Annotated in this window: 208 protein-coding genes, 3 tRNA genes, 1 other RNA gene, 1 pseudogene, 1 riboswitch and 1 other annotated feature (2 of these 215 only partly in view); of the genes and pseudogenes, 103 read left to right on the forward strand and 110 right to left on the reverse strand. The window is 37.9% G+C overall.

Annotation, left to right across the window (positions count from 1 at the left end):
• The 5 genes from AVFI_RS04635 to AVFI_RS04655 form a co-directional block, all read right to left on the reverse strand.
• Positions 1-414, reverse strand: the beginning of a protein-coding gene (locus AVFI_RS04635; protein ID WP_011261554.1) for a MurR/RpiR family transcriptional regulator. The gene continues 444 nt to the left of window position 1, outside the view; only the first 414 of its 858 coding nucleotides appear in the window; its start codon is at positions 412-414; its stop codon lies beyond the left edge, outside the window.
• 320 nt (positions 415-734) lie between these two features.
• Positions 735-2378 carry a pyridoxal-dependent aspartate 1-decarboxylase PanP gene (gene panP / locus AVFI_RS04640; RefSeq protein ID WP_017018415.1) on the reverse strand — a complete coding sequence of 548 codons (1644 nt, stop codon included), beginning with the start codon at positions 2376-2378 and terminating at the stop codon, positions 735-737.
• Between the two features lie 174 nt (positions 2379-2552).
• Positions 2553-3065 (reverse strand): hypothetical protein, encoded by a 513-nt coding sequence (locus tag AVFI_RS04645; RefSeq protein WP_017018414.1) that lies wholly within the window; start codon positions 3063-3065, stop codon positions 2553-2555.
• Between the two features lie 136 nt (positions 3066-3201).
• Positions 3202-4101, reverse strand: coding sequence for a lysine exporter LysO family protein (locus AVFI_RS04650; RefSeq protein ID WP_017018413.1), 900 nt, complete (start codon positions 4099-4101; stop codon positions 3202-3204).
• Between the two features lie 90 nt (positions 4102-4191).
• Positions 4192-5115 carry an HDOD domain-containing protein gene (locus tag AVFI_RS04655; RefSeq protein ID WP_054775307.1) on the reverse strand — a complete coding sequence of 308 codons (924 nt, stop codon included), beginning with the start codon at positions 5113-5115 and terminating at the stop codon, positions 4192-4194.
• 373 nt (positions 5116-5488) lie between these two features.
• On the opposite strand from AVFI_RS04655, the gene tfoX reads away from it, so the two are divergent.
• Entirely contained in the window at positions 5489-6118 is a 630-nt protein-coding gene (gene tfoX / locus AVFI_RS04660) for a DNA transformation protein TfoX (RefSeq protein WP_081300364.1), read from the forward strand.
• A gap of 90 nt (positions 6119-6208) precedes the next feature.
• Here the strand turns inward: tfoX and AVFI_RS04665 are convergent, their stop codons facing one another.
• Entirely contained in the window at positions 6209-6757 is a 549-nt protein-coding gene (locus AVFI_RS04665; RefSeq protein ID WP_005418478.1) for a hypothetical protein, read from the reverse strand.
• A 275-nt stretch (positions 6758-7032) separates the two neighbouring features.
• On the opposite strand from AVFI_RS04665, the gene AVFI_RS04670 reads away from it, so the two are divergent.
• A complete protein-coding gene (locus AVFI_RS04670; RefSeq protein WP_017018409.1) occupies positions 7033-8334 on the forward strand; it encodes a DUF945 family protein in 1302 nt (433 codons plus the stop codon).
• A 197-nt stretch (positions 8335-8531) separates the two neighbouring features.
• Complete coding sequence (serC, locus tag AVFI_RS04675) at positions 8532-9614, forward strand: 3-phosphoserine/phosphohydroxythreonine transaminase (RefSeq protein ID WP_054775308.1); 1083 nt, start codon at positions 8532-8534, stop codon at positions 9612-9614.
• 91 nt (positions 9615-9705) lie between these two features.
• Here the strand turns inward: serC and cydC are convergent, their stop codons facing one another.
• The 4 genes from cydC to ald all read right to left on the reverse strand — a co-directional run bounded on the left by cydC (position 9706) and on the right by ald (position 15576).
• Positions 9706-11427: a heme ABC transporter ATP-binding protein/permease CydC gene (cydC, locus tag AVFI_RS04680; RefSeq protein WP_188863381.1), complete on the reverse strand. Its 1722-nt coding sequence runs from the start codon at positions 11425-11427 to the stop codon at positions 9706-9708.
• On the reverse strand, positions 11420-13192 hold the full coding sequence (cydD, locus tag AVFI_RS04685) for a heme ABC transporter permease/ATP-binding protein CydD (RefSeq protein WP_065623962.1): 1773 nt from the start codon (positions 13190-13192) through the stop codon (positions 11420-11422). The genes cydC and cydD overlap by 8 nt, the downstream gene beginning before the upstream one ends.
• 153 nt (positions 13193-13345) lie before the next feature.
• Entirely contained in the window at positions 13346-14311 is a 966-nt protein-coding gene (gene trxB, locus AVFI_RS04690) for a thioredoxin-disulfide reductase (protein ID WP_054775309.1), read from the reverse strand.
• A gap of 146 nt (positions 14312-14457) precedes the next feature.
• On the reverse strand, positions 14458-15576 hold the full coding sequence (gene ald, locus AVFI_RS04695) for an alanine dehydrogenase (RefSeq protein WP_012533565.1): 1119 nt from the start codon (positions 15574-15576) through the stop codon (positions 14458-14460).
• Between the two features lie 156 nt (positions 15577-15732).
• Here ald and lrp point away from each other — a divergent pair, with 156 nt between their 5' ends.
• From lrp to serS, 5 genes are all read left to right on the forward strand, one after another.
• Positions 15733-16224 (forward strand): leucine-responsive transcriptional regulator Lrp, encoded by a 492-nt coding sequence (gene lrp, locus AVFI_RS04700; RefSeq protein WP_005418488.1) that lies wholly within the window; start codon positions 15733-15735, stop codon positions 16222-16224.
• 303 nt (positions 16225-16527) lie between these two features.
• Positions 16528-19878: a DNA translocase FtsK 4TM domain-containing protein gene (locus AVFI_RS04705; RefSeq protein ID WP_373367040.1), complete on the forward strand. Its 3351-nt coding sequence runs from the start codon at positions 16528-16530 to the stop codon at positions 19876-19878.
• 27 nt (positions 19879-19905) lie between these two features.
• A complete protein-coding gene (lolA, locus tag AVFI_RS04710; RefSeq protein ID WP_054775310.1) occupies positions 19906-20502 on the forward strand; it encodes an outer membrane lipoprotein chaperone LolA in 597 nt (198 codons plus the stop codon).
• A 27-nt stretch (positions 20503-20529) separates the two neighbouring features.
• Positions 20530-21882, forward strand: a complete 1353-nt coding sequence (locus tag AVFI_RS04715; protein WP_026029229.1) for a replication-associated recombination protein A — start codon at positions 20530-20532, stop codon at positions 21880-21882.
• Between the two features lie 121 nt (positions 21883-22003).
• Positions 22004-23311 carry a serine--tRNA ligase gene (gene serS, locus AVFI_RS04720; RefSeq protein ID WP_005418528.1) on the forward strand — a complete coding sequence of 436 codons (1308 nt, stop codon included), beginning with the start codon at positions 22004-22006 and terminating at the stop codon, positions 23309-23311.
• A gap of 88 nt (positions 23312-23399) precedes the next feature.
• On the opposite strand, the gene trxC is transcribed toward serS, so the two are convergent.
• Positions 23400-23834, reverse strand: coding sequence for a thioredoxin TrxC (gene trxC / locus AVFI_RS04725; protein ID WP_054775311.1), 435 nt, complete (start codon positions 23832-23834; stop codon positions 23400-23402).
• A gap of 172 nt (positions 23835-24006) precedes the next feature.
• Positions 24007-24330, reverse strand: a complete 324-nt coding sequence (locus AVFI_RS04730) for an HI1450 family dsDNA-mimic protein (protein ID WP_005418542.1) — start codon at positions 24328-24330, stop codon at positions 24007-24009.
• A gap of 182 nt (positions 24331-24512) precedes the next feature.
• On the opposite strand from AVFI_RS04730, the gene AVFI_RS04735 reads away from it, so the two are divergent.
• Positions 24513-25817, forward strand: coding sequence for an inosine/guanosine kinase (locus tag AVFI_RS04735; protein ID WP_012533153.1), 1305 nt, complete (start codon positions 24513-24515; stop codon positions 25815-25817).
• An 82-nt stretch (positions 25818-25899) separates the two neighbouring features.
• Here the strand turns inward: AVFI_RS04735 and AVFI_RS04740 are convergent, their stop codons facing one another.
• Together AVFI_RS04740 and gap are read right to left on the reverse strand one after the other, a co-directional pair.
• Positions 25900-26775: a D-hexose-6-phosphate mutarotase gene (locus tag AVFI_RS04740; RefSeq protein WP_054775312.1), complete on the reverse strand. Its 876-nt coding sequence runs from the start codon at positions 26773-26775 to the stop codon at positions 25900-25902.
• 194 nt (positions 26776-26969) lie between these two features.
• Positions 26970-27965, reverse strand: a complete 996-nt coding sequence (gene gap / locus AVFI_RS04745) for a type I glyceraldehyde-3-phosphate dehydrogenase (protein ID WP_005418545.1) — start codon at positions 27963-27965, stop codon at positions 26970-26972.
• A 336-nt stretch (positions 27966-28301) separates the two neighbouring features.
• On the opposite strand from gap, the gene msrB reads away from it, so the two are divergent.
• Positions 28302-28709 (forward strand): peptide-methionine (R)-S-oxide reductase MsrB, encoded by a 408-nt coding sequence (msrB, locus tag AVFI_RS04750; RefSeq protein WP_012534042.1) that lies wholly within the window; start codon positions 28302-28304, stop codon positions 28707-28709.
• Between the two features lie 46 nt (positions 28710-28755).
• Here msrB and AVFI_RS04755 read toward each other — a convergent pair whose 3' ends face one another.
• Together AVFI_RS04755 and AVFI_RS04760 are read right to left on the reverse strand one after the other, a co-directional pair.
• Positions 28756-30078, reverse strand: a complete 1323-nt coding sequence (locus AVFI_RS04755) for an IS4 family transposase (RefSeq protein ID WP_199414946.1) — start codon at positions 30076-30078, stop codon at positions 28756-28758.
• Between the two features lie 122 nt (positions 30079-30200).
• The gene (locus tag AVFI_RS04760; RefSeq protein ID WP_054776280.1) at positions 30201-31043 is read right to left on the reverse strand and encodes a DUF2989 domain-containing protein; all 843 of its coding nucleotides are present in this window, start codon (positions 31041-31043) and stop codon (positions 30201-30203) included.
• 123 nt (positions 31044-31166) lie between these two features.
• On the opposite strand from AVFI_RS04760, the gene AVFI_RS04765 reads away from it, so the two are divergent.
• Positions 31167-31451: a YeaC family protein gene (locus AVFI_RS04765; protein ID WP_005418548.1), complete on the forward strand. Its 285-nt coding sequence runs from the start codon at positions 31167-31169 to the stop codon at positions 31449-31451.
• Positions 31452-31597: 146 nt separating this feature from the next.
• Positions 31598-31747 (forward strand): hypothetical protein, encoded by a 150-nt coding sequence (locus AVFI_RS04770; protein WP_005418549.1) that lies wholly within the window; start codon positions 31598-31600, stop codon positions 31745-31747.
• A 21-nt stretch (positions 31748-31768) separates the two neighbouring features.
• Here AVFI_RS04770 and AVFI_RS04775 read toward each other — a convergent pair whose 3' ends face one another.
• Positions 31769-32629 (reverse strand): ion transporter, encoded by an 861-nt coding sequence (locus AVFI_RS04775; RefSeq protein WP_188863964.1) that lies wholly within the window; start codon positions 32627-32629, stop codon positions 31769-31771.
• A gap of 582 nt (positions 32630-33211) precedes the next feature.
• Here AVFI_RS04775 and adhE point away from each other — a divergent pair.
• Positions 33212-35887, forward strand: coding sequence for a bifunctional acetaldehyde-CoA/alcohol dehydrogenase (gene adhE / locus AVFI_RS04780; protein ID WP_188863965.1), 2676 nt, complete (start codon positions 33212-33214; stop codon positions 35885-35887).
• Between the two features lie 187 nt (positions 35888-36074).
• Here adhE and AVFI_RS04785 read toward each other — a convergent pair whose 3' ends face one another.
• The 4 genes from AVFI_RS04785 to sodB all read right to left on the reverse strand — a co-directional run bounded on the left by AVFI_RS04785 (position 36075) and on the right by sodB (position 39560).
• Positions 36075-36650 (reverse strand): SDR family oxidoreductase, encoded by a 576-nt coding sequence (locus tag AVFI_RS04785; protein ID WP_236783596.1) that lies wholly within the window; start codon positions 36648-36650, stop codon positions 36075-36077.
• A 29-nt stretch (positions 36651-36679) separates the two neighbouring features.
• A complete protein-coding gene (locus tag AVFI_RS04790) occupies positions 36680-37804 on the reverse strand; it encodes an ISAs1 family transposase (protein ID WP_188864016.1) in 1125 nt (374 codons plus the stop codon).
• A 463-nt stretch (positions 37805-38267) separates the two neighbouring features.
• Positions 38268-38774 (reverse strand): VC2046/SO_2500 family protein, encoded by a 507-nt coding sequence (locus AVFI_RS04795; RefSeq protein ID WP_005418553.1) that lies wholly within the window; start codon positions 38772-38774, stop codon positions 38268-38270.
• A 201-nt stretch (positions 38775-38975) separates the two neighbouring features.
• Entirely contained in the window at positions 38976-39560 is a 585-nt protein-coding gene (gene sodB, locus AVFI_RS04800) for a superoxide dismutase [Fe] (protein WP_005418554.1), read from the reverse strand.
• A 234-nt stretch (positions 39561-39794) separates the two neighbouring features.
• Between sodB and AVFI_RS04805 the strand changes: the two genes are divergently transcribed.
• Positions 39795-40130 carry a Grx4 family monothiol glutaredoxin gene (locus AVFI_RS04805; RefSeq protein ID WP_005418555.1) on the forward strand — a complete coding sequence of 112 codons (336 nt, stop codon included), beginning with the start codon at positions 39795-39797 and terminating at the stop codon, positions 40128-40130.
• 64 nt (positions 40131-40194) lie between these two features.
• Here the strand turns inward: AVFI_RS04805 and AVFI_RS04810 are convergent, their stop codons facing one another.
• The 3 genes from AVFI_RS04810 to rnt all read right to left on the reverse strand — a co-directional run bounded on the left by AVFI_RS04810 (position 40195) and on the right by rnt (position 43728).
• Entirely contained in the window at positions 40195-41514 is a 1320-nt protein-coding gene (locus AVFI_RS04810; protein WP_054776269.1) for a response regulator, read from the reverse strand.
• Positions 41515-41683: 169 nt separating this feature from the next.
• Positions 41684-43012, reverse strand: a complete 1329-nt coding sequence (locus tag AVFI_RS04815) for a Na+/H+ antiporter family protein (protein ID WP_012533486.1) — start codon at positions 43010-43012, stop codon at positions 41684-41686.
• A 50-nt stretch (positions 43013-43062) separates the two neighbouring features.
• Positions 43063-43728, reverse strand: a complete 666-nt coding sequence (rnt, locus tag AVFI_RS04820; RefSeq protein ID WP_026029203.1) for a ribonuclease T — start codon at positions 43726-43728, stop codon at positions 43063-43065.
• Positions 43729-43917: 189 nt separating this feature from the next.
• Here rnt and motY point away from each other — a divergent pair, with 189 nt between their 5' ends.
• Complete coding sequence (motY, locus tag AVFI_RS04825; protein ID WP_005418560.1) at positions 43918-44796, forward strand: flagellar protein MotY; 879 nt, start codon at positions 43918-43920, stop codon at positions 44794-44796.
• Positions 44797-44847: 51 nt separating this feature from the next.
• Here the strand turns inward: motY and AVFI_RS04830 are convergent, their stop codons facing one another.
• The 13 genes from AVFI_RS04830 to AVFI_RS04890 form a co-directional block, all read right to left on the reverse strand.
• Complete coding sequence (locus tag AVFI_RS04830; RefSeq protein WP_012534286.1) at positions 44848-45282, reverse strand: DUF2753 domain-containing protein; 435 nt, start codon at positions 45280-45282, stop codon at positions 44848-44850.
• Between the two features lie 119 nt (positions 45283-45401).
• On the reverse strand, positions 45402-46724 hold the full coding sequence (locus tag AVFI_RS04835) for an IS4 family transposase (RefSeq protein WP_199414946.1): 1323 nt from the start codon (positions 46722-46724) through the stop codon (positions 45402-45404).
• A 129-nt stretch (positions 46725-46853) separates the two neighbouring features.
• Positions 46854-47270 carry a lactoylglutathione lyase gene (gloA, locus tag AVFI_RS04840; protein ID WP_054776307.1) on the reverse strand — a complete coding sequence of 139 codons (417 nt, stop codon included), beginning with the start codon at positions 47268-47270 and terminating at the stop codon, positions 46854-46856.
• 24 nt (positions 47271-47294) lie between these two features.
• Positions 47295-47930, reverse strand: coding sequence for an endonuclease III (gene nth / locus AVFI_RS04845; protein WP_012534269.1), 636 nt, complete (start codon positions 47928-47930; stop codon positions 47295-47297).
• Positions 47931-47988: 58 nt separating this feature from the next.
• Positions 47989-48672, reverse strand: coding sequence for an electron transport complex subunit E (locus AVFI_RS04850; protein WP_012532973.1), 684 nt, complete (start codon positions 48670-48672; stop codon positions 47989-47991).
• Positions 48672-49304 carry an electron transport complex subunit RsxG gene (rsxG, locus tag AVFI_RS04855; RefSeq protein WP_012534239.1) on the reverse strand — a complete coding sequence of 211 codons (633 nt, stop codon included), beginning with the start codon at positions 49302-49304 and terminating at the stop codon, positions 48672-48674. Before rsxG ends, AVFI_RS04850 begins: the two co-directional genes overlap by 1 nt.
• A gap of 4 nt (positions 49305-49308) precedes the next feature.
• A complete protein-coding gene (gene rsxD / locus AVFI_RS04860) occupies positions 49309-50364 on the reverse strand; it encodes an electron transport complex subunit RsxD (RefSeq protein ID WP_038155202.1) in 1056 nt (351 codons plus the stop codon).
• Positions 50365-50366: 2 nt separating this feature from the next.
• Complete coding sequence (rsxC, locus tag AVFI_RS04865) at positions 50367-52850, reverse strand: electron transport complex subunit RsxC (RefSeq protein ID WP_252653954.1); 2484 nt, start codon at positions 52848-52850, stop codon at positions 50367-50369.
• 3 nt (positions 52851-52853) lie between these two features.
• A complete protein-coding gene (gene rsxB, locus AVFI_RS04870) occupies positions 52854-53438 on the reverse strand; it encodes an electron transport complex subunit RsxB (RefSeq protein ID WP_065639298.1) in 585 nt (194 codons plus the stop codon).
• A gap of 2 nt (positions 53439-53440) precedes the next feature.
• Complete coding sequence (gene rsxA / locus AVFI_RS04875; protein WP_005418573.1) at positions 53441-54022, reverse strand: electron transport complex subunit RsxA; 582 nt, start codon at positions 54020-54022, stop codon at positions 53441-53443.
• 108 nt (positions 54023-54130) lie between these two features.
• Positions 54131-55324, reverse strand: coding sequence for an ISL3 family transposase (locus tag AVFI_RS04880; protein ID WP_199414938.1), 1194 nt, complete (start codon positions 55322-55324; stop codon positions 54131-54133).
• 131 nt (positions 55325-55455) lie between these two features.
• Positions 55456-55531: transfer RNA gene (locus AVFI_RS04885), tRNA-Asn, on the reverse strand.
• Between the two features lie 59 nt (positions 55532-55590).
• Positions 55591-55666 (reverse strand) — tRNA-Asn (locus AVFI_RS04890).
• A 480-nt stretch (positions 55667-56146) separates the two neighbouring features.
• Here AVFI_RS04890 and uvrB point away from each other — a divergent pair.
• From uvrB to AVFI_RS04905, 3 genes are all read left to right on the forward strand, one after another.
• Positions 56147-58177 (forward strand): excinuclease ABC subunit UvrB, encoded by a 2031-nt coding sequence (gene uvrB / locus AVFI_RS04895; protein ID WP_054775585.1) that lies wholly within the window; start codon positions 56147-56149, stop codon positions 58175-58177.
• Positions 58178-58470: 293 nt separating this feature from the next.
• On the forward strand, positions 58471-59901 hold the full coding sequence (gene luxO / locus AVFI_RS04900) for a quorum-sensing sigma-54 dependent transcriptional regulator LuxO (RefSeq protein ID WP_012534219.1): 1431 nt from the start codon (positions 58471-58473) through the stop codon (positions 59899-59901).
• A 10-nt stretch (positions 59902-59911) separates the two neighbouring features.
• Complete coding sequence (locus tag AVFI_RS04905; protein WP_012533672.1) at positions 59912-60247, forward strand: Hpt domain-containing protein; 336 nt, start codon at positions 59912-59914, stop codon at positions 60245-60247.
• Here AVFI_RS04905 and yvcK read toward each other — a convergent pair.
• Positions 60236-61114, reverse strand: a complete 879-nt coding sequence (yvcK, locus tag AVFI_RS04910; protein WP_005418582.1) for a uridine diphosphate-N-acetylglucosamine-binding protein YvcK — start codon at positions 61112-61114, stop codon at positions 60236-60238. The two genes, AVFI_RS04905 and yvcK, sit on opposite strands and share 12 nt — an antisense overlap.
• 246 nt (positions 61115-61360) lie before the next feature.
• Positions 61361-61509: riboswitch (molybdenum cofactor riboswitch) on the forward strand.
• On the opposite strand from yvcK, the gene moaA reads away from it, so the two are divergent.
• From moaA to moaE, 4 genes are all read left to right on the forward strand, one after another.
• Positions 61498-62487 (forward strand): GTP 3',8-cyclase MoaA, encoded by a 990-nt coding sequence (moaA, locus tag AVFI_RS04915; protein ID WP_054775586.1) that lies wholly within the window; start codon positions 61498-61500, stop codon positions 62485-62487. Its footprint overlaps the riboswitch before it by 12 nt.
• 12 nt (positions 62488-62499) lie before the next feature.
• Entirely contained in the window at positions 62500-62979 is a 480-nt protein-coding gene (moaC, locus tag AVFI_RS04920) for a cyclic pyranopterin monophosphate synthase MoaC (RefSeq protein ID WP_005418586.1), read from the forward strand.
• On the forward strand, positions 62976-63221 hold the full coding sequence (gene moaD, locus AVFI_RS04925) for a molybdopterin synthase sulfur carrier subunit (protein ID WP_054775587.1): 246 nt from the start codon (positions 62976-62978) through the stop codon (positions 63219-63221). The genes moaC and moaD overlap by 4 nt, the downstream gene beginning before the upstream one ends.
• 1 nt (position 63222) lies before the next feature.
• A complete protein-coding gene (moaE, locus tag AVFI_RS04930) occupies positions 63223-63669 on the forward strand; it encodes a molybdopterin synthase catalytic subunit MoaE (protein WP_005418591.1) in 447 nt (148 codons plus the stop codon).
• A gap of 105 nt (positions 63670-63774) precedes the next feature.
• Here moaE and AVFI_RS04935 read toward each other — a convergent pair whose 3' ends face one another.
• From AVFI_RS04935 to cmoA, 5 genes are all read right to left on the reverse strand, one after another.
• Positions 63775-64740: an alpha-L-glutamate ligase-like protein gene (locus AVFI_RS04935; protein WP_005418593.1), complete on the reverse strand. Its 966-nt coding sequence runs from the start codon at positions 64738-64740 to the stop codon at positions 63775-63777.
• Positions 64741-64743: 3 nt separating this feature from the next.
• Positions 64744-66252 (reverse strand): inactive transglutaminase family protein, encoded by a 1509-nt coding sequence (locus tag AVFI_RS04940; RefSeq protein WP_012533711.1) that lies wholly within the window; start codon positions 66250-66252, stop codon positions 64744-64746.
• Between the two features lie 108 nt (positions 66253-66360).
• The gene (locus AVFI_RS04945; protein ID WP_188863276.1) at positions 66361-67131 is read right to left on the reverse strand and encodes an ATP-dependent zinc protease family protein; all 771 of its coding nucleotides are present in this window, start codon (positions 67129-67131) and stop codon (positions 66361-66363) included.
• A gap of 79 nt (positions 67132-67210) precedes the next feature.
• Positions 67211-68185, reverse strand: a complete 975-nt coding sequence (gene cmoB, locus AVFI_RS04950) for a tRNA 5-methoxyuridine(34)/uridine 5-oxyacetic acid(34) synthase CmoB (RefSeq protein WP_012532950.1) — start codon at positions 68183-68185, stop codon at positions 67211-67213.
• Between the two features lie 36 nt (positions 68186-68221).
• Positions 68222-68950: a carboxy-S-adenosyl-L-methionine synthase CmoA gene (gene cmoA / locus AVFI_RS04955; protein WP_017019154.1), complete on the reverse strand. Its 729-nt coding sequence runs from the start codon at positions 68948-68950 to the stop codon at positions 68222-68224.
• A 385-nt stretch (positions 68951-69335) separates the two neighbouring features.
• On the opposite strand from cmoA, the gene aspS reads away from it, so the two are divergent.
• From aspS to nadA, 16 genes are all read left to right on the forward strand, one after another.
• Positions 69336-71111, forward strand: a complete 1776-nt coding sequence (gene aspS / locus AVFI_RS04960; RefSeq protein WP_188863275.1) for an aspartate--tRNA ligase — start codon at positions 69336-69338, stop codon at positions 71109-71111.
• A 152-nt stretch (positions 71112-71263) separates the two neighbouring features.
• The gene (ruvC, locus tag AVFI_RS04965; RefSeq protein ID WP_005418602.1) at positions 71264-71785 is read left to right on the forward strand and encodes a crossover junction endodeoxyribonuclease RuvC; all 522 of its coding nucleotides are present in this window, start codon (positions 71264-71266) and stop codon (positions 71783-71785) included.
• Between the two features lie 105 nt (positions 71786-71890).
• Positions 71891-72514, forward strand: a complete 624-nt coding sequence (gene ruvA / locus AVFI_RS04970) for a Holliday junction branch migration protein RuvA (RefSeq protein WP_012533683.1) — start codon at positions 71891-71893, stop codon at positions 72512-72514.
• A 28-nt stretch (positions 72515-72542) separates the two neighbouring features.
• The gene (ruvB, locus tag AVFI_RS04975; protein ID WP_012532908.1) at positions 72543-73556 is read left to right on the forward strand and encodes a Holliday junction branch migration DNA helicase RuvB; all 1014 of its coding nucleotides are present in this window, start codon (positions 72543-72545) and stop codon (positions 73554-73556) included.
• A gap of 381 nt (positions 73557-73937) precedes the next feature.
• Positions 73938-75524, forward strand: a complete 1587-nt coding sequence (gene cydA / locus AVFI_RS04980) for a cytochrome ubiquinol oxidase subunit I (protein WP_026029308.1) — start codon at positions 73938-73940, stop codon at positions 75522-75524.
• A gap of 17 nt (positions 75525-75541) precedes the next feature.
• Positions 75542-76678, forward strand: coding sequence for a cytochrome d ubiquinol oxidase subunit II (gene cydB / locus AVFI_RS04985; RefSeq protein ID WP_017019152.1), 1137 nt, complete (start codon positions 75542-75544; stop codon positions 76676-76678).
• A gap of 12 nt (positions 76679-76690) precedes the next feature.
• Positions 76691-76798: a cytochrome bd-I oxidase subunit CydX gene (cydX, locus tag AVFI_RS04990; RefSeq protein ID WP_000270284.1), complete on the forward strand. Its 108-nt coding sequence runs from the start codon at positions 76691-76693 to the stop codon at positions 76796-76798.
• Positions 76791-77093 carry a cyd operon YbgE family protein gene (locus AVFI_RS04995; RefSeq protein ID WP_005418611.1) on the forward strand — a complete coding sequence of 101 codons (303 nt, stop codon included), beginning with the start codon at positions 76791-76793 and terminating at the stop codon, positions 77091-77093. Before cydX ends, AVFI_RS04995 begins: the two co-directional genes overlap by 8 nt.
• Before the next feature lie 177 nt (positions 77094-77270).
• Positions 77271-77681, forward strand: coding sequence for a tol-pal system-associated acyl-CoA thioesterase (ybgC, locus tag AVFI_RS05000; protein ID WP_041941319.1), 411 nt, complete (start codon positions 77271-77273; stop codon positions 77679-77681).
• Entirely contained in the window at positions 77671-78357 is a 687-nt protein-coding gene (gene tolQ, locus AVFI_RS05005) for a protein TolQ (protein ID WP_005418613.1), read from the forward strand. Before ybgC ends, tolQ begins: the two co-directional genes overlap by 11 nt.
• Positions 78357-78803, forward strand: coding sequence for a protein TolR (tolR, locus tag AVFI_RS05010; protein WP_005418618.1), 447 nt, complete (start codon positions 78357-78359; stop codon positions 78801-78803). The genes tolQ and tolR overlap by 1 nt, the downstream gene beginning before the upstream one ends.
• 16 nt (positions 78804-78819) lie before the next feature.
• The gene (gene tolA / locus AVFI_RS05015) at positions 78820-79770 is read left to right on the forward strand and encodes a cell envelope integrity protein TolA (RefSeq protein WP_188863274.1); all 951 of its coding nucleotides are present in this window, start codon (positions 78820-78822) and stop codon (positions 79768-79770) included.
• 10 nt (positions 79771-79780) lie between these two features.
• Positions 79781-81133, forward strand: coding sequence for a Tol-Pal system beta propeller repeat protein TolB (gene tolB, locus AVFI_RS05020; RefSeq protein WP_005418621.1), 1353 nt, complete (start codon positions 79781-79783; stop codon positions 81131-81133).
• 34 nt (positions 81134-81167) lie between these two features.
• Positions 81168-81734, forward strand: a complete 567-nt coding sequence (gene pal, locus AVFI_RS05025; protein ID WP_005418623.1) for a peptidoglycan-associated lipoprotein Pal — start codon at positions 81168-81170, stop codon at positions 81732-81734.
• A 25-nt stretch (positions 81735-81759) separates the two neighbouring features.
• Positions 81760-82533, forward strand: a complete 774-nt coding sequence (gene ybgF, locus AVFI_RS05030; RefSeq protein ID WP_188863273.1) for a tol-pal system protein YbgF — start codon at positions 81760-81762, stop codon at positions 82531-82533.
• Between the two features lie 131 nt (positions 82534-82664).
• The gene (gene nadA, locus AVFI_RS05035) at positions 82665-83714 is read left to right on the forward strand and encodes a quinolinate synthase NadA (RefSeq protein WP_005418627.1); all 1050 of its coding nucleotides are present in this window, start codon (positions 82665-82667) and stop codon (positions 83712-83714) included.
• Positions 83715-83786: 72 nt separating this feature from the next.
• Here the strand turns inward: nadA and AVFI_RS05040 are convergent, their stop codons facing one another.
• Positions 83787-84377 (reverse strand): UPF0149 family protein, encoded by a 591-nt coding sequence (locus AVFI_RS05040; protein WP_005418660.1) that lies wholly within the window; start codon positions 84375-84377, stop codon positions 83787-83789.
• Between the two features lie 310 nt (positions 84378-84687).
• On the opposite strand from AVFI_RS05040, the gene AVFI_RS05045 reads away from it, so the two are divergent.
• The 12 genes from AVFI_RS05045 to AVFI_RS05100 all read left to right on the forward strand — a co-directional run bounded on the left by AVFI_RS05045 (position 84688) and on the right by AVFI_RS05100 (position 96822).
• Positions 84688-85140 (forward strand): L-alanine exporter AlaE, encoded by a 453-nt coding sequence (locus tag AVFI_RS05045; protein ID WP_005418661.1) that lies wholly within the window; start codon positions 84688-84690, stop codon positions 85138-85140.
• A gap of 178 nt (positions 85141-85318) precedes the next feature.
• Positions 85319-85406, forward strand: a tRNA-Ser gene (locus AVFI_RS05050).
• A gap of 516 nt (positions 85407-85922) precedes the next feature.
• Complete coding sequence (locus AVFI_RS05055; RefSeq protein ID WP_188863272.1) at positions 85923-88559, forward strand: ATP-binding protein; 2637 nt, start codon at positions 85923-85925, stop codon at positions 88557-88559.
• A 3-nt stretch (positions 88560-88562) separates the two neighbouring features.
• On the forward strand, positions 88563-89219 hold the full coding sequence (locus AVFI_RS05060; protein WP_054775593.1) for a response regulator: 657 nt from the start codon (positions 88563-88565) through the stop codon (positions 89217-89219).
• A gap of 8 nt (positions 89220-89227) precedes the next feature.
• On the forward strand, positions 89228-89827 hold the full coding sequence (locus AVFI_RS05065) for an HNH endonuclease (RefSeq protein ID WP_188863271.1): 600 nt from the start codon (positions 89228-89230) through the stop codon (positions 89825-89827).
• Positions 89828-89834: 7 nt separating this feature from the next.
• Positions 89835-91445 carry an Eco57I restriction-modification methylase domain-containing protein gene (locus AVFI_RS05070; protein WP_188863270.1) on the forward strand — a complete coding sequence of 537 codons (1611 nt, stop codon included), beginning with the start codon at positions 89835-89837 and terminating at the stop codon, positions 91443-91445.
• Between the two features lie 280 nt (positions 91446-91725).
• On the forward strand, positions 91726-92112 hold the full coding sequence (locus tag AVFI_RS05075) for a thiol-disulfide oxidoreductase DCC family protein (RefSeq protein ID WP_188863269.1): 387 nt from the start codon (positions 91726-91728) through the stop codon (positions 92110-92112).
• Positions 92113-92146: 34 nt separating this feature from the next.
• A complete protein-coding gene (locus AVFI_RS05080) occupies positions 92147-92854 on the forward strand; it encodes an SDR family oxidoreductase (protein WP_054775597.1) in 708 nt (235 codons plus the stop codon).
• Positions 92855-93059: 205 nt separating this feature from the next.
• A complete protein-coding gene (gene hflX / locus AVFI_RS05085) occupies positions 93060-94418 on the forward strand; it encodes a GTPase HflX (RefSeq protein WP_188863268.1) in 1359 nt (452 codons plus the stop codon).
• 90 nt (positions 94419-94508) lie between these two features.
• Positions 94509-95969, forward strand: a complete 1461-nt coding sequence (locus tag AVFI_RS05090) for a glutathione synthase (RefSeq protein WP_188863267.1) — start codon at positions 94509-94511, stop codon at positions 95967-95969.
• Between the two features lie 130 nt (positions 95970-96099).
• Positions 96100-96333 (forward strand): hypothetical protein, encoded by a 234-nt coding sequence (locus AVFI_RS05095; protein ID WP_005418671.1) that lies wholly within the window; start codon positions 96100-96102, stop codon positions 96331-96333.
• A 66-nt stretch (positions 96334-96399) separates the two neighbouring features.
• Positions 96400-96822, forward strand: a complete 423-nt coding sequence (locus tag AVFI_RS05100; RefSeq protein WP_065603388.1) for a GNAT family N-acetyltransferase — start codon at positions 96400-96402, stop codon at positions 96820-96822.
• An 80-nt stretch (positions 96823-96902) separates the two neighbouring features.
• Here the strand turns inward: AVFI_RS05100 and AVFI_RS05105 are convergent, their stop codons facing one another.
• Both AVFI_RS05105 and AVFI_RS05110 read right to left on the reverse strand, forming a co-directional pair.
• Positions 96903-97220, reverse strand: coding sequence for a hypothetical protein (locus AVFI_RS05105; protein ID WP_005418675.1), 318 nt, complete (start codon positions 97218-97220; stop codon positions 96903-96905).
• Between the two features lie 63 nt (positions 97221-97283).
• Positions 97284-98444 (reverse strand): MFS transporter, encoded by a 1161-nt coding sequence (locus tag AVFI_RS05110; RefSeq protein ID WP_005418677.1) that lies wholly within the window; start codon positions 98442-98444, stop codon positions 97284-97286.
• A 239-nt stretch (positions 98445-98683) separates the two neighbouring features.
• Between AVFI_RS05110 and AVFI_RS05115 the strand changes: the two genes are divergently transcribed.
• Complete coding sequence (locus tag AVFI_RS05115; protein ID WP_012533059.1) at positions 98684-99319, forward strand: hypothetical protein; 636 nt, start codon at positions 98684-98686, stop codon at positions 99317-99319.
• Between the two features lie 50 nt (positions 99320-99369).
• Here AVFI_RS05115 and AVFI_RS05120 read toward each other — a convergent pair whose 3' ends face one another.
• The 3 genes from AVFI_RS05120 to AVFI_RS05130 all read right to left on the reverse strand — a co-directional run bounded on the left by AVFI_RS05120 (position 99370) and on the right by AVFI_RS05130 (position 101128).
• On the reverse strand, positions 99370-100227 hold the full coding sequence (locus AVFI_RS05120; protein ID WP_188863266.1) for a carboxylate/amino acid/amine transporter: 858 nt from the start codon (positions 100225-100227) through the stop codon (positions 99370-99372).
• A 121-nt stretch (positions 100228-100348) separates the two neighbouring features.
• Positions 100349-100711: a DUF333 domain-containing protein gene (locus AVFI_RS05125; RefSeq protein ID WP_017019134.1), complete on the reverse strand. Its 363-nt coding sequence runs from the start codon at positions 100709-100711 to the stop codon at positions 100349-100351.
• Between the two features lie 27 nt (positions 100712-100738).
• Positions 100739-101128, reverse strand: a complete 390-nt coding sequence (locus tag AVFI_RS05130) for a cystatin domain-containing protein (protein WP_054775601.1) — start codon at positions 101126-101128, stop codon at positions 100739-100741.
• Positions 101129-101425: 297 nt separating this feature from the next.
• On the opposite strand from AVFI_RS05130, the gene AVFI_RS05135 reads away from it, so the two are divergent.
• The gene (locus AVFI_RS05135; protein ID WP_188863265.1) at positions 101426-103909 is read left to right on the forward strand and encodes a bifunctional diguanylate cyclase/phosphodiesterase; all 2484 of its coding nucleotides are present in this window, start codon (positions 101426-101428) and stop codon (positions 103907-103909) included.
• Positions 103910-103993: 84 nt separating this feature from the next.
• On the opposite strand, the gene AVFI_RS05140 is transcribed toward AVFI_RS05135, so the two are convergent.
• Positions 103994-107158, reverse strand: coding sequence for a chitinase C-terminal domain-containing protein (locus AVFI_RS05140; protein ID WP_188863264.1), 3165 nt, complete (start codon positions 107156-107158; stop codon positions 103994-103996).
• Positions 107159-107686: 528 nt separating this feature from the next.
• Between AVFI_RS05140 and AVFI_RS05145 the strand changes: the two genes are divergently transcribed.
• Complete coding sequence (locus AVFI_RS05145) at positions 107687-109639, forward strand: methyl-accepting chemotaxis protein (protein WP_188863263.1); 1953 nt, start codon at positions 107687-107689, stop codon at positions 109637-109639.
• 143 nt (positions 109640-109782) lie between these two features.
• Here the strand turns inward: AVFI_RS05145 and ffs are convergent.
• Positions 109783-109879: signal recognition particle sRNA small type (gene ffs / locus AVFI_RS05150), an RNA gene on the reverse strand.
• A gap of 239 nt (positions 109880-110118) precedes the next feature.
• Between ffs and AVFI_RS05155 the strand changes: the two genes are divergently transcribed.
• The gene (locus AVFI_RS05155) at positions 110119-110868 is read left to right on the forward strand and encodes a DUF481 domain-containing protein (protein ID WP_054775602.1); all 750 of its coding nucleotides are present in this window, start codon (positions 110119-110121) and stop codon (positions 110866-110868) included.
• 186 nt (positions 110869-111054) lie between these two features.
• Positions 111055-112950, forward strand: a complete 1896-nt coding sequence (locus AVFI_RS05160) for a sensor domain-containing diguanylate cyclase (RefSeq protein WP_065621126.1) — start codon at positions 111055-111057, stop codon at positions 112948-112950.
• On the opposite strand, the gene AVFI_RS05165 is transcribed toward AVFI_RS05160, so the two are convergent.
• The 20 genes from AVFI_RS05165 to dinG form a co-directional block, all read right to left on the reverse strand.
• Positions 112951-113910, reverse strand: coding sequence for a serine/threonine protein kinase (locus AVFI_RS05165; protein WP_054775603.1), 960 nt, complete (start codon positions 113908-113910; stop codon positions 112951-112953).
• On the reverse strand, positions 113907-114578 hold the full coding sequence (locus tag AVFI_RS05170; RefSeq protein ID WP_005418697.1) for a PP2C family protein-serine/threonine phosphatase: 672 nt from the start codon (positions 114576-114578) through the stop codon (positions 113907-113909). Before AVFI_RS05170 ends, AVFI_RS05165 begins: the two co-directional genes overlap by 4 nt.
• Complete coding sequence (gene tssM, locus AVFI_RS05175; protein WP_155661717.1) at positions 114575-118096, reverse strand: type VI secretion system membrane subunit TssM; 3522 nt, start codon at positions 118094-118096, stop codon at positions 114575-114577. Before tssM ends, AVFI_RS05170 begins: the two co-directional genes overlap by 4 nt.
• A 10-nt stretch (positions 118097-118106) precedes the next feature.
• Complete coding sequence (gene icmH / locus AVFI_RS05180) at positions 118107-118940, reverse strand: type IVB secretion system protein IcmH/DotU (protein WP_065621132.1); 834 nt, start codon at positions 118938-118940, stop codon at positions 118107-118109.
• 1 nt (position 118941) lies between these two features.
• Entirely contained in the window at positions 118942-120264 is a 1323-nt protein-coding gene (gene tssK, locus AVFI_RS05185) for a type VI secretion system baseplate subunit TssK (RefSeq protein WP_011261628.1), read from the reverse strand.
• Positions 120265-120275: 11 nt separating this feature from the next.
• Complete coding sequence (tssJ, locus tag AVFI_RS05190; RefSeq protein ID WP_012534191.1) at positions 120276-120767, reverse strand: type VI secretion system lipoprotein TssJ; 492 nt, start codon at positions 120765-120767, stop codon at positions 120276-120278.
• A gap of 36 nt (positions 120768-120803) precedes the next feature.
• Entirely contained in the window at positions 120804-122114 is a 1311-nt protein-coding gene (gene tagH / locus AVFI_RS05195; RefSeq protein ID WP_017019103.1) for a type VI secretion system-associated FHA domain protein TagH, read from the reverse strand.
• Positions 122115-122117: 3 nt separating this feature from the next.
• Entirely contained in the window at positions 122118-122246 is a 129-nt protein-coding gene (locus AVFI_RS20425; protein ID WP_005418710.1) for a hypothetical protein, read from the reverse strand.
• A 2-nt stretch (positions 122247-122248) separates the two neighbouring features.
• Entirely contained in the window at positions 122249-123817 is a 1569-nt protein-coding gene (locus AVFI_RS05200; protein WP_155661716.1) for a sigma-54 interaction domain-containing protein, read from the reverse strand.
• A gap of 5 nt (positions 123818-123822) precedes the next feature.
• A complete protein-coding gene (gene tssH / locus AVFI_RS05205; protein ID WP_054775604.1) occupies positions 123823-126405 on the reverse strand; it encodes a type VI secretion system ATPase TssH in 2583 nt (860 codons plus the stop codon).
• Entirely contained in the window at positions 126402-127442 is a 1041-nt protein-coding gene (gene tssG, locus AVFI_RS05210) for a type VI secretion system baseplate subunit TssG (RefSeq protein ID WP_155661715.1), read from the reverse strand. The genes tssH and tssG overlap by 4 nt, the downstream gene beginning before the upstream one ends.
• The gene (tssF, locus tag AVFI_RS05215; protein ID WP_155661714.1) at positions 127406-129157 is read right to left on the reverse strand and encodes a type VI secretion system baseplate subunit TssF; all 1752 of its coding nucleotides are present in this window, start codon (positions 129155-129157) and stop codon (positions 127406-127408) included. Before tssF ends, tssG begins: the two co-directional genes overlap by 37 nt.
• Positions 129154-129579, reverse strand: coding sequence for a type VI secretion system baseplate subunit TssE (gene tssE / locus AVFI_RS05220; RefSeq protein WP_017019098.1), 426 nt, complete (start codon positions 129577-129579; stop codon positions 129154-129156). The genes tssF and tssE overlap by 4 nt, the downstream gene beginning before the upstream one ends.
• 89 nt (positions 129580-129668) lie before the next feature.
• Positions 129669-131144: a type VI secretion system contractile sheath large subunit gene (tssC, locus tag AVFI_RS05225; RefSeq protein WP_011261636.1), complete on the reverse strand. Its 1476-nt coding sequence runs from the start codon at positions 131142-131144 to the stop codon at positions 129669-129671.
• 3 nt (positions 131145-131147) lie between these two features.
• Positions 131148-131648: a type VI secretion system contractile sheath small subunit gene (gene tssB, locus AVFI_RS05230; RefSeq protein ID WP_005418723.1), complete on the reverse strand. Its 501-nt coding sequence runs from the start codon at positions 131646-131648 to the stop codon at positions 131148-131150.
• Positions 131649-131663: 15 nt separating this feature from the next.
• Positions 131664-133214, reverse strand: coding sequence for a type VI secretion system protein TssA (gene tssA, locus AVFI_RS05235; protein WP_188863262.1), 1551 nt, complete (start codon positions 133212-133214; stop codon positions 131664-131666).
• A 222-nt stretch (positions 133215-133436) separates the two neighbouring features.
• The gene (rsmS, locus tag AVFI_RS05240) at positions 133437-133607 is read right to left on the reverse strand and encodes a pleiotropic regulatory protein RsmS (protein ID WP_371967915.1); all 171 of its coding nucleotides are present in this window, start codon (positions 133605-133607) and stop codon (positions 133437-133439) included.
• A gap of 28 nt (positions 133608-133635) precedes the next feature.
• Complete coding sequence (locus AVFI_RS05245; RefSeq protein WP_005418729.1) at positions 133636-134187, reverse strand: primosomal replication protein; 552 nt, start codon at positions 134185-134187, stop codon at positions 133636-133638.
• A 10-nt stretch (positions 134188-134197) separates the two neighbouring features.
• Entirely contained in the window at positions 134198-134968 is a 771-nt protein-coding gene (locus AVFI_RS05250; RefSeq protein ID WP_188863261.1) for a TSUP family transporter, read from the reverse strand.
• A 68-nt stretch (positions 134969-135036) separates the two neighbouring features.
• Positions 135037-137121: an ATP-dependent DNA helicase DinG gene (gene dinG, locus AVFI_RS05255; protein ID WP_188863260.1), complete on the reverse strand. Its 2085-nt coding sequence runs from the start codon at positions 137119-137121 to the stop codon at positions 135037-135039.
• Positions 137122-137645: 524 nt separating this feature from the next.
• Between dinG and AVFI_RS05260 the strand changes: the two genes are divergently transcribed.
• From AVFI_RS05260 to AVFI_RS05320, 13 genes are all read left to right on the forward strand, one after another.
• On the forward strand, positions 137646-138593 hold the full coding sequence (locus AVFI_RS05260) for a porin (protein ID WP_005418733.1): 948 nt from the start codon (positions 137646-137648) through the stop codon (positions 138591-138593).
• An 80-nt stretch (positions 138594-138673) separates the two neighbouring features.
• Positions 138674-139294: a YccT family protein gene (locus AVFI_RS05265; RefSeq protein ID WP_188863259.1), complete on the forward strand. Its 621-nt coding sequence runs from the start codon at positions 138674-138676 to the stop codon at positions 139292-139294.
• 486 nt (positions 139295-139780) lie between these two features.
• Positions 139781-140800 (forward strand): porin, encoded by a 1020-nt coding sequence (locus tag AVFI_RS05270; protein WP_054775606.1) that lies wholly within the window; start codon positions 139781-139783, stop codon positions 140798-140800.
• A 214-nt stretch (positions 140801-141014) separates the two neighbouring features.
• Positions 141015-141137 (forward strand) — a sequence feature (His leader region).
• A 123-nt stretch (positions 141138-141260) separates the two neighbouring features.
• Positions 141261-142157 carry an ATP phosphoribosyltransferase gene (gene hisG / locus AVFI_RS05275; protein WP_017019089.1) on the forward strand — a complete coding sequence of 299 codons (897 nt, stop codon included), beginning with the start codon at positions 141261-141263 and terminating at the stop codon, positions 142155-142157.
• A 5-nt stretch (positions 142158-142162) separates the two neighbouring features.
• On the forward strand, positions 142163-143482 hold the full coding sequence (gene hisD, locus AVFI_RS05280) for a histidinol dehydrogenase (protein ID WP_017019088.1): 1320 nt from the start codon (positions 142163-142165) through the stop codon (positions 143480-143482).
• A gap of 9 nt (positions 143483-143491) precedes the next feature.
• Positions 143492-144532, forward strand: coding sequence for a histidinol-phosphate transaminase (gene hisC, locus AVFI_RS05285; RefSeq protein WP_188863258.1), 1041 nt, complete (start codon positions 143492-143494; stop codon positions 144530-144532).
• A 75-nt stretch (positions 144533-144607) separates the two neighbouring features.
• Positions 144608-145681 carry a bifunctional histidinol-phosphatase/imidazoleglycerol-phosphate dehydratase HisB gene (hisB, locus tag AVFI_RS05290; protein WP_054775611.1) on the forward strand — a complete coding sequence of 358 codons (1074 nt, stop codon included), beginning with the start codon at positions 144608-144610 and terminating at the stop codon, positions 145679-145681.
• Positions 145682-145689: 8 nt separating this feature from the next.
• Positions 145690-146304 carry an imidazole glycerol phosphate synthase subunit HisH gene (gene hisH / locus AVFI_RS05295; RefSeq protein ID WP_063651374.1) on the forward strand — a complete coding sequence of 205 codons (615 nt, stop codon included), beginning with the start codon at positions 145690-145692 and terminating at the stop codon, positions 146302-146304.
• A gap of 114 nt (positions 146305-146418) precedes the next feature.
• Positions 146419-147156: a 1-(5-phosphoribosyl)-5-[(5-phosphoribosylamino)methylideneamino]imidazole-4-carboxamide isomerase gene (gene hisA, locus AVFI_RS05300; RefSeq protein ID WP_054775608.1), complete on the forward strand. Its 738-nt coding sequence runs from the start codon at positions 146419-146421 to the stop codon at positions 147154-147156.
• Positions 147138-147911 (forward strand): imidazole glycerol phosphate synthase subunit HisF, encoded by a 774-nt coding sequence (hisF, locus tag AVFI_RS05305; RefSeq protein WP_012533285.1) that lies wholly within the window; start codon positions 147138-147140, stop codon positions 147909-147911. The genes hisA and hisF overlap by 19 nt, the downstream gene beginning before the upstream one ends.
• Positions 147908-148528, forward strand: a complete 621-nt coding sequence (gene hisIE / locus AVFI_RS05310; protein ID WP_054775609.1) for a bifunctional phosphoribosyl-AMP cyclohydrolase/phosphoribosyl-ATP diphosphatase HisIE — start codon at positions 147908-147910, stop codon at positions 148526-148528. The genes hisF and hisIE overlap by 4 nt, the downstream gene beginning before the upstream one ends.
• A 108-nt stretch (positions 148529-148636) precedes the next feature.
• Positions 148637-149320, forward strand: coding sequence for a TIGR01621 family pseudouridine synthase (locus AVFI_RS05315; protein ID WP_012534303.1), 684 nt, complete (start codon positions 148637-148639; stop codon positions 149318-149320).
• Entirely contained in the window at positions 149320-150270 is a 951-nt protein-coding gene (locus AVFI_RS05320; RefSeq protein WP_054775525.1) for a class I SAM-dependent methyltransferase, read from the forward strand. The genes AVFI_RS05315 and AVFI_RS05320 overlap by 1 nt, the downstream gene beginning before the upstream one ends.
• Positions 150271-150343: 73 nt before the next feature.
• On the opposite strand, the gene AVFI_RS05325 is transcribed toward AVFI_RS05320, so the two are convergent.
• The 11 genes from AVFI_RS05325 to AVFI_RS05375 all read right to left on the reverse strand — a co-directional run bounded on the left by AVFI_RS05325 (position 150344) and on the right by AVFI_RS05375 (position 160562).
• A complete protein-coding gene (locus tag AVFI_RS05325; protein ID WP_017018232.1) occupies positions 150344-150742 on the reverse strand; it encodes a GspS/AspS pilotin family protein in 399 nt (132 codons plus the stop codon).
• Between the two features lie 25 nt (positions 150743-150767).
• Positions 150768-151070, reverse strand: coding sequence for a YciI family protein (locus AVFI_RS05330; protein ID WP_065603423.1), 303 nt, complete (start codon positions 151068-151070; stop codon positions 150768-150770).
• 104 nt (positions 151071-151174) lie between these two features.
• Complete coding sequence (yciA, locus tag AVFI_RS05335; protein ID WP_233650575.1) at positions 151175-151522, reverse strand: acyl-CoA thioester hydrolase YciA; 348 nt, start codon at positions 151520-151522, stop codon at positions 151175-151177.
• Positions 151523-151678: 156 nt separating this feature from the next.
• Positions 151679-152224: a septation protein A gene (locus AVFI_RS05340; RefSeq protein WP_005418762.1), complete on the reverse strand. Its 546-nt coding sequence runs from the start codon at positions 152222-152224 to the stop codon at positions 151679-151681.
• A 167-nt stretch (positions 152225-152391) separates the two neighbouring features.
• A complete protein-coding gene (locus AVFI_RS05345) occupies positions 152392-153627 on the reverse strand; it encodes a dicarboxylate/amino acid:cation symporter (RefSeq protein WP_054775527.1) in 1236 nt (411 codons plus the stop codon).
• Between the two features lie 301 nt (positions 153628-153928).
• Positions 153929-154735: a tryptophan synthase subunit alpha gene (trpA, locus tag AVFI_RS05350; protein WP_054775528.1), complete on the reverse strand. Its 807-nt coding sequence runs from the start codon at positions 154733-154735 to the stop codon at positions 153929-153931.
• Positions 154735-155925 carry a tryptophan synthase subunit beta gene (trpB, locus tag AVFI_RS05355; RefSeq protein WP_054775529.1) on the reverse strand — a complete coding sequence of 397 codons (1191 nt, stop codon included), beginning with the start codon at positions 155923-155925 and terminating at the stop codon, positions 154735-154737. The genes trpA and trpB overlap by 1 nt, the downstream gene beginning before the upstream one ends.
• Positions 155926-155935: 10 nt before the next feature.
• Positions 155936-157348, reverse strand: coding sequence for a bifunctional indole-3-glycerol-phosphate synthase TrpC/phosphoribosylanthranilate isomerase TrpF (gene trpCF, locus AVFI_RS05360; protein WP_065597342.1), 1413 nt, complete (start codon positions 157346-157348; stop codon positions 155936-155938).
• Between the two features lie 4 nt (positions 157349-157352).
• On the reverse strand, positions 157353-158351 hold the full coding sequence (trpD, locus tag AVFI_RS05365) for an anthranilate phosphoribosyltransferase (RefSeq protein WP_373367039.1): 999 nt from the start codon (positions 158349-158351) through the stop codon (positions 157353-157355).
• 19 nt (positions 158352-158370) lie between these two features.
• On the reverse strand, positions 158371-158973 hold the full coding sequence (locus tag AVFI_RS05370) for an aminodeoxychorismate/anthranilate synthase component II (protein ID WP_054775530.1): 603 nt from the start codon (positions 158971-158973) through the stop codon (positions 158371-158373).
• A complete protein-coding gene (locus AVFI_RS05375) occupies positions 158973-160562 on the reverse strand; it encodes an anthranilate synthase component 1 (protein ID WP_065597340.1) in 1590 nt (529 codons plus the stop codon). The genes AVFI_RS05370 and AVFI_RS05375 overlap by 1 nt, the downstream gene beginning before the upstream one ends.
• 424 nt (positions 160563-160986) lie before the next feature.
• On the opposite strand from AVFI_RS05375, the gene rnm reads away from it, so the two are divergent.
• Positions 160987-161826, forward strand: a complete 840-nt coding sequence (rnm, locus tag AVFI_RS05380) for an RNase RNM (RefSeq protein WP_155690997.1) — start codon at positions 160987-160989, stop codon at positions 161824-161826.
• A gap of 73 nt (positions 161827-161899) precedes the next feature.
• Complete coding sequence (locus AVFI_RS05385; RefSeq protein ID WP_005418776.1) at positions 161900-162520, forward strand: L-threonylcarbamoyladenylate synthase; 621 nt, start codon at positions 161900-161902, stop codon at positions 162518-162520.
• A 54-nt stretch (positions 162521-162574) separates the two neighbouring features.
• Here the strand turns inward: AVFI_RS05385 and ainR are convergent, their stop codons facing one another.
• Together ainR and ainS are read right to left on the reverse strand one after the other, a co-directional pair.
• Positions 162575-165037 carry an autoinducer hybrid sensor kinase/response regulator AinR gene (gene ainR, locus AVFI_RS05390; RefSeq protein WP_188863256.1) on the reverse strand — a complete coding sequence of 821 codons (2463 nt, stop codon included), beginning with the start codon at positions 165035-165037 and terminating at the stop codon, positions 162575-162577.
• A gap of 14 nt (positions 165038-165051) precedes the next feature.
• Positions 165052-166236 (reverse strand): N-3-oxohexanoyl-L-homoserine lactone synthase AinS, encoded by a 1185-nt coding sequence (gene ainS / locus AVFI_RS05395; protein WP_065623786.1) that lies wholly within the window; start codon positions 166234-166236, stop codon positions 165052-165054.
• A 335-nt stretch (positions 166237-166571) separates the two neighbouring features.
• On the opposite strand from ainS, the gene rluB reads away from it, so the two are divergent.
• A complete protein-coding gene (gene rluB / locus AVFI_RS05400; protein ID WP_065623785.1) occupies positions 166572-167636 on the forward strand; it encodes a 23S rRNA pseudouridine(2605) synthase RluB in 1065 nt (354 codons plus the stop codon).
• An 88-nt stretch (positions 167637-167724) separates the two neighbouring features.
• Here rluB and AVFI_RS05405 read toward each other — a convergent pair whose 3' ends face one another.
• Positions 167725-168465, reverse strand: a complete 741-nt coding sequence (locus tag AVFI_RS05405) for a YciK family oxidoreductase (protein ID WP_054775531.1) — start codon at positions 168463-168465, stop codon at positions 167725-167727.
• A 162-nt stretch (positions 168466-168627) separates the two neighbouring features.
• Between AVFI_RS05405 and sohB the strand changes: the two genes are divergently transcribed.
• A complete protein-coding gene (sohB, locus tag AVFI_RS05410) occupies positions 168628-169689 on the forward strand; it encodes a protease SohB (RefSeq protein ID WP_017018221.1) in 1062 nt (353 codons plus the stop codon).
• A 124-nt stretch (positions 169690-169813) separates the two neighbouring features.
• On the opposite strand, the gene AVFI_RS05415 is transcribed toward sohB, so the two are convergent.
• On the reverse strand, positions 169814-170059 hold the full coding sequence (locus AVFI_RS05415) for a YciN family protein (protein WP_012533654.1): 246 nt from the start codon (positions 170057-170059) through the stop codon (positions 169814-169816).
• 434 nt (positions 170060-170493) lie between these two features.
• On the opposite strand from AVFI_RS05415, the gene topA reads away from it, so the two are divergent.
• The 4 genes from topA to AVFI_RS05435 all read left to right on the forward strand — a co-directional run bounded on the left by topA (position 170494) and on the right by AVFI_RS05435 (position 176536).
• Positions 170494-173124, forward strand: a complete 2631-nt coding sequence (gene topA, locus AVFI_RS05420; RefSeq protein WP_005418793.1) for a type I DNA topoisomerase — start codon at positions 170494-170496, stop codon at positions 173122-173124.
• Positions 173125-173313: 189 nt separating this feature from the next.
• On the forward strand, positions 173314-174732 hold the full coding sequence (locus tag AVFI_RS05425; RefSeq protein ID WP_005418795.1) for an SLC13 family permease: 1419 nt from the start codon (positions 173314-173316) through the stop codon (positions 174730-174732).
• A gap of 3 nt (positions 174733-174735) precedes the next feature.
• Positions 174736-176076 (forward strand): ATP-binding protein, encoded by a 1341-nt coding sequence (locus AVFI_RS05430; protein ID WP_011261686.1) that lies wholly within the window; start codon positions 174736-174738, stop codon positions 176074-176076.
• A complete protein-coding gene (locus AVFI_RS05435; protein WP_054775532.1) occupies positions 176063-176536 on the forward strand; it encodes a response regulator in 474 nt (157 codons plus the stop codon). The genes AVFI_RS05430 and AVFI_RS05435 overlap by 14 nt, the downstream gene beginning before the upstream one ends.
• 58 nt (positions 176537-176594) lie before the next feature.
• On the opposite strand, the gene AVFI_RS05440 is transcribed toward AVFI_RS05435, so the two are convergent.
• Positions 176595-177590, reverse strand: coding sequence for a 2-hydroxyacid dehydrogenase (locus AVFI_RS05440; protein WP_005418801.1), 996 nt, complete (start codon positions 177588-177590; stop codon positions 176595-176597).
• A 247-nt stretch (positions 177591-177837) separates the two neighbouring features.
• On the opposite strand from AVFI_RS05440, the gene AVFI_RS05445 reads away from it, so the two are divergent.
• Positions 177838-179547 carry a phospho-sugar mutase gene (locus AVFI_RS05445; RefSeq protein WP_054775533.1) on the forward strand — a complete coding sequence of 570 codons (1710 nt, stop codon included), beginning with the start codon at positions 177838-177840 and terminating at the stop codon, positions 179545-179547.
• Between the two features lie 47 nt (positions 179548-179594).
• On the opposite strand, the gene AVFI_RS05450 is transcribed toward AVFI_RS05445, so the two are convergent.
• Entirely contained in the window at positions 179595-180230 is a 636-nt protein-coding gene (locus AVFI_RS05450; RefSeq protein ID WP_005418804.1) for a LysE family translocator, read from the reverse strand.
• Between the two features lie 169 nt (positions 180231-180399).
• The gene (locus AVFI_RS05455) at positions 180400-181014 is read right to left on the reverse strand and encodes a fumarylacetoacetate hydrolase family protein (protein WP_011261691.1); all 615 of its coding nucleotides are present in this window, start codon (positions 181012-181014) and stop codon (positions 180400-180402) included.
• A gap of 280 nt (positions 181015-181294) precedes the next feature.
• Here AVFI_RS05455 and AVFI_RS05460 point away from each other — a divergent pair, with 280 nt between their 5' ends.
• The 3 genes from AVFI_RS05460 to dcuC all read left to right on the forward strand — a co-directional run bounded on the left by AVFI_RS05460 (position 181295) and on the right by dcuC (position 185726).
• The gene (locus tag AVFI_RS05460; protein ID WP_054775534.1) at positions 181295-182962 is read left to right on the forward strand and encodes a glycoside hydrolase family 19 protein; all 1668 of its coding nucleotides are present in this window, start codon (positions 181295-181297) and stop codon (positions 182960-182962) included.
• A 164-nt stretch (positions 182963-183126) separates the two neighbouring features.
• Positions 183127-184356 carry a peptidase T gene (gene pepT / locus AVFI_RS05465; protein WP_017018214.1) on the forward strand — a complete coding sequence of 410 codons (1230 nt, stop codon included), beginning with the start codon at positions 183127-183129 and terminating at the stop codon, positions 184354-184356.
• A 2-nt stretch (positions 184357-184358) separates the two neighbouring features.
• Positions 184359-185726: a C4-dicarboxylate transporter DcuC gene (dcuC, locus tag AVFI_RS05470; RefSeq protein ID WP_065623780.1), complete on the forward strand. Its 1368-nt coding sequence runs from the start codon at positions 184359-184361 to the stop codon at positions 185724-185726.
• An 89-nt stretch (positions 185727-185815) separates the two neighbouring features.
• Here dcuC and AVFI_RS05475 read toward each other — a convergent pair whose 3' ends face one another.
• Positions 185816-187072, reverse strand: a complete 1257-nt coding sequence (locus AVFI_RS05475; RefSeq protein ID WP_188863255.1) for an adenylosuccinate synthetase — start codon at positions 187070-187072, stop codon at positions 185816-185818.
• Between the two features lie 135 nt (positions 187073-187207).
• Here AVFI_RS05475 and AVFI_RS05480 point away from each other — a divergent pair, with 135 nt between their 5' ends.
• The 3 genes from AVFI_RS05480 to AVFI_RS05490 all read left to right on the forward strand — a co-directional run bounded on the left by AVFI_RS05480 (position 187208) and on the right by AVFI_RS05490 (position 191729).
• On the forward strand, positions 187208-188098 hold the full coding sequence (locus AVFI_RS05480) for a LysR family transcriptional regulator (RefSeq protein WP_017018211.1): 891 nt from the start codon (positions 187208-187210) through the stop codon (positions 188096-188098).
• A 275-nt stretch (positions 188099-188373) separates the two neighbouring features.
• Positions 188374-189768, forward strand: a complete 1395-nt coding sequence (locus AVFI_RS05485; RefSeq protein WP_188863254.1) for a glutamate decarboxylase — start codon at positions 188374-188376, stop codon at positions 189766-189768.
• Between the two features lie 83 nt (positions 189769-189851).
• Complete coding sequence (locus tag AVFI_RS05490; protein WP_017018209.1) at positions 189852-191729, forward strand: aspartate:alanine exchanger family transporter; 1878 nt, start codon at positions 189852-189854, stop codon at positions 191727-191729.
• Positions 191730-191739: 10 nt separating this feature from the next.
• Here the strand turns inward: AVFI_RS05490 and AVFI_RS05495 are convergent, their stop codons facing one another.
• Positions 191740-192642: a LysR family transcriptional regulator gene (locus tag AVFI_RS05495; protein ID WP_188863253.1), complete on the reverse strand. Its 903-nt coding sequence runs from the start codon at positions 192640-192642 to the stop codon at positions 191740-191742.
• A gap of 152 nt (positions 192643-192794) precedes the next feature.
• On the opposite strand from AVFI_RS05495, the gene AVFI_RS05500 reads away from it, so the two are divergent.
• Positions 192795-193187 carry a DoxX family protein gene (locus AVFI_RS05500; protein WP_017018207.1) on the forward strand — a complete coding sequence of 131 codons (393 nt, stop codon included), beginning with the start codon at positions 192795-192797 and terminating at the stop codon, positions 193185-193187.
• Between the two features lie 9 nt (positions 193188-193196).
• Positions 193197-194063, forward strand: a complete 867-nt coding sequence (locus AVFI_RS05505) for a pirin family protein (RefSeq protein ID WP_188863252.1) — start codon at positions 193197-193199, stop codon at positions 194061-194063.
• 35 nt (positions 194064-194098) lie between these two features.
• Here the strand turns inward: AVFI_RS05505 and AVFI_RS05510 are convergent, their stop codons facing one another.
• The 3 genes from AVFI_RS05510 to AVFI_RS05520 all read right to left on the reverse strand — a co-directional run bounded on the left by AVFI_RS05510 (position 194099) and on the right by AVFI_RS05520 (position 197545).
• Complete coding sequence (locus AVFI_RS05510; protein WP_188863251.1) at positions 194099-194296, reverse strand: hypothetical protein; 198 nt, start codon at positions 194294-194296, stop codon at positions 194099-194101.
• Between the two features lie 146 nt (positions 194297-194442).
• Positions 194443-195897 carry a DUF1214 domain-containing protein gene (locus AVFI_RS05515; RefSeq protein ID WP_236782049.1) on the reverse strand — a complete coding sequence of 485 codons (1455 nt, stop codon included), beginning with the start codon at positions 195895-195897 and terminating at the stop codon, positions 194443-194445.
• 49 nt (positions 195898-195946) lie between these two features.
• Complete coding sequence (locus AVFI_RS05520) at positions 195947-197545, reverse strand: DUF1254 domain-containing protein (protein ID WP_188863250.1); 1599 nt, start codon at positions 197543-197545, stop codon at positions 195947-195949.
• A gap of 164 nt (positions 197546-197709) precedes the next feature.
• Here AVFI_RS05520 and AVFI_RS05525 point away from each other — a divergent pair, with 164 nt between their 5' ends.
• Positions 197710-198630 (forward strand): LysR family transcriptional regulator, encoded by a 921-nt coding sequence (locus AVFI_RS05525; protein ID WP_188863249.1) that lies wholly within the window; start codon positions 197710-197712, stop codon positions 198628-198630.
• Between the two features lie 4 nt (positions 198631-198634).
• Here the strand turns inward: AVFI_RS05525 and AVFI_RS05530 are convergent, their stop codons facing one another.
• The 7 genes from AVFI_RS05530 to AVFI_RS05560 form a co-directional block, all read right to left on the reverse strand.
• Entirely contained in the window at positions 198635-199588 is a 954-nt protein-coding gene (locus AVFI_RS05530) for a DUF2860 domain-containing protein (RefSeq protein ID WP_054775537.1), read from the reverse strand.
• 89 nt (positions 199589-199677) lie between these two features.
• Positions 199678-200490 (reverse strand): AraC family transcriptional regulator, encoded by an 813-nt coding sequence (locus AVFI_RS05535; RefSeq protein WP_017018203.1) that lies wholly within the window; start codon positions 200488-200490, stop codon positions 199678-199680.
• 11 nt (positions 200491-200501) lie between these two features.
• Positions 200502-201104, reverse strand: a complete 603-nt coding sequence (locus tag AVFI_RS05540; RefSeq protein WP_017018202.1) for a LysE family translocator — start codon at positions 201102-201104, stop codon at positions 200502-200504.
• Between the two features lie 9 nt (positions 201105-201113).
• A complete protein-coding gene (locus AVFI_RS05545) occupies positions 201114-201755 on the reverse strand; it encodes a molybdopterin-dependent oxidoreductase (protein WP_065597327.1) in 642 nt (213 codons plus the stop codon).
• A gap of 13 nt (positions 201756-201768) precedes the next feature.
• Entirely contained in the window at positions 201769-202518 is a 750-nt protein-coding gene (locus AVFI_RS05550; protein ID WP_065603461.1) for a formylglycine-generating enzyme family protein, read from the reverse strand.
• Positions 202519-202523: 5 nt separating this feature from the next.
• Positions 202524-202928 carry a DUF2000 domain-containing protein gene (locus tag AVFI_RS05555; protein WP_054775538.1) on the reverse strand — a complete coding sequence of 135 codons (405 nt, stop codon included), beginning with the start codon at positions 202926-202928 and terminating at the stop codon, positions 202524-202526.
• Entirely contained in the window at positions 202901-203560 is a 660-nt protein-coding gene (locus AVFI_RS05560; protein WP_017018198.1) for a hypothetical protein, read from the reverse strand. Before AVFI_RS05560 ends, AVFI_RS05555 begins: the two co-directional genes overlap by 28 nt.
• Positions 203561-203753: 193 nt before the next feature.
• On the opposite strand from AVFI_RS05560, the gene blaALI reads away from it, so the two are divergent.
• Both blaALI and AVFI_RS05570 read left to right on the forward strand, forming a co-directional pair.
• Positions 203754-204491, forward strand: coding sequence for an ALI family subclass B1 metallo-beta-lactamase (gene blaALI, locus AVFI_RS05565; RefSeq protein ID WP_065603463.1), 738 nt, complete (start codon positions 203754-203756; stop codon positions 204489-204491).
• Between the two features lie 192 nt (positions 204492-204683).
• Positions 204684-205157, forward strand: a complete 474-nt coding sequence (locus AVFI_RS05570; RefSeq protein ID WP_065595444.1) for a DUF2127 domain-containing protein — start codon at positions 204684-204686, stop codon at positions 205155-205157.
• Between the two features lie 92 nt (positions 205158-205249).
• Here the strand turns inward: AVFI_RS05570 and AVFI_RS05575 are convergent, their stop codons facing one another.
• A complete protein-coding gene (locus AVFI_RS05575; protein ID WP_054775539.1) occupies positions 205250-205834 on the reverse strand; it encodes a TetR/AcrR family transcriptional regulator in 585 nt (194 codons plus the stop codon).
• Positions 205835-205978: 144 nt separating this feature from the next.
• Here AVFI_RS05575 and AVFI_RS05580 point away from each other — a divergent pair, with 144 nt between their 5' ends.
• From AVFI_RS05580 to brnQ, 3 genes are all read left to right on the forward strand, one after another.
• A complete protein-coding gene (locus AVFI_RS05580) occupies positions 205979-206671 on the forward strand; it encodes a glutathione S-transferase family protein (protein ID WP_054775540.1) in 693 nt (230 codons plus the stop codon).
• A 35-nt stretch (positions 206672-206706) separates the two neighbouring features.
• Entirely contained in the window at positions 206707-207567 is an 861-nt protein-coding gene (gene yghU, locus AVFI_RS05585) for a glutathione-dependent disulfide-bond oxidoreductase (protein ID WP_054775541.1), read from the forward strand.
• A gap of 433 nt (positions 207568-208000) precedes the next feature.
• Entirely contained in the window at positions 208001-209326 is a 1326-nt protein-coding gene (gene brnQ / locus AVFI_RS05590; protein ID WP_065603465.1) for a branched-chain amino acid transport system II carrier protein, read from the forward strand.
• A 78-nt stretch (positions 209327-209404) separates the two neighbouring features.
• Here brnQ and AVFI_RS05595 read toward each other — a convergent pair whose 3' ends face one another.
• Positions 209405-210019, reverse strand: coding sequence for a porin family protein (locus tag AVFI_RS05595; protein ID WP_017018193.1), 615 nt, complete (start codon positions 210017-210019; stop codon positions 209405-209407).
• 338 nt (positions 210020-210357) lie between these two features.
• On the opposite strand from AVFI_RS05595, the gene AVFI_RS05600 reads away from it, so the two are divergent.
• From AVFI_RS05600 to AVFI_RS05620, 5 genes and pseudogenes are all read left to right on the forward strand, one after another.
• Positions 210358-211215 carry a winged helix-turn-helix domain-containing protein gene (locus AVFI_RS05600; RefSeq protein WP_188863248.1) on the forward strand — a complete coding sequence of 286 codons (858 nt, stop codon included), beginning with the start codon at positions 210358-210360 and terminating at the stop codon, positions 211213-211215.
• Positions 211206-211685, forward strand: a complete 480-nt coding sequence (locus AVFI_RS05605; RefSeq protein ID WP_054775542.1) for a hypothetical protein — start codon at positions 211206-211208, stop codon at positions 211683-211685. Before AVFI_RS05600 ends, AVFI_RS05605 begins: the two co-directional genes overlap by 10 nt.
• Positions 211686-211957: 272 nt before the next feature.
• Positions 211958-213271, forward strand: coding sequence for an anaerobic C4-dicarboxylate transporter family protein (locus tag AVFI_RS05610; protein WP_011261719.1), 1314 nt, complete (start codon positions 211958-211960; stop codon positions 213269-213271).
• Between the two features lie 242 nt (positions 213272-213513).
• Positions 213514-214445: pseudogene (locus AVFI_RS05615) on the forward strand (TAXI family TRAP transporter solute-binding subunit).
• A gap of 86 nt (positions 214446-214531) precedes the next feature.
• Positions 214532-216442 (forward strand): TRAP transporter permease, encoded by a 1911-nt coding sequence (locus AVFI_RS05620; protein ID WP_011261721.1) that lies wholly within the window; start codon positions 214532-214534, stop codon positions 216440-216442.
• 65 nt (positions 216443-216507) lie between these two features.
• Here AVFI_RS05620 and AVFI_RS05625 read toward each other — a convergent pair whose 3' ends face one another.
• Positions 216508-218154 (reverse strand): methyl-accepting chemotaxis protein, encoded by a 1647-nt coding sequence (locus tag AVFI_RS05625; protein WP_080562640.1) that lies wholly within the window; start codon positions 218152-218154, stop codon positions 216508-216510.
• A gap of 257 nt (positions 218155-218411) precedes the next feature.
• A complete protein-coding gene (locus tag AVFI_RS05630) occupies positions 218412-220418 on the reverse strand; it encodes a methyl-accepting chemotaxis protein (protein ID WP_012534337.1) in 2007 nt (668 codons plus the stop codon).
• Positions 220419-220807: 389 nt separating this feature from the next.
• Between AVFI_RS05630 and AVFI_RS05635 the strand changes: the two genes are divergently transcribed.
• The 4 genes from AVFI_RS05635 (at position 220808) to AVFI_RS05650 (ending at position 225171) form a co-directional block, all read left to right on the forward strand.
• Complete coding sequence (locus tag AVFI_RS05635) at positions 220808-221908, forward strand: transporter substrate-binding domain-containing protein (protein WP_188863247.1); 1101 nt, start codon at positions 220808-220810, stop codon at positions 221906-221908.
• Between the two features lie 88 nt (positions 221909-221996).
• Positions 221997-222698: a class I SAM-dependent DNA methyltransferase gene (locus AVFI_RS05640; protein ID WP_054775543.1), complete on the forward strand. Its 702-nt coding sequence runs from the start codon at positions 221997-221999 to the stop codon at positions 222696-222698.
• Positions 222699-222759: 61 nt separating this feature from the next.
• Positions 222760-223695: a LysR family transcriptional regulator gene (locus AVFI_RS05645; protein ID WP_005418855.1), complete on the forward strand. Its 936-nt coding sequence runs from the start codon at positions 222760-222762 to the stop codon at positions 223693-223695.
• Positions 223696-223965: 270 nt separating this feature from the next.
• Positions 223966-225171 carry a NupC/NupG family nucleoside CNT transporter gene (locus AVFI_RS05650; protein WP_017018186.1) on the forward strand — a complete coding sequence of 402 codons (1206 nt, stop codon included), beginning with the start codon at positions 223966-223968 and terminating at the stop codon, positions 225169-225171.
• A gap of 146 nt (positions 225172-225317) precedes the next feature.
• Here AVFI_RS05650 and AVFI_RS05655 read toward each other — a convergent pair whose 3' ends face one another.
• From AVFI_RS05655 to AVFI_RS05675, 5 genes are all read right to left on the reverse strand, one after another.
• Positions 225318-226220, reverse strand: a complete 903-nt coding sequence (locus AVFI_RS05655) for a glucosaminidase domain-containing protein (protein WP_054775544.1) — start codon at positions 226218-226220, stop codon at positions 225318-225320.
• 147 nt (positions 226221-226367) lie between these two features.
• A complete protein-coding gene (locus AVFI_RS05660; RefSeq protein ID WP_005418862.1) occupies positions 226368-226865 on the reverse strand; it encodes a peptidylprolyl isomerase in 498 nt (165 codons plus the stop codon).
• Between the two features lie 10 nt (positions 226866-226875).
• The gene (bla, locus tag AVFI_RS05665; protein ID WP_054775545.1) at positions 226876-227727 is read right to left on the reverse strand and encodes a class A beta-lactamase; all 852 of its coding nucleotides are present in this window, start codon (positions 227725-227727) and stop codon (positions 226876-226878) included.
• Between the two features lie 51 nt (positions 227728-227778).
• Positions 227779-228696 (reverse strand): 1-aminocyclopropane-1-carboxylate deaminase/D-cysteine desulfhydrase, encoded by a 918-nt coding sequence (locus AVFI_RS05670; RefSeq protein WP_188863246.1) that lies wholly within the window; start codon positions 228694-228696, stop codon positions 227779-227781.
• A 61-nt stretch (positions 228697-228757) separates the two neighbouring features.
• Positions 228758-229102, reverse strand: a complete 345-nt coding sequence (locus AVFI_RS05675; protein ID WP_054775546.1) for an HNH nuclease YajD — start codon at positions 229100-229102, stop codon at positions 228758-228760.
• A gap of 237 nt (positions 229103-229339) precedes the next feature.
• On the opposite strand from AVFI_RS05675, the gene AVFI_RS05680 reads away from it, so the two are divergent.
• The 3 genes from AVFI_RS05680 to AVFI_RS05690 form a co-directional block, all read left to right on the forward strand.
• The gene (locus AVFI_RS05680; RefSeq protein WP_005418870.1) at positions 229340-229699 is read left to right on the forward strand and encodes a hypothetical protein; all 360 of its coding nucleotides are present in this window, start codon (positions 229340-229342) and stop codon (positions 229697-229699) included.
• Positions 229700-229810: 111 nt separating this feature from the next.
• Positions 229811-230278, forward strand: a complete 468-nt coding sequence (locus AVFI_RS05685; RefSeq protein WP_005418871.1) for a methyltransferase family protein — start codon at positions 229811-229813, stop codon at positions 230276-230278.
• Between the two features lie 112 nt (positions 230279-230390).
• Positions 230391-230686, forward strand: the 5' end (the start) of a protein-coding gene (locus tag AVFI_RS05690; protein WP_063654719.1) for an outer membrane lipoprotein-sorting protein. 481 nt of this gene lie beyond the right edge of the window; the window shows 296 of its 777 coding nt (coding positions 1-296); its start codon is at positions 230391-230393; its stop codon lies off the right edge, out of view.

A 230686-nucleotide genomic window follows, 5' to 3' on the forward strand; every position in this document is an offset into this window, starting at 1 on the left:
TGCACCTAAACCAAAGAAAGAGATTTTTTTCGCTTGTGTTAGAAGGTCAACTGCACGGTTTACCTGCATTGGATCTAAGCTATTTTTAGCGACATCAAGACATGCCATTGTTGATTCGAAAATCTTATGCGTATATGCATCTGGACCATCGTTTTCTTCAACATTACGGTTTACATAAGGAGTACCATTGGCAAGGCTTTGTGCAAGATGAAGTTTAAAGTCTGGGAAGCCTTTTGTATCTAGTCGACGGCAAAAACGGTTTACCGTTGGCTCACTCACGTCAGCCATTTTAGCTAAAGTGGCAATACTTGAATGAATTGCTGTTTGAGGTGAGGCCATAATTACTTCAGCTACTTTGCGCTCTGATTTGCTGAAGTTATCTAAATTATTTTGTATTTTTTCAATGGTATTCATATGCGCTCTTCTACATTTTAATTTGATATAACCTTAACCAGAGTGATTTGAAAAGACACTTTGGTTAAGATTATCCGTTTGAATAAGTATATACGTTTGTTTACTTAGCCTCTAACAATTGGCTTCGTTGATTGTATTTTAATAACAATAATATGACAGATCTCTAAAAACACTTTCAATTTAGAAAGTGATTTTTCGGTGTAAATACGACAAAACTAAAATTTTATGGATAATTTCGTGATTAAGTTTCAGTTAGAAAGGAAATGAATTACAAAAAAGATAGGTTGCTTTACATTCATAAAACAACCTATATAGAAGAATTAACGAAGGATTTTGTCTACAATTTGGTTTAATAGAGGTAAAGATATTTCACTACTGCTTGCAATTTCTCTTTGCTCAATTAATACATTTTGCAGTATTTCTTTTGTGGTTAATGGGTTTGCCAATACCACTCTGAAAACAATAGTTGGTTGATGCTGATAAACTTCAGGCGTTAATCGAGTTCGAGAAACAAAAGATTTCCCAGTTTCACGTTGCGTTTTTTGAATGTACTTGGTGAGATTATCCAAGTGCTCATAAATCTCAATTTTTTGCTCGTCAGTCGCAACTGTCAGCGCCGCTTTCACGTGACTTGGAACATAACGATAAGTCAGCAAGCAAAGCTCAGGCTCTGTTATCAGTTCAAAATCATCTTGTTGTTGAATTAAATCAGCAAAGTAGTGTGCTTTTTCAATACTTTGGTTGATTAATAATTCATAACCAGGGCGACTGATCACATTGAAACAAGAATAAAGCAACATCGCCATACCACTTCGAGAACCTTCAAGTGTGTGACGACCTAAATCTTTAGACCCTTTACGAAGAATGTATTCAGCATGATGCTGGATAGAAGACATTAATTCAGGATCTTTAAAGATAACCATACCTGCACCCATTGGTACGTATAGTTGTTTGTGTGCATCAATCGTTACGGAATCGGCTAAATCAATACCATCTAAAAGGTGTCGGTACGTATTCGACATTAATGTTGCACCGCCCCAAGCCGCATCCACATGGAAATGACACCCTTCACGTTGAGCAACGTTTGCTAATTCACGCAGTGGGTCAATTGAACCTGTTTCTGTGGTACCTGCAACACCAACAATAGCCAGTGGCTTAATATTTTTCGCTTTTGCTTGTGCAATTTTAAGTTCTAAATCGTCAAGACAAACACGATTGTTGTTGTCGGTTTTAACGGCTATAACGCCATCTTGACCAATGCCAAGTACATCCGCTGCTTTTTTGAGTGAGTAATGGCCACGTTCTGAAACGAAAATAGCTAGCCCATTACACTTATAATGCGTAAGAGCAGCAAAAAGTCCTTGTTTGGCAATGCCTTCAAAATCACCTTCTGGTTTTAATAGGCGATTTCTTGCAACCCATAGTGCAGTAATGTTAGCGATGGTACCGCCAGAACAAAAAGCACCTAAAGAGTGATCAGCACTGTGCATCCAGTGTTGATAGAAGTTGTCTTTTTGACCAAAAATTAAACGGTGTAACATACCAAGCACTTGACGCTCTAACGGGGTAAATGCTTTTGATGTTTCAATTTTCACCAAATTTTGATTTAGGGCAATCATGATTTTAGAAAGCGGCATTAAAAAGTAAGGCAATGCCGATGTCATGTGTCCAATAAAACTAGGTGCAGAGGTATGAACGGATTGAGATACAAGGGTATCTAATAAGTGCTCAGTATGTTCTGACACATAGGTCGGAGATTCTGGCATTGATGAATCGGTAAAATCTTTTTCGATTTCAGTCAATGGCTTTTCTTCGGCAACAATATGCTCTCTTAAAAATTGATTTAAGTTCTGTGAAAGTTCTTTTTCAATTATTCCAAGAGTCGAATCGGGAGCTTCCGGAACAGTAAAAATTCGCAGCAGGCTTTCAAAGCTCGCATCTGCTGTTTTGTTGTCTGTTACCATGGTATCTGTTCTATTTGTTGATGATTGAAAAGTAAAGAGGGTGGTTCTTTACAGGCTCTGAGGGCACAATTTAGAACAAAATGACGAAAATGTCTTGTGTAAAATGTGCCTCATCGAGTCTTGAAGGGTGGATTTATCACCAAAAATGAATGAGTGGTGATAAATTAATCAATATTATTGACATTTAATCATGCTGATATCGGTCATTTTTTGATTGTAAGCTTTTAGTGGTGCATCAATCGTTTTTGGATGACTTAGGATATCTGCAAAGGCAGAGCGTAATTCATAATTTTGTTTATGTGGCTGAGATTGACGATCATCGAAGGTTGCTTTAGCTATTTTACCTAAATCATCATCATGGCTTGCTAATTCTTTCACTTCTTTTTGAGTAAGCTGTAACCATGATTCTATTGATTGATTGGTTTTAACTTTTTCTGGTGCGTTTTCAAGATAGTAATCCACTGCAGCACGGTTCAGTTCAAAGTGATGTTTGCGCCCTTCAAGAAACCAATCACCAACACTTTGTAGGTTTGGATCTTTTTTCACGGTAATGGCTATGAGTTCTTGATACCAAGTTAAAGATGCATCTATATATTGACTGTATTTGTCGCTTAAACATTGAGTATCTGCAGCTTGAGCTGACGTCGTAAGCAATGCAAAAGGTAAGATTAGAGCGGCAAGTTTCATTTTAAATCCTTATAAATGAATCGTAATTATCAATTTGTGATTGTAAATAGAGTGTAACTAAATGCAATTGAAACGATTCACAGTGTGATGCTTCCCACTTAATCTGGTACGAATAATGTTTTTCTGCTTCGAACACTTAAAGAGAAACGAAGAATAGCATCAAAAAAGGAACCGATAGACTCAGTATAAAACCACTCACAATAGCAATAGGAACACAGCGAATCCCGCCACAATTTTGAATAACAGGAAGTGTGAAATCCATTGCTGTTGCTCCAGCATAACCAATAGAGGTGACTGGGTAACGATGAATTAAAGTTGGGATTAAAAGTAGAGCAACTAACTCTCGGAAAAGTTCGTTCAAGAATGCCGCGCCGCCATAAACAGGGCCTAATGCATCACCCATCAAAATACCTGCAAGTGAATACCATCCAAAACCAGAAGCCATCGCCAAGCCATGTGGTAATGGGATATCAAGGATAAGAGCACCAATGATGCCTCCGACAAAAGAGGTAGACATAATAACTGCGGCGATAATAATACCGTGTTTATTTAATAGGATTTGGCGAAGTGTAAGGCCACTGTTACGTAATTGAATACCGATTAAAAATAAAAGTAGCAGCAGAATTATCTCACTGGCTTGTTCTACCCAGCTTAAATCGATACCAGAAAGTAAGCCAAATACTAAACCTCCTGCAACCGCTAAGAGCAGCTTTGCTGATTCTAGGATCATTTTAAATAGTGGAAGTGAGTTTTTATTCCCTTCTGAATTTAGCGGGAATAGCTTATCCATGATAGGAAGAATAGCTAAGTTACATACGCTAATTGCGACAAAGAAAGTAACCGTAATCGTTAAGATCTGATTGAGGTTTTGAGCAAGATTATCCAGAGCCGCAAGACTTAAGCCCATAAGAGCTAGGATAACCGTAACTAGGTGACTTGTTGCGGCATTTATATGTTGAAGTGGCTTCTTCGTATGAAGAGGGATTAAATAGCCTAAAAGCAATGGTAAAAAAACAAATAACATTCCAGAAAACATAATAATAAACCCAACTTTTGAAGAAGCCCCGAGAATATCAAGGCTTTTCAAATTCGGCAATATAATGTTAATTGATTTGTTGTAATTTAATTACAATCCGCTGCTTCGAAGTGTTTCTCTGATGCGATCGTTGAATTGAGTATTAGTAAGGTTACTCAGTGTGTAAAGGGCTTCAGCACCTTCTAATGTTATCTCAACTTCATGGTCATCAATATCTTCATCATCATTTCTGAACATTAACAAATGATTAGCAATACGAGCGATGTTTAAGTAACTCACTGGTAAGTTACTTTCTGAAATTTGTTTATTTGTTGCTATTGAAAGGAAATCGCTATCAAACTGCCAATGATTCAATACATGGTAGCTGATTGGATTACATTCTTTTTCAAAAATATAAAGTGCGACATCAAGGTCTAGGTAATTCCCTTCTTCAAGGTAGTTGTAGTATTTATTGACTAAGCAAAATAGACCGATGTCTGCTAAAAGACCACTTAATAACGCCTTTTCTGGTTCAAGATAATCATGTGAACCGTCTGTGCTTTCTTTCAATATCTCTTCACATACCATTGTCATGACGGCAGCGAACTCGCGAGACTTAGCCGCACTTTTACGTAATAACGAATTACACTCGCTATTTAAATCACTTGAATATTTTAACTGCTCAATAGCTTGAGCGGTAACAATGTCACGGACACGGAAGATACCAAGGCGAGAAACAGCAGTTAACACGTCTGTACAGGTGATATTACGACGGTTAAATACGACAGAATTCGCCATTCTAATAACAATAGCGGTCAGGCTTGGGTCTTCTAAAAGCGTATCAGATACATCTTTAATCATTGTGCCTTCAAGAGTACACAATTTCTGAATTTTAAGTACAACATCAGGGATCGGTGGAAGCTGAATTTTCCCCGATGTGATATTGGATGTAACTTGTTGGCTAAACTCAGTTCTCAATGCGTTAAGAGCTTTCTCTTTATCGTGCTCTAGCCAAAAAAATGATAAATGATTCATTTTAATTCATATATTTAAGTAATGGTTAAATCATACATTATTTTTATACGTACTAAAAAAAAACTTGAAGAATTGAGCACGTCCTCAAACTAAATAGTTGGCTTCAAACGTCAAAGTTAATACGTCTTATTAAATAAGTGATGATTTATTGACGTCATAAATGAATCTTGTGAGATTCATCAATGTAATGGTGTGATGTATTATGTCATTATAATGTGATACGAGCCTGAAGAACTACTTGTTTCGTTACATGAATTAATTAAGAAGAATGTGATCGAAATAAAGAAATATACTGCTATTTCAGGTATTAATATAAAAATAATAGAAACTTATTCATTGTACGTTTATTATTCAATTGCTTGATGTCAATTTTATGACAGGGACGGGGGATGTTAATTTAAAGATCAAGGAGATCGAGATGAGTCATCTAGAAGAGCGCTTTTTTAACTTTGTAAAAAAACTGGGAAGATTCAATAAACGTTCAATGTTTGGTGGTGTTGGTTTGTTTACCGAAGACGCCATGTTCTCGCTAGTTACTGATGGACGACTATATGTACGCGGTGGTGGTGAGGTTGATGCTCGGTTTGAAGAGTTAGGTTGTGAGCGTTTCAAGCATGTTAAGAAGACGACAATTGCGACTGTAAATTATTTTGATGTTACTGAGTTATTTGAAAAGAAACCAGCTTCTCTTCTTTCTATTGTTCAAGAAGCTATGGAAAACTCTCGTTTAGAAAGAGAGTTTAAAAAATCAAAAGAAAACCGCCGTTTACGTGACTTACCGAATATGCAACTGACATTAGAAAGAATGGTCAAAAAAGCAGGAGTACCTGATGTTGATTCATTTCTGGAAATTGGTGCTGTTGATGTATTTAAAAAAGTGAATCACACCTATGGTGGTGATGTTGATGTTAAGTTACTTTGGAAATTTGCAGGTGCAGAATCAGGAGTTCATTGGACGTTATTACAAGAGCCTGCAAAGCAAGCATTATTACAACAAGTTTGATTTGTTTATTTCATAAAAAAACCTCGTTATACCGAAACAAATAAAGTTAAGGGATAACGAGGTTTTTTTGTATTTAAATATCTAATTAAATTAGTATTTAAAACGAGCTGTTAGCAGAAGTTGATCACCGTAGATACCATTGAAGCGACCTTCAGCACCAATAGAGAATAGCTCTGTTGAGTGGAAGCGACCGTATACTGAGAATAGAGTATCGTCGTTATCATCGATAGATAGGTAACCTACTTTACCACCAACTTCAAGTTGTGGACCTAACCATTGACGTACGCCAAGGTTCAGTTCCATACCTGTGTCATTGTGGTATTTATGGTTGTCATCAACAACACGTAATAACATTTCACCTGTGATGTCAGCCCAGTTGTTTACTGGAGCGTGGAAACCAAGACCAGCTGCTAGGTCGTAATCGCCATCTAGCTCTGAATCAATGCTTGCGATAGCGTGAGCATTTGGGTGAATTGATTTGCTGAAACCAGCACCGAATGTTGAAGGGCTAAAGCCAATGCGAGCTTCAACGTAATCGTAGCTGAAGTTGCTCATGATGGCATTGTTTGCGTCATCTGCAGCCATTGAAGTTGCAGAAATAAACATTAGGCTTGATGCTAAAAGTGTTTTACGGATCATGATATTTGAAACCTATCAAATTGAGTGCTGTAAACAAAAAATATGGCCTAGATACTAACAGAAATCGGTATTTTTGCTAGAAAGCAATATATAAATTTGAAGTAACAACAAATCGTCAAAAAATGAACATGTATATATATTTAATAAAATAAAGCAAAAATTAAGCCAAGCATAGTAAGTTTTGTTATATATGACGCAGTTATCTAATAAATAGAGTTGTATTGAACTTGTTGTGTTAGGTAAACTGATTGAAATTGATAACGTTGGATACCAATATGAATGAGTTAAAAAAATATGCAGCAATAGGTGGAGCTGTTGCTCTTGTTGCTTGCTGGCCATTTGCGACAGGGAAGATTGGTGAAGCCATTTTTAAAGATGGAATCGCTTCTTATGATAATTCAGTGATTGCTATTGAAAATCTTTCTTATGATCGCGGTTATTTAAGTTCGACGGCTCAAAGTCGAATTCATGTTGTTGATCCGGGTTTAAGTGCTGAACTAGAACATGCTGGGTATCCGACTGACATTATTGTGAATCATGAAATATCTCATGGTTTGTTATCGATCTCCTCGGTATCAACATTTGAAACTGAAGCGAATAAGTCTGATTTCATTAAAGGACTTAAGTTAACTACTGAGAGTCAATTAACTGGTACAACAGAGTTACTTCTTTCAAGCCAAGACGCTAATTTTGTTAATGATGATTTACGTGCGCAGGGTGTTGAAAAATTATTTGTTGCCGCAAGTCAAGTATCTGCGACGGTACAAAAAGATGGTCAATTCACTTTAGCTTATGATCTGCCTAAGACTGAATTACGTCTAGATAATCAATCTGAGTTTGTTGTTGATAACGTAAAAGGTCAAAGTGTTGGTCATTATGTGGGTGATATCTTCATTGGTGAAGCAAACATCAATATGGATAAATTGGTTTTAAATGACGTAGAAGGTCAAAATCACAATGAAGTGAAAGGCTTTAACTACACGAGCATTAACCAAATCAAAGAAGTAAAAGATAAGCCAGAAGACAATGCACTAAGCTCTAGCAATAAGCTAACGATAAATGAAATCGTTACAGACAGTGGTACTTTGGAAAATGGTGTTTTTGACTTAAGTTTTGAAGAGCTGAACTATGATGCATTAATTAAGCTAGTCCCTCTATTACAAGATCAAGAAATCACGCCAGAAAAAGTACAACAACTGATGCTGTCTTTTGATTTACTTGCTGCTAAGGGTTTTAAAGTAAACTTAAATGAATTTAGTGCTGATGTACTAGGCAGTAAAGTGAATAGCCAAATTCTACTTACTTTACCGGCAGGGACTGCGCGAGCTTCTCAAAATGCGGATAAATTAGTTCAAACATTACAAGGCAGTTCTGAGCTAGTTATTGCGAAAAAATTGGTAGATGAGACACCAGAACTTCGTATGCAAATGGATGAATTACTTGTTAATGAATTTGCAACGGAAGAGGGCGATAATTATCGTTTATCTGCGAAGATTGCTAATGGTCAAATTGAGTTACCAAATGGTCAAAAAATGCCTCTATTTATGCTATTAGGCTTTTTAACTTATCTTCGTTAATTCATTTATATTTATACAAATAGCTCACTTTGGTGGGCTATTTTTTTAATTGATATTTTTAACTTGAATCTGTCATCGTTATGGATTTAGTGAAATAGATCACTTTCTGATTCCTTTATGAGATGAAAGGTGTTATTAATTTCGTAATCATTTTTTGTCAGTTAGTGTTGTAAACATCAACAGGAGTTTTAAGAAACATGGAAAAAGTATTTAACTTTTGTGCTGGACCAGCAATGTTACCAGTAGACGTTCTCGCCCAAGCTCAAAAGGAATTGGTAAATTGGAATGGCTTAGGCACATCTGTGATGGAAATAAGTCACCGCAGTAAAGAGTTTATTAAAGTCGCTGAAGAATCAGAGCAAGACTTACGTGATCTATTAGCGATTCCAGACAACTATAAAGTGTTATTTTGCCAAGGTGGTGCCAGAGCTCAGTTTGCTGCGGTACCTTTGAATTTATTGGGTGGTAATACTAAAGCTGATTATGTTGACGCTGGTTATTGGGCTCAAAGTGCGGTTGAAGAAGCGCAAAAATATTGCACACCAAATGTGATTAATACCATTATTGATGTTGATGGTAAGAAAGCGGTTCAATCGGCTTCTGAATGGACATTAAGCGATGATGCGGCGTATGTGCATTTTTGTCCAAATGAAACCATTGATGGTATTGAGATTAATGATCTGCCAGTAACCGATAAGCCAATTGTTGCTGATATGTCATCGACCATTTTATCGCGTAAGATTGATGTGTCGAAATACGGTGTTATTTATGCTGGGGCACAGAAGAATATTGGTCCTGCGGGCTTAACGATTGTTATTGTTCGTGATGATCTATTGGATTTAGCCGCTCAAGCTTTGCCGAGTGTATTAAACTACGGTGTATTAGCGGATAAAGAATCTATGTTTAATACGCCTCCAACTTACGCTTGGTACCTTGCGGGATTAGTTTTCAAATGGTTGAAATCTAATGGTGGTATTGATGCAATGGAAACACATAACCGTAAGAAAGCAGCGGTTCTGTACGATTACATTGATCACTCGGATTTTTACCGTAACGATGTGCATTCTGATAATCGCTCATTAATGAACGTACCATTTCAACTGGCAAACCCAGAGTTGGATACGAAGTTTCTTGAATTAGCTGATGAAGCGGGTTTAAAAGCATTGAAAGGACATAGAGTTGTCGGTGGTATGCGTGCTTCAATTTATAATGCAATGCCATTAGAAGGTGTTGAAGCGCTTGTGCAATTTATGAAAGAGTTTGAAGAGAAGTACGTTTAGGTATTACTTTTATTCACTGATACAAAAAAGCCGATATGATGATGGTCATATCGGCTTTTTTTTATATCCTTAGGTTATCTATCTAAGGTAATTAAAAGCGTTGCCATAATTGGTGGTAAGCACCTTTAAGTGAGAGGAGGCTATCATGCGTACCTTGCTCAACGATTTCACCGTGATCCATCAAACAAATATGATCCATCTGTTCTAGGTTCACTAGACGGTGGGTAATAAACACAACGGTTTTATGTTCAATGTGTTTATTAAGTACCGACATAATTTGTTGTTCGGTTTTCTGATCTAAGCCTTCTGTTGGCTCATCCAATAAGACAATAGGTGCATCATGTAATAACGCACGTGCAATCCCAATTCGACGACGTTCACCACCAGAGAGTTGTCGGCCACCATCGCCTAACCAAGCATTTAGACCTTCGTCAGTTGTTAGCGCTTCCAAACCAACTTGATTTAAGGTTTTAATTAGTTTCTCATCGCTTGCAGTATCATCAGCGAGTAGTAAGTTATCTCTTAGAGAACCATTTAAAATATCGACTCGTTGGCTTACTACTGACATTGCACTACGAAGACTTGATTCTTTCCATTTAGGTAACTTAACGCCATCAATAGCAATGTAGCCTGATTTTGGATCCCATTGACGAGTTAACAATTGCAACAAGGTTGATTTGCCTGAACCCGTTTGACCAACAATGGCCATTTTTTGTCCAGAAAGTAGATCAAGTGAGATGGCATTAATCGCATTGGTATCCGCATCCATGTATTGGTAATCCACATTCGAGATGGTTAAATTACCTTTGATGGCTTGGTCAACGCCATTTTCATCAAACACGGTATCTGGTTCAGCTGTGATGATTTCATTCAGGCGACGAGCAGAACTTAGTGTTTGCCCTAGATATTGAAAGGCGCCTGCTATTGGCATAAGCAATTCAAAACTTGCCATTGTCGCAAATGCAACCATTGCAACCATAGGATCTGGTGTCATTCCTGCAATACCATCGCCTGCAATCCACAACATTAATAGTAGCGTCCAGCCGTTAGCTAGCAGTAACAGGCCATTCGCTAATCCTGTTAACGCAGCCATACGGTGTTGGTTAGCTAATAGTGCCGTTTGGGCATCAAGAATGCGTTGACGGTATTGAGCTTCAGCACCAAAAATGCGTAATTCAGCATTACCTTGTAGCCAATCTAAGGTTTTGATCCTCAGTGTTGCTTTGTTTTGAGTTAACTCTGAGCCGTTGTGCTTACCTAACTTGTAGAATAGCGTTGGCCAGATTAGTAATAGAGAAAGTAAAATAGCACCAAGAGTTAGACCGATAGTGATATCAAACCACGCAAGAAATGCAGTTAGTCCAATAATACCTAAAGTACCGACAATAATTGGGCTAACTAAACGCAAGTATACATGGTCCATTGCATCAACATCAGCAACGAGACGGTTTAATAAATCCGCATCACGTAGCTTTGAGAAACGACCTGGGATAAGTGGTATTAGTTTCTTAAAGAAGAAAATACGTAATTCAGTTAGCAGTTTGAATGTGGCGTTGTGGCTAACAACACGTTCGCCCCATCGCCCAGCAGTACGACCAATAGAGAAACCACGAACGGCACCAGCAGGAAGCATGTAGTTGAAGGTTTCTCTTGCAATGGTTAAACCTGCAATAGCTGAAGCTGAGATAAACCAGCCAGAAATTGTCAGCAAACCAATAGAAGCAAACAAAGTAGCAAAGCTGAGTAGCATACCAAGCGTTAAGCCGAACCAATGTTTTTTATAGAGTTTGATATAAGGAAGTAAATCACGCATCGAGATCACCTTGCACTGGTTGTTTTGCCGCTAGCATATTCGCAAATAGGCCAGAATCTTTTAACTCATCAAATGAGCCAGATTGAACTATTTTCCCTTTATCTAATACAAGGATAGAGTCCATTGCATGAAGTTGATCTAAGCGGTGAGTGATCATTAATGTAGTTAAGCCTTGAGTTGCTTGATTTAGGCTCTTCATTACTAAACGTTCGCTTTTTGCATCAAGACTTGCTGTTGGTTCATCTAAGATCCATAAACGTCCTTGTTGCAGTAGTGCTCTTGCTAATGCCAGTCGCTGTGCTTGTCCTACAGATAAACCGCCTGAACGATCAGAAATCGCATGTTGATAACCAAGATCAGCAATAAACTCGTTAGCAAATGCATGCTCACATGCAGTATCTAGTTGTTCTTGGGTGATATCTTGTTTACCTAGCGTGATATTTTCCTGAATAGTACCGTGAACCAATGTTGGGTTTTGACCGACCCAGTTGATTTCTTTATACCATTCTGTTTTATCTAACTCTGATAATTCAGTGCCATTAATTTTGATACTTCCTTGATATGGAAGGAAGCCAAGAATGGCATTAATCAAACTTGTTTTGCCGGCACCACTAGGGCCAATAAGTGCAGTTTGAGAGCCTTCTTCTAGATGAAAACTAATAGGACCTAATAGGTTTTTTCCATCGTGAGTTGTTACGATTAACTCTTCAACTTGAATATCAAGAGTTGTAGATTCAGATACTTTTTTATTGCCTTGAGCTTGTTGTTCTGTTTTTGTGTCTAGAAATTCAACCAATGATTCTGCAGCACCAATAGCTTGTGCTTTGGCATGATAAAAGGTCCCTAAATCACGAAGCGGTTGATAAAATTCTGGAGCAAGAATAAGAATGAATAGACCAGTAAACAGAGTGACGGTTGTTCCGTAATGGCCGAAATCTAGCTCACCAATAAAAGTAAAACCGAAGTAAACCGCAACAATAGCAATTGAAATTGAAGTGAAAAACTCTAAAACAGCAGAAGATAAGAATGCGAGTCGTAATACTTCCATAGTACGTTTACGGAAAATTTCCGAAGCGCCATGTAAGTGTTCAGTTTCTTGTGCTGTTTTATTGAATAAGCGTATGGTTGTCATTGATTGCAGACGGTCATAAAAATGACCTGATAAGCGTTGTAATGCTTTAAAATTGCGTCGGTTAGCGTCTGCTGCTCCCATTCCAACTAGCGCCATAAATAATGGAACTAATGGTGCGGTAAGCAAAAAGATTAATCCTGCTGCCCAGTTTTGAGGGAATACGACAATTAATATAACAAATGGGATCAAAACCGATAGCGACATTTGTGGAAGATAGCGAGAGAAAAAGTCTTGCATGTCTTCAACTTGTTCAAGCAATAAGGTTGCCCATGTACCAGCAGGTTTCCCTTTGATATAAGCAGGACCTAATTCTTGCAGTTTATTCAAAATTAATTGTCGAATGTGTACTCGAATGTGTTCACCACATCGGTAACCTGCAATTTCTCGTCCCCAACTGCAAAGAGCACGAATAGCAACAAATACTAAGATAGCAACAAAGTGCGAAATCAGTTCGTATTTATCGACTTGTTCTACGATTAATTGGTGCAGAATATCGGCAAGTAATGCCGCTTGAGCAATAAGAAAAAGACTGGAAAGAAAGCCGAGCCCGATAGAGAGGGTTAGCCATTTTTTTGCAAGCTTGCTTTGACCCTTGAGCCATTTACCTAACTCGCGTTGTTGTATTTTATCCATAATATTGAAAGCTTACGTTTTGTATTATTTTGCACGCACTACTTTTTCTATTTTAATAATTGGAATATCAGAAAAAACAGGCACATCAACAAAATAAGATGAGCAAAAGAAACCCGAAGCATTAACTTCGGGTTTAACGTTAACAGAGATAGTTTAACTTTCTTTTGCTTCTAACGCATCTAAAAAGCGTTCTGCATCTAAAGCGGCCATACAGCCAGTACCTGCAGATGTAATTGCTTGACGGTAATTATGGTCCATAACGTCACCAGCAGCAAAAATACCCTCAACACTTGTTTGAGTCGCATTACCTTCAAGGCCTGATTTTACTTTGATGTAGCCATTTTCCATATCAAGTTGACCATTGAAAATCGCAGTGTTTGGTTGATGGCCGATCGCAATGAATGCACCCATAACCTCTAAGTCTTCCGTTGCATCCGATTTGGTGTCTTTTAATCGAACACCGGTTACGCCCATATCATCACCTAGTACTTCTTCTAATGTACGGTCGGTATGTAAGATGATATTTCCGTTTTCTACTTTATCCATTAAACGATCAATTAAGATCTTTTCAGAACGGAAAGAGTCACGACGGTGGATTAAGTGAACTTCAGCTGCGATGTTTGATAGGTATAATGCTTCTTCAACCGCAGTATTACCGCCACCAACAACTGCAACTTTTTGGTTACGGTAGAAGAAACCATCACATGTTGCGCAAGCAGAAACGCCACGGCCTTTGAATGCTTCTTCAGATTCTAAACCTAAATATTTAGCTGATGCACCAGTTGAAATGATTAATGCATCACAAGTGTATTCACCTGAGTCGCCTTTTAAACGAAAAGGACGTTGGTTAAAATCGGTTTCATTGATATGGTCAAAAATGATTTCAGTGTTGAAGCGCTCTGCGTGTGCCTTCATTTCTTCCATTAAACCTGGGCCTGTCATATCGGCAGCACCACCTGGCCAGTTTTCAACTTCGGTTGTTGTTGTTAATTGACCACCTTGTTGCATGCCAGTGATCATTACTGGATTTAAGTTAGCTCGTGCAGCGTAAACAGCCGCAGTGTAACCCGCAGGACCAGAACCAAGAATTAGTAATTTTGAATGCTTAACGTTGCTCATAGGATCTCCGAGCTAAAACAAAAAATAGAGAAAAAGGAAGGTAACATCGAGTTATCAACCAATATCCTGATTGTAGGGAATTTATTCGATGAAAGAAAGGGCACCGTAATAGGCACCCTCAAATGATTTTGTTATAGGATATACTTTTAAGCGCTGATTGCTGTTTCAGGCTCGACGTATTCTAAGTCGAAACTTTCTGCTACTTCTTTGCAGGTTACTTTTCCGTGAATCACGTTCAAACCACCTAAGAAGCCTTTGTCTTCTAATAAAGCCGCCTTATATCCCTTATCTGCTAATTTAATTATGTAAGGAAGTGTTGCATTATTTAGGGCAAATGTAGAGGTTCGAGCGACTGCTCCTGGCATGTTAGCAACACAGTAATGAACAACATCATCCACAATATAAGTTGGGTCAGCATGAGTGGTGGCATGAGAGGTTTCAAAACAACCGCCTTGGTCAATGGCAACATCAACAACGGCTGCGCCTGGTTTCATGCGTTTAATATGTTCTGCTGTAATTAACTTAGGTGCTGCTGCGCCCGGAATAAGTACGGCACCAACGACTAAATCCGCCTCTAGGACGTGTTTTTCAATAGCATCTACCGTAGAATAAACGACTTTAGCACGGCCTTGAAACTCTTCATCTAGATGACGCAGTGTATCGATATTACGGTCTAATATAGTTACATCGGCACGCATTCCTACTGCCATACGAGCAGCATTTGCTCCAACAACACCACCACCAACAATGACGACTTTTGCTGGTTCAACACCCGGAACGCCACCTAAAAGTAAGCCGCGACCACCGTTTGATTTCTCTAATGTTTGTGCACCTGCCTGAATAGACATTCGACCTGCAACTTCTGACATTGGCGCTAATAGTGGCAGACGACCCATATTATCTGTTACAGTCTCATATGCGATGCAGACAGCTTTACTCTTGATTAGGTCTTTAGTTTGTGGAAGATCTGGTGCAAGATGTAAGTACGTGAATAAAATTTGCCCTTCACGAAGCATTGCACGCTCGACAGCCTGAGGTTCTTTAACTTTAATAATCATTTCAGCTTTGGCGAATACGTCTTCAGCTGTAGGAAGAATGGATGCACCAACCGCGATGTAGTCTTCGTCGGTAAAACCAATGCCTGAGCCGGCTTTTGTTTCGACAAATACGGTATGGCCATGAGATATTAATTCGCGAACACTCGCAGGGATCATTCCAACGCGATATTCATGATTTTTTATTTCTTTAGGTACTCCAATGATCATCCTGATTTCCTTTTGTTTTATGGTTATTATGACTGGTTGTAGGGTTTTTGTTTCGAGTTTTTATCTAGTATAGATTGTAAATGGCAAAATTTGATGCTAAATATTAAAAAGTTGTAGTATATTTTTTTGCAAGGAAGTAATAAGGTGGAATAAAAAATGGTAGATAATAAGAAACCTTCCAAGGAACTGGATCGTATCGATCGCAATATTTTGAATGAACTCCAGAAAGATGGTCGAATTTCAAATGTTGAATTATCTAAGAGAGTAGGCCTATCGCCAACTCCATGTTTAGAGCGCGTTCGCCGTCTAGAACGCCAAGGGTATATCAATGGTTATACAGCATTGCTAAACCCACAATATCTTGATGCGTCATTGTTGGTATTTGTTGAAATCACGTTGAACCGTGGTGCACCAGATGTTTTTGAACAATTTAATGCTGCAGTACAGTTATTAGACGATATTCAAGAGTGTCATCTTGTATCAGGTGATTTTGACTATCTTTTAAAGACTCGTGTATCAGATATGAGTGCTTATCGTCGATTACTTGGTGATACACTATTACGACTTCCGGGCGTTAACGACACTCGTACTTATGTTGTTATGGAAGAAGTAAAACAAACGAACCATTTAGTGATTAAGACTCGCTAATTGAAGCAAGATTGTAAATATCGAGATATTTTCTTTATTTTTACAAAAACTTGCAGAGCTTAATGGCATTTTAGGTATATTATTTATCTGTAATTACTATTAAGTAATGACGAGCGGCGTAGTGCCGCTCGACTTGTTTTTATTTTATAGAGATTCAGTGATCCTTGCTTCTCCTCGAATTCGCATTTTAAAGAGGGATGACTAAATCTAAGTATCGTATCAATGGACAGTATTTTGTTTACAAAGATTAAAGAAAAAATTGCAGAAAGAAAAACACAGCTTACGACATTAAAAGTTGAGGCTGTGGCTGAACCTGAAAAAGAGCGTCTAAACGGCAATCAACGTCTACAAGAAGCGCTTTTTATCGTAGGTTTACTCGCAACAATATTCATTACGATTTCATTATTCAGTTTTAATCCAGCCGATCCATCATGGACACAAACTGCATGGGCGGGCTCAGTAGAAAATGCGGGTGGCTCATTTGGTGCGTGGATTGCAGATACGTTGTTTTTTGCTTTTGGTTCTTTAGCTTATTTATTGCCGGTAATTTTACTTGGTTGTACTTGGATTGTTTTCCGCAGAAGAGAAGAAGAGCAAGAAACTGAATTAGATTTTATGATGATCGGAACTCGTATTTTAGGGTTATTGATCTTGTTCTTAACAAGTTGTGCTTTAGCTGATATCAACTTTGATGATCTTTGGTATTTCTCATCTGGCGGTGTCGTAGGTGATGTATTAACCAGTATCACTAATCCGATTTTAAATGTATTGGGTTCAACGCTTATCTTCATGTTCTTATGGGGTGCAGGTTTAACTTTATTCACTGGTGTATCTTGGCTAACGATAGTCGATAACCTAGGTGGTTTTGTTTTAGAAGCAACTCGTACACTAGTAAATAAGGTTCGTAAAACAGAAGATGAAACTTACGAAGTTGAGAATGAACAACCAATCGTAGAAAGCAAACCTGAATCTTCTCAACCATTTGCTTCTGCACCGTCGATGACGGCGGTTGAAGACGATGAACCTCTTGACCCGTATGCGACACCTAAGATTTCTGCAAGCGATTTACCACGTTTTGGTGCCGCTGGGGCGGGTGTGGTTGCTGCGGCATCTGTTTCGGCTGCGAAAGCGGATGATGATTTTTATTCGACAGATGATGACCCTCTGTTTTCAACATCGACGGTTGATGTATTTTCTGATAATTCAGAAGTGTCTCAACCTTATGAAGATCCACTATTTACAACGAATACGCACATTGATGAGCCAAATATGGCTGATCAATGTGCAGCTCCAGAAGAGTTTAATACTCAAGAGGTTACTGAAGTTGCTCAAGACTTAGAAAGCAATGTTGAAACGATGCAGGTAAATCAAGAACCTGAACTATTAGAAGATGGTTTGAATTTATCTATGCGTAGTAATGCGACGATTGCAGAGCTTGATCATGAGGCTTTAGAACAAGATCCATTATTGAGTCAAGTTGATGCTGAAACTGCCTTTGTGCAGAATGCCACCGCAGCTACTGTTACTACTGCCGCTATGAGCAGTGACGCTTTATCTGACGTTTCAATTAATACTCCAGAAATGCCTACATCAGGATTTGAAACGCAGGATAGTGCATTTGAACCATCGTTTAGTGCAACACAAGAAGTAGAAGAAAATAGAGAACAAGACCACTCTGTTTTTGCTGAAGAAGAGTTAGTAACGTCACCAGTTTCAATTCCAGAAGCGAGTGAGGACTATGCCGCTTCTCTTGAAGAAGATAACACCGTTGGGTCTGATACAGTTAGCTTTGATTCTACTGATTATGACGTTGAAGAAGATGAAGTATTAACGACTCAAACTCACTTCTCTGCTCAAGAAGCATCAGAAAATGAAGAAGAATCTGCGTTACCAACATTCAGTGCAGTAGAAGCTGATGATATTGATGATGAACCAAGCTTTGCTCAATCTCAACATCAGGTTGCTGATACGCCAGAAGTTAATGTTACGCCTGTTATCGAGCCTGTTTTTGAAGAAGTACTTGAAGATGAAGCACCAACGCATTCTGATGCTGATGTAGCAGCGTTCCAAGCGTTAGTTGCAAAAGAAAAGGCAACTCAAGCGGCATTACAAAATCCATTTTTAGTGCAATCTGAGCCGAATTTACCAAAGCCAACATCACCAATGCCAACATTGGATCTGCTTTTCTCACCAGATACACGTGAAGAGCTAGAGTCTCGTGAATCGCTAGAGCATACGGCACGTTTGGTTGAAGCTAAATTAGCGGATTACAAAATTAAAGCACGTGTGGTGGATATTTTCCCAGGACCTGTAATTACTCGATTTGAATTAGATTTAGCGCCGGGTGTTAAGGTTAGCCGTATCTCAGGCCTAGCGATGGACTTAGCTCGTTCACTATCAGCAATGGCTGTGCGTGTCGTTGAAGTTATTCCGGGTAAACCATATGTTGGTCTTGAATTACCTAACTTTAATCGACAAACCGTTTTCTTCTCTGATGTTGTAGGTAGTCAGAAGTTTATTGAAGCTAAGTCTCCAACGACGGTTGTAATGGGGCAAGATATTGCAGGTGAAGCGGTGATTGCTGATCTTGCAAAAATGCCTCACGTATTGGTTGCAGGTACAACAGGTTCAGGTAAATCAGTTGGTGTAAACGTAATGATCTTGAGTGTGCTTTATAAAGCGACACCAGAAGATGTACGTTTCATTATGATCGATCCAAAAATGTTGGAACTTTCTATCTATGAAGGAATCCCACACTTATTGACGGAAGTAGTAACTGACATGAAAGATGCAGGTAATGCTCTGCGTTGGTGTGTTGGTGAAATGGAACGTCGTTATAAGTTAATGTCGGCATTAGGTGTTCGTAATCTAAAAGGCTTTAACGATAAATTAAAAATGGCAGCTGAAGCGGGACACCCAATCCACGATCCATTATGGAAACCGGGTGACAGCATGGACGAAATGCCGCCATTGCTTGAGAAGCTACCATCTATCGTTGTTATCGTTGATGAATTCGCTGACTTAATGATGGTTGTTGGTAAGAAAGTGGAAGAGTTGATTGCACGATTGGCTCAAAAAGCACGTGCAGCAGGTATCCACTTAATTCTTGCAACACAACGTCCATCTGTTGATGTTATTACGGGTTTGATTAAAGCAAACATCCCAACACGTGTGGCGTTTACGGTATCAACGAAAACCGACTCAAGAACCATTCTTGACCAAGGTGGTGCAGAATCTCTATTAGGTATGGGTGATATGCTCTACTTAGCGCCGGGTTCTAACCACACGGTACGTGTTCATGGTGCTTTTGCATCAGATGATGACGTACATGCGGTAGTGAATGATTGGAAAGCGCGTGGTCGTCCAAATTATATTGATGCGATTACTAAGAGCGATCAAGGTGCTGAAGCATTACTTCCAGGAGAGAAACCGGAAGGTGAGGAAGAGCTAGATCAATTGTTTGATCAGGTGGTTGAGTTTGTAACAACATCACGTCGTGGGTCAGTGTCAGGTGTTCAGCGCCAATTTAGAATCGGTTATAACCGAGCTGCTCGTATTGTCGAGCAATTAGAAGCGCATGGAATTGTTAGTACTCCGGGTCATAATGGTAACCGTGAAGTAATTGCACCACCTCCTGTAGGTATGCATGATTAATCCAAATTTTTAAGAAGTGAAAGTGTAATGAAGAAGTTTTTATTTTCTCTCTGTTTATTAAGTTCGACGGTATTGGCATCACCTCAAAGTGAACTGACAGAACGATTGAATCAGAATGCAGGCTTTGAAGCTGGTTTCACACAAAAAGTATTAAGCCCAGAAGGTGATGTACTAATGCAAGGCGAGGGCGATGTAAAAATCCTGCGTCCTAACTTGTTTCGTTGGCATACACAAACGCCAGATGAGAACTTATTAGTCACCGATGGCAAAACCTTGTGGTATTACAATCCATTTGTTGAGCAAGTAACATTAATGGGATTAGAGAAAGCTACAACTCAAACACCATTCGTATTATTAACTCGTAATAAAGCGTCGGATTGGGACAATTATTCAGTAAGCCAAAATGGTGATGCGTTTACGGTTTCACCAAAAGCAGATTCTGCCGTAAAAAGTGAATTTATTGTTCGCATTCAAGAAAACGGCAAAGTAACGGGTTTCTCTGTTGTTGAGCAAGATGGTCAACGTAGTGATTTTGATTTCACAAAGTTTGAAGCGAAGAAGCCTGCCAAAAATAATTTTACATTTGCGATTCCTGACGGTGTAGATATTGACGATCAACGTTAATAAGCGTGCATCTAAGAAACTAAAAGGATAAACGTGAGTAATTTCAGTTTAGATTTTTCAGCAGGGGACGATTATCGTCCCCTTGCTGCTAGAATGCGTCCGCAAAATATTGAGCAATATATTGGTCAACAACACTTATTAGGTGTTGGTAAACCACTGCGTCGAGCATTAGAAGCGGGACAAATCCACTCTATGATTTTGTGGGGACCTCCGGGAACGGGTAAAACAACATTAGCGGAAGTCGCTGCCAATTATGCGAATGCAGAAGTCGAACGTGTTTCAGCGGTAACCTCTGGTGTTAAAGATATTCGAGCGGCAATCGAAAAGGCCAAAGAAAATCAAATTACGGGTCGAAGAACTATCATGTTTGTGGATGAGGTGCATCGTTTTAATAAAAGCCAGCAAGATGCATTCTTACCGCATATTGAAGACGGCACGATTACCTTTATTGGTGCAACAACAGAAAACCCGTCTTTTGAACTTAATAACGCCTTGTTATCTCGTGCACGTGTATACAAATTAAAATCACTAGAAAAAGAAGACATTGTTCAAGTCATTGACCAAGCTTTACTAGATAAAGATCGTGGTTTAAATGATGAAAATTTTGTACTGCCTGATGATGTGAAATTACAGCTAGCTGATTTAGTATCAGGCGATGCTCGTATGTCTCTAAACTATTTAGAGCTTTTGCATGATATGGCAGAAGAAAACGCACAAGGTAAAAAAGTCGTCGATTTACCATTATTAGCGGAAGTTGCAGGTGAGAAAGTCGCACGTTTCGATAATAAAGGCGATATGTGGTATGACTTAATATCGGCGGTTCATAAGTCCATTCGTGGTTCAAATCCTGATGCGGCTCTTTATTGGACTGCTCGAATTATTGCTGCGGGCGGTGACCCTCTGTATGTAGCTCGTCGTTTACTTGCTATTGCTTCAGAAGATATCGGTAACGCTGATCCAAGAGCGATGGAAGTCGCAATGAATGCATGGGATTGTTTTACTCGCATTGGTCCTGCTGAAGGTGAACGAGCCATTGCTCAAGCCGTGGTTTATTTAGCGTGTGCTCCAAAAAGTAATGCGGTTTATACAGCATGGAAACAAGCACAGATGGATGCGATAAATTCCCCCGATTATGAAGTGCCTAATCATCTTCGTAATGCACCAACTTCATTAATGAAAGATATGGGGTATGGATCAGATTATCGTTATGCCCATGATGAGCCAAATGCTTATGCTTCTGGTGAGAACTATTTTCCACCTGAAATGCGTGATCGTAAGTATTATTTTCCTACAAAACGTGGTTTAGAAACCAAAATTAGTGAAAAGCTAGAATATTTAGCCCAATTAGATCAAAACAGTCCGTTAAAACGCTACCAATAAAAGGGCATTTTCGGTATCTTATTCGAATCGCAATTTGGAAATGAAAATTGCACAGGATTTTATTATTAAGTGGGTTCTTTTTATTTTGAACACACCATTACTATAAGGCATAGGATTACAAATGCTTGATTCAAAATTACTTCGTACAGAGCTGGATGAAACAGCTGAAAAACTGGCACGTCGTGGCTTTAAGCTAGACGTAGAGACACTTCGCAACCTTGAAGAACAACGTAAGTCCCTTCAAGTAAAAACTGAAGAGCTTCAAGCGCAGCGTAACTCCCGTTCGAAGTCCATTGGTCAAGCAAAAGCGAAAGGTGATCACGAAGAAGCTGATCGCATTATGGCTGATGTTGCGAATCTGGGTTCTGAACTGGATGAAGCAAAAGCAGCACTAGCAGAGCTTCAACAACAAATCGAAGACATCGCGCTTTCTGTACCTAACATCCCTGATGATTCAGTGCCACTAGGTAAAGATGAGAACGAAAACGTAGAAGTATTACGTTGGGGTACACCTTTAGCGTATGACTTTGAAGTTAAAGATCACGTTGATCTAGGTGAAATGGCTGATGGTCTTGATTTCGCAAGTGCGGTTAAGATCTCTGGTTCTCGTTTCATCGTAATGAAAGGTCAATTTGCTCGTCTTCACCGTGCTCTTTCTCAGTTTATGCTTGATCTTCACACAGAGGAACATGGCTACACAGAAATGTACGTACCATATCTTGTAAACCCAGATAGCTTATTTGGTACTGGTCAACTTCCTAAGTTTGGTGAAGACTTGTTCCACACAAGCCCACTAACAGAGCAAGTAAGTGATGTTCCACTTAAGAAACTATCACTTATCCCAACAGCTGAAGTTCCAGTAACTAACATGGTGCGCGATACCATTACTGATGAAGCTGATATGCCACTTAAGATGACGGCTCACACTCCGTGTTTCCGTTCTGAAGCGGGTTCTTACGGTCGTGATACTCGCGGTCTTATCCGTATGCACCAATTCGATAAAGTTGAATTAGTACAAATCACTAGACCAGAAGATTCAATGGCTGCACTTGAAGAACTAACAGGTCATGCTGAGAAAGTTCTTCAACTATTAGAACTTCCTTACCGTAAAGTGGTTCTATGTACAGGTGATATGGGCTTCGGTTCTCGTAAGACTTACGATTTAGAAGTGTGGGTTCCAGCACAAGAAACGTACCGTGAAATCTCTTCTTGTTCAAACATGTGGGATTTCCAAGCTCGTCGTATGCAAGCTCGTTTCCGTCGTAAAGGCGAGAAAAAACCTGAACTTGTACACACACTAAACGGTTCTGGTCTTGCTGTAGGTCGTACAATGGTTGCGATTCTTGAGAACTTCCAACAGGCTGATGGTAAAATTGCAATCCCACAAGTACTACGTAAGTACATGAATGGTGTTGAGTTCATCGGTTAATCTATATTAATAGATAACACATAATAAATAGTAAAAAGCCCCTTTATGCAGAGCCATAAAGGGGCTTTTTGTTTGTCTGCTATTTACATTACTTAAGCAGTGCTTGATTTAACCATTGATCAAATTGACCTTTAGGTAATGCACCATTAATCATGTCTACACGCTGACCGTTTTTAAATACCATGATCGTTGGTATTGAGCGGATCTGATATTGTGCTGCAATTTGTTGTTCAGCTTCTGTGTTGACTTTAATACAACGAATTTGTTCATTACGTTCTGCTGCAACATCTTCAAAAACTGGCGAAAAGCCAACGCATGGGTTACACCAAGGTGCCCAGAAATCGATAACAACGGCTTTATCACTATTAAGTAAAGCGGCGAGGTTATCCATTGTCCCTTCTACTGGTTTACCGTCTAATAATGGTTCCTTACAGCGACCACAAGTTGCACCATCGTTGACTCGTTCAGTAGGAAGACGGTTTAACCCATGACAAGATGGGCATCGAGTTTGAAATTGTGACATGGTATTCCTTTATCGTTATTCTGTGTTAATACCAATTACCATTGGGAAATTGGTATTAACAGTTTGTGAGCATAAAGAAATAATGGGGATGCGAAGAGCTAGATTCAATAAATTCAGAAATAAAAAAGGAGCAAATGAATGCTCCTTTTTAACAATATGGTAGGGGATTAACTTAATCACGTTTCCATAGCATGTGACAGAATTTATGTTCAGGATCACGGCTAACTAGCATGCGAGCAAAAACATCATCTAACGCATCAGATTCTTCATTTACTAAGCCGATTAATACTTCAGCATATGTTTCTTTATCTACTTCAAATCCAACGTGTTCGGCCCAATCGTCACGAGTATCAACAACCTCAGCTGCACCACGGTCATCAAATTGCAAAGTGAATAAAGCAACATCTGCAGGTTCAAGATTGTCTTGAGCCATTTCTAGGAAGATATCGTAAGCGACTTCAATTACGTCGTCGTAGCTAATTAGTTCAGTAGTCATGGTTATTACTCTTAAAAAATACGCTTTAAATTACCACGAAATCGCTTCCTAAGGCTAGATGTATAAACAAATAGAAAGGGCAAACGTTTGCTATTGGCGGTGGCGTATATCAGTAGTTGCGGCAGAGTTATTGAGCGGCTAAACTTCGCAGTTCTTCCATTAGCCAGTTGAATGATTATTTTATGAAATTTCCAGGTCAGCGTAAATCTAAGCATTATTTTCCTGTTCACGCACGTGATCCATTAGTTAGCCAAGCTCAAGAAGCTAAGAAAATGTCTCGTACCCATATTATTGGTATCGACCAAACGCTAGTGGATATTGAAGCGAAAGTGGATGATGCTTTTATTGAAAAATATGGCTTGAGTAAAGGACACTCACTGGTTATTGATAACGATAAAGCTGAGATGCTTTATAATGAATTAAAAGACAATAATATGATCAGTAATGAATTTGCTGGTGGTACGATTGGTAACACGCTTCATAACTACTCTGTTCTTGCTGATGATAAATCAACATTATTAGGTGTTATGAGTGAAGATATTCACATAGGCAGTTATTCATACCGTTATTTATGTAACACATCTAGCCGAATGGATTTAAACTACCTTCAACCTGTACCGGGTGCGATTGGTCGTTGTTTTGCACTGATTAGTGAAGATGGTGAGCGTACGTTTGCAATTAGCGAAGGTGACATGAACCAACTTCGTGCAGAGAGCATTCCTGAGAAGATTTTCAAAAATGCATCAGCACTTGTACTAACAGCATATCTAGTTCGTTGTAAAGAAGGCGATCCAATGCCTGAAGCAACAATGAAAGCGATTGAATATGCGAAGAAATACGATGTGCCTGTTGTATTAACTATGGGTACTAAGTTTGTGGTTCAAGATGACCCACAATACTGGCGTGATTTCTTAAATGACCACGTAACGGTTGTTGCAATGAATGAAGAGGAAGGTGAGGCGCTTACTGGTGCTACAGACCCTCTAGAAGCTGCAAATAAAGCTCTTGAGTGGGTTGACCTAGTTCTTTGTACTGCTGGCCCTGTAGGTCTTTATATGGCAGGTTACACGGAAGATTCTGCAAAGCGTGAAACATCACTACCATTACTACCAGGTACAATTGCTGAATTTAACCAGTTTGAATTTAGCCGTCCAGCAGTGAAGGACAGCTGTGAAAACCCAATTAAGGTATTTTCACACATTTCACCATATATGGGTGGTCCTGAAAAAATTAAGAACACTAATGGTGCTGGTGATGGTGCATTATCTGCTTTATTACATGATATGGCTGCAAACCATTACCACCGTAATAACGTACCAAACTCAAGCAAGCATCAGCACTCTTTCTTGACGTATTCTTCTTTCTCACAAGTATGTAAATACTCAAACCGTGTAAGCTTTGAAGTATTAGCTCAGCACTCTCCACGTTTATCTCGTGGCCTGCCAGAGCGTGAAGACAGCTTAGAAGAAGCATACTGGGAAAGATAAGAGACAATCTCTATTTTCCAAACAATAAAAAAACGGAAGCCTCAGTGGCTTCCGTTTTTGTTTAGGTAAATATCGAAGTATCTTACGCTTTAATTGTTGTGGTTAGGGTAAATGCGCTACCTGGTTCAACGGTTTGGGCTTCTTCTAAGCTAGTTGCGTGGTAAGTAGATTCAACACACACCATGGTTTTGTAGCCATCATTATTCATATCAGCCATCGATTCAGCGCCTTCAATCCAAGGGTTCCAAATAACCGCAGCATTATGACCTGAATTCGTCACCGTCAATGTACGCTGAGAGTCTGAAACTGATACGGTATTTTCTGGGTGAGTATATACACGGTCAACGGCAGCATTTATTGATAGAGTGTCTTCACCTGTACATAGTTTGGCATTTTGAAGGCCGTCAATATATGTTGGACCCATGCCCGTAATTGTTGTTGAGGCAATATCCGCAACGTTAAGGTAAGTATGTAAAGCACCTGAACAATTCCATGCTTTGTTATCCGTATTTTTTGCGTCAAGCGTAATACGTAACTCATCACCAATTTCAACGGTTAAGAGTGCTTCAAATTCAAAAGGCCAAATCGCTTTGGTTGCTTCAGATGCTTCTAATCCTAGAACGACAATAACGCCATTATCATTTTCACGGTGTTCAATAAGCGTCCACTCATTATTACGAGCAAAGCCGTGAGCAGGATCGGCGATACGGCCAAACCATGGCCAACAAACAGGAACACCGCCACGAATTGCTTTTTCAGGGTTAAAGATGGCTTCTTTACTCATCCAAATAAGATCGTCTTGTCCTTTTGGCGTAAAAGATAAAACATGGCCACCATGAAGAGAAATGGCTGCATTGGCTTTGTCATGAATGACACGAATCACTTTTACATCATCTAATTGAGCAACAGTGACGTTATCAGATAATACACTGATAATTGGAAGCTGAGTAAGATTCATAGGTAACTCCTAAAATAATAAATATGCATTCTTCTTCTATTTAATATTCAGAGAAATGGCTTCTTTTTGATTGAATAGAAAAAGGATAAATACTGAATTGCAGGTATAAAAAAGGCGACAATTAAGTCGCCTTTCATGCTTAAAAGATAGTAAAACCTTTTAAGTTAGCTTTCAAAGAAAGTCTAAACTAATGCTTACTTAGAAACGTGAGCGATTAGGTCAAGAACTTTGTTTGAGTAACCGATTTCGTTGTCGTACCAAGATACAACTTTAACGAATTTGTCAGTTAGTGCAACACCAGCTGCAGCATCGAATACTGAAGTTTGAACTTCACCGATGAAGTCTTGAGAAACAACAGCGTCTTCTGTGTAACCTAGAACACCTTTAAGCTCGCCTTCAGATGCTTCTTTCATAGCAGCACAGATTGCTTCGTAAGATGCAGCAGTTTTTAGGTTAACTGTTAGGTCAACTACAGAAACGTTAGCAGTTGGTACACGGAAAGCCATACCAGTTAGAAGGCCGTTTAGTTCTGGAAGAACAACGCCTACAGCTTTAGCAGCACCAGTTGAAGATGGGATGATGTTTTGAGAAGCACCACGGCCACCGCGCCAGTCTTTAGCTGAAGGACCATCTACAGTTTTTTGAGTTGCTGTAGTAGCGTGAACTGTAGTCATAAGACCAGATTCGATACCGAACTTGTCGTTAAGAACTTTAGCAACAGGTGCTAGACAGTTAGTAGTACAAGAAGCGTTAGAAACGATGTCTTGACCAGCGTAAGAAGTGTGGTTAACACCCATTACGAACATTGGAGTAGCGTCTTTTGAAGGACCAGTTAGAACAACTTTCTTAGCACCAGCAGTGATGTGCTTACGTGCAGTTGCGTCGTCTAGGAATAGACCAGTTGCTTCAGCAACAACGTCAACGTTGATTGCATCCCACTTAAGGTCTTCTGGGTTACGCTCAGCAGTTACACGTACAGTTTTGCCGTTTACTACTAGGTTACCATCTACAACTTCAACTGTACCGTTGAAACGGCCGTGAGTTGAATCGTACTTAAGCATGTAAGCCATGTATTCAACGTCGATAAGATCGTTAATACCAACAACTTCGATGTCATTGCGCTCTACAGATGCACGGAATACGAAACGTCCAATACGGCCAAAACCGTTAATACCTACTTTGATAGTCATTATAGTTGCTCCACAACTTAAATTTGAATTTCAGGTTTAAATTAACTGGTAGTAAAATTACAAAATCCTGAGCCAACCTGCAAGTGAAAATCCAAATTTAATTGTTTAAAATCAAAAAATAGACCATATCCTGTTAACATAAAGAAAAATTCTTACGTAATTCGGATAATTTGTGGTTATTTAGTAACCTAAATGACACTTTATGAAAAAAAGTGACATAACAATTAATCTGATTTCGCTTGGTTGCTGTAAAATTACTTTGGCAAAGTATGTGCTACAAAGGTGATATATAGCAAGGTTTAATTTAAAGAAGTCTAAGAAAGGAGTTTTATAAAAATGGAGACACCAAAAACATTTTTAGAATACACCGATGAAGAGTGGCGAAAAAAGCTTACAAAAGAAGAGTTTGATATTTGTAGAAAACAAGGAACAGAAGCGCCTTTCTCAGGAACGTTATTGCATAATAAAGAAAAAGGTTACTACGCCTGTACTTGTTGCCAAACGATTTTATTTGTATCTGATAATAAATATGACTCAGGTTGTGGGTGGCCAAGCTTTGATGCCCCAGTGAACGATCAAGTCATAAGATATATTGAAGATAACAGCCATGGGATGAGAAGAATAGAGATCCGTTGTCGTCATTGTGATAGTCATTTAGGGCATGTTTTTGATGATGGCCCCAAAACAACCAACGAAAGATATTGTGTGAATTCCGTTTCTTTAAATTTTTCGCAAGATAAATAAATCCATATAAATAAAAAAAGGAGCGTATTAGGCTAATGCCGCTCGCTTAACAGCTAGTGGCTCTTTTTTTATAAGGGTAGCGCGGTGCTTTATAAAGCACTTGTCGCGGAAATGGTTTTCGCTTTCTTTTCTTTGGCAGGATTAGACGCTTTCCGCTTTCTCGTAGATTTTTCAGCTTCTTGGGCACTGTTCCTGGTGTTCGCCCTGAACACCACAGGAACTCATCTTGGATTAGCCTTAACGCATTAATAAAGCTTATTCTTAATGGTTCCATTTTATGAAAATCGGCCATTCTTTTCATTTCTAGACGAACGAGGTTATAAGAAATCAAAATCCCCCATAACTCTTGATATATTCCTTCTATTTTCAAGCTTCTAAGCACTGCTTGATTGTTAAGTTGACCTTGTTTTAATTCACCATAACCTTGTTCTATTTCCCATCGTTCCCAGTAAATTTCAACAATATCTTTCAATGGATAAGTCACAGGACACTCTAATGAAGTAATAAACCCTTTGATCTCTCCTTTCGGCTCAGGTATTAAAACTAAACGAGCTTGCCAGCTATCTCCGAGGTGAGGATATTTCTGTTTTGCATCAGGCGAAACTGGCATTTTAATCAGTTTATCGTAGTCTGAAAACTCTTCTAAAACGTCGTACCTAAATTTACTTTTTATTGGAGTTAACCAATGAGTATTTTTTCCTGCATTACGCCATGATTCAAAAAGTTCAGCGGACATAAAACCACGGTCAAAAAGAGTTAATGAATTATTTGGAGCGGAGCCAACTAATTGTTGTGCATAAGATATTTCACTATTGGTTATTGGTCCAAAAGCAGCATCTGAAATAAGGTGGGTGCGTGTAGACATGAGGGTAACAGCAAGAACTGAAGGAAATGTAGCCTTACCTGTCGCGTAGCCTAGCTTTTGGTTATCCTTAGTTTCAGGGGTTTTAAATTGAGTCCCGTCAACGCTCATGAGTTTAAGTCCACAAACTAAATCAGGCGATTCTTCTGTCTCCCATTTACTTGCAGTGGTATGAAATAGGTAACGTAATGGTTCATAACCAATACGCTGTCTAGCTTTTACGATACTACTTGTGGCCAAGGGAGGGAGTTCCCCTTTAGCATCAGGGAAGGCTAATTCTAATTTATCACAAACATCGCTAATGGAGCGGTTACGCATTAAGCCAATTCCAAGCACTAACCAAACAGCTTGTTCAGCAGGAAATCTGCGCTTTCTGATAGCGGCGCGACCAGTTTGGTTAACGGCTTCTGAAATCCACTCAATAGGAATATTTTTCCGAAATGAATCCATAGATTCAGGAAGGTGAAATTCTGCAGTTAATTGTAATTCACGAGAAAACTCAGACATAAAAAATCGGCCTTAAAATAAATTTAAGACCGATTATGAAGGCTGCAAAGGATCGTTCAAGTCCCTTAAACGATCGGCATTAGCGTATTAGGCTCCTTTTTTATGTTGTTAACATCAGTGAATTAATTTTTCTCAGTTACTTTTGGTAGTAGTTGTGCTGAGAATTTTTGCTCTTTAATGCTTTTGACTATTACTTCACTTGCTTGTTGTAGTTTTTGTTTTTCTGCATCTGAGAATGAATACAATAGGTCAAGTTGTTGTTGAGAAGAAACTTGTAGATCAAATTCTTTCCCGACTAAAGCCCAAATATAAGCGTGTTCTGTGTTTTGCTCTTTATGATTGATACTTGCTAGCGATTTAATAATCGTTGCATGAAAATCGTTTTTATAATCATCTTTAGTTAATAGTTCTAATGAGTGATTTAATAATGTGATGGTTTTATTTCCATTGCGTAATGCATAAAAGGTAGCAAGTGCATATTGAAGCTCTGCTGTTTCAAGAGAGCGAGAACCTTCAAGTTGTAAAAACTTTCTTAATGCAGACTTATCACCAGTACTCCAACGATAATAAAGAACTTTGGGTTCTTTAGATTCTTTTAATTCGATACTCAATAAATCGATAGCATCATAGGTATGTATCAGTGCTTCTGAACGTTTTGTTTTAATTTCTTTTGCAGTGATAGGTTCAATTTGTGCTGCAGATGTTAAACAGGATTGATATTGATAGGTTGCTTGAATGGTTTTTAATTTATCTAAGTCGTTTTGACTTTTTAAAGTAGTAAAGCGACTTAATATAAGCGCATCACGTTGATTAAGGCACTGCCCATCTCGCATATTTAATTGATCACATTGTAGCTCAGAATGATCTTCACATAACTGCGTTGTTGTTGGAGTGGTATCAAAACAGCCAGATAAGGAAAATGCAGTAAACGTTATTAGCGAAAATCGTTGAATAGTAGAAAACATGATAAGCCTATTGATTGAGAAAATGGAAACGTGATCCGTTACTCCTATTTATCGGCATAATATTGACTAACATTAATGAAAAGATATCGTTTGTTCATATTTTTATAAATAAAAGAGTAGATGATGAATATAGAGACATTATTAGAATCCATGACTCCTGAGGTTTTTAAAAACCTGCAATACGCAGTTGAAACAGGGAAGTGGCATAATGGGACACCATTGTCTGCTGAGCAGAGAAGCACATGTATGCAAGCCGTTATGATTTATCAATCTAAATACAATATAGATGCACAGCATATGACGGTGGCTGAGGGCGGAGAGATCAGTTTTAAATCAAAATCTGAATTAAAAAAACAGTTTTCTAAAGGACAAGAAGATATTGTTCGCGTGAATGTTTCTTCTGATTAATGGCCTATTTGTACTTTTTATTACGGTAAATGAATAAATAAGAAAAACAAATGCAACATTGATCCCAAAAGTGGCTTATAAAATTGTCGATAAGTAAACAGTCTAGTAAATTATCGACAATTTCATAAATTATAGAATGACGTAAGATGAAAAAGACCAAAGGACAAGTTCTAACCAAATTTGCTGCATTTGCCGCTGTATTCTTTTTATTAGCAGTAATTGCTGCACCAAAGTTCCTTGGTAGTGATTCTGATGCTCATGCGTCGAAGAGTTCGTTAAGTTTATACTCTGAATAGCGTCTTTTAAAATGAGTACTATTATTCTTTTGCATTAATAGTATTCACAATTCTCTTGTCTGGTTCTGGTAACCGACTTCCACAATGCTTACAGTGTATTGCGTCTGATTCATGTCCACCTTTCAAACAATTAGGACAACGAACAAGATCTCTGTGGGTATTCATCTCTTGATTTAATTCCGCAGTAATGATCCCCGTTGGTACAGCAAGTATCGAGTAACCTAATAGCATAGTTAAAGAGGCGATTGCTTTACCGAGTGGAGTGTGGGGCACTAAATCACCATATCCTACAGTAGTAATCGTTACGATAGCCCAGTAGATACTTTGTGGAATACTTGTAAATCCATTCTCCGGCCCTTCAATTACAAACATTAATGAACCAAAAACAGAAACAAGAATCGCAACGGTACTAAAAAATATGAGTATTTTGCGTTTGGCCATTAAGAGTGAGCGCAATAGAATATTTGAATCTTGCAAGTAACGAACAAGTTTTAAAATTCGGAAAATACGCATTACTCGAAGCAAACGAATAATAGCTATATAGCTAGCGCTAGGGAAGAAGAGAGCTAGGTATGTGGGTAATATTGCTAATAAATCAATAATGCCATAGAAGCTTTTTGCATAAGAGCTTGGTCGTGGAGAGCAATAAAGACGCAAAAGATACTCAAGTGTGAAGATAGCAGTAAATAAATACTCAAGCTTCCATAATACTTCCCCATACTGTAAACGCACAGAGCTTATAGAATCTAATATCAAAGTTGCTTGTGATAATAAGATTAAAATAATTAAGGCGATATCGAATCTTCTGCCACCTTTAGTATGGGTGCCAAAGATGATTGTATATAGATGATGCTTTATTGGTTTTTTTCTTGTTTTTGTCATTTATCTGTATTTATAAGCTATTGCTGTATAGCAAGAATAATCAAAAAACTCTGACCTCTCTAGTATTTCTTTTAATCAATTTCTAATCCTATCTTTTTAAAAACACTAAAATTTTACAATAAAGTGATCTAGAGCAAATTATTCACGATATAAATGATGTGAATTTTCCGCGAGTTATACTACTCTTTAGTGGCACGAATAATTCGCCTTAATTTGTCATTTTTGGCCGCGATTATGTAATTTTATTACAGTTTGATTTTTTGTTATTGATTGATTTGTTAAGAGTTGAATGTTTGAAGTGCTTCTATTTTTGCATTAAGTATGTGATATAAATCACTTTTTAAATGTGCTATCCGTAAGGGGTAAGCCGAAAGTGGTAAATATTTTCTGATAACTGATCTGAATCAATACTTTTAAAAATGTGAAAGAATATAATCAGTTTTGAAAGCAATTTACTAAGAAAGTACAGCGAGAACGTGAAGGGAATTTTCGGTCTTGTTATACAAATGAAATAAAAAATCAAAGTTCTTACTAAATAGTTTTTAATGATTTATATAGTTTTTTAATTTTAGGAGAAACACTATGCCTGTAACTAACCTAGCTGAATTAGATGCTCTAGTAGCACGCGTTAAAGCAGCACAAGAAGAGTTCGCAACTTTTTCTCAAGAGCAAGTTGATGCAATCTTCCGTGCAGCATCTCTAGCAGCTAACCAAGCTCGTATCCCGCTAGCACAACAAGCGGTTGCTGAGTCTGGCATGGGTATCGTTGAAGATAAGGTTATCAAAAACCATTTCGCATCAGAGTTCATCTACAACAAATATAAAGATGAAAAAACATGTGGCATTCTTGAAGAAGACGATAACCTAGGAACAATGACTATCGCAGAACCTGTAGGTATTATCTGTGGTATCGTTCCAACAACCAACCCAACATCTACTGCAATCTTCAAATCTCTAATCTCTCTAAAAACTCGTAACGGTATCATTTTCTCGCCACACCCACGTGCGAAAAACTCTACTAATGATGCAGCGAAACTTGTTTTAGACGCAGCAGTTGCAGCGGGTGCTCCAAAAGACATCATCGGTTGGATTGACCAACCATCTGTAGAACTTTCTAATGCACTAATGAAGCACGACGGTATCGCTCTTATCCTTGCTACTGGTGGTCCAGGCATGGTTAAAGCAGCATACTCTTCAGGTAAACCTGCAATCGGTGTTGGTGCTGGTAACGTTCCTGTTGTTATCGATGACACAGCTGATGTTAAACGTGCTGTAGCTTCTGTTCTTATGTCTAAAACATTCGATAACGGCGTAGTTTGTGCTTCTGAGCAAGCTGTAATCGTAATGGATGAAGTATACGACGAAGTTAAAGAGCGTTTTGCTTCTCACAAAGGTTACGTACTATCTAAAGCTGAAGCAGATAAAGTTCGTAAAGTTCTACTTATCGACGGTAACCTAAACGCAAACATCGTAGGTCAACCTGCAACAGCTATCGCTGAAATGGCTGGCGTTAAAGTTCCAGCTGATACTAAGATCCTTGTTGGTGAAGGTATCGGTGAAGTATCTTACGATGACGAATTCGCTCATGAGAAACTATCTCCAACACTAGGTATGTTCCGTGCGTCTTCTTTCGAGAACGCGGTAGACCAAGCTGTTAAAATGGTAGAAATTGGCGGTATCGGCCACACATCTGGTCTGTACACTAACCAAGATGTTAACGCTGACCGTATCCGTTACTTTGGTGACAAACTAAAAACAGCACGTATTCTTGTAAATATCCCAACTACTCACGGTGGTATCGGTGACCTTTACAACTTTAACGTTGCACCTTCTCTAACTCTTGGTTGTGGTTCATGGGGCTGTAACTCTATCTCTGAGAACGTGGGTCCTAAGCACCTTATCAACAAGAAAACTGTAGCGAAGCGAGCTGAAAATATGTTATGGCACAAACTACCTAAGTCTATCTACTTCCGTCGTGGCAGCCTTCCAATCGCAATGAGCGACCTAGAAGGTAAGAAACGTGCATTCCTTGTAACTGACCGTTTCCTATTCAACAACGGTTACGCTGATGACGTAGTTCAACTACTTAAAGCTCAAGGTATCGAAGTACAAACATTCTTTGATGTAGAAGCGGATCCAACACTATCTGTTGTTGAGAAAGGCGCTGAAGCAATGAAGAGCTTCCAACCTGACGTAATCCTTGCTCTAGGTGGTGGTTCACCAATGGATGCTGCTAAGATTATGTGGGTAATGTACGAGCACCCAGAAACTCATTTCGCAGAACTAGCAATGCGCTTTATGGATATCCGTAAACGTATCTACAAGTTCCCTAAAATGGGTAAAAAAGCTGAGCTTGTATGTATCACTACAACTTCAGGTACGGGTTCAGAAGTTACTCCATTCGCTGTTGTTACAGACGACAAGACTGGTGCTAAATACCCACTAGCTGATTACGAAATTACGCCAAACATGGCAATCGTTGATGCTAACCTAGTAATGAACATGCCTAAGTCTCTAACAGCATTTGGTGGTTACGATGCAGTAACTCACGCATTAGAAGCTTACGTATCTGTTCTTGCTAACGAATACTCTGATGGTCAAGCGCTTCAAGCTCTTAAGATGCTTAAAGAATACTTACCATCAAGCTACAAAAATGGTGCGAACGACCCAATCGCTCGTGAGAAAGTACACAATGCTGCAACTATCGCTGGTATCGCGTTTGCTAACGCATTCCTAGGTGTGTGTCACTCAATGGCTCACAAAATCGGTGCTGAGTTCCACTTACCACACGGTTTAGCGAACGCATTACTTATCTCAAACGTTGTACGTTACAACGCGAACGATAACCCAACTAAACAAACAGCATTCTCTCAATACGACCGTCCACAAGCACGTCGTCGTTACGCAGAAGTTGCTGACCACCTAGGCCTAAGCCAAGCTGGTGACCGTACTGCTCAGAAGATTGAGCGTCTACTAACTTGGTTAGAAGAGCTTAAGAAGGATTTAGATATTCCACTATCTATCAAAGATGCAGGTGTTAACGAAGCAGACTTCATCGCTAAACTAGATGAACTATCTGTTGAAGCGTTCGATGACCAATGTACTGGTGCGAACCCTCGTTACCCTCTAATCACAGAGCTAAAAGAAGTATTAACAACTTCTTACTACGGTAAGCCTTTTGTTGAAGGTGAAACGTTTGAAGGCACTACAGTAATTAAAAAAACTGAAGAGCCAAAAGCGAAAAAAGCAAAGAAATAATTGATTGCTAAACGCTGAGTTACTTTCACTAGCAATTTGAAAGTGATAAATAAGAAAGCCACCTAATATTAGGTGGCTTTTTTGTATCTAGCGATTTGTGTTTAAAAAGTTTATTGAACTGATAATACTAATTTAAATAAGTACCTGATCATCCATCTCACTGCTTATTCAGATTAGTATTAAATTACTAAGCTGTTGCTTCAATAATTCGGCCACTAAAATACTCATTAGCAAGAATGTATTCAGTGTTTTTTATCAGTTCTTGATTGATGGTACTTAGATTAGGCACGGTATCATTATTTGTTATTCTTGGTGTTACTCCACCAATTCTTATTTTGAATGGATTCAGCTCTTTAGCCCAACTTTTAGTTAACCCTGCTAAAAGAGCTGTGGAGTTATCTGCTTGGTGCAAATGTGCTAAGTCATTGTGATAGCCAAGGTTAATAATTACGCCTTCTTTCTTATGAGAGCGCATATTTTGAGCGGCAAATTGACCATAGGTGAATAACGTTGTTGCTAACTCGGTGAGCTGAAATGGACTATTTTGACTTTGAGAATCCAGCAAGCTTGGTAACGTCACAGCAGTATAGTTATTGATTAGTACATCTATGCCGTTATTAAACTCATTATCGATGGCATGAAACAAATGGCGAATGCTTTCTTGGCTTTGGTCTTTTAGTTGATAGCTGACAATATTGGATGTTAATTGGCTGCAAAAACGATGCGTTTCATTTAACGCTTCTGCATCAGAATCAGGGTCCACGCATGAGTTGCTAAAATGTTAAATTACAGCTAAGTGCCAAATAATACCATCTCTCTAAAGTCTGTATTAAGTGCACATTTCAACTGCCGTTTCTTTAACGTTCCTTTTAAATCCACCAATTTTATGAAGTTCATACACATCTGGCGGATCCTAGATAAATTCTCTGCAGCATGCTGATACATTATCTTACTGTCGTCTTCTTTCATTACGCTATCCAACCACCAATGCATACTTTCTACACCCCAATGGCCTCGGCATAATTTACCAAACTCTTCTGCTGATAATTTCTTAGATGATATGAAATATCTAATACCTAAAGACCCTGAGTTACTTTTGTTATGTTTATTATAAGTCACTGCTATACATAAACTTTCTAGACCGTCCCAATCAACAGAGAAGTCTCCAAATGCTTCTGTAAATGGCACAACATAATAAGACCTAACCATTTTTCTTCCGCGCTTACCGACTTCTTCCGTTTCAAATTTATCACACTCTAAATGAACAAGTTGAGCAAAAGAAAATTTATTTAAAAACATATTACGTAAACGTTCTTGGTTACCTTTCACTGCTAATAAGTAATCACCTTTTCTATTAACAATATCTGCTGCAATTGTTCTCTGACAGCCCATTGCATCAAGACTAATAATTCTGTTTTTAACTTTAATTAGCTTTAGTATTTCAGGAATTGTCGTTATTTCATTGCTTTTGGAATCTGTTTTTAATTGGCCTAAAACCAAGCCTGTATCAACAGAATAAGCATTTACCATATGAGTTAAGCATTTGTTTTTACTATAGTCATATGTTCCTCTTAATGATTTCCCATCAATCGCTACATGAGTCGTATCTAATGATTTTTCATGCTGAATATCATTGCACCACCGTGTAAAACAAATTGAAAATTCATCGGGGTCAACCAAACTAACTATTCGAGCAATGGTATCGTGACTCGGTACTCCATGAGAGTAATCGCTAAATTTTCTAAACCACGTTAAATTCTCTTCACCAAAGGTATCTATCTCGTCCCAGGTCTTCATTCCACACAACATTGCGGTAACCACTTGGAACATGACTTCAAAGAAATTATACGTCGATTTTCTCGACTGACGTGTATCGCTTAATATGTTAAAATGGTCTTTAAACTCGTCGTAATTCATTATTTTGTCTTCTTCTGTTTTGTTAACAGTATAAGATCATTTCTAAACTTCGAATTCAAGCTATTTTAAAAAATTATATCCCGAAATATTAGAAATCACTGCGTAAATAACATGCGCGGACCCTGGCATCAGAATCTGTAATGATTAAATAAGCGCCAAGAGAAGCGAAATGACATGAAATGGAACGACCCATAACATTTCCAGCTGATGTGATCAGTATGGTTGAATGTTTTATTTGCATAGCATTCTTTCCTTAGAGCATGAATTGCTTTAATAGCGTTAGTTACTCGATGCTTTAATAATGGAATAGAAATATGACATCTGCTGTGAGATGAGCTTTAAATGATGATTAAATATCAATCAATATTGTGAATTATGCACTAACTCACATATTGCTCAATGATTAATGAGAAGGGAAAGTTAAAACTGTTAATGGCTAATATGGAATTAATGTAATGTCGTATTAAACATAAAAATTCATTTCAGAATGACGCTTAGCGGTTACAAGTTCATTATAAAGATCTTGTGGGATAGCGTTAAAAATCTCATTACCTGATTCTAACTGACGACGTTGGTGGCCTGATAGGTTGTGATAAATTTCTTCAGGTAGGTCACAAGTGTCTTGCGGCATATAAGCCATTGCATCCGGTGCTAGACCGTGTTGTAACTTAGCACTCGCCATTCCACCGTTGTGGAATTGATAAGCTTGAGCAGCAGAACGAGAATAACTTTCTTCATTACTACGTAATGTTTGTGCATCAGCTAACTGAAAGCGTTGACGTAACAGATCTTCAGTTACTTTTTTCTCGTTAATTTTTTCAACAGGCGTGTTTTCACGTAAGTCATTAGATAGTAATGACATCATTAAAGCGAAATCAGCACGACGACCCGCTTCTACAGCGTGGTTTAGGTTCGAGCCAAATTGAACTTCGCTAATTAATTCTGCTTTGTCTAATGTATGTACTTTCATGAATCAATCCTCTTGGTGATAACTATTTATCGGTAAGGGATTGGAAAGCTTTAGTCTTTTTAGGAAAAAAATTGCCGTTTTTTAAATTATTTTTAGAAATAGGGCAAAGAGTTACCGCAATGAAAGGTAATAAAAAGGCCAGTATAAAAACTGACCTTTGAAGTGTTTAGTCGCAAGATGCGTCTATTTATAATTCAAAAATTATTTTGCTAGGTTTTCTTCTACGAAAGACCAGTTTACAAGGTTCCAGAATGCCCCCATGTAATCAGGACGAACATTACGGAAATCGATGTAGTAAGCGTGCTCCCACAGGTCAACTGTTAGAAGTGGTGTTGTACCTTCTTCTGTTAGTGGTGTTGCTGCGTTAGACGTGTTAACGATTTCTAGAGAACCGTCTGCTTTTTTCACTAACCAAGTCCAAGAAGAACCAAAGTTATTGATTGCTGAATCTGTGAATTGAGCTTTAAATTCTTCAAAAGAACCGAATGCAGCGTTGATAGCTTCTGCTACAGCACCTGTTGGTTCGCCACCAGCGTTTGGAGCTAAACAGTGCCAGTAGAACGTGTGGTTCCAGATTTGTGCTGCGTTATTGAAAACACCACCAGTAGAAGTTTTAATGATCTCTTCTAGTGTTTTACCTTCAAACTCAGTACCAGGGATAAGACCGTTTAGTTTAACAACGTATGTGTTGTGGTGTTTACCGTGGTGGAAATCCAGTGTTTCTGCTGAGATATGTGGTTCTAGTGCATCTTTTGCATACGGTAGAGCTGGTAATTCAAATGACATCGCTCGTGTCTCCATTTAAAAGAGGTCTATGCCTCATTAATTTTCCAAAAATATGTGCTCAATTATAATTAGAGCTTATCTGACTTCGCTTTGATTCTAGCAAGTTTTAAGTTTATTTAAAGAAAAAGTACCGATTTTTCAAGAAATAATAACACTACAAATAATAGGTATTTTTTTCTTCACACATAACAAGTAGAATGGATACAACTTAAATGTCGACCATTAGAGGATACAATGGAAACTATCGATAAGATCAAACAACAAATTTCTGAAAACCACATCCTTTTATACATGAAGGGTTCTCCTAAACTACCTAGTTGTGGTTTCTCTTCTCAAGCTGCACAAGCTCTAATGAATTGTGGTGAGAAATTTGCGTACGTAGATATTTTACAAAACCCTGATATTCGTGCAGAGCTTCCAGCATACGCACAATGGCCAACATTCCCACAATTATGGGTTGAAGGCGAACTAGTTGGTGGCTGTGACATTATCATTGAAATGTTCCAAAAAGGTGAACTTCAGCCATTAATTAAAGAAGCGGCAGAGCGTAACGCACCAGCGGCTGAATAATCAAAATATTTTCATAAAAAAGCCACGTTATTAAACGTGGCTTTTTTTATTTGGTTACTTTCACTTAAAACGAAGACGATGATTTTTGTTGTTTTATGAATGCCATCGTTTGTAACTGAGCTAGAGTTGATGTTCCTTTCTGTAGTTTAGTTAACCACTTTTCTTCTAACTGAGCCTTTTCGTCATCTAGTTTCATTTCACAATAAACAAGATACACAATGAATGCCGTTTCATAATCGGCAATATCGTTTATTTGAATATCTGATATGTGTCGATTTGCTTCACCGTATCGATTAATTTTTAATTGAAATAATGCAGATAGTGCTCGTTGTGCGGCAATACACGGGATCCCACGTAGACGTCCTTTTAATTTGGCGCTCACGCGTTGCCATGCACTTTCTGGTGACCATTCTTGAAGGATGTCTTCAGAAGCTAAATATAAATCGCCCCAAGCAGCCATAGCTCGTTTACCTGCTGAATCAAATGCAGAATTTGGTAGCAGATAAGCGTATTTAGTGAGTAGGTCAAAAGCGTCGTATTTTTCCCCTTTTGCAAGTAAAGACCAAACGAGTTTGCAAAAGCGAATGTATGAATAAGGGGAGAGTTCAAAGCCTCTTTTCCAAAATCGAGCAGCGATGCCAATATCTTCTCTTGCAAAAGAAACTTCAGCTTTTAGATCAATTAACTGCAGGTTATCTTTATTTTTTTGTAGCAGGCCATCAATATGTTGATTCGCTTGTTCGTATTCTTTTTTAGCTAACAGTATTTCAGCATATTGAATATCGGCTTCGATAGATTCTTTGATAATTGAAAGTAAGGCCTTATTGACACTCAACGCTTCTTGAAGACGGTTTACTTTAATTAGACGTGATGCCAATTTCAGCATTGAATCTTTCAGGATCACTTTGTTAGGCGCTTGAAAGATTAAGGGTTTCACACCCGCTAGTCCATCTTTTGTATAAGCGGCAATCATCCCAGTAGAAAATTGGCGTTTAATCAAATCATGATTAATGACTTTAATAATTTCTTCAGGGCGAATTGGTTTTTGAATGTATTTAGCCGGCATGTAATCAGTGTATGCAAGCTCAATTTGCGGGTCTTCATTACCTGTGACGATATAAATAAGTGTGTTGTCTGTGATAAGACGTAACAACTTAAGTTGCTCTAGCATTTGTAGACCGGTGCTACCGTGACCTAAATTATGATCTACGAATAACACATCAAATTTCTGACGTTTACAGTTACCAACGGCGGCACCCGCTGTAGGGCAGCATGAAATATTGTTGGTTGGGACACCTATACGACTGAGTAATGCTCTAAGCGCATTTTGAATGACAGTGCTGTCGTCAATGATAAGAAATGAAGAAAGCTTAATTAATTTCATACAAGATTATAGGTGGTGATTAAACAATGGCAGAGTATAGCAACTGTATCAGTTAAAGATACGTTCAAACAAAGGGATAAAGGGGTATTTTTTTGATCTTTATGCAAAAAAACGGCAGAAACATCTGCCGTTTTAACGTTTTTTTAAATAAAAATGCAATTCAATTACATTATAGAACCATTGCTGCAATCCATCCGAAGATAATTAGTGGCAGGTTATAATGCAAAAAGGTAGGTACAACAGTTTCCCAAACGTGTTCATGTTGGCCATCAGAGTTTAGGCCTGATGTTGGACCTAATGTCGAATCCGAGGCAGGAGAACCAGCATCACCAAGCGCTGCAGCAGTACCAACAAGTGCGATGGTTGCCATTGGCGAAAAGCCAAAAGCAATAGCAAGAGGGACATAGATAGTTGCAATGATTGGAATGGTTGAGAACGAAGAGCCGATTCCCATTGTAACTAATAGACCAACAATTAGCATAAGTAGGGCTGCTAGAGGTTTATTATCACCAATAGAGGTAGATAAAGCTTGAACTAGGGTTTCTACGCCACCTGTTGCTTTCATTACTGCGGCAAAGCCTGCAGCTGAAATCATAATAAAGCCAATCATTGCCATCATGTGAACACCACGAGTGAATACGTCTTGAGTTTCTTTCCAAGCAATCACGCCACCAAAAGTAAACACCATGAAACCAGCAAGAGCACCAATGATCATTGAACCAGCATATAACTGAACCGATAGGGCAGCAACGATAGCTAAAATAGAAATTTGGATATGACGTTTATTAAATGTAGGTTCTACTGATGTTGGGGTTAACTCAGAGTTATCAACTTCGGCATACGTTCTTGGTTTGCGGTATGAAATAAATACGGCGATTAATAAGCCGGCAACCATGCCAAGTGCTGGCAAAGCCATTGCTAGTGGTACTTGGCTTGCAAGTACATCTAAATGGTTGTCATGTAGGTTTTTAAGCAGGATATTATTTAAGAAGATACCACCAAAACCGACAGGTAAAATCATATAAGGTGTCACTAAACCAAAAGTAAGAACACAAGCAATTAAACGGCGATCAAGTTTTAGTTTATTAAAAACTTGAAGTAGTGGCGGGATCAAAATTGGAATAAAGGCAATATGAACTGGCACTACGTTTTGAGATGAAATCGTAACGAGAAGTATCAAGCATAATAGTAAATATTTTACACCGGTTGCGGCGTGGATATTTTCTTTACCATTTATACGTTTGATCACACTGTGAGCAAGTAAATCAGTAACGCCTGATTTTGAAATAGCAACGGCAAAGGCGCCAAGCATAGCGTAACTTAATGCAATAGTTGCACCGCCACCTAGGCCACCTTCGAAAGCTGAAATGGTTTCAGATAATGATAATCCACCTACTAATCCACCGATTAGTGCGCTAAATGTTAAGGCAACAACAACGTTAACTCTAAGCAAAGCAAGGATAAGCATAACTGAAACAGAAAGAATGATTGGATTCATTGTGTTTAGTTCCCTGTAAATTATTATGTAGTTAGTTAGCAATTAGCCAATTAATTATTATTAGTATCGTTTTCTGGTTCTGGCATTACAGGCCAGCCACCAAGATCTTTCCATTTATTCACAATACGACAGAATAGTTCTGCCGTTTTTTCTGTATCATAAAGAGCTGAATGAGCTTCTTTACCATCAAAATCCATTCCTGCCGTTTTACACGCTTTTGCCAATACAGTTTGACCAAGTGCAAGGCCACTGATTGCCGCTGTATCAAAGGTGCAAAATGGATGGAAAGGAATGCGTTTTAATTTTGTTCGTGCCGCTGCTTCCATAACAAAGCTATGGTCAAAATGAGCATTATGAGCAACCATTATTGCACGTTGGCAATCGTGTTGTTTTTGTTCTTTACGGACAAGTTTGAAGATTTCTTTTAATGCAACGTCTTCAGTGACAGCACCACGTAATGGGCTAAATGGGTCACGTATACCATTAAATTCAAGTGCCTCTTTTTCAATATTAGCACCTTCAAAAGGAGTGACATGGAAGTGGATGGTGGTAGCAGGTTTTAAATTACCTTGCTCATCCATAGCGAGAGTAACAGCACAAATCTCAAGTAATGCATCAGTTTTAGCATTAAAACCTGCTGTTTCAACATCAATAACTACAGGAAAATAGCCACGAAAACGGTTTTTTAATAAATTGTGTTGTTCTACTTCAGTCATCATTCGGTACGTAAGAAAATGTTATGACTATTATTGCAGATTATCCGTAGCATAAAAACTGTAAATAAGGTGTGATAGAGATATATTTATTAGTATCTAACTGAAATTGGCCAGTTGTAAGTAATTATTGGTCTAATTATTGCTTTATTAATAGCATCGTCAACGGCATGACCCATAGATTTAGGTATTATGAAAAAAATATTTGTTACATCTGCTTTATTAGTGAGCTCTTTGATTGCTACTCCTGTATTAGCAAATAAGAATTATGTCGCTAAGCCAGAGCAATCGAAGTGGACGATGTTAGAAAACTCGCCTTTAGAGTGTCGTTTGTCTCATAACATTCCTAATTATGGTAGTGCACAGTTTTCATCTTATGCTAACAAGAAGATGAATCTGGATTTTGAACTAAAAATGAACCGCCCAATGGGTGAAACTCGTGCTGTTAATCTTGTGTCTATGCCTGCTCGCTGGATGCCGGGTGATGGTGCGGAAAGTATGTTGAATTTAAAGTTCTTTAAACAATTTGATGGTTATGTTGGTGGCCCAACAGCTTGGTCTATGCTTGCTGAACTTGAAAGTGGTCGATTCCCAACGTTTACCTATGCTGATTGGCAAAGTCCTAAGCAAATAATTGAAGTTGCGTTATCACCCGTTTTATTTCAAGAGCAATATAATGTGTTTAGTATGTGTATTGCTAACTTATTACCATACAGTTTTGAAGATATCTCATTCACTATTTTGCATTTTGACAAAAACAGTGATGAACTAAATAAGGCATCCAAAAAACGTTTGTCGCAAATTGCTGATTTTATTAAATACACTAAAGATGTGGATTTAGTGTTGGTAGCAACTTATACCGACTCTAGTGGTGGTAAAAATGTGAACCAACAAGTGTCAGAAAGACGTGCGTTAAAACTACAAAATTACTTTGAGTCAATTGGTTTACCTGCCGATCGTATTCGTGTTCATTCGTATGGTGAGCGTCGTCCAATCGCAGATAATGCAACACCTATTGGTAAGAATAAAAACCGTCGTGTTGTCATTTCTCTAGGTCGAACAATTATCTAATTATTCGTTTTAAAATAGCTATAGAAAGACGCCTCATTGTAGGCGTCTTTTTTATTGTAATTTGAAACTGGCGATTAACTCACACTGAACTGTACTATCAATATGTTGTATATGTCGTGCAATTGATGGGTTAGGGTGGCGCTTCATAAAATCCAATAATGCACTCTTGCAACAACCCAAATTATCAACAAAAGATTCACACTCGCTATGTGGACATTGAGGTACAAGTGTTAATATTTTTTCTGATGCAAGTTCAAGATATTTTAGTTCAAAACGACTGTCATTTTGGCTTCTCCAAAATTGAGCCAGATTATGACAAGAAATAACAGATATGGTTATTTGGTCATTTAAACTCGCTTCATTTCTTTTTATCAGCTCTTCTGAAATAGCAAAGGCTTGCTGATAATGAAGAATGGTTCGCCATGAATCTTCATTCTTAAAAGCTTGTTCAGCTAATAATGTATGTTTTTCCCACAATTCAATCATAGTAAAGCCTCAATTAGTTTATTAAGAATTTCATTATCACGGGTAAATCTAACTGAGAATTATTATCAATTGAAGGCTTATGTATAAAAAAACCTGCCTAGATCGCTAATGCCGCTCGCTTAACAGCTAGTGGCTCTTTTTTTATAAGGGTAGCGCGGTGCTTTATAAAGCACTTGTCGCGGAAATGGTTTTCGCTTTCTTTTCTTTGGCAGGATTAGACGCTTTCCGCTTTCTCGTAGATTTTTCAGCTTCTTGGGCACTGTTCCTGGTGTTCGCCCTGAACACCACAGGAACTCATCTTGGATTAGCCTTAACGCATTAATAAAGCTTATTCTTAATGGTTCCATTTTATGAAAATCGGCCATTCTTTTCATTTCTAGACGAACGAGGTTATAAGAAATCAAAATCCCCCATAACTCTTGATATATTCCTTCTATTTTCAAGCTTCTAAGCACTGCTTGATTGTTAAGTTGACCTTGTTTTAATTCACCATAACCTTGTTCTATTTCCCATCGTTCCCAGTAAATTTCAACAATATCTTTCAATGGATAAGTCACAGGACACTCTAATGAAGTAATAAACCCTTTGATCTCTCCTTTCGGCTCAGGTATTAAAACTAAACGAGCTTGCCAGCTATCTCCGAGGTGAGGATATTTCTGTTTTGCATCAGGCGAAACTGGCATTTTAATCAGTTTATCGTAGTCTGAAAACTCTTCTAAAACGTCGTACCTAAATTTACTTTTTATTGGAGTTAACCAATGAGTATTTTTTCCTGCATTACGCCATGATTCAAAAAGTTCAGCGGACATAAAACCACGGTCAAAAAGAGTTAATGAATTATTTGGAGCGGAGCCAACTAATTGTTGTGCATAAGATATTTCACTATTGGTTATTGGTCCAAAAGCAGCATCTGAAATAAGGTGGGTGCGTGTAGACATGAGGGTAACAGCAAGAACTGAAGGAAATGTAGCCTTACCTGTCGCGTAGCCTAGCTTTTGGTTATCCTTAGTTTCAGGGGTTTTAAATTGAGTCCCGTCAACGCTCATGAGTTTAAGTCCACAAACTAAATCAGGCGATTCTTCTGTCTCCCATTTACTCGCAGTGGTATGAAATAGGTAACGTAATGGTTCATAACCAATACGCTGTCTAGCTTTTACGATACTACTTGTGGCCAAGGGAGGGAGCTCCCCTTTAGCATCAGGGAAGGCTAATTCTAATTTATCACAAACATCGCTAATGGAGCGGTTACGCATTAAGCCAATTCCAAGCACTAACCAAACAGCTTGTTCAGCAGGAAATCTGCGCTTTCTGATAGCGGCGCGACCAGTTTGGTTAACGGCTTCTGAAATCCACTCAATAGGAATATTTTTCCGAAATGAATCCATAGATTCAGGAAGGTGAAATTCTGCAGTTAATTGTAATTCACGAGAAAACTCAGACATAAAAAATCGGCCTTAAAATAAATTTAAGACCGATTATGAAGGCTGCAAAGGATCGTTCAAGTCCCTTAAACGATCGGCATTAGCCTAGATCGCAGGTTTTTTACTATAAGGTAGATTATAAGGTATTCATTAACCTTCTAATCCTGCTGATGAGCTGCTGTTTTGAATTAACTCAATCATGTAACCATCAGGATCTTTTACAAAAGCAATATGGGTTGAGCCGCCTTTTACAGGGCCCGCTTCACGCGTAACATTGCCTCCTGCTGCTTTAATTGCATCACAAGTTGCATAGATATCATCAACACCAATAGCAATGTGACCAAAAGCAGTACCCATGTCGTATTCTTCTGTGCCCCAGTTATAGGTAAGTTCAATTACGGCACCTTGGGATTCATCACCATAGCCAAGAAAAGCCAGTGTGTATTTGTATTCTTCATTCGTATTTTGACGAAGAAGATCCATTCCCATTACTTTGGTATAAAATTCGATGGATTTATCTAAGTTACCCACGCGGATCATTGTATGTAAAATGCGTCCATTAGCCATAATCTTGCTCCAGTTTATATATTATTAATCTTCAGTTTTTTCTTTGAATTCACATAAATCTTCAATCATACAACTACCACAACGAGGTTTTCGAGCGATACAGGTATAACGGCCATGTAAGATTAACCAATGGTGAACATCCAATTTGAATTCTTTTGGAACCACTTTTAGTAGTTTCTTTTCAACATCATTAACCGTTTTACCCATGGCGAATTTAGTACGATTAGATACACGATAAATATGGGTATCAACAGCAATCGTAGGCCATCCAAAAGCTGTGTTTAATACGACATTTGCTGTTTTATGACCGACACCTGGGAGGGCTTCTAACGCTTCTTGATCTTCAGGGATCTCTCCACCATGTAAATCAATGAGCATACGACAGGTCTTAATGACATTTTCTGCTTTCGTATTAAATAAACCGATGGTTTTTATATATGTTTTCAGTCCATCTACCCCTAGATCTAAAATGCTTTGTGGGGTATTTGCTACTGGATATAATTTTCTTGTTGCTTTGTTAACACTAACATCGGTTGCTTGTGCGGAAAGTAGTACTGCAATTAATAATTCAAATGGCGTTGACCACTCAAGTTCGGTTTGAGGATTGGGATTTTCTGAACGTAAGCGCTCTAAAATTTCTAAACGTTTTACATTATTCATACAGCAATTAAATCCTTTTCTTTTTCACGATATATGAGGTTAACCTATGGTGTTACAGTTAAGAAATACGAACTCGTTCTATCTCTGCTTTTTCTTTAGGTTGACGATCAGCCATTTTCTTATCAATGACGTTTTTTAAAGCAATAAGAAAACCAACACCAAGGAATGCTCCTGGAGGTAGCATCGCTAATAGGAAGTGGCTATCAACATGGAAAAGCTCAATTCTTAAAATAGTTGCCCAATCACCAAGCAGAAGATCGGCACCATCAAACAAAGTGCCGTTACCAAGGATCTCACGCATTGCTCCGAGTAAAACTAAGACCGCTGTCATTCCCATCCCCATCCATAATCCATCCAAAACGGCAGGAAGGGGATCATTTTTTGAAGCAAACGATTCTGCTCGTCCAATGATAATACAGTTGGTCACAATTAGAGGGATAAATATCCCAAGAGATAAATAAAGACCATAAGCATAAGCATTCATAAGTAATTGCACACAAGTTACTAGTGAAGCAATGATCATTACGAATACAGGAATACGCACTTCTTGTGGTATCCACTGACGAACTAAAGAAACAATTAAGTTTGAGCCAACCAATACGAGAATGGTTGCGATCCCTAAACCAAGTGCGTTAGTAACAGTCGCAGAGACGGCAAGTAAGGGACAAAGACCTAATAGTTGTACTAGGGCAGGGTTATTGTCCCATAAACCGTTTTTAATTAATTCTTTATGACTTGCCATTATTTTGTCTCACAATTCAATGGAAGAGTTAGTAGCTCTTCTTGATGTGTTTTATAGAACCAAACTGCTCTTTTTACAGCTTTAACTACTGCTCTTGGTGTGATTGTTGCGCCAGTAAATTGATCAAATTGGCCACCATCTTTTTGTACGGCCCAATTTTTATCTTCTGAACTTTCAACTGTTTTACCTAAAAATGCATCGACCCAGCGAGTGATTCTAATATCAATTTTATCGCCTAGTCCTGGCGTTTCTTGGTGTGAAAGAACACGAACACCTGTGACTATTGCATCGGAATCAACACCGACGATAATTTTAATGTTGCCACTGTATCCATCGGGAGCTATTGCTTCAATAGCTGCGCCAGAATGTTTGCCATTTAATGAAGCAAGGTAAATTGGCATCGCTTGTTTTGAACCTAAAGCATCGTTATTTTTTACCAGAATACAAGCTTTGTATAGTTCGTTATCATGCTGCTCTTTAGGAACAACCTGATTGAGAACAGATAATAATTGCTGTTGCTGTTGATACGCAATTTGATCTTTAGTTAATGCATAAGTAATAGTAACTAGTGCGGTTGCTGCTATCGCAAACAGAGCCAAAACAAGGCTACTTTTTTTCATTGTGGTTAGCATTGTTTTATCCTTTAGTATGGCCGTAAGTTCTTGGTTTGGTGTAGTAATCAATTAATGGAACGCACATATTTGCTAATAAAACCGCAAAAGCTACGCCATCAGGAAAACCACCCCAAGTTCGTATGATATAAACTAAAGCACCAATGAGAGCACCGTAATATAAACGGCCTTTTGGTGTGGTTGCAGCCGAAACAGGATCAGTAGCAATAAAGAATGCCCCTAGCATGGTTGCACCAGAAAACAGATTAAATAACGGCGATGTTGCGGTATCTGGTGAGAATAAAGCAAATACGCTGCTAATAATAAATAGGCTGACTAAAAAACTAACCGGTATATGCCAGTGAATTAGACGTTGTTGAAGAAGGAATAAACCACCTAATAAGAATCCAACGTTAACCCATAACCAACCTAAACCTGCGAAACCATTAAAAATAGGTAAGGAAAGTACTTCTGAGGTAGTAAGCCCTGATTTTAATCCTGTTTTGATCGTATCTAATGGCGTAGCCATTGTCATACCATCAACGTTCATGGTTAATTGATGAACTGAGAAACCATCTTGGCTTAACCCATGGAAGATAAGCCACAGTGAGTCAAGTAAGCTAATATTTTCTGTTAGCAGTTCTTTTACTGGTAGCCAAGTTGTCATTTGTACTGGAAATGAAATCAACAAAACAACATAAGCAGCCATCGCAGGGTTAAATATGTTTTGTCCTAAACCACCGTATAAGTGTTTAGCGATAACGATAGCGAAAACAACACCGATAACGGTTAGCCACCAAGGTGCAAGTGGTGGAATTGCTAATGCTAATAATAAACCGGTTAAGAGAGCACTATTATCACGTAAATAGGGAGCAAGGGGTCTCTTTCGGAATTTTAAAATAACCGCTTCGGATGCAATTGCGGTAAAAATAGCAATAAGCACTTGTATGATATTACCCCAACCGAAGAAGTAGGTTTGTGCTAATAGCCCGGGAATAGTTGCAAGAGCAACCATTTTCATAATGTGTTTTGTGCTCTTTTTACTATGAGCGTGGGGTGAGCTAGTGATAAAAAAGGCCACTGTTACTCTTCCTTCTTGTTATTTTCTTGTGCTGCTTTACGTGCTTTTGCACGAGCGATAGCGGCAGCGACGGCTGCTTTTTTCGGATCAGCAGATTCTTCAGTGTTTTGATTATTCTCTTCAGAGGCCACTGGCGTTTCCGTTTTCTCTTCAGCTTGTGCAGCTTTGCGTGCTTTTGCACGAGCAATAGCGGCAGCGACGGCTGCTTTTTTCGGATCTACTGATTCTTCAGTGTTTTGATTATTCTCTTCAGAGGCCACTGGCGTTTCCGTTTTCTCTTCAGCTTGTGCAGCTTTGCGTGCTTTTGCACGAGCAATAGCGGCAGCGACGGCTGCTTTTTTCGGGTCAGCTGATTCTTCAGTGTTTTGATTATTCTCTTCAGAGGTTACTGGCGCTTCCGTTTTCTCTTCAGCTTGTGCAGCTTTGCGTGCTTTTGCACGAGCAATAGCGGCAGCGACGGCTGCTTTTTTCGGATCTACTGATTCTTCAGTGCTTTGATTATTCTCTTCAGAGGTTACTGGAGTTTCCGTTTTTTCTTCAGCTTGTGCAGCTTTGCGTGCTTTTGCACGAGCAATAGCGGCAGCGACGGCTGCTTTTTTCGGGTCAGCTGATTCTTCAGTGTTTTGATTATTCTCTTCAGAGGTTACTGGCGCTTCCGTTTTCTCTTCAGCTTGTGCAGCTTTGCGTGCTTTTGCACGAGCAATAGCAGCTGCAACGGCATCTTTTTTATCTGATTTATCTGAATCGGTTACTGTTGTTTCTTCTGCAAGTTTTGCTTTTCTTTCTCTTGCTTGCTGCTTACGTTCTTCACGTAGTTTAGCCATTTCAGAGTTATCTGGTACTGAAGCCTCTGATTTCGCAGCCTCTGCTTGTTTTGCTTTTGCACGAGCAATTGCAGCAGCAACAGCCGGTTTTGGTGCAGCGACGCCAGACTCTTGAGCTGCTTTTTGTGCTTTTACGCGAGCAATAGCGGCAGCGATGGCATCATCGCCACCTTTACTCTCTGTTTTCATCTCTTTGCGACGGTTTTCAGCGGCTTGCTTAAATTTATTTTCACGCTCAAGCTTATCGCGTTCTAAACGTGCATTTTTTTCTTCAAAACGTAATTTTGCGCGTTCTGCTGCTAATTCATCTTGTTTACGAGAATAAATTTCTGATTTAGCTTGGCGATAATATTGAACTAGCGGTATTTCACTAGGGCAGACATAAGCACAGGCACCACACTCAATACAATCATCAAGATGATATTCATTACATTTGTCATAATCTTCTGATTTCGAGTACCAATACAGTTGCTGAGGAAGTAATGATGTTGGGCAGGCATCAGCACAACTACTGCATCGAATACAAGCCATTTCATGGTTGTAAAGAGGCAGTTCTTTTTTATCTGGTGTGATAATACAGTTGGTAATTTTAGTAATTGGAACTTGCTGATGGGGTAAAGTAAAGCCCATTAATGAACCACCCATGATGATACGTGGGTGTTTCTTATCTGCTTTATAGCTAACTAAATCCATAAGGTAATCAATACAAGTACCTAGGCGAACCCATAGGTTACCTGGTGTTGACATGCTGTTACCAGTTAGTGTAACAACTCGTTCAATAAGAGGCTCTGCATTGCAAATAGCGCGTTTGATAGCAAATACAGTTCCGACGTTTTGAACAATGACACCAATATCTGTTGAGCGACCATTAGCGGGTACTTCTTGCCCTGTAATTATTTTTGTCAGTTGACGAGAACCACCAGATGGATATTTGGTTGGTATGACTCGAATAATGATATTGTCATGGTCATTAACGGCTTGGTTAAGTGCTTTTACGGCTTCTGGTTTGTTATCTTCAATGGCAATAATACACACCTTTGGCGTCAGGATGTGTTGCAAGATCTTAATACCATCAATGATCTCTTCAGCATGCTCTCGCATTAAACGATCATCCGCAGTGATGTAGGGTTCACATTCAGCTGCGTTGATAATGAGCATTTCAGCTTTGCCAATACCACTTTGAATTTTGCGGCTAGTAGGAAAGCCTGCGCCACCCATTCCTGATATACCAGATTGACGGATTCGCTCAATAAGATCGATAGGATCTACCGATGCAAAGTCATCAATTGGTGTACGATCTTCAATCCAACGATCTTCGCCATCCGATTCGATTACGATACACAGGTCAGTTAATCCTGATGGATGCGCTACAGTGCGAGGCTCAATAGCTGTGATTTTTCCTGATGTTGGCGCATGAACAGGAACACACATAGCAATATTGCCTTGTGTTAGAGGTTGGCCTTTTAGTACGACATCACCAACAGAGACGAGAATGTCACCTTTTCCACCAATGTGCTGTTTTAAAGGAAGAACAAGTTGAGAAGGGATCCCCGCTTGTTGAATTGCAACCTGATTAGAGATTGTTTTATTTTCTTCAGGATGAATACCACCGTGAAAGTCCCACAGTTGGCCTTGTTTAATTTGTTCGATAATGGACAACATGTATTACAGCTCCGATGATTTAGAAGGTAGGTCTGTAGAAATATTTACAACAGGGATAGTGTTTAAATCCCATTTCCAATTATCAGGTGTTGTTTTTACAGGGATCATCTCAATACAGTCTGTTGGACATGGAGCGACACATAAATCACATCCAGTACATTCCGATTCAATAACGGTATGTAAGGCTTTTGTCCCACCAACAATGGCATCAACAGGGCAAGCTTGAATACATTTAGTACATCCAATACACATATCTTCATGAATAAAAGCGACTTTTTTAATGCTTTTTTCTTCATCATGAGCTGAGCTAGGGACGTCAACTCCCATAAGATCAGCAAGCTTCTCAATAGTAGCCTGACCGCCTGGAGGACATTTATTTATCATATCGCCATTTGCAATAGCTTCAGCGTAAGGCTTGCAACCAGGGTAGCCACATTGGCCACATTGGGTTTGAGGAAGAATTGCATCGATTTGTTCGACGATAGGGTCGGACTCAACTTTAAATTTAATTGATGCAAACCCCAGTATTAAGCCAAATACTAGGGCAAGAGCAGCAATAGCTATAACAGCAATTAAGATTGAACTCATGTTTATAATTTCACTAAACCAGTAAAGCCCATAAAGGCTAAAGACATTAAACCTGCAGTGATCATCGCAATAGAAGCACCTTTAAAAGGCAAAGGTACATCGGCAGCAGCAATTCGTTCACGCATTGCAGAAAATAAGATAAGTACTAAAGAAAAACCAACGGCAGCACCAAAACCATAGATAATAGATTCTACGAAATTATGATTTTCAGTTACATTAAGCAAAGCGACACCAAGAACCGCACAGTTAGTTGTAATTAACGGTAAGAAAATACCCAGCACGCGATATAACGTCGGGCTTGTTTTGTGTACTACCATTTCAGTAAATTGCACAACAACAGCAATAACAAGAATGAAGCTCATTGTTCTAAGGTATTCAATTCCTAGCGGAGATAAAATATATGTTTCGACAAGGTACGAACATACTGATGCTAAGGTAAGAACAAATGTGGTCGCTAGGCCCATTCCGATAGCACTTTCTAGTTTTTTAGACACGCCCATAAATGGACAAAGTCCTAAGAACTTAACTAGTACAAAGTTGTTTACTAGAACGGTACCAATAAGTAGTAAGAGATACTCAGTCATGCCAATGATTTTTATGATAATAGATGATCTGGTTATTATCGGACTTTAAGCGCGTGATAACAACCTTAGAAAGAATAGGTTTTTAATATTTTAAGTAAAAAAAAAGGTTCATCGCGGCTTTCCGGGGAAAGCCGCTTTTATCTTCATAAAGAAATAGTCCGTATCTCTGTAGCCATACCCCATTCTTTTGATTAACTTAATTTTGTTATTTATTCCTTCCAGTGTACATGTATTTAATCGATATAAAGACGAACTAACAATTCCGTGAAGGTATGGTTTTAACTTTCGTGCAAAACTGATTAGTGGTTTGATCCCACTCTCATTTACCTGTTGCCACCATACATCCCATAGTTCTATTGCCTGCGTTTCTGAGTCACAATACCAGAGCTCTTTTAATTGCTCTCCTAGCAAATGAGTCACCATTAAATCGTGGTTTACCGAAAGTATTTCATCTAAATAACTCTGTTGATTTACGTCTAGATTGTCTCTATTTTTCAAAAGGATCCAGCGTGAACGCTTAATCCAACGACGAGCTTTTTTGTCTTCTTTGAGTTGATTCGCTTGATCTACCCTAACCCTATCCATTACCTCTCGTCCATATTTGGCTACCACATGAAAAAGATCGTATACAATACGTGCATTAGGGCAATGAGCTTTCACTTCGAGATCGAAAGCTGTATTCATATCCATAGCCACTGCTTCGATATTTTCGGCATGCTTACCAAGCTCTTCAAAGAAAGGCCTGATATCAGTTCGGCTTCTACCTAAACCAATCCAAAGCACTTGATGTGTCTGCGCATCGGCAATCACTGTTGCATATCGATGTCCTTTAAATATGGCAAACTCATCCATCACTAGTTGGCGTAATTTATCCCATGGTATGTCAGGGATAACTCGTTTAAGTCGTTGTTTATCAATATTCTTTATCGTGTGCCAATGTACTCCAGTCAGTTCTGAAATATGTTTAATCGGCAGCAAAGGCAGCAGTTGTTCAATATATTCTATCAATCGATTAGTCAGGCGTGAGTATGGTTTAAGCCAAGATATTGCTTCCGTTTTTGTACCGCATAGCAAACATGTAATGCGCCTAGTCTGAATCAAAAGTTCAACTGGAGTTCCTAATATCATAGCGTCTTTAATAGTTCGCCACTGAGTATCGTGAGTAAATTCAGAGAGTCGCCCGCAAGAGCAGAATGCTGGGGAGTCAGGTTTTAAGGTTATAGAGATTAATGAATCAGTTTTATGAGACTTTACGATCTGAAAACCTTTCCAGAAGGATGATAAAAAAGTATTATTTGGCATGAAAACGGCAGTTTGTGAAAAGTTGTGTTTGGCGATGTAACTTTACCACTAACTGCCGTTTTTGTTTTCAATTCCCGCTAATCTGCGATGAACCAAAAAAAAGCCTCATCGTTAGACAAGGCTTTTAAAAGTGGCTCCTCTTGCTGGACTTGAACCAGCGACATACGGATTAACAGTCCGCCGTTCTACCAACTGAACTAAAGAGGAATTAACTTTTTATATAGTCACGCAATGCTTAAAAAAGCAGTAACCTAACTATTTAAATGTGGCTCCCTTTGCTGGACTTGAACCAGCGACATACGGATTAACAGTCCGCCGTTCTACCGACTGAACTAAAAGGGAATTGTTTAAACGGCGGAGATATTATCTATTCTAAAAAAAACTGTCAACACTAAAAATTGAAAAAAAATGAGTTAGTTTATTTTGCGGTCAACAAAACAATTTTAAGTAAAAAAGGATTGACATCTCTCTTAAGCTAAAGACGATAAGGGTTGTGGGTAGTTATCCACTAAAACTGTGGATAACTATGTTAATGGATCTTTGTTAACTGCCTCTAAGCATGATTAAATATAGGCTCAGCACTTAATAAGTAAAATGAAAAATAAGAACTGGCGACAAAAATCAATAACTTACAGGTTGTATATGTTTTACTTATCAATAGTAATGATTATTCACGGTAAAAATAAAGAATAAAGTTAAATTGATTATAAATTAATCTTTTCTGGGGAAAACTTTTCTTATTTAAGAGTTTCTATAAAAAAGAGAAGGGATTTGATAGGGTAGTAACTTATAAAAATAAGTAGGAAAGTGGAGCAGTATAAAATGTCTAGTGCGTATGAACTCGTATCTAATTATCAACCTGCGGGCGATCAACCTCAAGCGATAAAAACACTTAATGAAGGTCTTGAAAATGGGTTAGCTCACCAAACGTTACTGGGGGTTACTGGTTCAGGTAAAACATTTACTCTTGCTAATGTTATTGCTCATTCTGGTCGCCCAACGATCATTATGGCTCATAACAAAACATTAGCAGCACAGTTATATGGTGAAATGAAAGCCTTCTTCCCAAATAACGCCGTTGAATATTTTGTTTCTTATTTTGATTATTACCAACCAGAAGCCTATGTACCAACGACGGATACATTTATAGAAAAAGACTCATCGGTTAATGAGCACATTGAGCAAATGCGTTTATCAGCAACCAAAGCACTATTAGAACGCAAAGATGCGATTATTATTGCTTCTGTTTCAGCAATATATGGCTTAGGTGATCCAAAAGCCTATTTGAGTATGATGCTGCATTTACGCCGTGGTGACATTATTAATCAAAGAGACATGCTGCGTCGTTTAGCCGAATTGCAATATAAGCGTAATGACATGGCTTTTGAACGAGGTACATTTCGAGTTCGTGGGGAAGTGTTGGATATTTTTCCAGCAGAGTCTGAACATGAAGCCATTCGTATTGAAATGTTTGATGATGAAGTTGAGCGCATCAGTAAGTTTGATCCATTAACAGGGTCAATTATAGCGAAAGATATGCCACGTTGTACTATCTACCCTAAAACACACTATGTAACCCCTCGTGAACAGGTCTTAGATGCGATCGAAAAGATCAAAGTCGATCTTGCTATTAGACAAAAAGAATTGCTAGAAAATAATAAGCTTGTTGAAGAGCAGCGTATCACTCAGCGAACTCAATTTGATATTGAAATGATGAACGAACTGGGTTTTTGCTCAGGGATTGAAAACTATTCACGTTATTTGAGTGGTCGTCCAGAAGGTGAGGCTCCTCCAACCTTGTTTGATTATTTACCACAAGATGGCCTATTAATTATTGATGAATCTCATATTACCGTTTCTCAAATAGGTGCTATGTATAAGGGGGACCGCTCACGTAAAGAGAATTTAGTCGAGTATGGATTTAGACTACCATCGGCATTAGACAATCGTCCGTTGCGTTTTGAAGAATTTGAAGCATTAGCCCCTCAAACTATTTATGTATCAGCTACTCCTGGTAAATATGAGATAGAAAAGTCAGATGGAGAAATTGCCGAACAAGTCGTACGTCCAACTGGATTATTAGATCCTGTGATTGAAGTTCGTCCAGTGGCGACACAAGTGGATGATTTATTATCAGAGATCCGTATTCGAACTAAAAACAATGAACGAGTATTAGTGACAACATTGACGAAGCGTATGGCTGAAGACCTAACGGAATATCTTGATGAGCATGGCGTAAAAGTTCGTTATTTACATTCAGATATTGATACGGTTGAACGTGTCGAAATTATTCGTGATTTACGTCTAGGTGAGTTTGATGTACTTGTTGGCATTAACTTACTTCGAGAAGGCCTAGACATGCCTGAGGTTTCATTGGTTGCGATTTTAGATGCAGATAAAGAAGGCTTTTTACGTTCTGAACGTTCGTTAATTCAAACGATTGGTCGTGCTGCTCGTAACTTAGAGGGTAAAGCCATTCTTTATGCTGATAAGATCACTGGTTCAATGGAAAAAGCCATTGGTGAAACAGAAAGACGAAGAGAGAAGCAGCAATTACACAATGAAGCGTTAGGTATTGTTCCACAAGCGCTTAAGAAAGACGTTGCCGATATTCTTGAATTGGGTGATATGACTAAAAATAAACGTAAAGTCGTTGCACCTAAGATTAAGTTATCTGAAGTTGCAGAAGAAGGAGCTAGTTACAGTTCGATGTCGCCACAACAGTTAGAAAAGGCGATTCAGAAGCTAGAAAGTAAGATGTATCAACATGCGAAAGACTTGGAATTTGAACAAGCTGCACAAGTTCGAGATGAGATTGATAATTTAAGAAAACAATTTATAGTGAATAGTTAGTTATTGATTTTATAGCAGAAAAAAAGAAGCCAACCGCAATATCCCGGTTGGCTTTATTGTTCATGTGAAAGTAAATTTCACTAACAACGTCAGTTGGCTAGGTGACCCTTTGGCTTAAAGGGTCAATATACCTATTGCAGGGAGCGTGCCAACTTTTTTACCTGTAAAAATAAGCTAAAAAAGCCTAAATAGTGCGCAAAGTCATCCTTTTTTGCATTTTGCAAATTGCGTTTTGCAAATCATGATTGCATAATGCAAATATCAATCGTGTTTTTACCCTCAAGTTGGATTTGATGATACAAAAAAAATATTTATTAATGGTAGAAGATACCGCTTCCGTTGCTGCGTTATATCGCTCTTATTTAAACCCGTTAGGTTTTGATATTGACGTCGTAGCTAAAGGTGTTGAAGCCATTGAGAAAATAAAATTAAGAACCCCAGACCTTGTGTTACTAGATTTACGTCTGCCTGACATGACAGGTTTTGATGTCTTGGCTGAAATTCGCAAAGATAACCAAAGTATTCCTGTTGTTTTAATGACGGCTCATGGCTCTATTGATGCTGCAGTAGAAGCCATGCAGTTAGGGGCTCAAGATTTCTTAATCAAACCATGCGAAGCTGACCGTTTGAGGGTTACGGTAAATAACGCATTACGACGTGCACAAAAAGACCAGAAAGAATTTCAAGAAAATCCAAAAGATACCAATAAACAGTATCAAGGGTTTATTGGTAGTAGCTCTCAAATGCATCAGGTGTATCGCACGATAGATTCCGCCGCACCAAGTAAAGCAACGGTATTTATTACTGGTGAATCGGGGACGGGTAAAGAGGTGTGTGCAGAAGCCATCCATGCAGCTAGTAAGCGTGGAGACGGGCCTTTTATTGCTATTAACTGTGCGGCAATTCCAAAAGATTTAATTGAAAGTGAGCTTTTTGGTCACGTTAAAGGTGCATTTACAGGTGCCTCAGTTGATCGAAAAGGTGCTGCCGAACAAGCAGATGGAGGTACGCTTTTCCTCGATGAATTATGTGAAATGGATTTGGATTTACAAACCAAATTATTGCGATTTATTCAAACGGGTACTTTTCAAAAAGTTGGTTCTTCTAAAATGAGTCGAGTTGATGTTCGATTTGTGTGTGCGACTAACCGTGACCCTTGGTTAGAAGTTCAAGAAGGACGCTTTAGAGAAGACCTTTATTATCGTCTGCATGTTATCCCTTTAACGTTACCGCCTTTAAGAGATAGAGGTAATGATATTATTGAGATTGGACACTCAATCCTTGGGCACTTTTCACATGAGGAAGGTCGCGAATTTATCACATTTAGTCCCGAGGTTGTGGACAGGTTTTTGAATTACGATTGGCCTGGAAACGTACGACAATTGCAAAATGTGATTAGGAATGTAGTCGTATTAAATAAAGGAAAAGAAGTCGAATTATCCATGCTGCCCCCTCCATTATCATTAGATAGTAAGAGTGGTGTAAATATTGCATCTAATGTATCCATAAGCGATTCAACTAAGCCTACAGAATCTATTCTGCCTAGTAATAGGATCTTAGATAGTAAAGATCAAGAAACTATTATTCCGTTATGGCAATCTGAAAAACAGATCATTGAAAACGCAATTGAACTATGTGGTGGGAACATTCCACAAGCCGCTAAGCAATTAGAGGTTAGTCCCTCTACAATATATAGAAAACTACAGTCTTGGAATGAAAGATAAGGGGACTATCGTGAGTCAGTATGTTAATCAAATCGCTGTAAATCAATTAATGCAGGAAGTTGGAGATGAAAATATCCCTGTGCTTTTTGGTATTTTTTGTGATGAGTTAGATGATTTTATTGGGGCGCTTAGTAGTCATCCTGAAATTGATAAAGTAAGAGAAATTAGCCATTGTCTAAAGAGCAGTGCGGGCAGTTTTGGTGCAGATAAGCTTGCAAAAATGGCGATTCATATTGAAGAAAAAGCGAAGCAGAAACAAGAAAAATGGGTTGAGCGCAATATCTCTGAATTTGTAGACATTGCGCGTCAAACTGAAATGGCTTATCGAGAGCTCTTACTTAAGTAAATCAATAATCGCGTCTTTTAACTTTTCTCTATCGTGTCGCCAATCATGATTTGGCGATGCGAGATCAGTCTTCTTGCAATCGTATTCTTGTTGTAATCCATTTAATTCTTTATCTGTTAGAATAATATCTACCTTTCGTCCTGAACATGCGCGTTCACACCATTCAAGCATCATTCTATGATCCATTTTACCTGCTGGACCAAATTCTTTAGATAGATTATCAATAAAAACGACTTTGGCTTTCTTGTTTGAATTAATGGCTTTTCCTATACCCGGAAGTAAAAGAGGTGGCATGATGCTTGTTAAAAAGCTTCCAGGGCCAAGTAATATTAAATCCGCTTGTTTGACAGCATCAATGGCTTCAAGTGTTGCTGGTACTTCAGGGTCGAGAAATAAACGTAAAGGAAGTTCATCCATTTCATCGACATTAGTTTCGCCAGATATTTTACGTAAATCTGAGGTTAATGCTCCCAAATCTGATGGGTGCTCGGACATTGGGATGATATGGGTTTCTACTTTTAGCATGTCACGAATTAGATTAATTGCATCTAATGGACGAACACTTAAGTTATCCAACGCCGTCAGCATTAAGTTACCCAAATTGTGCCCGTGCAGTTCACCTTGGCCTTTAAAACGGTACTCAAACATCATTGAACTGATTGACGGGTCCATAATTAATTGATTGATACAGTTACGTGTATCACCCCAGGCAATTCCGCCTTGGCATTCACGTATACGGCCTGTGGAACCACCGTTATCAGTCGTTGCAACAATTCCAGTTGCATTGCCACCAAAGTCACTTAATGCCGCGAGAACTCGACCTAGTCCGTGACCGCCGCCAATAGCAACAATTTTATGTTCAATCATAGTTGTGATACTTAATTATGTAGTGATAGTTATTAAAGTGTGCTCGATAATGAAAATCAGGACAAGTCAGTATTGGTGAAATGATGAAGTTATCACAGATTACCTTGGTATTTATTATCGAATCGTTACCACTTTATAGATAGTTAGTCATAAATATGAGCTAAAAACGTCTGTAATAGCAAAAAAATTGGAAAAACAGATGAATATTGAGTATTTTAATAAGAGCACCAAACTGAAAAGTCAGTATGGTTGCCATAACTCCGAGCTCAAGCTGCTAAGTTGTTTTTTAAGAAGCACTCAATATGTAGCGTGAGCCAGTGACAATTCGGTCACAAGGGTTTGTTTGGAAATGAACAAGCCTCCCGTGTTTGGAAAGGTGTTCCGTGGCGCAACAATTCGCAGATAATTTTGATCGTAAGTTCTATTACTTACGATTGTCAGTTACAGACGTCTGTAACTTTAAATGTACTTATTGCTTACCTGATGGTTATAAACCAGAAAAGGGAAAGCGTGAGTCCTTCCTTGAACTTGATGAAATCGAACGTACAGTAAGTGCGTTTGCTCGTTGTGGTACGTCAAAAGTACGTATTACAGGGGGAGAACCAAGTCTTCGCAAAGATTTCACTGATATTATTCGTACTGTTGCCTCTCAGCCTGGTATTACTAAGGTTGCAACTACTACCAACGGTTATCGTATGGAAAAACATGTTGCAGAATGGAGAGAAGCAGGGTTAACCGATATTAATGTGAGTGTTGATAGCTTAAATCCACATATGTTTTATCAGATCACTGGCGAAAATAAATTTGCTGAAGTGATGGCTGGTATTGATAAAGCGCTTGAAGTTGGTTTTAAACAAGTCAAAGTAAATACCGTATTATTAAAAGATCTCAATAGCACCGAACTTCCTTTATTTTTAAAGTGGATTCAAACTCGCCCGATTCAATTGCGCTTTATTGAATTAATGCAAACGGGTGAAATGAATGATCTATTTAAAAATCATCATCAATCTGGTGTGTCTATTCGAAATCATCTTATTGCCAATGGTTGGTTATTAAAAGCTCGTGGTGAAAGCGATGGTCCTGCGCAGGTATTTATTCATCCTGATTACGTGGGTGAAATAGGACTTATCATGCCATATGAAAAAGATTTTTGTCAGAGCTGTAACCGACTTCGTGTATCGGCAAAAGGCAAGTTACATATGTGTTTATTTGGTGATTATGGTGTGGATCTTCGCGACTTATTACAGCAAGATTCTCAACAAGATGAATTAATCCAACGAATTCAAACTCAGCTAAATAACAAAGCTGAAGGCCATTTTTTACATGATGGCCACGCAGGAATGACCCCTCATTTAGCCTCAATTGGCGGATAATAAAGAAGAATTATGTCAAATTTTACTCATATTAATGCCTCTGGTGAGGCAAACATGGTTGATGTTTCTGCGAAACAAGAAACCGTTCGTGAAGCTCGTGCTGAAGCCTTTGTTCATATGGCTCCAGAAACGTTAGAGCTTATCGTTTCAGGCTCTCACCATAAAGGTGATGTTTTTGCTACAGCACGTATTGCAGGTATTCAAGCGGCCAAAAAAACATGGGATTTAATCCCACTTTGTCATCCTCTATTACTTTCTAAAGTTGAAGTTCAACTTGAAGCGATTGAGGCTGAAAACATGGTTCGAATCGAGTCAGTATGCAAGCTAGCAGGTAAAACAGGTGTTGAGATGGAAGCATTAACAGCGGCATCCGTTGCGGCATTGACCATTTATGACATGTGTAAAGCGGTCCAAAAAGATATGGTTATTGGTCAAGTTCGTTTATTAGAAAAAACGGGCGGTAAATCTGGACACTTTAAGGCAGACGCATGATTACAGTATTATTTTTCGCACAAACAAAAGAGTTAATTGGCACTGATAAACTGGAACTATCTGGTGAATACGCAACGGCGGAAGCCATTCGTCAGGAATTAAGCCAAAAGGGCGATAAGTGGGACTTAGCGTTAGAAAAAGGCAAGCTGCTTGTTGCTATTAATCAAACGATTTCAAGCTTAGATTCTACTGTTTCTGATGGTGATGAAGTTGCTTTTTTCCCACCAGTAACAGGTGGTTAATATGATTTCTGTTCAAGAGCATGATTTTAATGTTGGCGATGAATATCAATTACTAGCAGAAGGTACTGCAGCTGGTGCCGTCGTTACTTTCATTGGTAAAGTTCGTGATATGAACTTAGGTGATGATGTTACAGGTCTATCCTTAGAACATTACCCAGGAATGACTGAGAAGTCTCTTAACGATATCGTTGCACAAGCTAAAGAGCGTTGGCCTCTACTTAAAGTGAAGGTGATTCATAGAGTCGGTGACTTAGAACTTGGCGATCAAATTGTCTTTGTGGGTGTATCAAGTGCTCACCGTGGTGCTGCGTTTGATTCTTGTGAATTCATTATGGATTACTTGAAAACCAATGCTCCGTTCTGGAAAAAAGAGCGAACTACAAAAGAAGTGCGTTGGGTTGAATCTCGAGATACAGATAAAACAGCGGCAGAGCGTTGGGAAAAATAGACGTATAAGAACTGAATTATATCGGTATAAAGAAAAAGGGAAGATAGCATCAGCTTTCTTCCCTTTTTTAATGTTATAGACCCTACAAACAAGTAGGGCTATATATTATTTGTTATAAATACCAAACTGCTCCATAGCGTAGGCTACACGAGCTTCTGGGGTAGGGTAAGGAACGGTTTCTTCTAAGCTCTCAATATGCTTCAGTCTAGGTAATAAACCCGTACCGTTTGCAATTTGAATCGCAAGGCCTGGACGAGCATTCAGCTCTAAAACCATAGGACCATATTCTTTATCAAGAACCATATCAGTCCCCATATAGCCTAAGCCCGTCATTTCCCAAGCACTTGATGCCAGCGTTAGTAACTTTTCCCAATGAGGTACTTCAAGTGTACTGAGTAGCTTACCTGTATCAGGGTGCGTTTCTACTGGTAAATCAAACTGTACTGCGCGTACTGCTTTACCTGTACCAATATCTATACCAACACCCACAGCCCCTTGGTGTAGGTTAGCTTTACCATCTGAGTCTGATGTTGATAAACGCATCATAGCCATAACAGGGTAGCCTTTAAATACGATAATTCGTACATCAGGTACACCTTCATAACTGAATCCATCAAAAACGTCATCAAATTGAATTAAGTTCTCGATAACCGCAACGTCATTCTTACCACCCAATGAGAAAAGACCAGCGAGGGTATTGGTAATATGGCGTTCAACATCTTGTTTTGAAGCTTCAGCACCAGATGGTTTAGTATAAACGCCATCTTTGTGTGATGTTACAACAAGTATACCCTTACCACCGCTTCCTTGAGCTGGTTTAATAACAAAGCCAGGCCAGTCTTTAACGATGTTGTGAATATTTTTCACTTCAGCTTGACTATCGATCACACCAATTAGCTTTGGAACGGTTGCCCCTGCTTTTTCGGCGATGATCTTGGTTTTTAATTTGTCATCAACCAATGGGTATTTGCTTCTGTCATTGTAACGGCCAATATAGCTGCCGTTACGTTGGTTCATACCCATGATGCCTTTTGCTTTTAGTTTTGACGGAGAAGTAAATCTACTAAACATAGGTTAGTCCTCCGCTAATGGCTTAAAGCGACGAAGCTCACTTAGTCGGTAACCTGTGTAGTTACCTAGCATTAGAATAAGTGCTAAGACAATTAGCTGTATACCAATGAAGTTAAATGTAAGATGCTGTACAAATGGGTTTGTCATTGCGATATAAATAATTACCGCAGTTAGTAATGAACCACCACCTTGTGTAGCAACTTCTTTCCAACCTTCTTCTTCCCAAAGGATAGACATACGTTCAACAGTCCAAGATAGAATGATCATTGGGAAGAACGTGATACTTAGACCCGCTGTTAATCCAATCTTGAATGCAACGATAGTAAACAGGGAAATGATCATAATAACCGTGATGATAACGGCTGAGATCCTGGCAACTAAGAGTAAGTTAAGTTTTGATAAGTAACTTCGGATAATTAGACCAGTACCAACAATCAATAAGAAACCCACAATACCTGTAACTAACTGTGTTTGTACAAATGCAACCGCAATTAGAACTGGCATGAAAGTACCAGAGGTTTTTAAGCCGATAATGATTCTTAAGAAAACAACAATCAAAGCACCAATTGGAATCAACATGATGGTTTTAAACATCGATTGTTCTTCAAGAGGTAGACTGTGAATTGAGAAGTTTAATAAGTTATCTGCTTCTACTTTTTTATCCGTAGCTGCAGCAGGAGAAATTTCCTGTGCAATCATAGAGAAATGAATTTGGCTGTTTTTACCACCAACAACATCCAGCAATGAAACGTTAGTCTCATCCCAAAGAAGTAAATTTGATGGTTGGCCTTGTTCGCCAGTTTCTGGGTTAAATAGTTTCCAATGCTCACCGTTCCATACTTCAATCATATGTTGAACTGATTGACGACGACGGCCATCTTCTAACCAAAGAGTACCAACCACTTTATTATGAATGCTCTCAAAGCTAAGTAGTTTTGAAATGGCTTGAACTTTAGTCAGGTCATTAAGAAGTAATGATGCATTTTGGTTATCTTTATCATTAAACTGCTTAATAAGCTCACGAGTTAGTGTAATGTCATTAGAAGAACGTTGACGTGCTTGTTCTAGTAATGAAATTGCTGCTGCTTCATGTGGTCCTTCAAATGTTACAGCTTCTGGCTTCTCAGTTTTAGGTGGCTCAATCGTTGCGCTAGCTTGAGGATCCACTAAAATTTGAGTTTTATAGTAGAGCGTTTGAGGTCCATCGGCTTGACGAATTGTCCATTCAGCGCGACGTCCATGCTCTGTTGTTAAGTAAGCAATACCATAGCCTGGTGATGAAGCACTTTCATCAACAATAGTAAAGCCTGTTTGAGTTTGTGGAGCAGCCATAGAAACCTTAACAGGCTTATTTACAGCATCAAATTGAATACGGGCTTCTACATCCCATACTTGGCTTCTTTCTCCTGGAGTCCAAGGCACACCATATGAGTCATGGCGAAGCCAGCTCAATGTAAGTCCTGCAACAATTAATAGCGAGATAAGAAAATAAAAAGGCACTCTTGATGGCATAACGTCCTCATTGTAATGGCATAAGTGGAAGATAATTATAATTGTAATTCATGCGGTAATTTATGCTACTAAGATATTGAATAAATTACCGCTTATTTGAGGTAGGAGCTATTTTTTGCTTTGAACGAATTCTTTGCTGACATCAACAACTGCGATATCTTGAATAAACTCACGACCTAATAAAACAGAATGAGTCATGTGAGATCGATCTGCAAGGGTAAACTGTACTTTTTCGTGGATTGCGCCAAGTTTTATCCATAATTCGACAACAGGGCGGCGTTCAGCATCTTCTGCCGTTGCTTGACGAATTTTTACGTTACGGATAACAGGAGCAGTAATCCACTCAAGTTTTCCATCATCAGCTTTTACGTCTTGGTTTACTAAATGGAATCGAACCCATTGACTACCATTGCGTTCAAATTCTTGTAAATCAACTGCATTTAAAGAAGAGGTTGTTGCACCTGTATCAATACGAGCAGTAAATGCTTGTTTAATATCTGCTATTTCAACATTCTCAATTGCGCCAAGCACAATGGTGTCTTTTAAAGCTTGAGATTGCATAGAAACAGGAAGCGGGGCAAGACGTTTTTTCTTAGATGTCGCGACCCTAATGCTGTTTTGAATTTTTGTTTGTTCTGAACGAACAATAGATAACTCTTCAGAAACGTTAGATAATTCTTTTTCTAATGTAGAAATATATTCGTTTTGAGTCTCAATTTTACCTTCCATCGTATCTAAACGAGTATTCAGGTTGGTTTCCATTGATTTAATTGCAGCGACGGTTTCTGAATTGTCTGAAGCTAAAGGTTGAGCTTGTTGTGTAAGAGCACAGCCAGAAAGGCTTAAAACTGCAACCAGTGGTAGAATTCGTTGGATCATTTTATGTTCCGTTGAGTTAAATTAACATGTGCATAATAACGATAATAAATGGGAGCGAATAGCCCCCAAATGTTAAAGTTTAGTCAGGTTTCTTTGCTATTAAAATCGCACGTTTTGGTGCTGGGTGACCTTCAATGGTTTTTGTTGAATCATTTGGGTCTAAGTATTCAGGCAGAGAGTTGTGTTTCATCCATTCAGTAGAGCGTTGCTCGCCTGTTGTGGTAACACATTCATCTACTATTTTTACATCGACGAATCCCACGCTTTCTAACCATACTTTTAGTGCTCTAGCTGATGGGAAGAAGTAAACATTGCGCATTTGAGCGTAACGATCAACTGGCATTAATACTGCGTTTTCATCACCATCAATAACTAAGGTTTCTAGTACCAATTCACCACCAGCAACTAATTGGTTTTTTAGTTGAATTAAATGGTCTAGTGGAGAACGACGGTGATATAACACACCCATACTAAATACGGTATCAAACGCATTCAATTCAGGAAGTTGCTCAATTCCTAACGGTAATAGGTGAGCACGTTGGTCATTCCCCATTAGTTTACGAATTGCTTCAAACTGAATTAAAAACAAATGTGATGGATCAATACCCACACACAAACGAGCTTCTTCACCAAGCATGCGCCACATATGATATCCGTTACCGCAGCCAACATCTAAAACTGAACGATTTTTTAGTGGTGTAATGTGAGGTAACAAACGATCCCATTTCCAATCTGAGCGCCATTCAGTATCAATATGAATGTCATGAACCGTAAATGGACCTTTTCGCCATGGATGGAAAGTTTGTAATAAGTTTTCTAATTTTTTGCGTTCGCCATCAATTAATGGGGTGTTATTTGATAGCGTTACTGATGATTTTAAGTCGATATTATCAGCGCATCCCTCAGGGATTTTTTTCAACGCTTTTATCCAACGCTCAATATCACCATGTTCTGCATTCTGCCAGTCGGTTAGTTGTTGTGGCAATGTATTTAACCAAGGCTGAAGAACGGTATCTTGGGCTAGAAGTTGATAAAAATTAGCAAAATTAAACATAAATATCTTTATATAGTTGGTGATAACAAAACAGGGTTATTTGATGGCAAACATTGAACCGAAGTTAAAACATTGAAACCACACTTCAGAGCTTTTAAAGCCAATCTCATTAAAGCGCTTTTTGTGCACGTCAATTGTGTCAGGTAGCATCACGTTTTCAATAGCACTGCGTTTTTGACTTATTTCTAATTCGCTATAGCCATTTGCACGTTTAAAGTCATGGTGTAGGTCAATCAGTAATTCGTTAGCATTTTCATCTTCAAAAATGTATTTCTCGGATAAAATTAAAATGCCGCCAGGACGCAAGCCTGCATAAATCTTTTCAAGTAAAGCGTGACGGTCAGCAGGCGCTAAAAATTGCAATGTGAAATTTAAAACAACGACAGAAGCATCTTGAATATCAACATCACGTATATCTGCTTCTAGAATCGTCACTGGTGTGTCAGAACGGTAAGCATTAACAAGTAAGCGACAACGCTCCACCATAGCGGATGAATTATCCACTCCAATAATTTGGCAACCTTCTTGATTAATACTTCTGCGCATTGAAAGCGTTGCCGCCCCTAGTGAACAGCCTAAATCATACACATTTGAATGTGGTTTAGCATAGCGTTCGGCCAGCATACCGATGGCTGAGATAATATTGCTGTAGCCTGGAATGGATCGTTGGATCATGTCAGGGAATACTTCAGCAACGCGTTCATCAAATGTGAAATCACCAATTTTGTCGATTGGTGTAGAAAAAATAGTATCAGGGTTAGCCATGGGATTCTCACTAAGGCTTGGTTATGACATCCATACGAAACTCATACAACTCTAGGTAAATATTGATTCTACTTACCTAGAACGGCATGATTCATAGCACTCCAGCTTATGATGGCGCTATTGTAGTGAATTCTTGAGTTAATGTCTTTAGGGCAATGAAAATTGAAAGGGAACTTTTTCACAGGACTAACAGACTGGAAGTTACTTGGGTATACGTTATTTTTCCTTTATAATATTGGCATATTTTTGCGTTTTGTATATTAATTCAGCAGATTGGCTGGTAAATACGTCATTTAAGCAAGCGTGAATAGAATTATGAAAAATGCAGCACTCCTTTTTCGCTGCATTTACTATTGAACATGTATATTAGATTGGGAAAATCATCATGCGCACCCATTACTGTGGTAACCTGAACAAGTCCCTTGCAGGGCAAACTGTAGAACTTTGCGGCTGGGTAAACCGCCGCCGTGATTTAGGCGGTCTTATCTTTATTGATATGCGAGATCGTGAAGGTATCGTTCAGGTAGTTGTTGACCCAGATATGAAAGACGTATTTGAGGTTGCAAGTCAACTGCGTAATGAATTCTGTATCAAATTTACTGGTGAAGTACGTGTTCGTCCTGATAGCCAAGTAAATAAAGATATGGCTACTGGTGAAGTAGAACTTTTGGCTACAGGCCTTGAGATCATCAACCGCTCTGCGGCGCTTCCATTAGACTTCAACCAAACTAACTCAGAAGAGCAACGTCTGAAGTATCGTTACATTGATTTACGTCGTCCAGAAATGAGTGACCGTATCAAGTTACGTGCTCGTGCATCAAGCTTCGTTCGTCGTTTCTTAGATGAAAACTTATTCCTAGATATCGAAACGCCAGTATTAACGAAAGCAACACCAGAAGGTGCTCGTGACTACTTAGTACCAAGCCGTGTTCATAAAGGTAGCTTCTACGCTCTACCACAATCACCACAGCTATTTAAACAATTGCTAATGATGTCTGGTTTTGACCGTTACTACCAAATCGTAAAATGTTTCCGTGATGAAGATTTACGTGCTGACCGTCAACCTGAGTTTACTCAAATCGATATCGAAACCTCATTCATGACTTCTCAAGAAGTTCGTAATGTGACTGAGCGTCTTGTTCACGATATGTGGAAAGAGCTTCTAGATGTTGAACTTGGTCAATTCCCTGTAATGCCATTCTCTGAAGCAATGCGCCGTTTTGGTTCTGATAAACCAGATCTACGTAACCCGCTTGAACTTGTTGACGTTGCTGATCTTGTTAAAGATGTAGACTTCAAAGTGTTCTCAGGTCCTGCAAATGATGAAAAAGGTCGTGTAGCCGTTATCCGTGTACCTGCTGGTGCTTCATTATCTCGTAAGCAAATCGATGAGTACGGTAACTTCGTAGGTATCTACGGTGCGAAAGGCTTAGCTTGGATGAAAGTGAACGATCGTGCTGCAGGTTTTGAAGGTGTTCAATCTCCAGTTGCTAAGTTCTTAAATGAAGAAGTAGTCAACGCAATTCTTGAGCGTACTCAAGCTGAAACAGGCGATATCATTCTATTTGGTGCCGATAAAGCAGGTATCGTATCGGAAGCGATGGGCGCACTACGTCTTAAGTTAGGTACTGATCTTGAACTAACAGATACATCTGCATGGGCTCCATTATGGGTTGTTGATTTCCCAATGTTTGAAGAAGACGGAGAAGGTAACTTGCATGCAATGCACCACCCATTCACATCTCCTTTAGGTGTTTCTGCTGAAGAGCTACAAGCAAACCCTGCTGCAGCGAACTCTGATGCATACGATATGGTAATTAACGGCTACGAAGTTGGTGGTGGTTCTGTACGTATCCATAATGCAGAAATGCAAACAGCGGTATTTGGTATCCTAGGTATCGAAGCGCAAGAACAACAAGAGAAATTTGGTTTCCTACTTGAAGCTCTAAAATACGGTACGCCGCCACATGCAGGTCTTGCGTTCGGTCTTGACCGTCTAGCAATGCTACTTTGTGGTACAGAAAACATCCGTGATGTTATCGCGTTCCCGAAAACAACGGCTGCAGCATGTCTACTTACAGACGCTCCAAGCCTAGCAAACCCTGCTTCTTTAGAAGAATTGGCGATTGCAGTTAAACTTGCCGAGAAAAAAGACGCATAATTAGCGTTTAACTCTTTGTAAAAAATGCCCGTATTTATGCGGGCATTTTTGTATCTATACTATGTAAAGTGAAACTGCTCTTTATTACTAATACCTTGAGTTTGAAGTGGTATCTAGCTAATATATATGTATAAATAATCAGTGGTTTTTATATGTCTATCATTTTAGGGATTGATCCCGGCTCGCGTATTACTGGATATGGTGTTATTCGCCAAAATGGCCGTCATCTGCAATATCTTGGCAGTGGTTGTATTCGTATGTCTGAAAAAGAACTACCTGGTCGATTAAAGCAAATTTATGCGGGGGTTTCTGAAATCATCACGCAATTCCAACCTGATGTGTTTGCGATTGAACAAGTATTTATGTCGAAAAATGCCGACTCAGCATTAAAGCTTGGTCAAGCGAGAGGCAGTGCAATAGTGGCTGCTGTGAATGCAGACCTGCCAGTATATGAATATGCTGCACGCTTAATTAAGCAAGCAGTAACAGGAACGGGTGGTGCTGATAAATCTCAAGTCCAACATATGGTAATGAGTATGTTGAAACTGCCGGCTAAACCACAAGCCGATGCTGCTGATGCATTAGGCGCAGCCATTTGTCATGCCAATACCAATAAAACATTAATTGCGTTAGCTGGTAAAGCAACGGGAGCACGTCGTGGGCGTTATAGATAAAGAGTGTCAGTGCAGCTTGTTATAAATTCTCATTTCTTTTACTGGATATCTATCCAGTTCTTTATTACTATCTTAACTTATTATTTATTTTAAAGAGTATCTATTGTGATTGGACGTCTTCGCGGAAATTTATTAGAAAAACAACCACCAGAATTATTGATCGAAGTGAGTGGTATTGGCTATGAAGTACAGATGCCAATGAGCTGTTTTTATGAATTACCAGAAGTGGGTTCGGAAGCCATTATTTATACTCATTATGTTGTACGTGAAGATGCACAGCTACTATATGGTTTTAATACTAAAAACGAACGAGCTTTGTTTCGTGAAGTAATTAAAGCAAATGGTGTTGGCCCTAAGCTGGGCTTAGCTATTCTATCAGGAATGACAGCTGCGCAATTTGTACAAAGTGTTGAACGTGAAGATATCTCAACATTGGTTAAGTTACCCGGGGTTGGTAAAAAGACAGCGGAAAGACTTGTCGTTGAAATGAAAGATAGATTAAAAGGATGGGGAGCGGGTGATCTCTTTACACCAGCGACCGATGCAGCACCAATGGACGATGGTTCAGAATTTATCACATCTCCACAAAGTGCTGTGGATGAAGCGGTTAGTGCATTAATCGCATTGGGTTATAAACCACAACAAGCATCTAAAACTGTTTCTCAAGTTGCTAAGCCGGACATGACCAGTGAAGTATTGATCCGTGAATCATTAAAATCGATGATTTAATCATCTTCTAATTGTTGAGTACTTATTTATGATTGAAGCAGATCGTTTAATTGCGGCAGATAACCCAACTTTTCGCGAAGAGGATGTGATTGATAGAGCCATCCGTCCTAAAAAGTTAGATGATTATCAAGGCCAAGATCATGTTCGAGGTCAAATGGAGATTTTCATTAAAGCTGCACAAATGCGTGAAGAAGCACTGGATCATCTACTTATTTTTGGTCCTCCAGGTTTAGGTAAGACAACATTAGCCAATATTGTAGCTAATGAGATGGGCGTAAATATAAGAACGACATCAGGACCTGTTCTTGAAAAAGCAGGGGACTTAGCTGCATTACTGACGAATTTAGAAGAAAACGATATTTTATTTATTGATGAAATTCATCGCTTAAGCCCTATGGTTGAAGAAGTGCTTTATCCTGCGATGGAAGATTATCAACTTGATATAATGATAGGTGAAGGCCCCGCAGCTCGTTCAATAAAAATTGATTTACCTCCGTTTACTTTAATTGGTGCAACGACAAGGGCTGGATCATTAACATCACCGCTTCGTGATCGTTTTGGTATTGTGCAACGTTTAGAATATTACAAAGTCGAAGATCTTCAGCACATAGTTCAACGCAGCGCAGATTGTTTGAATTTATCAATGGAGTCTGAAGGTGCATTAGAAGTGGCTCGTCGTGCACGTGGTACTCCTCGTATTGCTAACCGCTTATTACGCCGTGTTCGTGATTATGCTGAAGTTATGAGTGATGGAAATATCTCATCTGATATCGCTGATAAAGCGCTTAATATGCTCGATGTGGATGTTCGAGGTTTTGATTACATGGACAGAAAGCTATTGTTAGCTATTATGGAGAAGTTTGATGGTGGGCCTGTTGGCTTAGATAATATCGCAGCAGCCATTGGTGAAGAGCGAGATACCATTGAAGATGTCATTGAACCTTATCTCATTCAACAAGGCTATCTGCAAAGAACGCCTAGAGGGCGAATTGTATCTGATCGGGCATATCTACATTTTGGAATTGATAAGCCTGATAAATAGATTTCGTTACGGTATTAATATATTTACACAGTCTATTAATATTTTAAGCTGAGTTAATTGAAAGCGAGTGATCAAAATCACTCGTTTTTTCGTATATGGATTATTGAAAGTGTGAAAAATGAACACTTACTAAAAAATAAATGTAATTAACTTACAATTTTGAGACAAACCTTTTGAAAGAAATCTTGTTTCCTATTAATATTAGCGGGTTCTATATTAGAGTTAACTTAACATTAAATTAACCTGATTTACACATTTATGTAACACTTTGTGGTTATTAATACGCTAATGAATATTAAGACTACATAGATAAAGTGTTTACGCTCACTTAAAAGTATGGAAGTACTGTGTCATTCAGCCTGACACAAAGGAGTTCTCATGATCACTGATGTAGTGGAGTTATCGCGTCTGCAATTTGCAATGACAGCGATGTATCACTTCCTATTCGTTCCTCTGACTCTAGGTATGGCCTTTTTATTGGCTATTATGGAGTCTTTATATGTAATGACCGACAAACAAATCTACAAGGACATGACAAAGTTCTGGGGTAAATTGTTCGGTATTAACTTTGCACTAGGTGTAGCAACTGGTTTAACAATGGAATTCCAGTTTGGTACTAACTGGTCTTACTATTCACACTACGTTGGTGATATTTTCGGGGCACCTCTTGCCATCGAAGCACTAATGGCTTTCTTCTTAGAATCTACTTTTGTTGGTTTATTCTTCTTTGGTTGGGATCGTTTATCTAAACGTCAACACCTTGCAGTAACTTGGTTAGTTGCTTTAGGTTCAAACTTCTCAGCACTTTGGATTCTAGTAGCTAACGGCTGGATGCAAAACCCAGTAGGTGCGGAATTTAACTTTGAAACAATGCGTATGGAAATGGTGAGCTTCGCTGAAGTTGTACTAAACCCAGTAGCACAAGTTAAATTTGTTCACACAGTAGCATCAGGTTACACATGTGGCGCAATGTTCGTACTAGGTATCAGTTCTTACTACCTACTAAAAGGCCGTGATATTGCATTTGCACGTCGTTCATTCGCAATTGCTGCTTCTTTTGGTATGGCATCAATCCTATCTGTAATGGTTCTTGGTGATGAGTCTGGCTATGAGCTAGGTGAAGTACAACAAGTTAAACTTGCTGCTATCGAAGCTGAATGGCATACAGAAGAAGCGCCTGCTGCGTTTACTGTGATTGGTTTACCAAATCAAGAATCTATGGAAACAGATTACGCAATTAAGATCCCATATGTAATGGGTATTATTGCAACTCGTTCTCTAGATAAGCAAGTGACTGGCTTACGTGACCTTAAAGACCAACATGAACTTCGCATCCGAAACGGTATGGTTGCGTACGGTCTACTTGAGAAATTACGTAATGGTGAGAAAACACCTGAAAACATTGCTGCATTTGATGATGTAAAACATGACTTAGGTTATGGCTTACTTCTTAAGCGTTATACAGATAACGTAGTTGATGCAACAGAAGACCAAATTAAAGCGGCTGCGGATGATTCAATCCCAACAGTATGGCCATTGTTCTTCTCATTCCGAATCATGGTAGCTTGTGGCGTATTAATGCTTGGTATCTTTGCTTTTGCATTTGTTCAAACATGTCGTCAAAAAATCGAAGCGAAGCCTTGGTTACTTAAAGCTGCACTATTTGGCATGCCATTACCATGGATTGCGATTGAAGCAGGTTGGTTCGTAGCAGAATATGGTCGTCAACCATGGGCTGTTGGTGAGATCTTACCTGTAAACGTAGCGGCATCGGCATTAACAGCAACTGAAATTCTAATTTCAATGGCTGCAATAATTGGCTTGTACACGATTTTCTTGATTGCTGAAGTTTACCTAATGGTGAAATTTGCTCGTAAAGGTCCAAGTAGCTTGAAAACAGGCCGCTACCACTTTGAGCAAAACGGTCAAGATTCAGAAGCGAAATTAACTCGCCAAGTAGAAGCATAAAAACGGAGATTTGAGCAATGTTTGATTACGAAGTATTGCGATTTGTTTGGTGGGCATTAATCGGTGTATTACTGATTGGTTTCGCTGTAACAGATGGATTCGATATGGGTGTTGGTGCACTAGTACCTGTTATCGGTAAAACAGATTCAGAACGTCGAGTTATGATTAACTCAATTGCCCCTCACTGGGATGGTAACCAAGTATGGTTAATCACTGCTGGTGGTGCATTATTCGCAGCATGGCCATTAGTATACGCAACATCATTTTCAGGTTTTTACCTAGCAATGATCGTAACGTTAGCAGCATTATGGTTCCGTCCTGTTGGATTTGATTACCGTTCTAAAATTGAAGATAAACGCTGGCGTTCAGCGTGGGATGCAGCGATCTTTATTGGTAGCTTTGTTCCACCAGTTATCTTTGGTGTTGCGTTTGGTAACCTTCTACAAGGTGTTCCATTCCAACTGGATAACCTAATGATGCCAACTTACCACGGTTCATTCTTTGGTCTGTTAAACCCATTTGCACTAGTGTGTGGCTTAGTAAGTTCATTTATGTTCATTACTCAAGGCGCAACATGGCTACAAATGAAAACAACGGGTGATTTGCACACTCGCGCACGAAATATGGCAATGATCTTTAGTGCTCTTGTAATTGTTCTATTTGTTATTGCAGGTATCTGGGCTCAGAGCATTGAAGGTTATGTGATTGTAGGTAGCCTAGATCACTTTGCACCGTCAAATCCATTAAACAAAGAAGTAACTCGTGAAGTAGGTGCTTTGTTCCATAACTTCAACGAATACCCATTACTATGGATTGCGCCAGCATTAGCAGTGATCATGCCTATCGTTACAATTATTGCATCTCGTGCAAATATTGGCGGTCTTGCGTTCTTAAGCTCAAGTTTAACTAACGCTGGTGTTATCTTAACTTCTGGTTTTGCGTTATTCCCATTCGTAATGCCATCAAGCTTGAACCCGAACCACAGCTTAACTATGTGGGATTCAACTTCAAGTGAGTTAACACTTACGCTAATGACATACGTTGCTATCGTAATGGTACCAATTATTCTTGCTTACACTATCTGGACGTACATTAAAATGTTTGGTCGTCTTGATAATAAATTCATTGAAGAGAACAAAACGTCTCTATACTAAGGAGTATTTACTATGTGGTATTTCGCATGGATTCTAGGTGTTCTACTTGCTTGTGCATTTGGTATCATCAATGCTCTTTGGTTAGAGCACTCAGAAATGATGGATAAAGACAGTGAGTAATCTCGCTGACAAAATTGATAGCGTACAATCTCCAATCAACAATATCGTCATTCGTTTATTGTTGGTTGGTGTCGCAGTGTTCCATATGGCTATGCTAATGTGGGAACCGACAATATACGCTGAGCGAATTGGTGGATTTAGTGGGTTATTGGCCCCAGCTCTAATTTACTCAGTGTGTACGGCATTCATTTTTGTTGTTGGATTTATCCCACAGAAATGGGGATGGAAGCTTCTGTTTAGCCCATATTTTTCAATGTTGATTTTGATATATTTCAGTTACTTATACTTTATGTAGTTTGCTTGCATTAAAGTCATCAGTTGAAACATAATATTGAGTGGTTTGTTACTTATTTAAGTGACAAACCATTTTTTTTTACGATTTAACCTCAAAATGTAAATATCATATAGTTACCTAGGGTTAAGATCAGTTATAGTTAGCAATTGATTTTTCAATAATAATGAGAAAGGTGAGATGAATATGAATCCATTTAAATGGCCTATAACCATTTATTATGAAGATACCGATGCCGGTGGCGTTGTATATCATTCAAACTACCTTAAGTTCTTTGAGCGTGCACGAACTGAACTATTACGAGATAAAGGGGTCTCCCAACAAGTAATGTTGAATGAATCTATAGGCTTTGTTGTAAAGAGTTTACAGATTGATTTCATTTCAGCTGCTCGTTTAGATGAACAACTTATTGTTGAAACATTAATAACAGAAATTAAAAAAGTATCGCTAACCTTTTGTCAAATATTGGTTAATTCTGACGGTAAAGTATTGTGCAAAGCTACGGTTAAGGTAGCCTGTGTCGATAATTCAGTTATGAAACCAACGGCGATCCCATCGTTTATTTTATCGGAGATATCTTGTGACAGGTGAACTATCAATTCTCGATCTATTTTTACAAGCTAGTTTATTAGTTAAGATCGTGATGCTTATTCTATTAAGCTTGTCTGTAATTTCATGGGCGATGATTTTTAAGCGCTCAAAAGTATTATCTGTAGCTCGTAGCGATGCGGAACGTTTTGAAGATAAATTTTGGTCTGGTATGGATCTATCTCAACTGTTCAATGAAGTGAAAGTTCGTAAAGATCGAATTAGCGGAACAGAGAAAATCTTTTATTCAGGTTTTAACGAATTTGCTCGTTTATCTCGAGTAAATTCGTCTTCATCAGAAGCGGTAATGGACGGAACGGCTCGTGCTATGCGTGTGACGGTTTCTCGTGAAGTAGATAACTTAGAGACGAACCTACCTTTCCTAGCGACAGTTGGCTCTATTACACCTTATATCGGCCTGTTTGGTACGGTATGGGGTATTATGCACGCATTCATTGCTCTGGGTGCAGTAAAACAAGCAACACTTGCTATGGTGGCTCCGGGTATCGCTGAAGCACTTGTAGCGACAGCTATGGGTTTATTTGCTGCTATTCCAGCAGTTATCGCTTATAACCGTTTAAGTGTTAAAGTAGGCAAGTTAGAACACAACTATGCTGCATTTATGGATGAGTTCTCAAGCATTCTTCACCGTCAAGCTATGGCGAGTCAGGAGAAGTAATGTCTGGCTATCAACCTAAAAAGCGTAAGTTAACTGCCGAAATCAATGTGGTTCCATACATTGATGTAATGTTAGTGCTATTAATTATCTTTATGGTAACGGCTCCTTTTGTAACTCAAGGTGTTGATGTTGATTTACCGGAAATGACCAATACGAAATCAGCACAGGCAATGGCAGGAGAAGACCCTAATGCGACATTTATTATCGTTGAAGTAGATAAAGACGGTAATTTAGGTTTAAGCGTTGATAACCAAGAAGTGCGTCGCCCAATGTCGATGCAAGAGATGATCACTAACGTAAAAGCAGAATTAAGCATAAAGCCAAATTCCCCCGTTGCTGTTGGTGGCGATGCAAGTACGCCATATGCTGAAATTGTGTTGGTCTTGGATGAATTGAGTCGAGCGGGTGTCAGTAAAGTAGGCTTGCTCACTGATCTCAAGGAATAGAAGTGAATAACCATTGATGAAAGCGGATAATAATTACACATTTGCCATTGGTGTTTCTGTAGTGCTTCACTTACTGTTAGTGATAGCACTGATATTCGGTAGCGATTTTTCTTTAGATGACAAAGCTAAGCCAAATACGATTCAAGCAGTTGTGATTGATCCAGGCACTATCGCTAAGCAAGCAAGTCAAATTCGACAAGAGCGTGAAAGAGCTGAGCGAGCTGAACAAGATCGTTTGAAGAAATTAAAACAGCAGGCAGAGCGATTAGAAAAAAATCGAAAAGCGGAAGAAGAACGCATTCGTCGATTGAAAGAAAAGCAAGTTCAAGAGAAAAAAGCGGCTCGTCAAGCGGAAGAAGAACGCAAAAAAGCAGTAGCTGAGGCGAAGAAAGAAAAAGAACGAGCTGTGGCAGCAGAGGCTGAACGTAAACGAAAAGCAGACGCAGCAGCGAAAGCAGAAGCGGCAAAGCAGGCTAAAATAAAAGCTGATAAAGAAAAAGCGGCTAAAGAGGCGGCTAAGAAAGTACAGTTAGAAAAAGAACGAGCAGCTAAAGCTGAAGCAGATCGTAAGGCAAAAGAAAAAGCGGCCAAAGCAGAAGCTGAGCGTAAGCAGAAAGAAGCAGCATTAAATGATATCTTTGCAGGTTTAGAAGATGAGAGCGTTAAAAATACATCTGCGAAAGATAAGCATATTAGTGATGAAGTTAATCGTCATGCGGCAATTTATACTCAAATGATTCAACAAAATTTGTTGGTAGATGAGACGTATGTCGGTAAAAGTTGTCGAGTGAAAATTAAGTTAGCGTCTTCTGGATTGCTTTTATCTGTAACCACACTAGGTGGTGATGCTCAAGTTTGTCGAGCAGCAAAAACAGCAGTGACAAAAGTGAATGTATTTCCTATGCCAAAAGATGCGGATGTTGTTGCTAAGTTAACGAATATAAACCTTACCGTTCAACCAGAATAAGGAAGAGCAAGTGCTTAAACGATGGATATTAACCCTATTTGTGGTTTGTTTAGGTTTTAGTCAGGTCGCAAAAGCCGAGCTAGAACTGGTTATTACAGAAGGTATTGATTCAGCAAGACCAATTGGTATTGTGCCTTTTAAATGGCATGGAGAAGGTAAGTTACCACAAGATATATCTGCGATTATTTCGTCTGATTTACAGCGTAGTGGTAAGTTTAGTCCTATTCCAACGAATAAAATGCCACAAACACCTTACAAAGATTCGGACATTAATTACGAAGCTTGGACAAAAATGGGGGTGGATGCCATTGTTACTGGTGAAGTTAAATTAAACGCACAAGGTAAGTATGAAGTTACATACAAACTTATCGATGTTGTTCGTGGTCAGCTAACTAAAGGTCAATCTAAGGCATTAGATGAATCAGGTAAGTTAGTACTTACTCGAGACCATATTTTAGTTAATAAAGTGGCGTCATTATCGACAAAGCAACTGCGTAAATATGCACACCGTATTTCTGATGTGGTGTATGAGAAATTGACAGGTGAAAGAGGTGCGTTTTTAACTCGTATCGCTTATGTTGTTGTAAATGATAAAGCACAATACCCATACCAGTTAAGAATTGCTGACTATGATGGTTATAATGAACGTTTAGTTCTGAAATCGAAACAACCTATCATGTCACCAGCATGGTCACCTGATGGTAAAAAGCTTGCATATGTAAGTTTTGAAAATAGAAAGTCACAAATTTTCATTATGAATATTTATACGGGTAAGAGAGAGTTAATTGCTTCTTATCCGCGTCATAATGGAGCTCCGCGCTTCTCACATGATGGTGATAAGTTAGCGATAGTATTATCAAAATCTGGAAGTCTGCAAATTTATGTTGTGGATTTGAAGACCAAAAAAATGAGTCAAATTACTCGCGGTAGAGCGAATAATACCGAACCTTTTTGGGCTCCAGATAACAAGTCACTTATATTTACATCAGATCGGGGTGGTAAACCTCAGATATATAGAGTAAATTTAGGGGATGGTTCGACTAAACGTTTAACCTGGCAAGGCAGTCAAAATCTTGGTGGGCAGATTACTCCAGACGGTAAATACATCGTTATGGTAAATCGCTCAGAGACTGGATTTAATCTAGCGAAACAAGATTTAGAAACCGGTGCTGTCCAGGTCTTAACAAAGACACTACTGGATGAGTCACCAAGTATTGCGCCAAATGGTGGCATGGTGATTTACAGTTCAATCTATAGAAAACAAAATGTTCTTTCTATGGTTTCTATAGATGGCCGTTTTAAAGCTCGCTTACCAGCGACTAACGGTCGTGTAAGGGCACCAGCGTGGTCGCCATTTTTATAGCTACTAAAATATTTAGGAAAATAAGGAAAATACAATGCAACTAAATAAACTTCTTAAGAGCCTTTTAATCGCGTTGCCTGTGGTTGCTCTTTCAGCTTGTAGTTCTAGCGACAGCGCAACTGACAGTACTGCTGGCCAAGAATCAACTAATGCTGCAGAGACTCAAACAACTAACGGTGCAGAAGGTCAAACAGATACAGCTGTTCTATCTTCTATCGAAGCTGATGAAGCAATGAACGAAGCTGAAGTACGTGCTCAAGCTGAGCAAGAACTTCGTAAAGTTCAAACTGTTTACTTCGCATTTGATAACTCAACAATCTCTTCAGAATACGAAGATATGCTTGCAGCTCACGCAGCTTTCCTAAGTGCTGATCCTTCAATCAAAGTAACTGTTGAAGGTCACGCTGATGAGCGCGGTACTCCTGAATACAACATCGCTCTAGGCGAGCGTCGTGCTAAAGCAGTATCTAAGTACCTACAAGCTCTAGGTGTTTCTGCAGACCAAATCTCTATCGTAAGCTACGGTGAAGAGAAGCCACTAGTTCTTGGCCAAACAGCTGAAGACTACGCTAAAAACCGTCGTGCAGTATTAGTATACTAATCGATAGTTTATAAGGCTGACTTATATGAAATACAGTAACCTTAAGCGAATCATTCCGCTTACGTTGCTGGCTAGTGCGGCGACCCTTGTGGTCGCCGCACCTGCTCCAGTCACAGATTTAAATGCCAGTTCCAATTCTACCTCTTCTGCTCCTGCATCATCGGCAAGTATTGAACGCCTAGAACGTTTAATTAAAAGTCGTAATCAAATTCAGCTTCAATTACAACAGCAGTTGGATGGTTTATCTCAAGAGCTTTCAGAGATGCGAGGCACGGTAGAGCGCAATAGCTATGAACTTGATCAGATGCTTGAGCGTCAACGTCAGCTGTATATTGAAATAGACAACATAAGAACAGCTAAACCAACTGTAGAAGCGAAGCCTGAAGCAACAGAAGGTGGATCAACAGAAGGTGCTTATGCTGCTGATACTAATGAAAATGCGGCTTACCAAAATGCAGTGGATTTGATCTTAAAAGAGAAAAACTACGCAGGGGCAACAAAAGCATTTCAAGAATTTGTAACGGCATACCCTGATTCAGTATATAGCTCTAATGCACATTACTGGTTAGGACAGCTGTACTTTGCTCAAAAAAATGATGTAGAAGCAGCCAAGAGTTTTGCTAAAGTCGTTAGTTATGCAGACTCAAATAAACGAGCTGATGCTCTACTGAAGTTAGGCGAAGTTGCTAAACGCAATAATAATAATGCGGCAGCGAAAAAATATTATCAAAAAGTAGTGAGTGAGTATCCAGATAGCACGACCGCGAAAACGGCAGCATCTAAACTGAAATCACTGTAACTTTGCTGAATTTTTAGTATTTTTAAAACATAAAGGAGCCTATGGCTCCTTTTTTATTTCCCCTAACTTGCTGACTAAATCATTAGGGGTATAATGCTCAGACTATTTGAAAAAAGTTACTGAGCTGAGCAATGGGCCATATTCTAGATCACATCGATACCGTTTATCCTTTCCCTCCAAAGCCAATCGCATTAAGTGCGGAAGAGAAAGTAGAATACATTTCTAAAATTAAACAATTACTTAAAGATAAAAATGCGGTATTAATTGCCCATTATTATACGGACCCTGAAATTCAAGCATTAGCTGAAGAGACTGGTGGTTTTGTTGGTGATTCACTTGAAATGGCTAAATTTGGTAATCGTCATGAAGCAAAAACATTAGTGATTGCTGGTGTTCGTTTCATGGGAGAATCTGCAAAAATCCTAACGCCTGAAAAAACCATTTTAATGCCGACATTAGAGGCTGAGTGTTCATTAGATTTAGGTTGTCCAGCAGACAAGTTTACTGAGTTTTGTGACGCGCATCCTGATCACACGGTTGTGGTTTACGCTAATACTTCTGCAGCAGTAAAAGCTCGAGCTGATTGGGTAGTAACATCAAGCATTGCTTTAGAAATCGTAGAGCACCTAGATGATGAAGATAAAAAAATCATCTGGGGTCCTGATCGTCATTTAGGCTCATATATTGCGAATAAAACTGGCGCAGATATGCTTCTATGGCAAGGTGAGTGTATTGTTCATGATGAATTCTCAGCAAAAGCCTTAAAAGATGCTAAAGCACTTCACCCTGATGCTGCTGTGTTAGTTCACCCTGAATCACCTGCAAGTGTTGTTGAGTTAGCGGACGCTGTTGGTTCTACAAGTCAATTAATCAAAGCAGCTAAAGAGCTACCACAACAAAAAATGATTGTTGCAACAGATAAAGGTATTTTCTTTAAAATGCAGCAAATGGTGCCAGAGAAAGAATTACTTGAAGCACCAACTGCAGGTGCTGGCGCAACATGCCGTAGTTGTGCTCACTGTCCTTGGATGGCTATGAATGGCTTAGTTGCTATTGAGAAGTCACTTCGAGAAGGTGGGTCTGAGCATGAGATTTTTGTAGATGAAGAAACACGCTTAAAATCTCTTATTCCATTAAATCGTATGTTAGATTTTGCTGAGCAATTAAACGCAAATAGATAATGCGATAAATGTTTTATATAAAAATGGCGACCATATTGGTCGCCATTTTTTTATTTTATTTTTGGACTTTATTTATTCGTCGCGACTTGCTTCTGCTTCTGCAAGTTCATAACCACGCATGGTTAATCCTGATAGCATCATAGGTACGGCATTGTAAATTTCAGTGAATTCACCTAACCCTTCGATACCTTGCTCTTCTAATGCAGATAGCGCCGTCTCTGGGTCAAAAAGCATACTAATAGAAAGTAACACACCACCAAGTAGGGCATTGTTTTCACTTTCTTCTGGCATTAAGGTTTCCCAATCATCACGAGTTAATTGCCAGCCTTGTAATAGACCTTCTGAAAATTGACGAGTTTCAGAAGTAACGATTTCTTCATCATCTAATTTACACTCTTCAGGCCATTGCCATGTGCCAGATAAAAACGCTTCACGATAATCATTCCATAAGTTAACAACGATGTTCGCATAAGCTTCTAGATCTTCTGCATTAGTAAATGGAGAAGTTTCTTCACCACCCCATAAAAAAGCTAACCATTCATTTGGATTAATCAGATTAGGGGCTGCTGCCATAGCGGCAATAAAACCTTGAGTTTGCGCTTCAGTAAGCAGTTTATTTTCTAATTCAGGGTTTGAAAGAATTGTCGTAAGTGATAAAGACATAGTGTTCTCATTCCATTCAATTTTTTACTATTGTACCAAGAAGTTTTTGCCTTGTCTGAAATGAAATTATGTAGCAATTTTGTATGTAATTTTATTACCTATACTGCCAAGTAGTTGATCAAACTGATTTTGAACGTAAAAATAGCTGTAAATTTACTACATAGTTTCAACTTCAGTATCTAATTCTGTATACATTGTGGTCTAATAGCTATAATTGCTAGTCAGATCTGCCTGTCTAGTTCATTCCACTGGATGTATTTCATCATCCAGTCCATTAGTCTGATATTTGTGTGTTGGAGAGAGTAAGTTAATGTCTAAGAAAGGGCCATTTAATATCCGCAATGCTGCGGCTGATACATTTGCAATGGTGGTTTTTTGTTTTATTACGGGCATGTTTATTGAAATATTAATTTCAGGAATGACATTTGAGCAGTCGTTGGCTTCTCGAACTCTTTCCATACCAGTTAACATCGCAATCGCATGGCCTTATGGGGTTTTTCGTGATTTTATGCTTCGTCAAGGTGCTCGTATATCACCGAGCAAATTCATGAAGAATATTGCAGACTTAGTTGCGTATGTGACATTCCAGTCGCCAGCTTACGCTATGATTTTATTAGTCGTGGGGGCAACACCAGAGCAAATCATTACTGCTGTTTCAAGTAACGTTGTTGTCTCATGTGTAATGGGGGTGTTTTATGGTTACTTTTTAGATGCTTGCCGTAAAGCATTTAAAGTTCCTGGTTATTACACACCACAAGCGTAAGTATAAACTTTTATGTTACAGATAGAGCCAGCATATAATTATGTTGGCTTTTTTGTTTATAACACGAGCAAGACGTGTAAAAATGAAGCAACCAATTGAGATTCTGCAAGAAACTCCTTGACCCCTAGAGGCTAAATCATTAAATTAGCGCTCGTTGTTTCAAAAAGAACAACAATTCGGTGAGTTGTCCGAGTGGCTGAAGGAGCACGCCTGGAAAGTGTGTGTACGGCAACGTACCGAGAGTTCGAATCTCTCACTCACCGCCACATTCTAAGCCCTAGCAGAAATGCTGGGGCTTTTTCGTATCTATAGCTTGTTCAGTGCCCACTGAGAGTACACAAAAGAGTACATAAGCATGCAACTAGATACTTCTCGCGAAGCTAATTACCTTATTAAGTCTAATACTGGCATTTATACATTTGAATGGAATGTAAGAGCTGATATTAAATAATAGGTGAGAGAGCTGGTGGCACTCATTAACCAACAATTTTATTAAAAGCTTAACTTAATAGTACGCTTGTAATCCGCTGTTTTTATGATCATCGTTTTAAGGTGTTCATTTATGTTTACGACAGCATGTGGCGTCAATCTTGAGTCGAGTTTATGAATATTATAAATTGAACTAAAGTGTAGAATTTTGAGAGTTATAAGCAGTTTGCAAACAATAGGTCTATGAACTTAGAAAATTTAGTTATAGCATGATGTGAGTAGAAATATATAATACTTTCTACGTGATTAAAATGTCAATTAATCATTAATTTATCAGTAATGGTTGGGAAAATATGAATGTGAAGGAAAAAATTAGTTTTAATGTGTCTGCGCGCACTGCAAGATTAATTGGGCGAGAGAATGTCGCTACGTCTGAAGGTGCGATTATCGAATTGGTTAAAAATACTTATGATGCAGACTCCGATATATGTGTAGTTTTTTTCGATATTCCATATCCTAGCGCCCCAAATAAATTGTCTAATAGTGAATTTTATAATCTTTTACCATACGCTAGAGAGTCTGGCATTTCTCTTGAGTCTGCGTACTCACTTTTGGACGAGTTGTGGGTAAAGAACAAATTTGAAGCTCCAGAAGGTGTTAACGGTAAGGATTTAAGTGATATTAGAAGGGAGTTTGTTAGAAGTAACAGTAAGCTAGAGTATTTTTTCGCGTCTTTTTCATGCGTCTATATAATAGATAATGGAGAAGGGATGAGTGCTGATATAATTAAAAAACAGTGGATGACAATTGGAACTGACAATAAAGCGTTAGAGTTCGAGTCTACTAATGGCCGAATAAAATCCGGTGCGAAAGGCATAGGGCGATTTGCATTAGATAAGTTAGGACGTTTAGGCGAAATGCGAACTATAACATCTGAATATAATGAAAGTACTATTTGGCATGTTGATTGGGATAGTTTTGAGCAACAAGGTAAAAATATAGATGAAATCTATGCGACCATAGAGTCAATACAATTCAATCATAGTGATTACCTTAAAGAAGTTTTACCTAGTGCTGCAATTGAAGATTTCGATAAATCAATTGTTGATTTCAAATATTCCTCTTTATTGGCATGTATGGAGAGTGGAACTATTATCAAAATATCTTCAGTGAGGGATGTTTGGAATGAAAGAACACTTAGATCATTGAGAACTGGATTAGAAAGTTTAGTTCCTCCGGTGGAAGACTCTAGCTTTCAATTGTTTATGTATAACAATTGTTATGAAGAGTTCAATGGAAAAATTTTACCAGAAGTTTGTGAAGATTTTGATTATAAAATTAATGTTACTGCTGATAGTGATTTAAATTTAAATATTACTGTGTACAGGAATGAGTTTGATGTTGAGAAGATTCCAGATAATGTTTTTAAAAGAGATTTCTTCCAAGATGAAAGGTTTAATAAGGAATCTTTTAAAAAAGGAGGGTACACTTTAAACGTCCCTTTAGGTCAGTTACTTCCTGGTATTAGTGAATCTGAAACATATGATATTGACGAGATCGGTTCTTTTTCTTTTAGCCTTTACTTTATGAAACAGGCATCGAATCAAAGAGATATTGAAGCTTATTTCTTAAAAACGATCAATAGTGAAAATCGCAAACATTGGTTAAAGATTAATAGTGGTGTAAAAGTTTTCCGTGATAATTTTAGAGTTCGCCCATACGGAGAACAAGATAGTGCATCGTGGGATTGGCTTGGTTTGGGGAATCGTGTGGCATTAAGCCCAGCAGCAGTAAGTAGAAAAGGTTATTGGAAAGTTTCCCCTCAAAACATTGCAGGTGTAATTAATATATCTAGAGTACATAATCCTCACTTTCAGGATAAATCAAGTCGAGAAGGATTGCAAGAGTCTGACGCATTACTTAAGTTTCAAGAGATTATTAAGAGATTAATTAAAATTTTTGAAGATGATCGTAGTTCAGTATATAGCGAATTTAGGAAATATCGTGATGATAATACTGTAGTTCCAGCAAAAGAAGATGTTTCAAATCAAGAGAGGCGAAAAGCGGATTTAATTGCAGATAAAATGTTTAAAGAATATAAACATAAAAAATTTAGTAATGGTGGAAGAAAACAAACTAAGTCTGATGATGAAACTTTAGCGATTGCTTATTTAAGTGAAAAAAATGAGAAGCAGAATCTTGAAAGAGAATTAGATGATGTACAAAAAGAGAATTTTCTGCTGAGAATTTTTGCGTCTAGTGGCGTTACCATAGCTTCGTTTACACATGAATTAGATAATTTACAAACTAAGTTAGGTGACAGGTTTGGAGAGATAAAAGAGACATTACTTAATTATGTTAAAGAAGAAGATTTTAAAGAGGTTATTAAATACGAAAATCCATTTTACAAGATTGATTTATTTGAAAAAGAAGACAGAAAACTTAAGCGTTGGTTACAATATACACTGAGAACAATCAGAAAAGATAAAAGGAATAGAAAGCAAATTAATATTTCTGATTATTTTTTGACATTTGAAACTGATTGGATTGATACTTTAGCAGAGAGAAAAGCATCAATTGAACTTATTGATAATGCGAAAGGGTATCAGTTAAGAGCTTTTGAAATTGATTTAGATTGTATTTTCAATAATTTAATTATTAATTCTCTTGATGCATTCATGGCAGCTAAGAGTAGATGTGAAAGAAAGATAAAGATTCAGCTTGATAGCAATTCATCTGGTTTATTTATAATCTATTCCGATCTTGGCCCTGGTCTTAGTAAAGATATCGCTGAGCCTAAAGATATATTTAAACCTACATATACAACTAAAAGAGACAAAAATGGTAAGGAAGTTGGTACAGGGATGGGTATGTGGCTGTTATCTAAGACACTAGAGGAGTATGGAGCTAAAGCAATATTAAATAAACCAGATGTTGGTTTTGAGTTACAATTGATTTTTCCACATAAATATCAAAATAAAAGGAAATAATAAATGAAAATGATTTATAGGTTAGGTTATTTAGATGAGGATGATTCAGATATTAGTTTTTTCTATAACCGTTTTATAAAGACGTATAGTGAATACTATAGCATGGTGGAGTTTAAGCCGAAATCAGATATTAATGAACTTATAGATGAAATAATGAATGAGGGATTAGATGCAATTATTGTTGATTTTAGATTAAATGAATATGATCCTATAGGATATAGAGGCCATGATGTTGTTAATATGGTTAGAGAGCAAAAGAAGGACTTTCCTTGTGTAATTCTTACCTCTAATCCAGAAGATGCTATTGATAATTCTTTTGATACGTACATTGTTTTTAGAAAAGAAACTGCATTTGGTGATGTTTCTGATGAAAAATCTTTATTTGAAAATAAACTAAGAAAAAGCATAGAACATTACAGAGAAATGATATTGGATGCAGAAAATGAATTTTTAGAATTATCAAAGGTGACGGAATTAAGTTTGGAACAAGAACAAAGATTAATAGAATTAGATGATATAATAGAATCTAATTTGAGTTATAAGAATAAGGTTCCAAGTTATTTGAAGGAGAGCTCCCATGTTAAAAATATAGAGTTACTTGTTAATAATACTAAAACTATAATAGAAAAATTAAATGAAATAAAAGATAGATCGGAATAATTTTTACCATGTTTAAAGTTAGATGTATAAACCCAAAGAGAAGTTGTACAGAGACAAAAAATAGTTACCGATTATATAAGCCTTATTTGAAAATAGACTTTAATAGTTGTTGTGGCTATTGTGGTATTCATCATGTTTACTTTGGTTCCGGTAACGCTTTTCATATTGACCATTTCGCTCCAAAGAGTTTGTTTAGAGAGTTGGAGAATGATTATTCTAATTTGGTTTATTCATGCCCCATATGTAATATAGCAAAAAGTAATCACTGGGTTGGAAATGCACCGACCGAAAATATAGTTGGTAATAAAGGTTTCTATGATCCATGTGATATTAGATATGATAATGCATTTTATCGTGATTATAGAGGGAAAATAAAATATCGAGAGGAATATTCTGCTGCTGAATATATGTATAAGAAAATGAAATTTGGCTTAAAAAGGCATGAGCTATTTTGGTTGGCAGATTATTTTCAAAATATAGTCTCTGAACTTTCACAGCAATTAGATGATTTAGGCGATAAGCACCCATTATTTTCTGACATTGATGAATTATTAAATCAATCAATACGGCAAATGTCAAAATACCATAAGCTAACTAGAGAGTTGTGAATTAGCAATGAGTAAGAATTTAGGTGTTTTCTATACTCCCCATGAGTTAGTTGAGTTTGTAAAGCTTCAACTTGAAAAAACGATAGACTTTAGTAAAGTTAATAGCATTCTAGAACCTAGCGCAGGTGATGGGAGATTTATTGAATCAATCTTAAAAATGATACCGGAAGATAAACTTAATATTAAGCTTATTGAAATTGACACAGAGTCATGTAGGAAACTTAGGGAAAAATTTGTCCCTAAGTATAAAAATATTGTTGTTAATAATGATGATTTTCTTTTTTCTAAATTAGAAAAAAGAAAGTATGATTTGATTATTGGTAATCCTCCTTACATATCAAAGAGTAGATTGGAAAGGGAACAGATAACTCAACTTAGAAATATACTAACTGAGTTTGATATACCACATTCTGCGGATAAAAATATTTGGACTTCTTTTATATTAAAATGTGAAAGAGCATTGTCTATCGATGGGGTTATGACGTTTGTCCTTCCTTTTGATCTTCTTCAAGTGAAGTTTTCTGAGAGTATACAAAACTTTTTGGAACGAAATTTTGAGCGTATCGATATCTATACATTTCAAAGCTTAGTGTTTAGAGCTGCCGGTCAAGATACAGTATTACTTGTTGCACATAAAAGACATAAAAGTCCTGGCTTGTATATATATGATGTGGATTCAATTACCAAAGAAAAAAGAAGTAATGAACCTTTACTTTTGACAAGGCAGGCTTGTCGTAAGAGCACCGCCAAAAGTAATGGAGTAAAATGGAGTTCCTTAGTATTATCAGATTGCGATATAGAATTTTTGAATAGCCTCTACACTAAGTTAAGTTTAGTGGACAATTATTTAATATCTCGACCTGGCTTGGTAACTGCCGCTAATGACTTTTTTATTATAGATTCTGAACGTCTACAAGAGTTCGGGCTTCAATCATTTTCAAAACCTGTTGTTCAGAAAGGTCTTTACGTTAAGAATAAGCTCGTTTTTAGTAAGCGAGACTATGATGAGCTAATAGATACTGGGTTACCCGGTTTTTTTCTTGATTTTAATAACTATACTCAAGGAACATCGAGCCAAGTCGATGAGTATTTGGCTTTTGGAGAACAGTTAGGTATACATAATAGATTTAAGTGTAGAAATAGAGAGTTTTGGTATAAAGTACCAATGGTTCCTCCTGGTGATGGTTTTTTCTTTAAAAGAAGTAGTGAATATCCTAAATTATTAAAAAATGAGAGTAAAGTTTATTCAACTGATTCCGCTTATAATATTTTTGTTAAACTTGGTTATGATATTAATTCGGTTATTTATTCGTATTACAATCCTTTGACTATGTGTTTTGCTGAACTATTTGGCAGATATTATGGAGGAGGGGTTTTAGAGTTAATACCGAGTGAATTTAAAAGATTACCTCTACCCTATACTAGTATTTCTCTACAAGAGTTTGAGTCTTTTAAAAAAGATTTTGATGAAAAGTCTTCGATTGTCGATATTTTGGATAAATATGGACGATTTATTTTAAAGGATGCATTATGTATATCAGATAGTGACATTGATAGAATATTGATTATATATAGGTCTTTAGTTAATCGAAGGCTTAATAAATCTATCACTAGATAGAATAGTTATGTTTGTTTCTGTTAGTTTTAATTTGGTAATATACCAGAAAGCATACTAATATGAATGCCAGTGATACCTTACTGGCATAATTTTTTAATTTATAATACCTGATTGAAATAGTTAGAAAATATTTAACTCTCGAAAAGGATGTTTACATATTATTCTTATCCATTTTTCTGCAAAATTATCTGACTATTTATTTGGGTTGGTATAAATCCTCTCTTGATCTGAAAAGTCACCTCTGACGTATAACATAGAGAACTCAAACATAGAGGTACATATGTATCAGTTAACCGTTTTTTATGATGGAACTTGTCCATTGTGTGCAAAAGAGATGAGAGCACTCAAAAAGCAAGACAAAAACAATGTGATAAAAACCATTGATATTTATAGTGAAGCATTTTCTGAATACCCTAATATTGACCCAAAGGCTGCGAATACGGTTTTACATGCATTAAACCAGAAAGGTGAGCTGATTCTCGGGTTAGATGTAACGTATCTCGCATGGAAACTAGTGGGTAAAGGTTGGTTTTATGCTCCTCTCAGATGGCCGGGAATTAAGATGATCGCAGATTGGTGCTATCTACATTTTGCTAAAAATCGTTATCGAGTGTCCTATTGGTTAACGGGAGTGTCTCGTTGTAATAAAACAAGTTGCTCAAAATAGATTGTGATGTGACAGAGCTTTACGAGGAATCATGATGAATATACTCATTGTTGGAGGAAACGGTGGTATAGGTTTTGCGATGATAAAAGAGTGCCTTACTCAGTATTCAGTTGCTCACATCCATGCGACTTATCGTCGAACTAAACCACGGTTTCAGCATGAAAGAGTGAGCTGGTATCAAGTCGATGTTAGCCATGATGATGAAGTGAAATTATTCAGTGAATTATTTGATGATATCGATTGGGTTATTAATTGTGTTGGTATGCTACATACATCAGATAAAGGGCCTGAGAAAAATTTAGGCGCATTAGATAGTGCTTATTTTCAGCAAATAATATTGGCAAATACATTACCAACGTTATTATTAGCCAAATATTTCACCCCAAAACTTAAAAGTACGAATCACCCTAAATTTGCCGTTATTTCTGCGAGAGTAGGTAGCATTTCAGACAATGAATTGGGGGGATGGTATAGCTATAGAGCATCAAAAGCAGCGTTAAATATGTTCATTAAAACCATGTCAATTGAATGGCGAAGGAGTGTGAAGAATGGTGTGGTATTAGCTCTTCACCCGGGAACTACAGACACTGCATTGTCTAAGCCATTTCAAGCAAACGTCCCACAAAATAAATTATTTTTACCAGCAAAAGTAGCAGGTGATCTTATTGGGTTGATGAAATCTAGTTCACCTCAAGAGAGTGGTAAGTTTTTGGCTTATAATGGCGAAAGTTTACCTTGGTAATAAATCAGTTACTTTGCAACAGAGCGATACATCACCATGCTTTACTCAGTCTAAGTTTACAGTGTTATATCTATGAGCTCTCACCAACCAAAAGATTATTCTTTATTTAATTTCTATTTACCTATCAAGCTTCTTAATAACAGCGTAGGATTAGACTAACTTTAGCTAAAATCAGGCTTGCACTCCGGTGCTTTAAGATAAAATCATGAAACTAACCGAAAAACCGTTGCTTAATAACGCCTTACTTATTTCTATTTGTACACCGCAATTTAAAGGTGAGGAAGCCAAACAATCCTTGGCTGAACTCACTCGCTTGGTGACAACATTAGGCTTTAAAGTTGTCGGAACGCAATCTCAAAAGCAAACCTCTACGCAAAAGATGAGTGTGCTAGGTGCTGGGAAATTGGCAGAGATCGCACACATCACAGGTAATCAAGGAGAGGGTACGGATGCCGATACCGAAGATTTCTTTGATGAAACTGATTTTGATGATATTCCTTCAGAGAACTTACCGTTTGGTTGTGCTGATGTTGTTGTCTTTGATTGTGATTTAAGTCCATCTCAACTGCGTAATGTTGAGAATCAACTTGGTGTTCAGGTATACGATCGCACGGGTATTATCATTGAAATATTCAGTCGTCATGCTCGTACACGTACCGCTCGTCTTCAAGTTGAGATGGCTCGCCTGAATTATGTCGCACCAAGATTGAGAGAATCTTCAATCGGTGACAGTGAACGCCAAATGGGTAAAGGTTCAGGTGAGACAAGTTTAGAGCTGGACCGTCGTAAAGTTCGTGATCAATTAGCTGAATTACGTCGAGAGTTAGACAGTGTTCAAGATGAACTGAAGGGACGACGAGCTCAGCGTTCTGAACTGTTTTGTGTTGCTTTAGTGGGTTATACCAATGCTGGTAAATCTTCAATGATGCGTGCATTAACAGGCAGTGAAGTACTGGTTGAGAATAAGTTGTTTGCAACACTAGATACAACAGTGCGTGCGCTGTATCCAGAAACTCAACCTCGAATTCTTGTTTCAGATACCGTAGGGTTCATAAAAAAATTACCACATGATTTGGTCGCTTCTTTCCACTCAACGTTAGCAGAAGCGCACGATGCTTCATTATTACTGTATGTAGTAGATGCCTCAGATCCAACCTTTAGAACTCAGCTTGATGTTGTACATGAGGTACTTGGTGAAGTGGGTGTTGATGGCATTGATAAGTTATTAGTTTTAAATAAATCTGATCAACTGACTCCTGAGCAGCAACAAGCATTAATGGAAGAGTTTCCTGATGCAATGATGACATCAACTCGTAATCCACTTGATGTAGCTAAATTGCATAAATACATTGTTAACGCTTCAGAGAAAGGGATGATCGAAGAAGAACTCATTGTTCCTTATGATGCAAAAGGCATAATGGGAGAGATCCGCTCAAGCATGAGTGTGGTGAGTGAAGAATATGATTATGATCATATGAAGTTAACAGTGCGTTCTAGTGCAATTGATTTAGCAAGATTAAAAAAGCTGATGTCGAATTTATCAAGCAATAACGACAGTGAGTAATCATAAGCTCAAAGTTGTAATATGCGTTTTATAAAAAATAACAAGGCACTCATTGTTTGAGTCTTGGTTTATATTTATCCAAATGATCATATGAATACAGAAAAAAAATCGTTGGTTTCTCAACAAATCATTGAAGATGCATGTGAATGGGCAATCATGCATGGGGTAGCATTCAGACAAGCAGATAATACGGCAAGACATTGTCCATTTAGTATAGCCTCTATGAGTATCGAGCGTGATGTATATCAACATTTGTTGAGAGTGACTCCGCTGATCACTAAATTAATCCATAACGTTTCTGAAGATCATGATTTTCTCCAATCATCATTAAGTGATATGGCAAAAGCTGATCCGTTCTTTGGTTTATTAATGTCATTACATCAACAACTGCATGGTGACGCTCATAATAAACTTGTTGCTGAGCGTCAGCCGTTATTATTGATGCGAACTGATTTTATGGATGACCGTCAACACGGTGCAAAAGTCATTGAATTTAATGGTATTGCAGCTGGCATGGGGCCTTTTGGCCAACGAGCGGCAGAGCTTCATGCGTTTATGAAACAGCAATGGCCAAATACGTATCACCAATGGATTGAAGATGCATCGGCTGTGCCTGCTGAAAATCAAGGTTTAGAACAACTTGCATATGGTATTGCAGCGGCAGCGAAATCGGTAAATGCGCATTTTGGTAATGAAAGCAAACCGACATTCTTGATGGTTGTACAAAAGAATGAAGATAACGTGTATGACCAACATTTGTTGGAAGTTGAACTCCAAAAGCAAGGTGTTCGAACGGTTCGAAGAACGTTTGAACAATTAAGAACTCAGCTATCTAGTGGTGATAATAAACGCTTATTGCTAGAAAACGTTGGTGCTGTTGATGTGGTTTATTTACGTGCAGGCTATCAGTATGAGGATTATTTCTCAGCAGAGCTTAATGAGTCAATTTGTTGCCATACGTTGAGCCAAACAAGGTTATTTATTGAACAGCATCATGTTGCCGTAAACGCAACCATTAGTCAGCAATTAGCGACCAGCAAATCAATGCAAATGTTGTTAACTATGATGCCAGAAAGTGAATATGCTCGTTGGGGATTGAGTATAGACGAAGCATCATTGGTTAAAAGCGTATTAGCTGATATGAAACCGATTAATGCCGATACTATTCATTGGTTTACTCTTAATGCGAATAAGTCTGAATGGGTATTAAAAAATCAAGGTGAAGGTGGTGGACATTGCGTTTTTGGTGATGATATTACCCAAAAGCTCAATCAATTAGATGCTGCAAAATATGACGCATGGGCGTTAATGCAGCGCTTATATCCTCATGAACGTGATACACCAACGGTAGCGGTTCGAGATGGTGAACAGACTCTTGTAAATGATTTAGTGAGTGAAATAGGGCTGTTTACCGCTTACTACAATGGTAAGCCTGTTACTGAACTGGATGGTTATGCGGGTTATTTAATTCGTAGTAAGCCTGCCAGTGAAAATGAAGGTGGAATTCATAGTGGAAAAGGTATTTTAGACTCTTTGGTTTTAGTGGATTAATTTTTCCTTAATACAAACTGAACCAAACATTAAAATAGTTCGTAAAAAATACGAGTCTCAATTGTGGACTCACACTCAGTTTATGCATTTAAGTACCTTATGGTCATTGAATAAATGAGGTGTTTTTTTTATGGCTGATATTTTTGTTTGGCTCGGTGTTGTGGTGTTTCTCGTTGGCGGTGCTTTACTAGTCTTAGAGGCTTTTAGCCAGAGTATTGTGTGGGGGTTGTTGTGTATTATTTTCAATCCTATAGCGATTGTCTTTTGTAGTATGCATTGGAAAGATGCCAAATACCCATTTGCAATTCAGAGTATAGGGCTATTTATCACATTATTAAGTTTATCGTTACAGTCTAACTATTGATTTTCACTTTATTCATACGGTGACTTTCGGTACATTGAGTTAATCGTTAATAAAGAGAACGGAAACATGTTTGAAGTAAAAAATGTCGCGTATATAAATAAAGAAAAAGAGGAAGTCCGTTCTATTCGAGATTCGGTTTTTATTCAAGAGCAAGAGATCGATCCTGAAATTGAATTTGATGGTTTAGACTCAAGTGCTGTTCATGCGCTTGTGTATTGTGATGGAGAAGCGGTTGGAACTGGACGCATTTTAAGTGATGGCCATATTGGACGCATTGCGATTTTAAAAGCGTATCGCTCTAAAGGTTTAGGCTCTAAAATTGTATTATCACTTATAGAAGAAGCGGTAAGCCAAAACTATGAGCGTGTATATTTAGGCTCTCAAAAACACGCGATTCAGTTTTATGAAAAACTGGGATTTCGACCTTATGGCGAAGAGTTTATTGAAGCCGATATTCCACACCTGTCTATGGAAAAAATGATTAAGTAAGATAATTTGCAGTATGGATAAATTAATATTAAAAAAGGCACCGCATAAAAATAAACGGTGCCTTTTGGTATTTGATTGTATTAGTAATCGCTATCACTTGGTTCAATGAAGAATTCGCCATCAATGGTTTCTGCAATTTCCAGAATTTTAACGATTTCACCATTAATTGTGATGTTAGCTAAACGAACAGGATCTTCATCATAAGGATGGAAAGGAGCCATTTGAACTTCAATTCGGTACTCTTCACCATCTTTACCTTGAAACCAGCCTTCACCGAATTCAAGTTCAGTTTCATCGCCTTCTTCTTCACAAGTGTGGTAAGCCGAAACTAATTGAGCACCTTCAAAATTTAATGTGGTGGTTTCTTCCCACTCCACAACGTATTGTGCGTCTTCCATTTTAATATCTCATAATTATTTAGGTGCGCATTGTAGCGCGCACCGTAATAAGAATCTAAGGAATTATTCGCCTGCAACCATTGGGCGGTGTTGACGAATATTAGCGAAGATCATGTAAATAGCTGTTGCTAATAAGATCGCAAATAAGTAGCTCATAAGACCTTCGGCAGTGTTCATTAATGTATTTGCCATAACAGGGCCACATACCGAACCAATACTGTAGCTAAAAAGCATTACTTGTGTTGCAGACACAATATAAGATTCATCCAGTTGATCACAGCCAAGTGAGATCGCAATTGGGTAAAGTGCAAACGCAGCCATACCAAGAAGAACTAAAGCTACTGCCAGTACAGCTGCGTGATCACTCAATGCAGTTAAACCAACAGAGAAAACACCTAAAATACAAAATAGAGCCATTAGTAGCGTTTTAGCAAAATGTTTCGATAAATAAGAAACAATCGGTTGTACTGCCATACCACCAAGAACGATCAGCGCCATAAGACTACCAATTTGCGCAGTGTTAATGTTGCGATGTTTCAATTCTAATGGCATTAGACCATACACTGCACCCAGTAATAGACCAGACACAACACAACCCATGATAGAAGCTTTGTTTAGTTTTAGTATTTGTTTGAAGTTCAAAACATTGTGGTGTTGAACTTGAGGTTGTGCACCTTTACCAAATAATAAACAAGCAATGGCCATCATGATTAGGCCGATGATCATGTAATACGGTAATAGACCTTCAATACCAATAAAACCGATACCAAGTTGTCCTAGAGATGAACCGCCATAAAGTGCGCCCATGTATAAACCTAAGCGTTTTGGTCGGCTTTCTGCATCACCAATTAACAGCCAAGACTCAACAACAACAAATACACCAGCGACGGCAATACCAGCAACGAATCTTGCTACCATCCAAAATAATTCATCAGGAATAGCAGGAAGAGCTATAATTGTTGCAGCAAGCAGAGCTAAGAATAAAACGAATGAGTTTTTATGGCCTAAACGAGCCACAAAAGGTTCGATAACACCGGCACCAACAAGTAGACCTGCATAAAAAGCACTGGCTAACCAACTGGCGTATTTCGCCTCAATCCCATATTGACTTAGCATTAGGGGGATTAAGCTCATTAAATACCCTGATGCAATAGCAAATAAAGAGAGAGCAATCACAGGAATAAGTAGACCAGATTGTGATTGAGTTGATGTTGTTTTTTCCACCGCAGTGCCTCAAAAAAAGTAATAGATAGGAAGTAATTTTCCGCGACTATGAGGCTAAAGAGTAACCAAGTAAAACGAGTAATTTTTCTCGTAAAGATAAATTTTGCTAATTGAAATATAATGAATAAATTAGTGAGCAATTTATCTCACTTATGCAACAAATGTGATCTTGATCTTGTTTCTCAAAAGATAGATTATTGCGCAACATTTATTACAAGAAATAACTAAAGAGGTGTGTTTTGAACACTATTTTGCGTCAGATTTTTAATCCTAAACGAATGCTATCTTATTGTTTACTGGCTTTAATTCCTGCTATTGTATTTTATGCATTATCATTGTTTGGCCTTAATAAGGCATTAGGCTTTACTCCAATGGAAGTGTTGAGAGATTTGGCACAACAAACAGAAGTGCATAGTTTCCGTGGATTTCTTTCAAACATTGGCGTGTGGTTTTGGGTAGGTTCAATTTCAATTGCTTTTTTCAGTGCGATTTTTGTTCATAGTGGTAAGAAGCAACGCTTACTTTTTCTAATGGGAACGTTGGCATCAATTTTAGCTGTTGATGATTTTTTCTTAATTCATGATCGATACGTAAATCAATATATTTGTTATTTCTTTTATGCTGTCGTGGCTCTTGCCATTTTAGCGTTACACTATAAAGATATTATTGAAATTGATGGCTTCTCATTTTTACTGGCTGGCGGGTTACTAGCAGGTTCAATTGGTACTGATGTGATTCAAGGTTATTTACCTTTTGGTTATGAAACAACTCAGATCTTTGAAGAGGGCTGTAAGTTTGCTGGTGCGGTATCTTGGTTCTACTTTACTTGTGTTGTTGCATCATTTGGTGTGACGAGAGTGAAACACGACTCTTAATAAGAGTAGAGCAGTATTTGTTATGTAAATACTGCTCTTTTTTATTTTGGTTAAGATTGATGATGTCTTTTTTCTAATTTCTGATTCACAAGAAGCGCCAATAAAATTAAAGCACCGCCAATGCTCAACCTTAGAATATCCGCATCTCGATTCCATATTAATAGATTTACTAAGATACCCGCAGGAATAAGTAGATTATTCATTACGGCTAACACACCAACATTCACCAGTGTTGCACCTTTATTCCACATAAAATACCCCATGCCTGATGCTATCACGCCAAGATAAATTAATACTCCCCACTGAACGGATGTTGTTGGCAGCTTTTCGCTATTTCCGAATAATAAATAACAAGTACTGGCAACAATAAATGCGCCTATAAAGAAGAAACCAAAAACTGTTTTTTGTTCAATTTCTTGATCTTTCATTAAACGTTTATAGCAAACTTGTCCTGTCGCAAAACAAAGGTTTGCCCCTTGAACGAGTCCAAACCCTAATAAAAAACCTGCATCAATCCCATTATATCGAATGGCAATCGCTCCTAGTGTTGCGATTACGGCACTGATCATAAAATGCGAATGAAATTTACCTTCAAATGCATCATTTAATAAAGTGATATAAATAGGGGTCATCACAGTAAAAAGCAAAACTTCAGGAACGGTAAGGTATAAGAAGGATTGGTAGTAGAAGACATACATTCCCCCTAATTGAATAGCACCAATAGCCATTAATTTAAGCGCTGTATTCAATGAGATATTTTTTGGGCGTAGGAAAGGAAGAAAAACTAAGGTAGCTAAACCAATACGCATTAGCACAGAAAACCAAGCATCAACTTGGCCAGCTAAATATACGCCGATAAGGCTAAATGAAAAAGCCCATAGTAGAGTAATTGAAAGTAAATATGACATATCTCATCTCGTAATAAAAACAATGTACGCATTCTAAATGAGATTTACTATCAGTAAAGGAAAAAGACAAATAAAAAAAGGCTGAAGAGTCAGCCTTTATTATTTTTAGATATGATTCGTGTTATTTCTGGCTGCTACGGAAGAAATCCCAAGCGTTAACCATTTCACCCGTCTTTAATACACATGTGCTGTCATCTAAGTTATATGTGCCTTCTTGTTCAACACAATATGCAGCAGCAGGATTAGGCTTTCCAACAGGTTTAGTCATTGATTGTTTGTGGTTACGGTAGTATTCCCAAGCGTTAACGACATCGCCGTTACCTAATGTACAATTACCTGTTTCTAAATCATAGGTGCCACGCTCAGCACAAAATGTTGCAGCAGGGTTGGTTGCATCTGCTTTTGTTGGTTCTGGAGTTTCAGATGAACTGCATGCAGCTAGTGCTAATAGCATTGAAATCGTAATTACTGTTTTTTTAAGCATTAGAGTGTCCTTTAGATTGTGGTGGTGTTATTGGCAATCTTGAGTCATGCTGCCTTGCTGAGCAGGTTGAGTCATTTGATATTGACCTTTAAGGCTGCGATATACACGAGTATTCCAGACTTGACCGTCATCAAGCTCAAAATCAATCGCGTAATTAATGCCATTCACTACCTGAGTTTTTACATCTACTATTTGTTTAAGTTTAGCTGATGTATTCATCATGCTTAAAACGTACTCAACCGCTTCTTTTGCTTCCGGTGTTACGGTAGATGTTGTCCATCCACCTGCCATATTATTATCTACATTACAAATTGGATTGATATTATCTGATGAAACCGCTGGTGTTTTTTCTGATTGAGTTGAACACCCTGCGATAAATAATGCTGAGGTTATTGCAATTATTACTGATTTATTCATGGTGACTCCATGTATGGTAAGAATTTTTCTTAAGTTTAATCTAATCCTTAAGAGGCAGAATTCCAAACTAATCGTATTTTTTTAATCATTAATCTCATTTTCAATGCAGTTTTTTATCTCAAGTTAGACGTCTAAAGCATTTATTCATTATTTATCGCCTCAATGAATGAGTGATTATTTTATGGCAGACTTCACATCTTTTTGTGTTTCTGGTTAAAGATATAAGGAAGGTTCTATTATTTTGTAATAAACATTATTAGCATTGGTCGGTTGTTTCTAAATTGTAAATGGTTATTTATGTTGCATAAGTCTGATAAAAGGCTGTTGACTTTTATTTCGTTAATGCCGATTGCTTTAATTGGTATCTTTACTTTGGTTTTAAACGCGATTGTAATTCATGAGAATCAAACCAAAGTTGGCTCATTAATAGAATCATTATATTCGGATGCACTTACGCAAGAAAAAGGTCGTGTAAAGCAACAAGTTGATAGTATTTATGAACAAATTATTTATGAAGATAATTTGGCAGAACAAACGCTAAAAAAATCAATTCAACATCGTATAGACGATGCCTACGGTGTTATTCGTTTTATATATCAACAAAATGAAGAAAAAACCAAACCTGAAATAATAAAGTTAATAGCAGATGCTCTGCGTCAAACTCGTTTTAACGATGGTCGAGGTTACTTTTTTATCTATGACATGAATGGTACAAATTTAATGCATCCTATTTTTCCTGAATATGAAGGGAAGAATCTGATTAATTTTACGGATATTCACGGCAAAAGAGTCGTAGAAGATCATGTGAAAATGATGAGAGAAAAAGGAGAAGGTTTCAGTCAGTGGTGGTACCCAAAACCAGATAACAAAGATGAAGCTTTTGAAAAAATAGGCTATGCAAAATACTTTGAACCATTAGATATATATATTGGTACAGGAGAATATGTTGTTGATGTTGAAGAAGATATACAACAAATATTACTTGCATGGATATCTGAGGTTCGATATGGCGATGACGGTTATATATTTGTTTTTGATCATTCAGGCAACATCTTATCTCATCAAGATAAAAGTTTAATAAATACTAATATTTATAATAAAACGGATATTAATCCTTATGAATTTATGAATACGTTAAATTCAAAATTTGATGATAATAACAGCCGCTTCTCTAAGTATTTAAATCGACTTGATGCATTTAATAATGGTTCTGATTCTCAGCTAAGCTATATAAAAAAATACGATAAATGGGATTGGGTGATTAGTGGTGGAGTTTATACTGATACAAATAAGCGTCTTTTAGAGAAAAAAGAAAGAATATTAATTCAGCAAAATCAAGAAGAGTTGAAGAAAATACTATTACTAACATTAACCTTGGCGTTGATTCTTACCTTATTATCATTGAGTGTTAGTAAATATGTTGCGATGCGCTTTAATAAATTTCAAGATCGAATTTGTAATGATTTTGAAGTGTTAGAGAAAACAAAAAATAAAATGCAATACATGGCTCTACATGATGGATTAACGCAATTACCAAATAGGGTCATGCTAGAGTCAAGAATTGAAGAAGAAATTGTTAAAGCTCAGCAATCAGGAAAGATGATAGCTTTAATGTTTGTTGATTTAGATGATTTTAAAAAAGTGAATGATCATTATGGGCATGATGTTGGCGATAGATTATTAACGTTAATTAGCTCTAGATTCAGTCATTTTATTGAAAAAGACGAAATGGTCGCACGCTTTGGTGGAGATGAATTTGTTTTTTGTTTTTCTAATTTAACGTCTCAACAAGATGCTGAATTATGGGTTGAGAAGATTCAATCCGTTTTTGAAGATGTTTTCTCTATAAACGGTAAAGAAATTACAACTGGATGTAGTATTGGGGTAGCAATGTACCCTAAGGATGCGACTTGTTCTTCTGAGCTTATTTCTAAAGCTGATATTGTGCTTTATAAATCAAAAGATGTTCATAAAGGCGCATCACTTTTCTTTGATAAAAGCATTGATGAACAAGTGAGCTATGAATTTAGTTTAGAAGAGGAGCTAAAAAGTGCATTAGATAAACGTGAGATCACTTTAGTATATCAACCTCAAATTGATACCAAAACTGGTGAGATTTATGGTGTAGAGGTGCTTTCTCGATGGTGCAATAACAAATTAGGTTCTGTTTCTCCCGTTCAATTTATTGCTGTAGCAGAAGAAATAGGGATGATAGATCAGCTTGGCGATTTTGTTTTACAGCAAGCGTGTGAAGATATTCAAGAAGTGATGCCTAATGGTACGAATGCCATTATGCTTTCAATTAATATTTCACCTAAGCAATTAATTAGAAAGGGATTTGTATCTCGTATAATGAAGATTGTTTCGAGAACAGGTATTGATGTGTCACGGATCACCTTCGAAATAACAGAAAATATTCTAATCAGTGATTTAAAAAGTGTATCGCCCATTTTATTGGAACTACAGAAACTCGGATTTGGTATTTCATTAGATGATTTTGGTACCGGTTATTCATCGTTAAGCTATCTTAATATTTTACCGATTACAGAAATTAAGATTGATCGCTCTTTTGTAAGCAGTTTATTCACCAATGATCAAAGTGAATCTTTGATCAAAGCGATTATTGCTATCGGAGCTTCATGCCAAATGACGGTAGTGGCTGAAGGTGTTGAGACTAAAGAGCAATTAGAGAAATTAAAAGAATATCAATGTGATTTGGTTCAAGGGTATTACTTAGATAAACCACTTTCCATTAGTGAATTAAAAGCAAAGTACGCATAAAAGGTTTTTGTTTAGAATATTAAAAAAGAAAGAGCAGTGATAATACATCGCTGCTCTTTTTTATTAAGTGTAATTAATCATTTATTATAAGTTACACACTTTAGTCCAACTGCCGTCACTTCCTGGTTCTGCTGCTGTCCACCAATTTGCTTGGTAAATAATGTTATTGTGAACTACTTGATCTCCAGTATTTGCGTGGCTAGGGTTACCTGCCCAATCTTTTTGTGGAAGATCTGGATAAGTAACAAGTCCTGTAGCATCACAGCCCGCATCAGGTGTGCCGCCATTACCACCACCATTGTTACCACCAGAGCTTAAATCCGCTAGAGGTAAATCTGGTTGCTCAAACTTGAAGGCATAATCAACGTTGTTAATATTGACTGTATAGTTTGCTGGACCAGAAATTGGTAGATAGTAAACCATATCCAGTTCATACACGCCGCCTGCTGGTAGTGCTTTCCATGCTGGAAGAGTGAAAGCAACACGGTGCATTGTTCCATCTAAACCACCAATATTGTTTGGACGAGTATGACCAGAAGCGATGACTTGTAAACCACCACCAGATTGATCTTTCGCATTATCAGGAGCTGATACTGGAATATCGAACTGGAACTCAGTTCCTCCAGGAATATCTTGACCTGTGTTGTTTGTGAACGTCACTTTTGGATTAATTGGGTAGTTTTGATCACCCACTTTAAAACCGCCTACGTTTACAGCAATATCAACCGTTTCTGTTGGAATAGCTCCTGTAGCTACGGTATTGCCATATGGTGTTGCTGATTTAAATTTCTCATAAATCGCTTTCGTCATGGTGTTACCCATGTGGTATTCACCATTACCTGTTTGACAAGCCGCTTCAGTTGCATCTACAGAAGTACGATTACCATTTGCATCCAGTACGTAACAGCTGTAATCCCCAGCCAGTTCCCAGAACATGATGCCACCAATCTCTTGGTCGATAACGTAGTCCGCTTTTACGTTGATAGAATCTTTATCTTCTGTTGATAAGAAGACTTTTTTCTCTGCATTCCATAACCATGGTGCGACAGCAACGCTGTCATAGTGGCGAGTATAAGTGCCCACTAATTGATCCGCAGGGTCATTTGCTGGATCTAAACCATAGATATTCGCGTAAGAGCCAAAGATACCTTCTTGTAAGTTTTTAGCATGCCACATAGGGTTAGAACCTGCGCCCATTTCTTGGCCATATGAGTTCTTATCATGCCACATGTTATCGATACCTAGTGCACCGTAACCACAATTGTTTTTCTCACCTTCACCAGTACCTGGTTCACATTGAGCTTGATCTGGAAGTGGAGCTCGACCCCATAAGCCATTTTCACCGCCAGTTACGCCTTGCCAGCCACGAGTATAATAAGGAACACCAATATTGATTCGACCTGCAGGCATTGAACCGCGGAAATAATGGTAAGCCCAATCGGTATTTAGGTAACCAATACCACCGTAAGCTTCAGTACCATAAACATTCCATTGAGCTAATTCAGAATCTTTACCAGTATCATATAGTGCAGCATTGTGACCAACATGGTCGTTCCATGCACCATGTAAGTCGTATGACATGATATTTACGTAATCAAGGTATTGCGTAACATCAAACGTTTCCATACCACGTAATAAGTAGCCAGATGATGGTGCTGCGATCGTTAGCATGTAATGAATATCATCTTGTGAAGATGCAACATCCAGTTTTTCACGTAATGTTTTCATCAGAACTTGATATGATGCCCACAGGTATTGGCGACGAGGTTCCATGAATTCTTTATCATCAGGATTACCTGCACCAGCCATTGAGGTAGGATATTCATAATCGATGTCTAAACCATCAAATTTGTACTTACGCATCATTTCAACTGCTGATGCTGCAAATTTTTCGATAGCTGCGTGGTTGATGCTGCCATCTGCATTGGTTGTCATGGTATAAAAACCACCATCTGCAACACGATTACCATCAGCACCGAAGTGACCACCAGTTTCAGCCCAGCCACCAATCGATATTAATGTTTTAACGCCGTGTTTTGCTTTAGCTGTTGCTAGTGCACCAAAGTGGCCTTTAAATCCAAGTGCAGGATCAATTTCAACGCCTGCCCACTCTTTACCTGTCGCTGCATTATTTGGGTCGGTAACATCACCTACATTGACTTTTCCATCTGAACCAATGCTTACGAAAGCGTAGTTAATATGGGTTAGTTGCTCCCAAGGGATATCTTTTACCAAGTAACTATTTTGTTCGTCACCGCCATCACGCCAACTTGTAAAGTAACCGATCACACGACGAGGGTGGTCAGCCCCCATTTTCTCACGGCCTTCTTTATCATAGATAGTACAGTAAGGCACTGTTACGCCTTCTGTTTGGTATAAACCATCAGGACGACAGTTATCTGCAACTGGCAATGAACTTGTAACCGTTAAATTAGCGGAAGCTGAATTTGCCGTTGCGCCTAAATTGTCTGTCGCTTTAGCATAGACAGAAAGAGAACCTACAGCCGTTGTAGTGTACTGAAGGGTATAAGGTGCTGTTGCAGCTGTGCCAACAAGAGTGTTATCGATATAAAAATCAACTTTATCTATTGTGCCATCTGAGTCTACGGCATCTGCTGTTAGTGTAACGACAGAACCAAGTTCAACATTTGTTGCAGATAAGCTTAACGTCGCTGTTGGTGCGATATTGTCAGTAGGAGTATTTGTCACATTAATTGCAACAGAGCTTACTGTGCTTTGGCTTCCTTTATCATCATAAGATTGCGCACTGATTGTATGGTTGCCTTCAAGAGCTGTCCATGTAGTAGAGTATGGAGAGGCTGTTACTGAGCTAATTACGACACCATCAACAGAGAAGTCGACGCGAACTATATTGCCATCGCTATCAGCCGCTGATGCTGTTAACGTGACAAGGTCACCTGTAGTGAGTTGTTCCGTTGCACTAGGAGATGTTAGATCTACCGTTGGCGCTTCATTTGGTACTTCTCCTGAACATACACCGAGATCTTGCCATGCACCCCATTCACCAGCAGTTGCGGGGTCATTATTTTGAGTCCAATATTTGGCCTTATAGGCATTAGAACCTTGTTTTACTTCTTCTCCACCATTGTACACTTTCCCTGCATCCCAAGCTTCAAGTGGCGAGCAATCTACAGCCGCTTGAGCATTAAATGCCATTAAACAAGAAAGGGTTAGGGTAGATAGAGCAAATTTATAATTATGTTTTTTTCTTAAATTTGAATGTTCCATTTCATATCCTTAAAGGTAATTCAAAAATCACCAATCACTTTTTAATTGGTGTGAAATAAGATTAGGATATAAAAAAAATTCTGCTAAGAATGATTTATAAATTACAAAGCGACTCGCAATAAAACTAATGTAAGTTAACAAGGTTACATTTGTTTTTGTATCAAGGTTACTCATTTACTATGCACCTATCTGGTTAACATGGCTTATTATGAGTAATAACTATTATTTTTCATTTATTTATTAAATTTTATGTGCAGTTTTAACTTTTTGAATCTAAATGGTTTTTGCCGTATTTTTATGTTTAATCTGATTTAAGATATACGCTTTAGCTATAATAATTTAGATAATTTTCATTATTTAAATTAATTCCAACTTTATTTAATTAGCCTATTTTTTTGCTTTTTAACCCACGGTATAACACTTGAAAAAGCGCGATAACGTTAATTAGTTAAAGGAAGCGTTTTAGTTATTAGCATTCATTAGTCATGGTTGAATTTATGAATGAAGTTACTTTTATAAGGCATATAAATGGGTTTACTCCTTCAATATTATCGTAATTCTTTACAGCTACGTTATCAGCTAATGGTTCCATTTATTGGTACCTTCATAATATTCTTTTGTAGTGCTACATTTTTGCATACAAACCTTATCCGCACAGAAAATAATATTATGTCTTCAATGGTGAGTAATACTATTTCTGAAGACTATATTGAACTTGATAACTTGTTTTCGAGATTAAGAACTGCTGCAATTCGTAGTGAAATGTTCGATCCTGAGAGAGGACAAAAGGAATATAACGAAGCTTACCCTAAGATCTTAGAAGATAAAGACAAAGTGATTACTCGTTTAAGAAATATGGGGGAGTTAAGTCGTCAGGACCTGAATGATTTAGAAAGAATTTCACAATCTTTTGATGAGTTTCATTCTATTTCAAAAAAGATGATTGATGAAAAAGTAGATGGGCATAATATATTTTTAAATGTGTTACCGTGGTTAGCTCCTTATCTTGAGAATTTAGACGTGAATCATCATCCTTCAAATGTAGACGAATGGCCGATTATTCGTGATAAGTTATCGGTGATATCTGAAGGAATTGGGTATAAATCTTCGGGGGTGTTCTATTTACGTCTTCAAGAAGATGGTGATGAGCTTCACGCATTGCTAGACCAAATGGAAGAATTGATTGAACCAATGTATAAGGGACCAGCGTTAAAGAAATTACAAAGCGAATTTCTTGATGTATGGCGTAAAGAATTAAGAACATTAGAAAGCATAACTGCGCGTTGGGTTGGATATCAGGCTAAGCGTGCTGAAATTAGAGCAGAAGCTAGGCAATTAATTGATAATTCAGTTGCAAACAGCAAAAAATACTTAGAAAACAACTTCAATAATACAATAGAAAATGCAGAAAATAGTATTGTTGTTAATATTGTTGGGTTATTAATTGGTGCAGTGTTAGCATCTATTTTAGTGACGATTTTAACCCGTATCATTATTACTCAATTAAATTCAGTACAAAGTGTTATCCGTGGTTTGGCTGAGCGTAATTTAGTATTTCATACCAGTTTAAAAGGTGTGAATGAAGTTTCTCAGCTTGGTGAGAATACCGATATAACGATTAATACGCTAAGAGGAACAATTAAAGATCTTAACTCGCATGGTCAAGAATTGGCATCTGCATCATTACAATTGCGTTCAGTTATGGAATTAAGTGCAGAAAACAGCAGTGTTCAAAATGATCAAGTGAGCATGATTGCTGCGGCAATTACTGAATTATCGGCATCTGCAAATCAAGTTGAAGCATCTGCGAAGGCGGCGGAAACAAGAATGAGTGGTGTACAAGAGCTATGTCGCTTAGAAATGCGTTCTTCACGTGAGAATGGTGATCGCGCCAGTGCTTTGCAAGAGCAATTAAATGATACGTCTTTAGTTGTTGAGCATCTAAACAAAGAATGTGAGCAAATTGGTAATGTTATTGCGGTGATTCAGAATATTTCTGAGCAAACTAACTTGCTTGCACTTAATGCTGCGATTGAAGCTGCTCGAGCTGGTGAAATGGGACGTGGTTTTGCTGTGGTTGCAGATGAAGTTCGAGTACTAGCAACAAGGACTCAAGACTCAACGGAAACCATTCAACGAATTATTGAACAATTGCAAAGTAAATCGACAGATGCGCAGCAAAATATGCAACGTTGTTTATCTATGATTGATGAAACTGCAGCGTCAGTATTACAGTCACGAGATCAATTATCGTCGATGAATGAAGCGATGGATGAATTATCACAATCGAATGCTGAAGTAGCGACAGCGGTTTCCGAACAATCACGTACTATGGTTGAAATTAGCGAGAATATTACGACAATTCGAGACATTACTAACCAAAATGTAGCGGGTATTGAAGAAGCAACAGTGACAAGTACACACCTATCAGAGCTAGCTGAAAAACAACAGCAACAATTGGCTACTTTTAGAGTCGATTAAAGTGCTTAAAACATCATGAAATTAAGTGGGTGAGGAATAATTATTTCTTGCCCATTTTTTTATTAAGAATAAAAAGTGAAAGTAAAGCTAAAGGAAGTAATAGAGAAGTGAAACATTGAAATTTACAAACGCTAGATGGGTGGAAGCCCCAGCCACATCCCGGCACACACGTCGCCCGCTGCGGCTGCTCCCTTCCAGGCCTGACCGAGTTCACGAGTTAGTGTTGCGGGAGGACCAGGGCCTCCATAGATTCTGTTGTTCCTAAGAACGAATTGGATTATTCAACATGCACGTTGAGATTGCAAGCACAAATAAGCAAAAACAAACTAAGTGATTAATAATTAAACGCTTAGAGTATGTTTGGGAATCATTGAAAAAAAGGCACAGTCTCGATTTTGAGATCTAACAGTGCTTTAGCCTATAAAGTAAATTCTCTTGGTTATAATTACAGCACTTTAATTACTGTATAGAGGAAATTCATGTCACAGTTAACCGCAATTGCATTATTTATCTCATCATTAAGCTTGTTGAGTTTTTCATCTCTAGCAGCAGAACCGCCTGCTGATAATGGGGAGTTTAGTGGAGATGCAAAGGTCGGATTCATCTATACCAAAACAGATGAAACTTCGATGTCGGTTAATTCTGGATTAACTCTAAAATATGAAGAAGCACTTTGGCATCATAAAGTTGCGTTCTCGACTTACTATACAAAAGGTAATGAGAGTGATGATGGTACGAACAAAAATAAAACAGTTTATGATGTTAAATATGACATGACAGATACTTTCTTTGTATTTGGAAATGCTAAATATGAGCACGATCAGTTTGCTACATACCGTGAGCAAGCCTTGTTAGTCGGTGGTTTTGGTGCAACGTTGGTGGATTCCTCAAACTCAAAATTAGATGTAGGGGCCGGTCCGGGTTATCGTTATTCTAAACGACAAGCTTTTGATGAAGATTTACCAAACAATTCGGAAGATGAAGTAATCGCAAACTTGTTCATTGAAGGGGACAGCAAAATCACTGATGGTTTAGAGCTTGGTGGTGGTGTTCGTATGGATTATGGTGAATCAAATACAACAACAACGACTCATGTTTATTTAAAAAATAAATTAATGGAGAGCTTGTCTTTGTTGATTGATGCTGAGTATATATACAATAGTGTTGTGGCTACTGGTAAAGAACACGATGAAATATACAGTACAATCAGTCTAAATTATGCTTTCTAGATAATTGTTAATTATATTTAGGCTGAATGGTTATAGGTTTAATTAATTAGCATAGATACATAATTGGCGTCAATATGACGGCGCCATTAATTAAGCTATTCACCTGAATTATTAGAGTGTGATCACTAATTTATTTTATATATTTGATAAAATAATCATGAAAAAATTAGTTATTTATTAGGTTACATGAATCTCAAGCAAATAAAATATTTTATTGTTACATTTATATTAATCGGAGCTACTCCGATTTTTTATTTTTGGACACTATATCAAACAGAACTGAATGCCATCCAATCTTCAAGAGAGACAGAGGCTAAGCATCAACTGAATTATAGTCAAAATGCCATCAATGAAATCTCTTCTGAGTTATCAACTTCGCTACGTTTATTGGCTGATAGCCGTGCATTATTGCAGTTTATCCAATCACCATCTTTAAAAAATAGAGCATTACTTGAATCTCTTTGGTCATTAACTGCAACCAATTATTCATATATATCACAAGTGCGTTTTATTGATTCTGATGGTCTGGAGCAATCTCGGGTTGATGATATTAATGGTGAAATAAAAGTTACTCCTATTTACCAATTACAAGATAAGTCTCAACGTAACTATTTTTTATATGCACAAACATTAAAGGCAGAAGAGGTTGGTAGTTTTGGTATTGATCTTGAAACAGAAAATGGAAAAGTAGTTATACCTCTTCAACCTACATTACGCATTTTTACTCCTGTAGAAGTTGCTGATGACCGTAAAGGGTATTTGGTTTTTAATTTAGATGTGTATGAAATAATTGAAGAAATTGATTATTCTATTGATAACCATTATAACTTAGAATTTGTTGGTCTTGATGGTTATTATTTAGCATCTAAGAATAAAGAAAAGATGTTAGGTAACCTTATAGAAGAAAGAGATAGTTTTAATTTATTGATTGAAAATCCTAACTTATGGAAAGCGATGAAAGATCGTAACATCCATAGTTTCAAAGATAAGAAACATTTTTTTGCATTTGATAAAATAGCATTAGGAAATGGATTTGAAGGCAGTGAGCTTTATTTATTATTAACAAGCAATATTAAAATAGACTCTGCGGGTACAGATCATAAATTAGCATTTATTATTTATGAAACAATAATGGCCATTATTTTACTTATTATCTTATCCGTTATTATTTCTCGATATATTGTAAAACATCGAACAACCAGCCTTGAGAGCCAATTAGCACTAGCCGCTTTGAATGGTATGTCTTCGATTGTGATCACTGATAAGAACAACCGTATCATCAAGGTAAATGAAGAGTTTACTCGGGTTAGTGGCTGGGAAGAATCAGAAGTGATGGGACAATGTCCTTCAATTTTTCAATCTGGTGTTCATAGTGATGCGTTTTATGCTGAAATGTGGCAAACAATTCAAAAAAATCAGTGCTGGGAAGGTGAAGTTGTTAATAAAAGAAAAGACGGTACGTTAATTACTGAAATCTTACGAATTCAAGCAATTATGGGTAAAAATGGTAAGGTTCAGTATTTTATCGCCTCTTTTGTTGATATTACTGCTCGAAAAGCATTAGAAAACTGCTTAAGAGAGTTGAGCGAGAAAGACATGCTGACTCAATGTTGGAACCGAAGAAAGTTTGAAGCTGAGTTTTCAAAATTAACAAATAAACAGCGTTTGATGCCTGAAGTAAATATGTCTTGCTTGGCTATTATTGATATCGATTATTTTAAACGTATTAATGATCAATACGGACACGATGTCGGCGATAAAGTTATTAAAAATGTCGCTAGAATTTTACAAACAGAAAGTCGAAATATTGATTTTGTAGCAAGAATTGGCGGCGAAGAGTTTGCTATTTTACTTCCAAATACAAGCTTGAAGGAAGCCGAAGTGATTTTAAATCGCTTGAGGGTTGCTCTTCATCTTGCTGATGGTCCGCAAACGATAACTGTTAGTGGTGGTATTACTGATATTTGCGATTCTGGTGAGGCAACTTACAAGCGTGCCGATCTTGCTTTATATGAATCAAAAACGGCTGGTAGAAATCAAATATCTTGCTTTCCATCCAGTGAAATGGATCAAATCGCGTAATTACTTTTTAGAAAATATGGAAGTTACCTTTTTTATCATAGGCACTTTGGTGTCTATTTGGCAGTTCTTCATTTCTTTGAATATATTAAGTAGCCCTTTAAAGTTCAAGTGTCGTTCGCTTGGTACTGGGCCCATTGCTTGTAGTAGTAAATGATGCAGTTTTTGCTCTTCTCTTGTTCTTGGTTCTAATTGCTCTTTATTCTGTTGATAAGGATGTACTTTAAATAGTAATTTATAGAGTAAAATGGCTAATGAATATAAGTCACTTTTTATTGTTGGGGCATTGCCTTGCAACACTTCTGGAGCTGCATAGTCGCCACTCCAAGCATGGACTTGGTTAAAGTTTATCGTAAATTTGTTTTTCTCTGGGTCTAGGTTTCGACTGATACTAAAATCGAATAAAAATAATTCATTACTATCAGAAATAAGGATATTTCCTGGTTTTAAATCGCCATGTATCACGCCTCGTTTATGACAATGATGTATGCAATTAATTAAGCTATATGCGTATTTCAATCTCGCATCGATAGGAATGTTTTCAAAAGGTGAATCCAATAATAGAGAGAGCAATTCACCTTTAATAACCGGCATAATAAGAAAACCACGCTGCGACTCATTACATAACGCCAAGTGTTGTATTGATACAATATTTGGATGGTGTAAATGACTAGATTGAATATATTCATTTACCAGTAATAAATCGGCATCAGCAAAATGGGAGGCTTCACTATTTAACACTTTTATTGCCATATGGTAATTATTCAACCCTATGCTTTTTAGCAATAAATCATCAACTTGATACACAATCCCCATACCACCAACACCAAGAACTCGCTTAATTTTATAACGTTCATTAATGATCTTTGGAAGAGGGAGAGCACTTGCCTCTTTTACTGTAGACTTTGTATTTATTTCATCGGAGTCATCGGAAATAAAGTGATCTATATTGATATCAGTCATCTGTTGGCCTTAATCATAATGGCAGATAAATTATCATTAGCTTCTGTTAGTAATACTTGTTCTTTTAAGTGATAGCAGCCTTTGAGGGCACTTGGAAGAGCCATGCACGCTTCAATCATATTATTTGATAAGTACTTATGTACGCCATCACTGGACAGAAGAAAAGTATCTTTATGCTGTAATGGAATAATGCAATGTTCAATTGATAAATTGTGGCCCATTCCTATGGCTTGTGTGAGTGCTTCTTTCCCATTTTGCTCACGGGTGTGATCTTTCGATATTTGATATAACTTGTTATGGCGAAATAAATAGCATCGAGAATCGCCTGCCCATAGACAAGCGATATGACCATTATGAGCAATTAACATACAGACCGTGCTGCCAATAACGGCACTATGGGATAATGTCTTTTCTTGACTTAAATGGTGATTAACTTTTAAAAGCATTCTCTTTGCTTTATCAATTTTTTGTTCTAGGCTGCCGTACAGTAATTCAGAGTGGAAGGCATCAACAATCATTCCACTCGCAATTTCACCATACTCATATCCACCCATGCCATCTGCTATTATCCAGATGCCTTGCTCGGTAAAAGATAAAATCGCATCTTCGTTTTTATCTCTTACCTTGCCTTCTTCTGAAAAATGGGCCGTTTGAAATTGTTGGCTCATCCATTAATCCTTTTTGGAAGATAAAAATTCGTTAATATTTTTCTATTAAAAGGATTAGGGGTTCGATCACTATAAATAAGGTATTTGGCTTTCATTCCTTTATTTTCTAGATCTACTTTTATGACATCTTGACCTCGGTATTTATTGACTCTGAATTTGTCTAATACTCGGAAGAAAGCCCAAGGGCCTGAGTTTTGTTGGTTTACGACTTTAGAGCCACTCAGATCTTGCAAAACAAAGCTGACGTATTGACGCTGATTTGTTATTGGCCAAGTAAATTGTTTTTTCTGTATTGGACCATGACGGTAAGCAAATTTGTTTTTCCCGTAATAAAATGTGGACTGTAAGGCACTTGCATCCAGTTCAAATGGCGCAATACGGAACGAGACATTGGCTTCTTTTCCTTTTGAGCCATAAAACATACGCTGGATAGTTAACCCGTAGTTATATTGATCTAAGAATGAATCAGACAGCCCTAATGAACGTCCATGTAAGGATTTTTGTTTGAATTTTCCTTTTTGTTTATACACAAATGAGGATAAATAGGCGTCAAAGAAATTATCTAAAATACCGCCGTTTTGAAAGAATTCATCAAAGTCAGCAATGTTTACATCATGGCTACTATTTCTAAATGGGTATCGACCAGATAAAGCGACATCGTAATGAGTAACGACTTTATCATGGTAAACCATTTGTACGTGTTTTCTTGAATGACTCAGAATAATTCCCCATGCGTTATTCGATATTTGTTTCCACCATTGCTGTAACGGTTGAGGAAGTGTTTCTGCCATTACACGTATATCATTTAACTCATTTGGTATTCCTTGCATGCGATCACGAGCAATCTTAAAGGCTGATGAATCAGGGTTAGGTGAGAACTTCACCATAGATAAACGTCCACTCAATTCGTTGATCACAACTAGCGCATCTTCTAATGGAATCGTTGCTTGATCTTTATCTGTGAGTAACAGGTTCAGTGGTTCAAATTGATTACTTACTGCTTTACGAGCGCTTTGAGATCGTTCTTCGACACTGTGTAAGCCAAGAGAGGCGACTTTCTTCAGTTTCGTATTTACAGGTAGTTTCTTAACTTGGCCTGCAGTTTTTGAAGCAACTTGAGCCTTATCAACAAAGGTAGTGTTTTCTTTTATTAGATTTAAAAGTTTTAAAATTGGTTGACTCGAACCAGTAATATTCGATATCTGAAGAATGGCTTCATCCATGTTTTTAGATGGCTTAATTTGAAGTTGATCTACCGCTTCTTTCCAATATTTAATGTAATCATGGAAATATAAGTCTTCGACATCTGCGTATAGTCCACGGATCTCATTTGCACTTAAGTCACTTGATAAACCGATAACCCAGTTCTCTTCAATCAGTTGTTTTACTTGGTCTAATCCTTTACTCAGAAAAACCGCTTTATATCCTTTTTGCGTATATAAACCAGGAATAATGGTATTGGTATGATTGAACAGGTTTTGATTTGGTCCTAAGTGGTCACTGATTTTTATGTCACGTAAATCCATCTCTTTTGCATCTTGTTTCAGTTGTTGGTAAACCAATTCTGATGTATCTGCTTCACGTAAAAATTTACGAGATTTAGCGATTAAATTATCGTTTAATTGAACTGGTTCAAATTCGATATTTAATAGATTAGAAAAATGCGCTTGAAGTTCTTTTTGTTCTGTTGCTGAACCACTGTATAAATATGACCAATGCAATCCCATCCATTCTTCTAGATATGCTTTATCGAGATGTTCATGTAGATTCAACATTAAATATGCACGTAAAGAGGGCGTTAAAAACTCTCTATTATCTTGATTGTTTGCCACTTGGTATTCGAGTTCACTTGTCACTTTAGGAAGTAATAAGTTCAGTAAACTTCTTTGATACGCGGTTTCTGCTGCCTTCCGTAATTTATCTCCTTGTTGGAGTCCCGCAAACTCATCTGTGAGCGTTTCACTCTCTTTTGAATACACTTGAGTTGCTGCTAATAAGGTATTTAACGTTGGCAGTAATTCAATAGAAGGAGCTAAAGGGGATAAATGGACAATCTGTTGATTATAATCGCTAGAAAGAGACAGTAATTCTTGTTGCTTATGATGATTGGTTAAAAAGCTGGTTGCCCATAATGAACCAAACCCAATCACAATAGCAAAAGAGGCTGCATAGACCGCCATGTTTTTCAGTTTTACTTGTTTCTCATATTTTTCATCCAATGTAGCGAGCTCACTGTTTGGAAAAATCACCTCTTCGAGTAATTTTCGAATAAAGAACCCACGTTGATGTTTATAAGTAGGGAGAACTCGAGAGCTGATCCCAAGGTTTTGCCCAATACCTGACGTGGTTGATTCAGTATGGGTATTTGTTGGCTCGGGTACTGACGTTAGGTATAAACCGCGTAAATGAGAGGCTTGGTGATAACGGGTTTTAGTAAAGGCTAATTCAGAAAATAACGCTAAGCGTTCAGCAAGAAAGCTTAATTGGCGTGGGAATTGTAATAGCTCTGCACGTTTCATCACATCACGCTCATCGTGTAAGCGCGACATGACTTGGGAATCGATACGTAAAATGAGCTTTTCGAACTCATGTTTAATTTTATCGGCTTGTTGGCCTTCACCTTCGTTAAAAGTGACGCCAAACACTTGGTCCATTTCCTCTCTGGATAGAGAAGAGAAAAAGGGTTCGAATCCCTCGACTTTATCCATTTTCGTTAATAAGAAATAGATAGGCATATCTGAGCTTAAATCATGTCTTAACTCTTGTAAGCGTTCACGAACATAGCGGGCTTGAACTTCGATAGCACTTTCATCTGGAGATTGTAATGTTGTGATATCAATAGTTAGTATGACTCCATTTAATGGGCGACGGCGGCGCTTATTGCGTAAAGCTTTTAAAAAATTTCCCCAAATTGGTTTACTTAACTCATTTTCATGTTGATCAAAAAAGCGTCCTGCAGCATCTAAAAGAACGGCATGGTTAGCAAAATACCATTCACAATGTTGGCTATTTTGAATGTCTCTTGTGTAATGCCCATCAGTTTGGTTTAAAGGGAAATCTAACCCTGAACACTCTAAAAGAGTTGTTTTACCACTATTTTGTGGGCCAATAACCATATACCAAGGAAGTTGATATTTAACGTTATTATTGAGTTTTCCATATAACCCAGCACGCTTGATTGTTGCAATTGCAGCTTCAAGTTTTGTTTTGAGAATGGTGCTGTGTTCACGAATAAAAGCCATTTCAGATTGTGCGGCTTCATACGCTTCTCTATTTTCTTCTTTTTGTGCTTCTCGTTTTGCTAAGCCCCACAAAGTCAGATTGAATGCTCCCCATAGTAGTAAGCAAATGATAACCGTTAATGTTTTTCCAGTAGTCGTTTCAATTAATGGGGTATTTGCTATCGCAATATGTTTACCAAATAGACACAATAATAAGGCAATAAATAGTGTTAATAATAAGCTCCAACACCATGTCTTTTTTAATGTGTTAAGCAATGAATTAAAAAATGATTTCATCCGTAAAATCCTATAAATCAATTTGCTGAAAAGCTTGAATTACATGCTCTGATTGTTGGTCCAATACATAATAGAAACCACCGTAAATAGCACACAATGAGAAAACCACAACACATACGATGCCAACCCAAGAGCTTTGTCTTGTGAGTTTATGGCGTTGAACTTGTTTCGGTTCCCAGTTTGGAGAGAGACTGGCTTGCTCATCTCCTCGTAAAGAGCGAATTTGGCGATAAAGAGAATCACGAATGGCGTCTAATTCGACCAGACCTCTTGATAACACTCGATATTTGCCTTCAAAACCTAAGCTCAAACATAAATACATTAACTCTAATAAATCTAAATACTTAGCAGGGTTTCTACTGAGTTTTTCTAATAGTAAGAAAAATTTCTCACCACCATATGTTTCGTTATGAAAGCTACTTAACATGCTTTTTGAGGCCCAGTGACTTTCTGAACCCCATGGAGTTGTTACGATAATTTCATCAACGAAAGTGCAAAGCAGGTAGCGAGATAAGGCAACATAATTACTCTCAACGCCTGAGTTAATGGCTTGAAACTCGAAGGATTTTAACTCTTCAACTAATTTCGGTTTTAGTAACTCAATATCTTGGTAGCTTTCTTTTTTTAAGTCACACGTGATACAGAGTAATGAGGAAGCAGCACTGATTAGTGGGTTGTTTCCTGCAAAATTGTATTCTTCTGGTTTAATACGCGCGGCGTAAACCATTCGTTCTTGAAGCTGGTTGAATTTGGGTGCACTTGGGCTTTCAGTTAATGTTGGGTTAACTTGATTTGGCTCTTGTGTGATAAGTACAGTACGGTCATCCATGCTACTGCTGTTCATATTAACTATTCCTTATTGCCCAAAAGAAAAGAGAAAGCTCAGGGAAATCACCTGCAATATGGAAGGCAAATCCTCCAGATTGCGTTAGTTGAGAGCGATCGTTTGAGGTTAAATCAAGGGTGAAATAACAATAATCACCATGGAAAGGAACTTGTCTTGGGGCTACGGAAAGTGAGCGACAAGTGATACCCGGTAATTGAAGGTTTACAAGGTTGCGAATTTTTTCAACAGGCCCGACTTTTAATTGTGGTGGCAGTTGTTTTCGTAAGCTTTCAGCATCGGTGTGAGAGCGAGCCGCGAGAATAAAGGTGGCTTCTTGCAATAAGCTATCATCAGAAATAGGGGCAATAAGTACACCGTGATTGCGTTTTTGTAGTGGTATCTCAAAGGCGTTTTGTTTTAATGACTGATTCAGTTGTTTACGCAAATGAAATAAGATCTGATCAAATGACTCGCCTTGTTCTTTATGATTGTATGATAATTTTAGATCTGGTCGACGATGACCAGAATCATAAGTAGACAGCTCTCCTTGCAAAGATGAAAGTAATAAAAAGAGCTCCTCTGGATGGTATTGAGAGCACTTATTTAGATAGTGGAGTTGAGGCTCATACTTATTTAATAATTGAAGTAATAAGAAGTCACCAATTTCAGAGGTTGCGTGCCCTGATTTCGTAATACGTTCGGCTAAAATATCGGCTTTATGAGTAACGAGCGTTAAGACTTCTCGTAGCGAACGGTGAACAAGAGACGAGTGAACACCATTAATAAAACTCGCTTCAAAATTAGGGTTGAGTTGAATCGCACCTTCTGGAGTGACTTGTTTAATTTCACACAGTTTAATTTTAACCCAATGATTATCAATCTCTTCTTCGGTAATAATATGAAAATCCAACTCACCACAACTGATAGTCTGCAAGTTTTGTACTTGGGCATTATTATCTGAAATGGTTAAATCGTGAGAAACATAACGAGTGTTAATTTCGGTTTCTTTTTCATCGCGAGCTTCTGGACTATTGATAGTCGATAAAGAAATCGCTAAATACAGATTTAAGTTTGTCTTAGGCGCATCAGACTCCCAAACAATAGGGGTTGTTTGATGTTGAATATCAAATAGTGAACCATCGGGTAAAATACCACTAGCCTGACTGATCACGATCTTTCCAACAGATAAATGATGATTATCAAAACTCAGAGAATGGAAACCCCAATTAAACCTGTGTTGCTTCTGCGTACGTACTTGCAGTTGATTTTGATAGTAACGATCACTTTGTTGGAAATGTTGAGGCCGCAATAGCATGCCTTCTTTCCATATAACTTTTTGCATTTATCTATCCTCTAAATTCGCGCATTATTGCTTTGTGGGGCGTTATTTTTCTTTTTCACGCGTTTTAATTTGACGATAGAAGAGTCGGTAGCGATCAATTCTACTTTTTGCGCCTCTTCTGGCTCAACTGTGTATATGTAATGCCATTTTGCATTATCTATATCTTGATAAGCGCCGATAACGGCTAAATATTGTCCTTTTTCACTGAGCTTTAATTTGATGATTTTCTTATCGCCAGGGCGTAAGATGATTTCCTCTTCTGCGATAAAATCCGTTCCTAAGGTTGATTTTGCATTATTGTATAAATCAAAAAATTCTGAATTTTCAAAGCCAGTAATGGAAGATAACTCCAATACCCTTACCACTAGAGGCGAGGGGCGATCCGCATGATCAGGGTTAACATTTGCAGATGCATTGAGAGTAAGCGCTACGTAAGTTGGATCAGGTGTGCTGCTGCACCCAATGAGTAACAATAGAGCTATGAAGGTAAATAATTGTTTCATAGTGAATACGTCCTTATCCTTAATTCTTTATGCTCATTACACACGAAGTGCTGCTGTGAGCATTTGTAATTGAGATTCATATTGCTTAGCAAAATCTTGCTCTAATAATGCGTTGCGCCAATCAGGGTCCTTACTGATTTGTTTGTGTAGTTTGCTGTAAGCCTGCCAATATTTGGCGTCAGGTTTACCAAACTTGCTTTGTATTCCGTCTTGCACAAAGCGATATATCAGCGTTTCTGGAGAGAGTTTTTCAATCAATGCATCTAACGTATGTTGGCAAGCATCATGAATAGCCAATTGATTCGCTTGGATGTCTTTACAGCTTTGGTTGATGGCTTCAATCCCTTGTAGATACCCAGGTTTATGATGAATAATGATATTGAGTGCATCGTTAACATCATGGGTGAATTTTATTGGGTTATTACCTTGGCCTTGAATCGTGGTGGCATTCGCTGTTAATTTATTTTTGATTTCAGTACGCGTACGTAGCAATTGTTGGATGCCATTTACTGAACTGCGAAGCGCTGATCCAATATCAAATAAGGTTTGTTCTGGATCTTCGAGATTAGTAAGTTCGATGCCTAATCCTTTAGATAATGCAGCTAAATAAGCCTCGTTTGAGGTTACTTGTGCATCAGGTACTTCTTTGTTTGTGATGCTATCTATTTTCTTTTTAGAGGTTGTATTGATCTTTTCCTTTGATCTTTTTGGTTGATAAGTCGGTTCTAGCTCAATCTCATCATCAAGGGAATCATTGCTAAGTTCTTCTTCATTAAATATTGGAGAAATGAATTGCTCTTTAAGTAGCACATCATCCATTTGTGTATGAGAAGGTGTCGATTCTTCTACTTGTTTTAGAATGATTTCTTCGTCTGAATTTAATAGTTCTTCAATTGGTCCATCACTTAAAAAGCTGTCATCAGGGATCATGTCAAATACCGATGGTGATTCATCCGTACCATGGTTTGATAAAGGATCACGAGAGGCATTTGGATTTGTTTCTGGTGAGCGATAATTGGTTGGGTCTTGTAATAGACGAGCACGAATTTTAATGAAGCCAAGCTCATAAACATCCCCATGAGATACAGGATGTAATTCACCGCTATTCAGTGATGCTTCTTCACCATTGAAGTAGGTGCCATTGGTACTGTTATCGGTAATAAAAAATTGATCATCTTCAAAGCTAATTGAAGCATGAACGTTTGATAATTGTCTTTTACTATCTGCAATATACCAATCGGCATTTGGACTGCGACCAATGGTTCCACCAGCCTTTTTGAAGGTAAAAGTAGGTAAGGTATCAATAGGTAAATCTTGTGATTGAATAATATCAAAAGCCAGTTCCATCTTTTATTCCTCCTCTGAAACTAACGTGGTTTGCTCTTGTGGAGCAGGGTTGCCAACAGGACGATATTCATCGTAATTGCTGCATGCTGACAGCAGTAATAGGGTTGTGATTAGTGAAAAGCGTAACAACATGCTTAATATCTCCATTCCTTGGCGGACAAATTGAATTTTCGTAATCGATAATCAAGAGAACCTTTTGATAGCTCTAGTCGGTTAGCTATGGTCTGTAGATGCCCTTGATGTTTCTCTAAATATTGCATTAAAACGTTCTTCTCAAATTGGTCTATTTGAGAAGATAAACTGCCAGTTAACGTCTGCTCTTTCTTCTCTTTTGGCGTCATCATCATGATGCTATTCAAGACTTTTTCTATGATGGATTTATCCAATTGTTGGCAGTCAGGTGCCTCCATACAGCAACGCTCTATGATGTTTTTTAGCTCACGAACATTCCCTGGGAATGCGTAATTATCAAGGTAGTTGATAAACTCATTAGTTAATGCGGGAATGGGTTGGTGAAGCTCTAAAGCATAATGTTTAGCAAAAAATTGACTCAATAAAGAGATGTCGCCATAACGCTCTCGAAGTGGAGGAAGTGCGATGGTAAATTGTGCTAAACGGAAATAGAGGTCTTGACGGAATTCACCTTGCTCAATTTTTTTGATTAAAGCTTGATGTGTTGCTGCAACGACTTTGACATCAATATCGTAAAGGGTAGTTGACCCTAACGGACGAACTTTTTTCTCTTCTAATACGCGGAGCAGCTTGGCTTGCAGTGAGCTTGGCATATCTCCGATTTCATCTAAAAAGAGGATACCTTTATCAGCTGAGCGGATTAAACCAATGTAATCTCTATCCGCTCCAGTAAACGCTCCTTTTTGATAACCAAATAACTCACTTTCAAGTAGGTGTTCAGGAATAGAAGCACAGTTTTGTACAACGTATGGCTCATTTCTTCTATTACCAAATTGATGAATAGCTTTTGCGATAAGCTCTTTACCGCTTCCTGTTTCACCAGTTACTAGCACGTTGCGATTAATATGCAGTGCTTTAGATATATTAAGACGTACCTCTTTTATCGCACTACTATCGCCCACAATATTAAAATCCGATGGGATGTGGGTTGTTGATGAATGAGGAGCAATCTTTTGATCCAATAAAGCGTAACTGTTTTTAATTGCTAGAGCGATTCGGTCAATAGCAAGTGAGTTAAGGGTATAAATTGTTTGGCGATCGCTTTTTTGGTAGGTACTAAAATTGGAGAAATAGAACATGAGTACGCCTGAAATTCTTTGTTGTGAATTTCTTAATGGCATAAATTCAACTTCACCATCGGTTAGAGTGTAATACTCTGATTGTTCGAATAAAATATGCTTAATATCATCAGTACATTGACTAAAATGAAGATTAAAATTACGCCCTTCACTCATACAGAGAGTTAACGTATTAAATTCACGATAATCGGTATTAATGATGTTATTTTTGTCGTGTTTATTCTCAAAAGGCAAAGAGGTGATTTGAGGTTGATGTTTAGAGTCAGAATAACCTTCAGCCATTTTAAATAATTGTGCACCAGAAGGTTGCGATAAAAAGCAAATTACCTTTTGGGCACCACTGTGTTTTAAAATTCCAGATAACCAACATTGAGTGAATTTATTAAAGTCACTTTGTTGTTCTGAAGTAATATTCATTAATAGCTCTGGCATGATGGCTAGTCCTCAAACTCGCAAAAGACTTGGCCATTTTCATCGATACATAGAGATATACTGGTCAATGGTTCTTTTCTAGCCAGTGCTAGCAGTATTTGGGATGAAAATGCAGGTTTTAGTTGTCCATTAATAATGGCATCAATATTTCTCGCACCGGTTTCAGTTAATGTACAACTTTGAGCAATGTGTTGAATGATTGCTTCGTCATAATGAAGAGTGATTTGTTGCAATGACAGCTGTTCGGTTAATTGTTTAAGGCGAATATCTACAAGGGCTTCCATACTTTCCATATCAAGAGGGAAGAATGGGACAACGGTCATTCGTCCGACTAAGGCTGGTTTAAAGTACTGATTTAACGTTGGACGGATGGCTTTAGTTAATGCATCTGTTGTCGGTTTTTCTTCTTGATTACAAAGGGCTTCAATTTGATCAGAGGCTAAGTTTGAGGTCATGATTATTAGCGTTTGTTTGAAGTTGATTTCTCTTCCTTCACCATCATTAGCTACGCCTTTATCAAAAATTTGATAGAAAAGGTTCATGATTTCAGGGTCTGCTTTTTCGACTTCATCAAGTAATACAACTGAATAAGGGCGTTGACGAACGGCTTCAGTTAACACACCGCCTTCACCATATCCAACGTAGCCAGGAGGCGAACCAATTAGGCGAGATACGGTGTGTTTTTCTTGAAACTCTGACATATTGATAGTGGTAAGAAATTGTTCGCCGCCATACATTAAATCGGCAATGGCTTGAGCGGTTTGAGTTTTTCCTACACCACTTGGACCAACAAAAAGAAATACACCAGTTGGAGAATTAGGGTTGTTTAATCCTGCTGCAGTGGCTTGGATTGCTTTTTCTAAGGCGATGACGGCTTGATCTTGGCCTTTGATTTGTTCTTTTAGCTTTGATTTTATCGTAAGTACTTGAGTCGCTTGTCCACGTTGTAATGTACTCATTGGAATTCCGGTCCAATGGGATACTACCTCAGCAACCAAAGATGGGCAGGTTTCGTAATTGACTAAAGAGTGTGTGTGTTGTGCATCCGATAGCGCTTGATGTATCTCTTGCTGGTTGCAAATTAATCGATGCTTTTCTTCTTCATCATCACATAGTGCAATGTCAATTCGAGAAGTTAGCAGTGCTTCGGCTAATTCTTTTTGTGTTTGCCATTCTTGCTCTAACTGTTCAGCTTCAAGGTGGGTTTGAGACAGCTTTTCTTTCAATTGAGTAATGGTGTTTTCTTCAATATTAATTCCTGCTTGTTGATCTCTTAATACACAATCAAGCTCACGTTGAGTAATAGCGATAATATGTAATAACGTTTCTAATGACTCAGGCTTGGCTTTTAAATTGATCTTCACACGTGCACAAGCTGTATCAAGAAGATCGATGGCTTTATCTGGTAGTTGACGACCGCTAATGTAACGTGCAGATAATTCAGCAGCGGCAATAATGGCATCATCTCTTACATAAACACCGTGGCTTTCTTCATAACGCTCTGCAAGACCTCGTAAAATTGTTACAGCTTGACTAACATTTGGTTCGTCTACTTTTACCGGTTGGAAACGTCGTGCAAGTGCAGGATCTTTTTCTATGTATTTTTTATATTCAGACCACGTTGTTGCACCTATTGTACGTAATTCACCTCGAGCAAGAGCTGGTTTTAGAAGATTGGCTGCATCATTGCTACCTGCTTGTCCACCAGCACCAATTAGAGTATGTGCTTCATCAATAAATAAGATAATAGGTGTCGGACTTTCTTGAACTGCTGTGATAACCAAATTTAAGCGACGTTCAAATTCACCTTTAATACTTGCACCTGCTTGAAGTAACCCAAGATCCAAAGAGAGAAGGGCGACATTTTCAAGCATATCGGGTACTTCTCCTTGAGCTATTTTTATTGCTAAACCTTCTACTAATGCAGTTTTGCCAACCCCCGCTTCGCCAACAATCATTGGGTTATTTTTACGGCGACGGGCTAAAATATCGATCATTTGACGAATTTCAGAATCTCGGCATAAAACAGGATCAATTTTATTATCTTTCGCCAATTGTGTGTAATTGGTCGTGTATGCATCGAGTGCATTTTGATGTTCAGCAGAGGATTGAGAATCTTGATTCGCGCAGCTGACTAAGCCTTCAACCTGTTGTTTTAATGAAGCGATAGGAATGACACTGAGTTCACGGTAATAGGGGGTATGCCCATATTTATTTGGATGGGAAAGGAGAGTCAGCAGTAAGTTCGCTGCTAATACTTCAGAAAGCTGCATCTCTAGCATGGAGAAAAGATAACTTTCTTGAAGCCATTCAATTAACGCAGTTGATAAAACGGGGTGATTACTTTCAGATGAGGTGCTTTTTCTTCCGTGTTGTAGCGCTTCAATTAAAACATCAGTAGATACATTGTATTGCTGACAAGCTTTATTCCAAAAACTTTGTGGATTATTCAGTGCCGCAAGAATAAAGTCTTCACATAACACTTCATTACCGCCACGAGTGACGCATAATTGTGCACCTTGCTCTAACGCAAGATGTGACTCTTTATCTAATGTTTTAATTAATTGAGGTAGTTCTACGTTAATCATAATGTTTTCCCTGAAAGTGTAATACGTCCTTCATTTGGGTTTGAACCTAGCCAACTCGTCCAACCTAAGCAGCATTCATTATCGACTGATAAGGTTAATGGACGGGGTTCATCTTTTTTTAAATGAAGTTGAATATCAAAATCGAGTGGATCTTTAACGGTAAATTGCACTAATTGATTGAGTGCGATCCAATTTGGTTTATCGGTTAAAAAAGAGTGGAAGTGATCCCACGTTAATTCTTTTATATGTATACGAAATTTATTTGCTCTATCTGGTGCACTACTGCCCAAAACAGAGGTACTAGAAAGTACGGCATTGTTCTGCCCTAATTCACAGAGTTGTTGTGTTGGTATTGAGCAATGACGAAGAATGCACTCTTCAATATGTATCGCTGAATGCTGGAAGTAATATCGTAATAGCGCTTCGATTGTATTTGCTGATCTTACCCTTTGGCTTAGTAAACCAAGGTAAGGAAATAAGCGAGACCAGTTAATTGAGTCATCATCACGCAGTTCAGGATTTTTTAATCCAAGTAATGCAAAGATATATTGTGAAAACGGATCATTGGCGCCTTCTCTAAACGCTGCGTTATAACGGTATTTTTGCCAAACACTACGAATTAAACGATGTAATCTGTGATGGAAAATATCAAGAAATGACTTTAGAACGTTATTTTCATCTTGGAGTAAATAATCATTATAAAAAGCAGGTAAGGGCGATGAAGCACCAATTAATGACAGCATATTTAACGTCATAATGACTTTTGGTAGCCCATCATCATGAGTGATTACTTTAATACTTTGAATCTCACGAGGAGCGAAACCTTGAGAAGGGTTCGCTACAAATTGAATGCGATCATAGGCCTGATCAAGATCCCACTCATCATGATTGGTTTTTAAGTGATGACATACATGATCCAATGCCTTCATCAAAGATAAATGTCCAATATGTTCAATGGTTATTCCTAATTGAATAGGAATTTGATTTGATGTTATCGAGACTAAATTAGAGGTTGTTGCCCCATTCGTGGTAGCCATGAATAGTCTCCTCCATCAGTGCTTGTAACGTGCAATTGGTTGAATGAATTCATACTGGTATAAAGCGATAAAAATTCATTAATTACAGTGGAAAATAAATATAGCTCGCCTTCACATAAAAAGTGCTTCGTGTTGAGATGAAGTTGTGTATTCATTGCTCGTACAGGAGCACCTTCATATAACATATCGCAAGGTTTGGTCGATATATTTACGATGCCATCGATCAGTCTTTTATGTTTTTTTCCTTTTGCATCATCTTGTTGGCCAGCAAAATCATAAGCAAGCAAAATGCGTTTAAACGCTTCTGGCTTGGTTAATGAAAGATAATTAAGTGACATATTTGATATGAGTGACCAAAGACCATCTTTATCAATGGGTGGGGTGTAGCAAGGCGTTACTGTTCTGATATTGGTAAATGTTGCTGAACCAGTTGTTTGATCTGTTGTTTCTGTAATAGAGTTTACAGATAAACGCTGAGCTAATGCCCCATTACATGCAGTAACGGCAATAGAAACCGTCACGCTATTGGTAAAGGTGTGTTGAGAACGAAACGATAGATACGTATCAAAGTGCCCACTGACAATGTTCTTTTCTTGGCGGATACTGTAATAGTTTGAGCGATTTTTATTTTCATTATGTTCAAATGATTCAAAGTGGTAAAAATCGATACGACCTTTTTGTCCTGGGTTCCAACCGTGTACTTCTTTGACAGATAAAATGGTACTGCTATCGTCATTTAAAGAAACCGGTGTGATCTTATAATGATCTTTTCTGTGGTTAAGTAAGAGTGGTTGAGTATCACTTTTAAATGAATTAACGATTGGGGTACAAAATAGCTCTGGTTGAACACGATTAGCGTAAAAAGGCTGTTGTGTGATGTTATCTAACGTGAATTTTAAATCGACATATTTACACCCTTGACTAAACTGAGCTGGCCAAACTGGTAACTCAGTTAAGTCAATGTAGTAATATTTTTCTGGGTAACAAAAAAATTCTTGAATGTGTCGGTAGCCTTCAAATGTATTGAGAGGGTAATCAAAAATAGCTTCATTGGTTTTAAAGCCAACAGGTTTAATGCTATGGATTGGAAACGTTGAGCGATTGATTTGTTCTAACTCTTTATCCAAAGCGCAAAACTCAGCTTGAGTGGTGGAAGAGCAAAGTGCCATAATGAGAGACAAGCAACTGGCTTTGTCACCATTAAAATGAACACGTAACTGTTTCATATTTAACGATGCTAGATCGATTCCTGAAGGTAATTCCAATCGTAGTTGATAAATGCCACCATGCCCATTTGCTGTAAAAGACGATGAATGAAGAGATACAGGGTAAATATCAACATCAAAACACGTTTTAAACTTACATTGAACGCCATCAATAGGTTGGCTAAGCACTTCCGTACCACGCTTAATTATTGATGCTTGGGTTGCTTCACTTGCTGGTGTAAATTGCAGAGTACTCATTGCCGGAATTGCTTGAACATAATTAGGCCATAATAGACGCATTAATGAATGGGTTAATTCAGGTAATTGGTTATCTAAGCGTTGATGTAAACGACCAACTAAAAAAGCGAATCCTTCGAATAATCGCTCAATATCCGGATCTAATCCTTCTTGCCCTAAATAAGGCGCTAGAGCCGGATTTTCTCTCGAAAACGACTTTCCTAATTCGCGTAGTGCCGCTAATTCAGATTGATAGTAATGATTAAAACTCATGCTGCACCTTGTGTAATATTGGTTTCAGCGTTGCGGTTAGCGGCTTGAGCATGAGCGGTAAATGAAATAGCGGTATTTTTCCCATTAATGATGACATCACCACTGACATCAAAATAGAGACGTAAAGGGTTATAGATATCACCTAAATAGCGGACTTGAGGATTAATGATTCTCGTTTCATAGCGAGCGATAACACGTTCAACCTCGCGTTTAATATGAAGGATGGCATCATGCGGACTCATGTGAGACATATTAAGATCTGGCAAGCCTAAATCAGGACAGATCAATGCAGCCCCTTGTCTTGTTGAAAGTAACTGACTGACGTGTGAGCGAATTGATTCTGTCATATGCTGTGCCGTGACAGATTGATTGCTTTGTGTTGTACCACTTAATAGTCGTTCAAATAATCGTTGGTTCGACATATTTCACTCTTTATTCCATTAACACCCTGTGAAATACCCTGTGTTTATTGTCAATAATTAGACTTTTACTAAACACAGGGTGAAAGGGATTACTCTTGATCCAATTTACCAACTAACGACAAAGTAAAATCAGAACCCATGTATTTGAAGTGTGGGCGAACTGATAGGTTTACTTTGTACCAACCTGGATTGCCTTCAACGTCCATTACTTCGATATTGGCTGCACGAAGTGGACGACGGCTACGAACTTCTGCTGGTGGATTTTCTTGATCAGCAATGTATTGACGAATCCAAGTGTTTAACTCTTGTTCTAAGTCTGTACGTTCTTTCCAGCTACCGATTTGTTCACGCTGTAGCACTTTAATGTAATGTGCAAGACGGCTAATAATGAACAAGTAAGGGAGTTGCGTGCCCAAACGGAAATTTAACTCAGCGTTTTTACCTTCTTCGGTATTGCCAAAAAACTTCGCTTTTTGAACGGAATTGGCAGAGAAGAAAGCCGCATTATCTGAGCCCTTACGCATAGTGAGAGCAATAAAGCCTTCCTCTGCTAATTCATACTCTCTGCGGTCAGAAACAAGAACTTCTGTTGGGATTTTAGTTTCAATATCTCCCATACTTTCAAAGTGGTGGAGGGGTAGATCTTCCACTGCACCACCTGATTGAGGACCAATAATATTTGGACACCAACGGAAATTAGCAAAACTTTCAGTGATACGAGTTGCCATTGTAAAAGCGGTATTTCCCCATAAATAATCTTCGTGAGTAGCAGAAACATTTTCATGGTAATTGAACGCTTTTACAGGGTTTTCTTCTGGGTCATAAGGCTGACGTAATAAGAATCTAGGTAATGTTAAGCCTACATATCTTGAGTCTTCTTGCTCACGGAAGCTTTGCCATTTTGCATATTGAGGACTTTCAAAATGATCATTAAGATCTTTTAGATCAGGTAATCCCTCAAATGATTCTAAGCCAAAGAATTTAGGACCAGCGGCTGAAATAAATGGTGCATGAGACATCGCTGCTACAGAAGCCAGGTTTTGAAGGTTTTTAATATCAGGCGCAGAAGGACCAAAGTCATAATTACCAATAATAGCACCAACAGGTTGGCCACCAAATGTACCAAACTCGTTAGTGTAGACATGCTTGTAGAGTCCTGATTGAGTAATTTCTGAAGCATCTTCGAAGTCCTCTAACAAGTCAGTTTTAGATACATTAATTACTTCGATTTTAATATTTTCACGAAAATCGGTGCGATCAACGAGTAATTTTAATCCACGCCAAGCTGATTCAAGTTGTTGAAAAGAAGAGTGGTGAAGAATTTCGTCAACTTGCTTACTTAAGCGTTGATCAATCTCTGTGATCATTTTATCAATCAGTGCTTTTTTGACTGGCTCTTCTTGATTCTGAGGTTTTAATAACTCTTCAATAAAAGCGCTGACACCACGTTTAGCAATACCGTATGTTTCATCTTCTGGAGTTAAATTAGTTTGAGCTACGATTTGATCAAGAAGTCCAACAGTAACTTGATTATCTAGCTCTTGTGCTGTGCTTGTATCTGACATGTCTTATTCCTTTTCTGTCACTAGACCTAATTCACTTAGTAGTTTTTCACGAGCTTCATCATCAACAAGGGCATCTTCAATTGCTTTGCGAAATGCAGGAACATTGCCTAACGGGCCTTTTAAAGAAACAAGCGCTTCACGTAAATCCATTAAGCCTTTTAGTTCAGGTACTTGCTCAACAATGCTTGAAGGATCAAAATCATTGATATGTTTAAAACTTAGATCGACTGCTATTTCCTCATTTCCTTCGCCATCATCTTGAAGTTGGTTTTTCACACCAAAAGAGATGTTTAAGTTTTGTTTTTCAATAACGTCATTGAAATTGCTTTTATCAACATTAAATGGTTTTCGATCTTCAAGTTTTCGATCATCTTCTTGCTGAGTAAAGTCACCAAGAACCATCATTTTCAGTGGAAGTTCAAGATCTTCTGCAGCGTCACCGCTTACTGGTTTGAATGTCACATTTACACGTTCTTTTGGTGCAACAGATCCATCTTTTGACATGGGGTCTCCTTGGGTTTAATTAAGAACTCGTATTGGGTTTAAACAGCAGAGTCTTTCACGTATGTGTGTCAGCAACTGACTGTCTTGGTCTTTTTTAGATAATTTGTTATGGCATTGAAGCCACAGTTCAAGTAAACGTTCTTCCAGAATAGGGTCCCAATGAGCGAGTACGGATTGGGAATATTGCTTATCAAGCCATGAGAAAAGTGAATTAGCTAAATCGTATTTACTGGATTGAAATAGCAGTTTTGCTTGAGTAAATTGCCAAAAAAAGGCTTCTCTATCGGAACGTGATTGGTGATGACCGCGAATAAGAGGTTGCATCACTTCGTTTAAACTGTGCTGCTGTAACAATGTGAGAGCTTCTTGGAAGGCATCTTCCCAGTCACTACTATTTTGTGATTCATCGAAATGATTTACTGGGGCAGTAGCAGCATGAGTTGAAATCGAACACTGCTGTTGTATCCAAGCCTTTGTTGATTCACTAGCAAACTCAGTTCCATCATCGAATTTAAGATCCGTGATGCTTGGTGTTTTGTTGATTAATAAAGACAGCTGATCAGTGATGTTTTGTGCTGCATCATGATGATTAAGTGCGGTTAGACTTTCCCAAACCATGAAATGACCATCGATCCAAAATGGTGATTTAGAAAGGCTCTCTTCCATTTCTATAATTAATGTAGAGTGATTTAATTCTGCTTTTAATTGTTGAAAATATTGTATTCTGGCCTGAGGAACAGGCTTTAACATAGTTACATTATCGTCATTACTTGCTGGCAATTGAGATATGGTTAACCAGGTTAAAGTCCGGTTTAATTGATACACTTTTTCGTCACTAAGTTTCTGAGATAACCAATATTTTGAGAGTGTTCTCGCTACATCTTGTAAGTGACGAAATGCTTTATTTGCATCTCTATCGTTTGTGATGTCATCTTGAGAAAATGAGATAGTTGATGTTGTTGATGGAGCTTGTGTTGGTGCAGATGGTATAGATTGTGCTGTTACTATCTCATTATTTTCGGTTTCTGATTTTAAACGTTTTTTAAGTTTTTTGATTAATGAAATAACAGAAGATAAATTATCTGTATTATTTTCAAAAATAGACTCAATTGAATCATCTAATACTGATAATTGTGTAATTAATATATCTGCATCATTTATATTGTCTATATTATCGATAATAGATTTTGTGGTATCTGTAATTATATTAATGATTTGATTAATAGAGGAATATAGACTTCTTTTTCTTCTTGGGTAAATATCGTCTTTGAATTTAATGATGAAATCATTAATAACACGGATTAACTCATTATGATCAATAGCAAGATTTCTCTTAGTTATAGATAAGCACAACCAGTAAAGTAACCTATAATCCTTACTAGTTTCATTTAGTAAATTCAATGAGTTATCATGCACGGCAGACCAGTCCGTCTTGCTTGTAGCAAACAGATTCGTTGATTTTTTTATTTCTTCTTCAATTAATTCAAACTCAGGCTCATAAGTTAAATCTGTGCCTAAGCGATCCTTATCTGATATATCAGAAAGGATTGAGTCGTAAGAAAACATATTTACCCTAGCTAAATGATGTTGTTCAAGTCAGATTGTATTGATTTAATTATTATTAAAATTATTTTTATATAGAAATAGTAAATGGAAGAATTTAATTAAGAAAGGGGAATAATTTGCGATGAAAATTAATTGAGAAATAGATCTAAATTTTATGAAACTAAATTAAGAGAACTATTTCTCATGATTTACAAATAAAGCAGGTGTCTTATTTTTGATGCATTATTTATTCTTGAAGTCGGAGAGCACAATCTCTAATGCTTTGATTGCTGTTTCTTTGTCTACTTCGTTGCTTTCAAGAAGATAGATTAAATCTACTGCTAATTTGATTTCATCCGGTGCGTTATCTAGAGGGTTAGGAGTCTCTGTTTGAACTTCAACTTCGGTTTCAATTTGCGGTATTTGCGGATTATTTTGGGGGTTAGTCATGTTGCTCTCGATAAGTAATTTGTTGTTCTAATCGGATCATTGCTTCTTTACAGCGTTGTAAGCGTTTTTCTGTTGCTAGCAGTTTTTGTTGTAGATCTTGCTGCTGAGAGAATGAATGACATTGATTAATTGCCAGTTCTTGATCATTTACCATTTGTGCTAAACGGCGTTCCCACTCTTGGTGTTGAGCTAGGTCTTGATACATATCACTAATGGGTTTTTTATAGCTTCCCTTCGGACGAGGTTCGTTAGAGCGTATACGTTGAGTTGCTACTTCTCTTTGTATCGCTTCAATTTGAGCAACCAACATTTGCGTTAAATATTCAGCTCTTTGTGTAGTAAGAATATTTGCTTTTTCTTCTCGCTGAATCGATCCAAGCGTTGCTTTTGCTTCATTTATACAGGGCACAAGATAGCGGCTTCTGCATCCAAATAGACGTTCATCAAATAAAGGAAGTCGCTGTTCCCCTCGACGTCGGTCAATTTCAGCCGCCGTTTTACCTAGTTGTTCTAGCATGATTTCGATAGAGGTAAAATTAGTCATAATTGTTCCGTTAGAACCAAGCGTCTAAAGCGAGTTTAACAGCCAAGATACAAACCACAGTTACAAACACTGGTCGAATAAACTTAGAGCCAAAACGAATAGCTGAGTGTGCACCAATAAATGCACCGACCATTAAGCAGGCGCCCATAGTTAAACCTAGTGCCCAGTTAATATGGCCAAGAATTGCAAAGGTAACCAGTGAAGTAAAGTTACTGGTGAAATTCATAGCTTTTGCTAAACCTGATGCTAATAAGATGTTTAGACGATACATCGCCATGCTGCTCACCGTCCAAAACGCACCCGTTCCAGGACCTGCAACACCATCATAAAATCCTAAAGATAAGACTTGAATAATCTGCTGAGTCTTTAGTTTAGGTGTGATATCAGGTAATTGATTTTGATCTGCCTTTGGTTGTGGATGCCAAATAGTATAAATTGCAGCAGCTAAAATAATTAAAGGTAATCCTTTTTCAAGCCATTCCGTTGAAATATAGTTAACCAGCAAAGTTCCACATGTTGCGCCAAATAACGTTGCGACAAAAGAGGCTTTCCAAAAATGAGGGTCAAACAACTTCTTTTTAAAGTAGGTGAGTGCAGCCGTAGATGAAGCAAAACTTGCGGCTAACTTATTTGTACCTAAAGCTATGTGTGGGGGAAGCCCTATTGAGAGTAGAGCAGGAACGGTTAACATCCCTCCTCCGCCTGCAACAGCATCAATAAATCCAGCAATAAAAGCAACTAACCCTAGGATGATGAGGGTTGATGGTTCGAGAAATTCCATATCAATTCTTAATTATTAATAGCTATAGTAAGCTCGCATCTGCGAATGATTTAAGTAATAACGAGATATTACTCTATTAGTCTTTTAAAAGGAGGTAAGGCATCCAAAAGAGCTTTACCATAACGCTTAGTTATTACACGGCGATCAAGAAGCACAACTCTACCAGAATCCTCCTCTTTACGCAGTAGTCGACCTACCGATTGAATTAATTTTTTACTCGCTTCTGGAACACTGATCTGTATAAATGGGTTACCACCACGACTCTCAATATATTCAGAATGTGCCTCTTCAACTGGAGAGGTTGGAACTCCAAATGGAATCTTAGTAATAATTAGATTTGTAAGTAGGTTTCCAGGCAAATCTAATCCTTCAGAAAAGCTTCCTGTTCCAAATAAGATGCTGATTTTATTCTCCTCACAAAGCATTTTATGTTTTTTTAGAATTTCTTGTCTTGATTCCTGTCCTTGAATAAGTAGGTTCCACCCGTGTTTTTTTACGATCTTTTCTATACCTTCAGCAACTTTGTTCATTTGCCAGTAAGATGAGAATAAAACTAAGCTTGAAGATTGATCGGCAAGATAAAAGGGGAGTTCTTCTATTAATAAATCTGTAAAACCAGGCGCTGACGGTTCCATTGGTAGCTTAGGGATGACTAATTGAGCATTCTCTTGGTAATTAAATGGTGAAGCTAAGGATAAGAAGCGTACGCCATCCTCAGGCTTTTCTGATATACCTGCTTGTTTACAAAAAAACGAATAGCTATTTAATGCTCTCATTGTTGCTGAAACGACAACCGCCCCAGCGGCTCGACTCCACAAATTTTGGTCAAGTTGCCAACCTACCTCTAGAGGAGATACGTTAATGAAGGTATCGCCGTCTCTGTCTTGACTCTTTTCTAGCCATCTAGCAAGTGGTGCTCCTTTATCACTATTGGGTTTTGCCATTAAAAACCAAACTTGAGCTAAATTTTCTAATCTTTGTAAGTAAAAGCCTATTTCAGCTAATGCTGGCTCTGCCATTCTCGGTGCTAATTCGCCATCTTTCATGCGTTCAGAGATTAAGTCACTAATTTTCGCTAGTGCTTGGTTGGCTTTAGTTGAGACTTCTTTTAATTCTTTGGATTGCTCTGCTAACCAGTTTGGTATTTCACCATGTTCAAAACGATAAATTCCATCATTATTGAATAATGTTGGATCAAATTGCTTACTTAACTGATTAAGCGTAGGAATTAATTCCTGAATATGTTCATGAAGAGAGTTTTGAAATCGATTAACTCTTTTTTGATCTGCAAGATTACAGAATTTACTAACCGATTTGTTTAATGACTCTAACCACGAGGCTGAACCTTTTAAACTTGCTGCAGCAGATGAGTGTTCTCGCGCAACATTTGGCAGATGGTGAGCTTCATCAAAAATATATATGGTTTGTTCTGGTTCAGACAAAACAACACCACCGCCTAAATCGATGTCAGCCATAACTAAACTGTGATTTGCAATAACCACATCCGCTTTATCTAAGTGTTCACGAGCTTTTTGAAACGGACATTCACGGTGCATTGGTAAGCCGTTATGACAGCTGTACTTATCTGAAACAATGCTTTGCCAGATAGAAGAGGGAATTGTTGTTGGCCAACTATCTATATCACCGTCCCATTTACCTTCAGCTAATGCTTTGTACATTCTCTTTAGTAAATCTAACTCTTTCTTTTTTGGTTTTTCAGTAAACAAAGCAACTTGCTTGTCGTCTTCATTGTTTGATTCTGTTAGTAGAGACAACTTATGACTACAACAATACCGCTGACGACCTTTTGCAATAATAAAAGAAAAAGGCAATGGCGATATACGGCGATAGAAAGGTAAGTCTTTATGAGCAAGCTGTTCTTGAAGTGCAACAGTTGCGGTTGAGATAACCACTTTTTTGTTATTTAACTTTGCATATGGAATTGCGCTTAGTAGATAAGCAAGAGATTTACCAATGCCTGTTCCTGCTTCTGCAACAATCATGCGATTAGAATCACTATATTCACCTGCAAGTGATTTAGCGATTTCTGCTACTAAATAGTTCTGAGCACGGCGAGGTATAAAACCTGGAAGTTGATCTTGTAGTGTTTTGTAGCTTTGGCGAATGCTATCAGTAACCGATTTATTCAGCATGAGAAGGCTCAATTAAATTTAAAGAACCATTGTAGCACGCAAGTTTGAGTGTGATCTTCTGCAAATAATGGAATTCAATGTATTTAAATTGAGATGAATATCACGAAAGTGAGAATGTGGTAATGCTTTAATCTAAATGTTAAAATTTAGGTTTTATGTAAGTTCGATTTTAACCTGATTATTAGTGAATAATTTTAATGAATTAATTTTTTCTTGTGATATTTAGCTTTAAATTCTTTTATAGGTGAAAATAAATATTTATAATCAAACTTGTTTTTATCGTTTTTTTCAAAATAACAACTTCACTCACATTGTTAACTGGTTGTAATTTATGGCTTTATGTATTTTTATATGTTTATTTAGATCGTTTGACATGTGAATTTAGTTTTTGCAAAGTAGCAATCGAATTCAGAAGTACTGATTAATCACACGGTTAGATGTGTTATCGATAGTGAATAAATTATATAAAAACAGGGAACCGGAAATCGGATTTCCAACTTTCTAAGAAAAGGCAGTGGAATATTATGAAAAAGACTCTAGTAGCGTTATCAGTTTTAGCAGCAGGTTCAGCTCAAGCTGGTATTGAGTTATACAATCAGAATGATGTTACGGTTAATATGGGTGGTGACATTGAAGTTGTATATAAGCAAGGTAAAGCTGAAGACGCTGAATTAACTCAAGAAATTCAAGATGCTGATGTTAGCTTTGATGTACGTTATGCAATTAACGATGAACTACAGTTTGGTGGTTTTTGGCAAATAAATGATGTTGCTATGGATAAAGATGGCGAGAATGCTGGTGATGTATATGTAGCTCTTTATTCAGACACGGTTGGTTCTTTTAAAGTTGGTCGTTTGTGTACCGTTCTTGATGATGCTGGTATTGGTTCGGATTACCAGTTTGGTATTACTACATTCTTCCAAGGTGAAGATATGTATTGTGCAGATGAAGTTATTCGTTGGGATATTGATAAAGAAAACTTTTATGCAGCAGCTGCTATCGCACAAGATAAGAATGGTAACACTGGTCTAAATAATGATTCTACGTATTTTGATGGTAAAATTGGTTACCGTGTAGCTGATTTTGACTTTACAGCTCTTGTTGGTTTAGGGGAGGTTGGGGGTGATCTACCTACTAGCACTAAACATGATGAGACATTATGGTCTGCACAGGTTCGTTATAATGGCATTGATAATCTTGGTTTAGCAGCAGCTTATTATTCGATGGATAACGATACAGATACTACAAATACAATGGCTCTGGCTGCGACTTACCAACTTGATCTTCTTGCTCTAGCTGCTGGTTACAGTCTATCTAGTCATGATGATGATGCTATTGATGACCTTAATACATGGTATGTAAATGCAGGTTATACAGTTGCACCAAATACAACAGCATATGTAGAAGTTGGTGGTGATGATGCTGACAAGACTCAAACAGGTTTCGCTATCGGTGTTAAAGCTGCATTCTAATCTTAACTAATTAAGATATACTTTTAACCACCCTTTAATAGGGTGGTTTTTTTTTAAGGATGAAATATTTGGAGTTAACAATGAAATTTAAATTAACGCTTTTAAGTTTAATGTTCGTATCTTCCGTTCAAGCCGCGACTTTAACTCCCAAAAAAGGAGTGGAAATCTTATTTGTAAATGGAATTAAAACAGAAGAAAAGCGTGAAACTATCGAAGTTGAAGCTATTCCTACTCAATTACTGTTGCGTTATAACCAACAATTGGGCAAAGGTAGTTCTAAGAAAGTTTTTGATTCCGCACCATTCGTCGTGACATTAGATGTTCCTGAATCTGATTTAGTTATTCAGGGGCCAAAAGTTTATAGCTATGAGCAAGCAAAGAAACAATTTAAGTCTCAACCTAAATGGATTATTTCAGATTCACAAGATAATCCGATTGTTTATAAGCAAGAGACGTTGAAACCAGCTGAAGGGTTTATGCCTTATTATGATTTAGAGTCAATGCTTCAAAAATATAATAAAGAAAAAGGCATTGCTTTAGGAGGCGAAAATACTCTGATGGCTAACGCGCAAATGATAGGTAATGAAAATAAATCCACAAATAATGAGGTTTCAAATCTTGAACAACTGCAAGGTTGGTATTTAAAAGCAACAAAGGAAGAGCGTAAAGCATTCCAGAAATGGGTGATAGATCACAATTAATTTTTTAGGCTTCTTCATTTTTTATTAGTTTATGGCTTGTGAATATAAAAAAAATGAAACTAATTTCCCCTTCAAATCTACCTACTTAAATATCAAATTCTATTTATTAACATTAAACGGTAACGCTCTCTTGCGTTGCTGTTTTTATTTATTTTTATCTTTTTGTGTTTTCTATTTCAATTGCTTATGTGATCTTGTGGTTTTTTTGTCCTTTTTGGTGTTTATCTAAATTTATATTTTTCGGTGTGATCTGTATCAAGTATTAAGATGTGCTTATGTAAGTCGCTGTATTGTGTGTGTTTATCATTTTTTACTTTCCTTGACTTTCTTCGTTGACATGGTGAGAAATCTTTAGCAAAGTACTCTCCAGAAATCGAGATGCTAACAAGTTGCACACATAAGATGCTTCTGTAGCAATCCAGATATAAAAAGGGAACCGGAAATCGGATTTCCAAATCTTTCTAAGAAAAGGCAGTGGACTTAATTATGAAAAAGACTCTTTTAGCGCTTGCTATCGCAAGTATCTCAGCTTCAGCATTTGCTGTTGATACAAGCAGCCAAAACAGCCGTAACGAAGACATGTTTGCATTTGACCCAATGCACAAAGACCAATTCTCTGTTTCTGGTTCTGTTGGTGTAGGTGGTTACTACGACACTGGTTCTAAAGCATTTTACGATGACTGGGCTACTGGTCTAACACTAGCGGTTAACTACCGTAACAACCGTATCGTAGGTTACTTTGAAACTGACCTAATGATGAACTATGCAACTAAGCACGATGTAGCTTCAGATGTTGGTACAGCTAAATGGGTTAATGGTATCGAATCTGGTCCAATTGCTAACGTTGATAAAGCATGGTTAGGTTTCGATACTGGTTTCGGTATCGCATCTTTTGCATGGGCTAATGATACTGCTCTTGATGCAATCGATGGTGCTGGCGATAACACTTATGAGTTTGGTGCTTCTGCTGGTGATGCATCTGATGGTTTTAACGTAGTTAAATTCCAAGGTTCAACAAGTGGCTTCGCATACGGTGTGTCTTACTTTGAAACTGACGAAAGCCATAAAGCTTCTGATACAGGTGTGAATGGTTACATTGGTATCGAGCAAGAAATCTTCAACGTATACGCTGGTTACGAAACTCGTGATTCTGATTATGACGTATACACTGTAACTGGTAACGTACAGTTAGGTGCTGTAAAGTTAGGTGCTAACTTCTGGATTGAAGAGACTGATAACGGTTCTAACCTAACTGATAAAACAAATACAGGTTATTACGTATCTGGTGGTTATGCTGCATCTGAAGACCTAACTCTTGCAGCTGGTTATGCTGGTAACACAGAAGAGATTGGTAAAACTGATACAGATTACTCTTACGTAAACGTTGCAGCTATGTACACACTAGCTAAAAACATGGACATGGGTATCGATATTAAGCAAGAACTTGATAGTGGTGAGCGTGATGAAGAAACTCACGTATTCGCAGCTGCATACTACTACTTCTAATCTCTTGATTTAAAGTATTCGATTAAGCCAGTCTTGATGACTGGCTTTTTTTTGCCTGTAAAAAGCTTGTGAAAAATTAAATAAAATTTTCTTTAAAATAATTCATCTTTTTTGTTGAAATAAAACCACAGTTTGATAATGTGTTTACAAGGTTAAAAACAAATACAGTTTGTTACTAAAGGTTTATATTTATGCGTATTCAAGGTCTGAACATTCATCACCACCATCATCCTGATTAGTCTTTCGGGAGGATACGTATTATCCGGAAGGCAATTTGAATTTCCTTCCGATGAATAAAAATTCTAACCCTCGGAAGGTAAAACTTCTGAGGGTTTTTTCGTTTTAATAACAAATTAAAATTAGATTATTCATTGATTTATAAGAGTTTAAAATTAACCGATTGCATTGTTTGATTTAGAAAACGATTTAATTGGTATCACATTTTTACAAGGAAGAAATTATGTCATCACAACGATTACGCATTGCGATTCAGAAGAAGGGTCGCCTATCTAAAGAGTGCCAAGAATTATTTAAACGCTGCGGCATGAAATTTAACATTTCGGGTGAACGTTTGGTGGTTCATTCTGAAAATATGCCGATTGATCTACTGTTAGTTCGTGATGATGACATCCCAAGTCTAATTATGGACGGGGTAGTTGATTTAGGTGTGATAGGTGAAAATGAATTAGAAGAAGTTCGTTTAGAACGTAAAGCATTAGGTGAACCTTCTTCTTTTACAACTTTACGTCGTTTGGATTTCGGTGGTTGTCGCTTATCTATTGCGATTGACAAAGATGAAGTATACAAGGGTCCACAAGACTTAGCCGGAAAACGTATCGCAACAACCTACCCACAATTACTTAAAAGTTTTATGGATGAGCAAGGTATTCCGTTTTCAACCTGTATTTTAAATGGCTCTGTAGAAGTAGCCCCACGTGCAGGTCTTGCGGATGCGATTGCTGATTTAGTATCGACAGGAGCGACACTTGAAGCGAATGGTCTTAAAGAAGCTGAAGTAATTTTTCGATCAAAAGCGACATTAATTCAACGTGAAGGTGAATTTGATGCAGATAAAGCAGCATTGATTAATAAGTTATTAACTCGTATGCAAGGCTGTATTCAAGCAAAAGAATCAAAATATATTATGTTACACGCACCAACAGATAAGCTTGATGCAATTAAAGATTTGCTTCCGGGAGCGGAAGATCCAACGGTTTTACCTCTGTCACGTGATGGGGCAAAGGTTGCGGTTCATTTAGTAAGCACAGAAAATCTATTCTGGGAAACAATGGAACAGTTAAAAGCACTAGGTGCGAGTTCTATTCTAGTATTGCCAATTGAGAAAATGATGGAGTAGCCATTATGAAAACGTTAGTTTGGCAATCATTGAGTGATTCACAGCAAGATACGGTTTTACAGCGTCCCGCAATTACTGAAGGTGCGAATATTACCGCAGCAGTAACCAGTGTTATTAATACTGTAAAACAAGAGGGTGATGTCGGTATATTAGCCTTAACTGAAAAGTTTGATGGTGTGAAACCTGATTCGATTCGTGTATCTAAATCAGAAATTGATGCGGCAAGTGATCGTTTGTCTGAAGAAATGAAAACAGCACTTAAACAAGCTTACAGTAACATTTCTAAATTTCACCAAGCACAAAAACCACAACGAGTTAAAGTTGAAACACAGCCAGGTGTTGTATGTGAGCAAATCACTATGCCAGTAAATAAAGTGGGGCTGTATATTCCTGGCGGAAGCGCTCCGTTACCATCGACTGTATTAATGCTTGGTGTTCCTGCGCAAATTGCAGGTTGTCACAAAGTTGTTCTTTGTTCACCGCCTCCAATTGCTGATGAAATTTTGTATGTAGCGAAGCTGTGTAAGATTGATGAAGTTTATAATATCGGTGGTGCTCAAGCGGTAGCTGCAATGGCGTATGGTACAGAATCGGTTTCTAAAGTAGATAAGATCTTTGGGCCAGGTAATGCTTATGTAACTGAAGCAAAACGTCAAGTTTCGAATGATTTTCGTGGTGCAGCAATTGATATGCCTGCAGGGCCATCTGAAGTTTTAGTGATTGCTGATGAGAGCGCAGATCCAGACTTTATTGCAGCGGATCTTCTTAGCCAAGCAGAGCATGGTCCTGATTCACAAGTAGTGTTAGTCACTCCATCGCCAATCATTGCAGATCAAGTCGCTGATGCGGTTGAGAAACAATTGAAAGAATTGACTCGTGCTGACATTGCTCGCCAAGCTTTAGGTTCAAGTTTATTGATCGTTGCAGATTCTCTTACTCAGTGTGTTTCAATTTCAAACTTTTATGGGCCTGAACACCTTATTGTTCAAACTAAGAATCCGCGAGAGTTACTGCCTCTTCTAGATAATGCGGGTTCAATTTTCTTAGGGGATTACTCACCTGAATCGGCAGGGGATTATGCATCAGGAACTAATCACGTATTGCCGACTTATGGGTACACACGAACTTATTCTAGTTTAGGATTAGCAGATTTCTCTAAACGAATGACTGTGCAAGAATTAACGGCTGATGGTTTAAAAGGTTTGGCTCCAACGGTTGTCACAATGGCTGAAGCGGAAGGGCTTGATGCTCATAAAAGAGCCGTAACGATTCGAATTGAAAAGCTCGCTCAGTTAGAAGTTAATAAACAAGAAGTGAATCAGTAGGAATTCATTATGGAAAAGTTAGCTAGAAAACAAGTACAAGCATTAACACCTTATCTTTCTGCTCGTCGAATCGGTGGCTCAGGAGATGTATGGTTGAATGCCAATGAATCTCCATTTGATAACGAATATAAGTTTAATTTTGCTCGTCTTAATCGCTATAGCGAATGTCAACCGCCAGAATTAATTAATGCTTATGCGGCTTATGCAGAGGTAAAGCCTGAGCAGGTTTTAACTTCTCGCGGAGCAGATGAAGGTATTGAATTACTGGTTCGTGCTTTTTGTGAACCGAACCAAGATGCAATTTTATATTGCCCGCCAACTTATGGTATGTACTCCATTAGTGCAGAAACAATCGGTGTGGAAACAAAGACGGTACCACTTACATCAGATTGGCAATTAGATCTTCCAGCAATAGAAGCAAATTTAAATGATGTAAAAGTGGTGTTTGTTTGTAGTCCAAATAACCCAACGGGCAACATCGTGAATCGCAAAGACATTCTTTCATTATTAGAAATGACAAAAGATCGAGCCATTGTTGTAATGGATGAGGCTTACATCGATTTTTGTATGGAGAAATCGACAGTTGATTTACTGGCTGACTACCCGCACCTTGCGATTTTACGTACTTTATCTAAAGCGTTTGCATTAGCTGGACTTCGTTGTGGTTTTACTCTCGCGAACGAAGAGTTAATCAACGTATTACTGAAAGTAATTGCACCATACCCAGTACCTGTTCCTGTAGCTGAGATTGCAACTCAGGCCTTATCAGAAGCTGGTCTAGCTCGTATGAAATACCAAATGCTTGATCTCAGTGCTAATCGCGCTTATTTACAAGCAGGATTAATGGTCTTGCCGGGTGTTACCGTTTATGAAGGTTGGGGTAACTACCTGTTAGTGAAGTTTACTAATGGTGACGCGGTATTTAAAGCTGCGTGGGATCACGGCATTATTTTACGTAACTCACCAATTGAAAATTGCGTACGCATTAGTGTTGGTAATCGCGAAGAATGCGAAAAAACATTGGGCTTTATTCGTAATCAATTATTGTGATGTTATCCCCAAGCTTAGGAATAAGGTTTGGGGTTTATCAAGAACAAAACAAGAAAAAATGAAAAGGACGTTCCTGTGAGCAAACAACAAAAGATTTTATTTATTGACCGTGATGGCACCTTAATTGTTGAGCCGCCGGTGGATTTCCAAGTAGACCGTTTAGATAAGCTAAAGTTTGAGCCTTTGGTTATTCCTTCTCTACTTTCTCTTCAAGATGCCGGTTACCGTTTAGTGATGGTGACAAACCAAGACGGTTTAGGTACAGATAGCTACCCTCAAGATGAGTTTGATGCGCCACATAATATGATGATGGAGTTTTTTGAATCTCAAGGGGTGAAGTTTGATGATGTTCTTATCTGTCCACACTTTGAAGAAGATAATTGCTCATGTCGTAAACCAAAGTTAGGTATGGTTAAAGAATATCTTCAAGGTGGAAAAGTCGATTTTCAACACTCAGTTGTGATTGGTGATCGCCAAACGGATCTTCAATTAGCTGAAAACATGGCGATCCGTGGTATTCAGTATCATCCTGAAACGATGAACTGGCCTGCGATCTTAAAAGATCTGACCGTAAATGCGCGTACTGCAGAAGTAATACGCACAACCAAAGAAACGGACATTAAAGTGTTTGTTAATTTGGATGAGCAAGGTGGTAATGAGATCACTACTGGTCTTGGTTTCTTTGATCACATGCTTGATCAGATTGCTACACATGGCGGTTTCCAAATGAAGATCAATGTAGAGGGCGACTTACACATTGATGATCACCACACCATTGAAGATACCGCTCTTGCATTGGGAGAAGCGTTAAAAGAGGCGTTAGGTGACAAGCGTGGTATTGGTCGTTTTGGATTCAGCTTGCCAATGGATGAGTGTTTAGCACAATGTGCGCTTGATTTATCTGGTCGTCCATATCTGAAGTTTGATGCTGAATTTAGCCGTGAGCAGGTAGGAGATTTATCAACCGAAATGGTAGTTCACTTCTTCCGCTCATTAACGGATACCCTTGCATGTACCTTGCACCTTTCTTCATCGGGCCATAATGATCACCACATTATTGAAAGCTTATTTAAAGCGTTTGGTCGTACGTTACGCCAAGCGATTAAAGTGGAAGGTAATGAACTGCCAAGCTCAAAAGGCGTATTGTAGGAGTGGCTATGACAAATCAGAACGTCGTTATTATTGATACAGGTTGTTCTAATGTTTCATCAGTGAGATTTGCGATTGAGCGTCTGGGTTATGAGGTTACGATAAGCCGAGATCCTCAAGTGGTTTTGGCTGCTGATAAGCTGTTTTTACCGGGTGTTGGCACTGCAAGTGAAGCGATGAAGAACTTGGCTGAACGTGATCTCATTGAGTTGGTTAAACAAGTAGAAAAGCCATTATTGGGTATCTGTTTAGGTATGCAGTTGCTGGGTAAACTTTCTGAAGAGAAAGGTCAAAAAGCCGATCAAATTGTGGATTGTTTAGGTTTGTGTGAAGGTGAAGTTCGTAAGCTTCAAACCGGTGATTTACCACTGCCTCACATGGGGTGGAATACCATTAAACCTGTTGAAGGTAACCCGTTGTTTAAAGACATTCCAGAGAACAGTTATTTCTACTTTGTACACAGCTTTGGTATGCAAGTAGGCGATTATACAATTGCTTCTTGTGATTACGGACAACCGTTCACCGCAGCACTGCAAGCAGGTAATTACTACGGTGTTCAGTTTCACCCAGAGCGCTCAAGTAAAGTCGGTTCAAAGCTGATTCAGAACTTTTTGGAGCTATAAGGGCAGGGACGAAGTGCGAGCTCGCTTCGCTTCGAGGTTTTAGGGCTTTTACTCGTCCCTTAGATCTCGCAATGAGCGAAGCGAATGTTCTCGGTTCTGCTAATAAGGATATTTATGATCATTCCAGCATTAGATTTAATTGAAGGCCAAGTGGTTCGTCTGTTTCAAGGCGACTACGGGCAAGTAACAGAATACAAAGTTGATCCAGCCGAGCAGTTTAATTTGTATCACCAAGCGGGCGCTAACTGGCTGCACCTTGTGGATTTAACTGGCGCAAAAGACACGACAGCACGTCAGTTAGATTTAATTGCACGCTTGTTAGCAAGTACCCCTGCCAATATTCAAATTGGTGGTGGTGTGCGTAATGAAGTGGATGTACAAGATTTATTAAACGCGGGTGCACAGCGTGTGGTTGTTGGTTCCACTGCAGTAAAACAGCCAGAATTAGTCAAAGGCTGGATGGAAAAGTACGGTGCTGAAAAAATCGTATTAGCATTAGATATCAATATTGATGAAAATGGTACTCGTAATGTGGCTATTTCAGGTTGGCAAGAAGACTCTGGCGTAACGATTGAAGCGCTGCTTGAAGATTATTTAACCGTTGGTTTGAAGCATGTTCTGTGTACTGACATTTCACGCGATGGTACGTTGCAAGGATCGAATGTAGAACTCTACGTAGACCTATGTAAACAGTACCCTCAAGTACAATTCCAATCATCAGGCGGCATTGGTTCATTAGATGATATCGCTGCGTTGAAAGGTTCTGGTGTTGCTGGTGTGATTGTGGGCCGAGCTCTGCTTGATGGCAAATTTACCGCAGAGGAGGCATTCCAATGTTGGCAAAGCGAATAATTCCATGTCTTGATGTAAAAGACGGTCAAGTAGTAAAAGGCGTTCAGTTTCGTAACCATGAAATCATCGGCGATATTGTCCCCCTAGCACAGCGTTATGCGGAAGAGGGTGCAGATGAGCTCGTCTTCTACGATATTACCGCATCAAGTGATGGTCGTGTGGTAGATAAAAGTTGGGTTGCTCGAGTAGCTGAGGTGATTGATATTCCATTCTGTGTTGCTGGTGGCATTAAAACCGCAGAAGATGCAGCAAAGATTTTAGAGTTTGGTGCTGACAAAGTATCAATTAACTCTCCTGCATTAGCGAACCCAGAACTTATCACAGAGCTTGCAGATAAGTTTGGTGTTCAATGTATCGTAGTGGGTATTGATTCTTACTTTGATAAAGAGACTGGTAAATACCAAGTTTATCAATTTACCGGTGATGAAGAGCGAACTAAGGCAACTAAGTGGGAAACCAAAGATTGGGTGCAAGAAGTACAGAAACGTGGTGCGGGCGAAATTGTACTAAATATGATGAATCAAGATGGTGTTCGTAATGGTTACGATCTTGAGCAATTGAATATGGTGCGAGAAGTGTGTCATGTGCCACTCATTGCATCAGGTGGTGCTGGTGAAATGGTTCACTTTGCAGACGCATATAATAAAACAAACGTAGACGGTGCATTAGCTGCATCGGTATTTCACAAACAAATCATCAATATTGGTGAATTAAAAGACTATTTAGCCGAACAGGATGTAGAGGTACGCCGATGAGCCAACAAGAATTAGCAACACGTATTGATTGGGAAAAAGTGGATGGTTTAGTACCTGCAATCATTCAAGATTTTGGTTCAAGCCAAGTGCTGATGATGGGATATATGAACCAAGATGCTTTGATTAAAACATTAGAGACAGAAAAAGTTACATTTTTCTCACGTACTAAAAATCGTTTATGGACTAAAGGCGAAGAGTCTGGCAACAGTTTGAACTTAGTTAATATTTCACTGGATTGCGATAACGACACGTTGCTTATTAAAGTAAACCCAGTTGGTCCAACGTGTCACACAGGAACAACAACGTGTTGGGATGGCGATAAAACCGAAGAAACTCAATTGGTGTGGCTTCATCAGTTGGAACAGCTACTCGCCGAGCGCAAGAATGCTGATCCTGACTCATCTTACACAGCAAGTCTCTACGCCCGTGGCACCAAACGTATTTCGCAAAAAGTTGGCGAAGAAGGCGTTGAAGTCGCGCTTGCAGCGACGTCGGGTGACAAGGCGGAGCTAGTGTGTGAATCAGCTGATTTGATCTATCACTTATTTGTGTTATTGCAAGATCAAGGCTTATCGTTTGATGATGTGATTAATAAATTGAAAGAGCGTCATAAGTAGTTCTTTCAATTGAACAGTAGCAAAATAACGCCGATCATTTGATCGGCGTTTTTATTGGAATTGAAATACCATCCTCGTTATACTCTGCGCTTACTTTCAGGAGCGCCAATGTTCGATATCCTTTATCAAAATTCAAATTTTCTTGTCATAAATAAACACCCTAATGTTAGTGTTCATAAAGACGATGGTGAAACCTCATTGTTGATTGAATTAGCAAAAGAGACGGGTGATAAACAACTCTATTTAATTCATCGTTTAGATAAGATGACATCAGGTTTATTATTGATTGGTAGAAATCAAGCTGCCGCTAGTGAATTATCACAGCTGTTCGCAAACAGGTTGGTTGAGAAATATTATTTAGCGATTGGTGATAAAAAACCGAAGAAGAAGCAAGGTTTGGTTATTGGGGATATGGAGCGTTCGCGTAGAGCATCGTGGAAGTTGATTAATAGCAAAGAAAACCCTGCAGTAACTCAGTTTTTTTCGACGGCTGCACAGGGTGGTAATCGCCTATTTTTATGTAAACCTCATACTGGTAAAACTCATCAAATTCGAGTCGCATTAAAGAGTGTTGGTTCGGGTATTTTAGGTGATCCAATTTACAGCTCATCTAACGCAGATCGCGGTTATCTCCACGCTTATGCTTTACGTTTTACGTATCAAACTCAAAACTTTGAATTTGTAGAATTACCAAAGCAAGGTGAAGAGTGGGAAAATGAAACTGTTCAAGCAGGATTACAACAATGGCAAATGCCATGGACATTAACTTGGCCTGAGATTAAGAAAAAATAATGAAAATAGAAGCATTAGACACGTTATTTACACATCTTGAAGAGCAATTGAATAATCCGCCAAGTGAACTACGTCGTTTGTTTCACGGGCGCGGTCAATGTTTTGAGGGATTAGAGCAAATTACGGTTGATTGGTTACAGGCAAAAGATTCAACTGGCCAGCTTGTGGTTGCTTTATTTAAAGAGCAAACTCCTGAATTTGTTGAGCAATTAGTTGTTAAATTAAATAAGCTTGCAGAAACTTCATTATGGAAAGTTGCAAATGGTACGTCGATTTTATTGCAACATCGTTATCAAGAATTCGCCCCAACGCAAGTAGTTTGGGGAGAGGAAAATACATTTCCTGTCGTAGAAGAGAGTAACCTAAAGTATCAATTAGAACTTAAAAAGAACCAAAACATGGGGATCTTTTTAGATATGCGATACGGTCGTAAATGGGTGCAGACGCACAGCGAAGGTAAATCAGTATTAAACTTGTTTGCGTATACATGTGGTTTTTCTGTTGCAGCGATTGCTGGTGGTGCAACTCAAGTTGTTAATTTAGATATGGCCAAAGCATCATTAGGAAGAGGTCGTGACAATCACCGTCTAAATCAGCATGACTTGTCTAAAGTTAAATTCTTAGGTCATGATATTTTTAAATCATGGGGTAAGATTAAGAAGTTAGGTCTATATGATCTTATCATTATTGATCCGCCAAGTTTTCAGAAAGGTAGCTTTGCTTTAACTAAAGATTATCAGAAGATCTTACGTCGTTTACCTAGTTTATTAACAGAAACGGGTGAAGTATTAGCGTGCGTGAATTCGCCAGCGGTATCTACTGATTTCTTAATTGATGGAATGGCTGAAGAAGCGCCTGAGCTTAAGTTTGTTGAGCGTTTAGATAACCCACCAGAGTTTAGCGATATTAACCCTGAGAGTGGCTTAAAAGTGATGCGTTTTACTCGTTAATCTAATTAGTTTGATATAAAAAGCCCTTCTCATCATGTTTATGAAAAGGGCTTTTTTGTTTGGTAAGTCTTTATTATTCTTCGTTTTCTTGTTCTCGATCCAAACACGATTGCTCATTTACAATGATATCATTTTGTTTTTGACCACGTGAATTACGAATAATGTAACGATAAGTCACCCCTTTATCTAGCACAGGACGAACTTCTTTATCTTTACAAAAAGTAGTTATGCTATTTTCAATGATTTGGTTGGTACTGACTTCACCATTACCACCATCTAAAAACATCATTTCAACGACACCTTGCTTTGCTTTTGCTTGTAATAAAGTCAGTTGTCCCATTTCTAGGGGCAACACACTAGCAAGAACACTTGCACGATAGTCTGCAAGCATTTCAATCTCTTGTTGCTGCTCATTGGATGCACAGCCAGATAGGATGATTGCACTAATAGCGGTGAGTAGAATTTTTTTCATCAGATAATCTTATTGTTTATATTTATTAAGCTGGAAGCACTTTTTTGAATGGCTTAACAATTACATTTGCGTAAACGCCAGCTTCAATATAAGGATCATTATCAGCCCAAGTTTGAGCCGCTTCTAATGAAGCAAAATCAGCAATAACTGTTGAACCAGTGAAGCCTGCTTCTCCTGGATTTTCAGAATCAATTGCAGGCATAGGTCCTGCTACTAACAAACGGCCTTCATTCTGTAGTTGAGCAAGGCGCTCTAGATGTTTTTCACGAACACTTAAACGACGTTCTAAGCTGTTTTCAACATCTTGAGAAAAAATCACATACCACATAATAGAGTCCTTTAATTAAATATCATCATTGATCTCTTCATCATAAAAAAAGCCCCAGTCATAAACCAGAGCTTTTTGAAAAATAATGAAAATTATTCCAAATACTACGCATTTTTCGGAATTGGACGAGGTTTTCCGCTGGCATCAATAGCAACATAGTTAAAAGTGGCTTCACAAACTTGAAAGCGGTCACCAATCCCGTCTTCTTTAACAGGTTTAACCCATACTTCAAGGTTGATACTCATTGAGGTTCGGCCAATCTTAACGCATTCACCATAACAGCAAACCACATCACCCACTTTAACTGGCTTTTTAAAGGTAATACTTGATACTGAAACCGTAACAATTCGACCACCAGAAATCTCTTTTGCTAAAATACCACCAGCTAAATCAAGCTGTGACATAATCCAACCGCCAAAAATATCACCATTAGCGTTAGTGTCAGCAGGCATAGAGAGAGTTCGAAGAAGCAGTTGGCCTTTAGGGGCTTGTCCAAGGTTATTTGGGCTTGTCAAAGTTGGGTTCCAATACAACAAAAATAGAATTGAGCTGAGTTTACCACATAAAAAAGCCGTGTTGTATACACGGCTTAATCATTATCTTTTTGGCTATTCTTGTTCTTCTTTTTTCTCTTTTGGCATATGTTTATAAACGTACATACCAGTGAATAGAGTATATAAGAAAGTTAATCCTAATAAACCAAAGACTTTGAAGTTGACCCATACATCCAATGGCATTTCAAAAGCAACATAAAGGTTAGCAATAGCACAAACAGTAAAGAATAATACCCATGCGTGGTTGATTTTAGCCCATTTATCATCAGGCAATGTGACTTCTTTACCAAGCATGCCTTTAATTACAGGTTTACCCAGAATATGCGCAATAATTAAACCTGCAGCAAAAACGCAGTAAACAATGGTTACTTTCCATTTAATGAAGTTATCGTCATGTAGAAATATGGTCATGCCACCAAATACGGTTACCATAATAAAGGTGATTAGCTGCATTTTTTCTACTTTCTTGTATAGCGCGTAGGTCACAACAAGTTGAATGGCTGTTGCAATAATTAATGCTCCTGTAGCGGTATAGATGTCGTACATCTTATATAGAGCAAAAAAGATAATCAGTGGGATAAAGTCTAGAATTTGTTTCATTTTTTATGTTGAGCCAATAATAAATTATGTTGTGAGTGTAACGAAAATTGAAGGCGTAGGGAATCGCTAAAAATTGCTTGTTACATTTTATGTACGATGACCAAAAAAAGGCCAATTTGAAATAATTGGCCTTACTTATTTAAATTGGCTTATTAGATTAACTTTTTCTAAGCACTTTTATTTTCTGTTCTTACTGTTTCTTTGTTTTCTTCTTCAACCATTGCATCAACGATTACTGCACACGCTGCGTCACCTGTGATGTTTAAGGCTGTACGGATCATATCGAAAATACGATCTAGTGCGAATAACAGTGGTAAACCTTCGATAGGAATGCCAGCTGCTAATAAAACTGCAACCACTAAGAAAGAAGGACCAGGAACGCCAGCTTGACCAACAGCACCTAGAGTTGAAGTCACAATGATAGCGATGTAGGCGCCAATGGATAAGTCAATATTGAAGAGTTGAGCAAAGAATATAGCAACTAGGCCGTAGTAAATTGCGTTACCTGACATGTTAATGGTTGCACCAAGCGGCAAGACAAAAGAGGCAGTAGAGTTGCGAACGCCTAAATCTTTTTCAACGGTTTCCATTGTAACAGGTAGTGTTGCCATTGATGATGCAGTTGAAAGCGCCACGGCTTGTGGTTTTTTTATTGCAACAAGGAATTGCTTTGCAGAGGTTTTTGTAAATAACCCAACCATTAGTGGGTAGGCTACAAAGCCAAAGATAACAATAGCAGCAACGTAGACAATGAATAGCTTAAACACCACCATTAGTGCACCAAAGCCAAACGTACCAACGGCTTCTGCCATTAAACCAAATACGCCGATAGGAGCAATGATCATTACTTTGTTGATCATCCAAACCATAACATCAACAATTGCGTTAACGGCATTAAGCATTGGTTCACGACGTGTTTTTTCTAATTTAGATAAACCGATACCAAAGAATAGACAGAAAACAAGTATTTGTAGAATATTTGCTTCATTTAAGGATTGGAATACATTGGTTGGGATCATGCCTGTAATGGTTGCCCAAAAAGTAGGTAGTTCTCCTTTAGATGCATAGGCTGAAGAGAACATTCCTTCTACACCTGAAACATCAATTCCTTTTCCCGGTTCAAAAATTTCACCCATAAATAGCGCTAAGGCAACAGCTAGTGCAGATGTTATACCAAAATAACCTAGTGTACTTAAACCAACTTTTCCTGCATTACTACTGTTACCTAATCCTGCAGCTCCCGAAATAAGAGCAACAGCAACTAATGGTATAACTAACATTTTAATTAGATTAATAAAAATGGTCCCAAGAGGCGCAAACATGGATGCTGATTCGCCCATTGTTGCCCCAACCATGGTACCTATAATCATGGCTATAACGACTTGAACCCCAATGTTGTTCATAAATCCTTTTTTGTTTAACACTTTGTCTACCTCTATGTTGTGTTCTTACGAATATTTAGTGAATAGTTCTTATTTATTATGTTTATTGTTATTAGAAATTCGGGGGTCTTTTTACACGTAAATTTAACATGTAGCAATGACTTTATTAACTTTTGTATGTTTAATTGTATCTTTATTGTTTTATGTCGTTATGTTTAGATGTATTTTATTAACAATTTAGGTGAGGGAGAGCTAGATTGATATATCTAGGAAAAAAAAAGAGGCTTAACTTAGCCTCTTTGATCATGATGAATTAGATGTATTATTTTTGTGTTGCCGCTTTCATCGACGATGTGAAATCCGTAAGCGCTTTTAATAATGCTTCTGGATTATCTTGGTGTTGTTCTATCAATTTGACCGTTGCAGAACCTGAAATAGCACCAGCAGCTCCCGCTTTTACCGCTTCTTCCACTTGAGCTGGCTCTGAGATACCAAAGCCAAGAATCGCAGGTGGTGCATCGTATTGATTAAGACGCTCTAGTAATTGAGCAACAGGCATACCCGCTTTGGTCTCAGCTCCGGTTACACCTGCACGAGAAAGAAGGTAAGTGTAGCCACCGCCTAATTTAGCAACCGTTTCTAGCGTTTCAGGCGATGCTGATGGTGGTGCAATGAAAATAGGGTGAATACCATGTTCTATTGCACTTTCTCTGAATTCTTGGGATTCATTCGTCGGTACATCGGCGATCAATACCGAGTCTACCCCTGCTTGTTGGCATTTTGCGTAGAAGTCATCAATACCGTTAGCGAAAACAAGGTTCGCATAAACCAAAAGACCGATTGGTGTATCAGGGTATTTAGAGCGAATTTTTGCAATGAGTTCAAAACAAATAGCTGGCGTTGTTTTGCTATCTAATGCTCGAATGTTTGCGCCTTGAATAGTAGGGCCATCAGCAAGAGGATCTGAAAAAGGGATACCTAATTCTAATGCATCCGCACCAGCTTCAATCAGAGTTTCCATGATTTTATAAGACAGCTCTGGGTTTGGATCGCCGATAGTTACGAATGGAACAAAGGCACCTTGATTTTTTTTCTCTAACTGAGCAAATAGGGCTTGATAACGATCCATTAGATTTCTCCCTTTTCTTTTAAAATGTCATGTACTGTGAAGATGTCTTTATCACCACGGCCAGATAGGTTTACAACTAATAGCTGTTCTTTCTCTGGCTCTGCTTGTGCAAGTTGTAATGCATAAGCTAAAGCATGAGAAGATTCTAGCGCTGGAATAATACCTTCCCCTTTTGCTAAAGTTTGAAATGCTTCTAAGGCTTCATCGTCTGTTACTGCACCATATTCAGCACGACCAATAGCATTTAGGTGGGCGTGTTGTGGGCCAACGGATGGGAAGTCTAAACCTGCAGAAACCGAGTACGACTCTTCAATCTGCCCGTGCTCGTCTTGCATTAATGGCGCTTTCATTCCAAAGAAAATACCTGTTTTACCGTGCTTAAGTGGTGCGCCGTGTTGGTCGGTATCAATACCTTTACCTGCGGGCTCAACACCAATTAACTTCACGCTTTCTTCTTCAATGAAGTCTGCAAACATACCGATGGCATTTGAACCACCACCCACACAAGCAATAACCGCATCAGGTAAACGACCTTCACGCGCTAAGATTTGCATTTTCGTTTCTTCGCCAATCATACGTTGGAATTCACGAACGATGGTTGGGAATGGGTGAGGGCCCGCTGCTGTTCCTAATAGATAATGTGCGGTTTCATAGGTTGCAGACCAGTCACGTAGTGCTTCATTACACGCATCTTTTAATGTCGCTGAACCTGAATGTACAGGAATGACTTCTGCACCCATTAATTTCATACGGAATACGTTTGGACTTTGACGTTCTACGTCTTTAGCACCCATATAAACTCGGCATTTTAACCCTAATAGTGCACAAGCTAGTGCTGTGGCTACACCGTGTTGGCCTGCACCTGTTTCAGCAATGATCTCATCTTTGCCCATACGCTTTGCAAGTAGTGCTTGGCCAAGTACTTGGTTAGTTTTGTGTGCACCACCATGAAGAAGATCTTCACGTTTAAGGTATAGCTTCGTTTTTGTGCCTTTGGTTAAGTTGCGGCATAAAGTCAATGCGGTTGGACGACCCGCATATTCTTGTAAAAGCGTCATAAACTCAGCACGAAAATCTGGGTCTTCTTGCGCATCAATAAAGGCTTGTTCTAGTTGCTCTAGAGCTGGAACTAAAATCTGTGGAACGTATTGACCACCGTATTCGCCGAAGTAGGCATCTAATTTTGCCATGATATTTTCCTTAATAGTCTCGTAATGCGCTAAATACGGCGCTTAATTTTTTATGATCTTTTTTACCCGGAGTACTTTCTACTCCTGAGTTGAAATCTAATCCGTAGCAGCCGAGTTGCGCTGCTTCTTTGGTATTATTTAATTCAAGTCCACCGGCAAGCATGATGTTGTGGTGAGGCAGTTTATTCCAATCAAAACTTACGCCAGTACCTCCCACCTGAGAACCTACTTTACAGTCAACTAACACCTTATCAGCTTGAGTTTGTGGAAGTGAAATGCTTTGAGCATTATCTGACACAGAAATGACATTCCAAATTTGAGTATGAGTCGGTAATAAAGAGGCTAACTCAGTAATATACTCTTCGGTTTCATTCCCATGCAGTTGAATCACAGATAGAGAAAGGTCAGTGGCGTACTGAGCAACACGCTGAGCATCCTCATTTTGAAAAACGCCCACATAATGTAATGTCGTTGCTTGGGTTATTTTCTTTGCGGTTTCAAGAGAAACAAAACGTGGTGATTTTTCTACGAAAATAAGTCCACCGTAGACAGCACCAGAGTCATAAACGGCTTTCGCATCTTGTTCTGAAGTTAACCCACAGACTTTGTTTTCACCTAAAATAACTTTTCTTGCTGCAAGCTCTAGGTTTTTTTCTGCCATCAGTGAGCTACCAATCAGAAAGCCTGAAGCGTGCTGAGCCAGATCTTTTACTTGTTGATGAGTATAAATACCTGACTCAGAAATAATGGTGGTTCCTTTAGACAGTAGAGGAGCAAGTTCTTTTGTTCTATTTAAATCCGTTGATAAGTCACGTAGGTTGCGGTTGTTAATTCCAATGACTTTTGCGTTTAATGCTACAGCACGATGCAATTCTTCTTCATTGCTGACTTCCGTTAAAATACCCATGTTTAATGAATGTGCTATGTCTGCAAGTTCTTTGTATTGCGTATCATCTAAAACAGAAAGCATTAATAAAATGGCATCAGCAGAGTAATGACGAGCAAGATACACTTGATAAGCATCTATCATGAAATCTTTACATAAAATAGGCTGCGAGACTTGATTTCGAATGATAGGTAAGAAATCAAAGTTGCCTTGGAAATACTTTTCATCGGTTAGTACAGAAATGGCACTCGCGTGATTATTGTAGACCGAAGCAATGTAATCGAGATCGAAATCATCTCGAATTAATCCTTTTGATGGTGACGCTTTTTTACATTCAAGGATAAATTCGGTTTTGCCTGTTTTTAATGCGTCGTAAAAGCTACGGTCAGATAGACTTAATGACGATTGAAAATCATCTAGAGGTTGCTGTTTTTTGCGTTCTGCAACCCAAATGGCTTTGTCTTTTACTATTTTTACAAGTACTTCAGCCATTTCTGTATTTTCTACTGAAATGTGTTCAGACAATTGTTGTGTCATTCATTTATCCTCTTGCAGCCAGTTGTTGTACCAATTCGAAGGCTTTACCTGAATTCATTGCATCAATTGCTTTTTGCGCATTAGCTTTTAGATCTTCATGACCAAACAAGCGCATTAATAGGGCAACGTTAACGGCGATGGCACCTAATTGAGCGTCTGTCCCTTTACCCGTTAAAATATCCGTAATAATGGCTTTATTTTCTTCTGGCTCTCCGCCTTTAATCGAATCAAGTGGGTGAGTATTCAATCCAAAATCTTCTGGCGTTAATGTGTATTCTTTAATTTCACCATCAATAATTTCTGCCACCGTTGTTGGACCATGAATGGCGACTTCATCTAAACCAGAGCCAAAAACAACCGCAGCTCGTTTCATTCCCATGTTTACCATGGTTTCGGCAATAGGACGAACCAGTGATTCATCGTAAACGCCCATTAGCTCAATATTGGGACGAGCTGGGTTAATTAGAGGCCCAAGAATATTAAAGATGGTACGTGTTTTCATCGTTTGACGAATTGGTATCGCATGGCGAACACCACCGTGATATTGTGGCGCAAATAAGAAAGCAACACCTAAGTCATCGACGGCTTTTCTCGTGTCTTCTGCAGACATGGCTAAATCAATACCAAAGGAATCAAGAAGATCAGAAGATCCTGATTTACTTGAAACCCCACGATTACCATGCTTCGCAATTTTTAATCCACATGCTGCGGCAACAAATGCGGCCGTGGTGGAAATATTGATGGTATTTGAACCGTCACCACCAGTGCCAACAATATCCGCAAAATCATAATCAGGTTGAGGGAATGGATTTGCGTTCTCTAATAATGCTTTGGCAGCCCCTGCAATCTCATCCGGTGTTTCACCTTTCAATTTTAAACAGGTGAGTGCAGATGTCAGTAGTATAGGATCCAATTCGCCTTTAATAATGGCATCAAAAAGAACTTGGCTTTCTGATTCTGAAAGAGAAACTTGATCGTATAGCTTGTTAAAAATGGTTTCTATTTGAGTCATGAGAATATCCTTATTCTTTATTGTCTTTTGCTGTTAGATCTAATGCCCAATTCAAGGTATTAATGAGTAGTTGTGCCCCTTGAGTCGTCAAAATGGATTCAGGGTGAAATTGGAAGCCACACACCTTGTCTTCTTCTTGAATTACGGCCATTACAAGGTCATCTACTGTGGCTGTAATGGTTAGTTCATTCGTTACTTTTGTTGCCACTAATGAGTGGTAACGAGCAATAGATAGTGGATTGGGTAAGTCATTAAAAATAGGGTGTTGGTTATGGCTCATCATCGCCGATTTACCATGAACGATTTCGCCAGCACCAGCAACCGTCCCATCATACGCTTCTACAATTGCTTGGTGGCCAAGACAAATGCCAATCATAGGTACTTTGCCTTTTAAGCGTTGAATGACTTCAGGCATACAGCCGGCTTCTGATGGCGCACCAGGTCCAGGAGATAAAACGACAACTGGATTGTCTAGTTTATTTACGGCTTCTTCAAAAGCGGCTGCGCTTAAGCTATTACGGTAAATCGTCACTGGGTAACCAAGTGAGCGAAATTGATCAACTAAGTTGTAGGTAAAGGAATCAAAGTTATCGAGTAATACAATGTGAGCCATTATTTTGTCTCCTTAACTTGTTGAGCGGTTGCCGATAAGTGTGCTTTTTGAATGGCTGAGATAACGGCTTGCGCTTTGCCTCGTGTTTCATCAGCTTCGGCCTGAGGATCTGAGTCATATACTACGCCGGCACCAGCTTGAACTTGAGCGACACCATTTTCGACATAAGCTGAACGGATCACAATACAGGTATCCATGCTGCCATCGCCAGTTAAATAACCCACAGCGCCACCATAAGCACCACGGCGAGTTTTTTCTACATCACGGATAAGTTGCATTGCTCGAATTTTAGGAGCACCAGTGAGGGTTCCCATGTTCATGCATGCTTGATAAGCGTGAAGAGCATCGAGTTCGGTTCTTAGTTGCCCAACCACTCGTGACACTAAATGCATAACATGACTATAGCGATCCACTTTAAGCAAATCAGCAACGTGACGAGTGCCAGCTTGCGAAATTCGAGCTACATCGTTTCGTGCTAAATCAACCAGCATCATGTGTTCTGCATTTTCTTTTGTGTCACAGCGTAATTCCAATTCGATACGACTATCTAAATCGTGGTTGATGGAACCATCTGCATTTTTACCACGTTTACGAGTACCTGCTATTGGATAAATTTCAACTTGATTGCTGACTTTGCAATATTTAAGAGCTGATTCAGGAGAGGCTCCAAACAGTGTGAAATCACGATCTTGCAGATAGAACATATAAGGACTTGGGTTACCGATCTTCAGTTCGCGGTAAGCGGAAAGTGGAGCAGGGCAAGGCAGAGTAAAACGACGAGAAGGAACAACTTGGAACACATCACCTTTGATGACAAATTCTTTTAAATTTAAAACCGTTTGGCAAAAATCATCATCAGAGACACTTGGAACTGCATCACATTCAGTTAAGACTGGCGCTAATGGAACATCATGAGATTCAGAGCAGAATGTTTTTATGGAAGACAAACGTTTTGATACTTGTTGCTTTATTTCTTCATTTTGGGAAAAAAGCGTACCTTGTAACGTGGACTTTTGAGTTTGATGGTCAATAACCAGCAGTGTCTCTGCAATATAAAAAAGGTAATCCGGGCACTTATTTGTTGAATCGGCATTACCTAGATTTTCAAAATTGGCAACTAAGTCATAAGCAAATAAACCGCCAAGGAATAATGCATTTGAAGGTAAGCCTGATAAATCGAATTGATGTTGAATAAAGCGTAATGCATCAAATGATGACAGTTCTCGAAGACGGCTGTCTTCATCTAGATCTTGATTAGCATCAGGGAAATGAAGTATTAACAGATTATTTGAAACTGATTGAATCAATGTCGATGGTAAGCATTGAGCAAGTTGAGCTAATAATAGTTCACCATTTGTTGTCATTGCTTCTAAAGTTACGTCTTTGCCAAAGCAATGAATTCTAACAGCAGCGTCAATTAGCATTAGACTTTTTAGGTCTTCTTTTGAATCTACTTCTGCAGATTCAAGTAATAAACTCATTGCGCCGTCAGCACACAATGTGGAATACAGCTCCGTTGGATCTGAAACGTATGGGACATCAAGGCAAAGTAGTTCAAGTTTACTATCTTGTGAATGTGATGAACGCATTATAGCCTCCCTGCTAATTCGTTGATCTTGTGTTAAATTATATTGTATTGGCATAGTCGCATATTTCACAGTTGTTGCCACTCTTTTGTTAAAACTTATGAGGGCTAAAAGGCGGTTTGTATATTATTTCATCGTTATTTCTCAATTGTGCTTTTGTACTATCTATCACATCATCGATGTGTATTTCAGACATAAAAAAACCCGCTTAGTTGCGGGTAGTGGATTTATGTCAAAAATAAATTAGCACAAAACACTACCCTAGGTAGTGCCACCATCGTGAGCTTACCACTGATGTTTTTAAGATTGCTTGTTGTCTGTTAAGCTGTGGCATAAAGTACCTATTGTTGACCAATTTCAATTTGGTGAGAAAGTGTTTAACTGTGTACTAGTAAACTAGTGCGCAAGAAGAAAGTCAAGAATAATTATGAAAATAGACCTACATAGTCACACAACTGCGTCAGATGGACGCTTATCACCCACAGAATTAGTTGAAAGAGCGGTTAGTTTTGATGTGAAGGTGCTTGCTATTACTGATCATGACTCTGTTTCGGGTCTTGATGAGGCTCATGCGGCGATTAAAGAGCAAAACTTACCTTTGCAATTGATTGATGGAATTGAAATATCGACGTTATGGAGCAATAAAGACATTCATGTTGTTGGTTTAAATTTAGATATTCACCATCCTGATTTAGTTGAGCTAATTAAAAATCAAGAAGCTCGAAGAGATGCTCGTGCAATTAAAATGGCAGAACGTTTGGAGAAAGCGGGTTACGAAGGAGCATTAGAGGGAGCAAGAGCCTTAGCTGGAGACGGTACGTTAACTCGTGCTCACTTTGGTAAGTGGTTAGTTGATGAAGGTCACGCTAAAACAATGCAGGCGGTATTTAAAAAATTCTTAACTCGCAATAACATAGGTTATGTACCGCCAGACTGGTGTTCAATTGAAGAAGCCGTTAATGTAATCCATAAAGCAGGGGGCGTAGCGGTACTTGCTCATCCTGGTCGTTATAAGTTAACAGCAAAATGGATAAAACGTTTATTAGCTGCGTTTGTTGAGGCAAAAGGCGATGCGATGGAAGTTGCATTACCGCAGCAAGGGGTGCAAGAGCGTCGGGTTCTTGCTGATTATGCAATTCAATTTGAATTAGAAGCTTCCCAAGGCTCTGATTTTCATTACTCATCGCCTTGGACGGAGTTAGGGCGAAATTTATGGTTGCCAGAAGGAGTCGTTCCTGTTTGGCAAAAATGGGATATACCAAGCTGAAAGAGAAAATGGATTTAGTATAAAACTAAAATAAAAACCAAATATCACTATGACCTGCTAAGCAGGAGGGACCATGAGTCAATTTTTTTACGTACACCCAGAAAACCCACAAGCACGCTTAATTAGTCAAGCTGTGGCGATTATTCGCGATGGTGGGGTAGTGATTTACCCAACAGATTCAGGTTATGCACTAGGATGCCAACTTGAGAATAAACAAGCACTAGAGCGAATCTGTCAGATCCGTCGTTTAGATGATAAACATAATTTTACGTTACTGTGTCGTGATTTATCTGAGTTATCTATTTATGCTCGTGTTGATAACAGTATTTTCCGTTTACTTAAAAATAATACCCCAGGTGCATATACCTTTATTTTTAAAGGCACGAAAGAAGTACCGCGTCGTTTAATGAACCCAAAACGTAAGACTATTGGTATGCGTGTGCCTGATAATAAAATCGCTTTGGATTTGTTGGAAGCGTTAGGCGAACCACTGATGTCAACGACCTTGATTTTACCAGGAAATGAAATGGCAGAATCTGATCCTGAAGCGATTCGTGATCAGTTAGAACATGCTGTTGATTTAATTATGAATGGTGGTTATTTAGGTGAGCAACCAACAACGGTTATCGACTTTAGTGATGATGATATTAAGATTGCTCGAGTTGGTGCTGGTGATCCAACACCGTTTGAATAATTAATGAATTATCGAAGTAGCCAGACAGTCGTTCTGGCTATTTTTTTATTTCAATTATAGCCATTTATCCACAACTTGCTGCAATTGTGCTTTAGACACTGGCTTTGTTAGATAGCCATCCATAACTTGTGTTATAGCGCTGATTTCTTCATGACTGGATTCGCCAGTTAACGCGATAATCGGTAAATTAGGATAGATTATCTTAATTTTTTTAGCTGCATCAATTCCATTCATTACTGGCATACGAGAATCCATAAAGATAAGATCAAGCTTGTTATTTGTGGCTATTTCTACGGCTTCTTCACCATTTTCTGCTTGTAAAAGTGTTAAATTATCTTTGTTAATAAAAGTATGAATTAACATACGTTGTACTTTTTTATCATCAACAATTAATACTGTTTTAAGCGAATTATCTTTCTTATTAATTAACGGTGGAGTATTTGATTTGTGCGAGTTTAATGCGTTAATGTCTCCTTCTATATGAGGGAAACTAAGTACAAATTCAGTGAACTCTCCTTTGGTGGAATAACATGCGATGTTTCCTTCAAAAGCATGCATAACACGCAAACAATAAGATAAACCTAATCCACTGCCTCCTTCTTTATTATGAGTAAAAAAGTCGTCAAAAATATTAGGGAGGATATGTGAATCAATTCCAGGTCCTGTATCTCTAAATATTAATTTATTGGTAGCAAACCCTTTAACTAAACGAATTGATATGGAGCTGTTATATTCATCAAAGTAATAAGTTGCGTTTCTCAATAAATTAAACAGTATGAATCCATACAGAGTATCATTGATATTTACGATGAAATCATCTTCAAGATCTAGAGTGATTTTTTGCTTCATTTCTTCTGAATCAAATACATATTCATCAATAATTTGTTGAGTTAATAATGAAATAGAATGGTGATGAAATAGGTCATCACTGATCGCGGTATTTTTGGCTTCACTTAAAATAATATCAATTAATTGCGCACCTTTTTGAATCGCTAAACAACCTTGGTTTAATTCATTTTTGATCAGTTGTTCTTGTTTTTCATGTTCAGTATTTTTTTGATAGTGATGTTTGATTTTTTCAAAATGATACTGAAGTTGTGATAGAGGGTTGCGCATTTCGTGTGCGATAGAGTTAGCAAGAGCCTGTGATTGACGAACTTTTCGCTCACTCTCAATGTAGCCTTGAACTTTAGTTAGTACCCACTGAATAGCTGAAATCTCTTCATTTGAAAACGTCGTATTATCGTGTTTATTTGCAGAAATTAAAAAATGCGATATTAGCTTGTTTTCACCAAAGATAGGTAAGATCAATGCCGTTTTACTTTCACTCATTTTCTCTTGTACTTGATGAAGTTCAGCGTTAGCAGTCTTAGGAGAGTAATGAATTTGGTAATCAAGTTCATCTTTAACCAAAGCTGAATGACTTTGATTTAGATGTGGAATGAAAATATTATAATTAGTGTTTTTGCCAATCAATAACAATTCTTCTTTTGGCGTGTTTAAAATTGATGCTAATTTAATAATGGCATTACTGCTTGAGTATTTAAATTCCTCTGCAATTTTGTATATTTTCTCAACTGGCGTCTGCTTGTCTTTATATATAATAATAGAAGCGATTTTTTTTGTCTTTTTAAGGGTTTTATCCCAAAATAATCCAGTAAAGATTATTTCAATGATACAAATATATAATAAATCAGAGGGGGTTGTTAAATCGTAAATTATAATAATAGGGATTAGATATAAAATTAGATTTATAGAATATGATAATGACCAAAAAAGCAAATATTTGAAGCTATATAATCTATGGTAAAGTAATGTATATCCAATTAATAAAGCTTCAGTAACAGATAATGCAGGCGGTACCCATGTGTATGAGAAATCAGCCCATATGACTGGTATAATTATTTGAGATGCTATGGTTGAGATCATGTAAATAAATATTCCAACCATTAAATAAATAGATTTTTCTTTATTGAGTTTTATATTACTTTTTCTAAGCTTAAAGAAATTAATGCTTGTCAGAATTACGAATAGAAATGCATTTAAGAAAAACAAAGGAGCAAAGGGCCCGAACTCAATGGTGAATACGCTAGGAGCTTGGATTGTTACTCCTATAACCGTTAAGTTAGGGATAACATTCACAATTAAAGCGGCAAACGTTGTAATGCTCGTTAAGCCAAACTGCCATTTCGATAGTCGTTTATCTGGGTGTTTGGAAGCAAGGCGACACGAAAATAGAAAAGCAAAAGCAAAAGCTAAGTATGAGGTCATATTAGCAAATAGCGCCATAAAGATAGCGGCAGATTCATCAAAGTATGTGAGTAATGGAGACTGAAAGTAAGCATTACTCAGTATCCATAAGATAATAAATAGTGCATAGAAAATGTATGATGAATAAATGTAAGGATTAACTTTTGTTCGCTCTTTATATAGCGAGCGAACAAAATACCCCACCCAAAGCAAAATGATTGCTGAGGTTGTCAGTAACAAATAAACTTTAGATAAGGTCGTTAACATTTATATAAAACTCACTAATTTCTAAGTTTTTTTCTTAGGTTTATAATGTTAGCATTGTATGCCTTAAAATTATATTGATTGAAAGCAGTAGATGCATTTTTTAAAAGCCAGATCCCTTTATAAGTAATTATTCCCGTTTTATTTACATCTTGCTCACTTGTGAAAACATAGGGAGATTGCGTAGGTGTTAGTAAATTCATTGCTTTATAAAATAGAACCATTGCTGGTTTCTCTATTATTGTAAATACAACATCTCTTCCACTTTCTTTTAAAGCCATCGCCAATCCTTTTTGAGCCAAATATAAGTGATAATTTGCTTTAGATTTTGAACCACTAATTGTTAAACGAATTGCTTCGCATATCTTTGTTTTATCTAAGATAGAATAAAAAAGATCATTTTCTATTTCATTGCTAGTTTTATCGATAAATTGTGATCTTGTTAACGGAGTCATAGATGTAGCTTCGGTGAGAGATAACAGACCATCGGTTTCAAGATTTGGTTTCCATTTGGTATTTTGAAAAAAACCGTCAAAGAAGAGCCATTCGTGTTTATTTGATGTAGTTTGAATTAGTGCTGATGAGATGATAGTTGGATAAAGATTGTTTTCAGTATATTGGTATAGGATGAAGTGTTCGCCTTTAGAGGAAATGTCTAAATGGTTAAGCATTTCATACCATTTGTGTTCTTTGACGAAAGTGGCGATATTAATAAGAACAATGGCATCAGAAAGAGGGAGAGGTTGATCACTAAACTCGGTATGAAAGTACCGTTCGTCTTGTGAAATATCTTGTACTAATTCGTAGTGATACTTTTCATCAATGATGGTTGATGTGGTATTTTTTGGTACTGTTTCTGATTCGTGGTTAAGTAACATGTTTGGTTTATGGATGAGTTTGAAAATTTCAAATTCAGTACTGCATTTTAGAAGACAACCAAAAAATTTGATGGCCAATTGCTCAATATGAAAATACATCTTAGGTAAAGAAGAGCAAGGTTGTTTTCCTAAAATGTTTGCCGCTTCTGATGTTGAAAATAAGTATTCCAAATTTCCAATAGTTCCGCCTTCAAACTGACTCAAAATAATTCTTTCCCTTGTACTGATCAGTTGCTGGAGTAAATTTAAGTTTTGAGTTTGTATGCAATAATCATATAACTCTTTTATAAATTCATACTGCAGGTTTTTTTTCGACAATCTCATTATGAGAGATAGATGGAAGTGGGCTTAAAAGAAGTGTGAAGTTTTTCATAATACTACCTTATTGATTGATAACTCATTAAAATTACTAAGAAAATTACCTTCTCAGCATAACCAGTATAGTAAAAATAGGTAGTAGTGGTATGAGCACTTTGCGTGTCTTACGACAAAAATTAAAATTAAATTTTGATTAAATTCTTACCGCTTATTAGTCACAATATTGTATAATCAATTTTCATAGAATTTGATTGTGATTAAGAGTGAGTGGTAATGCATTCATCCTCTTGATTAATAATAAGTTAATTGACGCCTGTGAAGGCGACATAAAAAGGTAAAGAATGAGCGAAAAATTACAGAAAGTATTAGCACGAGCAGGTCTTGGTTCTCGTCGTGAGCTAGAAACCATGATTCAAGCTGGTCGTGTTAGTGTTGATGGTCAGAGAGCAAAATTAGGCGATCGCCTAGAAAACGTTGATGCAAAAATTCGTATTGATGGCCATGTCGTATCAGTTAAAGAATCTACTGATGTGATCTGTCGAGTACTTGCCTATCATAAACCTGAAGGTGAGTTATGTACTCGTCATGACCCAGAAGGTCGCCGTACTGTATTTGATCGCTTACCAAAAATTCGTGATTCTCGTTGGGTTTCAGTTGGTCGTTTGGATGCCAACACTGCAGGTTTACTACTTTTCACAACCGATGGTGAATTAGCAAACCGTTTGATGCACCCAAGTCGTAAAGTTGAACGTGAATACATGTGTCGTGTATTTGGTGAAATTAACGAAAAAATGATCCGTAATTTAGTTTCTGGTGTGAAACTAGAAGATGGTGAAGCGCGTTTTGAAGATGTAATGTACGCTGGCGGCGAAGGTATGAACCATACTTTCTACGTTGTAATTAATGAAGGCCGTAACCGTGAAGTACGTCGTTTATGGGATTCGCAAGGTGTAACGGTAAGTCGTCTAAAACGTGTTCGTTACGGTGATATCTTCCTTGAGAAAGCATTACCACGTGGTGGTTGGATGGAACTTGAACTTAAGGAAGTTAACTACCTACGTGAGATGGTTGAACTACCAGCTGAGAAAGAAAGTCTTCTTGATGTAGATAAAGAATCTCGTAAGCGTGCTAAATCAAAAACTCAAAAGATCCGTCGTGCGGTTAAGCGTTACGATGAGCGTTCAACAGAAGAGCGTAATACTCCTGCTGGTCGTCGTGGTCGTAGCAACAAGAAACCTGTTGGTAGTTCATTACCTTCAGCAAAACGTGGTTCTAACAATGGTGAAAGCCAATCTTCTGGTAAGCCTCAATCTAAAGGTAAAAAACCAGTAGCTGGTCAAAAGCCAGTAAGAAGTAAGTTCTCACCAAATGGTAAAGCGCCAAAGTCTAAACCTAGACAACGCTAATTACATCGCTTAAAAGGCGAAGTAAAGATGAATTTAAAAGGGTTGCACCGTAAGGTAGCAACCCTTTTTTGTTAGATTTTTTAAGAATTTATTTTGGCTGAGCATCAATACACTGGCTGTGTACGTTAATGCCTTCTGGAGCCATTAAATATACATAAAGAGGCATAATGTCTTTTGGTGTTTTAAGTAAACTAATGTCTTCAGCAGGGAAGGCTTGAGCTCGCATACGAGTATGAGTACCTCCAGGGTTAATAGCATTTACTTTTACCTTGGTGCCTTCCATTTCATGCGCTAATGTTTGCATCATGCCTTCTGTAGCAAATTTTGAGATGGCGTAGGCTCCCCAAAATGCTCGCCCTTGATGTCCAACTGTTGAAGTGGTAAAGATGATTCGGGCATCATCAGATTGTTGTAAAACAGGAAGTAGAGCTTGTGTCATCAAAAATTGAGCTTTGACATTGATCTGCATTACTTCATCAAAAATGGTCTCTTCGAATTGTTCGAAGGGACTAAGCATACCTAATAAACCAGCGTTATGAAGAAGACCGTCTAGTTTTCCAAATTGACTTTGGATGGTTTCAGCCATGTCAATGTAGTGCTGTTTGGTGGCGCCTTTCAAATCTAAAGGAACAATGGCAGGTGTTGGGTATCCTGCGGCTTCAATCTCATCGTAAACTGCCTCTAATTTAGCAACTGTACGACCTAATAAAATAACGGTAGCACCATGTTGTGCATAATGTAGTGCGGCTTGTTTACCAATACCATCACCAGCACCAGTAACTAAAATAACTTTATTTTTTAATGCGTCAGAAGAAACCTGATAATCCACTCTGTAATCCTTGTATTTCAACGTTCACCTTAAGAAAACTTACAAATTAGTGTTGTAAGTTGATGTAAAAATGCGCGTTTAGTGCGATTTATTATCATAATGTGAACTAACTTCGAGTTAAGTCGAGTACAATACACGAAACATACTTAAGAGGGTATTACATTGGAATTTTTGTTTGATTACGGTCTCTTTTTAGCAAAGATCGCAACCGTTGTTGTTTCTATTATTGCCATTTTAATTGCAGCTAAAGCGGTAGGTGGAAAATCTGCTGGTGCAAAAGGTGAATTAGAAGTAACTAATTTAACTGAACAGTATAAGGACACTGTCGTTGAATTAGAGCATCACTTATTTGATGATGCAGAATTAAAAGCTCGCACAAAGGCTGAAAAGAAAGCAGACAAAGAAGCGGAAAAAGCAAAACAGAAAGAAATCAAGCAAGCTGCAAAATCGGGTGAACTTGAGTTAAAGCGTGATGCTCGTTTATTCGTTTTAGACTTTAATGGCAGTATTGATGCAAAAGAAGTTGCTGCTCTACGTGAAGAAGTATCAGCTATCTTAGCGGTTGCTATTGAAGGTGATGAAGTACTTTTACGCCTTGAAAGCGGTGGCGGTATGGTTCATGGTTATGGTCTGGCTTCATCGCAACTTGACCGTCTACGTGATGCAAACATTAAATTAACGATCTCTGTAGATAAAGTTGCAGCTTCTGGTGGCTATATGATGGCATGTATTGGTGAGAAGATCATTGCTGCACCATTTGCAATCGTTGGCTCGATTGGTGTTGTTGCTCAGTTGCCAAATTTCAATAAATTATTAAAGAAAAATGATATTGAATTTGAGCAATTAACCGCTGGTGAATACAAACGTACCCTAACAATGTTTGGCGAAAATAGCGATAAAGCACGTGAAAAATTCCAATTAGAGTTGGAAGAAACTCATGTTTTATTTAAAGATTTTATTCGTGAGCATCGTTCAGAACTTGATCTTGAAAAAGTAGCAACAGGCGAGCATTGGTTCGGAAAACAAGCGTTAGAGTTAGGTCTAATTGATGAGATTCAAACGTCGGATGATTATTTAACAAAAGCGTGTAAAAATCGTGAAGTTTTAGCGATTCATTACGTACAAAAGAAAAAATTAAGCGATAAAATTGCAGGGATTGCAGGCCAGTCTGCTGAGAACGTATTTATGCGTTTAATTAGCAAAGGTCAGCGACCGATTGTTTAATTTTTAATGTAAGAAAACGCATTAATTTAGGTCATATCTGTTCAGTTATTTACAGGGTAGACAATAAAAAAGGCTGAGATTTCAGCCTTTTTTATTGTCTACATTGTACCAAAAAAAGTCGCAGTTATTTAACCGTAAACTCTTTTGATAAATGGTGCGCAAGGTATTTAAACATATTGAAAACAGCGGTTGTTTTTTCAGTAGGAAGCCCTTGTTCTGATAAGAAGTATTCTCCTTTAAACACAAGAACTTCATCTTTCTCTTCTACGCTGGTCGCACGCATACCTTCAAGGTAGTTTTCGTGATCTTGAATGATTTGATTGGCAATTAACAGTAAATCAGCCTCAGAAATGGATTTTTTATCGCTCATAAGTCACTCATTTTTTGCTATATAAAAGAGGGATTCTAAGCTCAAAAAATGAAAATCACAACGAATGCGGCATATCAATTTAAAATAATAGGTTACTTGTATTCACTTTTTCTTACCAAAGTTATTGAAAGATAAGCAGAGTCACAAAAAAGCATTTTATTGTGAGCAGGTGCAAGATATTAAACTAAGCTTTTGAGCTTAAACTCAGTAAATGCTAATAGATGCGCACTGTTATGGATTTGCTAGTTGAATAATCACATTTGATTAACAACTGTCCAAAGCGCGACCATTCAGCACTGTTTGTAAAAAAAGTGGTTGACGTGATGCCATACACCCTCAATAGTAATATATAGATAAACATTAGATTTTAACTGTGGATTAATCGAAAATCGGCAGTTAGGTAAATTTCAACACGAGGACGTTAGTGAGACATTATGGGTAAATCTCTAGTTATCGTGGAGTCACCAGCCAAAGCGAAAACCATTAATAAATACCTTGGCAAAGACTTCATAGTAAAATCCAGTGTAGGTCACGTACGTGATTTACCTATGGGTTCGACAAGCACTGGTAAAAAGGCAGCAGCGTCGACCAAAGGGTTAAGTGTTGAAGAAAAAGCACGAATTAAAAAAGAAAGAGATAAAAAGAACCTAATTAATAAAATGGGTATTGACCCATATAATGATTGGGCAGCTAACTACCAAATCCTTCCGGGTAAAGAAAAAGTAGTAGCAGAATTACAAAAATTAGCAGAAAGCGCAGATACCGTTTATCTCGCAACCGATTTGGACCGTGAAGGGGAAGCTATTGCGTGGCACCTTCGCGAGATCATCGGTGGTGATGATTCACGCTTCAAGCGAGTGGTTTTTAACGAAATCACCAAAAATGCGATTCAACAGGCATTCGAAACTCCAGGTGAACTAAGTATGCCTGGCGTAAATGCACAACAAGCACGTCGTTTCTTAGACCGTGTTGTTGGCTTTATGGCATCTCCGTTATTGTGGAAGAAAGTGGCTCGTGGTTTATCTGCTGGTCGTGTGCAATCGGTAGCAGTGAAAGTATTGGTAGAGCGTGAGCGTGAAATCAATGCCTTTATTCCTGAAGAATTTTGGGATATTCACGCAGACACATTAACAGCAGATAAAGAAAACTTCCGTCTGCAAGTAGCACAACGTAATGGTTCAGCATTCAAACCGCTTAATCAAGCAGATACCGAAGCGGCTGTAAGCATTCTTCAAAATGCAGAATACGAAGTGTGTAAACGTGAAGATCGCCCAACGAAAAGTAAGCCATCAGCACCATTTATTACATCAACACTGCAACAGGCGGCAAGTACTCGTCTAGGTTACGGTGTTAAAAAGACCATGATGTTAGCTCAGCGCCTCTATGAGGGCGGTTACATCACTTATATGCGTACTGACTCAACTAACTTAAGTAAAGAAGCTGTAGAGGCGTTACGTGAGTTTATTGGTTCTGAGTATGGCGATAGCTATTTACCATCAGCCCCTATTGTTTATGGTAGCAAAGAAGGAGCTCAAGAAGCCCACGAAGCGATTCGTCCTTCAAGCGTAGAAGTAAAAGCTGACGACCTACAAGGTATGGAAGCTGATGCGCATAAACTTTACAACTTAATTTGGAATCAATTCGTAGCCTGTCAAATGACACCTGCACAATATGATTCAACAACATTGAGCGTAAAAGCAGACGAATTCACACTAAAAGCCAAAGGACGTATCCTGAAGTTTGACGGTTGGACTCGTGTACAGCGCCCGATGGGTAAAAATGAAGATCAACTGCTTCCTGCTGTGCAACTTGGCGATAAGCTAAAGTTAGAAAAACTGGATCCTAAGCAGCACTTTACTAAGCCACCAGCTCGTTTCACAGAAGCGGCATTAGTTAAAGAACTTGAGAAAAAAGGCATTGGTCGTCCATCGACTTACGCATCAATTATTTCAACGATTCAAGATCGTGGTTATGTTCGTATTGATAGCCGTCGCTTCTACGCTGAAAAAATGGGTGAAATTGTAACGGATCGTCTAAATCAATCATTTGATGATTTAATGGATTATGACTTTACTGCTCGTATGGAAGGCAATCTAGATAGAATTGCAGAAGGCGAGAAAGATTGGAAAGATGTACTTAATACGTTCTTCCAAGATTTTACAGCGGATATTGCAAAAGCAGAGTTGGATGAGTCTGAAGGCGGTATGTCACCAAATAACATCGTTGAGACAGACATTAAATGTCCAACATGTGGTCGCAATATGGGTATCCGTACTGCATCTACAGGTGTTTTCCTTGGTTGTTCAGGTTATGCATTGCCACCAAAAGAGCGTTGTAAAACAACCATTAACTTAGGAAGTGAAGAGGGCATTGTCAATGTTCTTGAAGAAGACGTAGAAACTGCAGCATTACGTGCGAAGAAACGTTGTCCTAAGTGTGAAACGGCGATGGACCCTTACCTAATTGACCAAGAACGTAAGATTCACGTTTGTGGTAATAACCCGAACTGTGAAGGTTATGTGGTTGAAAAGGGTGAATTCCAGCTTAAAGGATACGATGGTCCTGTTGTTGAATGTGACAAGTGTGGTTCTGATATGGAACTGAAAAACGGTCGCTTTGGCAAATACATGGACTGTACGAGTGAAACCTGTAAAAACACTCGTAAGATCTTAAAGAATGGTGAAGTTGCTCCACCAAAAGAAGATCCAGTGCATCTGCCAGAATTAGTATGTGAAAAATCAGATGCTTATTTTGTATTGCGTGATGGTGCGTCAGGTCTATTCTTAGCTGCGAGCACTTTCCCTAAATCACGTGAAACACGTGCACCATTAGTGGAAGAGTTAGTTCGATTTAAGGATCGTTTGTCGCCTAAGTTCTTATACTTAACAGAAGCGCCAACACATGACCCTGATGGTAAACCTGCGGTAGTTCGTTTTAGTCGTAAAACAAAAGAGAACTATGTTCGTTCAGAAGTGGATGGCAAACCAACAGGTTGGACTGGTTTATATATTGATGGAAAGTGGGCTATTACTGATAAGCGTAAGAAGCCAAAAGCTGAAAAATAATCAATAATAAAATATCAAATGAAAGAGCTTCAGAAATGCGGCTCTTTTTTTACGTAACATTTGTCACAAATAGTCATATTTTTAATTATTTCAAAATAATCTTTGATCTAACACGTTATACCGAATAGCAGTAAAAGTAGATAATCGATGTAATTCAACATTTATTGTTCTATGGAAGTCGGAAACGTTATGCGTCAATACATGAAGTATTTAATCCCAACAATTATTCCTCTCATCATTTTATTGATGCCATTGTCTGCTTTTCCATTTGAAGGCATGACCATAATCCAACAGCGTGTTATTGCTATATTTTTATTAGCAGCACTATGTTGGGTATTTGAACCGATCCCAATTTATGCCACTTCGGTTGTGATCATCGTTTTAGAATTATTAATGGTATCAAATAAAGGTTTTTTCTTATTTAAGATGAACCAAGATTCACCTCAATTTGGCGAGTTGTTGAATTACAGCGACATCATGGCGACGTTTGCTAGCCCAATCATTATGCTGTTTTTAGGTGGCTTCTTTCTCGCAATGGCGGCAACGAAATATCGTTTAGACGTTAACTTAGCGCGTGTATTATTAAAGCCGTTTGGCAGTGATCCTAAATTCGTAATGTTAGGTTTAATGCTGATCACTGGTATTTTCTCAATGTTCATGTCAAATACGGCGACAACGGCGATGATGCTATCTATCTTAACGCCTGTTATTGCTGTATTTGGTCCTAAAGATCCAGGACGTGTTGCTTTTGCTTTGTGTATTCCTATTGCAGCAAACATTGGTGGTATTGGTACACCAATTGGTACACCTCCTAATGCAATCGCACTTAAATATTTAGTTGGCGATAATTTAATTACGTTTGGTGAATGGATGGTCTTTGGTGTGCCATTCGTTATTGTGATGATGGCGCTAGCATGGTTTTTAATTAACTATTTGTATCCTGCTAAACAAACATCCATGAACTTAAATATTAAAGGTAAATTCTTAAAAACGCCGAAAGCTATTACAGTTTATATTACCTTTGCAGGGACGATTTTATTATGGTTGATGGGGTCAAGCCATGGCATGAATTCATACACAGTTGCTTTAATACCTGTTGCTGTATTCTCTATTACAGGGATCATAAACAAAGAAGATCTCAAGAAGATTTCATGGGATGTGTTATGGCTAGTTTCTGGTGGTATCGCTCTAGGCCTTGCATTAGATAAAACGGGTTTAGCGAAACTGGTTGTTCATAGCATTCCTTTTGACTCTTATTCTCCTTATGTTGTGTTATTTGGTGCTGCGTTCTTGTGTTTATTAATGGCAAACTTTATGTCGCACACTGCAACAGCAAACTTATTAATGCCAATTATGGCAGCTCTTGGTACTTCAATGAGCTCGTTAACTCCGCTCGGTGGCGAACTTACGCTAATCTTAATTGTAACTTTTGCTGCATCTTTAGGTATGTCTTTGCCAATCAGTACACCACCTAATGCGTTAGCACACGCAACAGGAAATGTAGAAAGCAGCCAAATGGCGAAAACCGGTGTTATTTTAGGGATTGTCGGGGTTTTATTAAGTTTTGTTATGGTGTGGGTTCTTCATTCAGTAGGTCATATTGGATAGTTTATGAATCAAGAAAAATTACAGCGATTAATTGGTGCGTATTTTTCTCAACCTGAGCGTCGGGTAACGCTTCCTGCAGGTGAAACACTACTTGAGCAAGGAGAAGATAATGATCGTTTGTATTATGTCTGCTCTGGTGAACTTGAAGGGTTTTATCAAGAAGAAAATAGCGAAGCGCAAGTCAAAGTATTCAGTGCAGGAGAAGGGGCATTCATTGGCGTTCACAGCTTTTTCTCTGAAACATTGATAGCGTCGTCGACGGTCATTACTAAAACAGAAACTGAATTAGGGTGGATTGACTCTAAAACAACGGCCATTGATTTGGATAGATATGGTCCTTTAACGGCGCAATTTACTCCAATTATTGTTAATGAGCTTTCACGTCGTCAGCGACGAGCAATGCATGAATCTATAGAAAAAGAGAAAGCGTTACAAAAGTTATATACCGCAGAGCAAATGACAACGTTAGGGCAACTTGCCGCAGGTATTGCTCATGAGTTAAATAATGCTGTTGGGGTATTGAGTAGCAAAACCGAAAGACTCCAAAGTATTATTTTAGAACTACTCGAAGAGATTCATCCCGAAGCGAGCAGTTTTGTTGACCAAGGTTTAATGTTTGGACAAAACATCAGTTCAGCGGAGGTGAGAAAGCGTGGACGTGAGTTGGAAGTGACTTATGGTATAGAACGAGATACAGCAAGAGAACTCGCTCGTGCGGTTCCTGAAGGAGAGCTTTCAAAGTATTGGTTAAAAAGCCCAGAGCAAGCGGTGCGGTATTGGAATATAGGACGAGACCTTCACGATATGCGTCTTGCTGCAAGACACTCTGTTGGTATTGTTCGTTCAGTGAAACAACTAGGACGCACTGATATTGATACCGATGAAGTCTTAGACGTTAACGACAGCATAAATAAAGCTCTTGTGTTATTGCAAAGTGATTTACGACGAGTGTCGGTTCATTTAAGTCCTGCAGCAATGCCTATGGTAAGAGCATCGGCTACTGAACTCGTTCAAATTTGGGCAAACATAATTAAGAATGCCAGTGATGCTATGAAGCATACACAGGAGCCGGAAATTGAAATATCAACTCGGGTATCGAATCGATTTGTTTTGGTTACGATTGCTAATAATGGCCCAGAGATTGATGAAGCGACAAGAAGAAAAATTTTCAGACCAAACTTTACCACTAAAAAAGGTGGGCTTTCGTTTGGCTTAGGGCTTGGTTTGGCTATAGTTAAACGAATTATCAGTGGATATGGTGGTTCGATAGCAGTGAAAAGTAACCAAGAGAAAACCATTTTTAGAATTAAATTACCTGTCGAGGACAGTCATGGAAAAACTTAATCTGATTTGTGTGGACGACCAAAGAGAAGTTCTGAGTGCTGTTTTACAAGATTTGGCACCACTTAAAACTTGGGTGAATATTGAAGAGTGCGAATCTGCGGATGAAGCATTAGACCTATTAGATGAATTAGATAGTGAAGGTGGCTACATCGCTCTTGTGATTTCTGACCATGTTATGCCGGGTAAAAATGGTGTTGAGTTATTAACGGATGTATCTCATGACTACCGTTTTTTGAGAACCAAAAAAGTACTATTAACTGGGCAAGCGACTCATAAAGATACCATTACCGCTATTAATCGAGCTCGTATTGAAAGTTATATTGAAAAACCGTGGAATGCGAGTGAATTGCTGGCACTAGCTACAAGGCTTATCACTGAATACATTTTTGATAAAGGGTTGGAATATACGGATTATCAAGAACATTTAGATCAACAAGTTGTACTAGATAGATTACGATAGTTAGGTGAGTAAGTAATTTAAGCATCTCACTACAGTGAGTAGGAGATGCTTAAGTCAGTTAATTGGTAATGAGTTCATTGCCCGATGTTTCGTCTTTTAAGAAAGCATCAATATTTCCTAGTGTTGTTGACGCAATATTGTCTAGTGCTTCTTCAGTTAGAAATGCTTGATGTCCCGTAAACAGTACGTTGTGGCAAGCAGATAAGCGACGGAAAACATCATCTTTAATAATGTCATTTGATTTGTCTTGGAAGAAAAGCTCTTTTTCATGATCGTAAACATCCAAACCAAGTGAGCCAATCTTTCCTGCTTTTAATGCCTCAATTGCACTGGCTGAATTAAGTAACCCACCACGGCTTGTGTTAATGATCATTACCCCATCTTTCATTTTAGAAAATGAATCTGTATCTAGAAGATGGGTATTCTCAGGTGTTAATGGACAGTGCAAAGTGATTACATCTGATTGAGAAAATATTTCGTCAAGAGTTGTGTATTTCACTCCCATATCAATGGCGACTTGGCTTGGGTATGGGTCAAAGCACAATATATTCATTCCCAATCCTTTTAGAATACGCATGGTTGCTAGGCCAATTTTACCTGAGCCAATCACCCCAACTGTTTTTCCGAAAAAGTTAAATCCAGTAAGGCCTTCGAGAGAAAAATTTGCATCACGAGTACGTTGATACGCCTTGTGGAAGCGACGGTTTAAACACATCATCATACCAACGGCATGCTCAGCAATGGCTTCTGGAGAATAGGCTGGAACACGAACCACTTGCATTCCTAATTTCTTAGCAGCCTCAAGATCCACACGATCAAAACCAGCACATCGCATAGCGATAAGTTTTGTTCCTTGCTTTGCTAGTATTTCTAATACTGGTGCAGATAAGTCGTCATTCACAAAAGCACAAACAACATCTGCTCCATTGGCAATAGGAGCTGTGCTTTCAGTTAACTGAAAATTGAAAAACTGACATTCAAACTGATAGTTTTGATTGATACTATTGAAAGATGTTTCATCATAAGATTTGGTGCTGAACATTGCGATTTTCATATAATATCCTTACAAATAAACAGGTTATATTTAATTTCACTGTTTCCACTCTACCATTTAGAGTTAAGGATTCTCAAGACAGAATGGGATAAAAAAGGTTTTTAATTAAACTTAATATAAAGATACGTATAAACGCTATAATTTGTTCAGTACTGGTTTTTATGAGAGTTTAGCGATTGCGTTCTAGTAATTGATAATGTTTATCATTTAGAATCAATGGAAAGATAATGCTTAAGAGGTTGATATTATGATGCAAAAAGTAACAGAGTGGCTTATGCGAGATCCTGATCCTAAAACTCGTGAAGAGCTTCAGTGTTTGGTTGATAGTCATAATACACAAGAACTAGAAGAGCGTTTTCATTCACGTTTACAATTTGGTACGGCTGGGCTGCGAGGTAAAGTCGGCGCTGGGCCAAATAGAATGAATCGTTTAGTCATTCAAGAAACCGCTACTGGGTTGGGACATTACCTTATTGAGCAAGTTAAAGATGCCAAGCAGCGTGGTGTGGTAATTGGCTACGATGGTAGAAATGATTCAAAGCAGTTTGCACATGATACCGCGAGTGTTTTAACCGCGCTTGGTATTAAGGTATTTTTAACATCAAAAGTGGCAGCAACACCGATCGTTGCTTTTGGTATTAAACATTTCAATGCGGCTGGTGCTGTGGTTGTTACAGCAAGTCATAACCCACCAGAATACAATGGCTTTAAAGTGTACTGGGAAAATGGGGCGCAGATTATTCCACCACATGATTCTGGTATTGCGCAAACTATCGATATTGCAGCAACAAAATCGATTGTAATGATGCCGTTAGATGAAGCCGAAGAAAAAGAGCTACTAGTTTGGTTAGAAGATGATTACTACCAAATGTATCGAAATACGATGAACAGCAATAAATTGCTTTCTAATCATACCGATCCATCAAGTATTACTATCGCTTATACCGCGATGCATGGTGTCGGGGCTGATATGGCAGAAACGCTATTGCGTGACGCTGGTTTTAACCATGTATTTAGTGTGGCAGAGCAAAGAGAACCTGATGGTAATTTCCCAACGGTAAACTTCCCAAACCCTGAGGAAGCTGGCGCAATGGACATGGTGGAAGCATTAGCGGCTTCTGTTAATGCTGATATTGCTTGTGCCAATGACCCTGATGCAGACCGATTTGCACTCGCTGCGAGACAACCTGATGGTGGTTATAAAATGCTAACTGGTGACCAAGTTGGTACTTTATTTGGACATTATTTATTAACGCATACAGAAGCAAGCGGAAAACTGGTCGGCAATACGATAGTTTCATCAACGTTACTTAAAAAAATTGCAGAGTCGATGGGAGCTGAATACTTCCAAACATTAACGGGTTTTAAGTGGTTAACGAATGTCGCTATGCAAAAAGAGACGAATGAAAAACAATTTTTATTCGCTTACGAAGAAGCGCTTGGTTATACCATTGGTAGTCAAGTTTGGGATAAAGATGGTTTATCTGCTTTAGTTGCCTTTGCACAATTAACGGCGGAATTGGCAACACAAGGTAAGTGTGTATGGGACCAATTAGAAAGCATTTATCGTCAGCACGGCATTCATATTAATGCACAACGAAGTATTGCTCTTAAGCCAGACTCTCCAGCAATAGGTGAACACTTGCGTGTAAATCCACCAACACACATTGCAGGTGTGAAGATAAATGTTGTCGAAGATTTAAAAGCATCGTTACGTTACTTATCTGATGGGGCAACTGAATCGATCGATTTACCTGCGAGTGATGTACTTATTTATCATCTTGAGAATGGAGCTCGAATTATCGTGCGTCCATCAGGAACAGAGCCTAAGTTGAAGTGTTATTACGAAGTAGTGGCAGATATTTCTGAAGATGAGGGTTATTTTGACAAACAAGTGCAAGCTCAAGCCGCGATGGATGATCTTATCGCTGAGCATCAAAAAAGCTTAACATTTTAACGTGATATGAAATAAAAACGGCGAGGATAGAACCTCGCCGTTTTTTTTTATGCGGTTACAAAAGAACTTAACATCCATACGGCTAGAATGATGAATATTCCGCCCATAAACTTATGTTGGTACGTTCTAAATTTAACGTTATTAAGTAATGATTTACCAAGAGTTCCAACTAATGCAACAAGCAGTAAATTAAACAGTAAACCAAGTACATTTAATAATAGGCCAAGAGCGAGCATCTGCTCTCCAGACGTTGCTGTAATGTTTGTTGAAACAAATTGAGGTAAAAACATTACAAAGAAAACAAGTGCTTTTGGGTTTAATAGGTTACTTACTAATGCTCGTTGATAAAATGTAGTTGCCATTTTAGAGCCATCGGTTAATTCAGGCGCTTCATCTGCTTCTGCTCGGATGCAATCCCATCCCATTTTTAGTAAGTACATACCACCAAGAAGATGTAATGCCTTTAATGCAAGAGGGCTCATTGCGATAAGAGCTGATACACCAAGGGCTGCTAATAGCGTCAAAATAATACCTGACGTTGCATTCCCTAAGCTTGCAAATAATCCTACTTTTCGTCCATAGCTCATGCTTGAACTTGCAATAAGTAGCATATCCGGACCTGGAAGTAATAAGAGGGCAATAACAGCAGTCAAATAAACTGGAAGAATAGTAATATCAATCATTATTTTATTTTGAATTATAAATAAGAGGGCGGATTTTATAGTAGAGTAATCCAGATTTCCATTCTTAAAGATTCAAAATAGAATAAAAAATCAGCACATTAAATATTATAAATAATATTGTTAATATACGGTTGTGTTATTGATTGTTAATTGTATTTAATTAAAGACGTTACCTTGCAACCCATTCCGTTTCTATTAGTGTTTTTCCATCTAATTTTAATCGAGCAAGAAAGATATCCCCCATATGTATTTCGCCAACACCTTGTGGGGTGCCTGTCATAACGACATCACCATCACATAATTGGGTATAACTTTTTAAATCATTTAAAATCGTTTCAGGAGAATAAATCATTTGGCTTACGTTGCCACATTGAACTCGCATACTATTAATAAATAATTCGATTTGGAGTGCATCGATATTAAGGTTATCAATAGGGATAAAACGGCTGAAGATAGCAGAACCATTAAACGCTTTTGCTCGTTCCCAAGGTAATCCTTTACTTTTAAGTTCAGCTTGTAAGTCACGTTTGGTTAAATCGAGCCCAATGGCCACTGCATTTAATTGTTCATCTTTAATTAGGAAACAAATCTCAGCTTCATAATGTAAGCGTTCTTGATGGAATGAACTTAAAGTAGAAGTGATGCAGGAATTAGGTTTATTAAATACCACCATTTGATCAGGAATCGAATTATTAAGTTCACTAATATGATCAATATAATTGCGACCGATACACAGCAACTTAGTTGGGGTGATCAGCTGTTCTCCAAAACGAATGGTATTCATTGCTTTTCCTTAGCACAAAAATAATTCGAAATTGTATCGTGAAATTATTTCAATTACGTTTAATTTTATTAGTATTTATTAAAAATTCGACATTTAGCTAAAAATTAGAAAATACTGTCATGCAATGGTCAATATCATTTAAATAATAAAAATAACTGAAGTAAGGTCACGAATCGTTATTTTATGTCGTCTTGTTTATGATAATAAATTAAATTTCCCTGTTATATTCCGATCAGTCGGTTACCGGCTAAATCTAATAATAAGTAAATAAGGGAATTTTATGAAACTAAATAGTCTGTGCATTGCAGTTATGCTTGCGACCTCTGCCTATGTAAATGCTGCAGAAATATATAACCAAGAGCAAAGCTATCAAGCTGGTAGCCAAGTATCATTTAATGGGGATATATATGAAGCTAAATGGTGGGCAAATCCGGGTCAAAGTCCTGCTGATGTTGCTGCAAATCCATGGGATACACCTTGGGAGCTTATCTCAGAAGGAGATGGTGTAACGCCTCCGCCACCAGTTGTTGATCCTGAAGAGCCTGAGGTTGAATTACCTGAAGGGGATTATCCCCAATATAAAGAGGGTGAAAAATACAAAGGTGGTGATGTCGTTCAAAACGAAAATCAATTATACCGTTGTAAAACAGGCGTTACAGCTACTTGGTGTTCAGGAGCTGCTTGGGCCTATGCTCCAGGAACAGGTACTGCATGGGTAGATGCTTGGGAAAAAATTACCGAAGATGATCTTGTTCCACCAGTTGACCCAGAAATTCCACCTGTTGATCCTGAAGTTCCTCCAACAGGCGGAGACTATAAAGTAAATCAATCTACATTGGATGCTAAAGAAGCGGAATTAACAAATTTTGATGTAATGAATGATGTAAAAGCATCCATTGCCACATTAGATAATGAAACTGTTGAACGCATTATTTCCGGTGCAGAATCAAACCCTGATAACGTAAAACGTATTGAGCAAATTGTTTCTGAAAGTACATGGAATTTCTTATTCCCTAAGCGTGCTCCTGAATATACATATCGCCATTTCTTACAGGCAACAGGTAAATTCCCAGCATTTTGTGGTACTTATGAAGATGGTCGTGATTCTGATGCTATCTGTAAAAAGTCTCTAGCAACTATGTTTGCTCACTTTACTCAAGAGACCGGTGGCCACACTGCTCATTGGGAAGTGCCTGAGTGGCGTCAAGGTTTAGTTCATGTTCGTGAGATGGGCTGGACTGAAGAAATGCGTGGTGGCTATAACGGTGAATGTAATCCTGATGTATGGCAGGGGCAAACATGGCCATGTGGTACGTTTGATAACGGAGAATTTAAATCATATTTTGGTCGTGGAGCGAAGCAGTTAAGTTATAACTACAACTATGGCCCATTTTCTGATGCAATGTTTGGTACCGTTCGAACTCTGTTAGATAACCCTGAAATGGTGGCAGATACGTGGTTAAACCTGTCTTCAGCGGTCTTTTTCTTTGTTTATCCACAACCACCAAAGCCAAGCATGTTGCATGTTATTGATGGAACATGGCAACCAAACCAAGCAGATTTAAATAACGGCTTAGTTCCTGGATTTGGTGTAACCACTCAGATCATTAATGGTGGTGTTGAGTGTGGTGGCAGTGTTGAAGTAGCACAATCGTTAAATCGTATTAAATATTACAAAGAAATGGCAAATTACCTAGGTGTGCCAATTGAAGATACCGAAATACTTGGTTGTAAAGGCATGAAGCAGTTTGATGCTGCAGGCGCTGGAGCAGTTAATATTTACTGGGAGCAAGATTGGGGATGGTCAAGTGAAACGCCAGATGGTAAAGCTTATGCATGCCAATTAGTGGGTTACCAAACACCTCATTCGGCATTTAAGTTCCGCGATTATACTAAATGTGTAGAAGCGAACTTCCCGAATATTGAAGTAATTAATGATGTAGATTAATTATTTAAATAAAGATAAACACCTTCCAGATGGTTTGGAAGGTGTTTTTTATTTTTGCAATATAAATAACCATTTTTATATTGTGGTTATTGAGAGAGTAGTCACTTAAATAAGATGGAGAGTTTGTAATATCGTTGTTTTATCAATCGTTTTGGATTAAAGCAATGAATGTAGTAGAACGTTTCTTAGGTTACACAAAGATTAATACGACAACAAACCAAGCTAATGGGGCAGCAGGCATTATGCCTTCAAGTGAAGGGCAATATGAATTGGCTTGTTTGGTTAAAAAAGAATTAGAAGCGCTAGGTTGTACAGATATTCTTCTTCGTGATACCGCTATTCTTACGGCAACTCTGCCATCTAATACCGAAAAAAAATTACCAACCGTTGCTTTCTTTGGGCACCTTGATACCAGCTCTGAACGTACAGAAGACACTCATGCAGAAGTGGTTCATTATGAAGGTGGCGATATTCCTCTCGCAACAGGACCTGTTTTATCTTTAGCTGAATATCCAGAACTAACTAATTATATTGGTCAAGACATCATTGTAAGTGACGGTCAATCATTATTAGGCGCAGATGATAAAGCAGCCATTGCCGCTATCTTAAATGCGTTACAGTTTTTTAAAGACAACCCAGATGTTGAACATGGTACGGTTAAGGTTGGTTTTGTTCCTGATGAAGAACAAGGTCTTTTAGGGGCGAATGCTTTTGATGTTGACGGTTTTGGGGCTGATTTTGCTTACACTTTGGATTGCTGCGGTATTGGTGAGTTTGTATGTGAAAACTGGAATGCAGGTAATGCGGTAGTTACGTTTACAGGGCAATCTGCGCATCCGATGAACTCTAAAGGTAATTTGATTAACTCTTTGCTACTGGCTAATTCATTCATGTCCCGCTTCCCTGAGAAAGAAACTCCTGAGCATACTGAGGGGAGGGAAGGCTATTACTGGATGAAGAAGTTGGCAGGAAATTCTGCCAAAACAGTGCTTAATATGGATATCCGTGATTTTACAGAATCGGGATATATGTACCGTAAAGCTTTTATTGTTGAACAAGTTCGAATGTTCAATGAAGAAAACAATAACCGCGCAACTCTTGAATTAAGTGATCGTTACAGTAACGTTCATAACTTTTTAAAAGGCTCTATGCTACCAGTTGATCTTGCAATGGAAGCATATAAGGAAAATGACATTGAACCTAAAGTTATACCGATGCGCGGCGGCTATGATGGTGCGGTTTTGTCTGAAAAAGGTTTGCCATGCCCTAACATTTTTACCGGCGCACATAACTTTCACTCAATATTTGAATACCTTCCTGTCCCATCTTTAATTGCTGCAAGCAATGTCGTAAAAACGATTATTATTAACTTAACGAAACATGAAGAGGTGTAGTTATGGCTTCGTTATTACTTGTTCTTATCGTTGTTGTTATTGCGGCAAGGATGATTTTAAAGGGGTATAAAGCCGAACCCACTTTATTAATGTCAGGAACGATATTGATTTTCGCCACTGGGATTTTTGGTTGGGGGCCAATGTTACCAGCCTCGGTTACATCAACTAATTTTTCAGGGTTCGAGCCGTTTAAATACATACAATTTTTAATGGGATATCGAGCGGGAGCGCTTGGGTTAATGATTATGGCTTTGGTTGGTTTTGCTGACTATATGAGTCATATTGGCGCTAATGATGTTGTCGTTCGTTTAGCCACTAAACCACTAAGTCGTATTCAAAATAAAAACATTATGTTGTTCTTTGCTTACTGTATGGCAAGTATCTTGCAGTTGGCAATTCCTTCAGCTACCGGGCTTGGCGTGCTATTGATGGGAACACTTTATCCTGTGATGTTGGGATTAGGTATATCTCGTGGTAGCGCCGCGGCGGTTATTGCTAGTTCATTAGCGGTAAGTTTTACGCCAACAGGGGTGGATGCAATACGTGCAAGTGAAGCTTTAGGTATGGACTTGATGAGTTATGTTTCTCATTATCAAGCTCCAACATCGGTAGCAACTATGGTGGTTATCGGTATTATGCACGTTATTTGGCAGACACAGGTTGATAAAAAGCATCCAGAACAGTTCGAACAAGCATCAATTGAACAGACACAAAAGGAAGAAGTGTTAGCACCTAGCTATTATGTCATTTTACCTTTGCTTCCCATTATTATGGCTGTTGTGTTTTCTAAATTAGTCATTTCAACGATCAATATGGATGTGACGACGATTGTATTTGTTTCAATGTTTGTTGCTATGTTGTGTGAATGCATAACGAAAAGAAGTTTAAAAACGGTTTTTGATGGTTTCAATGTGTTCTCAAAAGGAATGGGGAGTGCATTTAGCAGTGTGGTTGTATTATTAGTTGCTGCTGGTGTTTTTGCTTATGGAATTCAAGCGACAGGAGCGATTACCAACCTAATCATGATGGCTAAATCAGTGGGTTTACCAAGTGTAGCGATGACGTTTGTTTTTGCTGTAGTGACGTTAATGGCTGCGGTAATCATGGGGTCGGGGAATGCGCCATTCTTGGCGTTTGTTGAATTAATTCCTACTATAGCTTCCAGTATGGGAGCCAACGCAGCGGCAATGCTAATGCCAATGCAACAAGCCTCAGCAATAGGTCGAGCAATGTCGCCAGTTTCTGCTGTTGTTATTGCTTCAGCTACGGGGGCTAAGTTAAGTCCATTTGAAGTTGCAAAGCGAACATCAGTCCCTGTTTTAGTCGGTTTTGTGTTCCATTTTGTTATTGTTTACGCTTTTTATAGCTAAATAGTTAATCAAATAAGTACTGTCATTATAAAAGCCACACTACCTAAAATTCCCAAAATAGGTATGTGTGGCTTTATTATTTTGTTAGATTAACGGATGATCATTTGCTCACGCTCAGGACCAACAGATACCATGCTTACAGGCACTCCCATTAATTCTTCAATACGTAATACATACGCTTGAGCCGCTTTTGGTAGGCTTTCAAAAGTACGACAACCTGTAATGTCTTCTTCCCATGCTTCCATTTTTTCGTACACAGGAGTTAGTGCTGATGTTTGAGGCCAAATAGGGTTCTCAGTATGTTCACCAGCATAAGATGTACAGATTCTAAGATCCGCCATGCCACTTAAGCAGTCGATTTTTGTTAATGCGATTTCAGTTGCTGCTTGCAGTTCAACACCGTTGCGTGTTGCTACTGCATCAAAGTAACCCATGTCACGTGGACGACCTGTTACTGCACCATATTCGTTAGCTGCTTCACGGAAGTTATCTTGCTCTTCCATTGCAGTAACTAATGTACCTGTACCAACTGAAGAACTGAATGATTTCGCAACAGCAATAACACGTTCAGGGCGTAATGCAGGTAAACCACTACCGATACCAGCGTAAGCTGCTGTAACATTTGAAGATGTTGTCCATGGATATTCACCGTAAACTAAATCACGGCCTGCACCTAGTTGTGCTTCAACCAATAAATTTGCATCGTTTTTCTGCATCACTTTTAGCGGTTCAGTCACATTACAAATAAATTCACGCCAAGGTGCTGTTACTTCTAATAGCCATTCTGTCATTTCTTCAGCGGTTTGGCTGAAATCACAAGTCGGGTAAAGCGCTTTAAGTTGTGGCATTTTCCAATCAAGCATGAATTTAATACGCTCAAGAAGTACATCAGGTTGTTTTAGCCAACCAACAAGAATGCCTTTTTTCATAACACGGTCGCCGTATGCAGGAGCAATCCCCTGACGAGTTGAACCGTAAGCGCCATCACCTAAACGTAATTCTTCTAATGTATCTTCAAGTGCATGGATTGGAAGGCAAAGTGTTGCACGATCAGAAATGTGCATTTTAACTTCGATGCCTGCGGCTTTTACTTCAGCAATTTCTTCACTTAATGCAGCTGGACTAATAACCATGCCAGGGCCAAGAACCGCTGTACAGTTTGGGTTAAAAATACCGCTTGGAAGTTGGTGTAGTTTAAAGGTACCAAAGTCATTTACCACTGTATGACCGGCGTTATTACCACCTTGAAAACGAATACTTGCAGCCGCTTCAGCAGCAAGAAAATCAACGATGCGGCCTTTACCTTCATCGCCCCAATTAGCACCAACAACAACAATAGACGGCATAACACAAACTCCTTAATGATTAAGACACCATCCTAATATCAGATTTGTAATATGAGAAATTAATTATAATTATCGACTTGATAAGAAATCCATATATCATATTGAGTGAAATATATTCAAAAAGAGAGTATGAGCATGTTAGATCTTCATTGGCTGAAAACCTTCGTGACATTGGCTGAATTAAAGCATTTTGGTAAAACAGCGGCAGCGTTACATATGACTCAGCCCAATGTTAGCTTGCATATTAAACAGTTAGAGTCGGCAACACGCGTGAAATTGATAGAGAGAAATCCTTTTCATTTAACGGAAGCGGGCAATCGCTTATTAATGACGAGTCAAAATACGTTAATGGAGTTGCAAGTATGCCAAGCGGATTTGAATGCGATTAATGATTTGAGTCGAGGTACGTTAACCATCGCAGCAAGCGATATTATCTCGCGTTTATTATTGATAGGGCCATTTCAATTATTTAAGCAAGAATTCCCTGGGATTGATTTCTCATTGCTTAATACCACTTCTTCACAAGCATCTGAACTAGTAAAAAGTGCAGAGGCTGATTTGGGTTTTGTTATTGCTCAGAAAGAAAGTCAACCTCTGCATTTTACCGAATTGCAGCAAATAAAATGGTGTGCATTGGGTAACCATCTTGAAGAGTGGCAACAAGCACATTTGGATCCTACAATTGTTTTGGATGAAGAACCAACTTTGATTTTGTTAGGGCACGACACTAGAACGAGAGACTTGTTAGACTTGGCATTACCTTCGTTGAAATTACCTAAATATCGAATCATGGAAGTAGGTAGTGTCGATGCCCAAATTGACTGGGCTGAAGCGGGATTTGGTGTAGCGATTGTGCCTGAGTTTTCTATTCATCCAAAGCGAGATCTTAAAACAAAAGTAACGCCGTTACCTGAATTTCCAACAACAAGTTTAGGTTATATAGTTCGTCAAAATCAGATTTTATCTAAGGCAATTAAACAATTATTAAAGTGGGTGGACGACGAGATTATTCGCTCTCAAAAGTAGACATTATTTGTCTTTTTACATTGAATTTAAACTGTCTGGTTTGTCAGAAATAGTGTGGCATTTATGATACTAATTATCATTTTAAAGACAGTTATGCTCTAAAAAAGGCGGTGAAAGAACGTTGACAATGGTCATTAAAGGGTCTAGAAATGTAACTAAATATTAATGAGTAACTAATTGACAGTATTGTAAATTGCTCATTAATTAAGGCCGAATTTAGTTAATTCGACAGTTTGTATTCTTATTGTATGTTCAATTCAATGGAGCTAAAACGTATGCCTCTTCATTCCAAAAACGCAGTCAGAGATGATCTCCTTGATGATATTTATTCATCAGCTGACCTTTCGTTATCCATGCCAAAATATAAAATGCCTGAACAAGAACATGACCCACGTCATGCCTACCAAGTCATTCATGATGAGCTCATGATGGATGGTAATTCTCGACAGAACTTAGCAACGTTTTGCCAAACTTGGGTTGAAGATGAAGTCCATAAATTAATGGATGAATGTATCGATAAAAATATGATCGATAAAGATGAATATCCTCAAACTGCTGAATTAGAAGCTCGCTGTGTGCATATGCTAGCGGATTTATGGAATTCGCCAGACGCAGAAAATACACTGGGTTGTTCAACTACGGGTTCAAGTGAAGCCGCAATGCTTGGTGGTATGGCATTAAAATGGGCTTGGCGAGAAAAAATGAAAAAACTTGGCAAACCAACAGATAAGCCAAATATGATCTGTGGCCCTGTTCAAGTGTGCTGGCACAAATTTGCACGTTACTGGGATATTGAGTTACGTGAGATCCCAATGGAAGGCGACCGTTTGATTATGACGCCTGAAGAAGTGATTAAACGTTGTGATGAAAATACCATTGGTGTTGTTCCAACACTTGGTGTGACCTTTACTTGTCAATATGAACCCGTCAAAGCGGTACATGAAGCTCTTGATAAGTTACAAGAAGAGACGGGTTTAGATATTCCAATGCACATTGATGCGGCGAGTGGTGGTTTCCTAGCTCCATTCTGTGATCCTGATTTAGAATGGGACTTCCGTCTTCCTCGAGTTAAATCGATTAATGCCTCAGGCCATAAATTTGGTTTGAGTCCATTGGGTGTGGGTTGGGTAATATGGCGTGATGCGTCAGCTTTGCATGAAGATCTGATTTTTAATGTGAACTACTTAGGTGGCAATATGCCGACCTTTGCATTGAACTTCTCTCGTCCCGGAGGCCAAATTGTAGCGCAATACTACAATTTCCTACGTTTAGGTAAAGAAGGCTATCGTAAAATCCATCAAGCGTGTTACGACACTGCTGTCTATTTGTCATCTGAAATTGAAAAACTGGGTATGTTTGAGATTATCTATGATGGTAAAGGTGGCATTCCAGCAATGAGTTGGTCGTTGAAGGAAGGCGTCGATCCTGGTTTTAATTTGTTTGACCTATCGGATCGAATTCGTTCTCGTGGTTGGCAAATTGCGGCTTATGCAATGCCACCAAAACGCGAAGATTTAGTCATTATGCGTATTTTAGTACGTCATGGATTCAGTCGAGATCAAGCTGATTTATTGGTTGCGGACTTAAAACATAGCGTTGAGTTTTTTGCAAAACACCCGATCTCTCATGGTAGTGATAGCCATGAATCTTCAGGCTTTAATCACAGCTAATTTCTTACATTAATTCACGTTGTTTTTAGATCCTCTATTTAATAAATGGAGGATCTTTCTTTCCTAAAATATGGGAAATAATTATGAATATCGGTCAAATAGGTCGTCCATTTAATTGGATTCGCTCCAAAGGTTGGATTCAATTATTTACTTTGTTGTTTATTGCTTTATTCAGCCGATTAGCTTTGGCTGAAACTATCGAAAACCAAGCTGCTCATGATATGACTGGTGTTTTTGGTTTTCTATTCTCTTACATTGCTCACAATCCTTTTGTTTTTCTTTTCTTAAGTATCGCCATTGGCTATCCCTTAGGAAAAGTCACAATTAAAGGCGTTAATTTAGGCTCAACAGCAGGCACTCTAGTGGTTGGTGTCGCTATTGCCTTACCTGCGTTTTCTATTTATGGCTTACATATTAATGCGCCGGGATTAGTCTCAGACATATTCTTGATGATGTTCATGTATGCAATTGGTATGAAAGTGGGACCTCAATTCTTCTCTGGTTTGGCACGAGGTGGTTTAGATTTTGTTGTTATTGGACTTATTGTCGTTTTCAGTAATTTTCTTATCGTCTTCTTTGGTTCTAAATTATTAGATTTAGCACCGGGTTATGCTGCGGGGATCATTTCAGGAAGTTATACAGTAACTGCTGTTATGGGAGTGGCTCAATCTGCGATTAATTCAGGAGCCGTTAAAGCCCCAGCAGGTATGACACTTGATCAGATAAGTGCCAATATCGCCGCAGGTTATGCGATCAGTTATATTTTATCTAGTGTATTTATTATCCTACTTATTAAATATCTGCCAGCTATGTTTGGTGTTGATCCGGTTAAAGCTGGTAAAGACGCCGAAGCTGAATTTGGTGCCGGTGGGGACACAGAGGCGTTACCAAGTACCAATGGTTTCTCGAATTTAGGTGTGCTTCCTTTGGATATTCGAGCCTATCGTGTTGATCACCAAGAGTTGGTTGGTCAAAAGGTGGAAACGTTATTTCATCGTTACCCTCATGCTGCCATTCTTAAAGTCGTTCGTGGTGACGATGTCTTTGAAGCCTCTGATAATCCAACACTTCAACTTGGTGATGTTATTGGTATTCGTGGCGACTATCATGTTTTGATCGAAGGAGGAGAATCAACGGTTGGTGTTGAGATAGATGAACCAAGAGCACGTAATGTTGATATCGAAGTGGCGGATATTCATTTAGGTAAATCTGAATATACGGGTAAAACAATAGAAGAAATTAGCAAAGAAGTCGGTTTTGGTATTTATATGAAGGCCTTATTTAGACAAGGGCATCAACTTCCTATTTTACCTCAAACTGTCGTTGAAATTGGTGATGTCATTCGTGTTGCTGGATCAGACTGGTGTGTTAAACAAGCGGGTAAGAAACTGAACAGTAACCCAATTGTGGAGAGTACATTAACAGAGACCTTTTATTTGGCGCTTTCTCTATTGATTGGCTACGTATGTGGCCACTTTAGCGTTACGCTAGGAGGGATCCCATTTGCTTTAGGTACATCAGCAGGTTGTATGTTAACAGGGATCATATTCTCATTCTTACGTACTCGTAATCCAGCTTTTGGTGGACCTATGAGTGAAGGAGCTCGTAGCTTCTTACAAGATATCGGTTTGAGTCTTTTTGTTGCGGTATTGGCCGCGACCGTGGGCCCTAAGATATTAGCGTCTTTCCAAGGTATTGTTGTGATTAAGATTGCAGGTTTGGGGTTAGTTGCAGCTCTACTTCCACCATTATTGGCGTGGATTTATGGTTTATACGTTAGAAAAATGAACCCTGCAATTTTGGCTGGTGCATGTGCAGGTGGACGTAATAGCACACCTGCAATGAAAGGCGCTCAAGATGAATGCCAAAGCGATATGCCTGCAGTAGGCTACCCTGTTCCCTATGCATTAACATCAATGATTGTTCTTGTACTCGGTTATTTAGCGATGGTGCTGTATTAATTTAGCTTAATTATTTATCCCAGTAGGGCTCGTTACCAAAATATTCACTTAAAAAGTCAATTAACATTCGAACTTTTCGAGGCAGGTAGCGGGTCTCTGGATAAACGGCATAGGCCTTGATAGAGTTAAAGCGATAATCGGTCATTATTGGTATTAGGGAACCATTTGCTAACTCTTCCCAAACAATAAATTTGGGTGTGAATAATACACCATGCCCAGATACCGCCATTGTTTTTAGAAAGTCCCCATTATTTGCGATGCAAAAGCTTTCCATCGGAACGGTCATTGTTTTGTTTTTGTTATCTATTAATTCAACACCTGACAGCGGTTGCTGACTGTATCTTAATAATTTATGAGACTTTAGATCACTAGGTGTTGTGATATGACCATGTTTCGCTAGGTAATCTGGGCTTACACATAATACATGATGGATAGGGGCGAGTGGTTTTGCTCGCAAAGTAGAATTACTCAAAGAGCCAATTCGAATCGCTAAATCAACGCCATCTTCAACCAAATCTATTTTTTTATCTGAAAAATCGATATCTAATTTTAAATCTGGATGTAACTTTGCAAAATTGTCGAGGGCAGGGACGAGGTGTTTGAGTCCAAAAGTTAATGGAACAGCTAACTTTAATACACCATTTAATTTGCTGTTAGTTGATGCTATATGACAATGTAAATCGTCCACTTCATCTAAAATTAATTTACATTTATTCAAATAAACTTGGCCTGCTTCAGTCAAACTTGATGTTCGGGTTGTTCGATTAAGTAGTTTCACTCCGAGTTGTTGCTCTAACTCACTAAGACGTTTACTGATGGCTGATTTGGCAAGATTAAGACGTTCTGCTGCTCTGGTAATACTGCCAGTTTCAACGACTGTTATAAAAATGCGCATGTTTTCTAATTGTCCCATAACCATTCCCTTACCTAGTTATTGTTCTTTAAATGAGAACAGTGTTTCCTCAGTATTGCTATTTATTAACATTTCTTCAATGACTATTCTTTATATCAAGCGATGAGACATGAATGATTTATGTCTAATTTAATGTATGAAAAGGAAAAATTATGGACAAATTACAACAACTGGCAGCACCAACAGGGCGTTTCTTTTTATCTCTAATATTTGTTACATCGGGCTTAAGTAAAATTGCACAATATGAAGGGACACAAGGTTATATGGAAGCGATGGGTGTACCCGGAGCGTTACTACCATTGGTTATTTTAACCGAAGTTGTTGGTGGTTTAGCGGTGATGTTAGGTTGGAAAACGAGATATGCAGCCTTTGCATTGGCAGGTTTTAGTGCATTATCTGCGTTACTTTTTCATGCTGATTTTTCTAATCAATCAGAAATGACCAGCTTTATGAAAAATATTGCCTTAGCGGGTGGTTTCTTAATGATATTTTCGCAAGGTGCGGGATCGTATGCGCTAGATAACCTTAAGAAAAGCGAGTCATAGGAGGTTTATATGTCTGAAGTAATGCAAAAAAACAGAACCGTTTTACAAACCATTTCTGGAGTCGAAACATCAGATGGTGATGGTGTAAAACTCACACGAATTATTGGTACACAAGAGTTAGACGTGCTGGATCCTTTTTTATTGCTGGATTGTTTTGAAAGTCACGATGCTTCAGATTATATCGGCGGTTTTCCAACGCATCCACACAGAGGGTTTGAAACTGTCAGCTATCTACTAAATGGTAAAATGCGTCATAAAGACAGTGCTGGGCATGAAGGCGTAGTTGAATCTGGTGGTGTGCAATGGATGACTGCTGGGAAAGGGGTACTGCATTCAGAAATGCCCGAACAGGAAGAAGGCTTACTTAAGGGATTTCAATTGTGGGTGAATTTACCAAAAGCATCAAAAATGATTGAACCTGCTTATCAAGAGTTCCCACCAGAAACGACACCTTTAGAAAAGCGGGATAATGGTACTGAGATACGAGTTATTGCCGGTACGACAAATTTAGGTACTAAAGGTCCAGTGAATAATACTCATGTTTATCCTACGTATATGGATATCAATATGCCTAGAGGGCAAATGTTAGAACAAAGTCTACCGTTTGAGCACAATGCTTTTATTTATGTTATTGAAGGTAATGTGGGTATTAAGAGTGATGATAATCAAGTTCAAACTGTTGATATGCGGACACTCGCAGTACTTGGTAAAGGTCAGAAAGTTTCACTTGTTGCTGATGACTCTTCAGCTCGATTTTTACTTGTTGCAGGTAAGCCATTAAATGAACCTATTGCTCGAGGTGGTCCGTTTGTAATGAATACTCGTGCAGAACTATTACAAGCATTTGATGACTTTAACCAAGGTCGGTTTCATTAAAATTGAAAAGCCATATTAAGATATACTCTACGGCTTTATTTTTTTCTTCGTTTTTTAGGTCTTTTCTTGTTAAGAACTTTATTTAATAGTTGTATTTGTTCTTCAGAGAGAGGGTATTTATCCATCATTTGATTTTGAGCACTTAATAGTATTGTTTTTTCCCAAGGCTTAAATACATCAAACTCAAGTAGGATTGCGTCATTGATTTTTATGAAAAGCTCATAATCGTTCATAAGGCTCCTTATTGTTGAGAAGAACCATAACATAAGAAATGTATAGATGAACGTTTTATAGCAACCTAAATGAATTGCGGCTCATTTTGTTGATAAAAAGCCTTCTAGTTTCAATAACCAGAAGGCTGTTATTTAAATATTATTTTCTATTTCACTTCTTCAAAGTTTGGAAGCAAGGTTTTTGGGTCTTCAGCAACAAAAGCTTTTTGCGGTGAATACGCTCTAAAGTAAACAAACCAACCTTCTTTTTCGTTAGTTTGAACCCAATTTGCCTCAGCAACATCTTTAGGTTTCTTTGGAGAGAAGTGTAAGGTGATTGAGCCGTCTTTATTATAGACCGATCCTTTGATATTGGAGCCTACATCAGCACGACCTAAATCATTTTCAATTATGGCTCTATTTTCAACATTATAAACGGTTATCGTCCAGAACAAGTCAGCATACATATCAGGATTTTTGATGGTTAATTTATAATGTTTTCCACCATCCAAACCATGCTCTTTTGCACCAGAGTAATAATTATCTAAATATACTTGTCCCCAGCCACCATTATCCATACCGTGCATAGCAATATCATTGGTTACGGCTTCATAAAACCATGCTGCTCGTCCATCTAAATCCATGCCATTATTTCGGTCTTGGTTAGGTGTTGAGGCTGTTGCTATTTCCCAAGGATTGCCTTTAGGACCGTATTCTGCGTGATCAAGGCGGCCTGTTTTATTAAAGTCGATATTTTTTGTCATTGCTTCACCAACGACAGCGGCTTCTTTTAATAATGATTGCTGTTTTTGGGTTGGTGTAAATGGTTTTCCTTTTTCAATGCCTAAAGGGCGTAGCATATCCATCATCATACGATCTCGTTCTTGAACGGGATTCGCTTGGATAGCTTGGTTAACCACTTCCCAGAATTCCATGCCTCGTGGTTGTTTATGGTCAATACCGCGTTTTACGTGATAAATTCCTTTGTTTGTTAATGGTTTGCCATTTATATCGGTAATTCCTTTCTGGATACTATTCATCATAGCTGAACGTACTTTTGCATCTTTGTTCATTAAACGCACACCAAAAAAGAAGTCATTGGTATCCATTGCGATTAATGTTGCATCATCTGCTTTTGGTGCTGCATCTTCGGCTTTGTAAATGACATATTTTCCAGGTTTAGTCATTTGTTCTTTACCAATTTGCCACATGTTATGAACGGCACCACGTAATTGAGTATCAGGGAGATTAATCACAATTGGTCCATTATTTAAGTTCATATAACCAATTAAATAAGGCGTTGAAGTGTTATAAGTTAAGCCTCCTAATTTAGACTCGTAGTCTGCTTGGTAAACGAGTTGGCCATTTTCTGTTCCCCAAGTTTGGTAGTGATCGTTTTTCCATTTATAGAAACTGACGATCGGGGTTGCCCAAATATATCCTTGTACAGCACGTTGATAATCTTGTTCATCAAACAGTTTTTGTGATGTTTCAGTCGTTGGCACACCGTGCTCAAACCCATTTTCAAACGTGAGTTGGCCACTGCGTGTTTCTAGAGTTTCATACCCCCCAGATGGAAGGTAATCATTAGCGAATGTAGTGAAACTTATTGTGCCTAGCATTAAAGCGATGAGTGTTTTTTTCATGTGTTTATCCTATTGAATCTGTTGGTTATTTCACGCAGTTAATTTTTTCAAATTCGCCTGGGACCCAAGAACCATCAAATAAACTTTGTTGAGGACCATAGAAACGGATCAAAGAGAACCAGCTGTCATTATCAAATTGCAACCAGTTATTTTTAGCTAATTGCACATTTTCTGGCGCGGTAGGGCCAAAGAATAATGTGACAGAATCATCGCTGTTTTTGATTGGATTATCCCGATCACCTAATGATGGCCACTGATGATTTTCTACATTTACTCCTGCAGCCGTTGCCGCATCATAAGCGGTGACCGACCAGAATAAGCTAGCAGGTACATCTGCAGGGATGCGTAAAGAGTAATTACAAGAACCAATTAACGGATTAAGATCTTTATCTTTATATGCGCCAGCGTATTTAGCTCCTGCACCTATTTTGGCGTTAATCATTCCTGAGGACATAGAGTAATGGTTAGTGTACATATGAGTGATAGCATCAACATTGGTGTAACCGGTTTTTATATTGTGATAATAAGGGTCTGATAGCGCATGATATTGATTCCCTTTGTCAGTTAATGCGTGGGCGACCCACGATGGCGCTTCTTTCCAAAACCATGTGTCACCAGTGGTTTTACTTGATTTCTCATCAAAGTTAAGAGCAATCTCTTTGCTAATTTTCCAACCAGTTTGAGCTGCCTTTGTTAGCATCTTTTTTTGGCTTTCAGTTGGTGTGAATTCAACGCCTTTGCTTATTCCGATTGCAGCCATAACACCGTTCATATATGGATCAAATGTAGCTAACTCCATATTTTGAACGGCTCTGTTTAATGTATCATAGAATCGATAATCGTTATCCCAAATGGATTTAGAAGGAACATCAGAAACATTAAAGAATTCCATTGATTCAGCACTGCCATTTAATGGATATACTTTGATTTCCTTTACTCGATTAACCGCAGGCTCAAGGTTGTTCATGTCTTTAAAGAAAGAGCGAAGGAATAAGAATACTTCAGAGGTATTTGATTCATAAATAAAGTATTTATCCGCTAGCTGTGCGTAATCTTCGCGCTTTTTATTTGGCGGTAAAATGAGAAACTTCGCCGCTTTACCTTTGTCAGGACCGGCATTGCCAATATCACCTAAATATTGTCCACTCGGTTGGTTTTTATCTAATGGACCACGTAATGGATGGTGGTACATATCATCCATTAATGATTGTAAACCTGCGGGATGTTCTATAATTAAAGGACCGGTTTCTTTCATATCTAGCCAACCCATTGCATAAATAACATCTGAGTTTGGTGTAGTTATTAATGAATTAGGTTTTAAACGATCTTGATAAATGGCTATTTTATTATAGGCAGTTCCCCCCATTAGATCTGCGTGACCTTCTTGCATCGCTTTCATATTTACAATAGGCAAAGCCCATTGATATAACATGGATGCACGCTGAAAATAGCTTTCATTTTGAAGAATTTCTTGACTGATTTGTGTCGGGAATCCACCGTTCATTTCTAAGTTAGCCAATGTGGAATATCTATCTGACATAGAAGATACGGCATCAGGTGAACTGCTTGCAGCTGCATTACACGTGATAGCGAAAATTGATATAGCAAGTAAGGTTCTTTTCATGTGTACTCCAATATAAGGCAAAGGTATTTGCTCAACTGAATTACATTGTTGTTTATTTTTGATAACCTAGATAATGAATTGAAGGGATATGAGATATATCATTTAGTCATCATTGGTGGCGTGATTCGTTTATGGTACTAATTTGGATAAGTAAGTAGGACAAAATGAAGCATAAAGTTCATCAGCTGGATCTTAATTTACTCAAAGTGTTTACGGTTTTATTAGAAGTTCGTAATACACGAAAAGCATCTGAACGTTTGTTTTTAAGCCAACCCGGTGTCAGTAGGGCACTTGCTCGATTAAGAGATTTCTTTGAAGATGAATTGTTTATACGCAGTCATTATGGCTTAACGCCAACCCCTAAGGCATTAGAGATCGGAGATAATATTGCGCCTGCAATGACTTTACTTTTTTCTGCTTTAGAGCCATCAGATGAATTTGATAGTTCGCAGTTAGAGGGAAGAATAAATATCGCGATGAATGGCTTTATTGCACCGTCCATTGCTTCTAATTTGTGTGGCATTATTTTAGAAAAAGCCCCAAATGTTGAGGTGGTGTTTTCTAATTGGGACAGAGCAACACCTGAAAATATTTTGCATGATCAAATACAGTTAGGTTTAAATTATTTTCCATTAGAGATTTCAAAACAGCTTTCTCAGTCGGTACTGACCATTGATCGTTTTGTATTAATTGGACGTAAAGAACACCCACTAATTACGGGTGAGGAAAGCTTTGAAAATGCAACTCAATTAGATATTGCTACACTTGTTATTCCAAATTGGAATGAGCATAAAGCTTATGTGATTAATTCATTAAAATCATTAAATAAAGAATGTCGTATGAGATTGAGAAGCAGCTACCTTGATGTCATCCTAAATTCAATACAGCGAACGGATATGTTTTTTCCATGCTCAGAATCATTAGCAAATACCTTAGGTAGTGACTTTCAGAAACTACTATTGCCAGATGATGTTATTCAACCGGGTGGAGAAATAGGGCTTGTTGTAGCGAGTAAAAACCGCAGGACTCCTTTAATTAAATGGTTAAAAGAGTGTACACAAGAAGCAGCTGCTGAGATTAAGTAATTTATTAAAACTTATAATTTAAACCCGTAGATATAATGTATTCAGAGTTATCGTAGAAAGTGATATTTGATTGTTCTGCACCATATCCAGCAAAAGCAACGAGCGACCAATCTTTCCAATCCATTATGTTTTTGTATTCATAAGCAGCAAACAAACTGAGTTTATTATTTTCACGTGTTTTATTATAAATCGGATTTGTCGATTCATATTGACGCTGAGCATAACCGGCAGTTAATACAATTTGATGTCTTTGCATTAATTTAAATACGCTGAGTTCTACACCATATTGGTCGTATGAATTTGCTTTGCCATCGGCAGAAGAAGATTGATAAATAATCGATGGCATAACAAGTATGGTTCTGCTTAGTGGTTGTCTATATTGTCCTTTTAAATAAATCGTATTAGCGTCGCGTTTGAGTTCATCGATAACCGTGTCGGTATCAACTTCCTTTGTTGCAAAGGCACTATCAAGGCTAAAGTTTGAACCTGCAATGTTCTTTAATTGAAAACGAAATGCATTGCCTGATTCATCTGTTTTTGTTCTAGATTGATTGACTAAATATGGGTTTTCCCACGTCTCACTTGACATAATAGTTGGAAGAATTGCGATATCCATGATCATTCTAGATTCAAATTGATATCTGTATCCTACCTCTAACACAACAATACCCGTTGCTACATCCTGACGGCTTGTACCTGTATATGCTTGCTGATTTAGTGCATCACCAAAGGTGTAAGTGATGCTTCCAAGTGGGAAAGCAAGAAAACTATCTTCAGATGTTGGTTTCTGATTGCTAGACGAAATGGTATCACTACCTTCAGTATTGAAGTTAGAGGTCGATGAAGCAAAGCCTGCGGTAATCGCTATTTCACCACTGACGCCTTCTTGATCTGCAAGTTGAGCCATTGCTGGAGATGCTGTTACACATAACATAAGCGATAACTTACGTAAATTCATGAATAGTCAACCCTAATGTTATTGTTATTTAATTAACTATATTGAAACAGTAACGCAGAGATATATCAACAAAGAAGTCGCAGTAAAAATTATAAACTTTGTTTATATTGCTTTGGAGTAGCGGCAACAACACTTTTAAAATTGCGATGGAAGTGACTTTGATCGGTAAAACCAAGATCTGTCGCAATGGATGCAATGTTTTCCCCATTTTTTAATAAGGCTTTAGCTTTATTTATCCGCATTACAATTTGGTAAGCATGAGGTGTAATTCCGTATTGTTTTCTAAATGAATGAATAAGATAGAAGTCACTTAGCCCTGATACTTCAGCTATTTCAGAAATAGAAATATTTTTATCAAAGTTATCTGAGATATATTGATATGCACAATCAATTGCTTTTTTAGAAATGACATTAAGAGAAGGGTTATTGGTGTCTTTTAAAATTAATTCAGAAAAAAAATTGAGGGCGGTTTGCTCAACTTTTATGGTGGATTCATCTTCGATGAGGGTATGAGCCAAAGATTGAAAACCTCGATAAATGAAAGGACAATCAGTATGGGTTATTTGAAAAGGTCTGAATGTATTGTTGTTATCATTTAATATTTGGAATTGTAATTTTGCAATCCACTCTGGTTCTACGTAGAGCATTTTATAACTCCAATTGGTTCCTTTCTGTGGGTTACAGGAGTGAACTTCTTCTGGGTTAACAATTACCGTAGAACCAGGGGATATCGTTTGTTTTTTATTTTGATTGAAATACTCACTAATCCCGCTATCTACTACACCAATTGAAAACTCTTGATGTGTATGTTTTTTATAGCAAGCATTTGAATTATTTGAATAACGTAACTCAAATGGAAGAATCGATGATCTTAAAAAGTGAGGTTCAGAATTAGCCAACATAACGTCCATTATTATTTTGATATAAAGAATACATACACTACTGTTAGTGCGAGTAACCCTCCCATAATACGATTAAACAATTTATAGTGGATAGGGTGTTCGAGGTACTTTCCAATGGTAAGACCTAATAAGGCCCAAGTTGATATACAGCAGTAACATACGATAAAAAATATCACACTAAATGCCCCGAGGTCTTCGAGAGGAATCACACCGTTACTAGAAAATACGGTCACACCCGACAAAGACACAATCCAAGCTTTGGGATTTAACCATTGGCATAACAATCCTTGGAACAGAGTAGGAGCTGCATTTTTTTTCGTATCATCTTGTTCAGTTTTTCCACTTGTCGCAACCTTATAAGCCAAATAAAGTAAGAAAACACTGCCGAGATAATTAAGCACTTTCGTTGCGGTATGAGAATCATCGAAAGCTTGTATTAATCCTAAACCTAAAATAATAAGAATAGACACAAACCCAATAGTAGCGCCAAAAATATGAGGAATAGTCCTTACATAACCGTGATTTGCCCCAGTAATGGTTGCCAGAATATTTACAGGTCCAGGGGAGAGTGAAGTAACCAAGGCGAACATCGCCATAGCAAGAAATAAAGTCATCATTTGTCCTTAAAATTCAGTGACCTCACCGGTTCCATCAATGAAACGGTGCTCTTGTAAATCAACAATTTTGTAGCGTTTTGCTTTGATTTTCCCTTCTTTACAATATCCTGCTTTGGCTTCCCAAAAGCCCGAGTTAAATTCGGTGGTGAAGTGTAATTCAGAAAGGCATTTAACCCCTTTATATCGATAGAGTGAAAAGTCGATTAGTCGGAGAGGGTATCCTTCTTCAAGACTTAATGGCTCTCCATCTACATCCCAAACCAACATCGCTCGATTTGTTATGGCTTGTGAATAAGACAGTGTCGAATCGTACTGTCCTTTATCTGTACCAAAGCTTAATTGCTTTAAAAAATGGCCAGTGTATTTGTTCGGATCGATGTCGAGATATTTCATTACATCAGACAGTAGTACACCAGTCCATGTGCGACGAATACTCCAATTACATACGCACACAACACGGCGATTCTCAGTGATTGGTGCTATGTTTTTAAGTTCATCTAATGTGATTTCTAACGGTTTACTTGCATTAGGTAAAAAGACTTTTAATACCTTGGGTGCATTTTCATGCGTTTCTTGTGGCCCTTCTTGATAATATCTTAGAGACGACGGTTTTTTTTCAATAAAAGGGGTCTTTTCAAACTGTTCCATACAACCTCACAACCTACTCTGTAATGTTTTTTACACAACGGAAACCAACAATATTGTCTCTTACTGTTGGAGGATAATTATCTCTGCTGGTACTGCGCATATAATTTTCATCGTGTAAGCCTGAACCGCCTCTCACAACATGATCAAATGAGATGTCTAAAATACAAAGTGGATCAACATGGTTATCATCCCATGCATAATTCGGTAAATAATTGTCTAAACACCACTCTGCAAGGTTTCCTCCCATATCGATACAACCAAAAGGGGACCGATTTTGAGGGTGGGCGTCCCAATCTGTTGAGCTTCGATTAAATTCAACTGGTTCACAATCGGGAGCGAAATTCGCGATATTTAAATCAGGTTCTGTATTTCCCCAAGGATACATACGGTTATCATTTCCTTTTGCCGCGTATTCCCATTGCGATTCAGTTGGAAGCTCTTTACCAACAAAACAAGCAAAAGCTTGAGCTTCATGCCAACTGATCCCAGTGACTGGTTTTTTATCCCCATTCCAATTGGGGTCATTCCAGTATAAAGGTTTAGTAATATTGTGTTCTTGAATAAATTTAAATCCTGTCGTTGACCAATAACTAGGATCTGTATAGCCACCTTGCTCAATAAATACACGATAATCTTTATTTAATACAGGGTGTATATCCATAAAGAATGGAGAAAGTGAGATGGTTTTTATTGGTTGCTCATCAGAACTTAAAATCGACCCTCTTTGGTAAGGTTGACCTGAAATTAGTACCATATTATTCATTATACTCATCTTATTAACCCCAGGTTTCCTGTGTGTTTATTGATGATTTTTTTTGTGCCATAAACAGCAATACCAAGGTATTCAATATCTTCAGGTTTTGTTGCGGCAAGTTTTTCTGAATAGTCTTGGTAGTTTTTGGTTGTTTGCGCCACATTAGAAAAATCAATTAATGTGGCTTCTTCTTTTAAAGATGCTCTTATTTCTTTTATTTTATGAGAAGAGCTTGCCAATATAGGGATTGGAATCGATGTGATCCCTGTGTGGATCTCCCCATTTTTATTGACGTTATCAGCACCAATCAGTTCCGGATGCAATTTACCTAGCGATAATGTTAGAACGGCCGCGGTATTCGCAATTAACCCTTGTGGCAGAGCTTTATCTATTACGAGTACACATTTGTGGTTGTCCATTTAGCCTCTTCCTTTTGACGTTGTTGATTTTTTATAAAAAGTGCCCATGTCATATTTATTGTTAGGGGCGCGGAAATTTTCTTTAATTGGTATAGGGCGATTGAATCAGAGTTAACAAGACAGCAATCAGAATGTCCTTCAGCAACATGAATAGCAGCTTGACTAGTTGACGTTGAAAGACGGATGTTAAAGCGAGCGTTTGATAAATCGATAACACTTGGGTTGGCTGTTTTTATCAAGTCATCTAAGCGAGAAAGTGGCGCATGATGTGTATCTATATTGATGACTTCGTTATTGTTTACTTTTTGCTGTAGTGCATTTATGTCTTTACAGCAAAGATGATAAGCAGGGGGAGAGAAAAAGAAGGAACCAGAAAGTAATGTCTTTGGGTTCATATAGAAAAAGTCAGTTTTTTGATATGCATTTGCAACCAATAAGGCAGCGCTATCGGTTAACTCCACATAATCTGACGCTTCTTCGAATGTATCGAAAAGCAGTATTTTTAATGGTCGGTTGATAAGAGTAGAAAAATAGTTGGCGGCGGCTTCACTGCTCGAACTCTTAGGACCAAGCGTAGCAACCGTGCTGATATCGTTATTATCTCTAAGCCAAAAATAATTTTGATCCATCATTCTGTACTAATCCATTTGTATTTTTTATTAGATTAATTCAATGAGATAGAGTGATATTGTACAAAATTGCTTTTTGAATTTAATTATTAATACATAGTGAAGGAAATGATTGTTTTTACATTGCATTAACACTTGGTTCGATAATACGTGTATTGTTGAATTTTACAGTAATGAGGAAAAAGGAAAGTCTCTCATGTTTAAGTTTATTACGGGTATAGTCGTTGCTTTTGTTAGTTTTAATACCTTGTCTGCACCAATGCTTAAGCCTCTTCAATTTGAAGAAGTCACGACCAATATTTTTTTGGTTAAGTCATTTCGAGAATTTAAAAATTTAAAAAGTCCGGATAACCCAATTATTATTGATGCTAACTCATTGATTTATATAGATGGTAAAGATGCGTATCTCATTGATACTCCATGGAATGCTGAAAATATGCCTCAATTGATGACATGGATTGAAAACAGAGATTTAACGCTTAAAAAAACAGTATTTACACATTTTCATGAAGATCAAACGGGTGGTTTAGAATATTTGCAAGAACATGGGTTTGATACTTATGCTACAAAATTAACCAATACACTGCTTGTTAGAGATAATAAAAAAGCGGCAAATCATGAGTTAGACGCTCAGGAATCTGTTTTATTGGATAATAAAATTGAGGTTTTTTATCCGGGACCAGGACATTCAAAAGATAACTCTGTTGTGTGGTTTCCTAAAGAAAAAGTGTTATTAGGTGGATGCCTAATGCGAGCGAATGAGGTGAACACCATTGGCTGGACAGGCGATGCAGACCTCGCTCAATGGGCTCAATCAGCCAAAAATGTGTTAATAAAATACCCTGAAACTAAATTGGTTATTCCTGGGCACGGAGATATCGGGAAAGGGACTAGTGTAATTTCTCATACTGTCAATATTGCTGAAAGTTTGTAAAATCTGTCTATTTACATCTTCTTTTTGTAACATGCTAGTTTTATTGAAAATATAAAGCTCTGTTTGATAAAGCTCAAGCAGGGCTTTTTTATATTAAAATAACTTTTAAAGCTGAAGATAAAGGCAGATACTTCGACTCTTGTTAACCACTGTTGTCTATAAACAGTGTTCATCGTTATAAAAGAGAAAAACATGAAAGTAGTAAAAAAAGGGTTGCGAGCTGTTGCGATATTAGAGGCTTGTAAAGGTATAGCATCTCTATTGGTTGGATTTGGTTTGCATGTTCTTGCTGGTCATAATATGCGTCAACTTGCTGAAAATATCGTTAGTCGTTTACATTTGAATCCGGCAGGGCACCTTCCTAGTATTTTTATTCATGCTGCTAGCGGATTAACCGATGCGCGAATGGGGTTATTAGCTATTGGTGCATTAGTTTATTCTGCAATTCGGTTAGTTGAAGCTTATGGTCTATGGCAAGGTCTTGTATGGACTGAATGGTTTGCTTTGGTTAGCGGAGCGATTTATTTACCTTTTGAAATTTATGAAATGATTTTTCATACAAATTTATTAGGTATTGGTGTCTTTTTTATTAACGTATTTATTGTGGCTTATATGGCATATGCGCTGTATAACGAAAAAAGAATGCACAGGGAACCCTCACTATAACTTTTACTCCATCGTAGTTTATATGTGCTGATATTTTACTATCCGATCATTTATATGTTCGGATAAGTATTGTTTCACACAAGTAATGATACTTAGAATGGATAATGACTAAACATATTATCCAACATGTTCTGTAATGGAAGATCACTATCTACAGTACGTGCATACGTTCTTAATCCCGCAATTTGTACCTGAACAAATTGAGCAAGTTGTTTTGTATCTTTTCCTTCCTCTATTTCTCCAATTTCTTGCGCTTGTTTTAATACCTTTTCAAACTCAGACTCCATTATCTTCAAAGAACGTTTTGCTTCAGCTAACAATTCTTCATTTTCATTTGTTAATTCAGTGACCGTTTTTACTAACATGCACATGCCACTTGGCGCACTAGAGCGTTTTTCTACAACAATGTTATGAATAAATGATTTAAGCCCCAGTAAAGGAGATTTTTGTTCCTGACAACATTGCTCTAAATGCAAAATACCAGATTGAGTGTAACGCTGTAGTGATTCTTTAAATAATCCTTCTTTGCTGCCAAAGGTGGCATAAATACTTCCTGGACGCATATCTATCACTTCTTGAAGATTACGCATTGATGTTCCATGGAATCCTTTCTCCCAATAAAGATCAACTGCTTTATCAACAACTTGTACGCGATCAAACTTCGAATTTTTAGCCATAAGAATATGCCTTTAATAACTTTCTTGAACATTTGTTCAAATATTATCTTGAACGATCGTTCAAGTCTAGTTATATTGTTTTTAGGCCAACGAAAACCAGTCGATTGTCATGCTGGTTTATTTTGTAATTAGAAGGATATCAATATGCTTAAGTTTTATTTTCATCAAACACCTAACCCAATGAAAATTGCATTGTATTTAGCTGAAACTGAATTGCCGTTTGAGTTAATGCCCGTAGATACATTAAAAGGTGAGCAGCATACAAAAGAATACCGAGCGATTAATCCAAATGGGAAAGCGCCTGCAATCGTAGATGATGGAGTTCGTGTTTTTGATTCAAGTGCGATTTTACTTTACCTATCAGAAACGAGAGGAAAGCTGGGTGGAAAAGCAGAAGACCGCGCTGAGATGCTTTCATGGCTATTATTTATCGCTTCGGGTCTAGGTCCATTTTCCGGTCAGTCGGTACATTTCCGTCATTTTGCACCTGAAAAATTACCTTATGCAATCAACCGCTATTTATCTGAAGCACAGCGTCACTATGACGTTTTGGATAAACACCTTGAAGGTCGTGAATATATTGTCGGTGATGAGTTTAGTATTGCGGATATTTCGGCATGGGGTTGGATAGATAAAGCGACGGTTGTTTTAGGTGAAGAGGGGTTAGCTCCTTACCCAAATATTCAACGTTGGTTTGATGGGATAAATAGTCGTCCTGCTGTTGAAAAAGCACGGAATATAGCAAACAACGTTGAGTTTAAATCAGAGTTTGATGAAGAGGCTAATCGTTCTCTTTATCCACAAAATTTTTCTCAAGATGGAAGTGTTAAGCACTAAATAATAAATATTTATAATCATTTTTAGGAGTCAGTATGGAACAACAATATATCCCACCTAAAGTGTGGACCTTTGATAGTGAAAGCGGTGGTGAATGGGCGAAAATTAATCGTCCGGTTTCAGGTGCTACACATCAAAAGCAGCTACCAGTAGGTAAACATGATTTACAGCTTTATTCGATGGGAACACCAAACGGACAAAAAGTGACAATCATGCTTGAAGAGTTGCTAGAGCTAGGAATAAAGAAAGCGGAATATGATGCGCATTTAATTAAAATTAGTGAAGGCGATCAATTCTCATCTGGTTTTGTTAATGTAAACCCTAACTCTAAAATTCCAGCTCTTGTTGATTCTTCTGGAGAAGTGCCAATTGAGATCTTTGAATCTGGCTCTATCTTGTTATATTTAGCTGAAAAATTTAATGCCTTTATACCAGAAGCTCCTGAAAAGCGCGTAAAAGTGATGAACTGGCTATTTTGGTTACATGGTTCTGCACCATATCTTGGTGGTGGCTTTGGGCATTTTTATGCTTATGCACCAGAGAAATTTGAATACCCAATTAACCGATTTACGATGGAAGTAAAACGTCAGTTAGATGTGTTAGATAAGCAGTTGGCTAAGAATCAATATATTGCGGGAGATGAATATACTATTGCTGATATGGCTATCTGGCCGTGGTATGGCAACTTGGTCCTTGGTTATTTATATAATGCAGAAACGTTTTTGGATGTAGATAGTTATGTTCATGTGAAACGTTGGGCAAAAATAATATTAGCGAGAATAGGTGTCCAACGTGGACGAGTGGTGAATAGAACATGGGGAGAACCATGGGAACAAGTTCCAGAGCGTCATAGTGATAAAGACATTACCGAAGTTTTAGCGCTTAAACCTGAATAATTTATGGTTACCATAATTAAGCCAAGGATTGGATATTAGGCATTAAATCCTTGGCTTTTTATATTTCATATATAGATAAGACAACTAACCATTGTTGAGATAATAATATTTTTAACTATAACAGTGTTTACAATGAGAGTTATTACTTATATATTGATTTGGTTACCACGATAAATAACTAGGAAATTTTCCATGCTTTCTCTAACAGTCCAACAATCTGCTGCTTTGTGCAAAATGATGCTCGGATCTGTGTCGCGTGTAACATCAACAATTATTGCAGTCATTCTAGTGATTATTAACTAGGCTGGCGGCACTTCCGTCAGCCGGGCTGACGGAGAATAGTCAAACTCCTTCTTATATTTTCCCAGCCAATCTGACGGTCCATAATAAAAGCTACTAGGGTATAGCCCAATAGCAAAAGAGGACTTGTACATTGAAAAAACACAACTTGCTTGCGATTGGTCTAATGACTTTTGCCATGTTTCTTGGCGCAGGGAATATCATCTTTCCTCCTTTTCTTGGTTTAGAGGCAGGAACACAATACTTACCAGCAATGTTAGGCTTTTTGCTTACAGCTGTTGGTTTACCATCTTTGACATTAATTGTATTAGGTAGATTAAGTAGCAGTGGTCAATTAACACAGGCACTACCTAAGCCATTAGCTATTACTTTTTGGGTTCTTTTGTTTACCGCAATTGGTCCTGCATTTGGTATGCCACGAGCAGTAACGGTTGCTTACGAAATGGGAATTAAGCCATTTGTTGAAGGCGATCATTTACTTATTTTCTCGGTATTATTTGTTGGTGTAACACTATTACTTGCGTTTCAACGTGGAAAGTTAGTTGATTATATTGGTAAGGTGATGACACCTTTACTTGTACTAATGTTGGCCGCTTTAGCTGTTGCAGCTATTGTCACGCCTTTAGGCGCTTTCAATACACCGAGTGCTGATTATCAATACAAAGCCGTGACGAGTGGTTTAATTCAAGGCTACATGACAATGGATGCCATTGCAGCAGTCGGTTTTGGTTGGATCATTATCAAAGCAATTCAAGATAAAGGGTGTGAGTCACCAAAAGAGATTTTCCATGCAACGCTTAAAGTAACGTTTGTTTATGCTCTTTTGATGTCTGCATGCTATTTAGCTATGGCATACGTTGGCGCTACTTCTGCTTCTATTTCAGAAGGGGCAACGAATGGTGGTGAGCTACTAACTCGTTATGTTGCAGAGATCTTTGGCCCATTAGGTCAGTATTTATTGGCTGGCATTATTATTATGGCTTGTTTAACTACTACTGTCGGTTTAACCAATGCATGCGCTGAATATTATCAACAGACATTTCGTTCACCATTTGCAGTGACTGCGATCATCGTAACGGTACTTACTGGTGTTATTGCTAACTTTGGTTTAGAGCAAATTTTAGCTATCAGCTTACCTGCCATTCTGATCCTTTGTCCGATAGCCATTGCACTTGTTTTAACCGCATTGTTTGTACCGACAACGAAACAAAATTTAGCGGCGTATGTAGCAATTGTATGTATAACGCTTGTATTTGGTAGTTTAGATGCCTTGCATATTCTTGGTTTATTACCAGAATCATTGGCTACATTGTTAAATGACTATGTACCGCTGTTTGAAGCGCACGCAAGTTGGTTCTTACCTGTATTCGCAGCCATTGCTATTAGTAAGTTATTAACAAAGAAAGCGGTGAGTGGTGATGAAGTAGACTTATCAGAAAAAGCGGTAAATCTAAAATAAACCACATTCTTTTAATTAAATAAAAAACGGGTAGTTAAAAGCTACCCGTTTTGATTTGTATTCATAATACGTATTAGATTAGAACTTGTAAGTTGCACCTGCGTAAAAAGTACCAATGTTCATTGCGTAGTCATCAGAGTAGCTGTAATGACCGTAATCCTGATATACGTTTTCTTCAATAAACATATCGCCTTCATAAGCAACACGGAAAGCCAATCCACTTAGTGCTTTTGGGGCATATTCAACACCTACACCGTAATGGAAAGATGTATTATTTTCGCTAAGTGAGTGGCCTAATACATTCGTTGATGATTCTAATGAACCTAAACCAACGATACCAAATGGGCGCCAGCCGCTATCAAATGTATAACCTAGGTTTGCAGCTAGTGAGATAGACGTTGATTCAATATCAATACCCTTAAAACCAACCGCTTTAGCAGTAGGATGGTTTACATTGATGTCACCATATTTTGTGTATTGAAGTTCAACAGCAACAATACGATTGAATTGGTAACCACCCATGAATTTAAGGGTTGAATCATCAGCATTGATAGAAGCGCCTGTGTAATCAAATGCGCCACCATCATCAAAAGTGGTTGCACCCAAGCCTGCACCTAAGTAAAAGCCGGAAATGTTATCGTTAGCATTAGAACATGCTGAAAATAATACCAATAAAAGTGCGATTTTTTTCATGGGATTCTCATTTATAAATTGGGAAGGAAAAGTAGGGGGCATTATAAGAAAGCTGCTTATAGAGTCTAAATGGAAAACTCACATTTGTTTTTTATTTGTTTTTTTATTTATTTTAACTAAAGTTGTTGAAGGTTTTTTTGTCTCAACTTGATGTTTAATAAGCATTTATTTTACTAAATAATGATATGGCTCTAAGAATTATTGATTTGTTAGTTTTTTTAGGTAGACTCCAGAGTTTTATAAATGAAGCTAATGCCTCTTATTTAAAGATGTGTTTTTTTATGTCATTTATATGAATCAATTTTTCTTCTACTTATATTTTTCACTATAAGGCTTAAATGCATAAAATAATTATTGCTAATTTAGTGTTAGAACCTGAAAGCAGAACGTTAACAAATCAGTTTGGTCACAAGGTAATGTTAAGACCACTACCTTATGAAGTGTTTAGATTATTGCTTGACCAGCAAGGGAAAAGTGTTTCTCGTGATCAACTATTTAATGTTTGCTGGGAAGGTATGGTTGTTACCGATCAGGCATTAACGAATGTTATTTCGAATTTAAGACGTAATTTAGTGCAATTAAAAGCAGAGAACGTAACGATTAAAACAGTAAGTAAAATCGGTTACTTACTTGCAATAGAACAACCAATCACAATTGTTGAAAACACGAATGAAATTGTGCCTCTAAAAAAACAATCAGAATCATCATCTGTTACCAATAAGATAAATAAAAAAGAAGCGTTTAATCGAAAAACGGCTGACGTAATATTTAAAAAATTATTGACCAAACCTTCTGTTAAATCAGTAAGTTGTTGTGTGGTATTAGTTGCGATGATTATTGTTGGTGCCGTGCACCAAAGGTACATATCAATACCGCACTTTTTAGTGAGCAATAATTATGAGCACTTTAGTGTTAATAACACGGATTTTTATTTGCTAAATAAGACAAAAGAAAAAACAGATATAGAGAAGGTCAAAACTGGTATTGAATCTTTGAATTTGGCTGAATGTAATGTAAATGTTTACATTAGGATGTATGACTCAGTATATGAGGATGATACGTACTCCTTAAAAGGATACATAGAAGCAAAAAATAATAATAGAAATGGAAACTATTCGTTAAGTCAATTTTCATATGATAATTTGCCAAACATCATTGGTGAAGCATTAAAAAGGGCGAAACTAGTATGCGATTAGTTAATTTGGTTTTACTGCTTATACTAGTGGGATTGGCATTTTATAAATTTAGCTTTAATGATACTGAGCTCGCTGGTTCTCGTTGGGCATGTAATGAATTATCTAAAAATTTCATTTCAGAACCGTATAAAAAATACCAAGAAATAACAGAGAAAGATGTACTCTATTTTGCTTCATCATCTAATTTAACTATTTTTCAAACCGGTGAGTTAGTTTTCAAAAATGGAGAGCGTCATAAGTATGAAGTTATTATTGATGCGAGCTATAAGGTTAAAAAGAACAAAATATCACTAAAGTATACAAATATAGATTGGCATTATAAACCCGCTAAATCTCCAGTTTTTGTTCAAGATTTGGATTCACTAAAAGGTTTTGAAACAGATCTTAACTATATTATTAATGACGAACAATTGTATTTTTATAATCGAAAAAAACATGAAAATACAAACTATCTTTGTTTCTCTTTATAAAGTAACAATTCACTAAATTTGGTTATTTGTTAAATAAAATAACCAAATTAGTATTTGATTTGTGTTCTCTTTGTGAAATAAAACTGCTTTAATTACAGTGATTTATCTGTTTTCGCATTAACTTAAATTAATTTGAGTGATGTGTGATCTAACACTATTTATCAAATCAATAACCCGATTATTATTCGCTCGATTTTGGAGTTTAAATTGCAGACGAATAACGTAGCAATTTAAAAATTTATTATATAAAAGCTATCATCAGGGAGATTGATATGTTTTTAATTGAGTTTTTAATCGTACTAGTATGTATTTTAATCGGTGCTCGAATTGGTGGTATCGGTTTAGGTGTTATGGGCGGTATTGGTTTAGCCATACTAAGTTTTGTTTTTGGTTTACAACCGACAAGTCCGCCTATTGATGTAATGTTGATGATCATGGCAGTAGTAGCTGCTGCTGCAGCAATGCAAGCTGCTGGTGGTCTTGAATATTTAATCAAAATTGCTTCAAATATTCTTCGTAAAAATCCTCGTCATATTACTTTTATTGCCCCTTTAGTGACGTACATGTTTACTTTCTTAGCTGGTACTGGACACGTAGCTTATTCAGTTTTACCTGTTATTGCAGAAGTAAGCCGTCGTAGTGGTATTCGCCCAGAACGTCCACTTGGAATGGCAGTAATTGCTTCTCAATTTGCAATTGTAGCGAGTCCAATTGCTGCTGCGGTTGTCGCTGTTGTTGCCTTTTTAGAGCCACAAGGAATTACTTTAGCTGATGTATTAATGGTAACGATTCCGGGCACATTCTGTGGTTTAGCACTAGCTTGCGTTATTGTTAACAAGATTGGTAAAGAGCTAAAAGACGATCCTGAATACCAACGTCGTATGCAAGATCCAACGTTCCGTAAGGAAATGGAACAAGAGGTACAAGTAGAAGAAATTGAAATTAAACCAGAAGCGAAAAAAGCGGTAGGACTATTCCTATTTGGTGCATTCGCCGTGGTTATTATGGGTGCATTCCCTGCATTACGTCCTAACTTCAATGGATCTCCAATGGGCATGGCTCATACTATTGAAATCGTAATGTTAGCAATGGCAGCTTTAATTATTTTACTATGTAAGCCTGATGGAAATGAAATAACACAAGGTTCAGTTTTCCATGCTGGTATGCGTGCTATCGTAGCGATATTTGGTATTGCGTGGTTAGGTGATACGTTTATCGCAGGCCATGACATCATGGTGAAAGAAGCGGTATCTGGCTTGGTTGAAGTCGCACCATGGACATTTGCTTTTGCACTGTTTGGTTTATCGGTAATGGTAAACAGCCAAGGTGCAACTACTGCGGTATTAGTGCCTGTAGGTATTGCATTAGGCTTACCACCAGAAGTCATTATCGCAACATTCGTTGCTGTAAATGGTTACTTCTTTATTCCTAACTATGGTCCGATTATCGCATCTATCGATTTCGACCGTACAGGCACAACTAAGATCGGTAAATACATTTTTAACCACAGCTTTATGCTTCCAGGTCTATTAAGTATGATCTTCAGCATCGTGTTCGGATTTATTTTTGCAAGTATGGTTCTATAACTGTTAATCAAAAATATAAGCACAATTTAATTAGAACAAAGGCGAGTCATAATGGCTCGCCTTTTTTTGTTTGGCTTCTTAAATGTGAAAGGATTAACATTAAGATTACATTGACTTCACATTTGTAGCGTGATTTGTTGGACTTTAATTTCACCATGAGTAATGTGAACTTGCTCATAAATGAATCTAATATAAAAACGATAGTTAGGTATTTATCTAAATAGAGTTTAATAATCAAGGAGATGATTGTGTTTAAACGTAATTTTATACTTGCTCTACTCTTTATCATTCCATCCGTTGTTAATGCTGAAAATTATACCATTGGCACCGGTGGTCAAAGTGGTATTTATTATCCATTTGGAGGTGCATTAGCGAAGGTTTGGACTGAACATGTTCCAGAAGTAACAGCAAAAGCTGAAGTGACTGCTGCATCTGTTGAAAACACCATTAAGGTTGTGCGTGGCGATATGATAGCAGGTATTGCAATGGGGAATGTAGTACTTGATGCCCATAATGGTGAGGGGAAATTTCCGAAAAAATGCCAGTTAAAACGCTTTTTGCACTATATCCAAACTTAGTTCATACCATAACTCTTGAAAAGTCTGGTATTACATCGTTATCGCAATTAAAGGGTAAACGAGTGTCTTTAGGTGCCCCTGCAAGTGGTACTGCTGTAACTTCAGCAGCTTTACTTGAGTCTTTAGGTATTGATGTGAAAAAAGACATTAAAGCGGTGTATTTAAACTACTCTGAAACGACGAATGCATTAGCAAACGGACAAATTGATGCTGGTTTTATTGTCGGTGGACAAGGAGTTGGTGCTGTAACGCAAATTGCATTAACACATAAAATAAAAGTGCTTTCAATTACACCAGAAGAAAGTGCTGTGTTTATGAAAAAGTACCCAGCCTACAGTACATACAATATTCCTGGAGGCGTATATAACAACGTTGATGAAGTGTCGACATTAAGCGTTTGGAATGTATTAGTGGTGAATGCAAAAATGAGTGATGACATGGCATATAACCTGACAAAAGCGGCATATGAAAATATAGGTGACGTTCGTAAAGTTGTAAAAATGGCTGAAATGACAACACCAGAAAATGCAAACAGTTTACAGGGTGTACCTCTTCATGCGGGAGCTCAAAAATACCTCGATTCAATCTTGAAGTAATTACACTGTTTTACTCAATATTAAATGGAAGGGTAAGAGTTCTGCTTACCTTTCTTCTTTTCTGACTTTATCCTACAGGCATTAATATGGACATTATAACTGATAAAAACCAAAGCGATGTCGATGAGTATTTACCTCATGAAAGAACAGTCACCGTATTTGGATTCTTAATTTTAAGCATTGCTGTCGCATTATCCGCTTTTCAAATATGGCAGGGAATAAGCTCGACAATCTCTGCTACTTATTTTAGGCCAATTCACTTATGTTGGGTTCTCATTCTCATTTTTTTGCATTACCCGTTAATTAATAATCGAAAGAGTTCTTTGTATTTAGCAGGGAGAGTTATCGATCTTATTTTATGTGGTTTGATTGTTTTTGCTGCTTATCGAATGACGATATTTGATTATAACGATATCAACCACCTCTTTTATGGGTTGCAATTACCCGATATGGTTGCGGGTTGTTCATTGATTATTTTATTAATGGAAGGTTGCCGTCGTACTGTTGGATGGGTAATGGTACTTATTGCTGTGTTATTTTTATCTTATAGCGCATTTGGAGATATGTTACCTGCAGGTTTCGCAATTAAATCATATACCTTACAAGAGCTTATTCAGTTTCAAATTTTTTCTGCTAACGGCATATTTGGTTCTGCATTAGGGATTGCTGCAACCACCGTTTTTGTCTTTGTTTTATTTGGAGCTTTTCTTGAGGTAACCGGGGCCGGGAAATTTTTTATTGATTTAGCCTTTTCTATTGCCGGTAAATATCGAGGTGGTCCAGCAAAAGCGGCGGTATTAGCATCGGCCGGATTAGGTTCTATTTCTGGTTCTGCAATTGCGAACACGGTAACAACCGGTTCGATCACCATTCCAATGATGAAGAAACTCGGTTATAAGCCAGAACAGGCTGCAGGAATAGAAGCCGCTGCATCAACTGGTGGGCAAATAATGCCACCAATTATGGGGGCAGGGGCATTTGTAATGGCACAATTTACCGGTGTTCCTTATAGCGAGATCATGCTTGCATCTATTGCTCCTGCAATTTTGTATTTCTTTTGTACCTTGCTCTATGTGCATTTAATGGCATGTAAACTGAATCTTAAAGCAGCAAATCGAACTGAAGCTGTAATGAGTGTTATGAAAGAGGGAGCTCATCATTTAATTCCACTAGCATTAATCACAACACTATTGATGATGGCGTATTCTCCATTATTAGTTGGCGTCGCTGGTTGTGCTGCAATTTTAGTGACCGCAGCTTTAAGAAAGCACAGCCGAATAGGTTTACAAAAATTCATTGAAGGCATGAAGAATGGAGCTTTAATGGCATTACCTATTTCAGCTGCATGTGGTGCTGCTGGGATAATTGTTGGTGTGGTTGGACAAACCGGAATTGGATTACAGTTTACTCAATTTGTTATGGATTTTTCGGGAGGTTACTTACTCATAGCTCTTGGGTTAATAAGTATTGTAGCGTTAGTACTCGGAATGGGGTTACCTGTAACCGCCGCTTATATTGTATTAGCCGTAATGGCGGTTCCGATGTTAAGTGACTTTGGTTTATCACTATTAACAGCACACCTTATTGTTTTTTGGTTATCGCAGACATCAAATGTAACGCCACCAATTGCGCTAGCTGCATTTGCTGGAGCAGGAGTTGCTAATGCTAATCCAATGAAGTCATCAGTAGAAGCATTTAAATTGGCTGGTGGTTTGTTCATTATTCCAATAATGATGGCATATACAAATCTGGTTGATTCTAGTGCAGGAGCTTGGAGTCTAACCTTATCGATTGTGCAAACATTGACGATTATTATAGCGATTGCCGTATCAATTGAAGGGTATTTATTACGTGTACTAACAACGGCTGAAAGGTTATTGGCTTTCTCTACTATTCCTTTAATTTTGTTAAATCCATTCGGTGCAGGTTTCGTTGGAATTATCATTATTGCTGGATTGATTTTGACTCAATGGCGAGGAAAACCTCAAGTAACATAATTTAGTTTGAAATATTAAAGCCCTTAGAGATAAGATCTTAAGGGCTTTTTATTAGGTGCAATTTATTAAATTTTAAAGAATGCCAGCTCTTCTTTTTGTGAGACTGCCAGTTGTGATAGCTCGTTAGCGGCTTGTTGAGTTTGATTAATCGCAGCTACATTTTGATTAACAAGATCAAAGGTGTTGGTTGTATTTAATGCGATTCGTTCTGTGAGTGTGAACTGCTCTTGAGAGGTGCTAGCCACCAAGGTGTTCATCTTCGATATAGATTGAACTGAATTCTCAATGTAGCTGAAAGAGGATTTTACATTCTCAGATAAAGCAACAGACTCTTGAATAAGTTCTACATTACTTATCATGTTGTCGTTTGCCTTTTCAGATTGTGCCTGCAGTTGAGCGATAATTTCTTGAATACTTTGTGTTGATTCTTGAGTTTTTGATGCAAGGTTACGAACTTCATCAGCAACCACGGCAAAACCTCGACCGTATTCACCAGCACGAGCTGCTTCAATTGCAGCATTGAGTGCCAATAAATTTGTTTGGTCTGAAATGGTACTGATAACTGCAGTTACTTCCCCAATGTCCATTGCATTGGTTTTTAGTTCAGCAATCATACTTGCTGTTAGTTGCACCGACTCATTGATTCTCTGAGTTAAATGGATTGATTCATCTAAGGTTTGGTTACCTTGAGCAACGCTGTCTATCGCTTTACTTACTTCTTCTTCAGCGTAAACTGCATTTGATGTCACTTCTTTTGAGGTTGTCGATAATTCACTAATTGCGTGTGAAATCTCTTCAACTTGCGCTAATTCATGTTGAGCATTATTCGCTGTGTTTTGCATCACTTCAGTCAGTTGTTCTGATGACGTTGCAACATGGGTTGAAATATCACTGCTGCTTCTTATCGCAGCGCCGACTTTTTCATTAAGAATAATTAATGAATTGTAGATACCAACAGCACTTGAAGCGTTATTAAAACGTTGAGATAGATTACCTTCAGAGATCTTCTTAATCATCTCAGATAGCTCCCAAGGTTCACCACCTAAAGAAACTCTAAAGCTACGCTCAATAATCAAACCAATAAATAAAGAGGTAGCTAAAGCAAACATGCTAAGGATTAACATTAATTGTTGAAAGCCACCAGCAACATTTCTCGCTTCAGGCGTAAGAATTTGGTTTCTGTTTTCTTGATAATCAATAAACTGGTTAATGTCATCTAGCCACTGGATAAATGCAGGGCGAATTGAATCTAAGACAACATCGGTAGTGAGTTTGCCTGATTTTTTATCACGAATAACTTGATCGATTAACGGCAATGTTGTTTTTTGAATTTTTTCGATTTTAGCTAAAATGCTAAGCTCTTCGTTAGTAAATGAAATACCATCTTGGCGCATTTTTTTCATTTGCGCCTCTGAATCACGGTAGAATGTTTGTAATCGATTAATTTCTTTCTCTAAATGCGAAATTTCTTGTGGGGTTCTTGCGATAGCAATATCTCTAATAGCAATGGCACGGTCATGCACACTGCCACGGTAATTGATTGCATAACGTTGTTTAACTGAATTAATGTCGGTCATCTCAGTTAACGTATGATCAATAATATTTACTTTTTGTATTCCTAAAATGGTAAGTAAAAGCATCAGAAATAACGTGATACCAAATCCTATTATTAAGCGAGCGCGAATAGTTAGCTTTGAAAAATTGTCCAAAATATATACTCTTATTTTATTGTTTGATTTATGGGTAGTATATTTTCTGTTTGTTTAATTAATATTCAGAAAATAATCGTTGAGCGTACCCATGAGCTAGTATCTAATTTTAGAGTCTTAAATAAAAGACGTTAACGAATATATTTCTGAGTTATTTTGAAATGGAATAATGATGTTAAGTCATTTTATTGTTTTGATAACTTATGAAAGAAAGGTAATAACTGAATGGCCCACTTGGATTAACAAGTGGGCATAGTAGATTAACTAAGTTTAAACAGAGCAATCTCTGACTTTTGCTGCTCGGCCAGTTTTGCTAGTTCTTGACTTACTAATTGTGTTTGATGAATTGATGACACGTTTTCATTAACTAAATCAAAGGTACGAGTCGTATTTTTAGCAATATCTTCAGTAACAGAATATTGTTCTTGAGATGCAGTAGCTACTAATGTGTTGATATCCGAAATCGCTTGAACTGAATTTTCAATATCATTGAAAGACAGTTTTACATCTTCAGCTAATACAACTGATTTCTGAATTAACGTAACATTCTCAATCATATTATTATTTGCTTTCTCAGATTGAGATTGAAGCTTTGAAATAATCTCTTGAATATGCTGTGTAGATTGTTGTGTTTTAGCTGCTAGGTTACGTACCTCATCAGCAACGACGGCAAAGCCTCGACCTTGTTCACCGGCTCTTGCCGCTTCAATGGCCGCATTTAGAGCAAGAAGATTGGTTTGATCTGAAATAGAACTGATTACATTAGTTACTTCACCAATGTTAACTGCATTTGCTCTTAATTCTTCAATCATTGATGCCGTTTGTTGAACAGAATCATTAATGCTACGAGTTAAAGACATCGAATTTTCTAAATGTTGTTTACCAATATCGACATTATTGATGGCTGATTGAGCTTCTTCTTCAGCATGAGTTGCATTGGTCGTTACTTCTTTAGATGTACTTGAAAGTTCACTGATTGCAGTTGAAATTTCTTCTACTTGCGCCAACTCATGCTGAGAGTTATTTGCGGTCACTTCCATTACTACATTAGATTCTTCTGCACTGGTAGCTAATTGGGTGCTACCAATATCCATTTTTTGTAATACCGAATGAAACTCAGCAAGCATTTCATTTAAATATTTAGTACTTACACCTAATTCATCTTCAGATAATACTTTTGCTCTTATGGTTAAGTCTTTATCTTTAGATACCGTTTCAATTACTTGTGATAGCTGTACAGCTTGACCAATTAATAGTTTAGAGATAATGACCGACGAAACGATAGTAATAGATAAAATAAGCAAGATAATGAATAAGCTTGAATAAATAGCCGTATTTACTTCACTATTTAGGCGTGAAATTACTTTTTCAATATCATCAACCAGTAAGTCTTCATATTGTTTAAATTCATTAATTCGATTTGTAGAGGCTTGATACCATTCACTACCTGATACAGTAAATTTACCAGAAACATATTGTTTATTTACCATGTCACGAATGTTCGATACTTTTTGTGAAATGGAATCAGAGAGTATTTTATTTAAAGCGTCAACTTGCTTAGAGGTTGCGTATTCGATGAATGTAGCAAGGTAGGCATTTTGAGTTGAATCAAGTGCTACAAATGTTTTGTATAAGGTTAAAGGGACAGGACCTGAACTTGATAAAATGTTATTTAGACTGGCGCGTTCTTTTCCTGCTGATTCTTTGATTTCTAAAAATAATGAATAGTTTCTCAAATGAGGTGTTAGTGTTCGCTCAGTTGATGTTTTAACGATCATATTACTTAAAGATAAGAACAGTCGGTTAATATCCGTATAATATTTTGCCGCATTTGATGGCGATATTGCTAACTTATCAACATTATTACGAATAGTATTTAATTGATTTAACTGCGTAAATATTGTTTGCATATCGTTATACACGGCAATATTTGTTTTTTGTATCGATTGTGCTTTTTCTTTTAATGATTGTAGATACGTATTGAGTACAGAATCTGTTTCTTTTCGTTGCTCAAGCATTTCACTTTTAAAGTTTGCACCTTTTGAACTAACAAATCCTGCAGTAGAGCCACGTTCTTTTTGAAGTTCGTGAACAATTAAACTGCCTTCAATTGAAATATCGGTCATTGAAGTAATGTCTTGTAGTTCAGAACGTAGTGAAACGGTTTTGTATAGTGTATCAAGTGAAAAGAAGAGCATCCCAATGATCGGAAGGGTAATGATTAAAAGGATTTTTTGCTTAAACGAGAGTTTTTTTATGAAATTCATGATGCTTAATCTTCGTAAATAATATTTTTTGGTTATTAGTATTTGTCAATTGCATTGTGTTTACTTTATGTGTGTTTTTAATGTTTCTCTATGAGTTCTCAAAATCAAGAATATTTTATATGATTAGTATTTAATCTTATCTACTACTTTAGAGTGGTTATTTATACTGAATTTAATTGAAATCATTGTTAATAATAGATTTTATGAAGGTATTGTTTTTTGTTTTGGCTTACCTAAAATCTGAAAAGTTTCAATTTCATTTTTATTATGAACCAAGTTAATTGTTTTAAAATCAATAACAAATATTCGAGATTATTTATAACCACTGCTACCTTTTACTATAGATATAAATAAAAAGAGTAAGCTCTATATTTTAAGGAGTTCATATTATGCAAGGAGATAGGGGAAAGCGTTTGTTGTATAGAGGAGCGGTTCGTTTATTCTCGATTCTATTGATTTTTAGTTCTTTTTTCACACAAGCACAGCCGCAATTAAAGGTGGGTGCTTATCATTGCCCTCCATTTATTTTTGAATCTAGCGCAGAGCAGTATGACGGTTTGAGTATGATTCTTTGGCAACGTATTGCTGAAATCATGCAAGTTGAATACAAGGTAAGTCATTATGGGCTTCAAGAGTTACTCAGTGCGGCTGAAGTAGGTGAAATAGACGTAGGTGTTTCATGCATATCAATAACCCCAGATCGTGAAGAGCATGTCGATTTTTCCCATTCCTTTTATGAAACTCACCTTGCTATAGCGGTTAAAAATCGAAGTTATCTTGATTCATTTATTAGCATTATTACTAATAAAACCTTATGGAAGGCTATTGGTATTTTCTTATTTGTTGCAATCTCAGTAGGGGCATTTTATTACTTCTTAGAGCGTAAAAATAACGATAAATTGTATTCAATGCCTACAAAACGAGGACGTATAGCTGAAGCGTTTATTCTGGGTGTTTTGTTTATTACTAAAGGACCATTTAATTATTTTGAATTTAAAACATTATCGGCAAGAGTGGTTACGGTATTAATTGCTATGTTTTCTACCGTATTTATTGCCAGTATCACGGCAGTACTAGCAAGTTCACTCACATTAGAGCAGTTAAGGTTTGATGTAAAAGGCATTAATGATTTATCAAAAGTAAAAACGGGGGCAAAACAAGGAACAACCGCATCGTTATTGTTGAGTAACCACAGCATTGCTCATGATACGTATAAAGACATGGATAGTTTATTGTTAGCACTAGAAGAAGGGAAGTTAGATGCCGTTGTCGCTGATGATGCCGTATTGCGATATATGATTAAGCAAGGTAAATCCAAGGAGTTATTTTTAGATTTAACGGTCTTACCGTATCAATTAGAAAAACAAAATTACGGTTTAGTGTTAATTGAAAATAGTCCTTATGAAGAGAAAATTAATCGAGCATTATTACAAGTTCGTGAAACTAACGAATGGCATCAAATATTATTAGAGTATTTTGCTGAAAAATAACAGACGTTGGTGAGTAAAAAGTATCAGGTTTAGGTTGTGTCACGTATTATGCAGTTGCGACAATATTGAGTGAATTTAGGAGTAATTGATGTCGAGTATGTACACAACATTCGCAGAGCAATACGACACAGCAGTTCAAGATAACATTTACAATGCACACTTAGAGCGACCATCATTACAAGCTATTATTGGTGATGTGAGTGAGTGTGATGTGATTGACTTGGGCTGTGGTTCAGGCGTTTATGCAGATTACCTAATTAAAGGTGGGGCATCAAAATTAACTTGTATTGATTATTCTCCTGAAATGGTCGAAATAGTTAAGCGCAAATTTGGTGAGCGTATTAACGTTTATGCACAAGATGCCTCCATCGGTTTAATAAAAGAAGAAAGCGAAAGTGCTGATTTGATTATTTCACCACTGATGATTCATTATTTAGAGGATCTTTCGGTACTTTTTAATGATGTTGCGCGTGTTTTAAAAAATGGTGGGAGCTTTGCTTTTTCTACTCATCACCCTTTTGCTGATTTTGAATGTTCTCTTTCTGGTAATTATTTTGAAAGAGAGTTGATCACAGAGATGTGGGACACTGTCGGTGAGCCGCTTGAAGTTCGATTTTATCGCCGTTCTTTAACTGAATTAATTGAAGCGATAACAAAATCTGGTTTAGTTGTGACACAAGTATCTGAAGGAAAGGTATCAGAGGTAGTTAAAGATATGTCTCCTGAGCGTTATGATTACCTTTCAAAGAATCCTAATTTCATTTTTATAAAATGCCAAAAATTAGCTTAGCTTTACCATCTAGTGTTACTATCTGCGCCCCAATTTTTCTTTGAGTTTGAGGAGCAGATAGATGCATGAACGAGCCAGCCAAATGGTGATATTTTACGCCTTAGCTAAAGCTGGGAGTTTTACTGCTGCAGCAAAGCAAATGGGCGTATCAACGTCACATGTCAGTAAGCAACTCGGAGCTCTTGAAGAAACCATTAATGTAAAATTAGTACATAGAACCACGCGTTCACTCACTTTAACGGATGCAGGTCAGCAGTTTTTTTTATATTGCGAGAAGATATACAGCGCAATGACAGAAGCCAGCGCCATTATGGATGATGAACGTGATGAAGTGACTGGCATCTTACGTTTAGGCTTATCTCAATCTTTTGGCACTATGCATATTATTCCAGCCATTGATAAGCTGCGTCATCAATATCCTGATTTGCAAGTTGAAGTGCGTTTATTTGATCATAGAGCTGATATGCTTAAAGATGGTTTAGACTTGTGGGTAACCAATTTCGAAGACTTACCAGAAGGTTATGTAGCACAGCGATTAGCTGACTCTAATTTTGTCTTAGCTGCATCTCCTGATTACCTTATTGATAAAAAAGTACCTCATCATCCTTTAGATCTTGTTGAGCATAATTGCCTTACTTACCAGAGTCGTCATCGTGACTACAGCCATTGGGATTTCAGTAAAGGAAATGAGGCGTTATGTGTAAAAGTGTCTGGCAATTATCGAGTTGATTTAGCAGAAGCCGTGAGAGATGCGGCTATATCTGGATGGGGAATTGCTTATTTAGCCAGTTATTTGCTAACTGATGAGTTTAATGATGGCAAACTGATTCAGTTATTACCGGATTGGAAAGCAAGTCAGAAAATGCCAATTTATGCGGTATACCCAAGTCGAAAACACCTTCCAAGAAAGATAAGTGCGGTCATCGATTTTCTACGTGAACATATAGGACAACCGCCATATTGGGATAAAGCGCTCATGAAGCGAGTGAAATTGTAACGTTTGCTATTCCTCATTGATTGAATTTTATACTTTAAATTGTTGCCTTTTTAATCAATGAGTTACAGCGATTATGTGCCATGAAATAAATATCTTTTCCATATGGAAACAATCGTATTTCTGATTGTTTTTATTACAAGAAATCAATCAGTTAATTACTGCACATAATGTGACCTGCGTCTCATTAACAGAGTGATAGCAAAGTCGACTTGCACGCAAACCTTTGCGGATTAGAATGCGGACTCATTTTCGATAGCATAGGTTTCTATCATGACATCTTTACTTGGTATTTTTGCCATTCTACTGTTTGCTTATTTGTGTTCGACAGATCGCCGCAATATCCCTCTTAGAACCGTCTCTTTGGCGTTCGGATTACAAATTATCTTTGCTTTATTGGTTCTGTATGTTCCTGCAGGTAAAGAAGTATTAAATTCAGTTACTGCTGGTGTGTCAGGTGTGATTGATTACGGCCAACAAGGCATTGCCTTTTTATTTGGTGGTTTAGCAACAGGAAAAGTAGGCTTTGTATTTGCCATTAATGTTCTTGGTATCATCATTTTCTTCTCTGCTCTTATCTCAGCTCTTTATCATATTGGAGTCATGCCAAAAGTAATTAACTTTATTGGTGGTGGACTACAACGATTACTCGGTACAGGACGCGCAGAATCACTTGCAGCAACGGCTAACATCTTTGTAAGCATGGTTGAGGCTCCACTTGTTGTTAAACCTTACTTAAAGCACATGAGCGATTCTCAGTTCTTTGCTGTAATGACATGTGGTTTAGCCTCGGTAGCTGGCGGAACCATGGTTGGTTACGCCTCATTAGGTGTGGATCTTAATTTCCTTATTTCTGCTGCATTCATGTCTGCACCAGCAGGATTATTAATGGCTAAGATGATGGTTCCACCGGGTGATGAAGCCAATAATGATGATGAAATCACGTCTGTTGAGATTGATCATGCAACTAATGTATTTGAAGCATTAGCTGATGGTGCTATGTCTGGCTTACGTATCGCTGTTGCGGTGGGTACGACACTATTAGCGTTTGTCAGTGTGATTGCTTTACTTAACGGTTTACTAGGGCACGTTGGTGATATCTTTGGTATTAAACTAAGCTTTGAGTTAATTCTTGGCTATCTGTTTGCGCCTGTCGCTTTTATCTTAGGTGTGCCATGGAATGAAGCAATTCTTGCTGGTTCATTAATCGGTAATAAGATCGTGGTAAATGAATTTGTTGCCTTTATTCAATTAATGGAAGTGAAAGATCAGCTAAGTCCACATTCTGTTGCGATAGTTACATTTGCATTGTGCGGTTTTGCAAATATTTCAACCATGGCAATTTTGATTGGTGGTTTAGGTAGTCTTGTTCCTGAACGTCGCTCATTTATTGCGAGAATGGGTTTCAGAGCGATTACCGCAGGTGTATTAGCTAATTTAATGAGTGCTGCGATTGCCGGTGTGATTTTGTCACTTTAAGTTAATTGCTTAATTTCAAATAAAGAAAAGGTTGCGCTTAAAAAGTCGCAACCTTTATTTTTTCTAGTCCCTAGTCCCTAGTCCCTAGTCCCTAGTCCCTAGTCCCTAGTCCCTAGTCCCTAGTCCCTAGTCCCTAGTCCCTAATTCTAAAATCTCACTCGAACTGGCGTTGAGCTATCAAATGTCACCTGATCAAAACTATCTAATTTATGATGCTTAATTAATGCTTGCAGATTCTCAACATAAGCTTCACCACGGGTAGAGTAGTGAGATAAAGACTCGACTAGCTCATAACCTGATAATTTCCCTTCTGAGCGTAGTTGTTGACGTAGTTTCCAAAGATCTTTATAAGCCGATGTGGTATTCAAGTTATACATGTAGCGTGCAGTACCAGCGAATAAATTATCAAATGCTGCTACTTTTACGTGGCCACCAGGAGTACTTAAATATTTACCACCTTTAGATGATAAATGTTCACCGTATAATCCATTGCCTTTAACGGCGAAATAGCTTGTTCCCCAGCCACTTTCATCAATCCCTTGTGCTAATACCATTCCAACAGGAATAATATCAAGGCGTAAGAGTAGGTCGTCAATGGTGTTTGACTTAATATCATAAGACGTCATTAAATTCTGTAACCATACCGTTTCCGTTTTCGACCATTCGCTTTTAGGTTGTTTCGACAACGTAATAACGTCATGTCTAACTGCACTTATCTGTTTATTTACCTCAATGATGGTAGGAAGTAATAAACGAATAAATCCAGAGATCTTTTCTTGAACTGGTAATGAATTTAAATCATCCGGTAGGTTTTCAACAAAGAACGTTGGGATTTGTTCCGTTTTTATTACGTTAGCTAATTGATATTGATGCTGCTTAAATTCATTGATAAGAGATTGCGCTGAATTAAGAGAAGTCACTTTTACATTAGGGTAGGGTGAGCTTATCTTTTCTGGCGATAACGGAAGTGTTGTGTCGGCTAAGCAAATTGAAGAGATGAAAAAAAGCAGAGAAGCAAAAATATGTTTTAACGTTTTAGATAAAGACATAAATGAAGTTCCATATTTCAAATAGATAATAACATGGGATTATCTTTAAGTTATTTGTATTGTCCCAGAAAAATCAATTAGAGGGGCGATCGAAAACGGTGCTGTAATTAGCACCGTTTTTTGTGTTTTATCGAGTGATTATGGGTGTTATTCGCCCACGATAGTCACTTTCTCGATAACAATACTCTCTTTTGGAACATCGTCAAACTCACCGATGGATTTAGTTTTAATTTTGGCAATTTTTTTCACGACATCCATGCCCATTGTTACTTCACCAAATACGGCATAACCCCAGCCCGCATTTGTTGTTGCCGTATGATCAAGGAACGTATTATTAGCAATATTAATGAAGAATTCGCTTGTGGCTGAGTGCGGCGCATCAGTACGAGCCATTGCAATAGTACCGTTTAAGTTTTTTAAACCACGGTTTGCTTCATTAACGATAGGTGCACGCATCTCTTTTTCTTGCATATCAGCAGTAAAACCACCGCCTTGAATCATAAAACCTTTGATAACACGGTGAAAAATGGTGCCTTCGTAGAAACCATCTTGGCAATATTTTAAAAAGTTCTTTGAGCTAACAGGTGCTTTTTCTTTATTTAGCTCAATGTGAATATCACCAAAGTTGGTAGTAAAAATGATCATAATTCTGTTCTTAATTAATGTTAAATTCGTTGAAAATGGCATTACCAACTTCAACAATAACTTGATTACGTTCAGCCATATCAAGCTTTGTTTGAGTTAAGTAAATACTAATAATAATTGGTTGGTGTTTGTCGTTCCATACTGCGGCTGTAATGCCACGAGAACCAAAACCGCCAGCGCCTGAACGATCAGCAATAGACCAGTTATTAGGTAAAATAGAGCGCAGTAGTGGGTCAGACACTTTGTTATTCATCATCCAAGATTTTAATGTTTGTTCATCCTGTGGGTTTAAAGTGTTACCAAATAACAAAGCGTTGAGTGTTTGAGACATAGCAACGGGTGTTGTTGTATCTCGTTTATCACCATTTTTAGCTTCGTTTAATTCAGGTTCAATGCGATCAAGGCGTGTTTTATCATCACCAATAGCACGCAGGAATTGAGTTAAAGAGCTAGGGCCACCAATTTCATTTAATACAATATTTGCCGCAGTATTGTCACTCATTAGCATGGTTGCTTCACATGCTTTTTTAGTGGTGATCATATGGTCAACTAAAGGTTCTGTTACAGGAGACCAAGGTATAATTTGTTCTTTAGTTATAGAGGTGGTTTTATATTTATCAATGCCACCAACGCTTGAATCGTAAAGCATTTTTGCACAAGCGAGCGTTTTAAAGGTACTCATCATAGGAAAGCGTTGGTCGCCTTTATATTCCCATGTTTTGTTTGTTTCAGTATTCAGTACAGAAACCCCAATGTAACCTCCACTTGATAGCTCGATAGCTTCAATGTTTTGAGTAAGAGAGCCCGCAATTGCATTGTTTGCTAAAACAATAAGGCCAAATAGAAATGGTTTGATTTTCATCAGAAGTCCTAAAGATAATTTTTTATACAGCTGTATATATTAATATTAAAATTAGTCAAACTTTCGTTTGTATCTTGGAAGCATACTTTCATTCCCAAGTAATCCACCTTGGTGAATATACATTAAGGTCTGGTCAGTATTTTTAGGTAGCCATTCAGTTAAACAGCGCCACATAAGAGGGTCATACAATAGCTCGAATTCAACTTGAGTCTGTTGGTATAGCTCTTTCCAGATCTCGTAGTTTTCTCGATATAGTTTACCAAAATGGTGTTTTTTCTCTGGAGTCAGAACTTCAGGGAAATCGGTCTCACCTAATTGATAAAATTGTTTTTCAAGATACTCATCGCCACCAACACAAGAACACGTAATAACCTTAACGTCGTGAGGTTTTAAGTGTTTATGTAAAAATAGTGCGGTGGTTCCTGTTCCTGATGGTAATGCGACGGTTAGGTGCTCTATATTTTCTTCTTTTTTCCAGGCTAATACTTCTTCTGCTAGCTTTTGGACACCACTTTCAGCTAAACGGCAGCGGCCACCTTCAGGAATATAAATTTCATCTTCTTTTGGTTGTCGTATCTTGCAAATGTATTCAGCAGATGAAGTAGTAGAACCATCGTCGTCTTTAGCGTGTTCTAACTTATTTAGAGGAATGATCTTAGCGCCTAACTCTAAAGCCGCTCGATAATTACCAATTGGATTCTCTTTTAAATAGGATGGGATATGATCCACATAAAAATGAAGATGCCACTGCTTTAATTTAGCCAGTGCAGCCATCGAATATAAGGAATTTGCTTGCGGAGAACCATAGCCAATGATGGTTTTTATGTTTTGGAATTCACTCTCTAGCAGCCCCATGAATTTTCGAGCTTTGTTACCTGAGAATTGAGGGTGGAGTAGGTCATCACGTTTTAGATAAAAGCGCGTACCATTAAAGTCATGTTGTGTTACAGGACTGTTTTCGATCTTCATTCTTACAACTAGCCAAATTTAATATGGCCTTTATTTAGTTAAAGGCCATTATTTTTAATTATTATTTTTTCATCATTGCTTTTAGATCAGCAAATGGATTGTGTGTTGCTGCTTTATGGTCATCTTCACCAGCTCTAATTTCAGTGCCGTATTGATCATGTTCAGTGTATTTAGAGTGTTCATGATCATGGCAGAAAAGACACAGTAATTCCCAGTTGCTGCCGTCACTTGGGTTATTAGTATGATCGTGATCTTTATGGTGAACCGTTAATTCACGAAGATTTGAATAAACAAATTCACGAGCACAATTGCCACAAACCCAAGGGTATAATTTTAGTGCTTTTTCACGATAACCACTTTCTTGGCGAGCGTAAGTGGCACTAGTGCCATAAAAATCAGATGACATGATTCTTGTATCCTTTTAACCATTCAATTTTGAACGTTGTACTTAAAAAATAACTAAATGTATAACCTATACACATCTAAACATAGAATGGTCAATAAAGGTATTAATTTTGAATAAATCAAAGATTTCAGATCACATTTGTTGCGATCTAGCGCCGAAGAAATAGAGCAATGCTATTGCATTTGAACTCGTAGAGGTTAACTTCATTGAGTTATCATTTTTGAGATGGAAAGAAGCATGAGCGCAGATGTAAACATCATCTATAAAATACTGTGTCTATGGGGTAAGCCGAAGACTTATGCCGACTTATCAAGTGACTATAAACAACACACAAACGAATGGTATTCGCCACACTCTTGGGAAAAAGTTTTAAATGAGTTAAATGTAATTTTGTCTCAAAATGGAGCACCGCCACTAAGTGCTTTAGTGGTATCGTTAGGAACGAATGAGCCAAAGTTATCGTTTTGGTCGGGTGGGGCATCAAACGTGCCTGCGTTACCAAATAACCCATTACAGCGCACTTTATTATGGCAAAGTTTAGTGAATGATATTAATCATTATTCATGGCCTTCTCAATTAACGGACAAAAAAGAATGATGGTTTTATCCTGAAAGTAATGAGAAGTGCTATTCTTATGTTAGAAAGCATTGATAAAAAGTAATAATAAACGGTTATACGGATTTAATCGGTTATATTTAAGGATAAATAATGTGTTCTAAGCTTGAGTTAAAAGTACCGCCACCTCTTGTTATGTTGTTATTAATGGGAACCGTTTTTCTCTTTGATAGGTTACTTCCTTTCCAAATTTTCTATATACCAACCCTCACGGTAACATTGAGCATTATGTTTGTCGTTCTTGGCGCTGTGATTTCATTATCGGGTGTCCGAGAATTTAAACGTGCACAAACAACGGTTAACCCTTTAAAACCAGAAAACAGCTCATCTCTTGTCGATTCAGGTATCTATCAATACACACGTAACCCTATGTATCTTGGATTTTTATTAATATTAATAAGTTCAGTTATTTACACTCAACATCCGCTAGGTCTGGTCAGTGCTCTTTTATTTGTTACTTATATGAATCGTTATCAAATTGAACCAGAAGAAAGAGCGCTGGTGAAAATATTTGGTGATGAATTCAAATTGTATGCTGAGCAAGTTAACCGTTGGTTTTGAATTTACATTACTCTGACATTATTAGCTCTGATTCGTCTAACAGCTCACGAATTAACCACTTAAATTAATTTAAAATTATTTCATAAACGAGACATCATGGCTGGGGTGTATTATGAAAAAGAAAATTAAATTAATTATAAAAATCGTATTGTTTTTTGCATTTGTTGGTGTCGTTGGGCATGTGTTCGCCGCAGAGCCCATGTCGGCGGATAAAGTCGTTGCAAAATCAGATCAGCAAATGCGTGGTAAATCGAGTTATTCAGAAATTACGATGAATATCATTCGTCCCGATTGGACTCGTAGTATGAGTATGAAAAGCTGGACGAAAGAGCAAAACCTTTCTTTAGTATTAATCACAGGTCCCGCAAAAGATAAAGGTAGCGCATCTCTTAAGCGTGATAAAGAGAT

The organism is Aliivibrio fischeri ATCC 7744 = JCM 18803 = DSM 507, assembly GCF_023983475.1.
Taxonomy (GTDB): domain Bacteria; phylum Pseudomonadota; class Gammaproteobacteria; order Enterobacterales; family Vibrionaceae; genus Aliivibrio; species Aliivibrio fischeri.

Coding starts and splice junctions, on each gene's coding strand:
- panP (WP_017018415.1), bottom strand. CDS start 2,378: ATGGTAACAGACAACAAAACAGCAGATGCGAGCTTTGAAAGCCTGCTG.
- AVFI_RS04645 (WP_017018414.1), bottom strand. CDS start 3,065: ATGAAACTTGCCGCTCTAATCTTACCTTTTGCATTGCTTACGACGTCA.
- AVFI_RS04650 (WP_017018413.1), bottom strand. CDS start 4,101: ATGTTTTCTGGAATGTTATTTGTTTTTTTACCATTGCTTTTAGGCTAT.
- AVFI_RS04655 (WP_054775307.1), bottom strand. CDS start 5,115: ATGAATCATTTATCATTTTTTTGGCTAGAGCACGATAAAGAGAAAGCT.
- tfoX (WP_081300364.1), top strand. CDS start 5,489: ATGACAGGGACGGGGGATGTTAATTTAAAGATCAAGGAGATCGAGATG.
- AVFI_RS04665 (WP_005418478.1), bottom strand. CDS start 6,757: ATGATCCGTAAAACACTTTTAGCATCAAGCCTAATGTTTATTTCTGCA.
- AVFI_RS04670 (WP_017018409.1), top strand. CDS start 7,033: ATGAATGAGTTAAAAAAATATGCAGCAATAGGTGGAGCTGTTGCTCTT.
- serC (WP_054775308.1), top strand. CDS start 8,532: ATGGAAAAAGTATTTAACTTTTGTGCTGGACCAGCAATGTTACCAGTA.
- cydC (WP_188863381.1), bottom strand. CDS start 11,427: ATGCGTGATTTACTTCCTTATATCAAACTCTATAAAAAACATTGGTTC.
- cydD (WP_065623962.1), bottom strand. CDS start 13,192: ATGGATAAAATACAACAACGCGAGTTAGGTAAATGGCTCAAGGGTCAA.
- trxB (WP_054775309.1), bottom strand. CDS start 14,311: ATGAGCAACGTTAAGCATTCAAAATTACTAATTCTTGGTTCTGGTCCT.
- ald (WP_012533565.1), bottom strand. CDS start 15,576: ATGATCATTGGAGTACCTAAAGAAATAAAAAATCATGAATATCGCGTT.
- lrp (WP_005418488.1), top strand. CDS start 15,733: ATGGTAGATAATAAGAAACCTTCCAAGGAACTGGATCGTATCGATCGC.
- lolA (WP_054775310.1), top strand. CDS start 19,906: ATGAAGAAGTTTTTATTTTCTCTCTGTTTATTAAGTTCGACGGTATTG.
- serS (WP_005418528.1), top strand. CDS start 22,004: ATGCTTGATTCAAAATTACTTCGTACAGAGCTGGATGAAACAGCTGAA.
- trxC (WP_054775311.1), bottom strand. CDS start 23,834: ATGTCACAATTTCAAACTCGATGCCCATCTTGTCATGGGTTAAACCGT.
- AVFI_RS04730 (WP_005418542.1), bottom strand. CDS start 24,330: ATGACTACTGAACTAATTAGCTACGACGACGTAATTGAAGTCGCTTAC.
- AVFI_RS04735 (WP_012533153.1), top strand. CDS start 24,513: ATGAAATTTCCAGGTCAGCGTAAATCTAAGCATTATTTTCCTGTTCAC.
- AVFI_RS04740 (WP_054775312.1), bottom strand. CDS start 26,775: ATGAATCTTACTCAGCTTCCAATTATCAGTGTATTATCTGATAACGTC.
- gap (WP_005418545.1), bottom strand. CDS start 27,965: ATGACTATCAAAGTAGGTATTAACGGTTTTGGCCGTATTGGACGTTTC.
- msrB (WP_012534042.1), top strand. CDS start 28,302: ATGGAGACACCAAAAACATTTTTAGAATACACCGATGAAGAGTGGCGA.
- AVFI_RS04755 (WP_199414946.1), bottom strand. CDS start 30,078: ATGTCTGAGTTTTCTCGTGAATTACAATTAACTGCAGAATTTCACCTT.
- AVFI_RS04760 (WP_054776280.1), bottom strand. CDS start 31,043: ATGTTTTCTACTATTCAACGATTTTCGCTAATAACGTTTACTGCATTT.
- AVFI_RS04765 (WP_005418548.1), top strand. CDS start 31,167: ATGAATATAGAGACATTATTAGAATCCATGACTCCTGAGGTTTTTAAA.
- AVFI_RS04770 (WP_005418549.1), top strand. CDS start 31,598: ATGAAAAAGACCAAAGGACAAGTTCTAACCAAATTTGCTGCATTTGCC.
- AVFI_RS04775 (WP_188863964.1), bottom strand. CDS start 32,629: ATGACAAAAACAAGAAAAAAACCAATAAAGCATCATCTATATACAATC.
- adhE (WP_188863965.1), top strand. CDS start 33,212: ATGCCTGTAACTAACCTAGCTGAATTAGATGCTCTAGTAGCACGCGTT.
- AVFI_RS04790 (WP_188864016.1), bottom strand. CDS start 37,804: ATGAATTACGACGAGTTTAAAGACCATTTTAACATATTAAGCGATACA.
- AVFI_RS04795 (WP_005418553.1), bottom strand. CDS start 38,774: ATGAAAGTACATACATTAGACAAAGCAGAATTAATTAGCGAAGTTCAA.
- sodB (WP_005418554.1), bottom strand. CDS start 39,560: ATGTCATTTGAATTACCAGCTCTACCGTATGCAAAAGATGCACTAGAA.
- AVFI_RS04805 (WP_005418555.1), top strand. CDS start 39,795: ATGGAAACTATCGATAAGATCAAACAACAAATTTCTGAAAACCACATC.
- AVFI_RS04810 (WP_054776269.1), bottom strand. CDS start 41,514: ATGAAATTAATTAAGCTTTCTTCATTTCTTATCATTGACGACAGCACT.
- AVFI_RS04815 (WP_012533486.1), bottom strand. CDS start 43,012: ATGAATCCAATCATTCTTTCTGTTTCAGTTATGCTTATCCTTGCTTTG.
- rnt (WP_026029203.1), bottom strand. CDS start 43,728: ATGACTGAAGTAGAACAACACAATTTATTAAAAAACCGTTTTCGTGGC.
- motY (WP_005418560.1), top strand. CDS start 43,918: ATGAAAAAAATATTTGTTACATCTGCTTTATTAGTGAGCTCTTTGATT.
- AVFI_RS04830 (WP_012534286.1), bottom strand. CDS start 45,282: ATGATTGAATTGTGGGAAAAACATACATTATTAGCTGAACAAGCTTTT.
- AVFI_RS04835 (WP_199414946.1), bottom strand. CDS start 46,724: ATGTCTGAGTTTTCTCGTGAATTACAATTAACTGCAGAATTTCACCTT.
- gloA (WP_054776307.1), bottom strand. CDS start 47,270: ATGGCTAATGGACGCATTTTACATACAATGATCCGCGTGGGTAACTTA.
- nth (WP_012534269.1), bottom strand. CDS start 47,930: ATGAATAATGTAAAACGTTTAGAAATTTTAGAGCGCTTACGTTCAGAA.
- AVFI_RS04850 (WP_012532973.1), bottom strand. CDS start 48,672: ATGGCAAGTCATAAAGAATTAATTAAAAACGGTTTATGGGACAATAAC.
- rsxG (WP_012534239.1), bottom strand. CDS start 49,304: ATGCTAACCACAATGAAAAAAAGTAGCCTTGTTTTGGCTCTGTTTGCG.
- rsxC (WP_252653954.1), bottom strand. CDS start 52,850: ATGTTGTCCATTATCGAACAAATTAAACAAGGCCAACTGTGGGACTTT.
- rsxB (WP_065639298.1), bottom strand. CDS start 53,438: ATGAGTTCAATCTTAATTGCTGTTATAGCTATTGCTGCTCTTGCCCTA.
- rsxA (WP_005418573.1), bottom strand. CDS start 54,022: ATGACTGAGTATCTCTTACTACTTATTGGTACCGTTCTAGTAAACAAC.
- AVFI_RS04880 (WP_199414938.1), bottom strand. CDS start 55,324: ATGCCAAATAATACTTTTTTATCATCCTTCTGGAAAGGTTTTCAGATC.
- uvrB (WP_054775585.1), top strand. CDS start 56,147: ATGTCTAGTGCGTATGAACTCGTATCTAATTATCAACCTGCGGGCGAT.
- luxO (WP_012534219.1), top strand. CDS start 58,471: ATGATACAAAAAAAATATTTATTAATGGTAGAAGATACCGCTTCCGTT.
- yvcK (WP_005418582.1), bottom strand. CDS start 61,114: ATGATTGAACATAAAATTGTTGCTATTGGCGGCGGTCACGGACTAGGT.
- moaC (WP_005418586.1), top strand. CDS start 62,500: ATGTCAAATTTTACTCATATTAATGCCTCTGGTGAGGCAAACATGGTT.
- moaD (WP_054775587.1), top strand. CDS start 62,976: ATGATTACAGTATTATTTTTCGCACAAACAAAAGAGTTAATTGGCACT.
- moaE (WP_005418591.1), top strand. CDS start 63,223: ATGATTTCTGTTCAAGAGCATGATTTTAATGTTGGCGATGAATATCAA.
- AVFI_RS04935 (WP_005418593.1), bottom strand. CDS start 64,740: ATGTTTAGTAGATTTACTTCTCCGTCAAAACTAAAAGCAAAAGGCATC.
- AVFI_RS04940 (WP_012533711.1), bottom strand. CDS start 66,252: ATGCCATCAAGAGTGCCTTTTTATTTTCTTATCTCGCTATTAATTGTT.
- AVFI_RS04945 (WP_188863276.1), bottom strand. CDS start 67,131: ATGATCCAACGAATTCTACCACTGGTTGCAGTTTTAAGCCTTTCTGGC.
- cmoB (WP_012532950.1), bottom strand. CDS start 68,185: ATGTTTAATTTTGCTAATTTTTATCAACTTCTAGCCCAAGATACCGTT.
- cmoA (WP_017019154.1), bottom strand. CDS start 68,950: ATGGCTAACCCTGATACTATTTTTTCTACACCAATCGACAAAATTGGT.
- aspS (WP_188863275.1), top strand. CDS start 69,336: ATGCGCACCCATTACTGTGGTAACCTGAACAAGTCCCTTGCAGGGCAA.
- ruvC (WP_005418602.1), top strand. CDS start 71,264: ATGTCTATCATTTTAGGGATTGATCCCGGCTCGCGTATTACTGGATAT.
- ruvB (WP_012532908.1), top strand. CDS start 72,543: ATGATTGAAGCAGATCGTTTAATTGCGGCAGATAACCCAACTTTTCGC.
- cydB (WP_017019152.1), top strand. CDS start 75,542: ATGTTTGATTACGAAGTATTGCGATTTGTTTGGTGGGCATTAATCGGT.
- cydX (WP_000270284.1), top strand. CDS start 76,691: ATGTGGTATTTCGCATGGATTCTAGGTGTTCTACTTGCTTGTGCATTT.
- ybgC (WP_041941319.1), top strand. CDS start 77,271: ATGAATATGAATCCATTTAAATGGCCTATAACCATTTATTATGAAGAT.
- tolR (WP_005418618.1), top strand. CDS start 78,357: ATGTCTGGCTATCAACCTAAAAAGCGTAAGTTAACTGCCGAAATCAAT.
- tolA (WP_188863274.1), top strand. CDS start 78,820: ATGAAAGCGGATAATAATTACACATTTGCCATTGGTGTTTCTGTAGTG.
- pal (WP_005418623.1), top strand. CDS start 81,168: ATGCAACTAAATAAACTTCTTAAGAGCCTTTTAATCGCGTTGCCTGTG.
- ybgF (WP_188863273.1), top strand. CDS start 81,760: ATGAAATACAGTAACCTTAAGCGAATCATTCCGCTTACGTTGCTGGCT.
- nadA (WP_005418627.1), top strand. CDS start 82,665: ATGGGCCATATTCTAGATCACATCGATACCGTTTATCCTTTCCCTCCA.
- AVFI_RS05040 (WP_005418660.1), bottom strand. CDS start 84,377: ATGTCTTTATCACTTACGACAATTCTTTCAAACCCTGAATTAGAAAAT.
- AVFI_RS05045 (WP_005418661.1), top strand. CDS start 84,688: ATGTCTAAGAAAGGGCCATTTAATATCCGCAATGCTGCGGCTGATACA.
- AVFI_RS05055 (WP_188863272.1), top strand. CDS start 85,923: ATGAATGTGAAGGAAAAAATTAGTTTTAATGTGTCTGCGCGCACTGCA.
- AVFI_RS05060 (WP_054775593.1), top strand. CDS start 88,563: ATGAAAATGATTTATAGGTTAGGTTATTTAGATGAGGATGATTCAGAT.
- AVFI_RS05065 (WP_188863271.1), top strand. CDS start 89,228: ATGTTTAAAGTTAGATGTATAAACCCAAAGAGAAGTTGTACAGAGACA.
- AVFI_RS05070 (WP_188863270.1), top strand. CDS start 89,835: ATGAGTAAGAATTTAGGTGTTTTCTATACTCCCCATGAGTTAGTTGAG.
- AVFI_RS05075 (WP_188863269.1), top strand. CDS start 91,726: ATGTATCAGTTAACCGTTTTTTATGATGGAACTTGTCCATTGTGTGCA.
- AVFI_RS05080 (WP_054775597.1), top strand. CDS start 92,147: ATGAATATACTCATTGTTGGAGGAAACGGTGGTATAGGTTTTGCGATG.
- hflX (WP_188863268.1), top strand. CDS start 93,060: ATGAAACTAACCGAAAAACCGTTGCTTAATAACGCCTTACTTATTTCT.
- AVFI_RS05090 (WP_188863267.1), top strand. CDS start 94,509: ATGAATACAGAAAAAAAATCGTTGGTTTCTCAACAAATCATTGAAGAT.
- AVFI_RS05095 (WP_005418671.1), top strand. CDS start 96,100: ATGGCTGATATTTTTGTTTGGCTCGGTGTTGTGGTGTTTCTCGTTGGC.
- AVFI_RS05100 (WP_065603388.1), top strand. CDS start 96,400: ATGTTTGAAGTAAAAAATGTCGCGTATATAAATAAAGAAAAAGAGGAA.
- AVFI_RS05105 (WP_005418675.1), bottom strand. CDS start 97,220: ATGGAAGACGCACAATACGTTGTGGAGTGGGAAGAAACCACCACATTA.
- AVFI_RS05120 (WP_188863266.1), bottom strand. CDS start 100,227: ATGTCATATTTACTTTCAATTACTCTACTATGGGCTTTTTCATTTAGC.
- AVFI_RS05125 (WP_017019134.1), bottom strand. CDS start 100,711: ATGCTTAAAAAAACAGTAATTACGATTTCAATGCTATTAGCACTAGCT.
- AVFI_RS05130 (WP_054775601.1), bottom strand. CDS start 101,128: ATGAATAAATCAGTAATAATTGCAATAACCTCAGCATTATTTATCGCA.
- AVFI_RS05135 (WP_188863265.1), top strand. CDS start 101,426: ATGTTGCATAAGTCTGATAAAAGGCTGTTGACTTTTATTTCGTTAATG.
- AVFI_RS05140 (WP_188863264.1), bottom strand. CDS start 107,158: ATGGAACATTCAAATTTAAGAAAAAAACATAATTATAAATTTGCTCTA.
- AVFI_RS05145 (WP_188863263.1), top strand. CDS start 107,687: ATGGGTTTACTCCTTCAATATTATCGTAATTCTTTACAGCTACGTTAT.
- AVFI_RS05155 (WP_054775602.1), top strand. CDS start 110,119: ATGTCACAGTTAACCGCAATTGCATTATTTATCTCATCATTAAGCTTG.
- AVFI_RS05160 (WP_065621126.1), top strand. CDS start 111,055: ATGAATCTCAAGCAAATAAAATATTTTATTGTTACATTTATATTAATC.
- AVFI_RS05165 (WP_054775603.1), bottom strand. CDS start 113,910: ATGACTGATATCAATATAGATCACTTTATTTCCGATGACTCCGATGAA.
- AVFI_RS05170 (WP_005418697.1), bottom strand. CDS start 114,578: ATGAGCCAACAATTTCAAACGGCCCATTTTTCAGAAGAAGGCAAGGTA.
- tssM (WP_155661717.1), bottom strand. CDS start 118,096: ATGAAATCATTTTTTAATTCATTGCTTAACACATTAAAAAAGACATGG.
- icmH (WP_065621132.1), bottom strand. CDS start 118,940: ATGAACAGCAGTAGCATGGATGACCGTACTGTACTTATCACACAAGAG.
- tssK (WP_011261628.1), bottom strand. CDS start 120,264: ATGCAAAAAGTTATATGGAAAGAAGGCATGCTATTGCGGCCTCAACAT.
- tssJ (WP_012534191.1), bottom strand. CDS start 120,767: ATGAAACAATTATTTACCTTCATAGCTCTATTGTTACTCATTGGGTGC.
- tagH (WP_017019103.1), bottom strand. CDS start 122,114: ATGGAACTGGCTTTTGATATTATTCAATCACAAGATTTACCTATTGAT.
- AVFI_RS20425 (WP_005418710.1), bottom strand. CDS start 122,246: ATGTTGTTACGCTTTTCACTAATCACAACCCTATTACTGCTGTCAGCA.
- AVFI_RS05200 (WP_155661716.1), bottom strand. CDS start 123,817: ATGCCAGAGCTATTAATGAATATTACTTCAGAACAACAAAGTGACTTT.
- tssH (WP_054775604.1), bottom strand. CDS start 126,405: ATGATTAACGTAGAACTACCTCAATTAATTAAAACATTAGATAAAGAG.
- tssG (WP_155661715.1), bottom strand. CDS start 127,442: ATGGCTACCACGAATGGGGCAACAACCTCTAATTTAGTCTCGATAACA.
- tssF (WP_155661714.1), bottom strand. CDS start 129,157: ATGAGTTTTAATCATTACTATCAATCTGAATTAGCGGCACTACGCGAA.
- tssE (WP_017019098.1), bottom strand. CDS start 129,579: ATGTCGAACCAACGATTATTTGAACGACTATTAAGTGGTACAACACAA.
- tssC (WP_011261636.1), bottom strand. CDS start 131,144: ATGTCAGATACAAGCACAGCACAAGAGCTAGATAATCAAGTTACTGTT.
- tssB (WP_005418723.1), bottom strand. CDS start 131,648: ATGTCAAAAGATGGATCTGTTGCACCAAAAGAACGTGTAAATGTGACA.
- tssA (WP_188863262.1), bottom strand. CDS start 133,214: ATGTTTTCTTACGACTCAATCCTTTCTGATATATCAGATAAGGATCGC.
- AVFI_RS05245 (WP_005418729.1), bottom strand. CDS start 134,187: ATGACTAATTTTACCTCTATCGAAATCATGCTAGAACAACTAGGTAAA.
- AVFI_RS05250 (WP_188863261.1), bottom strand. CDS start 134,968: ATGGAATTTCTCGAACCATCAACCCTCATCATCCTAGGGTTAGTTGCT.
- dinG (WP_188863260.1), bottom strand. CDS start 137,121: ATGCTGAATAAATCGGTTACTGATAGCATTCGCCAAAGCTACAAAACA.
- AVFI_RS05260 (WP_005418733.1), top strand. CDS start 137,646: ATGAAAAAGACTCTAGTAGCGTTATCAGTTTTAGCAGCAGGTTCAGCT.
- AVFI_RS05265 (WP_188863259.1), top strand. CDS start 138,674: ATGAAATTTAAATTAACGCTTTTAAGTTTAATGTTCGTATCTTCCGTT.
- AVFI_RS05270 (WP_054775606.1), top strand. CDS start 139,781: ATGAAAAAGACTCTTTTAGCGCTTGCTATCGCAAGTATCTCAGCTTCA.
- hisG (WP_017019089.1), top strand. CDS start 141,261: ATGTCATCACAACGATTACGCATTGCGATTCAGAAGAAGGGTCGCCTA.
- hisD (WP_017019088.1), top strand. CDS start 142,163: ATGAAAACGTTAGTTTGGCAATCATTGAGTGATTCACAGCAAGATACG.
- hisC (WP_188863258.1), top strand. CDS start 143,492: ATGGAAAAGTTAGCTAGAAAACAAGTACAAGCATTAACACCTTATCTT.
- hisH (WP_063651374.1), top strand. CDS start 145,690: ATGACAAATCAGAACGTCGTTATTATTGATACAGGTTGTTCTAATGTT.
- hisA (WP_054775608.1), top strand. CDS start 146,419: ATGATCATTCCAGCATTAGATTTAATTGAAGGCCAAGTGGTTCGTCTG.
- hisF (WP_012533285.1), top strand. CDS start 147,138: ATGTTGGCAAAGCGAATAATTCCATGTCTTGATGTAAAAGACGGTCAA.
- hisIE (WP_054775609.1), top strand. CDS start 147,908: ATGAGCCAACAAGAATTAGCAACACGTATTGATTGGGAAAAAGTGGAT.
- AVFI_RS05315 (WP_012534303.1), top strand. CDS start 148,637: ATGTTCGATATCCTTTATCAAAATTCAAATTTTCTTGTCATAAATAAA.
- AVFI_RS05320 (WP_054775525.1), top strand. CDS start 149,320: ATGAAAATAGAAGCATTAGACACGTTATTTACACATCTTGAAGAGCAA.
- AVFI_RS05325 (WP_017018232.1), bottom strand. CDS start 150,742: ATGAAAAAAATTCTACTCACCGCTATTAGTGCAATCATCCTATCTGGC.
- AVFI_RS05330 (WP_065603423.1), bottom strand. CDS start 151,070: ATGTGGTATGTGATTTTTTCTCAAGATGTTGAAAACAGCTTAGAACGT.
- yciA (WP_233650575.1), bottom strand. CDS start 151,522: ATGCCTGCTGACACTAACGCTAATGGTGATATTTTTGGCGGTTGGATT.
- AVFI_RS05340 (WP_005418762.1), bottom strand. CDS start 152,224: ATGAAACAAATTCTAGACTTTATCCCACTGATTATCTTTTTTGCTCTA.
- AVFI_RS05345 (WP_054775527.1), bottom strand. CDS start 153,627: ATGAACAACATTGGGGTTCAAGTCGTTATAGCCATGATTATAGGTACC.
- trpA (WP_054775528.1), bottom strand. CDS start 154,735: ATGGATCGTTATCAAGCCCTATTTGCTCAGTTAGAGAAAAAAAATCAA.
- trpB (WP_054775529.1), bottom strand. CDS start 155,925: ATGGCAAAATTAGATGCCTACTTCGGCGAATACGGTGGTCAATACGTT.
- trpCF (WP_065597342.1), bottom strand. CDS start 157,348: ATGACACAACAATTGTCTGAACACATTTCAGTAGAAAATACAGAAATG.
- AVFI_RS05370 (WP_054775530.1), bottom strand. CDS start 158,973: ATGGCTCACATTGTATTACTCGATAACTTTGATTCCTTTACCTACAAC.
- AVFI_RS05375 (WP_065597340.1), bottom strand. CDS start 160,562: ATGCGTTCATCACATTCACAAGATAGTAAACTTGAACTACTTTGCCTT.
- rnm (WP_155690997.1), top strand. CDS start 160,987: ATGAAAATAGACCTACATAGTCACACAACTGCGTCAGATGGACGCTTA.
- AVFI_RS05385 (WP_005418776.1), top strand. CDS start 161,900: ATGAGTCAATTTTTTTACGTACACCCAGAAAACCCACAAGCACGCTTA.
- ainR (WP_188863256.1), bottom strand. CDS start 165,037: ATGTTAACGACCTTATCTAAAGTTTATTTGTTACTGACAACCTCAGCA.
- ainS (WP_065623786.1), bottom strand. CDS start 166,236: ATGAGATTGTCGAAAAAAAACCTGCAGTATGAATTTATAAAAGAGTTA.
- rluB (WP_065623785.1), top strand. CDS start 166,572: ATGAGCGAAAAATTACAGAAAGTATTAGCACGAGCAGGTCTTGGTTCT.
- AVFI_RS05415 (WP_012533654.1), bottom strand. CDS start 170,059: ATGAGCGATAAAAAATCCATTTCTGAGGCTGATTTACTGTTAATTGCC.
- topA (WP_005418793.1), top strand. CDS start 170,494: ATGGGTAAATCTCTAGTTATCGTGGAGTCACCAGCCAAAGCGAAAACC.
- AVFI_RS05425 (WP_005418795.1), top strand. CDS start 173,314: ATGCGTCAATACATGAAGTATTTAATCCCAACAATTATTCCTCTCATC.
- AVFI_RS05430 (WP_011261686.1), top strand. CDS start 174,736: ATGAATCAAGAAAAATTACAGCGATTAATTGGTGCGTATTTTTCTCAA.
- AVFI_RS05435 (WP_054775532.1), top strand. CDS start 176,063: ATGGAAAAACTTAATCTGATTTGTGTGGACGACCAAAGAGAAGTTCTG.
- AVFI_RS05440 (WP_005418801.1), bottom strand. CDS start 177,590: ATGAAAATCGCAATGTTCAGCACCAAATCTTATGATGAAACATCTTTC.
- AVFI_RS05445 (WP_054775533.1), top strand. CDS start 177,838: ATGATGCAAAAAGTAACAGAGTGGCTTATGCGAGATCCTGATCCTAAA.
- AVFI_RS05450 (WP_005418804.1), bottom strand. CDS start 180,230: ATGATTGATATTACTATTCTTCCAGTTTATTTGACTGCTGTTATTGCC.
- AVFI_RS05455 (WP_011261691.1), bottom strand. CDS start 181,014: ATGAATACCATTCGTTTTGGAGAACAGCTGATCACCCCAACTAAGTTG.
- AVFI_RS05460 (WP_054775534.1), top strand. CDS start 181,295: ATGAAACTAAATAGTCTGTGCATTGCAGTTATGCTTGCGACCTCTGCC.
- pepT (WP_017018214.1), top strand. CDS start 183,127: ATGAATGTAGTAGAACGTTTCTTAGGTTACACAAAGATTAATACGACA.
- dcuC (WP_065623780.1), top strand. CDS start 184,359: ATGGCTTCGTTATTACTTGTTCTTATCGTTGTTGTTATTGCGGCAAGG.
- AVFI_RS05475 (WP_188863255.1), bottom strand. CDS start 187,072: ATGCCGTCTATTGTTGTTGTTGGTGCTAATTGGGGCGATGAAGGTAAA.
- AVFI_RS05480 (WP_017018211.1), top strand. CDS start 187,208: ATGTTAGATCTTCATTGGCTGAAAACCTTCGTGACATTGGCTGAATTA.
- AVFI_RS05485 (WP_188863254.1), top strand. CDS start 188,374: ATGCCTCTTCATTCCAAAAACGCAGTCAGAGATGATCTCCTTGATGAT.
- AVFI_RS05490 (WP_017018209.1), top strand. CDS start 189,852: ATGAATATCGGTCAAATAGGTCGTCCATTTAATTGGATTCGCTCCAAA.
- AVFI_RS05495 (WP_188863253.1), bottom strand. CDS start 192,642: ATGGGACAATTAGAAAACATGCGCATTTTTATAACAGTCGTTGAAACT.
- AVFI_RS05500 (WP_017018207.1), top strand. CDS start 192,795: ATGGACAAATTACAACAACTGGCAGCACCAACAGGGCGTTTCTTTTTA.
- AVFI_RS05505 (WP_188863252.1), top strand. CDS start 193,197: ATGTCTGAAGTAATGCAAAAAAACAGAACCGTTTTACAAACCATTTCT.
- AVFI_RS05510 (WP_188863251.1), bottom strand. CDS start 194,296: ATGAACGATTATGAGCTTTTCATAAAAATCAATGACGCAATCCTACTT.
- AVFI_RS05515 (WP_236782049.1), bottom strand. CDS start 195,897: ATGCTAGGCACAATAAGTTTCACTACATTCGCTAATGATTACCTTCCA.
- AVFI_RS05520 (WP_188863250.1), bottom strand. CDS start 197,545: ATGAAAAGAACCTTACTTGCTATATCAATTTTCGCTATCACGTGTAAT.
- AVFI_RS05525 (WP_188863249.1), top strand. CDS start 197,710: ATGAAGCATAAAGTTCATCAGCTGGATCTTAATTTACTCAAAGTGTTT.
- AVFI_RS05530 (WP_054775537.1), bottom strand. CDS start 199,588: ATGAATTTACGTAAGTTATCGCTTATGTTATGTGTAACAGCATCTCCA.
- AVFI_RS05535 (WP_017018203.1), bottom strand. CDS start 200,490: ATGTTGGCTAATTCTGAACCTCACTTTTTAAGATCATCGATTCTTCCA.
- AVFI_RS05540 (WP_017018202.1), bottom strand. CDS start 201,104: ATGACTTTATTTCTTGCTATGGCGATGTTCGCCTTGGTTACTTCACTC.
- AVFI_RS05545 (WP_065597327.1), bottom strand. CDS start 201,755: ATGGAACAGTTTGAAAAGACCCCTTTTATTGAAAAAAAACCGTCGTCT.
- AVFI_RS05550 (WP_065603461.1), bottom strand. CDS start 202,518: ATGAATAATATGGTACTAATTTCAGGTCAACCTTACCAAAGAGGGTCG.
- AVFI_RS05555 (WP_054775538.1), bottom strand. CDS start 202,928: ATGGACAACCACAAATGTGTACTCGTAATAGATAAAGCTCTGCCACAA.
- AVFI_RS05560 (WP_017018198.1), bottom strand. CDS start 203,560: ATGATGGATCAAAATTATTTTTGGCTTAGAGATAATAACGATATCAGC.
- blaALI (WP_065603463.1), top strand. CDS start 203,754: ATGTTTAAGTTTATTACGGGTATAGTCGTTGCTTTTGTTAGTTTTAAT.
- AVFI_RS05570 (WP_065595444.1), top strand. CDS start 204,684: ATGAAAGTAGTAAAAAAAGGGTTGCGAGCTGTTGCGATATTAGAGGCT.
- AVFI_RS05575 (WP_054775539.1), bottom strand. CDS start 205,834: ATGGCTAAAAATTCGAAGTTTGATCGCGTACAAGTTGTTGATAAAGCA.
- AVFI_RS05580 (WP_054775540.1), top strand. CDS start 205,979: ATGCTTAAGTTTTATTTTCATCAAACACCTAACCCAATGAAAATTGCA.
- yghU (WP_054775541.1), top strand. CDS start 206,707: ATGGAACAACAATATATCCCACCTAAAGTGTGGACCTTTGATAGTGAA.
- AVFI_RS05595 (WP_017018193.1), bottom strand. CDS start 210,019: ATGAAAAAAATCGCACTTTTATTGGTATTATTTTCAGCATGTTCTAAT.
- AVFI_RS05600 (WP_188863248.1), top strand. CDS start 210,358: ATGCATAAAATAATTATTGCTAATTTAGTGTTAGAACCTGAAAGCAGA.
- AVFI_RS05605 (WP_054775542.1), top strand. CDS start 211,206: ATGCGATTAGTTAATTTGGTTTTACTGCTTATACTAGTGGGATTGGCA.
- AVFI_RS05610 (WP_011261719.1), top strand. CDS start 211,958: ATGTTTTTAATTGAGTTTTTAATCGTACTAGTATGTATTTTAATCGGT.
- AVFI_RS05620 (WP_011261721.1), top strand. CDS start 214,532: ATGGACATTATAACTGATAAAAACCAAAGCGATGTCGATGAGTATTTA.
- AVFI_RS05630 (WP_012534337.1), bottom strand. CDS start 220,418: ATGAATTTCATAAAAAAACTCTCGTTTAAGCAAAAAATCCTTTTAATC.
- AVFI_RS05635 (WP_188863247.1), top strand. CDS start 220,808: ATGCAAGGAGATAGGGGAAAGCGTTTGTTGTATAGAGGAGCGGTTCGT.
- AVFI_RS05640 (WP_054775543.1), top strand. CDS start 221,997: ATGTCGAGTATGTACACAACATTCGCAGAGCAATACGACACAGCAGTT.
- AVFI_RS05645 (WP_005418855.1), top strand. CDS start 222,760: ATGCATGAACGAGCCAGCCAAATGGTGATATTTTACGCCTTAGCTAAA.
- AVFI_RS05650 (WP_017018186.1), top strand. CDS start 223,966: ATGACATCTTTACTTGGTATTTTTGCCATTCTACTGTTTGCTTATTTG.
- AVFI_RS05655 (WP_054775544.1), bottom strand. CDS start 226,220: ATGTCTTTATCTAAAACGTTAAAACATATTTTTGCTTCTCTGCTTTTT.
- AVFI_RS05660 (WP_005418862.1), bottom strand. CDS start 226,865: ATGATCATTTTTACTACCAACTTTGGTGATATTCACATTGAGCTAAAT.
- bla (WP_054775545.1), bottom strand. CDS start 227,727: ATGAAAATCAAACCATTTCTATTTGGCCTTATTGTTTTAGCAAACAAT.
- AVFI_RS05670 (WP_188863246.1), bottom strand. CDS start 228,696: ATGAAGATCGAAAACAGTCCTGTAACACAACATGACTTTAATGGTACG.
- AVFI_RS05675 (WP_054775546.1), bottom strand. CDS start 229,102: ATGTCATCTGATTTTTATGGCACTAGTGCCACTTACGCTCGCCAAGAA.
- AVFI_RS05680 (WP_005418870.1), top strand. CDS start 229,340: ATGAGCGCAGATGTAAACATCATCTATAAAATACTGTGTCTATGGGGT.
- AVFI_RS05685 (WP_005418871.1), top strand. CDS start 229,811: ATGTGTTCTAAGCTTGAGTTAAAAGTACCGCCACCTCTTGTTATGTTG.